This window comes from Ectobacillus ponti (assembly GCF_024294785.1).
GTDB lineage: Bacteria > Bacillota > Bacilli > Bacillales > Bacillaceae_G > Ectobacillus > Ectobacillus ponti.
The window spans coordinates 1-189380 of the sequence record NZ_JANCLT010000007.1 but is presented as its reverse complement, the minus strand read 5'-3'; the positions used below and the strand labels follow the sequence as shown (position 1 = coordinate 189380).

Genomic DNA, 189380 nt, shown 5'->3' with positions numbered 1-189380 from the left:
GTATTAGGCACGCCGCCAGCGTTCATCCTGAGCCAGGATCAAACTCTCCATAAAAGTGTTTGTCTAGCTTCAAAAAAATAAATGTTGACGTTTTGTGTTTTGTTCAGTTTTCAAAGAACTTAATGCCGCTTAATGCGACTCCCCTATGTTAACATCTTTCTGTTTAGATGTCAACATCTCTCTTTTTTGGTCATTTTTCGCTGATCGTTTCAGCGACGTTTATTAATATATCATGACAGAATCCCCAGTGCAACCCTACTGTGATATTTTTTTCTTCCCTAAGCGAAGTTTCTTCCTTAGTCCCATATACATGAGAATACAGTCCCATTTGCCATACTATGATGGAAAACGGAAGGGAGAGCTGCAATGGAATACGGAGATGCTTTACTCAAGCTGGGTCTTTCTGCTGTCTTGGGGTTTATCATCGGATTGGAGCGCGAGCTGCGCCGTAAGCCCCTCGGCCTGAAAACCTGCCTGGTTATTTCAATTATCAGCTGTTTGCTCACGATTGTCTCCATCCAGGCCGCATACACTCTGCCAAAGCCGGATCACATTACGATGGACCCCATGCGCCTTACTGCGCAAATCATCTCAGGCATCGGCTTTCTTGGGGGAGGTGTCATTCTGCGGCGCGGAAATGAAAGCATTGCCGGCCTGACAACAGCAGCCATGATTTGGGGGGCAGCCGGCCTTGGCATTGCCGTTGGCGCCGGCTTTTACATGGAATCCATCCTTGGCATGGTGTTTTTGATTATAAGCGTGGAAATCATCCCGCTGGTAACCGCTCTCTTCGGGCCAAAGCGGCTGCGCCGGCGTGACATTGGATTAAAGCTTGTCGTGAATGACATTCAAAACATCCCTGTTGTGCTGACAGAAATACGCGCCATGGATATTCAACTGAACAATATGAAGCTTAAGATGCTGGATACCGGAGAGCATTTTGTGCAAATGCGCTTATCTGTGAATCAGAAGCTTCGTACTGCCGATGTATACTATGAGTTGCAAAAAATCCGCAATGTACGCGGCATGGAGATAGAAAGCTTCTAGTGTTTCATGCACAGAAAATTGGGCACACTAAGGTGTAGCTCATTTTTTGTAAAGGAGGGCTTCTTCCTTGAGTTCATCGGCCAACGTCCTGGAGGTCTTTCGCGCCTCTGTGATCCTCAGACTCATTATTATGCTTCTTGTATTTACAGTCGGCTTTGGCGCCGCTATTCATGTAATTGAGCCGCACACATTCCCTACCGTTGCCGACGGAATCTGGTGGGCGCTTGTGACCATTTTTACCGTCGGATACGGTGACCTTGTTCCCGATACATATGCCGGGAGAGCGCTGGCCGCCGTACTCATTGTAATTGGCACGGGCTTTGGCGCTTATTACATGGTTTCTTTTGCGACTGAATTGATCAGCAAACAATATTTGAACGAACGCGGAAAAAAGGCAGTGACTGTGCGGGGCCATATTGTGATTGTCGGCTGGAATGAGAGAGTGAAGCATATCGTCAGCCAATGCCGCACCCTGCTGCCGCAGCAGCAGCTTGTGCTGATTGATGAAACCTTGCCGACTCTCCCGAGGGAATTTACTCATCTTTCCTTTATTAAAGGCTGTCCGTACAACGATGACGTCATGAAGAAATCCAATGTGGCGCATGCAAGCACGATCATTATTACGGCCGATAAAGAAAAAAGTGAGAGCGACGCTGATACTGCATCCGTTCTCACCATCCTGACTGCAAAAGGATTAAACCCAGATTTATATTGTATTGCAGAGATGCTGACCTCTCACCAAATTTTCAATGCCAAACGGGCCGGAGCCAATGAAATTGTGCAGGCAAACAAGCTGACAAGCTGTTTGCTCACCTCTTCCATTCTGTTCCCATCCATCTCAGAGACATGCACCGCTTTGGTGAATCCCATCACAGCAGACAACATCTCTCTTGTGCCATATGAGATGGAGAAACAGGAGTCCTTCCGCGATTGCAACATACGCCTGCAGCAGCAAAACATCCTGCTTTTGGGGGTGAAGCGGGATGGACACGATTATATCAATCCGCAGCATCCCTTTTTCCTGCAGGAGGAGGATACGCTCATTGTCATTCGGAAGTGAGCAGCACATCCTCCAATTCCCGCACCAGCGCCTCGCCGGCATCTATATATTTGGAATCCACAGGAGCATCACGATCCTTTGGCTCTGAGAATTGATCCAGTGAGGTAAGCCCGGCTGCCAGCGTATTCACATGGTCATCCAGACTATCCTGGTATTGATGGGACAGCAGAAACGGGGTGCCAAGCCGCACTACAGCGCCTCGTGCATCCAATTCACCGTTTACCGCAGTAAAAGGAATCCGGAGGAACTGGTAGCCGTTCTCATCATCCAGCTTATAGTCAAAGCTCCCTTTTTCGTAATCCCAGTTCCCGCCGATTACATAGCCAAGCGGCTTCATCAGCTGCTCGAGTTTATACAATTGCGAAGTATGGCCTTCCATTCTCGAATGAATAGGAATCATTTGCATTCCTCTCCTTCCTCCGTTTCGCATAGTTTGTCCCGGCGGTCTGCATTCTAACAGAAAAAAGGTGCCGCAGATACTGCGGCACCCTTTCCTTTTCTTATTTCAAACGAGCTTCCAGCTGCGCCTTCAGCTCTTCAAAGCCCGGTTTGCCGAGAAGAGCAAACATGTTCTTCTTGTAGGCTTCCACACCCGGCTGGTCAAACGGATTGACGCCGAGCAAATACCCGCTCATGGCACATGCCTTTTCAAAGAAGTATACAAGATACCCGAATGTGTACTCATCCAGCTGCGGCACATTCACCACAAGGTTCGGTACACCACCGTCTGTATGCGCCAGCATCGTTCCTTCGTAAGCCTTCTTATTTACAAAGTCAACGGTCTTGCCGGCGAGATAGTTCAGGCCATCAAGGTCTGTTTCCTCTGCTTCAATCGTCAGCTCATGACGAGGCGTGCCCACATTCAGCACAGTTTCGAACAGGTCGCGGCGTCCTTCCTGTACATACTGGCCAAGGGAATGCAGGTCAGTTGAGAAGTTCGCTGAAGATGGATAAATCCCCTTTTGGTCTTTTCCTTCACTTTCGCCAAACAGCTGCTTCCACCATTCCGCGAAATATTGCAGGGCAGGCTCATAATTGATCAGCATTTCAATTGTTTTGCCCTTGTTGTACAGTGCATTGCGGACAACAGCGTATTGATAGGCCGGGTTCTCCTCCAACTCAGACTTGCCAAAGTCCTCGCTCGCCTGCGCCGCGCCCTGCATCATCTGTTCAATATTCAAGCCGCTTGCTGCAATCGGCAGCAAGCCTACCGCTGTCAGGACAGAGAAGCGTCCGCCGACATCATCCGGAATCACAAATGTTTCATAGCCCTCTGCATCAGCAAAAGTCTTCAGTGCGCCCCGTGCTTTGTCTGTTGTAGCGTAAATGCGCGTGCGCGCCTCCTCCTTGCCGTACTTCTCCTCAAGCAGCTTGCGGAAGATACGGAATGCCAGAGCCGGTTCTGTTGTTGTGCCGGATTTGGAAATGACGTTGATGGAGAAATCGCGTCCCTCCAGCACATCCATCAAGTCCTTCATGTATGTAGAGCTGATATTTTGGCCGACAAAAATGACCTGCGGCGTTTTGCGCTGTTCTTTTGCCAGTATGTTGTAGAAGGAGTGGCTCAGTGCTTCAATGGCAGCACGCGCTCCCAGATAGGAACCGCCGATGCCGATCACCAGCAGAATATCAGAATCCGCCTTAATCTTTTCAGCACTTTTTACAATACGGGAAAACTCTTCTTTATCATAAGCAGCCGGAAGGTCAATCCATCCAAGAAAATCGTTTCCTGCTCCCGTTCCTTCATGCAGGGCATGATGCGATACCTTCACCAGGTCGCGCAGGTATGTCAGTTCATGCTCACTGATGAACGATAACGCTTTTGAGTAATCAAAGGTTACATGTGTCATCTTTGTTCCCTCCAGTTTCAATTTAACTGTTTCCTAGTCCACTTTAACCAAATGCTTCCGCTAAATCAAGCAGCCCCTCCACTGTAAGCGTATCCATTCTTGACGAATTTCAAAAGGCGGTGAAAAAGCAAGAAAACCCCGGTTTGCAGGCCGGGGCTGTTCTTATTTATAGGGATGCGCGGTAAATCGCCAGCGCGTCTTCCTTGTCCAGCTTTTTAAAGTTGCCGAACGGCCCGCGGATCATCGTCTTCTCTGCCATGACCTCCAGTTGCTCGTCATTGATGTCGTAATCAGCCAGACGTGACGGAGCGCCAATGGAAGTCCAGAAGCTGCGCAGCGCCTCAATGCCTTCGAGCGCCACTTCACGGTCTGTCTTGCCTTCCGGATTCACATCAAAAACGCGTGTCGCAAACTGTACAAAGCGTCCAATGTTCTCGTCCATTACGTGCTTCATCCAGTTCGGGAAGAGGATGGCCAAGCCGCCGCCATGCGGGATGTCATATACGGCAGATACCGCATGCTCAATGTTGTGAGTGGCCCAGTCGCCCTGAATGCCCATGGCAAGCACGCCGTTCAGCGCCATTGTGCCGGAGTACAGCACTGTTTCACGCAGCTCGTAGTTCTCTAAATCCTTCACCAGCTTTGGCGCTGTCTCGATCATGGTGCGCAGCAGAGACTCGCAGAAACGGTCCTGCAGCAGCGCGTTCGTGCCTTGATGGAAATAGGTCTCCAGCACATGGGACATGATATCCACCATGCCATAGATAGTCTGGTCCAATGGCACAGTAAACGTATGTACAGGATCCAGAATGGAGAACTGCGGGAACGTCACCGGGCTGCCCCAGCCGTACTTCTCGTTCGTTTCCCAATTTGTGATAACGGAACCAGCGTTCATTTCGGAGCCTGTTGCCGCCAATGTCAGCACCGTACCGAACGGAAGCGCTTCTGTCGGAATGTGCTTGCGGAGCACGATGTCCCAGGTGTCGCCCTCGTATTTTGCGCCTGCCGCGATAGCTTTTGTTCCGTCAATTACGCTGCCGCCGCCAACCGCCAGCAGGAAGTCGATGCCGTGCTCTTTGCACATTTGCACGCCTTTGCGCACAGTGGAAATACGCGGGTTCGGCTCAATGCCGCTCAGTTCATATACCTCTGCTCCGATTTCCTCCAGCAGGCCAATGACCTGGTCGTACAGGCCGTTGCGCTTGATGCTGCCGCCGCCGTATGTAAGCAAGACCTTCTTGCCGTGCTTTGGCACTTCCGTTTTCAGTTGTGCCAGCTGTCCTTTGCCGAAAATCAGCTTTGTCGGGTTATGGAAAGCAAAATTCAACATATGTATTCCTCCTTCTTATCACTTACAGTATTACCATACCAAAAAACGCTACACTTTAAAAAATATCTGCATAAACTCGGATACGGGAAAGCATGCTATGAGGGAAGCAATTACATCAAGGAGGGAATCCTGCAATGAGTACACTGCAAAGAATTGCTTTAGTTTTAACTGTCATCGGCGCATTAAACTGGGGACTAATCGGCTTCTTCCAATTTGACTTAGTAGCAGCGATTTTCGGCGGCCAAGATACTGCTTTGGCACGCATTGTATATGGTCTTGTCGGACTGGCCGGTCTGATTAACCTCGGACTGCTGTTCAAGCCGTCTGAAGAACTTGGCACGCACCCGGAAGCCAGACACGTCCGCTAAAGAAAAGCGGAGCCGGCCCGTTCCGTTCAGGAATGGGGGCACCCCCCCCAATAGGCAAAATAAAAGAAGGCATATGCGCCTTCTTTTATTTTGCCGTATTTTGGTGGGAAGACTGGGCAATCCAATCCTGCAGCTTTTCCCGCAGCGTATTGAACCCGTCGGATGCCGGCTTCGGCACACGCATGGTTGCCTGCTTTCTTGCCTCCCGCACAGGCGTTTCCTGGGCAGCCTTCAACGATAAGCTGATTTTCCCGCTTGCTTCATCCACTGCAAGCACCCGCACCCGCACCTGGTCACCAACCTTCAAGAAGTCGCGAATGTCCTTCACGTAGCCATCAGTAATTTCTGATATATGAACCAGCCCCTGTGTTGACTCGTCCAACGCGACAAACGCCCCATACCCTTGAATGCCTGTGACCGTTCCCTGGACAATCGTTCCACGATAATATTTGTCTGGCATAGTAACACTCCTATATATTTACCTTTGTTCGTATTAGTAAATTATACCACGCCTTTCCATCTCATTCAAAATAGGAAAAATTTTTATGTGCAGGAGTATAATTCCTATGTGTTTGGATAGAATACTAACACATGGCTTTCTAGTATTCCCCCCCTTTTTTGGACAGAGCGTGAAGCGTTCTGTCCTTTTTTTGTAAAAACCGTTCCATTCGCTTGACCGCTTCCATCAGTTGCTCCATGGAAGCCGCATAAGAGCATCGGATATATCCTTCCCCGGATGCTCCGAATACCGATCCCGGCACCACTGCAACCTTTTCCTCCCATAACAGCTGTTCAGCAAACTCCGCACTTGTCAGTCCCGTGCTTTGAATCGACGGAAAGGCATAGAAGGCGCCGCCTGGGCTATGGCAGGATAACCCCATGCTGTTAAATGATTTTGTGATATAGTTGCGCCGCTGCTTGTAGCTTTTGCGCATCTGCACCACATCCTGCTCCCCTGCCCGCAACGCCTCCAGTGCCGCATATTGGGACATAGTCGGTGCGCACATCATTGCGTACTGGTGCACCTTCAGCATCGGCTCAACGAAAAAGGCAGGCGCGGCCACAATTCCCAAGCGCCATCCTGTCATCGCAAAGCCCTTGGAGAAGCCGGAAATGAGAATCGTATGCTCATACATGTTCCGGATGGCTGCAAAGCTCGTATAGTCTTCGTCATACACCAGCTCTGCGTAGATTTCATCAGACAGCACAATCAGATTATACCGCTCCACGACCTCAGCCAGCTGCTCCAGCTCACTGCGGCTCAGTGTCGTACCGGTCGGATTGTTCGGCGAGCAAAGCATCACAGCCTTTGTCCGTTCCGTGATGGCTTCCTCCAGCTGTTCGGCCTGAACCTTAAAATCATTGTCCCCTGTTGCAGAGACGGCAACCGGAGTTCCCCCTGCCAGCGTAACAAGCGAAGCGTACGAAACGAAGCATGGCTCGATGATGAGCACCTCGTCACCCGGATTCAGAATGGTCCGCAGTGCAATATCAATGGCCTGGCTTGCACCCACTGTAATGATGATCTGGGTTTTCGGATCATACGAAACATCAAAGCGCTGCTTTAAATACCGGGATGTTTCCTGGCGCAGCTCCAACAGGCCGGCATTGGCCGTATACGCGGTGTACCCTTCCTCCAGCGAGCGGATGCAAGCCTCGCGTACATGCCAAGGAGTTACAAAGTCCGGCTCCCCCACCCCAAGCGACACAACACCCTCCATGCTCGATGCCAAATCGAAAAACTTACGGATGCCGGACGGCTGAAGCGAAGCCACCGTTTCCGACAGTGTGAACGTTCTCATGGAGTCACCACAATCCGGCGGTCCTGCTGGCCCTGATCATAGATAATGCCGTCATGCTTATATTTTTTCAGGATGAAATGTGTTGTGGTAGAGACAACAGAGTCCAGCGTGGACAGCTTCTCCGCCACAAAGGAAGCAACCTCGGACATTGTTTTTCCCTCGATAATAATGGACAAGTCGTATGCGCCCGACATCAGGTACACGGATTTCACTTCCGGATGGCGGTAGATTTTTTCAGCGATCTCATCAAAGCCGACTCCGCGCTTTGGCGTTACCTTCACATCAATCATGGCGGTCAAGCCTTCCTGCTGCTTCACCTTCGACCAGTCAATGAGCGTCACGTAGTCCACGATGATTTTTTCATGTTCCAGCCGGCGCAGCATCGCCTGCACCTCCGCCTCCTCCACATCCAGCATTTTCGCCAGCACATCCACCGGCAAGCGGCTGTCCTGCTGCAAGCACTCCAATAGCTCCAGTTCTTTTTCTGTCATTACTTCCAACTTCCTCTCTCTTATTTTTATTTGTATGAAAGATGCATAACAAATAATCTGCGTTTTCTGAAATTATACACCTTATTTCATGCTTTGAGAATTTCTCTTTTTCTCTCGTGCGGTCTATGTCACAATAAAAGAGGGAGGGATTCTCATGAAAAAGCGTGTGTATATAGCTGAGTGTGTGCCGTCTTCTGTTGAGGCATACATTGCAGCGCATTGTGAATATGAAAAGTGGGAGGAAGACCGGAAGATTCCGCGGGACGTGCTCTTGGAAAAGGTGCGCGACAAGCACGGACTTCTGAATTTCGGAGCCAAAATTGATGCAGAGTTGCTGGGAGCCGCACCGCTTTTGGAGGCGGTCGCCAACATTTCTGTCGGCTACGACAATTTTGATATCGCAGCCATGAAGCAGCGCGGCATCATCGGCACAAACACACCGTATGTGTTGGACGATACGGTGGCCGATTTGATCTTCGGGCTCATGCTGTCCGCTTCCCGCCGCATTTGCGAGCTGGACCGGTTTGTCAAGGAAGGGCGCTGGACCCATGAAATTACAAGGGAGCAATATGGGATTGACGTGCACCATGCGACAGTCGGCATCATCGGAATGGGCCGCATCGGCGAAGCGGTCGCCAAGCGGGCCAAGTTTGGCTTTGATATGAATGTGCTGTACTATAACCGCAGCCGCAAGCCGGATGCGGAAGCCGCCTATGGCGCTGTCTACTGCGGACTGGAGGAGCTGCTGCAGCAATCTGATTTCATCGTGCTGATGACGCCGCTGACCCCGGACACCCATCAGTTAATCGGCGCGAAGGAATTTTCTCTCATGAAGCGGACTGCCGTCTTTATTAACGCATCACGCGGACAGACCGTAGACGAGCAGGCGCTGATTCAAGTCTTGCAGGAGCGGCGCATTTGGGCTGCCGGCATTGATACCTTTGAAATCGAACCGGTTGCGCCGGACAATCCGCTGCTGCGGCTGGACAATGTGGTCACACTGCCCCATATCGGCTCCGCGACCTTCAAGACGCGTGAAGACATGGCGATGACAGCCGCAAAAAATATGGTGGCCGCCCTGTATGGCGAAAAGCCGCAATATGTAGTTCATGAACTCAAATAAGGACAAGCCTTTGGCTGTGTCCTTTTTTTCTTACAGGCATAGAATGAAAAAGAATGGATATGATATGGGTAAAAACAGATGGAGTGATGAAGATGAATAACACCCTCCCTCACTTCACCTTTTCTGTACAAGGAACGACCGTCCATTACGAGCTGTACAACGATAAGCCGGGAGCACAGCCGGTCTTTGTGCTCATCCACGGCTTTTTGTCCTCGACCTTCTGCTACCGCCATCTGATCCCGTTGCTGGCCCAGCACGGCACAGTTCTTGCCCTGGATCTGCCGCCGTTTGGCAAAAGCGATAAATCCATACTCTTTACCTACTCTTATCGAAACCTGGCCAGCATCATCGTAGAGCTTGTCGAGCACCTGCAGTTGTCAGACGTCATCCTGGTCGGTCATTCCATGGGCGGGCAAATTTCGCTGTATGCGAATAAGCTGCGTCCTGATTTGGTGCAGAAAACGGTGCTGCTCTGCAGCTCCGGCTATTTAAGCCGGGCCGCCTTGCCGTTGATTGCGTCTTCCTATATGCCTTTCTTTCATCTCTATGTGCGGAATTGGCTCGTGCGCCGAGGTGTTCGTGACAATTTAATGAACGTCGTCCATGACAGCGCTCTTATTGACGAAGAAATGATGCGGGGCTATGCCGAGCCGTTTTATGACGAGAAGATTTTCCATGCGCTCACCCGCATGATCCGTGACCGCGAAGGCGACCTTCCGTCCAGCGAGCTGCAGCAAATTACGACTCCGACACTTCTGCTGTGGGGAGAAGCTGACAAGGTTGTTCCCGTCTCCGTAGGTAAGCGGTTACATGAGGATTTACCGAACTCCCGTTTCATTGTCTATGAGAATGCGGGACACCTGCTGCCGGAGGAAAAACCGCAGCATGTATATGAGCATATTATGGAGTTTGCGATGATGTAAAAAAGGAGTACGGGACAGAACCCGTACTCCTTTTCACGCTATTGTCACATCGCACAGCTTCCCTCGTCCGCGTTCTTGATCTCAACAAGCTGCTTTGCCAATTCTCTGCACTTCTCCAGCGGAAGGACTTCCTCAAATGACATGAAATAAATGTGCTGAATCTTAGAAGCAATGTAGCTGCTGTCATCAAAATCGGCGGCCACTTGTACAACATCCACTGCCTCTGTTTCGTAAAAATCAGGACCGAGCCTCAAAGGGTCCCATTCTTTGACGGCTTTTACCATCTTTGCATATACATTCATCGGAAAACCCCTTTTTCAACAAATTTCGTTCTCCTCCCATTGTATCATAAACATGTACAGATTGAATGAAGGAGGATATGGGATGAGTGAATTTGATCAGGTTATCAACCGGCGCGGGACAAGCTCCGTGAAGTGGGACATGCATCCAGGCGATGACTTGCTGCATCTGTGGGTGGCGGATACTGACTTCCCGCCGCCGCCGGCTGTGCGCGAAGCATTGCAAAAACGGCTGGAGCACGGCATTTTCGGCTATACGATGGTCGGGGAAGAAGTGCGCGCTGCTGTTATGCAGTGGACAAACACCCGTTACCACTGGGAGATCCAAAAGGAATGGCTGCTCTTCAGCCCGGGGGTTGTGCCATCCCTCAGCTTTGCCGTGCAGGCTTACACGCAGCCGGATGACAAGGTGCTGATTCAGGCTCCTGTATATGCCCCGTTTTTTGATATAGTGCGCAGAAACGGCCGGGAGCTTGTCGTGAACGAATTGCTGGTCCGGGACGGGCGGTACGAGATGGATTTTGCCGCGCTTGAGCGGCAGCTGCAAGACGGCGTGAAGCTGTTCATTTTATGCAGCCCGCACAATCCGGTCGGCCGCGTCTGGACAAAGGAAGAGCTGCTCCGTCTTGGCAATCTGTGCGAGCAATATGATGTGCTCATCATGTCAGACGATATCCATGCGGACATTATCTTTTCCGGTCATACTCATACGCCTCTTGCTTCGCTGTCTGCAGGATTGGCAGACCGGACGATCACAGCCATCGCCCCGAGCAAGACCTTCAACATTGCCGGACTGCAGGCTTCTGCGCTGATTATCCCGAATGAGCAGCGGCGCAAAGAAATCACAGCGGTATTGCAGCGGCAAGGCTTCCATTCTCTGAATACCTTTGCTTCTGCAGCCATGGAAGCTGCTTACGCCCATGGCGGTCCGTGGCTGGATGAATTGCTCGTGTATCTGGAGAAAAACGCACGGTTTGCCTGCGACTTCCTGCGCACAGAGCTGCCGCAGCTGATTACCTATGAGCCGGAGGGTACATATCTCCTATGGGTGGACTGCCGCAGCCTCGGCATGGGCCAGGAGGAACTGATGAATGTCCTGCAGCAGAAGGCACGCATTGTGGTGGAGCCCGGCAAGAAGTTTGGGCCGGGCAGCGAAGGCTTCATCCGCATCAATCTCGGCTGCCCGCGCTCCCTGCTTGCCGAGGCGCTGCGCCGCTTAAAGGCCGTATTGTAAGCCGATCCGCAAACAGGACTGACTTCGACAAGTCAGCCCTGTTTGTTATTTCTTCTCCTTGTTATAGGCAGTGGACTTCTGTACAATCACTCCGCAGGCCAGGCGCTTGCCGGACTTTCCGGTCGGCTGTGACATGCCGTCATCCGGGTCAGCCGTAATGATAAGCGCCGCCCCATTTTTCCGCCGGATGGTTGACTTGCCTTCATTGAGAGAAGCATTCGGCGCCAAAATTTCCGCCTTGATGACTCCCTGCTCATCTGCGACCAAATTGGGCAGGTCACCATTTTCCGCCCCCTTCGGATTCAGCAGCCCATGCTCCTTCCCTTCCGGATTGAAATGGTTGCCTGCTGATGAAAAGTCGGGCGCCTTGCACGTCCCCACCTCGTGAATATGGAAGCCATGCGGACCCGGTTCAAAGCCCTTGGCATTGATTTTAATCTGCATTCCGGCCGGCTGCTGGGAGACTTCTGCTGTTCCGACTTCATCGCCGGCCGCATTCATCATCTTCACCTCAATTGACTTCGGCGCCCCTTCATCGCAGCCTGCCAGCAGCAGCGGGGCCAGTCCGGCCAACAGCAATACCCGTTTCATATGTCGCCCTCCATTACACATTCTCCCTTTAGCATTTCCAGAAATGCCTAAAGAATGCGGAAGGAAACAGAAAAGGGCGCTGCCTCCAGCGCCCTTCACCTTATCTTGCAGACAGGTCCACGTGACCCGTCCCATTCAGTTCTTGAATTTGCTTTTCTACGTGCTCCAGGCGTTTTGCCTCGCGCTGTGACGCCTTCACAAAAATGCGCCATGTCAGAAACGCGCCAATGATAAACAGCAAGCATGTCAACCCCGCCGGAAGATACTCCCATTTATTCTCCGGAAAATATAAAAATGGCATCATCGCTTCTCCACCCCTTTTCAGCCGAGCTTTTGTCTCCATTATAGCGGAGTGCAGCCAAAAAATATAGCAACACCTTTTGACTTCAGGACCTGTACTGCGTACGATAGGAGAAAAGGAGGCGTATACGATGGAGGAATTACAAATCGGTTCCACTGTGACCGGGATTTACAAGACCGGCAAATATATCGGAGAAGTGACGGCAGTCCGGCCGGAGCACTATTTGGTCAAGGTACTGGCTGTACTGAAGCATCCGACGCAAGGGGACTTGCATCACGTAAAGGAAGCAGATGTGCCATTTTTCCAGGAACGGCGGGCACTGGCCTTCCGCGAACAGACAAATGTGCCAAAGCAAATGGTAAAGCCCTACGACGGTGAAGTGCCGGATTATAAGGAATCGCTGCGCACCGCCTTACATAAGCAGATGCAGGACCTGACGGAAAACGGCACACCTTGGGCCGAGCGCAGCCTGCAATGTCTGCGTGCATTGGAGCAGGACTACCGCCTGTAACGATAAAAAGCCAAACACTCCGCACCGGGATGTTTGGCTTTTTAGTGCATGCTTACCTTTTTCATCAGCTTGGAGAAATCCACAAGGTCGCCAATTTTGGTCGGGGCAGGCTTTAACAAATATTCCTTATCTTTTTCGACAAGCTTGAAAATGTTGTATGTTGTCCACGCATCGTCCAAGGCGCAATGATGCTTGCCCGTTCCCTTCTTCCCGTATGCCTCAATCGCCTTCCACAGCCCCGTCTGGTTCCGGTCCCCAAAGAAGCGTTTGTACTCCAGGGACAAATCACGATGCTTGCCGCGGAACGGATAAGCGGCACCCGCCGCTTGACAGTTCTGCCGCAGCACCTTTACATCCATGTTGCCCCAAGTAATGACAGCCGCATGCCCATGGGCACTCAGCCGCTCCACAAGCTCGGCAAATCCAATGCCAGACTCAATTTCCTCTTGCTTCATGTTCAAAAAGGCTTTGCACCGCTCTGTCAGCACCGGAAACTTCTCCGGTTTCACATAAGAGGAAAACGTGTCTGTCACCTCACCGCCATGCACCGCGACCATCCCAACCTCAATAATTTCAGGAAAAAACCCCTCAGGCTTCCGCTTGTTCTCCGGCATCGTAAACTCAAAATCTAAAAACAAAAATGGCTGATCATTCATCGAATCCCCTTCCTTACCGGCATATTTTCCGTCTGCCAAAAGCGCCTGTTCCAAGTACCTTCTATTCTCACATGTATCTTATATATATGTGAAATCTAGACAAATATTTTCATAAAACAAAGCTGACAAGAGAAGAATACGAAAAAAATTCTTGTTTTTTTCAGTCGGACAAGCACATTTGCACGTTTGCTGTCCTTCTTTCGCCGTGCCTCCTGCTAATTGCATAAAAAATGTGGGGCATTCGGAAACATGGGCGGCTGTCCTGGCCAAGAAGAAGAACAACCATGGTTGTACGAAGGCACACGGCAAGCTCCCCTTTCTCAGCAGTATTTTGCTATTGCGCTCTTTCTCGCAGTCTATGGGATTATTATTCCGGAAAAAATAAACCGGACGTAAAGGATATGGCTTTCGCTATATAGCATACTTGAGGCTGGAACCGCTTTCCCTTTACAAAACAGAACGTACGTTTTATTATAAAGGAAAAATGTGGAGGGAGCAATTCCTATGCATCCGTTTGTACAAGCTGTACAAACCCATTTTGAACAGCACCGGAATCCGGAAAAAGCAGAGCCGATGGCCCGCTATATGAAGAATCAATACCTGTTCCTCGGCATTCAGACACCCGAACGCAAGGTGCTGCTGAAGGAATGCCTGCAGCAGTATGGCACACCGGGATTCGCAGAGTTGCCGCAGGTTGTCCGGGAGCTATGGGACCTGCCAGAGCGCGAGTATCCCATTGTTGCCTTGGACCTGCTGGAGAAGCATCATAAGCAGCTCGACTCCTCCTTCCTGCCGCTCTTGGAATATATCATTACGACAAAATCCTGGTGGGACACTGTTGATTATATCGCCGCCCGGTTGGTCGGACTTATTTTCGCCAAGGAATCCGCCTGCATAGCAGCATACATTCCGAAATGGATGAACTCCGGCAATATGTGGCTGCAGCGGACCGCAATCTTATTCCAGCTGAAATACAAGGAAAGCACGGACACCGCCCTGCTGTTCTCTCTGATTGAACAGCTCAGCGGCTCCAAGGAATTTTTCATCCAGAAGGCCATCGGCTGGGCGCTGCGCGAGTACGCGAAAACAGATGCCGATGCGGTCTGGCAGTTTGTGCAGTCGCATGACCTGGCCCCCCTTAGCAAGCGCGAAGCAATTAAGCATATAAAAGCGCAGTACGTTGGGCATACTGGACAGTGACATGCAACGCATCAGCTCATATACTGCCTTGTGCTTTTAAAACGAACATGTTAGAATATGAGCATCAATTTGATAATGAAGCGATGACGGATCAATAAGTACTTGCACCCACAAGCGATTCAGGGATGGTGAAAGCCTGAAGCCGCAAGGAAACGGCAATCCAGAGCGATATTTCCGAAAGAGGATATGCATCCGCATATCAACTAGGGTGGAACCGCGGGTAATGACTCGTCCCTAGGCATACGTGCCTGGAGACGAGTTTTTTTTATTGCCGTCATTGCTAAGAAAAGCGGAACCGGCTCGTTCAGCCCACAGAAGGGAGGTTCTGACCACTAAAGGGCGCTTTTTGCCCTTTATGTGGGCAGGTTCTCCCTGGCTGTGGGCTAGCCGGTGTAGCTGGACATCATTTCTTTTCAAATAAGGAGGAAATACAAATGACTTCTATGGACAAAGTAGTAGCGCTCGCGAAGCATCGCGGCTTCGTGTTCCCCGGCTCCGAAATCTACGGCGGCTTGGCGAACACTTGGGACTACGGCCCGCTCGGCGTGGAGCTGAAGAATAACGTAAAAAAAGCATGGTGGAAAAAATTCATTCAGGAGTCCCCATACAACGTCGGCTTGGACGCAGCCATCCTGATGAACCCGCAGGCATGGGTCGCATCCGGCCATGTCGGCAACTTCAACGACCCGATGATCGACTGCAAAAACTGTAAAGCGCGCCACCGCGCTGACAAGCTGATTGAATCCGCTTTGGATGCAAAAGGCATTGAAATGGTGGTGGACGGCCTGTCCTTCGACCAAATGGCAGCCCTGATCAAAGAGCACGACATCAAGTGCCCGGACTGCGGCAGCGCTGATTTCACTGAAATCCGCCAGTTCAACCTGATGTTCAAAACATTCCAGGGTGTCACAGAATCCAGCACCAATGAAATTTACCTGCGTCCGGAGACGGCACAGGGTATCTTTGTAAACTTCAAAAACGTACAGCGCTCGATGCGCAAGAAGCTGCCGTTCGGCATCGGCCAAATCGGCAAAAGCTTCCGTAACGAAATCACGCCGGGCAACTTCACCTTCCGTACGCGTGAGTTCGAGCAAATGGAGCTTGAATTCTTCTGCAAGCCGGGCGAAGACCTGGAGTGGTTCGCATTCTGGCGCGAGACTTGCAAAAACTGGTTGCTGAACCTTGGCATGAAGGAAGGCAGCATCCGCCTGCGCGACCACGGCGAGGAAGAACTGTCCCATTACAGCAATGCCACAACAGACATCGAGTTCCGCTTCCCGTTCGGTTGGGGCGAGCTGTGGGGCGTTGCAGACCGCACAGACTTCGACCTGAAGCGCCATATGGAGCATTCCGGCGAGGACTTCAACTACATCGACCCAGTAACGAACGAGCGTTATGTGCCGTACTGCATCGAGCCATCCCTTGGCGCAGACCGCGTGACACTGGCGTTCCTGTGTGACGCATACGAGGAAGAGCAGCTGGAAAACGACTCCCGTACTGTATTGCGCCTGCACCCTGCTTTGGCGCCGTTCAAGGCAGCCGTTCTGCCATTGTCCAAGAAGCTGGCAGAAGGCGCGCAAGAGGTGTATGCAGAGCTGTCCAAGCACTTCCTGGTGGATTATGACGAGTCCGGCTCCATCGGCAAGCGCTACCGCCGCCAGGACGAAATCGGCACGCCATTCTCCATCACATTTGACTTTGACTCTGTGGAGGATAAGCAGGTTACCGTGCGTGACCGTGACACAATGGAGCAGGTGCGCATGCCAATCAGCGAACTGCGCAGCTTCCTGGAGCAAAAAATGGAGTTCTGATCCATACAAAAAAGCTGTCTGCACAAGGATGCAGACAGCTTTTTTCATCGTTTTTGCTTAATCGCGACTGTGCAGCGGGACACACAGATGAGGTTCTCCGCCTCATCAAGCAGCTTCACGTCCCAGACCATCGTCGTTTTGCCTTTATGCAGCGGCGTGCCGATTGCCGTTACCACCCCATCACGCTTGGATCGCAGATGATTTGCGTTGATTTCCAGCCCAAAGCAAATCTCATTTTCCTGGTCAATGTTGGCGAATGTGCCGATGCTCGCCACCGTCTCCGCCAACGCCACAGACGCCCCGCCATGCAAATAGCCAAACGGCTGATGCGTGCGCGCCTCAACCGGCATCGTTGCCACCACCCGGTCCGGCTGCAGTTCTGTAATTTCCATCCCCAAAGCTTCCATTAATGTATTGGCCATCTCAATAACCCCTTCCAAATTATGTATGAAAAGTACTGTTTTGCCGAAAACTAGAAGAAAAAGGAGGAATGCTCCATGAAATGGGTGCTGCGCATCGCTCTGATACTCTACTTCCTCTTTGTCATTGTACCAGAGTATGTCCTTGCGGGTCCTGTCTCCGCTCCCCCGGCCGCACAGGTGGACATAAAGAAGCAAGAGGACACAAATGACTATTTTCAATACCAGCTGAACACCCCGCAATTCAGCGGCCTTTCCAGCAGCTCCTTCGCGGAAAAACTGAATGCTTACTATGAAACCAATATTCAAACCTTCAAAAAGAAGCTGAAGAAGGATGCCAAGCAGGCCTACGAGGAAACGCAGGACCCGGCCTCCTTCCATCCATACGTCGTGAATGTCGACCATAAGGTCACCTACAATGCCGGACCGCTCCTCAGCCTGTATGTGGTCTACTATCAATATACCGGCGGTGCGCACGGCATGTACGAATGGCGCCCCGATACCTTTGACATTGACAAGAAGAAGGAGCTGGCGCTGAAGGATTTGTTCCGCAAGGACAGCAATTACATGGAAGTGATTGTACAACACGTAAAAGAACAAATTGAGCAAAACCCCAACGCTTATTTCCCTGATGCGGCAGCCCAGGCTGAAAAAGCAACAACCTTTAAATTTTTTTTAGAACCGGACCATCTAGTGATCTACTTCCCGCTGTATGAGATTGCGCCATTTGCCGCAGGCATCCCGCAATTCCGCATTCCTTACACGCTCTTGTCCGGACAGCTGAAAGAAAAATATGCTGATGCCCTGGTGGGCCACTCCTAAGAAGCATGTCTCCATGCTTCTTTTTTTGCCGGGCTGTTCATGGAACAGCCCTTCCCTAAAAAAGCGTCTGCTCACGGTCCGTCACTTCTACAACAAAGGGTGCGGTGATGACAGCGGCGGCAGCAGCCACAAGCAGAATGATGGTTGTGACCAGCTCCGGGGCCTTGGCAATGGTAAGAAAGACAAACAGAACAGGCAAAAGAGACATGAGCGAAAACAGCCGCTTCTTCGCCCTGGCCGTCAGCAACATCTTCCCCTTACAGGCCGGGCAGCCAATATCGTCACCTTTCCGCACAAGGATCCGGTAAAATATTTCCCCCCAGGAAAACGAATGCCGGCAATGGATACATGTTGGCATATACATCCCCCTCCACGTCTATATCTTTTTCTTATTCCGCATCGGCCGCCCGCTTTCCTGTTGCGGGATGCCAAAAAAAGGGACTGACCGCAGTCAGCCCCGCTTTTCTTATTCCTGCCCAAACCGCTCCACAAGCGTCGCAAGCGTGCGCACCATAACACCCGTTGCTCCGGACGGACCGAGATCATGGGCGCTCTTTGTCTCAGAGGTGCCCGCGATATCAAGATGCACCCAAGGCGTATCCTCCGCAAACTCGCCAATGAACGCGCCGCCCATAATGGCATGGCCGTCACGGCCCGGTGAGTTGTTCAAATCGGCAAACTTGCTGCTGCGGACGCGCTCTTTGTCACGCTCATAAATCGGAAGCTGCCAAACTGTCTCGTCATTCTCCAGCGCGGCTTCCAGCACCTGTTCAAAGAATGCTTCGTTGTTCGTCATGGCGCCTGTTGTATGGTTGCCAAGCGCCACAATGACGCCGCCTGTCAGCGTTGCCACGTCTACCAGGTAGTTCGCGCCAAGCTGTTTTGCATATGTGACCCCGTCAGCCAATGCCAGACGGCCCTCCGCATCTGTATTCAGCACTTCAATTGTTTTGCCGCTCAGAGATGTGATGACGTCATCCGGCTTGAAGGCTTCGCCGCTGACCATATTGTCAGTGGATGGGATGACCATCACGACGTTCTGCTCCGGACGCAATTCGCCGATGATTTCCATCGCACCCAGTACGGATGCGGCACCGCCCATGTCGCCCTTCATGCCGACCATGCTTTCGCGCGGCTTCAAGGAATAACCGCCTGTATCATACGTGACGCCCTTCCCGACAAGACCGATGACGTCCGTCCACTCTTCTTTGCCCTTATACAGGATGGCAATCATTTTCGGCGGATTGACAGATCCTTGGTTCACCGCCAGCAGCGCACCTGCGCCCATCGCCTCCAAATCTGCCTTTTCCAGCACCTTGCATTCCATGCCATACTTCTTCGCCAGCTCCACCGCGTAGTCTGCCAGCGCGGCAGCCGTCAGCATATTTGGCGGCATGTTCACGAGGGAACGCGCCGCATTTGTCGCGCGGCCGTACACATAGCCGACAGATAAGGCAGCCTGCACTTCATCGCGGTCTTCCTGGGTGATGACCGTGATGTTTTCCAGCTTGCGCTCTTCTTTTTTCTTGTTTGTTTTATAGGTTTCCAGGTCATATGTGCCCAGACAGTAGGCTTCCGCTACAAGGTGAGCTGCCTCCAGCGCATCCATTTTGTCTGTCACGAAGGAGTCCAACAGCACTGCCAGCTCCCCGATTTTCGCGCCCTTGACCGTCTTGAACAGCTTGCCAAGCGCCTGGCGCAGCACATCTGTGCTGTACTTTTCCGCTTTGCCCAAGCCGACAAAATAGTAGCGCTTCACATTGGATTTGCCCAGCGTATGTACCTTTGTGACGGACTTCTTTGCGGCGGACAGATCGCCCTCCTGCAGCAACGTCTCAATATATCCATCCAAGGAGTCGTTGATTTCTTTCACAATTGGACTCATTTCGCCGTCGAACAAGGCGACGACGACTGCTTCATAGCTGCTTAATTGCTGCTGTGTTTGAAACATCTTCACACCCCCATACTTGATTCCTTTACATTATAAAGCTTTTTGGAAAAAATGCGAACCTTAGTCTTCCATATACAGGACAAGCTCCGGCAGCTGCGGGAGCTTCCCTGCCTCTTCAAACGGCACACGGTTCACGCCTTCCGGAAACAGGCGGAGGCACTCCTCTATGAATGGATACAGCTTCTCCACATCCAGCGACCAGAACATCGGCCGGTACGGCTGCAGGTACTGGTGCGCTGCCTGCATCATAAGACGCGCGCCCTTCACATTTCCATAGCCGTAATGGTACAGCGCCACCGTCATTTGCAGGAGCCCCTTCAGAAAGTAATTGCTTTTCTCCGTCAGCCACATGTCCTCAAGCAAATCGTGGCACGTATAATAATCCCCTTCATTGAACTGAATGAAAAACTCATAATATTCCTCCGGATACATGCACATCACCCAACCATATTTTACCACACGGGAGTATGAAGCACCTCCCGGCTTTCCGACAAAAATAGAAAAGAGGCCTGAAACAAGCTTCAGACCCCTTACTTCGCCAAATACTGCTGGCGGAATACCTGCATCGTTTTATCTTCATTGAGCGCCGTCAATTCCTCTTCCGTCAATTTGCCGTCGCCGCGTCTGACAACATACACCTTCAGCTCGCGCTTGCCCCATTGCCTGTACACATCGCTTACCGTATTAAAGTACAAATCAATGGTATGGCCTTTGATGGCGCCGCCTTTATCAGCGACAACTCCATAGCCGTAATTGGGAATGAACAGAATGGTTCCTATAGGGAACACAGACAAGTCGGCGGCTATGGTAGAGTATAAGTCCCGCTTGACGCGCACGCCGGAGTAAGTGATGCCGTAGGATGGGTGGCCCTGTTCTTTCCCTGTAGATTCCACGCCGGCCGTATAGCCTGTCGCCGTGACCGTAATGGCGTCATAGCTGGACCAGTCCTTTTGCTCCAATGTTCTCACGCTTGTTTGTTCGGCCAGCGCAATCGTCGCTGCCGCCGGGCTTTGCTTATGCCGGCTCATGATGTCCGCTGCAGTGACGCCAGAAAAAGCCTGCAGGGTTGCAAGCAAAGCCAGCGCAAATAAACCTGTCATCAATAATCGAATGCTGTATCGCTTTATCCTGATCATATCGATTTTCAACACTCCTTCAAGGTTAGTGTTAACCAGAAGGAGTATGGTCTATGCATGAAGCTTTGCAAACATGCGCAAAAAAGAGCTGCCCCCGAAAGGACAGCTCCGCTTAAAACATTTGATAGCCGCGCTGGCGCAGCGTCTTAATAATTACACCGGACATCACAGCACCGAGCAGCCCCGTCGTCAAAATGATGACATCTGCCTTTCCCAACGCAAAAAAATGCGTCTTTAAGGCCGTGAAGGCTGCTGCTGGCTGGCTGAAATACTCCCATGTGCTGATTTTATCAATAATAAAGACACAGATGAGCGGATAGACCACCACCATGACCCAAGTCGCGCGCAAAATCATATTCAGCAAAAAGCCAATCCCAAAAAACAATACAAAAAATAACAACATGGAAATAAGCAGCACTGGAATGCTCATATTCGTTTCTCCCCTTCAGAAATGCTGATGCGGCACAGGCCGCTCCCCGTTTGCGAAATCATCTGAATTTTCTTCTTCTAGTGTACTGCCTGACCGGTGCCTACGGCAAGAATAAATGATATGCTGTATAGCCGAAATGATCCCCTGGGTTCACCCTATCGTCAAGGCGCAGCCTTGCCTTTGGCAACGCTTCCACCAGATGGCGGATCAGTACGGACGCATCGCCGTCCCGCAGGATATTCTCCGGATGCAAAAAGCGTGCCTCAAACAGCTCCTTGTCCTGGCAAACGATGTTTTCATGCTTTGCCTGCAGCGCAAACAGAATCATATTGTCACTGATATCCCCGCGGATGACGCCGGAGCGCATACCAAGCATCCCCACAAGCTCCGTCTCAATGCCGGTCTCCTCGAGCACTTCACGCTGTACAGCCTGATCCACCGTCTCGCCGGCATTCACAAATCCGGCCGGCAGCGACCATTTTCCTTTTAAGCCGCCATATTTCTTTTTCACCACAAGCCAGCGCCCGTCTCCGGTTGTCACGAGTCCGCTGACCGCCAGCCACACCTTGCCGCGTTTTTCCATGCACATCCCCCTTGTATGGAAAAACGGAAGCAGCCGCAGCTGCTTCCGCTTCATTTGTATCCAACCAAACCGGTTTTGCTTTTCTTAGAAGAAGTTCAGCTTGCCCTTCTTCAGCACAAGCAGCGGACCGCCAAGCAAGAACAGGTAGCGGTTGTCGATCACCTTCTTCATGAAGGAAGCCTTCCAGCCAAACAACAGCTTGCCGAAGACAATGCCGACTGCATCATCGTGGCCCAGAGAGCACACTGTACCTTTGTTATCAAATGCAAATGGCTCCAGTTCGCCCTTGCCGCGTACAAGCACTGTCAGGTTCTTCGCGATCGTGTAGCCTTCCTGGATGGCAATTTGCGCAGTTGGCGGATATGGACGGCCTTCCGGACCGAATACAAGCGCTGCGTCACCCACCAGGAATACATCATCATGGCCCGGCGCGCGCATGAATTCGTCAACCTTGATACGGCCGCGCATTGCCTCAAACCCGGATTGCTCCACAAGCGCATTGCCGCGTACACCGGCTGCCCAAACTACAGTTGCCGCTTTAATTTCTTCCATCTTGTCATCTTTCGCTACAATCAGACCTTCCGGAGTCGCTTCCTTGATGGCTGTGCCAATGCGGAATTCAACACCCTTCTTCTCCAGATGGCTGACTGCGTACTCAATCAAAGCAGGGTCAAAGCCCGGCAGCGCTGTCGGTGCGGCTTCCACACAGACTATGCGCACTTTTTCACGAGGAAGGTCATATTCTTTTACCAATTCTGGCATACGGTTCACCAGCTCGCCCAAGTACTCGATACCTGTGAAGCCTGCACCGCCAACCACAACTGTCAGCAGCTCATCGCGCTTTTCTGTTGCATAACGCGAGAACATGTATTCCATATGATCACGCAACTGGCGTGCGCTGTTAATGTTGGAAATAGAGAAGGCATGCTCCTTCAAGCCCTTGATGCCGAATGTCTCAGACTCAAATCCAAGACCGATTACAAGGTAATCATATTCCAATTCGCCGTTGCCCAGGACAACGCGCTTTTCTTTGGATCGAATATCCACTACTGTATCTTGCACAAAGTTCACTTTGCTTGTATCAATGACTTCACGGATATTGAGACGTGTCTTGTCATGATGCAATGTGCCGGCAGCATTCTCATGCAGCCATGTGGACTGGTAATGGTAGCTGTTGTTGTTCACCAGCGTAATATCCGCTTCGTTCACAGACAATAGCTTTTGCAGACGTACAGTCGTAATCATACCGCCGTATCCTGCACCTACAATAACGATTCTTGGCTTTCTCACCCTTAATCACAACCCTCTTTATATAATGTTGACTGGGAATAGGAAAAAACGCCTGAAAATCAGCCGTTTCGTTTTTTTGTCGAAACGTAATGAAATCGACATGGTAAAGATAGAAAATTGTAAGAAATTTGTCATAAAAAATTACGATATAACCACTATCCTATATTATTCCTTTTGTAATCATTTTTCAATGGTTTTTGCATAACAAGGGCTTGTTTCGCCTTTGGTCATTATTTTCCGCCATTTCGCTGAATATATAACTGCAAGCTTTCTCTTGTTCAGGTAGAGTTTTCCCTGTTAAATATGGTATCATTTTTCTGGAGACTTGTGACTTTTTATGCAGTATGTCAACGCTTTCAATGGCAGACTGTATAATAGAAGATATTCCATTTTAATGTGGCAGGGGGAGTAGAAATGACAGAACAGACAAACGTATTTGATATCACAATTATCGGCGGCGGGCCGGTCGGCCTCTTTACTGCATTCTATGGCGGCATGAGACAGGCCAGTGTGAAAATAATTGAAAGTCTGCCGCAGCTTGGCGGCCAGCTGTCTGCCCTGTACCCAGAAAAATATATTTATGATGTGGCTGGCTTTCCAAAGGTTCGTGCCCAAGAGCTTGTGGATAATCTGAAGGAACAGATGAGCAAGTTCAGCCCGACCGTTTGCCTGGAGGAATCCGTACAAACCATTGAGAAGCAAGAGGATGGCGTCTTCAAGCTTGTCACAAACAAAGAAATGCACTACTCCAAAACCATCATCATCACTGCCGGCAACGGCGCTTTCCAGCCGCGCCGTCTGGAGCTGGACAGCGCTGTGCAGTACGAAAAGAAAAACCTCCATTACTTTGTGGATGACATGAACAAGTTTGCCGGCAGGAAGGTCGTTGTATTCGGCGGCGGCGACTCCGCTGTGGACTGGACGCTTATGCTGGAGCCGATTGCGGAGAAAGTGACCATTGTACACCGCCGCGACAAGTTCCGTGCACATGAACACAGTGTGGAGCTGCTGACAAACTCCCGGGCTGACATCAAGACACCATATGTACCTGCGGAGCTCATCGGGGATGACAACATCACCCAGGTTGTCATCCAGGATGTGAAGACAGAAGAGACCCTAACACTGGATGTGGACGATGTGATTGTAAACTATGGCTTCGTGTCCTCTCTCGGCCCGATCAAGGATTGGGGCCTGGCCATCGAAAAGAACAATATCGTCGTAAACTCCAAGATGGAAACAAATATTCCCGGCATTTATGCTGCAGGGGACATCTGCACGTATGACGGCAAGGTCAAGCTTATCGCCTGCGGCTTCGGCGAAGCTCCGACAGCGGTGAACAACGCGAAGGCCTACATCGATCCAAAGGCAAAAGTCCAGCCCATGCACAGCTCGAGTATGTTCTAGGAAAAGCGGAGGCAGCCCGTTTAGCCATCCGAAGGAAGGTTCTCCGGCTAAAAAGGCGCTTTTTGCCTTTTTATGCCGGGGGTTCTTCCTGGCAGATGGCTGGCTGCCGCAGCTGGACATGAGGAAAAGCGGAACCGGCTCTTCAGCCCACCGAAGGGAGGTTCCGGCCACTAAGAGGCGCTTTTTGCCTCTTACAGGGCCTTCCTGGCCGGTGCCGCTCAAAAGTCTCTTTCTCTATAAGCCGGCCAACGCCGGCTTATTCCTATATCTTGTTGCAAATGAGGAATTTCAATGGCAGAACGTACACAATTAGAAATACAGACAGCGCCCCTGGGAGCGCTGCTTCGCAATACAGACTTCATCGCGCTGTGGGTGGCCACGCTCTGCTCCAGCTTTGCTCTGGCCTTCTTTAACTTTGCCCAGACGTGGTACATCGTGAAGCAGCTGAATTTGGAAGCCTCTCTCGGCCTTGTCTTTTTGGCCTCCAGTGTGCCGCGCCTCGTATTCATGATTCTTGGCGGCGCCATGGCCGATCGATTTCCGAAGCGTAATATTATGTTCCACACCAACATCATTCGGGCCCTGCTGGTGGCAGCCATCTTAGCCTGGCTGCTCCTTGGCTATGTCAGCCTGCCTGTGCTGACCGTGTTTGCCTTCTTCTTCGGACTGGCAGATGCCTTCTTTTGGTCTGCGGATGGTTCCATTGTGCCGGAGCTGGTGGAAAAGCAGCAGCTGACACAGGCAAACTCCATCACCCAGATGACCAATCAATCCTCGGTCATCCTTGGGCCTGTCTTTGCCGGCATTGCCTTGAAATTCGGCAGCTATGAGACCGTGTTTGCCCTGACCATTGTTTTTCTCCTGATCGCGGCGGTCTTTAACCAGCGGATCCGCAGCCTGTCTGCCGGTGCCGCTGAGGGGAGCAGCATGCTTACATCCATCCGGGAGGGCATTTCCTATGTCAGACAGTCTGTTTTTTTATCGACGCTGCTCATTTGCAGTGCCTTCCTAAATTTCTTTCTGATTGGTCCCATGCAGGTCGGGTTTCCGCTTTTCATTAAGAATGTACTGCATGGCGATTCCCTGCATTTCAGCTACCTGGAGGGCTCGGTTGGGGGCGGCATGGCACTCGGCGCTGTATTGGTCGGAATACTGTCCCTGCAGCGGCGGCGCGGCCTGTTTTGCTTGGTCATGCTGCTGTTATCCGGCATTGCCTTCTTCTTCCTGAACTTCAGCACCGTGCTTTGGCAGGCACTCGCCATCGGGGCGGTCTTTGGCTTTACCCTGGCCATGGCTGTCATTCCGCTGATGGCGGTCATCCAGGCCACCGTCAAAGAGGAAATGATGGGCCGGGTCATGAGCCTGATGATGCTCTCTTCCATGGGGCTGATTCCGGTGTCCTATGCGGGCGTTTCCCTGCTGCTGGCTGCCGGCGCCCCCATTGTGCTGATTATGCGGGCCGGTGCCGCTGCTGTTATCGTTTTTGTTTTGTTTGTGGCGCTGCGCGTTCCGACAGTACGGACCTTTGATTGAACAAAAAAGCCCATCCTGCTTCAGGATGGGCTCTTGCTGTGCTGCAAGGCCATGTTCTCATCGCCTGCATATGTCACTGCTGCGTTGCAGCAGCCTCTGGATAAGCCACTGCGAGCGGGAGTGTGATGCAGAATCTGGTCCCCTTGCCCGGCTCACTCTCCACCTTCATCTTGCCATGCATAGCATCAATAATAGAAAACACCACCATCATGCCAAGGCCGGTACCGCTGTCCTTGGTCGAGAAATAAGGCTCGCCAAGGCGGGCCACCTGCTCCTTTGTCATCCCGATGCCCGTATCCTGAATCAGCACCTGCACATCGCTGTCCTGCTGCAGCGCATGAATTTTCAGCAGGCCGCCCTTTGGCATCGCTTCAATGCAGTTCTTCATGATATTCAAGAAGCATTGCTGCACTCTTTGCTTATCTCCCTGTACAACGGCTGCGGCAGTTTTCATATTGGTTGTAATCTGTACTGTGTTCATATTCGCCAGCGGCTGCACCATCGTTACTGTGTGCAGCAGCTCGTGCACAACATTCAAGTACTGCAGCTTATCCGGCATTGGCTTGGCGAATGCCAGATAATCACTGATGATGCTTTCGGCCCGGTCCAGCTCTGTAATGGAGGTGCGCAGGAACATATGGCGCTTGTCGGCGGCAAAATCGTCATATTGCAGCAGTTGCAGCATGCCTCTTACGACAGTCAGCGGATTTCGCACCTCATGGCTGATGCTTGCCGCCATATGGCTGACAATGGACATTTTCTCCGCGCGGGCAATTTCTGTACGAAGCAGGGAAGACCGGTTCATGGATTCTATCACGTACGTAATGCCGGCTGTGCCCAAGACAGGTATAATCAAGTACCAAAGCCAAATATCCCAGGGCGGTACACTGCGCTGAAACATGAGCCACATTACCACAATCACATTCAACGATGCTGCCAATGCAAGACAAGAGGTGGTCAAAATCCGCTTGTTGGTGTTCATGCTTCTGAAATACGGCAAAATGAGATACAGCCCCGCCACCTGCAAAGCCAGAATGATGAAGGTACTGTATATCCCCTCTCCCCCCTGGATGACCCGGTATGCCATGGTCACGGCTGCCAGCAAAACGGCCGGCACAATTCCTCCGTACAAGCCGCCCAGCATAAGCGGAATCTGCCGGAGATCTAAACGAAATTGCTCATTGAGTGGAATGGAAAAGAACATGCACGCAATAATGCCGAGCATGGAACAAAGGATGAGCACATACAAGCGCTGCCTCTCTGTCCTGGGCTTGCGGTCATGATATAAATATACAAGAAAGAATACGGCAAACACGCAAAGCAGATTAATCAATAAGTCCTCTGCAACTTTTGACAAGTGCACTCTTACCCTCTCCCCCTTGATCCGATCCGGCTTCGCCGGACAAATCTCTTTTTCTATGTGTTATGGGCTCTATGCATGCTGCTAAGACGGCAATGCTTCTCTGCTTTATGTACAATCGAGAAAATTTTACCATATTCCTGCATGACCTGCTTGGTTTTTCTTCCAAAAAACGGTTTCTCCAACGCATTTTCATAAAAAACCCCCTCTTAACAGCACACCTGATCGGTATACCATCAAGAGGGGGATCATGTCAGCACTGCTCTGGCGTGCCGGTATTCGTCGCTGTACGGAAGCTCGAACCGCAGCCGCATGTCGCAATCGCATTCGGGTTTTCAATCGTGAAGCCGCCGCCAAGCATAGATTGCTTATAATCAATGACGACGCCCTTCAGAATTGGCGCGCTTTCCTGGTCCACCAAGAACTTCACGCCATGATGCTCCAGCACTGTGTCGCCCTCGCCAGCCTCCTTGTCAAAGCCCAGGCCGTAGGAAAGACCGCTGCAGCCGCCGCCCTTCACAGCTACACGGACATACTGCTCACCCTCGCCAGCCTGCTCAATCATATCGCGGATTTGGTGGGCTGCCTGCTCAGTTACTACGATCATGTCATTCACTCCCTTCTCTTCTATTATACTGTCTCACTGACAGAATGCTCAAACTGTCTGTTTAATAATAGTATACGCCGGTGCAAATGGTTTCTGCCGGCCCTTTCATCAGGATGCGGTTGTCCCCTGTCCAAGTGATGAACAGGTCGCCCCCCGCCAGATGAACCACAATTTCCTTTTCCTTCTCCAGCCTGCCGTTCAGCACAGCCGCCACCACAGCCGCACACGCTCCTGTGCCGCATGCTTGCGTTACGCCGGAGCCGCGTTCCCATACACGAAAATCCAGCTCCTGCCCGCTTACCACGCTGATGAACTCCACGTTTACGCCCTCAGGGAACATTTCGTGCTTTTCCAATACGGGGCCAAGCGTAGTCAATGGAGCCTGCTCCACATCATCCACAAAGATGACTGCGTGCGGATTGCCCATGGAAACGGCGGTCAGCTCGTATGTCTTGCCTTCATACTCATATTGTTCGCGCGGGAATGCTCCTTCTCCTGCGCCCCGCATGGGAATTTGCTCCCGGGACAAGCGCGGCTCACCCATATCGATGGAAACAAGTGTCACAAGGCCATCTTCCACCGTCACCTCTGCCTGTACCGGACCAGAAATCGTATCAATCGCAAATACAGTATCCGTCACAAGGCCATTTTCATATGCATATTTCGCCACACAGCGCAAGCCGTTTCCACAGCTTTTCGCTTCTGAGCCGTCCTTGTTAAAAATACGCATTTTGACCGGGGCATTCTCTGACGGACAAACCAGAATCATGCCATCAGAACCGATGCCGCGGTTGACATCGGATACCTTGCGCGCCAGTTCCGGGAAATCCTGCTCATTCAGCTGTTCGGCAAACTGGTTCACATAAATATAGTTATTGCCAAGACCATGCATTTTGGTAAAGGTAAATTGACTCATGCGTGTTCACTCCAAGTTTTTTATCTTCTCATGTATAAAAAGGGAAATAGAGGGAATGATAGAGATATCCCCCGTTTCTCATTATATAAAAGAAAAGTCCCTAAGCTTGGGGCTTTTCTTTTTTTATGGCAAAGGCCTTAAAATAAAAGCACTGCTTGGCAGTGCTTAGAACATCGGATTTTCTTCCAAGTATTCATAAATGTTGTCAACCAGCTCGTCCGGTGTGCTGCCTGTTACGATCTCGCCATTGACCATCGCATAGGGCCCTTCATAGCAAATGCCGCAGTAGCCGAGACAGCCATATTCAATCACATCCAGGTTCGGATCCCTTTCAAGCACTTCACGCGCCTTTTGGGAGCCGCTTGCCAGGTTGCTGACACAAAACTCAATGAGTGGCTTAATCACCATGTTTCACCTCGCTACTCCTTACTGTACCCCTTTTCCACATGACCGTCAACCGCCGGAGGCCCGGCATTTCTTCCCCATTTCCTGCAGATACGCATTGTTATTTGTTCACAAATTCGTTATAATTTTTGATGGGTAATGCCATAATGCTTTTCTAATATATAATCTTCCGTTTTGGGGTACAATTTCAAAGCAAAGGGGAAATTCTCCATGAAGCACCTCGTAGTTCTTGGCGGCGGTTATGGCGGTATGCGCGTTCTGCAGCGCCTGCTTCCAAGCAACCAGCTTCCGCCAGACGTTCATGTCACACTGATCGACAAAGTCCCGTATCACTGCTTTAAAACAGAGTATTATGCACTTGTGGCCGGCACCATCTCCGATACGCACGTCCGGCTGCCATTTCCGGAGCATCCTCGTCTCTCTATTAAATATGGTAACATTACCAGCATTAACATTGATGATAAATTCGTAGAGTTAGAGGGAGACGAAAAAATTAACTATGACGATGTGATCATCGGCCTCGGCTGTGTTGATCGTTACCACGGCGTGCCGGGAGCGGCTGAGCATACGTTCAGCCTGCAATCCATTGAGCAGGCCAGACTTACCTATCAGAAGCTGAATGGCTTGAAAACAAACGCAACTGTAGCCGTTGTGGGGGCAGGGCTCAGTGGCGTGGAAGTGGCAAGCGAGCTGCGTGAAAGCCGCCCGGACATGAATGTGCTGCTGTTTGACCGCGGAAGCCGCATTCTTTCCATGTTTCCGGAGCGTCTCAGCTATTATGTGGAAGATTGGTTCACCAAGCACAATGTCACAATTATCAGAAATTCCAATATTACCAAGGTGGAGCCGGGTGTTGTCTACAATCATGACGAAGCAATCCCTTGTGATGCCATCGTTTGGACAGCCGGCATACAGGCAAACCAGCTCGTGCAGCAGCTGCCGGTCGAAAAGGACAACAGCGGCAGGGTGCTTTTAACGAAGTATCATAATATCCCGGGGTATGAGAACGCTTACGTTGTCGGTGACTGTGCCAGCCTGCCGCATGCACCATCCGCCCAGCTGGCAGAAGGCCAGGCGGAGCAAATTGTCTCCATCCTGCTGAAGCGCTGGAACAATGAGGCGCTGCCGGAGGAGCTGCCGACGATCAAGCTGAAGGGCGTGCTCGGTTCCCTTGGCAAAAAGCACGGCTTCGGCCTGCTCGCCAATCAGCCGCTTATGGGCCGGGTGCCGCGCCTGTTGAAATCGGGTATTTTATGGATGTACAAACATCATAACGGATAAACCATCCAGGCTGACTTCTAAGAGGAACACATCCCTTTTGGAAGCCGGCCTCTTTTTCTTTCCTTTGGGGAAGCTACATAAAAAGATACTGGAGGAGATTTCTTTGAAAAAATGGGCATTTGTTTCCGACTTTGATGGCACGATTTCAAAAGAGGACTTCTATATGATTATGATGGATAAGTATGTGCCGGAGGGGAGAAAGCTGTTCACGCAGTGGAAAGCCGGCGAACTGAAGGATATTGATTTTCTAAGCACCATCTTCCGTTCCATCAATCAAGAGGAGGAGCAAATCATTCAGGACACGCTCGAAATCCCGATTGATGAGTATGTGCCGGAGTTCATTCGGCATGTACAAGCAAACGGCGGTGACTTCTATATCCTGAGTGCCGGCACAGATTACTACATTCACCATATCCTCGAGAAATACGGCATGGAAGGTGTGCACGTCTTCTCCAATGAAGGCGTGTACCGGGAAAAAGGGGTGCATTTGAACATTGACCAAAACGGATGGCATTACTCCGAGCGATATGGAATTGATAAATCGAAGGTCATTCAGCATTTGAAGAAGCAATACGAGGCCATTTATTTTGCAGGAGACAGCGAGCCTGACTCCCATCCGGCCGTTCATGCCGATATTACCTTCGCGAAAAGCGCCCTGCAGGATTTGCTGCGGGAACAAGGCGTGCCGTTTGTACCCGTGGATCATTTCCGCCAAATCGAGGCTTATCTTACAGAAAAGGGAGTCATGAAGAAATGAAGGGCTTCGTCACGAACATTTCAATCCCGGCCATTTTGGAAATCAGCAACGGCGCTGCCTTTTCACTTGACCGCCTGTTGCGGCAGCATGGCTTTGGCAATGCGCTCTTTCTGTTTGATGAATTCACCTATCAGCACCATCATGAGGACATGCTGAAGTCCATCGCATCTGCAGAAGTGGAAACGCTCCTGCTGCCTGATGATTCAGACATTCAGGACCTGATTCAGAAGGCTTTTGAGCTGAAGCAGTTTGATGTGGTCATCGCCATGGGCGGCGGCAAGGTCATCGATTTCGGAAAATATATGGCCTTTGTCCGCCGCAGCCCGTTCCTCAGCATCCCAACGTCGGCTTCCAATGATGGATTTGCCAGCAGCAATTGCTCCCTCCTTATCGCCGGCAAGAAAACCACTGTGCCGGCCAAGGTTCCCTATGGCATCATTGCGGATTTGGATATCATCCAACACGTGCCGGACCGTTTCATTCTGGCCGGCATCGGCGATTTAATGTCCAATATCACCGCACTGGTGGATTGGGAGTTTGAGGAGCGGCATGGCGCCGGCGCAGTGAACCATTTTGCCCATATGCTGAGCAAGAAGGCGGTGAACAGCTTCATCCGGACACCCATGACAGACCTCCGCAGCCCGATTCTGTTAAAGGAGCTGATCAGCTCTCTCACCATGGGCGGCATCGCTGCTGTCATCAGCGGCAACAGCTCGCCGATCAGCGGTGCGGAGCATCTGATCTCGCATGCTCTCGATAAGATTGCAGAGAAGCCGGTCATGCACGGCATGCAGGTCGGCGTGGCCACCTATCTGATGGCCCGGGTGCAGGAGCATCGGGTGGAGCGCATGGTAAAGGTGTTCACCCGAACCGGCTTCTTTGCGTACGCGAAGGAATTGGGCCTGAAGAAGGCAGAGCTCCGGCAGGCCATTGAAATGGCACCAAGCATCAAGCCAAACCGTTATACCTATCTGCATGACGAAGGCTATCGGCAGAAGGCGCTGCAGCTGTTGGAGGAAGACAGTGTGCTGCAGGAGCTCCTGACGTAGGTTCTTTGCCTCACGTAAAAAACCAGCTTGGTTGGCTGGTTTTTTGCGTATCTGGCGTCTGCCCTATATCCATCCTGTTATCTGGCCGCCCACGCTTCCACTTCCACCTTCAGGTCCGGTCTTACTAGCGCCTGCACATAGGCAAGCATTGTCGCCGGCGGGTCCCCCTGATGAAATGCATCCCAGATTTCCACGAATTGCTCCCTCTTGATTTGCTCCGTAAACCAAATGTTCACTTTACATACGTGCTTGGGGCTCATACCTTCACTTGCCAGGAGCGCCTTTACATTTTCCAATGCATAGGCAAACTGTGTTTCCACATCTCCCGGCACATTTCCCTGCCGGTCGCAGCCGATTTGGCCGGACAGCACAACAAGCTCTGCCCCCCGCGGGACTACAGCTACGTGATGATAGCTGCCAATGGGCGGTGCCACTGCTTCCGGATTCCCTTTTTGAATCATGCGTCTCTTCCCCCTTTAGCACCAGTATAAGTAGAGGCCTTCTCCCGGCAGATTGAGAAGACCTCTCTCCTATCTTTCTTGATACACGTATATTCTCTCTGCGATCAAGCCGGCCAACACGCCAATCACCGCCGGCGCCAGCGAGCCGGTATGCACATAAAAGCCTGTTTTCTGATCCATGTATTCATGACGATACATCAGCCATTGAATCGTGAATGCATGCCCGGCTGCGTAGAGCAGCGCCGTGGTGCATATAAAGGTCCAAAAGGAGATCCATCGGGCTCTCTTTCTCATCTAACCACCTCTTCCCACATGCCTCCACTACGATTCTATCAGAAAAAGCGGTGATTCAGAACCTTCCATCAGCCGGCCTTCGGGCGGGATGCCCGCCGCATCATCCGCTTCCAGGGCGTTGCAGCCCCTGTCCATGCAACATGTCCTTGGCTGTACAGCACCTGCTCATAGCATTGTGTCAACTCCTGCATATCAGTCGTTCCATACTGCTTATCAACCTCCGCCGCATATTCCCGCAGCGTTTGCCCTTCCTGCCGCTTCAGCCCGGCGCGCGCCAGCTGCCAAAGCAACGCCTGATAGGCCTTGGGATAGGTCCGTGTGCTGCTGCGGCCCCAATACCAAAGCAGCAGCAGCCAGCTCAGCCATGCGAGTCTCGTCCGCCACAGCCCATATGCAAGGAGCGCCGCCCCTGTCCAAAGCAGCAGCAATAGCCTCCAGGAAAGCTTGCCATTGCCCGTTATTTTTGTTGACTTGGCAGCCGTGCCTTCTCCCATCAGCTCTTTCTCCGCCATGCTTTTTCTTTGCTGCTGTGCCTGTTGGACACTTGCCGGCGCTGCAGCAGGGCTGCTTGCTGTCTCGCCTGCCTTTGTTTCATTCACAAAGTCTGCCGGATTGGCAAAGCCCTTTGTCGGTTCAAACGGCACCCAGCCGTATTCCGGAAAATAGACCTCCACCCAGGAATGGGCATTGTTATTGGTCACCTTGTACTGCTGCTCCCCGGTTTCCGCATCCATTCCGACAAAGTCTCCCTCTGTATAGCCCTTGACCCAGCGGGACGGGATGCCGAGCGAGCGCAGCATCACGACCATCGAGGTCGAGAAGTTGTTGCAATAGCCCTTTTTGGTATCAAAGAGGAACTGGTCCACATAGTCTTGGTCTTCGCCCGGGGTGGCCACGTCCGTTTTTTCGTACGTAAAATTGGCGCCGCGCAAATACTCCTCAATGGCTACGGCCTTGTCGTAGCGGTTTGTTTTTTCCTTTGTGACGGAAGCAGCCAAATCATATACGCGCTGCGGCAGATTGGCTGGCAGCTGTGTATATTGATAGAAGAGGTAAGGAGGCAGCATCACCTTCTGTTTGCCGTCCCGCAAAGCCTGCTGTACCTCTGCCGGCATCCACTCAGGCGGATTTTGCCGGAGGGATTGCTGGATTTCATTCGGCAGGCTTGACAGCAGCTCAGGCGTTTCCAAACCCGTTCCTTCCTTCGCTGCCCGCAGCTGTTCAATTAAAAAGGTCGGCGACCGATAGGCAACCTTATAGTTCTCCAGCCCGCCTCCGCCCTTTACAAGTGCGGTAATTTTCTCTGTTTCATAGTTCAGGTAGTAATTTACACCGTCGGTCTGCTCCAGCGACGACAGGCCGGCCGGATACATAAGCGGCAGTCTCCGCCCTCCCTTTGTCCGGGAAATGCTGGCTTCCGCCGTTTCTACCTTCGTCTTTGGCTCATAAGCAAGCAGCGGCGGTTCTCCCTGCAGCGGAAGCCCTACATACTGCTCCAGAGCTTCTGATCTCCACCCTTTTCCTGTGTAGACACTTTTCACTTCCATCCGCCAATATTGGATTTTCTTGCCCTTTGTCGTAAATACAACGGCATCATCACCCTGAAACGGCCCGCCCAGCCTGGAGTCATCCGTACTGTAGCCCACCTTGCCCGTGCCGGGGCCATCCTTGCTTTCTTCCTTGTCCTCCGCCTTTATTTTCAGCAGAAACGGCACCGGGTCCGGCCATTGCGGCTGCAGCTTCGGGGCAGCATAAGCTCCGGCTGCCACTGTGCCGACGACAAGGGAGAACGGCACCGCCATTTTCCACAGGATGTTCCATTGCCGCTCCCCCTCGAGCAGCCGGGTAATCTGCATAAGACCCATCACCAGGAAGCCGGCAATGACAAGACGAAGAATGGCTCCTTTGCCCATATAAGCTGTGAAGGTATCCAGCCATGCCACATATATGATGGTAAGCAGCAGGAACGGCAGCACCTGCCGTCTCCGCAGCATGCCCCAGTAAAAGAGCCAGGTTACGGCCCACAGCAGGAAGAAGAAGAAAAAGGTCTGTGCCATGACAGAGCTCTCCTGCCATCTTCCCTTCAGCAGCACTCCCATTCCCTTGCTCAGGTCGGCGATGAAGCTGATCAGCCATGGCCGGCCTGTCCCATCATAAGCAGTTGCATATTCTGTATGCGTCAGCAGCAGGATCGCTGCGACTTTGACCGGCCCAGCCAGATACCAGCGCACGCGCAGGGTGTACATCCCAAAGCAAAGCGCCATAAAGACGATGAAAATCCAAAGCGCCGTGACTCCGGCAATTTCAGGCAGCGGCCGGAGCCACTCCCATAACAGCAGCAGCCCGAAGGCATATAACCAAAGGTCTTTCTTCATCGGCCCACCTCCGAAAACGCGCGGTGATATTGTCCTTCATGAACAGCCTTCACGAAGATGCCGCGCTGCTTCAATGCTTCCAGGATGGCATGCTCAGCGCCGCTTAATTGCCCCGTTTTGTCTTTCACAACAAAAACAAGGACAAAGCCGTGACTGCCCAGCCGCTCGGCTGCTTGCTGAATATCCGGTGACAGCCTGCTTGTGGCGATCATGCAGGTCACCTGCCGGGGCAGCTTCCGCAGCTCGGCGCTGCTTGTTTGGGCAAAGGAAAAAGGACTGTCATCCCGCACCTTGGCAAGATGGTACAGAATGTCCTGCTGCTGCCGCTCTCCCGGCCGCAGGGGCAGCACGGTCCGCTCCCGGCCGCTTGAGACAAAAGCAAGCTGCGATCCCTTTCGCAGCACAGCACGCGCCAAGGAAGCCGCGAAGGTGACAAGCTGTTCAAACTGCGGCGAGGCGGCCCTGTCCATGAACAGCACCACATCATGGCTTTGCTGCTGCTCAAATTCCTTCGTCATCAGCCGGCTGCGGCGTGCTGATGACTTCCAATCAATCCAGGAAAAACGGTCGCCCGGCTTATACTCCCGCACTCCCGCCGTTACCGCTGTATCGCGTTCTATATGAATCGTGGATGCTGTTGTTCCCTGCTCAAAGCGTGTCTCAAATTGCCGGTACACCATGTCCACATATTGCGGATATACGAGGAAGCGGTCATACACCTCGTACTCCTTCTCCAGCGACACGAAGCCGAAAAAGTCGCCGGTCCGCAGCTTGACTGTCTTCAAAACATGCTCACCGCGCGGTATGGAGGGCAGCTGATAGGAAATTTCAATCCGGCGCTTCCACCACGGAAACAGCAACACCTTCACTGTCTCCTGCCGCATGCTGTCCGGCAGAACATCCTCCGCAGCCAAGTACAGCAACGGCAGCCAGCTGTTGCGTTCGATTGTAATGGTGGCGGTGAACGGCTCGCCCGCCCCATATTCCTTCTGATTTGTCGTCCGGGTGATGCTGGCAATCCGCAGCCCCTGCAGCGGGAGCAGAATTGCATACAGCCCAAACGGGAGAAAGCTGTAAAACAAGAACCAGCTTACGAAACCGCCTTGAAACATGGCAAATATAAATGTCGTCAACAGGAAGCCGGGTGCAAGCAGACGCCGGCCTGTGTGCCGCAATCTTGCCCTCAGCGCCCGCATCATGCGTTCAACGGCCTTTGCACCGGCACCGGCGTCCGGGCCAGAATTTTATGAACGACACCCTCTGCCGTCACACCTTCAAATTTCGCTTCCATATTTAAAATAAGGCGGTGCGCCAGCACGGGCGGCGCCAAAGTCTTCACATCATCCGGAATGACATAATCACGATTGTGGATGAGGGCATATGCCTGTGCAGCCTTCATCAGCGCAATGGAAGCACGCGGGCTTGCCCCCAGATGCACTGAATTGTAGGAGCGTGTCTGATTGACGATATTGACGATGTAATGCTTAATGCCTTTTTCCATATACACCCGGCGTGCTTCCTCCTGCAGCGCCACCAGCTCGTCCACAGTGATGACCGGCTCCAGCTGCGCAATCGGTTTTCCTGCCTGGGCGCGGTTCAGCACTTCAAACTCCTCCTCAGCTGTCGGATATCCCATTTTCAGCTTCATGAGGAAGCGGTCCAGCTGGGCCTCCGGCAGCGGATAGGTGCCTTCGTACTCAATCGGGTTTTGCGTGGCCATGACCAAGAACGGGCGCGGCAGCTGCATTGTATTGCCGTCAATGGTCAGACTGCCTTCCTCCATGCCTTCGAGCAAAGCAGACTGTGTCTTTGGCGATGTCCGGTTGATTTCATCGGCAAGCACAATGTGGCTCATGATCGGGCCGGCGCGGAACTCAAACTGCAGCTCCTTCGGGTTATAGATGGACACGCCTGTGACATCGGACGGCAGCAGATCCGGCGTAAACTGAATACGCTTAAAGTCAGCGCTGATGGACTTCGCCAATGCCCGCACCATCATCGTTTTGCCGACACCCGGCACATCCTCCAGCAGCACATGCCCCTCTGCCAACAGCGCCACCAGCGTCATTACGGCAGCTTCGCGCTTCCCGATGATTACCTTTTCCATATTTTCAACGACCTTCCCCAGCATGGGGTGCATCGCGTTCATCTGTATCATTCGTTCTCCTCCTGCTTCTCCTGCAATATCGTTGCCTTCTCGCATTGCGGCAAAATTGCGAATTATCCACGCAAAATCCTTTCTGTATCTACCATCATACTATATGTTCGCGTTTTTTTCCCAAATTCCTGTCAAATCCATCTTGGCAACATGTGCTTGTCCAATGGACGCCGCTCTTTCCCCACAAAAAAAGAAGGAGCCCCGCTCCTTCCTCACAGCACCTTCTCAATCTCCCGGTACACATCCTGCAGCCGGATGATCCCCTCCGCTGCAATCTCCCCATTGACGAGCACCACCGGATAAAATAAATCCTCTTCCACCACACGCTCGGCAAATGCCTGCTTGTCCGCATCCTCCTGCGGCTCAAAAATATCCACGTACTCATACGTGAACGCCTGCTCCGGATATTTTCTGCCGATGGCCGCCTGCAGCCATTCGAAGGTCTCAATGGAAGACGGCGCGCCCACACAGCTCGCGCAGAGCACCTTCGCCCCGTATACACTAATTTTTGCCATAATCTGCCCCCTTGTCTGTCAAGCCGCACCAGCCTTGGGTTTCCCCCCAATATATTTCGGTACGCAAGAATAGATTTTTCTTCTCTTCCTGATTATAATAAAACTGAAGAAAGGAGTCGATTCTGATGGAAAACAACATGTTTGAAGAAGTACAAGAAGTATTAGATAAATTGCGTCCCTTCCTGCTGCGCGACGGCGGCGACGTGGAACTGGTTGACATTGAAGATGGCATTGTAAAGCTGCGCCTGATGGGTGCATGCGGCAGCTGCCCGAGCTCTACGATCACGCTGAAGGCCGGCATCGAGCGCGCTCTGCTTGAAGAAGTGCCTGGCGTTGTAGAAGTAGAACAAGTGTTCTGATAGATTGAGACCTGCATTTGCAGGTCTCTTTTTGTTTTTGGCGAATTGTTACTTAAGCCAATCTACTTCCCGGATGCCCAGCCGCTGCGCCGGCAGGCCGATGGCATCATAGAAGCTGCCGAGGAAGCGGCGGTGCTGCTGATACCGGTCCAAAAACGATTCCAGCCGGTCCTGGTACGCCTCGCGCAGCGCGTCACTGCCAGACAGGTAATAGCGCTCCACTGTTTCAAAATAGTGCAGCGGAAACAGCAGGCGGGCATACAGCAGGCGCCAGCCAAACGCAGAAAGCGGATTGATCTTTTCATAGTTCTGCAAAAATGCCAGGATGCTTTCCGACGCGTCATCTCCCTGTTCAAAATATACATGCCGGATCCATTCGGCCATGTCCCGGCTTGGATGGTCGTAAATCCATTCTGTCGGGATTTTCAGTCGCTTTGTATGGGTCAGGGTCAACGGCGTAAAGCGTTGGTAGCAGATGGTGCCCGCATCGGCTAGCTGCGGTTCGTCATCAATTTCTGTATCTACTACATATTGAATCGCATTTTCTGCCATACCAAGGTAGTAGGGAAACGATTCAATAAACAGCTTCTCGAATTGATTGGAGGGATGGCTGGCCACCTTGCTCTGCCAGAAACGCTCCAGCTGGTCGAGCCGCTTCTCCCACAGCTCCCGCCACTCGCCGATGCGCCTGAGTTCACTGATTTCACTTGGGTACATGCGGCCGCGGCTGTGGAACAGCGCCAGCTCGCTTCCCTCGTCAATTTGCCGGTCCGCCTGGCGCGTGCCGCGCAGCAGACAGTAATTCTTTTCCTGAATCGTGCTGACATAATAGCCCTGCAGTGTCGGGACGAATGCAGCGACATTGGTGTCGCCCTGTTCGAGCATGAAGTCGCTTAAGTGCTTCATTTCAACAAGCTCTTCCTCCTGGAATTGGCCCACCGGCACAAGCACGTAAATTTTATTGCGGATCCAGAAGGTTTGGTAGCTTCCGAGCGGGGACAGTTCACTTGGCTGTATGCCATACTGTTCAAACAGTTCATGTATCATGTTTTCGCCACCTGCAGTTTTTAGTACATATATATGAGCGGAGGTCTTGCCTTAATCGCATTTTCAATCAGCCGCACCCTCACATAATACACAAGCTTCACGTATACAATAATAGAAAGGAATAGGTGATGACGATGAATAGAGGAAACCAAATCGAACAAAAAGCTTTCGAAATGCTGAAGCAGCGCGGCGTCACGCTTGATGACATCGCGGAGCTTGTGTACTTTTTACAGGAAAAATACCATCCCAACCTCGGCATGGAGGAGTGCCGCTTTAACGTGGAGCGTGTCCTCTCCAAGCGCGAGGTGCAAAACGCCCTCGTCACCGGCATCCAGCTCGATGTGCTGGCTGAAAAGGGCCTGCTGGAGGAGCCGCTGCTGGACATTATCAAACGTGATGAAGGGCTGTATGGCATCGACGAGGTGGTTGCCCTCTCCATCGTAAATGTCTATGGCTCCATCGGGTTTACCAACTTCGGCTATGTCGACAAAGTAAAGCCGGGCATTCTGAAACGCCTCAATGACAAATCCACAGGCGAGGTGCACACGTTCCTCGATGACATCGTCGGGGCGATTGCCGCCGCGGCCTCCAGCCGCCTGGCGCACCGGGCCGCACATGCAGAATCATGATAAGAGAGGCTGTTCCGCCGGAACAGCCTCTCTTTCGTATGGTCTTATACCAGCCCCAAAAGTTGGACACTGGCATAGTAGGCAGCCTCTTACTTTCGCCTGAATCCGTCCATAATGATCGGAAATGCTCAATTTTGGCTAATCTGGCTGGACAAAAACAAGAGGGTAACTTTCGCTGTTTGTCTCCTAGGCCCACCACATATCCGCAGTCTGCTCTGTAAACATCACATCCTTGAGCAGGGAAATGGCTTTCCCCAGGCCTTCGTCTACAGATGCCAGCATGTCTTCATGCTCAATAGAAATGACATAATCATATCCAACTGCCCGCAGCGCACTCACCATATCCTTCCATCGCTTTTTATCTTGGCCGTAGCCAACCGAGCGGAAGGTCCAGGAGCGGTTTAAGATATCACTGTAGTGCTTCGTGTCCAGCATGCCATTCCGGCTGATGTTTGCTTTGTCCAAGTAAGTGTCCTTGGCATGGAAGTGGAAGATGGCTCCCTCCTTGCCCAACTCCTTGATGGCTTCCACCGGGTCGATGCCCTGCCAGATAAGGTGACTTGGGTCGAAATTGGCGCCAATGCTTGGACCGGCATGTTCCCGCAGCTTCAGGAGCGTTTCTGGATTATACACAACAAAGCCAGGGTGCATTTCAAAGGCAATCTTATGCACACCGTGCATCTCGGCAAACTCCGCTTCCCGCTTCCAGTATGGAAGAACCACCTCATCCCACTGCCAGCTTAACACCTCCAGGTATTCCGGCGGCCAGGAGCAGGTGACCCAGTTCGGCGCTTTTGCTCCCGGCTGGTCGCCGGGACAGCCGGAGAAGAGATTGATGACCGCAACCCCGAGCTGCTCTGCCAAAAGAACCGTATTGCGCCAAGTCTGGTGCGCGGCGGCAGCAATCTCTGGGTTCGGATGCAGCGGATTGCCGTGGCAGCTGAGAGCACTGATGATCAAACCGCGGCTTGTAATGGCTTGCTTGAAGGCGCGCAGCTTTTCCGGGTTGTTCAGCAGCTCCTCCGGGTTGCAGTGGTTTGTGCCCGGGTAGTTGCCAGTGCCAATCTCCACAGCTTCCACACCCATGCTTTGCAGCTTATCCAGCATGGCTTCAAACGGCAGGCTTTGATACAAGACTGTAAATACACCAAGCTTCATGCAAATTCCTCCTCGGCTACCTTCACCCAGCGCTGCTCGGCATGGCTGCGCAGAATGGCATCCGTAATGCACATGGAAATATGCCCGTCTGCGAATGTGGCGAAGCTTGCCTGATCCTGCTGCGGATCCTTGCCAGCGCGAATAAATCCGTAGAAGTTCTGCATCATATTCTTCAGCGCATCCGGCCAGCCCTCGTTATGGCCGCCCGGATGGTGGATGAACGGCTTGGCATCCGGCAAGAACAAGGCCGGGTCTGCCAGCAGCACCTCATTCGGCTTATCACGGTGGCCGAACCAAAGCTTTTCCGGCTCCTCCTGGTTCCAGAAGGCGGCATGCTTGCTTCCGTCGAGCTCAAAGCTCAGGCGGTTCTTGCGGCCGGCGCTTACCTGTGACACTGTAAATACTCCGCGGGAGCCGTCTTCCAATTTAATGAGAACAGATGCATAGTCCTCTGTGCGGATTTCTACGTCCTCGTACTCTGTTTCCTCCCGCTGAGAAGTGAAGGTTGCAGCACCGCCCTTGCTCTTTTTTCGCACAGGAATGACTGTTGCAAGGTCGGCGAACACTTCTGTAATGCGTTTGCCCGTTACATACTGTACAGTATCACACCAGTGGGAGCCGATGTCTGCCACTGCCCGGGAGTTGCCGCCTGCTTCCGGAGAAAGGCGCCAGTTAAAATCAGTCTCATACAGCAGCCAATCCTGCAGGTAGCTTCCGTGCACCAAATGTATATGGCCAAGGTCCCCTGTGCGTACCATGGAGGCGAGCTGCTGCACGGCTGCGTACTGGCGGTAATTAAAGTTTACCCCGTGCACAACTCCATGCTGCTTTGCCAGCGCCAGCAGTTCAGCAGACTCGCTGCTTGTCATTGCCAGCGGCTTTTCAGACAGAACATGCTTGCCTGCCAAAATAATTTCCTTATTAATCGTAAAATGAAGATGATTCGGCGTGCAGTTATGGATCACCTGAATGTCCGGATCCTGCAGCATGTCCTGATAAGACCCGTACGCCTTTGGAATGCTGAGTGCTGCTGCCTTCTGTTCAGCAGCAGCCTGACTGTTTTCCGCCAGGCCGACCACCTCCACAAAACCAAGCCGTCTGATTGCTTCAATATGGGTCGGTCCGATAAATCCTGTGCCGATAATGCCCACTTTGATTTTTTCCACGTCGCTGACCTCCCTTTACTTCTTTGCTGCCTTTTTGCCAAAAGCCACGGCGAGGATGATAATCAAGCCCTTAATAATCATTTGTTGGCTGACGTCCAGACCCATCAAGATAAGACCATTGTTAATGGTACCAATCATCAGGGAACCAATGACTGTGCCGATAACCGTGCCAATGCCGCCAAATAAGCTTGTGCCGCCGAGAATGACCGCTGCAATGACAGATAGCTCATCGCCATCGCCGAATGTAAAGCGCCCGGCGTGCATTCGGCCCGCATACAGAAGCCCGGCCAGTCCCGCCATCAAGCCTGTGCCAAGAAAAACGTACAGCTTAATTCGATCTGTCTTCACACCGGAAAATCTGGCTGCACTTTCGTTGCCCCCAGTTGCCAATGTTTGGCGGCCAAAAGCAGTTTTTCGCAGTAAAATGTGGGCAACAATGGTTGCTGCCAATGTCCAGACCAGCAGAATGGGAAGCTTGCCGATGTCACCGGAGCCAAATACAAAATTGAAGGTGGCATCCACGATCGGAACAGGGGCTGTGTTGGTGCTCCACATTGCCAAGCCCTTGACTGCCCCCATTGTACCGAGGGTGACGAGGAAGGACGGAATGGCCACCTTCGTTACCAGCAAACCATTTACTAAACCAACCACCAGACCTGTTCCCAGACCAGCTGCCAAGCCGCCGACGAGCCCGAGTCCCATCTTTAGGGCAAGTGCTGCTGTCAGAGAAGACAAGGCAGCAATGGAGCCGACAGACAAATCAATTTCTCCAGTGCTGATTACAAATGTCATTGCGAGGCCCATAATAGAAATCATCGCTGTTTGTCTAGCAATATTTAGGATGTTATCACTTGTTACAAAGCCCTTATCATATAAAGTGAGAGAGAAATAGATAATTACACCCACAAAAGCCAGATACACAATGTAATTGCGCCACTCCAGCCTCTTCAGCGGCTGTTGCTTTATCACTGGCTGGCCGCTTGTCTCAATACCCTTGGATGGCATGCTGCAAATCCTCCTCTGTTTGAATATCTGTCCGTTTTAGTTCCTTTACAATGGTTCCCTCATGCATAACAATCACACGGTCGCTCAGCGCAAGCAGCTCCGGAATTTCTGAGGAGATGACAAGAATCGCTTTGCCGCTGTCCGCCAAATCACGAATGACGTCTATAATTTCTGTCTTGGCGCCGATGTCCACCCCAATTGTCGGTTCATCCAGCAGCAGGGCGGTCGGATTGTTGGCCAGCCATTTGGCCAGCACAATTTTTTGCTGATTGCCGCCCGACAGCAGCCTTGCCGTTTTAAAGATATTGTCTGTTTTAATACGCAGCTTCTTGACCAGGCTTTCCGCTACTTCCTCCGCTTTCCTGTCATCCAAGATCATGCCCTTCCGCAGCTTGGAAATAATCGGAAGAATGATGTTGTCCTTCACGCTATGCTCGAGCACAAGCCCCTGCACGCGGCGGTCCTCCGGAATGAGCGCCAGCCCGGCTTTTACCGCATCCGGTGCACCCTTAATGGTTTGCGGCTTGCCGTGTATGAGCACCTCGCCGCTGTCCTTGGCATCGATTCCGAAGATGGCCCGGGCCATTTCCGAACGTCCGCTGCCCATGAGACCGGCAACGCCAAGAATTTCGCCCGGATAAATGGAAAAGCTGACATCCTTCACCTTCGTACCGGCATGCAAGCCTTTGACCTGCAGCACCGGGGTAACATCCGTCGCGTAGGTTCGCTCCTTCCACTCAAAAGCCTTGCTCATGTCGGTGCCGACAATATGCCCGATCACGGCTTCTAGTGTCGTATCCGCGCATCGCTCAGTCGCCACCAGCTTACCATCACGCAAAATCGTAATGCGGTCGCAAATTTCAAAAATTTCGTCCATCCGGTGGGAAATGTAAACGATGGAGTATCCCTTGGTCTTCAGCTTGCGAATAAAAGAGAACAGGACCTCTGTTTCCTTTTTCGTTAAAGAGGATGTCGGCTCGTCCATGATGAGAATTTTGGCCTCCTGCGACAAGGCCTTGGCAATTTCAGTCATCTGCCAATAGCCAACCCCAAGGTCTGCCACCACATCGTTTGGATCAATTGCCACCTCCAATTCTTCGAGCAGCTCCCTTGCCTTCTCAATTCCTTCCTTATCATTCAGCAGGCCAAGCGATGTTTTCGGTTCCCTGGTCAGAAACATATTTTGGGCAACTGTCAGTGTCGGAATTAAGCTGAACTCTTGAAAAATCATGGAGATATAGTTATCGCGGGCATCCTCCATGCTTTGGATGGACACCTTCTGCCCTTCTATGAAAATCTCGCCTGCATCGGCTGTGTATACACCCGTCAGAATCTTCATTAAAGTAGATTTCCCTGCCCCGTTGCCGCCCATAAGCGCATGCACCTCGCCGCGTTGTACAGAGAAATCTACTGAATCGAGAACTGTAATGCCGTTAAATGCTTTGGAAACACCCTTCATGGCAAGCATTGGCTGCTCCACGCTGTTCACCTTCTTCACTTGAGATAGAGGCTGCTTATGCAGCAGCCTCCCCTTCCACTACTTTACTTCCGCCAGCTCCGCTGCAGCTTTCACCCAAACACCCTTCTCTGCTGACTCCAGGATGGCATCCGCAATAACCGCGATTTGGTAGCCATCAGCAAAATCCGGTGACACACTTGTGTCGGACGCAATGGACTTCAGAAAATCGTATGTTTCAATAATCTTTGTTTCGCCGTAGCCAATGCCCAGTGCCGGAATTGGCCATAGGCCTTCACCGTACGGATGAGCAGGTCCTGTGTAGACAGTACGGAAGCCGCGGCTGTCAGCCGGATCATCCGCAAAGCTGACCTTCAGTTCATCACGGCGCTCGTAGTTAAAATACAGAGAGCCTTTTTCACCGTGAATTTCAAAGGTCAGGAAATTGTTGCGGCCCCAAGCATTGCGTGTCGCTTCAATGCTGCCGATTGCGCCGTTCGCGAACTTCACCAGAGTAATAAACTCGTCATCTACATCCACCGCGCCTTTTGGTGCTTCATTGTCGCCTTTAACCGTGCCAAGCTTGTCAGCGCCGCCTGTTTGCAGCGGCCGTTCTGGAATCCATGTCTGCGCCACTGCCATTACGTCAGAAATCTCACCGACGAGGTAGCGGGCGAAATCTACTACATGCGTACCAATGTCACCGAGCGCGCCAGAGCCAGCAATCTTCTTTTGGAAGCGCCAAGACAGCGGAGAGTTCGGATCAGCAGACCAATCCTGCAGATATGTGCCTCGGAAGTTCAGGATTTTGCCGATACGGCCTTCTTCAATATATTTCTTGGCCAGCGCAACCGCCGGTGTTCTCCGGTAGTTGAAGGCTACCATGTGCTTTACGCCGGCTGCTCTGACTGCATCCAGCATCAGCTTCGCCTCAGCGGCATTGCGCGCCAATGGCTTTTCTGAAATGATATGCTTGCCGGCTTTTGCTGCTGCGATTGCAATTTCTGCATGGGAGTCATTTGGTGTTACGATATCAATAATATCGATTTCCGGATTCTCAACTACCGCTCTCCAGTCAGAAGAGTAGTTGTCGAAGCCCAGACGCGCCGCTGCGTTCTTTGCCAGTTCGTCTGTTACATCCACCACTGTGTGGCGGTGCGGAATCGCGGGTGCCGGCCAGAAAAACATCGGCATGCCTGCATATGCGAGTGCATGCGCCTTGCCCATAAATCCGCCGCCAATCATTCCTACGTTTAATTTTTTCATATAAATATGCCTCCCTTATTTCGCTGCTTTTTGGATTACGTCAGGAGCATCCTGATGATACACAAGCTTCCAGGCATCCAGTACGTTTTCTTTTGTTACCTTCATGGATGGCACTGCTACGTATGGCGGAGCCTGCTTGCCGAGAAAAGCATAGCCTGCCAGGATTGCCTCGGAAATGCCCTGGTCATACGGCAGCTGAGCGCCAAGACCCTTTACGTTGCCGCCGGAAGCAATATCTAATGCCACGTTTGTGCCAAGGTCAATCGTTGTGATGGCCAGATCATTGCGGCCTGCCGTGCGTACGGCTGCCAGCACGCCTTCAGCCGGCACATCCCATACCGCAAAAATGCCTTTTAAGTTCGGATTCTTAGTCAGCATCGCAGAGGCTACCTTCTCCCCTTGGTTCGGGTCAGTAACACCGCCGCGCGCCACAATTTTAATGTTTGGATATTTTTCCTTCATAGTTGCTTCAAACGCTTCTGTACGCTGCTTTGTTACGAAGAAGTCCGCATCATGAAAGACGACGCCGATGTCACCTTTCTCGCCAAGTTGCTTTGCCATAATGTCGGCCGCTTCAATTCCGTTTCCATAATTGTCAGCAGAAACAACGCTCACATAATCCTTGCCAGCCTGCAGTCCCTGCGGCGCGTTGTCCATGAATACAAGCTTCACTCCGGCTGCCGCTGCTTTTTTGTAAGCATCTGCCGTGGACACAGCATCAACTGGGATACTGACAATCAGATCCGGCTTTTGTGCCAGTACGGTTTCCAGATCAGATACCTGCTTCTCGGCTTTAAACTGGGCATCTGTTACAGCCACCACCTCAATGCCCATTCGCTTGAAGGCAGCCTTCAAGCCGTTAATCTGCGCAGTGGACCAGTCATTGCCCGCATAGTGCATGACGATGGCTGCCTTATACTTGCCCTGCTTGATCTTATCGATTTCTTCCTCTGTCAGCTTCAGTGTTTTGGCAGATACTGCTTCCTCGCCGTGCGGCCCTTTGCTCATGATTTTCTTGTCGCTCGGGATATCAGGATTGATTGTCAGCGGTCCGGTTGCCGCCACATTTACTTCCTTCTGCTCGCTGCTGCTTGCCTTTTCTGTGCCGGCATTGCCGCAAGCGGATAGCATAATTGCCCCTGTCATGACTGCCGTCAATAAAACTGTCGTTTTCTTTTTCATATAGGCCTCCTGTTATGCTTGCTTCGCAGATTCATATTTTTGTAAAAAGCGGCGGCTGATTGCAGCACCCTGCTTCGGATCCGGGTAGCTGTCAAGCTCGACCGTCACCCAGCCCTCGTAGCCGTTTGCTTCAAGGATGGCAACCATGTCATCAAACTGCTGATGTCCTTCGCCAAGCGGCACGAATTCACCATTTTCATAGTCTTTGAAATGCACATACTTAATGCGGTCTGCATACTTGCGGATCACATCCACCGGGTCGCCGCCTCCCGCTTCAATATGCGCTGTGTCCGGGCAAAGATGGATGGCTGTCAGCGGCATCAGCTTATCGAGCTGCTCCGGAGACTGCACCATCGTGCCAAGGTGCGGGTGATAGCTTGGCACGAGCCCATACCTTTTGGCAATTGCCACAACACGGTCGAGCGCCTGGCCAAGCTCCTGATAATCACTTTCCAGAATGCCATTGCCGCGGATCGCGCCGCCGCCGACTATAAGATGCCCTGCACCGAGTTCAGCTGCCAGCGCCGCTGTTTCCTCCACCTTCGCCAGCTCCTCCTCCAGCACATCCGGATAGATGAAATTGCCCCCTGTATATACGCCAATAAAGGTTAGCTTGTGCTCCTGCAGCAGTGCTGTAAACTCTTCCTTACGATCCTTGAACTGCATGAGATTGCCGTCAAAGATTTCAAAGCCGCCATAGCCAGCCGCGGCAATGTCACGCAATGCCTCTTCTGTTGATCCGTTAGCCAGATAGTATAAGTCCCTGATAGAAGTAACACCTGCCGGGTGGCCAACGACACCACCCCAGGTATTTGTTTGATAACCGAGCTTCATCTCTGCTTCCTCCATTCATCCCTGGTTTTTGAAGTTTGGGGATACACCCATGAGATCCCACATCACCCCTTTCGATGTAATCGATTACACCCCATTGAAAAAGAAAAGCCTTATGCTTTGTCACCTGCATTTGCAGGTCGACAGGCGGACAACCAGCTCATCCTGCAAAATATACTGATCTCTGCGAATCTCTTCCTGCTGTATGAGCTGCAGCAGCAGCTCTGCCGCCTTTACGCCAATTTCATAGGCCGGCTGGGCAATTGTTGTCAGGCTTGGTTCGAACAGGGCTGAGAAAGCAATATCATCAAACCCAATTACGGAAATATCATCAGGCACTGTCAATCCCTTAGCCTGCACAGCCTTCACGGCTCCCATCGCCATCTGGTCGCTTGCTGCAAACACGGCTGTCGGCGGTGCATCCAGTGCCAGCAGCTTCGTCATCATATTGAAGCCGCTCTCATACGAGAAGTCCCCCTCCTGCACAAGCAGCGGGTCAATCATACATTCATTATGGGCCATTGCCTGGCGGAACCCCTTCAGCCGGTCGTGCCCAAGCACAATTGTCAGCGGCCCCGTGATGCAGCCGATTCTTTGGTGTCCAAGTTGAATCAAGTATTCCGTTGCCTTCCTGGCGCTGCTGATGTTGTCAATGGAGACCGTCGGAATTTGGGCGCCCTCCACATACTCGCAAGCCAGTACGATGGGATATTGCTGTGCCATTTCTTCAATAACACTGGCTTCCATCCTTGCTGTCAGCAGGATCAGTCCATCTGCCTGCTTTTGCTGCAGAATGCTTAAGTATTCCAGCTCCTGTTCCACATCATTATCGGTGTCTCCGAGCAATACACGGTAGCCATGCTCCAGTGTCAATGCCTCAATCCCCCGCAGCACCTTGGAAAAGAACGTATTTGTAATATCCGGAACGACCACAAGAATGGTTTTTGTCTCCAGCCGCCGCAGCTGCCTTGCTAAGAGATTCGGTTGATAGTTCAGCTCCTGCACAGCCTCCATGACCTTCTCAATTGTCTCCCGGCGCACAGCTTCGGGCTTGCTCAACACACGGGAAACTGTCGCTGTCGATACGTTGGCCCGTTTTGCCACATCCATAATCCTGACCATTCGCTCTCGTTTCCTTCCCTGTTGCTATGAACCGATTGTAATCGATTACAAACCAGGCGTCGAACAGGCTTCGGACAAGAATTAGAGCCGGACAGAAACCGCCTTTCCCCACTCAGACATCCCTTTCGTCCGAATAGACAAAAAAAGTAGAATTTTTAAAAAATAAAAAAGAGACTGATGCACGTAATGGGCATACAGTCTCTTTGATTCCGATTGTGTGTTCCATTAATCCTTTAGCTTTCGGCAGCAGCCAAACAAAAGAAGCTCAGTCCCCCGACTAAGCTTCACATTGCTTTATATTTCTGCAGCTCCGCCAGCTTGTGTTTGGATATCTTTGCTGCCTCTGTATAGTTTTTAAAATAGGCTTTGTAGTGCTGGCCTGCTGTTTCAATCCGCTCCAATGCTTCAAGGTTAATGAGATATGAGCGATGAGAGGAAACAAACCGGGCATCCAGCGTGTCCTCCAATTTTGCCAGTGCTTCATTTAACTCATACTTCCGCTGTACTGTATGAATGACCGCCTTGCGCTCCGCCCGTTCAATAAACAGAATTTCCTCAAGCGGCACGAAAATCATCTGCTGATGCTGCTTGATCATCATGCTTTTGCCGATAGGCTGCCTGCTCCGCAGCAGCTGCGCCGAATGCTCTAAAGCAGCATACAAGCGGTCCCGCTCGATGGGCTTGACAATGTAATCGATTGCATGTACCCGGAATGCCTCTATTGCATATTCCTTATGCCCTGTCGTGAAAATGACCTGCAGGTCCGGCTGCAATCGTTTACAAGCCTTCACCGCCTCCATACCATTCAGCAATGGCATGTCAATGTCCACCAGCACGGTATCCGGCTTTTCCCTCAACACACCGGCAATCAGCTCTTCCCCGTCTTTTGCTTCTCCCATCACCTCATAGCCAGGCACATGCTCAATCATGTGCCTCAGCATGCGTCTTGACCGCACATCATCCTCCGCAATAAACACTCTCACTGCCGGTTCCCCCTTCTCAGGCTCTCTAGCACAGACAATAATCCTCTTACATCAATCGGCTTTGTCAAATAGGTGTGGAACCCCTTCTGCAGTGTCTGCTCAATATCCCCTGGCATTGCATTTGCACTGATGGCAATAACCGGAATCCCACAGGTTCTCTGGTCTGCCTTCAGCTGTTCAAAAACTTCATATCCATGCATGTCCGGCAGGTTCATATCCAGCAAAATGATATCTACAGACTGTCTGCGCGCAAGCTCCAAGCCTTCTATTCCATTCGTGGCGGTCAGCAAGGTATAGCTGTCCTCCAAAAGCAGGATGTTTTTCACCAGTTCCAGGCTGCGCGGGTTATCCTCGATATAGAGGACGCGGTAAAACGCAGCTGCCTCCTCCACATGCTCTTCATTGCCGGCGGCCGGCTCAGCCTGATACAGCGGCAGACTGAACCAAAAGTCACTGCCCGCTCCTGGCGTACTTTGTACTCCCATCTGTCCATCCATCATGTCGACAAGATGCTTGGTCAGAAAGAGACCGATGCCGACGCCATCCTCCTCCGTCCCCCGTATACGGTAAAATGGCTGAAAAATCTTCTCCTGCTCATCGAGAGGCAGACCCGGTCCAGTGTCTTTTACATATACAAACAGCCGGCCTTCTCTTGCGCACAGAGAGACCACGACCCGGCCATTCATCTTGTTGTACTTCACCGCATTATTCAGCAAATTAAGCAGCACCTGCTTTAAGCGGACAGGGTCTGCCAGGACAACAGCATCGTTATGTCCGTTCAAGTGCTGGTCCATTAAAATATACTTTTTTTCTGCCTGCAGACTGACAATTTGCAGACATTCCTGCAACAGCCGGCTGAACGAAACCGCTTCCAACGAAACTTTCAGCTTCCCTGACTCAATGCGTGACAAATCCAGTACGTCGTCGATTAAATGCAACAAATGCCGGCCTGCTCCAAGAATCTCCTGAACAAACTCCTGCGGCTTTGCCGTAAGCTGCTGCATGTCCAATAGCTGGGCAAAGCCGAGAATGGCGTTGAGCGGCGTCCGGAGCTCATGGCTCATTTTAGATAGAAATTCAGATTTAGCAATACTGGCTTTTTGTGCTTCTTCTTTAGCCTGTTGCATTTCCTCCTGCATCTTGAGACGTTCTGTCATATCAATGCAGGTTCCAATAATCTCCACAACTTTACCCCCGTCATACACCGGCCGGATGTAGCACACGTAAGGTATGCCCCGCAATGTGCCTTCCATTTCCACATGCTGCCCCTGCCAGGCAGCCTGGTGATTTTTCAGCAAAGCCTCGGCTACGTCCGGTTCAAATACATCATGCAGGGTACGGTTGACAAACTGCTCAGGTTCCAGACCAAGCTTATGCAGCATCTTCCCTTCGCAAAACGTATGGATAAACTCTTGCCCTCGCCTGATACACTTAAAGATCAAACCGCTGTCCTTATAGGAAACATGCGCAACTGTATTGGAATATAGCATCTCTCTGCCCCCCTTGGTGTCTCAAAAAGATTCTCTTTCTTACAAGCAGCAAATTTTTCTCTAGTCTATCACACGGAAAAAGCAGTTGAAAAGACTGTGAATAAACACACACATGGGAATCTACAATATAACAAATCTCATATTGTTATATTGTGGTATATGTGATTATAATCGCAGCAAGTATACGAAAGGAGATGAGACCAAGCGCCAGGGAGCAGAGCGTATTTTGAATGGTCTGATTTCAATCTTGAATAGGACTACTCTTTACATCATCCTTGCAGGGATTACGATTTGGATTGAACGGTGCATCCTCTTTTTTCTCAATTTTTCGGAACGGATTTGGAATGCTGTTCCCTCCCGCTGCAGCTGGGGATGGAGCAATGCTCAGCATTTCCCCTCCTCTGCAGGAAAGATGCTGTCACGCTCCACCTTGCACACCCGCAGGGCAAAGCTTTTGTACCATTCTGCTTTTCCTCTTTTTTGTGCTGCCTGATGTGCGGCATGTTCCTTCCAGTTCCGTATAGCCTCCAAGGATTCCCAATACGAAATGGTCAGTCCCAGTTCATGGTCGCGAACACTCTCCATGCCCAAAAAGCCCTCTTGCTCAGATGCCAATTGCACCATCCTGTCTGCCATTTCAGCATAGCCCTTATCCCCTTCCATCCGCTGCGAAGCAAAAATTACGGCATAATAAGGCGGTTCCGGCGTTTTGGCAATCCTGCTCACCTTCAACACGCTCCATCTGAAGACACGGAAGCGGCACTCTGCCGCTTCCGTGGCCTCCTGACAAGCTCGCCGCCGCAATTCGGGCAGACATAATTCATTTCCTCCGTGCACGGAGCACAGAAGGTACATTCATACACACATATGTAGGCAAGAGAACTCTCTTCAACTGCCGCACTGCATCGTTCACAAGCTTCCCGCATTTCCAAAGCCATGCCAATCTCCCCTCTCTTTTGGATATAGAAGGAGTATACCACGCTTATATTCCCGCTTTAAGGTACAGATTGCCCGCCCGGCACAAGGTCACTTCCTCAGCTACCGGCTTGTCATTCTCTCTTTGTCCGGCCTGCGTCCTATTGTCGCCGCTTCTATAAGGACAGCATTTCCTTCTGTACGAGCTCCATATATTGCTGCAGCCGGCAAAAGGCCGCTGCGGCTCTTCCATACTCCGTTTCGTACGAAAAACGGCTCTGCTCCCGCTCTTCCCCCAGAATCCGAAGCTGCTCCGCCGCATACGCCAGTCCATGCCGCCTGCACTCCCGCTCCATCTCTGCGAAAAAAGAAGGCGGCACCGCTGCGAACCCGGTCAACAACAGTTCGTCGAGCAGCTGCTCCAGTTCATTCATAACGCGGGCGATTTCGGTCATGGAGCAGTCCTCCTTCCTCCAGCGTAACATTGAAAATACCGCCTGCTTCTGTATAGCACACAGCTGGCCGCACCATCAGCCTCCCAGCCTCCACATGCGGATACACGAGCAGGCGCTTCCTGCCCGGCAATTCCATATAATCCTTCAGCTGCCGGAGCTGCCGCTCAGAGTGCGGCTTCACCTGCAGCTGCAATGCCTTTCCTGCCGCGTCCATAAGCGGCACCCGCCAGCTTTGCAAAAGCTCATGATAGGACCATCTGCCGGCTTCTGCCGCCTCAATGAGGTACACAGAGCCTTCTTCTGTTTTTACGCGAAGCAGCAGCTCCTCCCAAGAGCTGAGGAACGGCGGGCTGCAGGCTGACAGGTCCGTTGCACCAATCACTTCTCCAATCGTTTGCGTGCTGGAGGAGAGCTGCCCATCCCGGCTCAGCTTGGCCCTATGGAGCCGCACACTGGACCGGGACAGCAGCGAGCCGCTTCCCGATACGCCCCACGGAGCAGGCTGCTCATACAGCTGCTTGGCTGTCACGCTCCGGCCCTCATAAAACAGCGGCCGGGATTGCGTATAGGTGAACAGGCGTTGCCTTTGCCCCTCATACAGGTAGTAGGTAACGCCTGTGTAGCCGGACTTCGTTGTCCAGCCGGCCGCACCCATGCCATGAAGCAGCAGCGGCGGCACTTCATAATAGTCTGCGCGCGGCATATCGCAGATGCGCCCCTTTTCAAGCAGCAGCAGGTATTCATAGAAATCCGCTGCCAGCCGCCTGTACGAAGCAGACTGAAAGCCGGCATGCTTGCGGCGGTACAAATCGATCTCCGCCGCCAAACGGCGCAGCATATTTTCGAGGCGCGGCAGCCGCAGGGCGCGCGCTTGGACGGACAGCCCCTCCAGTTCATGGATGATGCTTGCAGGCATTCTTGTCAGCCCCCCGCCAAGCAGCTGTCCGGCCACGGTGCGGAACGGCTCTGCTTCAGCGGCAGACAGCACCCGCGCCTGCTGCCCCTCTTCTCCGTATTGCCGGCCCTTGCTTCTTTGATAGGCATATAGCGCCTCTGCCTTATGCAGGCACACATCCGCCGCTTTACATGTACATACTGCCGCAGACAATGACGGCTCCAAAAAGCGGACCGTAATTGCTTCCGCCGGGAAAGACAACAGCAGTGACGCTCCTTCCTCAATCACCGGCTGTGCTTGAAACGGCTCGCGGAAGCAGAGTTCCTCCCACAGCTTCGGCGCCGCACTGCGTAAATCGATTGACAGCAACGCAGAGAAATCCCGCTGCTCCGCCTCCTGCTCTCCCGCTTCTTCTTGTGCCGCCAGGAGAGCCATAATAACATGCTTGCACACCGTCCGGGCGCCGCAAGAGCAGGAAAAGCGGTGAATATCGCCGGTAAAGGTGACAGCTGTGCCATCAGCCAGCTGCACACGTGCTGCTTCATCCGTCAGCTCCATGCTGACCTGCGGCGCAGCGGCTAAATCCTTTACCGCCCGCTTATAGGTTCCCTTGTTGGAGAGGGCAATGAAATATGCCTCATCCAAGGACGCAGCAGTATTTAAGAAATGATTTCGGCGATCCATTGTGCCAGCCTCCCTGGTGTTAATGCGGCGACATGCGCCCCGAGCGCCGCCATTTTCTGCGCTGCCTGCTTGTCATAAAACGGCTGCGCCTCCGGGTCCAGGGACGTCAAAACAATAAGCTTTGCCCCCGATTCCACCATACGGCGCGCTTCCCGGTACATTTCGGCATAGCTGCCTCCTTCATACAAATCGGTGACAAGCACGACAATGGTTTGCTGCGGCGCTTCCAGCTTTTGCGATGCATAACGGAGGGCGCCCGCAATGTACGTGCCGCCGCCCAGCTGCACGCTCAGCAGCGTTTCCACCGGGTCCTGGATCCGGTCCGTCAAGTCCACAATATCCGTATCAAAAATAAACAGGTCTGTCCGCAATGCCGGCAGGCTGGCAAAAATGCCGGCCATCACCGCGCTGTGGATGACAGCATCCAGCATGCTGCCGCTCTCATCCACAGCCAGGATGATGCGCCATGGTGTTTGATGCCGTGTTGCCGCATAAAAGTAGGGCTTCTCGATCCGGAGCGTGCCCGTCTCCTGATCGAAGTGCTTCAAATTTTTCCGGACTGTTTTTTTAAAATCAAAGTTCCTCATCATCTGGACCCGGCTCGGCCGGTTGCGGTCCGGCCTCCCGCTTAAGACAGGCTTGATTTCCTGTTCAAGCGTCCGACGCAGCTCCTCCGCCACAGCAGCCACAATGCGCTTTGCCGTCTGCAGCACATCCTGCTTCATATGATGCTTGAACTGCAGGATGCTCCGCAGCAGATTCATGTTCGGCTCCAGCTTCTGCAGCGTTTCCTTGTCCTCCAGCAAAGCGGTCAGCTCATACTTCTCCAGCGCGTGCTTTTCCATGACCTCAACCGCTTCCTTTGGAAACAGCTCGCGCACCTTGGAAATCCAGACGGGTACAGTGAGTTGGGAAGGGCTCAGGGAACCGCCCCGCTCTTCATCCCGTTCGCGCTCGTATAAAAAATCCAGAGCCTCATCTATTTCCACATACGCTTCATCCGGAAGCGGCAGCGTGTCATCCGCATATTTGCCAAGAACGAGCCGCCAGCGGTTCAACGCAATTTCCTTATTCCCCATCATACAGCCCCCGTTCTCTCAGCATATATCGGGCCCGCCTATCCAGCTCCATGCCATATGCAAGCACTGCTTCGGACACTGGCTCCTCCTGCCGAATGTCCACTTCACCTTCATACAGCCCAACAACCTGCTTGGCGACCCGGTCCACCTCCAGCGGTGTAAACTGCCCAAACAGCAGCCGCAAGTGCGGCAGCAGCTCTAAAAATGCTTCCTCTGCCAATGACTCCAGTACATGTGACAGCCCTTCCAGCAGTCCCTTGTTGTACAGAAACAGCTCCTTCGCCCCGGCAAACAAGCCTCTGAGGAAGAAGGGGGCTTGCTTCTGCATGTCGCCGCTTCCGTAAAAATATCCCTGTGCCGCAGTCAGCACGTCAGCCATACTGCGCCGCTCCAAAACGGCAAGCAAGCCGTGCGCGACACCCTCCACTTCACTCTGCCGCTTTTCCCGTACAGTGTAGCGCTCCAACGCCTCCGCCAATGCTTCGTCACCCGGGTCCAACTGATACAGCTCCAGCAGCTTCTCGGCAGTCACCGCCGCTTCGCCGCCATCCAGTGTGGAAAACAGGAAGAGCGCCTTGCTTCGCGCCTGCTCTGCCGCCCCCTCCGCTCCTTCCATACGGGATAAATAATAAGCGCACTCTGTCATGGAAACAAAGTCGCCGTCCTCCCCAATGGCCTCCTCCGCCAAGGCAAGATAGCGCGTGGCGTCTGCAAACAGGCCGCTCAAATACGCCTCCAGCAGCAGGAATGCCCGCTCGCCGGCACGCCCTTTTGTCCGGTGCAGACGCTCCTGCAGCAGGTCCTGCGCTGCCTCCTCCACTGTTGCCCCATATACAGACAAGTCGATCAGCGCGCTTTCCACCTGTGCCGAGAACCGGTAACGCCACGTTTCCCGCATGAGATGCACATGCTGCCGGCGGGCGAGGTTCGGGCCGCGCAGCCGCTCGCAAAACGGCACACCAAGAAAAGAAAGGCGGTGAAACCATTGGCTGAGCCGCCGGTGCGATTCCTTTTTATAGATATCGAGCGTTGTCTCCTGCGGCACCGTCGAACGCACCGGCAGGCGGAATTTGGCGGCAAGCGCCCGAAAGTCCTGCACAAGCGGCGGCACCTCCGCATCGGCAGACAGTTTCCCGCGCTTCGTGCCCCGCAGACGATCATGGAGCACCTGCATGGCCTTTTCAGCCGGGCCCAGCTCCCCTTTTACAAACACCGAGCGCACCGCGTCCGTCAGCTCATACAGGCCGGGCTGCAGCTTGCCGCGAAGCAGAGCCAGCTCCCGCAGCATGCGCGCCGCTTCTATTTCATCCGCAAGGGAAACCCCTTCCCCCCGCAGTTGCCGGGCGGTGCGCAGCATCAGCTGCTCCGCCGCTTTGTCTCGCCCCTTCTCCCACAGCCATTGGTAAAATACGGGCGCGGGCATGCCGCTGTCATAGCCTTCCGCCTGGTCGCTCTCCCGGAAGGAGTATGGCATGAGATAGGCTTTTGCATGAGCCGCTGGCAGCGGGCTTTTTGCCAGCTTTTCTTTTGTGCCCTCCAGCTCCAGCAGCCCCGGCACATGAAAGCCGCCTGTTATGACAAGAACGCGGCTGTACTGCTTCCGCGCTTTGGCAATTTCTTTGGCCATGTGCAGTTCACGCGCCGTGCAGCCGTCACGCTCCAGCATGTCCTTCGTGTAGTCCGCTCTTGTGTACAAGCAATACCCGAGCAGTTGCCGGATAAAAGCCGCCGTATCCATTTCCATGCCTTGCAGCTCAAAGTATTTCTCCCAAAACTCATGGAAGCTGCGGCAGCCTGTCCGTTCCGCCAGCATGTGCACATAGGCGCTCCGGCGGAAATAATGGTCCTCCGGCAGCTCACCCTCCTCACGCGTCGCAAACAGGTACTCCTTGTAAGGCAGATCGATGAAGGCAGACGGAATGCCGCGCGCAGCCGCCTCCCGCAATGCCACGAGCTCGGGCGAATAGTCCAAAAACGGATAGTAGGCCCGGTGCTTCCCGCCGCCGGGCGCGAGCGCCTCTGTTTTGTCATCGTAGCTGCAGTACATGGACACCGGCGCCTCTGTATCACCGCTGACAAGGTGCGGAATCAGCGGTGTGCATTCAGCCGGCCCCTCCACCAGGATGATTTCCGGCTGGTACACATCCATAAGCTGCTGCACATGAAACGCACAGGCCGGACTGTGATGGCGCACCGGCATGTACACAACCGGGCGGTCCAGGCTGGCCTGCTGCAAAAACGCCCTTACTTCAGGTGCTTCCGTGCCTCGAAGAATTCCCTCCATACGCCCCCTCCTGCCTGGCTGCGCTGCTTGATGATACTGTTGAAATAGCTGCGCAGCTTCTCGGTGTCATCCTTTTGCTCCTTCGCAACTGTTCCGGCCAAATATTTGACGAGCGCGTCCATCTTCACGCGGCCGTTCCCGTAGTAATAGGCATCCATTGCGCTTTGAAAATACACAGATACCGCTTCAGCCGTGCTCATCACCGAAGATGGCCGGTCAATTCGCCTACCGTCCGCCGTGACCCCTTCCCGAAGCTCGTGGAACACAGTCGCCAGCAGCTGCAGCACTTCATGGTCAATTTCCGGCTGGATGCCGGAAGCTCCCAAGAGCTGCGTTACCTGAGACTCCATAATTTCCGCCTCGAGCTTCACATCCGCAATCGGCTTCACCGTTTCAAAGTTGAAGCGCCGCTTCAGGGCGCTGCTCATTTCGTTCACTCCGCGGTCGCGCGTATTGGCGGTGGCGATGATATTGAATCCAGGCTTCGCTGCCAGCAGCCCGGCTTCGCCAAGCTCCGGAATATTTATCACTTTATCGCTCAGCACGCTGACCAGCGAATCCTGCACCTCCTGCGGACAGCGCGTCAGCTCCTCGAAGCGTGTCAGGATGCCCTGCTCCATTCCATGAAACAACGGCCCCGGCACGAGCGCCTCCCGCACCGGACCCTTTGCCAACAGCAGCGCATAGTTCCAGGAGTATTTAATCACATCCTCCGTCGTTGCGGCTGTGCCCTGCACCGTGTTGCGGCTGTTGCCGCAAATGGCCGCCGACAGCAGCTCGCTCAGCATCGTTTTCGCCGTTCCCGGCTCACCGATCAGCATCAGCCCGCGATTGCCGGCCAGCGTGACAATGGCGCGCTCCACCAGGGCGTCGTCTCCATAAAACTTCCGCCGGATGCGCACCTCCTTCCCATTCAAGGGCAGCGGCTCCTCTTCGCCGACAATAAAGCTTCGTACTGCCCGCGGCGACAAGCGCCAGTTGTGCGGCTTCGGAAACGCATCATGCGCTGCCAAAGCCTGCAATTCCTCCTCATACAGCTCTTCCATTAACGGCTTCATTGCCTGCATGTGTCTTCCTCCATTTATCGCTTGCTGCGCCAGTTTTCGTCACGGCTTGTGCTTCCCTCTGCCGTCCGGCTGACATCATATATAATTTCACTGAACATACGGGGCGGCACAGCCTGCGGCGGCACGCGCCGCGCCTCATCAATTTCATCGTATTCATAGGAGCCCCGTTTTACCGTGCCGGCCCGATAGAACACGATATCATATAAGCAAACGTCCTCCTCCTCATAGCCGACAGGCGCGCCGCTGAAGGACAGCTCCGCTCCGATGCCGGATCTTGCATCCTCCTTATAGAAGGAGTCATACACCCCGCCATCCTGCACGGAGCCGCGGCTCCAGCCGAACTTGGTCATCTTGCCAAGCAGCGACCGGCCGTTCAGCTCTATGCCGCCAAAGCGCTCAACCCTGCTGTTCTCGTCCTCTGCCACAGTAAATACCGGCCGCGCCGCCTGCAGAAATGGCTGCACAATCTCGTAGTCCTCCAGCTGCTCGTGCCAGGCGGAACGCTCCTTCTCTGAAAGCTCCAGCGGATGCACAAGGCCAATCACAGTTTGCGCCCCAAGCTCATGCTCTTCCTCCTCAATAGTATTGAACGTGCCATCCTCCATATGGCGGAAGGTTGCCTTCAGCCGTCCTTCCTCATACTCGCCCCAAATGAGGGAGATGGCAAACTGCTGCATAATCGGGTTTTCCACAAATAAATCCTTCCATGTTTGCTGTGACCAATACCGGTTCAGGGACAGCGCCATTTCCAGCCGCTGCGTCTGAATGCCGATTACGCTGCGCAGCTGCTTCTTGCTGGCGGACAGCTCCTCCTTCGCCGCTTCCGCAAGCGCGGCATCATCCTTTGCGTTCGGCTTCGGCAGGGACTTCATGACCTTGCCATCCTCATTCTTTAATTCAATTTTTAATTCAGGTGTCAAATAGGCAGTGAAGGTGCGGCTGCCATAATCAATTGTCTTTTCTCCGCGCTTATTGAAGCCAAGATCCGGGACAAGCTGGTCCTCGAGCTCCTCCTCCGTGATGCCGCGCGCCTTGGCAGCCAGGCTCATCGCCTCACAAGCCGCTGTACGCACTTGCTTTTGCTTGTATTTAAAAGACATAGATTGAATGAGCATAAGCGCCAGGCGGGGTGGCGACAGCGCCAATGCCTGCACCGCCATCGCGGCAAGAGCGCCTCGCATATGCAGCGCCCACTCATCCAGCTGCTTCTTCAGCAGCAGCACCATTTCTTCATTGCCATGCAGACCGTACAGCGTCAGCACCCCGCGCTTCTTGGCATCTGCCCCTTGGGAAATCCAAAGCTGATACAGCGCCTGTACAAGCTCACGCAAGTCCTCCTCACGCAGCGCTTCCCGGATGGTTTCCGCTGTCTCCTTCTTCCCGATGACAGGGTCAGCCAAGTATTGCTGCATATAGGCAAGCGGCAGGATCGGGTCCGCGATTGTCTCAACATCGCGCAGACGGACCTGCGGCTCGAAGCCAAGCCACTGCACAAGGGCAGCCCGCTTTTGCGGTGACAGCAGCCGGGCGCAGAGGGCCTCCACTCCAAGAGAGGAATGATCCTCCCGGCCAAGCAGCGCCGCGAACTCATCCACAAGCGAAGCATTTCTTTTCTCCTGCAGCGCTTCCTGTACAAGCTCATGATGGACTCCGCCATAGGAAAGCAAAATGCGCATGGCTTGCTCCCGGACCGTTTTCTTCTTGCTGCCGAGCTCCTTTACAACATCTTCTCCCGCTCCCTGATCCTGCACAAGCAGCTCCACTGCAGCGGAACGCACCTTTTTGGAGGAATCGCCGAGGCTTTGAATCAGAAGCGGGCGCACCGCTTCCCGATTGTCCTTTGCCAGCCCCTCCAGCAGAAGGAGACGCTCATCCACCGCAAACTGCGCAAACTGTTCCATCACGTACTGTCGTGAGCGTAAGATAAAGGTCCACAGCACTTCCTCCGCCTGCCGGCTGCGGTCGCTGTACATCATCCCTCTTGCGCAGTGGGCTACAGCCAAATTCACAAGCTCCTCCCGCGTCCAGCCATAGGCAAGCAAATCCTCCAGCACGTCGGAAGAGCCATGATAGCCCGCAGCCAGCTCATACAAGCTGCGGTCATATTCCGACCCGTATCGGAGCGAAATGGAAGCCTCCCGCTTTGCCGCTTCCTCCACATCCCAGAGCAGGGCTGTTTCAAATGCCGGGATGTGCAGATACAGCCGGTGCTTCGGCTGATCCAGCGTTTCGCGCAGGCTCTCATATGGCAATGTACCCGCCAAGTACTCCCGGTATGGCTCCCGAACGGCTGACGGGACAGAGCGCGTCACACTCATGATGAATTCCTTCTGCAAGCGGAGGCGGTTCGGCTCAAAGCCCTTCCCCGCCAGCAGCATCGCCACCTCCAAATAGTGGATCTTGCTTACATACTCGAGAGAGCTCCGCACAAACTCCGGGTCTTGGTCCAGCTTGTCCAACAGTAGCTTCCGCTCGTATTCGTGCGGCTGCAGCTCCGACTTTGTCAAAACATACGCAAATGTCCGCTCCGCTGACAGCCCGAACTCGCCGCAAATGGCGCCCAAGCGCTCATATACCGCTTCATCCAACTCCACCTTGCCCAGATAGGAGCGGTCCAGTTGGCCGCCGGCGCTCTGCAGGGCATAGGACAGAAACTGCTTGCTGTTGCGCTCCGCCAGCAGGCTCACATACCGCTTTGCCGCCGCGCTGTAAGGATACAAGCGGAACAGAAGCCTCCACGTCACCTCAGGCAGCGAAGAACTGACCGGAAATTCCTTTGTTTCTTCACCCGCCATATACTGCCTGGCTGCATCTGCATACTGCGGATATGTACTCGTGCGCAGCACAAAATCCGCCTGCTGCCGCAGTTCAGCTTCAAGCAGCGGCAAATATTCCTGAAAACGCTCATGCTCATATGCCAGCAGTAGCATGAGCAGCAGCAGCTTCTGCTCTCCATGCAGCACCTGAAGCTGCTTCTCCAGATAGGCTGGCTGCTCCCTCATCAAGTCCCGCAGAAATTCATCCGCCCGGTTCAGCTCCCCGCTCAGCTTCGCCAGCTGCTTGCAGGCAACCGCAACCAAGCCGTCCAGCGGAATGCCGCTCTTCTCCAAATACCCCCACATTTCTGGAAAGTCCATGTAAGAATAGGAAAAACGGACGAGCACGGCATTGTATAAGTCCGCCTCTGTCAAATGGCAAAACAGCCGCAGCAGCGCCGGATCTCTTTTGTACGTTTTCTTGAAGGCCTCCGGAAATTGCCAGGCAAATTGCTGCCGCCGCTTATCCCGGATTTTCGTTTTCTCCAGCTTCTCCAGTAAACTCTTATCCTCTGTCTGTAAATACCGGACAGCCAGTTCTTCCTGCTCTGATGTCATTTCCAAAAGTGATAACAGCTGCCTCACATCACTCGCCATATTTCTTCCTCCTCTTCAAAAATATTCTATAAGATCAGTATACTACATTCCGTAAAAACGAACAAATGTTCTTTTCTGACAACTCCTCTTTATTCATATAAACAACATAAGGATTTGGCTGTTTCCTGAAAAATCCCCTTCAAATATCCTACATATTTTGAGACAGTACGTTGACATGAAAACATGGAAACAAAAAGGACCTCTCTCAAGCTGAGATCGGTCCCTGTTTTTATATCTTGTCCATCCATTCCGTCAGAGAATGAATTGCATATGTCGGCTGCTCCCCATACTCGCGCAGCTTTTCCGGTGTTGTCACGCCCGTGTGCACCATGAGCGTGTCCAGTCCGGCGCGAAGGCCCGCCAGAATGTCTGTGTCATAGTAGTCGCCGACCATCAGCGTTTCTTCCTTGGAGGTGCCGATGATTTTCAGCGCCTGCTCAATGATGATGGGCTCCGGCTTGCCGATGAAGGTCGGCTGCACCGTGGTAGAAACAGCCACAACAGACGTTAAGGAACCGTTCCCAGGCATAAGGCCGCGTTCCGTCGGCAGCGCGATGTCAGCGTTTGTGGAAAGGAAGGTTGCCCCTTTGCGCACTGCGAGGCATGCTTTTGCCAGCTTCTCATATGTAATTTCGCGGTCCAAGCCCGTAATGACGAAGTCCGGATCCACATCGTTCATCGTGAAGCCTTTTTCCTGCAGCGCCGCTTCCAGCCCTTCTTCTCCGATCATGTAGACAGAAGCATCCGCTTTGCGCTCCGCAATGAAGTTCGCTGCTGCCTGGCTGGTTGTGAATACCTGCTCCGGCGTTGCCGGAATGTCCATGCTCATAAGCTTGTCCGCCACCTGCTCCGGACGGCGGGTGGAGTTGTTTGTTACGAACAGGTAGGGAATGCCCTTTTCCTGCAGCGCTTTTACAAAATCACTTGCCTCTTCAATCTTTTCCTCTCCGCGGTACATCGTACCATCGAGGTCAATGAGATAACCCTTGTACTTCTTCATGGCTGTACTCCTTTTAAATATGTAGTCTTCCTTATCTTAACCTGTTTTCAAACAGAAAAAAACGCTTCTGCTCAAAGCGTTTTCTCGGTAATGCGGTAGGTGCAGGCACAGTCGCCGCCGGAGACGCAGGAAATGAGTGCCACTTCCGTGTCGGGGAGGAGCTCCTGATACATATCTACCTCATTGTCACAGAGGGCGGGGAACTTCTCAGCCACCGACAGAAGCGGGCAGTTCTGCTTTTTCATAATGAAATTTCCTTGGCTCTCGAGCTCCATGTGTGCCATGTAGCCGTTTTGCTGCTGGGCGGCAATGACCTCAGCCAAGCGGGAAAAGGTGGTCGGCTTATCCAGCAGCCGCTGCTCCAGCAGCTCCTTCATCCGGTCCGTTCTTGCTTTCAGCAGCTGCTCCACAAGATTGGCATGGCCCAGGTCTGACAGGCTCTCCAGCATTTCCATGGCAAAATCCTTGTACTGCTTCGGAAAGATATCCTCGCCCTTGGCGCTCAACGTGTACACATACGTAGGGCGGCCAATATGCTGGCGCACCAGCGTCGCCTGAATATATTCGTCCTTCTCAAGCTTGCTGATATGGCGGCGCACCGCCATTTCCGTTACGCCCAGTTCCCGTGCCAGCTCTGTGACTGTCATTTGCTTCTTGGCCTTTAACAGGCTGAGAATTTCCTCTTTCGTGGAGCGTGTGTTCATGTCCATCGTTTCTTGCTCCCTCCGCTTACGAATTCGAAAAAGCCGATACCGGACCGAGCTCCTGCTCCAAATAGCGACGTACGTGAGATGGATAGGCCGCCAGCACGGCGAAATGCTCCCGCAGCACAGCCAGCACTTCCTCATGCTGTACGGCGATGTAATCCTGAATCAGCATTTTACGCAGCCGCACAACCTGCTTGAGTGCTGTGCCTTCCTCCGGCTGCACAACCTTTTCGTCTGTCAAAATCTCGATAATATCCTCATAGCTGCCCGGGTCCCGCATAATGAACCCGTCAATCATGGCATTGCCGACGTCCAGCACGCAATCGATTGCCAGTTGCGCAAGACGCTCCAGTGCATATTGATTTATCCGGCAGCTGAAATCCTGTTGCTCCTGAAATGCAGCCAGCACGTTTTCGAGATGCTGCAGTGTTTGTTCAATTTTCTTCCGGTCCACAAAGTACATCGTATTCAACCTCGATTTCGTTGGGAAATTAAAGCACTTCTCCCTTTATTCTAATGTGTTTTCACAAAAAAATCAGCAATTTTTCGAATTTCGCTTTGTGCCATTCTCTGCTATAGTTAATATGTAAGGGATTGCATACAAGGGAGAGATACACAATGTCAGAACGCTTTTACTTATATGATGATACAGTGGCAACACAAACGCGCTTCATCAGCTTTATGGGCGAGAACCAGCGCCACGATTTGGCTTTGATTACATCTGACCGTTATTACGGCAAGACGCTTGTACTCGATATTTTGCGCAATAAGTTTGCAATTATCGGCCGCGATGATTTGGAGGAGCCGGGCTACCTGGAGTATGCCTACAGCATCGATGAGGAAACAGCAGAGGAACTGCGCTCCTTCTTGGAGGAATTAATATAAGAAAAGCGGGGGAAGCTTCCCCGCTTTTTTTCATTTTCTCAGCTTCTTCAGCACAAAATGGGCGCATCCGAAATTACAGTACTCATACAAGTACTCGGACAAGGTGCTGATTCGCGTATCATATGTCGCCCGCTGGCTGTTGTCTTCAAAAAAGCCGCGCAGGCGCAGCTGGCCATAGCCCCAGTCTCCTACAATGTAGTCGTACTTATTTAAAATATCCGTAAAGCGGGCCTTAAACACATCTTCCTTAAAGGCCTCGCGGTATTCATGCACCAGTTCATAAGTCAAATTGCTGACTGTCACCACTCGTTTTACACTATGCTGCTCCATTGCCGCTCTCCTTTCGCTTTGCTTGTATATGCAATCCTCACGGGAGGCTTGGTTTTCCAAGGTTATCCCTATCGTATCATAAAGAACCCTCTCCAACAATTTCTAATCTGAAAAGATGGCCGGCGGCAGATAATAAGGCTGAGGGGGTGTATGAAATGAGAAAGCTTTTACTTGTCACACTGTCCAGTCTGTCCTTGTTGACCGCCTGCCAATACGGCAATCGCACTGCTGAGCAGCAGCCGCTTGAGCGCGTCAATGAACCGGGCACCATGCAACAACGCGGTACGGCAGACCAGGAGTCTCTGCAGCAAGAGCAGGGAAGCCGTGTGCTGCTGTCCAATCGGGAAAATGGCAAGCTGTATGGGACAAACCGTGCCAGAATGAGCAGGGAAACCACCCAGATCGGCTATACCCGCAAGCAAAAAGGGGACGCGAGTGTCGGCACAAGCCAGAATTCCTATGTCGACCGCGGCACCCTGTCCAATATTATTACCGATATGGCCGTCCAGCTGCCTGATGTGACCGATGCGGCCACGATGGTGACGGATGATGAAGTGTTCGTTGCCTACCGCGCCAACACTACAAACCGCAAGCTGGTGGCTGACCAGGTCTACAAAACAGCCGCCTCCGTCGTGCCGCGCTACTACCATATTTATGTGTCGCCGGAGCAAAAGCTTATGACGCAAATGGAGGGCTTAAAATCCGGCAAGCTGAATAACACAGAGTACGTGCAAACCGTGGAAATGCTGAAGCGCCAAATGGTGAAGACCTCCGATATCAATCTGCGCAACCGTGATAACCGCGAGGATCTGGACAACATGATGGACTAAAAAAATGTCCCGGAAGGCTCTTCCTTCCGGGACATTTGCTGTTTACTTCGCCTGAGCTGTATTCTCTTGCGCGGAGCGCACCTGCTCATCCGCATGGTAAGAGGAACGGACAAGCGGGCCGGCTTCACAGTGGCTGAAGCCCTTGCCGAGGGCAATTTCCTTCAGCTCCGCAAACTCTGCCGGTGTGTAGTACTTAACAACCGGCAAATGCTTTTTGGACGGCTGCAAATACTGGCCGATAGTGAGAATATCTACATTGTTGGCGCGCAGGTCATCCATGGCCTCAATCAAGTCTTCCTTTGTCTCGCCAAGTCCGATCATGATGCTGGACTTTGTCGGAATGTTCGGCTGCATCTCCTTCGCACGGCGCAGGAATTCCAGTGAACGGTCATACTTCGCGCGGGCGCGGACACGGTCGGACAAACGGCGGACTGTTTCAATGTTATGGTTCAAAATATCCGGTTTTGCATCCATCAGCATACGCAGGTTCTCTTCCACCCCGCCCATGTCGGAGGGCAGTACCTCAATTGAAGTGAACGGGTTTTTACGGCGTACCGCACGCACCGTTTCCGCAAAGACAGCCGCCCCGCCGTCCTTTAGATCATCACGTGCCACCGCTGTGATGACAACGTGCTTCAGGTTCATTTGCACGACAGAGTCTGCCACGCGTTCCGGCTCCTGCAAATCGAGCTCAGTCGGCAATCCTGTTTTGACCGCACAGAACCGGCAGGCACGTGTACAAATGTTGCCGAGAATCATGAATGTCGCAGTACGGCGTACAGCCCAGCACTCATGGATATTCGGGCACTTCGCCTCTTCACAGACTGTATGTAACTGCTTTGAGCGCATCATTTTTTTCAGGCCTGTATAGTTCTCATTTGTGTTGAGCTTAATCTTCAGCCACTCGGGCTTACGTAAGTATTCTGTTTCTTTTGCCATCTTTATCACTCCTGACTGCTTCTACAACACATCTATTTTACCGGAACATCTCAAAATGCTCAAACATTGCTTTCCTTTTACCAGTAATTTGCTCTTATGAAATAACGTCCGTATCTCACACTATAGATAGCAAGAGCTTGGAAAGGGGGCGTATGTAGTGAGGAAAAAACTCCTGCTTCTCTTTTTCCTTAGTTTGCTTCTTTTTCAAGAGAAAGTATACGGGCAAACGGATCAAGAGAAGATGTACGATGAACGCATGGCCTTATATAAGGAAATGGAGACACTTTCCTTCATTCCTTGGTACTATTATGCTGCCATTGACCAGTATGAGCGCAATATCCGCGCAGTCCGGCGCGACATTCCGAAGCGGGAAGGCGGCGTGATCTCCATCTACTTCAAGCCGGAGCAATGGGCGGGCCCGCTGAACCCGGACCAGCAGGATAAGGATCCTTATACCATCAGCCTGTTCGGCGGCATCGGCATGGACGGTGATGGCGACGGCTATGCCGATCAAACGAACGACCGCGATCTGCTGTATACAATGGCGCAAATGCTCAGCTACTTCGGCAGCGACCACGACCACTTAAAGATGGGGCTGTGGGAATATTATCAGCGGGCCAAAACGGTGGAAATGATTATTGGCTTTGCCCGTATCTACTCGCATTATGACCGCATTAATATGGAGGGCAATGCTTTTCCGATGCCGGTCCGCGCCAACCATAGCTATCGGAGCACATTCGGCGCCCGCCGCAGCTTCGGCGGACGGCGCTCGCATGAGGGGACTGATATTTTTGCGGGCCATGGCGTTCCCGTCCGTGCAACCTGCTATGGAATTATTGAGATGAAGGGATGGAACCGACTTGGCGGCTGGCGTATTGGTATCCGTGATATTAATAACAACTATCATTATTACGCGCACCTCGGAGGCTTCGCCCAGGGCATTTACCGCGGCCAAATCGTTGAACCGGGCACGGTTGTCGGCTTCGTCGGCAGCACGGGCTACGGACCGCCCGGCACCGCAGGCAAATTCCCGCCGCATCTTCACTACGGGCTGTACAAGGATAATGGCTACAACGAATGGGCCTTTGATCCGTACTATCACCTCAGTGTTTGGGAACGGCAGGATTGGCGGAAACTGAAAAACCGATGAAAAAGCACGGGAGCATTCCCGTGTTTTTTCTGTTACTCCTTCTTCTTTGCCGGCAAAGCCGGTGACATGCCGCTGCCGGTGCCGCCGTTAAAGTACTCCGGCACCTTCCCCTGGATGAGCAGCGTTTTGATCGGCACATCGGTCTTTACCACTGTTTGCTTTGTTTCGAATGGAATGATGACCTGCACCGCCACCTCCACCTCCATCACAATCTTCAGGATGGTGTTGTTGATGCCGGAGGGCTCGATCTGCTGGCGAATATTCGGCTGTACATCGCCAATAACAGTAAATTTAACAGGAATATCCGGGCCAAGGTTGGCAAGCAACGCATTTTTCGTAATCTGTCCAAGCGGGACGGACAGCGTGATGCCATCTTTATTATTTTGCTCCAGGTGCAGCTTTGGGTCATTTTCAATGCCGAGCGAGACACTGTTTCCTTTTTCGGCCTCATGCAAGTACTTCTCTACGGAAGCGGTGGTCTCCGTCAAGATATCATTGACGATTTGCGAGTTTAAGTCTGCTGCGATGACATTCCCATCCTTATCCTTCTCCAGCTTGACAATTTTGTCCGAATTCAGGCCTTCCTTCACACGCTCCTCAACGGCTTTTGTGATGACAACAGTCGCCAAGCGCTTTGTCTGCATTTCGGCATATGTAACAAGTGTCGGTTCAATGCTCCGGTTCACAATCCACAAGCCTTGAATCGTCATGAACAAAAAAATGATAAATGAGATCAGCAGTACATACGGAAAAGGCAACGGGCCGCGGCGCAGCCGGAAGGTACTGGGGCGGTATCTTCTCATGTAAAAATCCCTCCTTCCTTATCATATGTATGCAGGAAGAAGGGACAATATTGTCAGATCATTTTCAACAGCGCTTCCCGGCCGATGGTTCCAGGCGTGATGCCCCGGGCCTCCGCTTCGTGAGTCACGGATTCCAGCGGCGCATCCAGCAGCTGCTCGATCGTCCGGACGCCGACAGCACGGCCGGCAATAATGCCGCGGTCGCGCAGCTTTTCATTTAAAAGGCCGACATCAAGCGCACCGCACATAATATAGCCTTTGTCACTCATAACCGCAAGAAGAATCGTCTTCGGCAATTGAACGCTGACTGCTGTGAACGGATGGCCTTCAATCATAATTGGTTCAAGCTTTACCACACATATCACGCTCCTCTCCTTCTATCTGTATGAAGGAAAGAAAGGATATGTTATGAAAAATTCATGGAACTGTGCTGCACGAGCTTATGCCGCAGTACATCACGCAGCGTTTCCGGCAAAAAGTAGTGCGTGCCGGGCACATGGGTCAGCTCCGGGAATAAGTAGCCGAACGTGAACATGTCGAGCGTGCCGATGGTGTACATTCTGTCCGGCTCCAGCGGTTCGCCGTTCACCAGCACCTCCCGCAGGAGAAGCTTGTTCCCGGGAATCTCATCCGGTGTAAACTCCAGGCCGGAGTAAATCATCTTCCCCATCACCTTGCCGCGGAAGCCAAAGCCCTTAACCTCCAGCTGCTCTGTCTGCGGCCGGCGCGCCCGGATGATAACCTCACGCAAGATTTTACCGCTGACGGCCATGCTGCACGGATTAATGGGATGCGGACAGATGCGGTGCAAATCTCCCTTGGTTACAGCCCCGCTTGGCAGTGATTCCAACAGCACGCCGGCATTGACCATCCCGATTTCCGTACCGCACCATTCCTTCACCGCGTCTGCCAGCATGCCTGCAAACGGCGTCTCCGTGAACCAGTCAACGGTGAGCTCCTCCGGCAATTCTGCCACCTGCTCCTGTAGGGACAGCACACTGTTTTGCTCGAGCTGCCGCAAAGCCTGCTCTGTTTTGTGGTGGCCGCCAAGCAGCTTGGAAGCGATTACGCGTGCCTGCTTGCCCTTCACCTGCTTGGTGTCTGCATCCATGCACAGCTGCACATGGCCGACGTAATTTCCCCATTTCCCCGTACAGCAAAGCAGCGTCCCGTTCACCAGAAGCCCCGTTTCAAATAAATGATGGGTATGGGCCCCCAGCACTACATCCACGTCATAATGCTGCCCGATATATTCATCCGCATCGCGTCCAAGATGAGAGAGCACCACTACAATGTCCGCCTGCCCCTTCACCTGGCGCAGCGCCTCTTCCAGCTCCGGCATCGGGTCCGTTACCGACCAGCCCAGCTGGGAATAGAAGGTGTTATAGGCAACCGTTAAGCCAATGAAGGCAATGGTAATGCCGGACTCCGTGCGCCGCAGCTCATACGGCTTGACCCAAGCCGGCCGGCTGCCGTCACGCTCATATAAATTGGCGACCAGCACCGGAAAGTGTGCCTCTGTATACAAATCATCCAGCTGCGCTTTATCCAACGTGATGCCTTCATTATTGCCGATGGTGGCAAAATCATAGCCCGCTTCATTCAGCAGCGCCACGTTGCCTTTGCCATATGTCGCCTCTGATATAGGATGAAACCGGTCTACATGGTCACCGATATCGAGCACAAACACATCCTCCCCGTGCTGGAGGTGATGCTGCTTCTGCTGCTGCAGATAACTGGACAGATGAGGCCAATATTCAAAATGACTATGCAAATCATTTGTATGATACAGATGGATATGTATTTCGCCGTCTCGTTTCAGGGCCGCTCTCTCCTCTCTCTCGTATGAACATATTTAACAATAATCCGGCTTGTTTCGCAATGATTTCTTCTTATTAGCATATGCTTGGCTGCGGGGAAACATCAGTCGCAGACCGCAAATGCTGTGCACTTACGGTCAATGTGATGCTTCCATTGGACATTTGGCGTTTTATTGGCCAGTTTGCTTTCCATGAATCGGTTCCCGAAGCTCCTTGCTCCATCCAAAGTCACCGCTTATCGTTCAAACTATACAAAAAACCTCATGCCACAGGGACATGAAGCCTTCATCTTCCATATAAACCCACCGTCTGCACCTTAATTTGTAGAAGGCACCTCTACTTGGTTTACTTTGCCACGGCGTATGAAGAGCGCTGTGATGAAACCTATCAATGCTATGACCATTGCGTACAGGAACACGTTATGCGACCCGAACGTCATCGCTTTTGCCATTTCAGCCGGCCCTGTCGGTGCAGTGGAGGATTGCAAGCAACGATTGATACTGCCTGATAGAATGCTGACGGAAACAGCTGTGCCGATTGCGCCGGCCACCTGCTGCAGAGTGCTTATAACTGCTGTGCCGTGCGGGTATAATTCCGGCGGCAGCTGGTTCAAGCCGTTGGTTTGAGCAGGCATCAGCACCATGGAGGAGCCAATCATAAGCCCGATGTGCAACACTACGATTAAAGCCAATGAAGAAGCGTTGGATATACCTGTGAAAAACCATAACATAACCGCCATAATAGCGACTCCCGGTATCACAAGCCATTTGGGACCATATTTGTCGTACCAGCTCCCCATGCGCGGCGCCAGAATACCATTGAATGCACTGCCCGGCAACAACATGAGTCCAGCAGCTAATGTAGAAAGTCCCAACCCGTTTTTGTTTTGCAGATACATGGGCAGAATAATCATGGTTGACATAAAAATCATCATACATGCGACAACCATAATCACCCCAACAATGTACATTGGATATTGAAAGACGTGTAAATTCAGCAATGGTTGTTTCATCCATATTTGACGTAGAATGAATAGGCACAGTGCGACAAACCCAACTATAATCGATGTCAACACAACTGGACTTGTCCATCCTTCAGACCCTTCACCTGCCATGCTTAAGCCAAACACAACTCCTCCAAATCCAAGCGTTGAAAGTGTGACGGACAACAGATCAATACGAAGCTTCGTGACTGCAGTAACATTTTCTACATACTTCAGGCCTACTAAAAACCCGATTACCAAAAACGGAAGTGAAAGCCAGAAAATGAAGTGCCAGGATAAATATTGGATGATTACACCTGCCACAGTTGGACCAAGTGCAGGAGCGAACATATATACGAGTCCGACTGTTCCCATGGCAGCCCCGCGCTTTTCCTGTGGATACACGACAAGAACTGTATTGAAAATAAGAGGCATCAACAAGCCTATGCCGATTGCCTGCAGAACTCTTGCCGCCATCAACATTTCAAAATTCAATCCAATCGCCGCAATCCCTGTGCCGATGATTGAGCTTGAGAGTGCGCAGATAAACAACTGTCTGGTCGAAAACCTCTGCAGCAACAATCCGCTGATTGGACTCAAAATACCAAGAACCAGCAAAAATCCCGTCGTCAACCACTGTGCGGTCGCAGCTGAAATCCGGAACACTTCCATTAGATTGCTGAGTGCAATATTGAGGGCATTTTCGCTGAGGATACCGACGAAACCACAAATGAGCAAGGAAGCCATGATTCCCCTAGTGTTATACTGTTTATTTATTTCCATCTCAATCTCCTCTTCTTTACTATTTACTTAATTTGAAACACAAAAGATGGGTCAACACATCGGAATGGTTAACCCATCTTTTTTATGGGAGCATGCCCCATTCATTATCCGAAATTGCAAGTTTCCGCAATTATTGATTTAGTTCTTTTCTATCAGTCCACACAAAATTTGATGTTCTTTTAGCAATTAACCATTTTCCGTTTTCAAAAACGTACTCATCTTTATAACAAACTGCTGATGCATTGTTTATCTTTTTCCCATTTTCATTACTAATAAGGTCTACCCGGCAATAGAGAGTTCCTTCCGCATGAGTTCCCTTTATTGAAACTACATGTTGGCCATTGCTATGATAAACGGTTTCGAAATTTGCAAGGAAAGCTTCAAAAGCACCTCCAATTTCTTGGGTCCCCTTCAAACTTGAAGTTAACGCTCCGTTTACGTAAGAATCCACAGTTGCCTCTTTCGTAAAAAGTTCTGTTTGCTTCCAAACTTCTTTCTTGTCCGCCAGTATGGAAAAATGATCAACAAGTTCTCTAAGAGCTCTTACATTTTCCAATTCGTGAATTCTGTCTTCCAATGAGTTTTGATTCTGTGCCATTGTTTTTTCCTCCTGATTTTTCTTTCGTAACCATATATGGTTCAACCATCGAGGTTATTTGATTTACTCAAAATTGGTATTATTAGAAACATCGCGCCAATTATCCTATTCGGAAAGGTGTGTACAATAAAACTGCTCGACTGTTCCAACCATACCCTTACCGACTAATAGGCGGAATGAAGGGTTGGAATCGTTCACCGCTGCGATCAGAGCCTTAGCGAGTTTTGTAGGATCACCCGGCTCTTTACTGTGGAACGAAATGTACATGTTGTGCATGGCCTCCCGCACTTGATTGTTCGCGCTTGTCATTGCTTACTATCTTATTCCATATTGACTTTATAGCTGTTGAGATTTCTTGCCCGTTCAATATCGCTAATGTCATGGTACAAGCCTTTTTTGGTTTCCAATTTGGCAATCCGGTTCATATCTTCCGCGTTTAACTCAAAATCAAAAATATTGAAGTTTTCGCGGATTCTTTCTTTACGCACAGACTTTGGAATAGCCACCACTCCTCTTTGCGTCAACCATCGCAGGATAACTTGCGCTACAGATTTGTTATGCCGCCCAGCAATGGATGCCAAAACATCATTTTCAAAGATGTTATTTTTCCCTTCGGCAAGAGGTCCCCAGGACTCTATTTGAACATGATGCTCCTTCATAAATTCAGCACTTTCCGCTTGTTGGAAGAAAGGATGGACTTCCACCTGATTTACAGCAGGTATGACTGTGTTATTCATAATCAAATCTAACAGACGGTCTGGCTGAAAGTTGCTGACCCCGATTGCCCTGATTTCCCCTTGCTTGTTCAATTCCTCCATAGCACGCCAGGAACCATATACATCACCGTACGGCTGATGAATTAAATACAAATCCAGATAATCCAATTGCAATCTTTTCAGTGATTTTTCAAATGCTTTCTTTGTGTTCTCATATCCGGCATCCTGAATCCAAAGTTTTGTCGTAACAAATATCTCTTCTCTTGGTATACCGCTGCGCTTTATGGCTCTGCCGACTGCTTCTTCATTTTGATAAGCAGCAGCGGTATCAATCAGTCGATAGCCTTCCATTAAGGCGTCATATACGCATTGTTCGCATTCTTTTGCATCAGTAATTTGGAAAACGCCAAAGCCGAGTATCGGCATCTCAACACCATTGTTTAAAGTCACCTTTTGCATGTATATACCTCCCCCTGCTTCTTTTCCATTCATATTGATGGTTTAATACTCACATGTGTATAATATAACAAAAAGAGAACGGAACCTATGACCAATTTCATGCGTTTCGTGCATTAATACACACATAAAGAGGAATTGTGAATTGTTTCGGAGGACATATGTATGAAAAAAGTGGATAGAAGAATTCTAAAATCACAAGAGGCAATTAAAAAGGCATGTATTGAACTCCTGAATGAAAAAGGGTTTGATAAAATGACCATACAGGATATTTCCGACCGGGCAAACGTGAATAGAAGGACTATTTATCTTCATTATTCGGATAAATTTGATCTTTTGGATAAAATGATTGAAGAACACATTATCCATTTGCGGCAAATGTTTGAATCATTATTAGAAACGGACATTATCACGGCTGGACAGACATTTTTTGAATATTTCGAGAGCCATTATTTATTCTTTTCTACAATGATGGTCGGTGGAGGAGCGCCATATTTTCGTGCTCAATACCTTGAATTATCCGTTGAGTTATTAAAAACTGAAGTCGATGTCAGCGAAGGTAAAAATCAGGGGTTAGATAAAAATATTATCCTTCGATTTGTTGCAGCAGCTTACGTTGAAATAGTGGAATGGTGGCTCAAGGAAGGAATGCCTCATCCCCCCCGCGTTATGGCAGAACAGTTGGGAGAATTGGTAGAGAGAATATTATAGTTAACATAGTCACTCTGCTTCAGTATAAGCTTCTACAATAGAATCGGTTTAGGACCTTGTTGTAAGCCATCATCATAAAGTTGCAAAGCCCGGTTACATCAAACAAATAAAAACTTGGTACGTGCCAAAAATAAAAAACCCTTGATATACAAGGGTTTTTTTACTCGTTATCCGATAGAACCTTCCATCTCGACCATATATAAATGAAGGAAGTGAGCGAAAGTGTATTTTATCAACGTTTACGCAGTTTGGCGCAAGTGGATTTTTAGAGCGTTTTGTTATACAGACGAAAAAACGGTATCACAAGTGGTATCACAAAATACAAAACAAAAGAGCACAGCTGCTGATCCGGTGCTGGAACACCTGATTAGCCGTCCGCCTGACGCAACCAGGCAAACACTTGCTGTACTCATATGCTCTATTTTAGCGCATGTGGTGTACCCTAAGCAACAGTTTGCCAACCTTTTAAGGCATCCTGTTGCTTTTTTGTTTCCGACAAAAGGAGACAAGTGCCATGATGAAAAAGAAAATCGAAATCGTAGCAAGCGAAGAATCCTGCAGCAACCTCTCCCCTTTCGCTTCTGTGGAGGACATGAACCGGACTGTACGCATTTATAGAGAAAAAATCGCAGCTGATGTAAAACGTGCAGATGTGCGTGAGCGCCTGCTGAAGCTTCTGGAGATGTTGAAGCGTTACAGCTGTAAATTCAAGGGCGTAAGCTTTTTGTGCAAGCGTAGCATCGCCGCAGCTATGGGCGTATCCTACAAAACTATTCAGCGCCTCATGGCAAAGCTGGCTGAGCTCGGCATGATCCGGGAGCTGCCACGTAAGCGCCAGAAGGATATGCTGCAGACTTCCAATGCAGTCCTCATTTTGCCGGCTGAAGAAGAAGTGTCCAACAAGCAACCTGCTGAAGTGACCGAGAAGTGTCCGACCATTAAGACAACTACTAATTCCTTAAAACAAGAGAATAAAAACATAAATAATAATACAAACGTAATGGCGGCCCCTTCCACAATGGTTGTTGATGATTCTGTTCAAACAATCCAAGAATCTGATTTTGTGGCTCATTGGGTCCCTAAGCAATTCACTAACCTAGCAGCTCGACTTAACCAAGGGGCTAAGGCTGTACAAGAACTGTGGAAGGTAGTCCGCCAGTGCAATCACAATGGCCTCTTCCCTGCCGATCAGCAACTGCGTATTGGCCGCTTAGCTGCCAAAGAATTGATTATGAAAATGAAAGATGGCGTGAGCATGAAGAAAGGTATCTTTGCTTACTTCCACGGCATTGTCAGCAATCTTATGGATATTGAAACTGAGAAGCAGGCAGATACTCTTCTGGAGCAAGTGAAGCAGCCTTATCATGCAGACCGCCTTACACAGTTTGCAGCAGTCCTGGGCGCATAATGTGCCCTCTCCCCTGCTTGTCGAATCCTGCATAACGAAACTTAAATAAAACTTTATTAAAACTTCAAGAAATCACTTGCTATTCTCTTCCAAAAGCGTATAATGAGGATAGAAACATTGAAGTTTTAATAAAAATACATTAAAGTTATATAGGAGGTAACACTATGAAGAAGGTTTTAGTTCTCGACCATGGAAACGGCAAGATGAAGCTTCGCAGCTCCTTACACAAGAGCACCACGCCAAGCCTGGTCGCTTTCAAAAAGGACGTTGGCAAAAGCTTCACTGGCGATCAGCTGCAGGTGAGTGAGTACGAAACGGAAATGGGCCAGTTTGTATGGGGCGATGACGTCAGCGCAGTGCAGGCTGTCTATCCTACATATGGCTTCCAGAACCGCTACAAGGACACAATGTACCGCACGCTGACAAAGATTGCGCTGGCCACACTGGCACAGAAAAGCTATGTACAGCCGCATGATGAAGTGGTTGTAGTAACTGGCGTACCGTCCAACGAGGTTGACACATCAGCCGTCACTGATCTGCAGGCTGCTTTCACAGGCCGGCATGAAGTGATTGTGGACGGCAAACCGGTACACGTCAACGTAGTCCAGACAATTGTAATTCCGCAGCCGGTCGGCACCGTCATGAGCCGGTACTTGGATGAGGATGGATTTGTTGCTCAGGACAGATACGAGGATATCCGGGTGGGAATCATCGACATTGGGACCGGCACAACGGACCTGGACAGCATCAACGGCCTTCGCCGGGAAGAGCACAAGAGCATTGCGGCCGGCATGAAGGATGTATACCAGATCATCGCGGACTACGTAAACAGCGAGAACCCGAACGCAAAGGTTGAATACTATCACATCGAACCGTACTTTGCGGAAGGTATCTATAAAATATCAGAGCGGCACTCAGTAAACTTTGAAGCTGTGAAAATGGCAGCGGTGTTTGAAGTAGCTGAGAAAATCAAAACAGGTATCAAGAACGCCTGGAAGACATTTGACCGCTTTGACGAAATTCTCCTTACAGGAGGTGGTGCCAAACTATTTGAAAATGCAATACGCTTGCTTGTGGAAGATGTTGTAGTCACAGCTGATCCGCAGCAGGACAATGCCGAAGGGATGTACCGATATGGTGCCTTCGTAACAATGGAGGAATGAGAAACGTGGCGAATCAAGTGTATCAGATGTCATACGATGATGAGATTGACAAGGACATCCACGAATGGCTGGAAGGGCTGAAGCGCAGCCGTAAGGCGGAAATGGTGCGACATGCAATCCGCTTCTATATCACGGCAGTCGGCCAGAACAAATACGTTCACACAATGCCGGCCGTGCAAGCTGCAGCTCCACAAGCTGCTATCCTTCCACAGCAGGGTACACCGCAGCCAGAACCAGTAGCTGCACAGCCTGTGGAAGAACCTAAGCCGGACGCTGTTCCAGGGCATAAAAAAAAGCCCGCTCTCCCAAGAGACGGCCGCTTCTAAATCTCATCGTATGAAATGATACAGGGAAGTCCTCCCCGGTCGCCAAACTGAAAAGGACTTCCCACCTGATCCACGTTCACCATGACAGTGAAGGGGAACATCCCCTAGTATACCACAGCTTGCCACCCTCACTGTCATGAATTTTCTAAAATAGATGGTTTGATCTTTGAAAACTAAATATAAAGGGGAAATTCATGATGGAAGCTGCAGCTCAAATTCTCGCGTTATTATTCGACGCTCTGTTGGCTATCGGAAATGCGATAGCAAACATTCCTGGAGCACAAGACAATGGTATCCTGCCGATGAAGGCCACACACGCTGACTCTGTTTATGTAGCCACAAAGGTTATCACTTGCTGGCCGGTCATCGTCATCATCGGTGCATTCCTCCTCTACTCCCGGCACAACAATCAGCCGGCAAAGAGCAGAGCAAGACGATGAGCCAGTTTCTGGAGACGGTCACGCAGCTATTGCTCATGTGCGGATCGGCAGCCTACAACATCATCATCGAACTGCTGGGCATGGGCATTGAATCAATCAAAGCATACGCAGCTGCTACTACATACGAGACCACGCTGATAAAACTGCAGCAATTTGCAAAACAATATCCGGATGCCGCACATATGATTTCAGGTGCTTTCGTCCTCAATCTTGCTTGGAAGTTTCTGACCAGGAGGGCACGAGCCATCCAAAACGGAGCACGCCGAAAGGTGAATTCAGTGAAGCGAGGAGTCACACGGATTGGAGATTCTGCCCCTTCCCTTCCACAGGCTGCTGGGCATACTCCAAGGCTGCCAGTGCAGCGCTATGATGTGATTGATGCAGAATACGAAGAATACGACGATGAGGACTATGAAGATTGAATCACCCTCACCGCTTCAGATGCTCATTTTGCGGTGAGTTTTCCTTATAGAAATATAGGTTTCTGGATAGATGCCGCTCGTCGGCAATAAATACACCCTCCTCCCCCCTACCGCTGAAAATAGCCTCCCTCCGAGACTCAGAAACTCGGAGACTCACACTTTAAGCTGATTTTTTCATCGGGAAGGGAGGAGAGAGGAAGAGGGAGGAAGCCCTGTGGGATACGCGAATATCCGCTTAGATGATTTTCAGCAAAAACAACGCCGCATTACGCGCGGCCCCCGCTCTCACAAAAAACAGAAAGTGCAGGTGTTTGTTCCGGCGAACATTCACGCCCACTTTCTCTACAAACATAAGTCAAAAAGATTTCCCTCCTCTACTGCATACGCGTCCTCTATCTTCATGCGCGAGCTGCTGGAGGAGAAGAGAAGTGAGGAGCTCACCTACTTGGCTGAGCCGCCAGAGAGCGCAATGTACTTCCGAAAGGTGAACATACACATTGATGCTTTGTATGTCCCTCTCATCGAGCGCCTGCAAGAGAAATGGAGATACAAACACTTCCGCACAGCAGTGGCTAGAATTTTTTACAATGCCTGCATTAGGGAAGGAGCGAGTTGGTAATGGAGATTTTCAAAGCTTATTCCGCACACAACCTGCTTAGTTTGGAACTTGCAGATCCGGCAGACTGGAAAGGAGCACTGGAGAAGTGGAGCAGAACCTCTTCTCCTACAGTCTCCTTGAAGCTTAATGTGCCGGCTAGATACTTTCTCAAAGGTAGAGACCTGTGTAAGGTCATCCAGGAAGAGTACGACCGGAAGTTTACGCTTGATAAGCTGATTGAGTTTTTTATCCGGGAGTTTACCGAACAGTATGCCTTCCGGGACCAAGACCCGGCAAAGTATTATCTCAAGTGCGCGGAACTATATAAGGACATCCACACGAACCATTTTTACAGCGAGGAATGCAAGGAACCCATGAAGACATTCCGAGCTCGGATACTTCGTCAGCACATATATGACATGGAAATGCTGCTGGCCGATATCCACGAGTGCAACCCACAGGAGGTGCGGCAGCTTGAAGGAAAGAAGGTATCTGCCTCCCTCCCTGCTATCCGGGATGACCGCTACTTCTTCACTGTGGAAGACGTGATCAGCCGGCGCTTTACACTCTACTTCAACCGCACGATCAGGGGCTTTAACCCATACGCGGTGAAGAACCTAATCAAGGCGCTGAAGAACGATGAGGCCTTAGATGACATTGAGGAGGAGGCATACACACGATGATAGCCACACTGGCAGGAAGCCTACTGATTTTAGGATTCGGAATCAAAGAACTGGCGTGGGACATTATCCTACGCCGGCAAATCGGAAAGGAGCGGGTAAAATGAAAATCAAGTCTGCAGCTGCGAAGAACAAGCTGCGGAAGCACGAAGGCGGAGGGGCTAACAAGCGGAAAGAATCCCTCCTCCGCCAGATGGCTGCCGTGAAGAAGCAATTGGACCGCGGGGAATTTGACGATATGGTTGATTTGATTGAACTGCTAGAGCAGGTTGATTTATATAGAAGCAGATTGGAGGACATGGCATGAAGAAGAGCATCGACAGCCGCATTGCATTTTACACCCGGAAGGTGGCGGAACGGACGGCAGTACATCCGGCCCGCCCTCTCCCTCCACAATACAAGTACCGGGGCCAGCGATTGTTGCAGTATAAGAAGATGCTGCATGCAGCGATTGAAAAGATTGGAGCAGATGAGGAAGAGCATGAAGGAATCACCTGCGATCACTGCGAGCAGATGCTGATCGACGAAGAAATGTACTCTGAACTATGTCCATACTGCGGCGTGTATAGAAATTAATGAGAGCGGCTAAGGCTGCTCTTTTTATTTTGTCTTTATTTGTCGAACAGAAATTTCCAAAAACACTTGTAAAAGGTACGAATTCGGACTATACTATAGTCAAGAGGTACGGAAACGTACTACAAAAAGGAGGAGAGAACGATGAAAGCAGTATACCGGAAGATTGCAGCGGATGTGATGAAAAAGGCCTGGAAGAAAGCGCGCCAAGGTGCAAAGCGTTTTGGTGGCAAGCCGTCCCAGTACATCGCGGAATCCATGCGGATCATGTGGGCCTACGCAAAAGAAAATTGGGAAGAAAACGTGGAATTCTTCAGCCGTGTGGAAGCCCGCGAAGTGAAGTTCGTCCGCCGCGGCAATGTGTCCGAGAAGCAAGCTGCCTACATCGTTGCTCTGCTCGAAAAGGCTGGCGACAAGGTGCTGACACTGAAGCAAGTTGCATCCATCGAAAACTGCAAAAGCAGCTATGATGCATCCGGCATCATCGACACGCTGAAGAGCTACGCCTACGCTCCAAAGTGGATTTGAAACCAAAAATAGGGAGGAATGGATCATGATGAAAGTAGTTGAGCTGAAAAACGTTGCGTTGGATTTTGGATATATGTACGAAGAGGGCGGCGCAGACTTTGCGGCCACAGTAGTAGTAGAGCTGCACAGAGATGACGAAACTGGCGAGATTGAAATCATCCCGGTGAAGGGAATCGCGGAAGAAGCAAACGAAGTGTTCGGCGTGGAGGCCGGAGAGGAATTTGACCTGGGCGACAGCATCAACGTGCATGACCTGGTGGCCGACTACCCCGAATTGCTGGGAAAGTAGAATCCCCGCTCTATGCGGTACTGACAGCCTCCGCTGCTGATGCGGAGTGGGGGCTGCCTACCGGCTATACAAAAAAGCTCTGCAACCTGCGGAAGTTCCGCCCGGATGAAATGATGAAGTCTGGCGGCACATGGTTGGTCACAAGAGCGGGGATGGAACGTTTGTATGGAAATCGTTGATTTTTGGATTGTGGGATTTATTTGGGGAAACGGAAGCATCACAGGTTCAGGGAAAGGTGGGTTCCGGCTGCGCTCCAAGCGGCTGGACCTACTAGAGCAAATACGTGATGCCTTGTGCCCAGGTCGAGATCTGCTACAACGCACAAGTACAGATGGCGGTATATCCTATGTGCTGCACATTCCAATTCAGCATCACTATGTGGACTGGATGCGGCAGCACGGATATGAAGGCAAACTGAACATAGAGCGCAGAATGCCTGTGTTGGATGAGAAGGAAGAAGCGGAGTTTCTGCGCGGCTACTTTGCTGTTCATCACACTCAAGATACATTTTTCAATCGGATTGCCAACCATGCCGGAGAGCGTCTGCGCTTCTATGCAGCTGCAGAAATCCTGGAACGGTTGAATGAGCATCTGCATCAGCAGATCGGGGCCACAAAAAAGAAAATACAGCAGCACAAAGGAACAGAAGGGGCTTGCTGCGTACTGTACTATCAATCAAAGAGGGAAGTGCCGCAGATTATGGAGTATTTGCGCCTACACGAAAAAAACAAAGAATGAGAATATTCTACCCCTCCACAAATGAAAACAGCCCTCCTCCACAACGGAAGAGGGCTTTTGCATCACATTGTGAATGTATCATACCAATAGCTGCGCGCCTGCAGGAATGCCACAAGCTCTGCCAATGCTGCTTGGGAAGGTGCATCCGCAGTAAAGCCGCCTACAACAAACTCAAGTGTGCCGTCACTCTTGCGTGCCGGTGTATAGCCCCAATTCTTCTGCAGCAGCAGGCCGTGCACCTCTTTCAGTGCATCACCGGAATATCCGCCTGTGCGTACAAATGTTACTAGTTGTGCCATTTTCATGACCTCCTTTGGTGGTTGTTCGCCGGAAACCGCATCGCAAATCTCAAAATGTGGGTAGTCCTTGAAGCCTGTCCAATCACCGCCCCACTTGAAGCCGCGGGCTTTCATCGCCGCGATGACTTTTTGAAACGGTCCAGATACATCCCAAATGACATCTGATCCATCAGTGGTATATAGGCACAAGTCTACAGCTACACCAAAATTGTGATTGGACTTTCCGCCCTTCGCGTTTGTCACGATGCTACCGGGCGCTGTCCGGCCCTGCGCGTACAATGCGTTCTGCTCAGCAATGCTGCGGAAGCCCTGTGCCACACAGATGTAAATTCCTTGTGCATGCATATCTGTGATAACCTGACGCGTAAGCTCTGCCGCCACTGGGTTCATGCCGGCAGCATTCAACTTGCGGTTTGCCTTGTCTAGTAAACTTTGCAATGTCATAGCCATTACTGCTCATCCTCCTTTTTGTCATCGCCAAACCAAGTGTTTTGCGTAGTCGGATTGCTGATGATGCCTGCAGCTGCAAGCACACCCAGCACTAGTGCGACAATTTTGTTAAACAAGTCCACATCTACCTTCACATCGAAAGCCTGCAGCACCACGAGCAGCAAGGCTGCCAGAGATGCATACATGCCGTAGTTCCGCCATCTGTTCATCGCTTTTCTCCTCCTTCCACAGCATCAAGTCGCTTATGTGCCTGCTTGGCGCTCTCTTCTACTCTTGTCACACGCTCTCCTAAGTCACTGATTTTCCGCTCGGATGCCTTAATGTCCAGCCGGATATCATCAACACCGCGCTGGATGTAGGTGAGCTTTGCCTTTACTTCTGCATCCTGCTGTACATCCGCCCGCATATCCCGCTTACGGTTGAGACTGTATCCTAGATAGGCAACAGCAAGCGAGGCTATCGCAATTAAGACTCCTAGTTCCACTTTGTCCACTGTTCCCGCTCCCCTCATATCTATAAATAAAAAGAGCCGGTGAGGGCTCCTGAGTTTTCGTATGCGCAGCTGCTACACGGCAGCTTCTTCTAGTCTGGCCAGGCGTGCTTCCAGATCGGCATTTTGCTTTTCCATCGCTGCCAGCTTACCGGATAACTCCTGTATGGCTTTCCAGGCAACACTAGTCATTGCGTACACATCCACGCCGTTGCCCTGCAGATCAATGACCTCAACAGGTGCTTCTTCATAGATAAGCCCAACATGCTTCAACTCTTGATCAAGTTCGGACTTGTAATGATACTCCCTGAGCGTTGCACTGTTGACGATATCCTCACCGCTGCCTGTGTAATCCTCGATGTTCTTTTTGAGGTCGCGCTTCGACATGTTGGTAAATGCAGAAGCATAGACAGGAACGTATGCCGAAAAAGCAGGATTACACACTCGCAGCCCGTTTGATTTTGTTTGGATCTCGGCTGCCGGACAGTGCAGCACTACGTTTCCGCCTGTATCTGCTGATTTAACTGTTAAATTACCAGTGCCCGTAGGGTTTTCAATTTTCTCTTCTGTGATCACCATATAGTAGCCGTTTGCTGCATTTTTAACCAGCACGTTGCCATTCGCGGTAACTTTTCTATCAGATGTTAAAACTAGGACCGACACTCCGTCCACATTGAAGACCATTCCATAATCACTTGCCGCGCTTGCATTCCACAGAATTTGAGACTGTGCAGCCCTGGCCGCGTCGAACTTCAATCCTTGCACGGCCGCAACCACAGTACCGGCATTCATTTTAACAGCGCCCTGCACCGTACCGCCTTCACTCATCGGAAGGGCGTTGGCAATTCCGGTTTCCATATTGTTCAAGTTTGCTGCAGTGATAGGTGTACCACTAGCGATGATAGTTCCCTCAGCTGGTGTCAGTGTTACAGTCCCATCCGCATTATTTGTCATTGTAAATGTGAGCGGCCGCGATACTTGCCGGTCTGCCCAGGTTGTCTTCTGATAAGGCATATTAAATCCCCCCTCTGCTTTCCGTTACGCCGGATAAATAGCCCTCATAATTAAATTCCTGCTTATATACCCGCGTCTGCTTGATGACATTGTTCTGGCCAGACTTAAATCCAGATTCCACAATCACAACGTCAGTGGCCTGCAGGCAGGGATTCTGCCGCCAGGTAGATTTATATACTGCATTGTAATTGGATTCAGCTATAAACCAGTTAGCTACCTTAGCAGCTGTAGCTGCATCACTAATGAGCGGATTATCAATCGTAAAGGATTGACCATTCTGTCCGGCGATGCTCGTATTTGTAAAAACGCTATCCGCACTGGATCCGTCTACGCTGTACACTTTCACAACAACCTGATAGACCGATTTATCAAGCGTAATCTCAGGGATGGCATACATATCATTTAAATCAATGTAGCGCATGCCCCCGTCCGTGTTGTTCAGGATAGTATTGCTTGCACCGGGATAGCCCCACAATGTCCTCTGTGTGGAAGCATAGTTCAGGTAGAGCAGGCTGGCGTCCAGTGTCGCAAACCGCTTGACCATCACTGTGCCGTCCCTGTCCTGATACACCGCCGCCTGCCCCATAATGCCCACATGCTGCAGTGCGTTCCGGCAGGATAGCCTGTCTTTAAAGCCTGTACTGGTCGTAGTATTCTTCAGTGCCGGGTCTATGTAGTATTTCGTGATGCCGGCAACAGCAAAAATATCAGCTGCAATGTTATAGAGCGTCATGCCCTTTCCAGAGCCAGAATAGTTGATATTGTCCAGCATCATCATGTTGTCATGAGCTGTCAGCGTGATAGTCATAGCCCCCGGGTCATTCTTCCAGGCATCCACATAGTACGTGCCCATCTGCAGCCATTCTGTCGAGGTGTCCAGCTTCAAGCCAAAACGCACATCAATTTGTGGACGGCTAGCAATGATCTGCTGCATGTTCTGTAGATTTAAAAAGTTGAAGGTCCCGTCTGTATTGTCCAGTACGATTGTCAGCTGGTCAGAGGGGATTGTATCATTCAAAACAGATATCTCTTCCACAATGTTGATTTTCACAATCCGCTCATCGCCGTATGTTGTCTTCGTCCCTTGAAAAGTGAAATCAATCTGTGCATCTATCTGCCGGACATTCGCGTAAATGCCGGCTTTGTACGCAGCTGATGTTGCAATGCTCATATTGACTCCTACCTTTCTATTAGGTCGAATTTTAGGTCTTTGTAACGGGGGACGCTGTTCACATAATCAATCATTCCGACGGATCTATCCCCGCAGTAAAAGCTGCTTGTTTCATAGGCATTTGTGAGCGGATTTAAAAATGTGACGTTATAAAAAACAGGCGCAACGGCCTGTAGGATTTTCTGCATATCCGCAGCTGAGGCATAATTGTAGGACACTGAGAGCTTGCGCTTTGTCGCAATGCGCTCAATAATCATGAGTCCGTTCGCATTACGCTGGGCATTCGAAATATCCATGATGCCCACCTGCAGGTCGGAAGGAGTAGGCATCGCCACTCCGCCGATTGTCAGTAGTGCCATGTTCCCACTCCTTTACAGCGATTGTAGTCTTACATTTGCGCCAACGCGCTTGTTTTCAAGATCAAGATATGGCTTAACAATTCGGGCAAACTGCTTGCCGTCCACATTCAGGATGATGTCCCCACTCACATTTGAGCGCGGCTGATTGAATGACAGAGCAGTCATCATAGCGTTTGTTACAATGCCTGTCAGCTTATCCAGCGGCGATACGACCTCTTCCCCGCCGGGGTTGTCCCCGATGAGTGCCAGTGTAGGACCAGATGTAATACCGCCTTTCGCCAGTGCAGGAATACGCGGAATGTGTACGCCCCATTTCTGTCCACCGACTCCCGGCACCCAATCCGGAACATCTATGCTCAAGGAATTCAAACCGCCGATTACATCGTTAATCATGCTGATAATCCAGTTGAGCGGACGTTTCACCAGTGCATATAGACTGTCGAAAATTCCGCCAAAAATATCCTTCACGCCATTCCATGCACGCGACCAATTCCCGGTGAATACGCCTGCTATAAAATCAACAATGCCACCAAGAATGCGGAAAAGTCCTGATGCAAAATCAAATACGTCACCCAAAAATCCGCCTAATGCACGCATCAGACCGGAAAAAACTGCAGCAAAAATGGGACCAAGGACACCCACTAAGAAATTTACAATCGGCATGATAAATTTGTTGTAAATATCTAAAGCAGCCGTTATCAGTTTGCCAACAAAATCTAGTACTCTATCGACGAGAGCTTTCAGGTGGTTGTTCCATAGATCCTTTAGTACCTCTAATCCATTTTCCATAATCGGCTTCAGGAAATTCTCCCATAGGTTTACTATGAGGTCCTGTATAGACTTCATTGCATCGCCAATACCATTCACAATATCGGGGCCATATTTATTCCATGTGGCCATAACACTGTTCCACATGTCTGAGACAACGCCTTTTACAAAACTAGAAATTTTATTCCAGACCTCTAAAACCGAATCGCGGAATTTTTCGTTTGTCCTCCACAAATAGACCAGATTACCAACAAATAATGCGACCAAAGCAGCGATTGCAACAATTGGCCAGGCGATTCCGGCAAGTGCGGCTGTCAGTGCCTCCCAGGCAATAGTCAGCCCCCCTACAATTTCCGTCCAGTTTGAGAGGATTGCAAATGTAGCAAAGCCTGCTGCAATGCCGGCAATGGCACTGGTGATAATGTCCTTATTTTTTGACATGAAGGCACCGATATCGGACATAATCCCCTTTACACGGTTTGCGAAATCCTGTACCTTTTGCCCAATTTCCGGTGCATTCGTTTCGAAATTCACAGGAGATGCGCCGGCCATGCCGCCAGCACCAACGCCGCCGCCTCCGGCTCCTGGATCATCTTCAGCTGCTCCCTTTTTGGGGTCCTCTAACTGATGCACCTCGTCAAAACTGGCAACACTGCCCTTTGCATCAGCTGCTGCCTTCTTCGATTTTTTACCCGTATTGGCAATTGAATCCCCCAATTTATTCATTGCGGCTGCCTGTTGGTTTGTTGCAGCTGCTTGTGCCTTTTGACCGGACGTAGCTTTGCCAAATAGCGCAGAGCTAAAAGCAGCTACATACTGCAGGGCCATCTCGATGCCGCGCATGAATGATGTAAGAACCGGCAATACCACATTTAAAATCGGCAAAAAGGCCTGCCCGAGCGCAAGCCGCACATCATACAGCGAGGCAGTAAAAGCAGACATCCGCATTGCCGTATTGTCCTGCATTGTAGAGCCTAAATTTTGGCTCACTGATTCCAGGATGTGATGGTACAGGATTGCCTTCTGCATATTAGTAGACAATTCGTCCCACGGCGTGCCGTTAGCCATCTGCTTATAGGCATTCGACTGTGTAATGGCGGCCACGCGAACGTTCACGCCAAGCTCATCAGCACCGTCCGCCTCCTGGTTCATTGCGGATCTGATACGGTCTGATACCTCAGTCATGGCCATGCCACGCTTCGTAGAGATTAGCGCGGCCGTTTCCATCATCTTAGTTGTTTTGTCGAGCAGGTCCTGCTGGCTTGTTGCGAACTGCTTAAAATTCAAAGACAGTGTGTTTGCCAGCTCAGCAGACTGCAGCTTAGAATAACCCAACGATGCCCCTACGGTATTCTGCCATTTTACGAAGTCATTCATGCTGCTGCCCAGACTTTCACTGAGAGTACCCATCTGTGCCTCAAATTTTGCAGCGTCTTGAATTGCATCTGACATAAAGAGCGTAGTTCCGACTGCAACCAGTGCAGATTTAATGCTGCTCATTGAACTATTGATGTTCTCTTTAAAATTCTTGATTTTAGCCTGTGCCCGCTGCATCTGTTGCTGCAGCTCGCTGAAATCAGCGCCGGCACGTACTATGAGGTTGCGAATAACTGCCATATCTGTTCACCCCCTTGCTCAATAAGTCGCGCCGCCAAACGCGGCATTCAAAGCCTTCACTCGCTCAAACATCTGCTCATTACTCATCTGTTTTTTAGGCTGCTGCGGCTGCTTCAAAACGTCCTTCAGAGCCGGCATTTTCTTGACACGGTGCCAGTACGCAGTCAAGTAGGCAAGTGTTATATCATTCTCTTGCTCTTGCTTCTGTTTTTCGTAATAGCCATTGATAAATAAATTCAGCTCGTAGGGTGTCATGTCGTTATATTCTGCCAGCCGTATACCTACAGCAATAGCAGCCTTCAGTGACCTTTCCCAACACCAGGGCTCAGGTTCGGATGGAGCGGATCCATCCGCCGTCAGTTTTTTTCCGCATCCTCAAACTGGCCAAACGCTAGGTTAAAGGCAGCCTGCATCTTTTCCATGATGTGCCCATAACTCGGTGCCTGGTCGAGCAGGTCTTCCATGTCTTCTAGTTTCAGTGTTTCATTGTTATCTTTTGCATCAGACAACAGGCCGCAATACAGCACCTTTTCGATTTCTTCAAGATCAAAGTTGTCTGTGTCCAGCTTGTCCAAGCCCTTACCGGTTAGAGCAGTCAGTTTTTTCAGCGCCTTGTGCCCATAGCGCAGCTCACGCGGCCGGTCTAACTCAATGATGACAACATCGTTTTTATCGCTCATTTCATTTCCTCCTCATATAAAAAAGCCAGGGGATGATTCCCCTAGCCTTATGCCGTCTTCGCGACGTTGATTTCGTAAACACGTGGTGCTTTTGCTGCTTCAGCCGCTACAATTGTCAGCTTACGCACACCGATGCCGGAAAGCGTGATGGCAGAAGAAGCGGTGCCGCTTGTTAAGTTCTGGTTGAATACGCCATCCACATACAGGGCGATTGTTTGGTTTGCGCCTGTAGCCGTCACGGTAACAGATGTACCTGTTACGCCGCTATAGGAGTAAAGGCTTGTACCGTTCGCAAAAGCAGGAGTTAAACTGCCGCCTGTTCCAGACAGAGACAGTGCAGATAGGCCGGCGGAAGAAGTCAGACCAAGAGACGGCTGCCCTGTTACTTTTAGTGTGGCATCAAAACTTACAGTGTCTTCAAGATCAGCGCCTGTTCCGATTTTTGTTACAATAGCATTAAATGTCCAGCTTGCACCAAAGGGAAACAGGATTGTGTAAGCCAGGATAGAACCAGCCGTGAAGGCATTGTATAGCGCCGTCTGTCCGTTTGTGTCACCGGCATTGAAGAAGCCGCTCAGTGAAACCTCGCCAGCATCCTTCACACCTTGGATAAACTGCTTCCACCCGCCAGAATCCAGCGTTGTCACGTCTTTTGTATCAGCAGATAGTTCTAGTCCGCCAATATTGGTCAATTCAGCAACGCTATTTGAGCCAATCATAAATTTCGTGCCCATAGACAATTGAGCCATTTATATCACTCCCCTAAAATCTAAATTTCACTTCTAACACACTTCTATAACACAAGATTTCACTTTCATAGAGCTCCACCGGACTGTGGTATGTAACGTTCCGGATAAGGATTCCGTTCTGCCCACCGATGATGCGGCCCTGAAAGGATAGTATCTTTTCTAAAACCTGCTGCGATAAAGCCTTCATGCTGCTGTATGTGCCATGGATGATATTAATCTCGCATTCTACTTCTCTTGTGCTTAAATAGCCGCTAAGCGTCTTATCCTGCACACCATTGTTTGACACATAGACAACAAAAGGCGGTGCTGTCCCCTCGGTTGCATTGAGGGGGAACACCTTGTTATTTAGTCCATCCAGGGCGCTTAATTCCGCCCTCAACGCTTCCTCAAAGAGCATTTCCTACACCTCTTACTTAATTTTGTCGATTTCCTTTGCCAGGACTTCCACAACTCTAGTTTCAATCTGCTCTTTCTGTTGTTCCACAGATTTACGAAGGTAGTGAAAGCCGGGAATATACCGGCCGTTCCGTGCCATGAACCCGTATTCCTGGGAAGCCGGGTAATAATAGACACCAGCGCCCATTCTTACTGTTTTCCCGTCACGCCGCCGGATCTTCCCGCTCTTTGTTTCTTTTTGAAAAATATGGTTCATTGCAGGATTAAGGGTAATTTCATACACTTTTTTTCCGCGTTTCTTCAGTTTTTCGCCCTTCACAATTAAGCCTCGGCGCAAATAACCGGTATCTTCCGGCGCTAGTTGTTTAGCAGCTTTCAGGGCAATATCTGCCCCTTTCCGTGCCGCACGGGTAACACATTTCTGTGGAAGGGATTCAAGCTGCCGAATTGCCCGGATTAGCTCCTCCATACCCTGTATATCACTTCTAGCCATCTCACATCAGCTCCTTACACATCAGCTGCAGCATCACATTGCGCTCCTGAAAATTGATAACAGAGACAATTTGAAAAATACGGCCCTGAAACAGAATGCGCATATCCGGAGAAATGCTTGTCCCCGGCATATATCTCATGCTGATTTTATGTGTGACCTCACTGGTTACTCGGTCGGCCGTAAAGTATTCCTTACCGCTGACCGGGTAAATAGCTGCTCGTGCTGTGAGTACATCAGTCCAGGCGTCATTTTCGCCAAACGTGTTTGCAGCTGCGCGGTCCTGAAACGTGATAACATGCCGGAACTCACCCGGATTGATTGTAAATCGCGTCATATCAGCCACCTCATACCAGATTCGTCACATGCATGTCTAAAATGCTTTTAGCAACCCTGTTCACTTTGTTGTCCTGTACGGTGAATGAGCGGTTATCATACAACTCGTTGGCTAACACAAACAGGGCCACAGTAAGCTCCTCGCGGCTGTTCATTGCATCCGCTGTCAGTCCTGTGTAGCCCTGTATGTATGCTTTGCATGCCGTAAGAATCGTTGTGAACAATGCATCGTCCTCAGCATGATATACGTGAGCGTACTGCTTTAAGTCAGCAATAGTAACCTCACTGACCTTCATTTTGTGTCACATCCGCTTGCACTTCTACTGGTGCCGGCTGCTCTTCATCAGGCAATACTTCAATCAGACCGCAATCTGTCCAGTATTTTTGTGTAGCATCATCGAGCGGAAAATCATAAACCTGACCTTCCTTTGCCCAAATCACGGAAGATATAATTTCCTTCTTCGCCAAAAATCTAACCATGTCTATCACCTCTCTGTGATATGAAATAAGAGGGGGAAGCCCCCTCATTACTTACCTACATACATTGCAATCTTCTGCGGCTCAATGATACCTGCATCTGCTTCGACCACGGCAACGACTCCCACTGCATACTGATCAGCAAAGCGCTCGTTAAGCACCTGCATCTGTACGCCGCGCGGCATCTTGATGTGCAGTCCGGAGAAGTCTCCATAGAAAATTTCCTTGGCATTAGCGGCCATCGTTGGCATCTGGTCAGACACATACACAGGCTTGCCCAGGATTGTAAATGGCGCATCCTCATGCAGCGTGTTACCCATGATAAGGATGCCTGTGGATGCAGTCAGGGATTGAATGTAAGCCAGTGTGTTAGGGTGCATAATCCATGCACAATCCTTCTGGTACACTTGCGGTACTTTCATCTGAGTCTGTACAAGCTCTTGCACCGTAATTGTGCCGGCTGTTGCGCCTGTAACCGTCTGGCCAGCACCTGTGTTAGCAAGGCCGCCTAGTTTCGTAGCGCCGGAACCTACTGTGCTGTTTGCATTAGTCAGCAGCTCCTTCTCCAGGAAGTAGGAAATCGCCTTTGCAATCTCATTTACGATAAACGGCACGATGTCTACATCTGTACGGTTAATCAGAGACTTAGAGATTAGTGCAAGGGAAGCAACGATTGTATTGCCGAGCTTCACAGAACCGAAGTTAGCAGACTGTGCTGTCATAGTTGCCAATTCGGTGTAGTATCCAGCAGGAACATGCTGTGTGAAGTCATAAGACGGGATAATCAAATCGCCGCTTACGTCCCAAATTGTCGCCTTGGCCAAGATTGGAGACATATTTTTCACTGTATCAATGATACGGTTTGCCACAGACAACGGAATAACTACACCTTGTCCGGATGCATTCAAGGCACGCTTATCAATGCCCTTCACATATTCCACAAATGCGCGTTCTTCCTGCTCAATCTCCGCCGCACGCTTTTCCTCTGCCGTTTCAGCCTTCTTCACAATTTCACGTTTCTCAAGGCTGCGGGTTTCCTCTTCAGCCTTCAAAGTGGCATCAATGCGTTCAATTTCTTTCTTAATCTCCGCATAGCGCCCAGTCTCCTGGTCGGTGAAAGCACGCGTTTCTTGCTTTGCCTTTTCCAAGATACCTTCCATTTCTGCAAGCAGGTCGTTACGCTGCTCTGTCAGTCCCTTCATAGAGCGTGTCTCAATATTCTTGTGCATTGTCAGCACAGATGTTTTTCCCATGTTCATACAGGTTGTCCACCCTTCATTTTTAAAATTTCGATTTCCACAGAAAAAAGCTCCAGCGTATTGGCTGCAGCTTCGTCTCCGTCTGGCTCTTCATCGCCGTCTGGTTCATGTTCAGTTAGCGGTGCTCCGCATGTCGGGCATACAGATGCTTCATCCGGCTCTGGTTCGGTGCTCATGTCTTCCGTAACAGCACGGAATTCCTCGCCTCGCTGTTCGGTGATGACTTGTTCTTCCCCTCGGCTCTCGATACTGGTTGCAACATATGCAGGCGTTTTGTCTAGGATAGAAACCTCTATTAGGTCGATGTCCTTTAGAAAACGGCGTGCAATGCCGTCCTGGCCATCTGTCCATTCGTCTTCCACAGCCATGAACCCAAACGACCACCCGCGCAGCTCGCCGGCCTGTGCTTTTCGCACGACTTCCGGATCCGTCACGGTCGCAATCGCTCGCAAGCCGATTGCATCCTCAAACAGCTGCAGGTTTCCCTCTTGTGTGGACCCTAATTTACGTTTTTCATCATGGTTGAACAGCAAATCTACGTTGTCCGTGCGGCCCAGCGCCTTTTCAAACGTTTTTGCCTTCACAGTCTCAATGAAACGGCCTTTCGGAGAGGGAAGGACCCGGCTCTCCCGTTCTACAGCATTTACATAGCCATCAAGCAATACCTGATTGTTCCCCCGAATCTCTATTCGCATTATCATCACCTCCTTCAGGGGCTGGTAATGGATCCGTACCTTCTGGTTGCATCGTTTCGATTGCCTTGCCCATTTTGGCTACCTGGTTAGTGTTCGGTGTATAGATTTCCTGTGTTTCCGGGTTGAAGAGTACGTCCTGCAGGCCAAGTTTAATAAACTTCAGCCCACGCGGCGCATAATTTTCCTTAGCCCGGATTTCATCCACATCAAAAATACTGTTGCGGATGGCGATTTCATACGCCTGGAATCGCTTGAGAACGTCCGCTTTCAGTAGCTCATTCATGTCAAAGGCAAAATAAAAAGACCCTTTCTCTTTTTCTAGAAGAAGGTCTTTATTCAGAGCTGTTTCGAATGCCTTGATAATTGGCAAAATAGCCAGCTTGATGAAGCTGTCATACAGCATCTCATTACCGCCGGTCGCCTTGCCGTTTAGCAGCTCCACGGGGATGTGAAGCAGCTTTGCAATTTCTTCAGCGTTTGTGATTTTATTCTGGTTGATCTGCATCTCTACTGCAGAGTTTGTTGATTCTTGGAAGTCTAGCCCTGAATTGAGAACTACAATGTTGTCCGTGTTATTTGAATAAAGCCGCTTGAAGGCTGCCTTCAAGTTATCGAGTGCTTCTTGCGTCAATTTGCTTGCTGACTTCAAAAATCCCTTCTTATTGCCGCCCGTGCGGACCAGCATATCCTCAAATAGCAGCGTATTGTAAGCAACAGAGAGCATCTTGTTTGCCTCAGCTACAACACCTATGCCGGTTATGCCGTTTTTGGTCTTTCTCGTCATCTTAACAAACTGAAAGTCCTGATAGATGCTGCCATATACAAAGAATTCCATCTTTTTAAAAATTGGATTTGGGTCCACCAGAACCACGCCCACCTGTGGATTCGAGACATAATGCAGCGATTTTACCCCGTTTCTGACTTTGTTAATGTAGAGGTAGCCGGCACCGTGCACTAAATGGTCATCTACAAACGCCTTTTTCATTTGGAAACCATCCAACAAGTCCCCTGTCGTTCCATTCAGCAGCTCCACGCGCGGGTCATCGTCCACAGCTGAGATTTTCTGTCCTTCTCGCCTGTATAACCTAACTGGCAAACTGGCCACTGTGTTTGAAATAAGGTTCACCGCAGCGTTTAAAGCTGGAATGCTCATTGCTTGCTCAGCTGTGATAGTAGAGACATCCGCATTGGCTTGCAGCAAATCAGCAAGGGAGAAATCACGGGTTTCCTCAACTTCGGCGGGTTTATTTTTCCTTCTGTTCCACCATGCCATGGTTTATTCCTCTCCTACGCCTGTACGCCACCGAGCGTTGCTGAAAATGCCCCTGTTGTCGGTGCCACTGATGCTTGTACCGTCGCGTACAGCTGATAAATTGGTGTTTTAAGCACAGGGATGTCTACATCTGTTAGTACTTTCGTTCCTCCTGCAGGAATAGACAAATCAATGAGAACAGGAAAGCTTTGTCCGAGCGTATTTTTAATAAAAACATCAAACAATACAGACTGATCCAGCGCATTGTTCACGAGAATGTTGTTCTGACCAGACAGAGTTGTCATAGATACTGTTGAGCTTGTCGCCACGCTTGTATTCCGGATAGCCTGTGCGTTGAAAAGTGTCAATTCTTGATAGTTATGCCCCTCAATAAATACTTTCGGAATCGGATAACCAGCACTATCCGTTGTCATACCTACTGGATACATTTTTTGATCAAGTGCCATAGTTTTTTCACCCCCTTTCTATATCACCATAGCACCCCAGTCACTGTCCGGATTAAGGAGCAAATCCTGCTGCAACAGATACACAGACATGATGAGCGCCACTACCGTATCCACTTTTCCAGCGGATTTCTTCTTGTTCACGTACTTGTTCAAGTTTGTGTCCTCTGTACAACGAGCGTTTTGGAAGCCGATTTCAAGCATCAGATTTTCATCATATTGAAACCATTTCTTCAAAACATATTCCTTCAGCAACTTCGTAGGCATATGGAGTACGCTGGAATGCTGCTTGATTTCTACACACAAATAGCCGGCAGCTTCAAGCTTTTGTATTGTACTGATAGCATTGTAACGGTCATAGCCAATTTGTACGATTTCAACTCCGTACCGCTCTTCTAAAGTCAGAATGAAGTTTTCAATAAAGGAATAATCAATCACTTCATCCCCGCATTCGAAACAGACACCTTCCCGGATCAGCCGGTTATAGTCAACCTGCTCTTTCTTGCTCTTGAAATCCTTCCGCTCTGCCGGGATGAAGCCCCAAACTTTGGCATAAATATTGCCATCATACTCTGTGACCATGGAAACAGCCGTATTGTCATCGGTTTGTGACAAGTCGAGCCCTAAATACACCCGTTTCCCTCTCCAGAAAGCCATATCTTCCTGTATCTTGCACTCTCTCACCTTCGTGATATCAATGTAGCCTTCCACACCAAGCCCTTTATACTTGATGTTATTGTGCTTACACAGGTAGTTTTCACGCTTGTTTTCATACAAAATAGCCATCGTCCTCATGTCCCGGATGGCTTGGAAGATGTATTCATGAGCAACGGCAACCGGATTGGATTGATAAATGACCAAATCCTCTGTCTGCCACTTATCGTCCACTAAAAACTCACTGTCTGGCTCATACAAGAGAGCAAACCGCCGCCTATTATCAATCAGCCCATCCAGTACCTTCTTGCTGACATCAATCTCGTCAATCATGACATTGTTATCGTTCGGGTATTGAGTGCTGATGATAATCCCCAATTTGTTGAACAGGGTAATCTGAGAGGAGCGCATGGCTTCCACAGGATAGCTATCCATTGCGCCGGCTTCATCTGCTAGGAATGCATTGGCAAGCTTCCCATCCATGCGGTCCTCACTGTATGCCAGCGGCACATACTCGCTTTCTGTGAGCAAACAGCGAATTTCACTTCTAAGCACTTTGAAAACACCGTCATCTGCAAGCAGCGGACTTACTTTGATAATTTTACGGATAGCCAGCTTCAGCTCACTCGACAATTTGAGGTCCGGCGCTACTGAGAAGAATCGGCTGAACTGCGGATCCGTCAGCAAAAGCAAAATAAAAATCACAGCTGAGTTAAAAGTTTTAAAATTCTTCCGGCTGATTTCAAGGACTGCCGTTTCATAATAGCGAATGTCCTTCCCTTCCGGGTTTTTCAGTTTGGTGCAGAAGATGGCGATGAGAAGCAGCCAGGCGTAATCTTCAAGTCCTTCATCCATTGGACACTGTAGATCAGGATGCATCATCAGCTTTAACAGCTTGTTTATCCTGGCAAATGCCTTGCCATCCACATAGGCCTCATCATCCTTGCCTTCCACAATCTCAAGCCATGCCTGCGCCTGCTTCCTAACATAGAGAGGAACTTTCCTATTGCCTGCTTCGGCACACCATACAGCATACTGATATGCTCTGCTGTCCTTAACTTCCATTGAGAACCTCGAGCAGCTTGTTGCTGGCCTTCTCTTCCGGCTTCGGTATGCTCCGAAGTGCGGCCGCAATTGTCATGATGTTTTCCTTCTCTATATCAAGAAGCATTTTACGCTTCGTCTGGATCTGTTTATCCAGGGCAATGATCTGCTTTTGGATATCAATTTTCAAGCTGAAGTAATCCTTCGCAGACATTCCTTCCGCCTGCTCTAAAGCCTCCAGCTCATTAGACATACGGTCACGCATTTCCTCAAAACCATGGCATTCAGCCTGCAGCAGGCAGTACCGATTTATAACCCCTTCGTATATCGCATCGTTTTTCCCGATTTTCTCTAATAAATTACTAAGTCTCTCGAACTCTGCATGCGCTCTAGGGTTATCCCTCACCTCGGGACGTTCCTTCAATGCCGCGCCTGTTGCAAGTGCTTTTTCTCCGCTCTCTCGTGTTTTCAATTCGGCTTTCGTTTTATGCGATTTTTTCTCAGCTGACAAAACAGAAAATGGTTTTTTTGGCGTCGGCATTGGGTCACTCCCTTTCGAAAAGTTGATGCAGGAATATTTTATGTGTTGCGGATGACACGTGGCTTTAGGGCATATTCAAAAAACCAAATTTACCCCCCCGGGGGGTATTGGTGTAAAATGACACCTATTTGGTGTTCTGTTCGGTCGCAATGGCGAACAGCACTGCCCTGGGTATCCCCCCAGCCTCTGCCGCCTCGTGATGAGGACGACACAAGCAGAGAAGGTTGTCCTCGTCTAGCCTACGCTCCCAGTCTTCACGCAGCGGCACGATGTGATGGACTTGTATATCATCGTATGTGTATTGCGTATGTGTATCATATAGTTGACGGGTGCATACCTGGCATAGGTGTGTATCACGTTGCCTGATGTAGTTCCTCTTCTTGATCCATACCTGCAGTGTGCGGAAGCGGTGCACCTCGTCCCTCTCCTTGAATCGCTTAGGCTTCTGTGGGCACTGGTACTTGCTATCATGTATCCTTCCACAATAGCTGCAGCTGCGTAACATGTCAGCGGTCCAGCTTTCGTAGTTTATATTCGTAGTATCTTGCCATCCCGAATGAGATAAGGGATAGGACAAGAGCTATAGTTGATAAGATGTATTCCATGTCTATTTCACCTCAATATAAAAAGGTACTCACCTGTCAGTATGAGTACCTCCTTGGATCAATCCGGCTATTCATATTTTGATTGGAGTTTCCACACTCCTGTCAGCGTATGAGGATGGGTTCATACGCCGGCGGCAATGAGGAAAAAGGATGGCTGCCCTGTGCACCGAGCAGCCTGACTAACATTCGTCCTAATTCATACACAACAGGATTGTGTCAAAGCAATTTGGAGCGTTAGCTCACTGGGGCCTTCCAAACCCCTGAAGATGCACATGGACGGAGGGAACATATGCACCTGCAGGGAAGCAGAAGAAATGCGGGAAAGGATTTGCACCTTTCATGGTGTCGACAGAAGGCTTTCTTTTATGGTCTGCACCTCACCCTACCATACATAGCGTCTACCTATTCCGCCACCGCATTCCCCTTCTTCTATGCTATTAGAATAACACCGTTTTTCAATAGGTTCGAGGCAGTCCATGAGTGAACCTAAAGTGCAATATAGTCTTCCACAAACTTGATGGTTCTGACTAACTCAGCATGCCGCTTCTTGATGTGTGAATCGCTGTAACCGAGCTGCTCGGCTACTTTATCTAAAGTCAGACCATCAATGTACTTCAGCTTTAGGATTTGCTCATCCAGTCCTTTGAAGGTACTGACAAGCAGGATTAGTTGGTTGCGCTGCTCTTGCTTATATGTAAGTTCGTTGCGGATCTGCTCCAGCTTATCTTCCACTCTCGCGCCTGCCGAATCGGATTGAAGCTTGATTTTCTGCAAATCGCCGTCGACCCATCGTTTGAGCTCACGCTCTGTCTGTTCAAGGTTAAATTCTAAATATGCTATTTGGTTTTCTATCTTATGATAGTCTTTCAGCCAATCGTACATATGATGGTCAACTCCTTTCAGAATGTCCTAAAAAATAAGGACAAAATAGGGACGGAATAAGGACATTAATTCACCCGTTCTAATTCAAAATGCTTTAGGATGTTCAGCAGCTTGGTCATTGTCCGGCTGACAATCATAGATTGTGTGATGTTCTCGATGAGGATTTCTGTGGCATATACCCCTGAATGAGATGTACCAAGCCCTTTTGTATTTCGGACAATACTTGTGCTGAACTGCAGGATGTCTCCAACTTTTATGTCCTTGAACATGTCAGCGTTGGATTTCTTCAGGATGTCTACCACCCGGTACTGGTGACTGTAAAGCGAAATCTCCATATGTTTTCCTCCTCAATGCGGGTTTTGTAGCATTATTTCATGAACACCAGCCAATGCGTCTTACTGCGCTTGTTTCCAAACAGCGGCTTTTGGCCAAAGCACTTTAAAACTTCTCTGAGCGGCACTTGGTCCTCATTCCATTTAAATATCAATGTTCCGTTCGGCTTCAGCACCCTCATACACTCATTAAATCCTGTTGCAATATCTTCCCGCCAAGTATCATCTAGATTCCCGTACTTCTTGGCCAACCATGATTCTTCCCCAGCCTTTAGCAGATGCGGTGGATCGAATACAACCAGGTAGAAGCTCTGATCCCCGAAAGGCATATTGCGGAAATCTCCAACTACGTCCGGCTTCACAATTAATTTGCGGCCGTCACATAGTTCTGTCTCCAGCTCCCGTACATCCATGTATACAGCTTCTTCATGCTGCTTGTTGAACCAGAACATTCGGCTGCCACAGCAAGCATCCAGTACCCTCTTCACTCCGATTCCCCCTCTTTGCTATCCATAATGAAAAGCTGCAGGAAGCGAGAATGCCGACCATCACGCACAGCGAATTCAATAACGTGATAACCGAACAAGCTGTAATATTCGTACACCCTTTCATATGCCCTCACATTCCCGCTCCTTTTCTCTTAAATTCGGATTTAGTTGTACTTCGTTACTAATGCCTCGCACAGTTCTTCAATCAGTTCAACAGGAACGTATGCGTACACAGTGTCCTTAAATTCTTCAATTTCCTCTAACCGAGGAAAATCCGGCAAGATTCTTCGAACGGAAATAAATTCTTCTTCTCGGATGAGAGCAAATTCCATCCGGCTGTATTGTGTTAAATCCTCTAATGTTTTTCTTGGTGTGCAGTAATGCGCTTGACTTGCTTGAATGCTGAGGGTCACATCGCCAAATTGTAAACCCGCAAATCCTCTGTATGCGCCACTTCTAAGATTTTCTTGCATCTTATTGATAAAATTCATCTTTCTCCCTCCCGGTTTGCTTCAAAATCGGATATGAGTAGCAAAGAAGGGCTGTCCCTTCCTTGCTTACTCCATGCTTTCTACCAGCGCATTGTACAACGCTTCTATCAATTCAATCGGCACATACGCATATACACTGTCATAATGCCGTTCGATTTCGTCCAACAACGGGAAGTCTGGCAGTACATCCTTCACTCTAATAAACTCGCCGTTTTTATCGAGTAATGCAAATTCCATTGTGCTGTAAATGCTTAAATCATCCCGTGTCACGCGCGGCGTGCAGTAATGGGCAAAACTCGCCTGAACGCTCAATCTCACATTGCCAAACTGAAAATTTTTAAAGGCTCTGTACATGCCCTCGTCTCCAATTTGCTGCAGAGCTGCTATGAAGTTCATACTCTCACTCCTTCAGTATTCCGGCTTTCACAAAGATGTTCCGCCATGCCGCCCGCACAATCTCCCGTTCCCGCCGCTTGAACGTTTTGGCCAGTCTCCTCTTTCGCTTTTCCTTGTTCGCCGCCATCAAAGCACCTTCTTCCATGAGCGTCTGCCGGCACGTACATACAGGAATGTATGCCCATCAATGCCGAACAGCCAGAATTTACAAAGCTTGGTTTCAAACAGAAGATAATCAATGTTGGTACAAAGCCCGGTGCATCTACACTTCTCCAGTACCTTCAGCTTCATAGCTTAGTACCCGTTGTCCTGACGATTGTGGTTCTCTGCGTTCTTTTCCATGTAGGCTGCTTCAATTTCATCCCGCAGGAAGCCCAGCAGCTCACCCAATCCGAGGAATGTCTCAAACAGGCTAGCATACCAGTACGCCACATGCCCGTCATACTGAATACTTTCATGCAGGTGCATCGTAGCCGCATATACAAGCAGGAATTGTTCTGTAATATTGTCCTGTTTGAGTGCGCTCAGTTGCAAAGGAACCTTACTGATCAAGTCCATCTCAAGCAGCGTATTGCCGATGCTTAAAATAAAGTGCAGGCCATCCACATATTCCTCCAGAAGCGTCTCCTTCGCTTCCTTGTTCTCACTCCAGAATTTAAAGCCTCTCCAATCGTTTGCGGCCTCTCCTAGCTCCACCAAGAAGGCAAGCAAACGCTCCATCAGTACATCCTTCGCCTGCAGGCTAAACTTTTCGTGAATCCGGTAATCCAGCCCGCCTTGGATTTCGTACAGTTTATGTAAATTCATATTTCCCTCTCCTTATCTATAAATCTCGTTTAGCTGCCACACACAGAGATGTAATGAACAGCCCCACATTCCCCCCGATGAATAGCCCGGCAATGAAAGCCATCATACTGTCATCCCCTTTGTTAGGTTTACAAAGCCCCGCTTTTTAGTAACTCCCTAGCCATGTATAAAAAGTGATGATATATGTAGTTTCCTGTTGTGACGTTGGCCAAAAATACAGTAGAAAATCCGTACCGCACTTCAAACGTTTTAAGGCTGCCAAGCAACGACTTCGGTTCATATCGGCTGCGGTACATCCCATTTAGGATTTTTTGATAGCCCTCTAAGTCCTCGACAATGAGTGTGAACGGATGCTTACTGGCACGGATCAGCTCGTTCTCAAAGCGGGTCCGGTCTTTAATGCTCTCCACTAGCTCGTCTACTCCATTTTTACGTTCAATAGCAGCATTCAGGTATATGTCCCTTGTGATGCCTAGCCCCTCATTAGCCGGAAGCATCGCTGAGTAATCCCCGGTCTTCATCGCCTTAAATTTGTACTGCACACTCTTTTTATTAAAATAGTCAAGCACATGCTGGTTCTTCTGCTCCCTTGTATCTACGATAATGACAAGGCTGTCAAGAAGTTGCTTCAGCTCTTTCTCCGTATAGTGATGATATATCAGGCTCATAGTCAGCCTCCCTTAAAATGCCGCATGGCATTGTTAAAAATTATCTTTGATAGCTCCTGGGTGATGTGGTTCTCATAATTAGCGGTGGGCTCTCTCACCTGCATCCAGCCATTTTTCCGCCACTCTACGAACAGCTGCAAAAATAAATCAGCGGATGCTTCATCCTTCTTCAGCCAGTCTTGAATTTTACCGTTCACATCCTGCGGTTCTCCAAGGAAGCAAGCAAGTATCTTTTCAATAGTTTGGTCAATGGCCTGCTGCTGCGCTGAATACTCTCCCTTGAGATAAGTAATTACCCTCGGCTTATATGCTTTGATGAGCTCCTCAACTTCCGGGTAAATTTTCTCTGGGTTCTCCACGTACAGGTCGTTGCCTTCTACGGTGAGGACAGCACCCAACTCGGCAACACCGTCAACAATCTTCTTCGGATGCATATCACACCTCTTTTGCAAGATGGGTTACTGAAGGGTTATCGAATTTTAAACTCAGTAACCCGCTGAAAACCCAGTCATATCAAGGGTTTGACCCACTTTTGGGTTACTGGGTTACTGAAGGTTACCTATTTTCGTAAGAAGCCCCTATATTATATATTTATTTTTTTTATTAATTATTTTCATGGGAACGGAACAGGGAAATTCAGTAACCCTAAGTAACCCCTAAAAAATGTAAAAACACTGAAACCCTTGATACATAAGGCTTAGAGCTTCTTTCTGTTGCTAGAATTAGGGGTTATCGGGTTACTTTTCGGTTGAAATTCGATAACCCGTTCAGTAACCCCGTCCTTCTTCTCTTCCTCAATTTGGAACAAGTCACCAGAGACTAAATGATTGAGGGTAATACCAATTATGAAAGTTCGATTTTTTGCACCCTTCTCTTTTTTAAAGCCCCTGATTTCTAGTTGGCGATAAAAGGCCCGGTTCTTCAGCTCCATCTCACTGTTTTCAAAGCACCACTTTGTGTACTTCTCATACAGTGATTTTGCTTCAACCCTTGCGCTTAATCCAAGAGTGCAGCATTCTTCGATAAACGGACCCAGTATGTCCATGTCCTGCCGGTAGTCCTCTGTCGCGGCTTTCACGGCTGCCGGCTCTCCTAACCCGTCACGCTGCCACATCAAGCAGCCTTCCACAGCCCAGCGTAGGATGCCTGGCATTTCCGCAGCCAGCTTGTCCGGCAGGTCGTAGTCTATCTTGTCCTTCGGAATCGTCACTGTGAAGGGAATGAGCTTGATGCGGCGCCAGATACCCTCATCTGAACCTTTAATGATAGGCTTGTGGTTGGTAGTGAAGAACACTTTAAACTGTGGTGTAAACTCAAAGTATTCTTGGCGGAGGAAGCGGGCAGACATCTTCTCGCCGCCAGTGATCTGCTTCACTAGTGCCTCAGATAGCTGCTGTCCTTCCTCCGATTCGACAGCTGATACAAAGCGGGCGCCGTCCAGTCTGGCCACATCGTTATTGATGCCGCTGTCATTCCGCTTTTTCAAAAATGTGTCGCTGTTTGTCTGCCGGCCATAATCTCCAAGCAGGTCCTGAATGGTGTTGATGAATGTGGACTTACCATTCCGGCCGTTCCCGAATAGGAAGAACATTACCTGTTCTTTGGTCACCCCGGTAAGGGCATATCCAATGGCTTTCTGCATGAAGGCAATTAAATCATGGTCTGGCTGTCCGTCATGTTTTTTAAAGATACTCTCCATGAATGCCAGCCAATTTGGGCATTTTGCATTCTTGTCATACTCAAAAGGTGAAATTTTTGTAATGAGAAGCTCCCGATCATGCGGCCGCAGCTCCCCAGTTTTTAAATCAATAACTCCATTCCTGCAGTTAAACAGGAAGTCATGGGAATCAAAATCCTTCTTTCTCACACTAACCATGGGCCGCGCATCCAATATGCTGTTCACTCGTATGGAGCGCTTCTCACACTTCCGGGCCCAGCTATACAATTGCTTAGAGCGCTTTTCGTCCGGCTCTACTGCAGCCTCAGCATACAGGGCTCGCAGTGTGCCGGCTGTCATAGCTTCAATTCTCCGCCGGCTGTCTTCTTCCCATTGCTTACCGTTCCAGATAAGCCACTCTATTTCATTGCAGTATTTGATATTTTCGCCATGATAGTAAACGATGCGCTCAGCATTGCCCAGCTCCGTCAGGTGGAAGCTTGGTGCTTTCTCCTCTTCCTCCTCTTCGTGGGTGTCCACAATTCCCTGTTTCTCTGAGATATAGATTTCATAGGGCTTCTCTGGCGGCGGCGGTTCAAAATCTGCCACTGTAGAAGGAGTTGACATGATGGCCATATCTATGGTCAATTGTCCGTATGTACGGCCGTCAGAAGAATGCTGTTTGTCCCATTTGTCGCGTAGCAAGGACGTCTCCCGGAACATAGCGTCCATTTTGACTGGATTCTTGTCCGTCCAGAAAGCAAGGTGGTTGCACAATGCCAGGTCTGTGGAAGAGTGGTCACCGTTGATGAGGCTGCCATGGAACAGGTCCCGAATGGCCCCGCCGTTCTTGCTTCTGAACATCCTTTCCCAAAGTTCGGCATTGGTTAGGCCGCTCACATCAACTCTGTGTGAGGCAACCTGGGCGCGGGCCGGCTTCTCAGTTTCCTTTTCCTGCAGATACTTGTCAAAAATGGCCCGCAGCTCTTCTGTCCTCTCCTGCACAGGTGTTTCACCGAGGCTATTGCCAGTGAAGGTGAAGTATCTGCCGTGCCGGTATACTTCCAAGCCAATTGCGGGATTCTTCCGGCCCGTTCCCGGCCCCTTCAGCGGCAGCGTACCTTTTGCTATGATGTGGATGCCTTCTCCGCTCGGGCTGTATTCCGTGTAGCTTTGCAGAGTTTCAATCACATCTTCCGCCAGCTCCGTGAGTGCCCCCTCGCTCACACAATGGTCAATATCAATTCCTACAAAATCATCTTCCTTGGAAAACATGAAGCCAATTCCATCGTATCCGCCTTTTTGAAAGAATTTCAGGATGGTCGGGAAGGTGGACCAAGTACGCCTGTTGTTACTCTGCGCCATCTCCCCAGTGATTTGATATGGCACTTTCGTGATTTTGCCATCCCTTGGTTCTGCCTTCCACAGGATCCAGTGAGGAGTGTTTTTTAGTTCTGTCGGTATGTTATGAAATTGATACATTCCTTCACTCCCTTTGGAAAAGGGAGCATTGCTGCCCCCTCGTATTCAGAATCATGTTATTAGAAGGGAACATCAGAGTCTGAGATTTTAATATCAGCTGGCGCATGAACCTCAGAAACCCTAAAGCTTTTTACTTCCGGATACTTCTTGCCTTGGTACTCACGCTCGCCTACTACAAGACGCAGGTGCTTACCGCGGAACGTGTCGGCCCATTCTTTAAAGCTGCCAAATTGGATGCCGTCCGGGAACTGTGCGGCTTTGGAGGCTTGCTGGAACCGCCACATGGATTTTTCTGCTACCGTGAAGTTGTCATACAGGATTTTCTGTCCTTGGCATGGCTGCTCAACATCCGAACGGATTTCATAGTCAACCACAACGCGATTGTTTCCGGATTCCGCTTTCTTCAACTCGTAGTTTACGACAGTGACTTCGTACTCCCCCGGCTTAACATTTTCAAACTCAGTTGCTTGTGAATAGTCCACTTTAAACATAGTTGTTCCTCCTTAGTTTGAAGAAGCTTGCAGCCGCTCAATTGCGACCTTGGCCAGCTTAGCGCTAAACTGGTCTAGCTTCATATTCGCTTTAAACTCAAATTCTTCCACTTTCTTTTTCATGTCCGCGCTGCTGGCAGCTATATCCCGAACTTGCTGAATGAGGGCAAGTCGCTCAGCCTCCTCAGCGGCCTGCTTTGCTTGTTCTTCAGCTCTCACATCAATACCGAGCTCAAGCCATTGGTACAGCTTGCGTCCGACATCCGGTGTGAGTTTGGCCGGGTTACCCTCAAACATCCGGGTGTTATCCTTGCTTGTTTCGGCAACATGGTCGATGGCAATTTGGAAATTAAGCATGAACTCATATTCCATCTCATCCTTTTGTACTGGCTTGGTACCGACTTTCCGCGGCGCCATCTTGCCGCTTGCGTCCGGCTCAACTACATACTCTTGCTTGGTCCGCAGTGTGGCCAGAATGTGCACGTTGTTGCGGGTCAATGTTTTTACGAGCTTAGTAGTTTCCGGCACAAGTTTCCCCCAGTTTTGAAAGCTATTCCCGGACATCTGCCCATGGGTTTCTACAATGCCGCCCTCGCCTTGCCAGTTGTGCGAGAGGCTGTCCACAATGATGACTTCGGCCCCGGCCCTTTTCATGGCCTGAACAGCCATATCATAGCGATCCGTGGAGTATGGAGGACTGAAATCAATGTGTAGGAACTGGCCGATCCGCGTTCCGTCAAAATCAGAACTAGCGTAGAGCTTAGCCCGGCCATGCTCTGTATCAATGACCCCAATTTTCTCCCACACCTCCTCCTCTGTCGCCTCTGGATATGCCTCGCGCATCATGCCATAAGCGACAAGCAAAGCCCCGGCTGTTTTCCCGGCCCCGCTGCAGCCAATGAAGCCGACTACAGCTTTGAGTTTCTCGCGTCGCGCCTTCGTAATATTGAACATTGTCACACCTCAACCTTGAAGCTGACGCCGGCTGGCTCTACAGCGACACCAGGAACAATCTGCCCATCTTCATCAATGACAATCTGCTGACCATCCACTTCATGGACATACAGATGTTTCTTGAGTTCGCCCCACTTCACTTCTTCTTTGATAAACTCAGTAAAGCCGACTTCTTTTGCGTATGTAAGAAGGGCTTCCTTGTCTACCTGTTTTGGCGCTGCCTTCTTTGCCAGGCTCTTTGACTTGCCGTAAGGCGTGCTGAGTGTCTTTGCCTTCGGGTTCTCAGCAAGCTGCTGGGCATGATAATTCGTGATAAGGGCTTCAAAGTAATTCAATGAACTGTGGATGGCAAGCAGCTCGCCGTTCTCCCATTGATTGATACGGATCCGCTCAGCATCAGCCAGGCTCTTTACCTCAGCCTCTTTCGACTTCAGCGCCGCCACCTTACGGAATACCCAGTTAAGGCTATCCAAGCTAGTAATCTCAAAGCGTTGCTGTTCCTCTTGTGCTTCCACATCGACTAATTCAAGCTGTTGCAATGCGTTCAAGTTCTTCCCCTCCCAATACATTGAAATTCTCTTCAAACTGCTGTTTTCTTAGCCACGCGCAGTAGGTTACACCCTCATACTGTAATTCCCCATAATATAAGTCCCCATCTGCAGGCTTAGTAAATGTAACCATGTGCTCTCCAGATAGCTTAATAAACAGTTCAGAAAACAGGTGAACCTTATCCCCCTTATTATCCAGTCCGAGGATATCATGGTTAAAAGCAGCCTTATTCGCATTCAAGAGATTCACTGACAGCTGATGAATTTTCTGCATATCCATCCTTACCCCTCCTTCACCTTTCGCTTCAGCCGTGGCGGCCAGCCTTCCGGGTCGTGGAACTGCTTCCGGCTGATGTACTTCTGCACGCTACCTTCTGAGATGCCAAGTTCTTTGGCCATCTGCTCGTATGTGAGACCGTCCATATACAGCTTGTAGACCTTATCATGGTCCACTTTGTCCATAATTGTGGGTCTTCCCATCCGGCTCTTCCTTTGGCTTTCCACAGAGCGTTCAATGTGCTTCTTGCTGATTGGCTTTGCCAGTTCCGCCTGCATGGGCTTGCGCTCCTCAACGATAGGATGCTTTTCTATGTATGCTGCAAGCTCCTCCGGCGTAAGATAGTACGTTTTCACTTCACTATGCACTATATTCACCCCTTAAACTGTACAATTGTTGAACTATAAGGTCGGAATAACCCTCGTCTGACCAGTGAAGCGATGTACCAGGTGCATGTCTCCATCCACAATCTTGAAGATCAGCCAGTTCTCCGGGCTGAGTCCATATGATTGAATATGGCCACTCTGGCGCCTTGTCGGCTTCTTACCGTTCTTCATCATCCATCCCCCTTCCGTGCCCTGGCTTCTGCCATGCGTGCAGCTGCAGCATCCTTCTGCTCTTGTGTGAGGACACGCTGAATTTCTCGCTTCATGCTTACCTGTTTTTCGGAAAGTGTACCGCGCACTGCTATTGGTCTGTCTCCCTCGCGTTCTAAGACGAGAATCTCTGTTATTTCCTGTAGTTTTCTGATGTGTTTCGGCACGGTAGAGTAAATAGTCCACTCACCTGTCGCATTGTTAAAAACTATTGTAGTTTCTTGCTCTTCTCGGGTATATCCCACTACCTCACCTCTTTATCTGATATAATTCTCCTGAGAGGAGGTGTAAAAAATGGAAAATGTTCAAAGATTAGTAGAAATACTGCAAGAATTACGGCTCGCTTCTCTGTCAATGCAATCCACATTACAGACTGAATCTGAGATTAAAGCAGCTATGAAGAAATATGACATGCTCTTCCTTGGAGGAAACTTTAACTTTATAAATACTGTTGAACTTCATCACAGTGTAAAAAATGTGTTCAACTGGAATATTGAAAAAGATGAGTTTCTAAAGCTTGTTCCAGCAGCATGTGAATCTCTTGAAATTAAGTACGAAGTGGCTGTACTGGCGAACGAGCCTAACACATTTGCCGGGTACTTCATTACACTGACTTAATCGGCTTGTTAGCAGTTTCATCATCCAATGGTTGAAGTCCGGCAGCGATCCGGGCCTCGTTAATCGTAGATAATTCGTTTTCCTCACTTCCTGTTGCCGCAGGTTGTGGGGCTTTTTGATTTCCCTCCACATTCTTCACCCCCTTCCAAGCTGCCGCAGCATATCAGCAACCGTGATGACCTCACGCGGGCTTGTGGAATACTCAACAGCATCCATTTTGGTATGTAGGTCCGCATCTGAAATGTAGTTGTACAATTCCTGGCTAAACATCTGCACCATCCCCTAGTGTAAATTACATATTTTTACAAATTAATTCCTTTTTCGACATTTTAAAAGCAAAAAAATAAGGCTTACTGCTCACTCATTTTCTGGTGCTCAATGTACGGGTACTTCTCGTGAAAAAACTTAATCGGCACTTTTCCTCTCTCAATCCAATAACCTTTTTCTGATAACTCCTGATTAAGTGATTGGACACGCATTTGTGCAGTTCTTAGACAGCCGAGATCCAGCAGCTTCATGACTTCTTTAGAATCGTAAAAGTGCTTCATCCTCTCACTCCTTCTTAATGACAAGGTATTCCAGAATACGACAATTTCTTTTGAAAAAAAGTGAGGTTATTCAACCTCTAATTTTTAACCTAAAGTTAAACAAACAGTATGGTTAAAAAGGGATTCTAATTACATCAAGGTCGACGTTGTAGAGTTTAGCTAGTGCATAAATCACTAATTCCTTTGGCTCAACATCTCCTTTCTCCCATTTGATGACTGTTTGTCTAGTTACACCGAGACGATCAGCTACATCCTGTTGCGTCATACCAGCGTTAACTCTCAGTGCTTCTAGCGACAATTGCATATATTAGCCACCTCCTTTTGATGAGGGATACAATAATCATATTTAACTTAAAGTTAAAAGTCAATACTTTAAGTTAATCAACATTACAAAATGTACTTTAAAAAAGTTAACTCTAAGTATATAATATTTACACAAAGGGGGTGAAATGTTGAAAACACAGAGGGAAATATTTGGGGAAAATTTGCAAAGTCTCATGAACGCAAAAGGAGTATATCCCAGGATTATTGCAGAGGAGATTGGAGTTAGCGATGCAGCTGTGTCGCAGTGGCTTGCCGGGGAAAAGTACCCACGTATTGATAAAATTCAGAAGTTGGCTGATTATTTTAAGGTTCCGAAATCTGCGCTAATTGAAGAACGACCGGGCAACCTAGTTCCAGTGAACCCTGCCACAGTGAAGATTCCTATACTCGGCTTCATCTCTTGTGGGCATCCAATCTATGCAGAAGAAAATTTCGTTGGGTACAAAACAGAGTCACCGGACCTGCTGCCCAGTGGGAATTTGTTTTATCTTGAGGCAAAAGGACAGTCAATGGAGCCGACGGTCCCTAATGGTGCATATGTGCTAATCAGGGAGCAGCCGGATGTGGAATACGGAGAGATTGCTGCCGTTTTGGTGAATGGCGACACAGAGGCGACATTAAAACGTGTTAAGAAACAGGGTAACGTTATAATGCTAATGCCGGACAATCCGAACTATGAACCCTATATAGTTACCCCGGATAACCCTGCACGGATTTTAGGGAAAGCAATTCGTTTTACACAAAATCTTTAAATTCCTAGCGCTAGTAATTTAATCCGAGGAGTGGGCGACGGCCTGCTCTTCCCCTTGAAAGGTGATTGAAATGCCTGTATATAAAGACAAAGAGCGGAAGACCTGGTACTACAAAGTTCGGTACAAAGATATGTACGGGCGGAACAAGCAGAAGCTTAAACGAGGCTTTGCAGCTCGCAAGGATGCAATAGCTGCTGAGGCTGAATTCATCGCCAGTATCCAGGATGCCTTCTCCGATGAAGTGACCCTGGATGAGGTGTTTGAGCACAATATTTCATTCAAAGCATACAAAGAAAAAACAATCCGCCGGCGGACTAATGAGTACAAGCTGCACATCCAGCCGCGTTTTGGTCATATCAAAATCAAAGACATCAACGTGCAGCAGGTATTGGATTTTCAGAAGCACCTCAGCAGCTCGCTGAAGTCGCCTGAAAGTGCCCGTACCGTGTTTGCGAATTTCCGTGTGCTCATCAATCATGCGAAGAAGTTTTACAATCTTCGGCGTGATCCGGTGCTGCAGGTCCCGGCTATGCCCCGCGGGAAAAAGCGTATTGATTTCATCAAGCGTGAAGATTTTGACCGGCGTGTCCAGTCATTAGATATGCACTATTATAAAGAACTCAGTATCCTTATGTTTTATACCGGCTTGCGGATAGGAGAAGCCCTGGCGCTGAAGTGGAGTGATGTAGACTTTGCCGCACACAGGATTGATGTAAACAAGTCCTGGAGCATGAATGAGAAGAAGCTAACTAGCGTGAAGACTAAGGCAAGCGAGGCTATCGTTCCCCTTCCACAACTGTGTGTGGATATGCTCTCTGAAATAAAAAAAGAATCCGCAGAAAAAATCTACGGATTCACGGATGACCATTTTGTGTTCGGCGGCATGCAGCCTTACCATTACAGTCACTATCACAAGAAATTTAAAGAAGTATTTCCGGAGCTCCGGATACATTCACTAAGGCATAGTTACGCCAGCTACCTCATAAATAAAGGTGTGGACATCTACCTCGTGAAAGAGCTCATGCGGCACGAAAATATCACCGAAACTGCAGATACTTACGGCCACCTGTATGTCGAAAGAAAGCAGGAAGTCATGAATGTTTTTAATGACTAAACGGTATCATGGTGGTATCATGTACACCAAAGACACCGTTTAGCCCCTTATATATCAACGCTTCTGCTTACCCAATACTTCCTTCCATCTCGAACTTGATCAGACGGTTCATTTCAACCGCATACTCCATTGGCAGTTCCTTTGTGAACGGCTCGATGAAGCCCATTACGATCATCTCTGTTGCTTCCTCTTCGGAGATGCCGCGGCTCATGAGGTAGAACAGCTGCTCCTCAGATACCTTGGATACCTTCGCCTCATGCTCGAGGGAGATGTTGTCGTTCAGGATCTCGTTGTATGGAATCGTATCAGATGTAGACTGATTATCCATGATCAGCGTGTCACACTCGATGTTGGAGCGGGAGCCCGTCGCTTTGCGTCCGAAGTGGACGATGCCGCGGTAGGATACTTTTCCGCCCTGCTTCGCAATGGACTTGGAAACGATCGTGGAGGATGTGTTTGGCGCCAAGTGAATCATCTTAGCACCTGCATCCTGATGCTGGCCTTTGCCCGCAAGCGCGATGGACAGCGTCATACCGCGCGCGCCTTCACCCTTCAGGATAACCGCAGGGTATTTCATTGTCAGCTTGGAGCCGATGTTGCCATCAATCCATTCCATTGTCGCATACGCTTCACAGATCGTACGCTTTGTAACCAGGTTGTAAACGTTGTTTGCCCAGTTTTGGATTGTTGTATAGCGGCAGTATCCACCCTTCTTCACGATGATCTCAACAACCGCGCTGTGCAGAGAGTTTGTTGTATAGACAGGAGCTGTACAGCCTTCTACGTAGTGTACGTGTGCATCTTCGTCAACGATGATCAGCGTACGCTCGAACTGGCCCATGTTTTCAGAGTTGATGCGGAAGTACGCCTGCAGCGGCGTGTCTACCTTTACACCCTTTGGAACATAGATGAAGGAACCGCCGGACCATACTGCGGAGTTCAGCGCCGCAAACTTGTTGTCAGTCGGAGGCACAACCTTGCCGAAATGCTCGCGGAAGATGTCTTCGTTTTCCTTCAGCGCGCTGTCCGTGTCCTTGAACACGATGCCAAGCGCTTCGAGATCTTCCTTCATATTGTGGTATACCACCTCGGACTCGTACTGGGCAGATACACCTGCCAGGTACTTTTGCTCCGCTTCTGGAATACCGAGCTTGTCGAAGGTAGCCTTGATTTCATCAGGAACTTCATCCCAAGAACGCTCAGACTTCTCGGACGGCTTTACGTAGTACGTAATTTCATCGAAGTTCAGGCTGTTCAGGTCGCCGCCCCATTGTGGCATTGGCATGTTGTAGAAGTGGTCCAGAGACTTCAGGCGGAAGTCCAGCATCCACTGCGGCTCGCCCTTCATGCGGGAGATCTCTTCTACGATCTCCTTTGTCAAACCGCGCTTTGAGCGGAAAATGGAAACGTCTTTATCTTTAAAGCCATATTTGTAATCGCCGATATCCGGCATTTGCTTTGCCATTGTTGTCCCTCCTTATTGTTTCGCCCGTGGAACAATGTAATCACAGGGGTTTCCCCCTGTGATCTTATTGCTGTTGTTCGTTCAAGCCCTTCTCCATGGCCTTCCAAGCCAGCGTCGCACACTTGATGCGCGCCGGGAACTTGGATACGCCCTGCAGTGCTTCAATGTCGCCCAAATCCAGGCTGTCATCGTATTCCTTGCCCTGCATCATGTTGGAGAACACAGATGCCAGCTGCATCGCTTCTTCAATCTTCTTGCCCTTGATGGTTTGTGTCATCATGGAAGCGGAAGACATGGAGATGGAGCAGCCTTCTCCCTCAAACTTCGCATCCCTGACAATGCCGTCCTCGACCTTCATGGTCAGCTGGATCCGGTCGCCGCAAGTCGGGTTGTTCAGGTTGACCGTTACGCTGTCATCAGCCAGAACACCGCGGTTGCGCGGATTTTTGTAGTGATCCATAATCACCTGTCTGTATAGTGCATCTAAATTAGAAGACATTTGTGAAATACTCCTTTGTTTTAACTAGTCCTTCAACAAATGCGTCTACTTCGTCTTTTGTGTTGTACAGATAGAAGCTGGCGCGTGCTGTTGCCGATACCTTCAACCATCTCATGAGCGGCTGGGCGCAGTGGTGGCCGGCGCGAACCGCAATGCCCTCCACGTCCAGAACGGTTGCCACATCATGCGGATGCACATCTTCAATGTTGAACGTGATCAGTCCGGCGCGGTGCTTCGGACCGTAAATCGTCACGCCGTCCACTTCAGACAAACGCTCCATTGCATACTGTGCAAGCTCATGCTCATGACGCTCAATATTTTCAAGTCCGATGCTTTCCAGGAAGTCAATGGCTGCTGCCAAGCCGATGGCGCCGCCGATAATCGGCGTACCCGCTTCGAACTTCCACGGCAGCTCCTTCCAAGTGGACTCCTGCAAATCAACAAAATCAATCATTTCACCACCGAACTCGAACGGCTCCATGTTCTCCAGAATGCTCTCCTTGCCGTACAATACGCCGACACCCGTCGGGCCGCACATCTTATGGCTGGAGAACACATAGAAGTCGCAATCCAAGTCCTGCACATCCACTCTCATGTGCGGAGCGCTTTGCGCGCCGTCCACGATCATGATCGCACCATTGCGGTGGGCAATCGCCGCGAGCTCCTTCACCGGGTTGATGGTGCCAAGGACGTTGGATACATACATAATAGAAACAATTTTCGTATTGGACGTAATCGTCTGCTCGGCATCTGCCAAGGAGATTGTGCCGTCCTCCTGCAGCGGAATGTATTTCAATACCGCGCCGGTGCGCTTGGCAACCTGCTGCCACGGGATGATGTTCGCATGATGCTCCATATAGGAAATGACAATCTCGTCGCCTTCCTTCAGGTGCTCTGCCGCATAGCCGGTGGCAATGCCGTTCAGCGCCGTTGTCGTTCCGCGGGTGAAGACCACCTCGCGGATGGAACGGGCGTTGATGAATTTACGCACGGTTTCGCGCGCGCCTTCATAAGCATCTGTTGCTTTTGTCCCCAGTGTGTGCACACCGCGGTGCACATTGGAGTTATACTCTTTATAATAGCGACCCAATGTCTCAATGACGGAAATCGGTTTTTGCGAAGTTGCTGCGTTGTCCAGATAGACAAGCTGTTTGCCGTTGACCTGCTGGTGCAAAATCGGAAACTGTTCGCGTATCGCTTGAATGTCCATTATCGAACTTTCCTTTCAATAACCTCAACCAATTGCGCCTTCACGCCTTCCACCGGCAGCTCGTTCACAACCGGCGCCAAGAAGCCGTGAATCACAAGACGCTCTGCCTCACGCTTTGGAATACCGCGGCTCATGAGGTAGTACAGCTGTGTTGGATCTACACGGCCGACAGAAGCTGCGTGTCCTGCCATTACATCATCCTCATCAATCAACAGGATCGGGTTCGCGTCGCCGCGCGCCTTTTCGTTCAGCATGAGAACGCGGGAGGTTTGCTGCGCATTGGACTTGGATGCCCCGTGCTCGATTTTGCCGATGCCGTTAAAGATGGAAGTTGCTGTATCCTTTTGTACACCGTGCTTCAGAATCCAGCCTTCGGAGTGCTTGCCGAAGTGCACAACCTTTGTTGTGAAGTTTTGTGTCTGCTCGCCACGGCCGATTGTTACTGTCTTTGTGTCAGCAAAGGAGCCGTCGCCCACCAGGTTTGTGATGTTTTCAGAAACTGTGTCACCGTCGTTCATCAGGCCAAGCGCCCACTCCAGACGTGCATCGCGGCCAACTACACCACGGCGGTTCACGTAAGTCGTGATGCCTTTTGCCAGCAGGTCCACCGCACCGAACTTCACATGTGCGCCTTGCTCAAGAACGACTTCCGCCACGATGTTCGCCACGCCTGTTACGCCTTCAGCCGCCACATAGTTCTCTACATACGTAACAGAGCTGTTGGCATCAGCTACAAGCAATACATGGTTATATACATTGGCTTCTGCACCGTCCACCACAAAAATGGATTGCAGCGGTGCTTCCAGCACAACGTTCTTTGGAATATATACAAATGCGCCGCCGTTCAACAGTGCCGCATGAAGCGCGGTCAGGCGATGCTCGTCAACCTTTACGCCGTCCTTCATGAAGTACTTTTGCAACAGCTCCGCATGTTCGTTTGCCGCTGTGATAATGTCAGTGAGGATGACACCCTTTTGCTTTGCTTCCTCAGACAGAGACACGAATGCGGTTGTGCCGCTGCGCTGTACAAGCACGTTCTTGTTTTCTTCTGTATCGAGAAGCGCTTTTACGTCTTCAGGCAGCTCTTCCAGGGAGCGCACAGGCTCTCCAGCCGCAACGCCAGCCTTGCCGACAAAATCCCACTTGCTGATGTTCGTTTTGTCAGGCTTCGGCATTGGCAGTTCTTCCGCCTTTGCAAGAGCTTGTAAGCGCAATTCTGTCAGCCATGCCGCTTCATTGCCGGCAAGCTGGCGAATATAGTCTTGGTCAAATGGTAATGTACCGATCATGTGTATCCTCCTATCCGCTTACGCTTCTTGCTCTGCTTCGTCTTCGATGCCGAGTTCCTTCTTGATCCAGTCGTAGCCTTCCGCTTCCAGGCGGTGTGCCAGCTCAGGGCCGCCGGATTTCACCACGCGGCCGTTCATCATTACGTGAACATGGTCCGGTGTGATATAATTGAGCAGGCGTTGGTAGTGCGTGATGATCAAGCAGCCGAATTCTTCGCTGCGCATGTCGTTTACGCCTTTGGATACAACCTTCAGCGCGTCGATGTCCAGACCGGAGTCGATTTCATCCAGGATGGCGATCTTAGGCTGAATCATCATCATTTGCAGAATTTCGTTACGCTTCTTCTCGCCGCCGGAGAAGCCTTCGTTCAGGTAACGCTGTGCCATGGCAGGATCCATTTCCAGGAAGTCCATGCTCTTGTCAAGCGTACGGATGAATTTCATCAGGGAGATTTCATCGCCCTCTTCACGGCGTGCGTTGATGGCGGAACGCAGGAAGTCCGCGTTTGTTACGCCGCTGATTTCGCTTGGGTATTGCATAGCGAGGAACAGGCCGGCACGAGCGCGCTCGTCAACTTCCATTTCCAATACATCTTCGCCGTCAAGCGTGATGCTGCCGCTTGTTACTTCATATTTTGGATGACCCATGATCGCAGAGGACAAAGTGGATTTACCTGTACCGTTCGGACCCATGATCGCGTGGATCTCGCCGCCCTTCACTTCCAGGTTTACACCCTTCAAAATTTCTTTGCCATCAATTGCTACATGCAAGTCTTTAATTGTCAAAACTGAACCAGCCATGATAATACCTCCAATTGCTCTATGTTAAATTTGAACTTTCTGTGAAAACTTCTTCATTCTCATTCTATTCTCATTCTTATTTTATATCAATTCAAAAGAATTGGCAAACACCTAGTTTATAAAAAATTTTTTTTGGAAAAGAATTTGAGGCTGTTTTTCTTCCAAGCGGCATAGTCTGTCTTTCATTATTTATGTAGGGCTGCACCACGAATTACATACTCCCCTTATGCTTTGCATTTCGCTGTTTTTTATAAAATAAAAAAGCGGATTTCTCCGCTTTTTTATTTTATCGCTTATTCGCTTACAGGTACAACCGCACCTTTGTATTTTTCTTTGATGAAATCTTGAATTTCTTTAGAGTGCAGCACTTCTACCAGCTTCTTGATCGCAGGCTTGTCCTTGTCGCCTTGGCGGACTGCAACTACGTTTACATATGGGGACTTGTCGCCTTCACGGGCAATAGAGTCCTTCATTGGGTTCAAACCAGCGTCAATTGCATAGTTTGTGTTGATCAGAACAACATCGCCTTCTTTGTTCTCATATGCCTTTGGCAGCAGGGCAGCTTCTACGTCTGTCTTGAACTTGAGGTTATGTGGGTTCTCAATGTCTTTTACAGTTGCTTTTACTGGATCTACACCGTCTTTAATTTTTACAAGACCTTGGGCTTGCAGCAGCTGCAGCGCGCGGCCATGGTCAGCCACAGAGTTGCTCATCACAACTGTCGCGCCGTCTGGCAGGTCCTTCAGGCTCTTATACTTCTTGGAGTAGATGCCGATTGGCTCGATGTGGATCTTGCCAGCTACTTCAAACTTGTAGCCTTCGGACTTCATTTGGGACTCCAGGTACGGAATGTGCTGGAAGTAGTTTGCATCAATTTGCTTTTGCGCCAATGCTTTGTTTGGCAGAACATAGTCCTGGAATGTTTGGATTTCAAGATCTACGCCTTCCTTCGCCAGAATTGGCTTTGCCTTTTCCAGGATTTCTGCGTGCGGTACGTTGGAAGCGCCAACTACCAGCTTTGTTTCTTCTTTCTTGGCAGTGCTGCTTCCGCCGCCGCATGCTGCGAGGGAGAACATGGATGCTGCCATCATGACAGACAATAATACTTTCTTCATTGAATACTCTCTCCTTTTGAAATGTTTTGAATTTTTATAATAAGAAGCTTCAGCGCTCATCGCGCCAAAGCAATATTAACGTTTGTCAATCAGCGCCGTAATCCGGTCACCGATAAATTGCAGAACGAATACAATTACCAGCACCAAAATGGTAGCCACAAAGGTTACATCATTATTAGAACGCTGGAAGCCCTCCAAAAATGCCAGGTTGCCAAGGCCGCCCGCACCGATTACACCCGCCATTGCCGTAGAGCCGACAAGGGAGATGGTTGTAACCGTGATGCCGGAAATGAGCGCCGGCAGCGACTCCGGAATCAATACCTTAAAAATGATGGTTGCCGTGCTTGCACCCATGGCTCTGGATGCTTCAATAACACCTTTGTCAATCTCACGAAGCGCAATTTCCACCATCCGGCCATAGAAAGGTGCAGTGCCGATAATTAAAGCCGGAAGGGCAGCATTGGAACCGAACATGGATCCCATGAGCCATAACGTGAACGGCAGCAGGAGAATGATCAGAATAATAAACGGGATGGAGCGGAAAATATTGACGAACGCGCCAATAATCGTATTCACCACTTTATTCTCCCATAGGTTATCCTTTGAGGTCATAAATAATAACAAGCCAAGCAATAAACCAAGTACGAAGGTTGCCACCGCTGAAACGCCAGTCATATACAGTGTTTCTCGCGCCGCACCAATCATTTTTTCCCAATCTACATTTGGAAACAGATTACCCACGTCCGATCACCTCCAGCTCTACCTGTTGCTTTTCAATGAAGGAAACCGCCTCTGCCAAATCCTCTGCTGAACCATTCAGATGGACAATCAGATTACCATAGGAGCCGCCCGGCGTCTGCGAAATGCTGCCGTGCAGGATGTTTGCCTGCACCTTGCTGCTTTGCATCAGCCCGCTCAAGATTGGCTGTTCAACCGCTTCGCCGACAAACTTCAGACGAATCACTTTTCCAGTTGGATATTTTGCAACAAGATGGTCGATTGCTTCATTTGTATCTTCCGAATCTGTAATTTGCTTGACAAAACGCTTTGTAATTGGCTGCTGCGGATGGCGGAACACCTCAAGCACATCGCCCATTTCCACAATGTGTCCTTTTTCCATCACTGCAACGCGGTTACAAATTTTTTGAATCACATGCATTTCATGTGTGATCAGGACAATGGTCAAACCAAGGCGCTTATTGATGTCCAATAGCAAATCCAGGATTTGATCCGTTGTCTCCGGGTCCAAAGCAGAGGTTGCTTCATCACAAAGCAAAACCTTCGGATTGTTTGCCAGCGCCCGGGCAATGCCGACACGCTGCTTCTGTCCGCCGCTCAGCTGAGATGGGTACGCATCGCCGCGTCCCTCCAGGCCAACAAGGCCCAACAGCTCCTCTACGCGCTTCTCGCGCTGTTCTTTGGAAACACCCGCAATCTCCAATGGGAAAGCAATATTCTCACGGACTGTGCGGGACCAAAGCAGGTTAAAGTGCTGAAAAATCATTCCAATTTCCTGGCGCGCTTCCCGAAGCTCGCGTCCCCGAATCGCGGAAATCAGTCGTCCAGCCACTGTAATTTTACCGGATGTCGGCTTTTCCAATTGGTTCAGCATGCGGATCAAAGAGCTTTTTCCCGCACCGCTATAGCCAATGATTCCAAAAATCTCGCCCTGCTGAATGTCCAGGTTCGCATCCTGGACAGCAGTCACGTTCCCACTCTTCGCTCGATAAATCTTCTGTACTTGTTCCAGACGAATCAACGTTCTGTCCCCCCTCTTCCAATTTTCACAAAAAAAGCCTCTCTGCTTATGAGCAAGCAGAAAGGCATTATCAATCAATGTCCTTTCCCTCATCTCTCAAAGCATTGCTTTGCAGGAATTGGCACCATTTCAGCAAGTGCTGACGGTTGCCGGGCTTCACAGGGCTCAGTCCCTCCACCTCTCTTGATAAGAGAATACTATTTAAACCGAAGTTGTTTTTAGCATCTTATTATGTGCACGATAGCATTTCCGCATCACATGATTGTCATTCTATCAATCTGTTATGACTATGTCAACAAAGATTCCGATTATTTTCTACAAAATTCGAGTTTTTCAGTATAGTAATTTATGGATAGAATTATGTAATCGCATTCAATATTAAAATGAAAAAGGAGCCCTCTTCAGGCTCCCTGCTCCAGCGGCTGGCTTACATAAAACAGCGATTCCAGCAGCAGCAATGTCCGATATGTCCCTGTATACACCATGCCCTTGCGCCGCAGCAGCGGCTGCATGCGCACAGCTCCGGCCAGCAGCTTCTGAAGGTCCTCCTCCTGCTGCACCGTCACAACCTCCACGCTTTCTTCTCCCTCACTTACCGTAATGCCTTGCTGTGACAGACGAATTGTGCAGCTTTCCCCGCCGAACCGAAAGCTGACAGCCCTTTCTTGCTTTGGCAGCAGCGGCTTTAAATGCTCTTGGCCCTGCGCATGCATAGCGAATGATTGCAGCAATGAAATCATGGTACCACTCCCAGACAGTCTTTTGTTACTTATTTCCACCTCTTGCCCTGAGAGTCCTTGTAGAATCGCTCGACAGTTTCCCGCTTATTTCTCGGGGAATATGTCGAGATCAGCGGCCCATCCATCCGCCATCTATGGTAATAATTTCACCGTTCACATAGTTGGAGGCTTCCGAAGCCAAGAAGATGACCGCGCCGGCCATATCCTCCGGTTTTCCCCAGCGGCCTGCCGGAATACGCTGCAGAATCTGGCTGTTACGCACTTCATCGACCAGCAGGGCGGTGTTCATTTCCGTTGCCATATAACCAGGGGCCACAGCATTGACATTTACTCCGCGGCCTGCCCATTCATTGGACAGTGATTTTGTAAACTGCGCAACTGCTCCTTTACTGGCTGCATAAGCCGGCACAGTATAGCCGCCCTGAAAGGAAAGAAGTGAAGCCACATTGATAATTTTCCCACGGCCCTGCTGCAGCATTTCCCGCCCGATGGTTTGACATAAAAAGAATACTGACTTGGCATTTACCTGCATAACGAAGTCCCAATCCTCCTCGGAGAAATCCGCGGCTGGCGAACGGCGCTGCACCCCCGCATTGTTCACAAGGATATCCATGCGGCCAAAGCGTTCCTTCACATCTGCCGCCAGCTTCGGGATGCTTTCTATCTGTGCAAGGTCATAGGAGAATGTCTCGCATCTCCGGCCCAGTCCGCGAATCCTTGCAGCCACCTCTGTCTCCTCGGCAGAGCGCTGTACAATTGCAATATCCGCCCCCGCTTCTGCCAACCCATACGCCATGGCCCCGCCCAAGCCGCGATTGCCTCCGGTGACGATAGCTACTTTTCCATGCAAATCAAATAAGTGCATCCTTACTCCCCCTTATTGGACTGTCGGTTGATTGTGAGCAGCATGTACCAGCTTTCGGGCGTAAGCTGTCACTTTTGTGAAATCTCCTGTTTGCAGCGCTTCCTTCGTCAGTTCACTGCCCGTTCCGACTGCAACTGCCCCGGCTGCTAACCAGTCAGAAATGGTTTCAGCGTTTACGCCCCCGGTCGGAATGAAATGCGCCTGCGGAAGAGGACCTTTAAAAGCGCGAATGGCCTGAGGGCCGAGCAGATTGGCTGGGAACAGCTTGATGACGCCGCAGCCAAGCTTCAAGGCCTCCACTGCATCCTTCAGCGTGGCTGTCCCTGGAATGATGGGTACCTGATGCAGATGAGCCATCTGAATAACTTCTGCATCCAGGTGCGGGCTGACGAGGAAATCTGCACCGCTGTCGATTGCCAGGCGGGCACTGACAGCGTCCATCACTGTTCCGGCGCCCACCACAGCTGCCGCACCGTACTTACGCTTCAAATCGGCGATGATCTGCAGGGCGCCTGGTGTAGTTAACGTAATCTCCAGCAGCCGGATTCCTCCCTCGTACGCAGCTTCAGCTGCCTGAAGGGCTGCTCCGGCTGAATCCGTGCGAATGACCGCAATCACCTTTTCCCTGATCATCTGCTGTAATGTCTGCATGCTTTTCATCCTTCTCCCCCTACCTTGTGAGCTTGCTTCGCTGCAAGCTTGCATTCAGTTCTTCTTCTGTCGGATAGCCGCCATAGTCACTCGGATCGGTTACGGCCAAGGCCCCGACAATATTGGCGCGGCGGGCGCACTCCTGCGGCGGCAGCCCTCGCAGTACTCCCGACAAATACCCCGCACAGAAGCCGTCCCCGGCCCCTACAGAGTCCACTTCCGTTACTTGTATGCCCGTTACCAAAGAAGCACTGGCGGCATCGGCTGTAATGGAGCCTTCCGAACCAAGCTTCATAATGACCCGCCCTGCACCCATTTCAAGAAAGCGGGCAATGAGATCATCAACAGCGCAGTCCGGCTCCTCCAGCAGCAGCCGGGCTTCCTCCACTCCTGGGAAAAAGTAATCCGCCTGCCGAATCAGCTCCAACAGAACCGGTCTTGCTTCCTCAATGCTCCAAAGCTTCAGGCGAAGGTTCGGATCCACACTCACCTTCACACCATGCTGCTTGGCAAGGCCCACTGCCGCAAACACAGTATCCCTGCATGACTGGCTCAGCGCCGGCATAATGCCGGTCACATGCAAAATACGGGCGGAGGCAATGACTTTTTCCGGCAAATCTGACGGATGTAAATGCGAAGCTGCAGAATGCTGCCGATAATAGAAGACATGGGGGTCGCTTCCCTGCTGCCGCTGCTTCAGCATCATGCCCGTCCGGTGCTGCGCATCCACCAAAACATGGCGTGTGTCCACCCCTTCCCCACGCAGGCGGTACATGATTTCTTCTCCAAATGGATCCGCTCCCACCCGGCTGATCCAAGCGGTATGATGGCCAAGCCTCGCCAGTGCAACCATGACGTTGCTCTCTGCTCCTCCAATCTGCTTTTGCAGCACAGGCGCTTGTTTAAGCTTTCCATAATGCTCAGGCGCTGTCAGGAGCACCATGGTCTCGCCGACTGTAACAACCTCGTGCATCTGCTCCTCTCCCTTCTTCAGAAAAAGGACTGACCCTGTAGGGCATCCGCCACCCGAGTCAGTCCTCTTGTTATACACGCTTATAATTAATACAGCACATTGCGCAGCGCAATGTTTTTCACCTGTGTCATTTCTTCCAGTGTTACCGACAGTCCTTCACGGCCCAGACCGCTTTGCTTATAACCTCCGAATTGGGATACATCCGGACGATACAGTCCTGTACCATTGATGGCAACCTGGCCTGTTTCCATCTTATAAGCTGCATTCAACGCCCGGCGAATGTCCTTGGTGAAAACAGAACCGCTCAGTCCATAGATGGAATTATTCGCAATTTCAATTGCCTCGTTGTCATCACTGAAAGCAATGACCGGCAGCACTGGCCCGAAAATCTCCAAGTCGCGGGCAACGTCTGTGTGCTTGCTGACATTGCCAAGAATGGTCGGGGTCAGGAAGCAGTTGTCCAGACGCTCGCCGCCAAACAAAATTTCCGCGCCTTGCCCTACTGTAAAGTCTATCTGTTCTTTTACAGTCTTTGCTGCCTTTTCGCTGATCAGCGGTCCAACCTTCGTGCTTGGATCCATTGGGTTGCCGACAGTGTACTCCTTCAGCTTCAGAATGAGCTTATGGGTAAATTCATCCAGAATACTCCGCTGTACAATCATGCGCTTGTTGGCGCAGCAGCACTGTCCGTTCGCCCATGTCCGGCCGAATGCCGCATGCTCCACTGCTTCGTCGATGTCAGCATCATCAAAGACAACGAGTGCATCGTTGCCGCCAAGCTCCAGGAATGTGCGGGAGAGATGCTTTGCCGCATTTTGGGCAACGCGGATGCCTGTCTGAGTATCACCTGTCATGCTCACGATATTCACCTTCGGGCTGCTGGCCAGAATTTCCCCTACAACAGAACCGCGGCCGGTCACAACCTGCATGACACTGCCCGGCACACCAGCTTCATGCAGCAATTCGACGATGCGGATAATTGTCAGCGGCGCTTCCATGGCAGGCTTCACTACAACAGCGTTGCCGGCTGCCAATGCTGGTGCCACCTTGTGGGAGAACAGGTCAATCGGGAAGTTGAACGGCAGAATGGCTCCCATGACTCCAATTGGTTCACGGCGTGTCATGAAGATATCCTTTTCCAGGCCTGCTTGCGCATCCAACGGTGCTGTAATTCCGTAAAGGCTCTTAGATTTCTCGGCAAAGCCCTTGAACAGGCGCACACCTGTTTCCACTTCCGCCTCGGACTGAAAATACGGCTTGCCGTTTTCCAGCGTCAGAATCTCCGCCAGTTCGCTCTTATGCTTTTCCAGAAGGCCGGCAAAGCGCACCAAAATGTCATAGCGTTCGTGTGTAGGAGTATTCGCCCAGACTCTGAAGCCTGCACGGGCTACATCCAAAGCCTCCTCCACATCCTCCGCAGTAGCCAGCGGCACACGGTCCAATACTTCATTTGTTGTCGGGTTCAGCACATCTCCAAATTGGCCATCGCGGGAATCGCGCGGCTTGCCATTAATAATCATTTTTCCTACACTGAGTTTCGTTGTCATTCTTGCTTCCTCCCTTTATTTCCGGAATTTTGCTGCTTTTGCAGCTGTGCCTGAATAATGACGATGATAATTAAGAATGCACCGCGGATGACCGGCTGCCACCAAGAATCCAGTGTACCTTGCAGGTTGATGACGTTAAGCACGACACCCAGGAGCATAACCCCTACAAAGGTGCCGAACACACCGCCGCGCCCGCCGGTCAACAGCGTACCGCCGATGACGACTGCCGCGATGGCATCCAGCTCCCAGGCGTCTCCCGCCACCGGCTGGGCTGCCCCGCCAAGACGCCCCATCAGGATAATGCCTGTGAAGCCTGCGAGCGCACCACTTAACGCATATACCATAATTTTCATACGGTCCACCCGGATCCCCATAAGCCTCGTTGCATCCTCGTTACCACCTATGGCATAAACATTTCTTCCGAACTTCGTTTGATGAAGCACGAAAGAAAGGACTGCTAATGTAATGAAGAAAATCCAGACCGGATTCGGGATGCCAATGAAGGCTCCATTGCCGAGATCAATAAAAAACTGCTGATAGCGGCCGTCCACCGAAACCGTTTTTTCCTTTGTAAAAGCGTAAATGAAGCCGCGAACCCCGATCATCATTGCAAGTGTGACGATAAAGGGTTCCATCCGCAGCTTGGCAATGATCACGCCATTGAGGCAGCCAAGCAGGGTGGTAAGGACAATAGGAACGACGACAGCAACAGCAATGCCGTATGGCGACAGCGTTGCTGCCATGATGCCGCCAAAGGCCAGCAGCGATCCGACTGAAAGATCAATCCCCTTCAGCAGGATGACAAAGGTCATGCCGAGCGCCACCATGCCAATCATGCTGTTCTGCTTCAGGATGTTCAAAATGTTCACCGGCGCCAGGAATGTTTCATACCGGATAGAAGCGAAGATAATCAGTAAAACGAGAGCAACAAGCGCGCCTTGCTTTTGCCAGAACGCACCCGGATTTTTCAAAAGCTTGCCCGTAGGCTGTGCAACAGCTTTCAAACCTCAGCACCTCCCTGTTATTTGTTCTCGCGCTGCAAGTAAATGGCGCCGACAATGATGGCGGCTTTAATAACAAGCGAGTAGGAATACGGAATGTTATTCATATTGAAGGTGGCAGTAATAATCCCCATCAGAATGGCACCGAGAATGGTGCCCCAGATTTTTGGCTTGCCGCCTGTCATCAAGGTGCCGCCGACGACAACAGCAGCAATGGCATCCATCTCAATCAGTTCTCCGATCCGTGTCGCATCCGCAGCCGCCAGGCGGGCAGTCTCAATCATGCCTGCCAAAGCAGCAAAGGCAGCCGACAGCATATATACAGCAATCTTGATTCTCTTAACCTTCACACCAGCTAAGTGCGCTGCCTGTTCATTGTCGCCAATCGCTTCTACATAGCGCCCGAAGGTCATGTAGCGGACGACGATATACACAAGCACCGCAGCGGCAAACATGAAGATGACCGGAACTGGAATGGAAGCAACCTTAGCCTTGCCAATCGCTTCAAAGGCCGGATTGTTGAAGGAAACAAGGTACCCATCCGTCAGGATTTGCGCCACCCCGCGGCCGGCAATCATCACTGCCAGCGTAATGATAATGGGCTGTACTCCTACATAAGAAACAATAAGACCGTTGAATAAACCGATGCAGGCGCAGATCGCAAGTGTTGTGATAATAGTAATGATAATGTTTTGATTTAATAGAAAGGTGGAAACAACGGCAGCCAGCGCCATAACAGCTCCGACTGACAGGTCAATGCCGCCCGTGGCAATAACAAGTGTCATCCCTGTGGCAACCAGTGCTGTTGTAGATACATGCAGCAAAATGTTCCACAAGGTTTCTGTCGCAAAAAAGTTATTTGTAATGATACTGTTTAAAACAATCAGCACCAGAATGACAACGGGAAGAGCATAACGCCGGATGATCGGCCCAAGCGGCATTGCTTGCACCTTTACCTCCTGCGGCTTTACATTAACCTCTTGCATGACTTTCCCCTCCTCTCAGCTCCGAGTGGCTGCTGTGCTCGGCAATGACTCTCATAATATTGTCCTGCGTACGCTGGTTGCCAGTCAGTTCGCCAATCTTCTCCCCTTCCCGGAGGACAAGCACACGATCAGAATTATGAATCAGTTCGTCAAATTCCGAAGAGATTAAGAGAATGCTGAGCCCCTGCTGCGACAGTTCACTGATTAAGGTGTGAATTTCGGACTTGGCGCCAACATCGATCCCCCTTGTCGGCTCATCAAGAATTAATACGCTTGGATTCATTGCCAGCCAGCGCGCCAGCAGCACCTTCTGCTGATTGCCGCCGCTCAGATTTTTAATTTTTTGGTCCACATTTGGCGTCTTAATGCCCATGCGCTTTACAAATTCATTTACGACCTTATCCTGCTTTTGCCGTGATACAAAGCCAAATCTGGAGAACTGCTTCAGGCTCGCCAGGGTGATGTTCTCTCGTACGGACATGTTCGGAATGATTCCCTCTGCTTTTCGGTTTTCCGTACAAATCGCAATACCGGCAGCAATTGCTTCACTCGGGGAGGCAAAGCGGACTGGCTGGGATCTGTAGGAAATGGTTCCCTCGTCAGGCTGGGTAACCCCGGCAATTGTCTTGGCTGTTTCTGTACGGCCGGAGCCAAGCAGGCCTGCTAGGCCAAGCACCTCACCCTCATACAGCTCAAAGCTGACATCCGCCACACGGTTTCCCTGCTTCACACCCTTCAGCTGAACCATAACCTTGCCGCCGGATTTGTCGACAGTCTCCTTCATTTTCGTCAGCTCGGCTGCTTCCTTCTCGCTTTTTCCGATCATATAGGCAATCAGCTGGTTTTGCGACAGCTCCTGGATAGGCCATGTCCCTACGTAAGAACCGTCACGCAGCACAGTAATCCGGTCGCATACGGTGTAAATCTCATCCAAACGGTGGCTTACAAAAATGATGGCGACTCCGTCACGCTTCAGCTTATTGATGACTTCGAACAATACCTCCACCTCTTTGTCGTCCAAGGAGGAGGTTGGCTCATCCATGACCACAAGCTTTGCTTTCATGGACACAGCGCGCGCAATGGACACCATTTGCTGGATGGCGGTGCTATATGTATGAACAGGCTGCTTTACATCAATGGAGATTCCCATATCGAACAGGACCTGTTCAGCTGCTTCATGGGCTTTTTTCCAATCAATGGTGCCAAATCGTGTTACAGGCTCACGGCCGATAAAAATGTTCTCCGTCACACTTAGGTACGGAATTAAGCTGACTTCCTGATAAATCGTACTGATGCCCTTATGCTGCGCTTCAATCGGCGCCTTGAAATGAACATTCTCTCCGTCCAGCACGATTGTTCCTTCATCGTGGTGATATACACCAGTCAGAATCTTAATAAGCGTAGACTTGCCTGCGCCGTTCTCCCCCATAAGTGCATGAACCTCGCCTTTGCGGATATTCAGTTCCACACTCTTCAACGCTTTGACACCAGGGAAGGTTTTCACGATACCGGTCATCTGCAGCAGTTGTTCTGTCCCCAACCCGCTTCCCCCTTTCTCTTATGGCCGCCCCCGCGTGGCGGGGACGGCGCACAATTTCATAGATTAATAAGCTTGGTCAACAAATTCCTTCGCATTGTTTTTATCAAAGAAACGGTCTTCAATGATAATTTCAGTCGGAACGCTTTCCTTCTTCTGCAGCTTCTCGATTACATCAAATACACGAGGCCCGAAGAATGGAGAGCTTTCCACCGTAGCACCCATCTCACTGTTAATGATGGCCTTCAAAGCATCCTTGGTTCCGTCAACGGATACGATGGTAATGTCCTTTCCAGGAACCTTGCCGGCAGCCTTGATTGCATTGATTGCACCGATTGCCATTTCATCGTTATGAGCATATACGGCATTGATCTTGTCGCCGTAGGACTGCAGCAGGTTCTCCATCACCTTCTGGCCGTTTGCACGGGCAAAGTCACCAGTTTGAGAAGCAATGATTTTCATGTCAGGTGCTTTTGCCTTTAAGCGGTCCGTAAAGCCCTTCTGGCGGTCCATTGCTACAGAGGAACCGGATGTGCCTGTCAGTTCTACTACATTGCCCTTGTTGCCCATGGCTTGCATAAGCCAGTCAGCAGCTCTCTCACCCTGTTGGATGAAGTTGGAGCCCAGGAATGTTACATAGTCTTCGCCAACTGTACCTTTTGCTTTACGGTCTACGAGGATAACCGGAATGCCCGCTTTCTTGGCAGCAGCAAGAGCCGGCGCCAAGCCTTCGAATTCACGCGGTGCCAAAACGATATAATCCACCTTCTGCGCTACCATGTCTTCGACGTCAGACACTTGCTTCGCAGTGTCGCCTTGGGCATCGGAGTACACCATCTTAATGCCGCGTTTCTTTGCTTCGTCACGAATGCTCTTTGTCTCTGCAATACGCCATGGATTGTTGTTCTCCATTTGGGACCAGCCCACGACAATCTCCTTGCTGCTCTTCTTTTCGCTGCTTGTGCCTGTGCCGGCATTTGAGCTCGTAGTCGTTGAACCACTGGAGCACGCCGCCAGGAACAGAACTAGAATAGATAAAAATGCTGTAAGAATACGGTACCGCTTCAAACAAACCCCTCCTCTAGATATTTGGTTGTTTTATAGTGTGATAAGAACTTTCACGCTGTCTCCGCCGGCCGCCAGCAGTTCAAATGCTTCCGCTGCTTGGTCAGCCGGGTATTCATGCGTAATCATTCTTTCAAACTCAAAGTCACTGGAAAGCAATGCCGCCGCAATTTCATAGTCTTTCCTTGTATATACGCGGGTTCCCTTTACAGACAATTCTTTAAATGTAATGTTTTGCAAGTCCAGTTCTGTTGGATACTTGTAGGTGCCGACCAGTACAATTTGTCCCTTAATGGCTGTAACCTGCACCAGCTGTTTGGCTACTGAAGGATGGGCCGCGCAGTCATATACGACCGGCCGCTGCGGAATGACTGCATCCGGCTGTGACGGATCAATGACGGTAAAGCCCAGGGCAGCAGCAATCTCCTTCCGGAACGGCTGCACTTCCACCACAGCCACATCGGTGGCCCCGAACAGCTTCAGCGTAACCGCCACGCACAAGCCAATCGGACCAGCACCGAAAACGGTTACAGCATCTCCCGGCTTAAAAGCGGATTCCCGCACTGCATGCACTGCGACCGCAAAAGGTTCAATTAACGCACCTCGCTTCATGGACATGCCTGGCGGCAGCGGGTACACCTCATCCGCCGGAGCCAGCACATACTCAGCCATCCCCCCAGGCCGATCAATGCCAAGCAAGCCAAGCGACTCGCACACATGCGAATTTCCATCCTGGCACGGCTCACAGGTCCCGCAGAACAAGAGCGGCCTGACGGTAACTGCTGTTCCGGCGGGAAGGTCAGGATGCTCCACCACCGTGCCGGCAAACTCATGTCCAATAATAAGAGCTTCCTTAGCGCGCGGATGGCTTCCGGCAAAAATGTTCAAATCTGTGCCGCATACCCCGCAGAAGTCTACCTTGATGAGAGACCAACCTTCCTTTCCTTTCGGAAGCGGCACCTCTCTTGTTGCCACCTGACGTGTTCCTTCATATATAACCGCTTTCATATCATTCATCGGGGAGTGCCCCCAATCCCTTGGAGTTCGTTTACCGGGTTATAGGGCGCTTCCCCGAGCACGACTCGGCCTGCTTCCTCCGCAGCCTTTCGTTTTAGATCAAACGAAGCCTCTTCTGAATACCAGGCAGCATGAGGTGTAATAATGACATTATCAAACCTGAATAATGGATGATTCGGCTGCGGCGGCTCCTGCTCCATCACATCCAACGCAGCTCCTGCAATTTGATTAGTGTGGATGGCTTCTTCCAAGGCCCGTTCATTGATAATGGGACCGCGGGCTGTATTTACAATAATGGCGCCGCGCTTCATTCGGCGGAATGCTTCTTGACTGAACAAATGATGTGTGTCTGTTGAGAGAGGTACGTGAACGGAGATGATGTCTGCTGTTTCCAGCAGTTCGTTAAAGGTTACGGATTGCACACCTGCCATTGTACGTTTTTCATTGCGGTCATAGCTGATCACATTCCAGCCAAGGCCTTTTGCTTTTCTCGCTGTTGCCTGGCCGATGCGGCCAAGACCAACAACACCAAGCGTTAAATCCCGCAAACGGCGGATGGGGCGGCAGATTTGGAAATCCCAGTTATTTTGTTTTACATCGTTAGACAGCAGATTTATCTTTCTCTTCAGGGCAAAAATAAGTGCCAGCGCATGATCAGATACTTCCTCGACTCCGTAATCAGGTACATTGCAGACCTGAATGCCGGCTTCAGAAGCAGCATTCAAGTCCACATTGTCCACACCAACGCCGTAACGAACGACAACCTGGCAATTCGGAAGCGAGGAAAGCACCCGCTTTGTCAGCGGCGCATACTGATTGATGAGGCCATATGCCTCCTGGCATTTGGCAATCACGTCTTCTTCTGTACGGCACTGCTCTAACACGACTGTAAAGCCCATTCCCTCAAGTACTTCCCGTTCGATGGCCACCGACGGATGGTCACAGTCTGTTATTACAATTACTTTCCTCGTCATTTTAGCTGGTCTCCATTTCTAAAGGATGATAATCTTAGCTTAGGACGTTTCCGCCGTCAACGTTTACCGTTTGACCCGTCATATAGTTGGAATCCGGCCCTGCCAGGAAGGAAACGACGTTTGCCACGTCCTCCGGCTGCTCAATGCGGCCGAGCGGAATTGCTTCGACTGCGCGGCGGCGCGGTTCACCCTCTGGAAGATTTTGTAATCTGGCAAAAATTTTATCTACCTTTTCCCAGAACGGCGTATCAACAACACCCGGTGCGACAGCGTTTACATTTATCTTGTGCGGAGCAAGCGCCATTGCGGCAGACTGTGTCATGCTGATGACTGCAGCCTTGCTCATGCAGTAGGACAAGGCAAATGGCTCGCCGCGGCGGCCTGCTTGAGAGGCAAGATTAATAATTTTGCCGGAATTATTTTTCACCATGTACTCGGCTGCCGCCTGCATGGCAAAGAACAAGCCCTTTACGTTTACTTCATATTGCAAATCCAATTCTTGCTCATCAATTTCAAAGATTCCATTAAATAAGCCAACGCCGGCATTGTTTACAAGAATGTCGATTGAGCCGAGCTCAGCAACAACCTGATGCACACTATTGCGTACAGCCTCCTTGCTGCGAACATCCACCTGCATGGCAAATGCCCGGCGGCCCAATTCTTCCACTTCCCTTGCCACGCCTTGAGCAGACTCCAAATTCAAGTCAGCAATTGCGACATCAGCACCATCACTTGCAAGACGCAAGCAAATAGCCCGGCCGATTCCTTGGCCCCCGCCTGTTACTAAAGCAACCTTTCCAGCTAAACGAAGATCTGACATGTTTGTTCCTCCTCTAAAATGAATGTATGAAGCTAACATTACAAACATCTGGTCACCGGCTTCTCAGCAGCATTCTTCTGTTCTAGTAATCTCTTATGTACTCCCGGTGAATGTGAACGCTTACTTGCAGCTTAGACCATGTCCCTTTGCATGAGCAATGACATCCCTAATACGGAACTACCTTTCACTTTTTTTGATTTACCCAAAAATAAAGGAACATTGTTCCGCTGAACTCATAATACTTCCATTTTTCGGTATGGTCAACTATAAAATTCAGAAAATATAAAAAATAATTACATTTACCTTTGGCTTCTGCACCTCTCCCAAAATCATTCCAATATTGAAACCTCTGTAAAAAATAGTCAGAATATTTAGTTGACTAGCACCGAAAACGGAACTAATATTAGATTAAAGGAACATTGTTCCGTTATTCATGCTATTCCTGAAAGGAAGCGAGATGGTTTCTCATGAAAAAAGACTTGGAAAAAAATAATGCAGCTCAATCGAGCTCTGCAGTAGAGCGTGCTTTACTCATTTTAGAGCTGATTGCCTCCAGACAGGGGGCAGTTGGAGTGGGTGAAATTGCCGAAGAGCTCGGGTTGGCAAAAAGCACCACCCACCGCATTTTAGAAGCATTGAAAAACCGCCACTTTGTCGAGCAAATAGAATCCACTGAAAAATATGATATTGGCATTAAAGCGATTGAAGTAGGAATGTCCGGATTGACGAACTGGAACATTGTCGATATTGCTGCACCGCATTTAAAGCAGCTGGCCCATGATTTGAATGAAACTGCTTTTCTTGCGGTGTACAACAATGGCGAAATCGTGTATGTGTACAAGGCGGAAGGCAAGCAGGCTGTCACCACAAATGCCCAACTCGGGACACGAAAGCCTGTACACTGTACCTCGCTTGGAAAGGCCATCGTGTCCAATTTTCATATTGAAGAAGTAGACCGTGTGCTGACAGAGAAAGGGATGCCAAAGTTCACTGAGCATACCATCACGGATAAGCAACGCTATTTCGAAGAGCTTTCTCTAGTGAGGCAACGCGGCTTTGCCATGGATGATGAAGAGGTGGAGGAAGGGCTGACCTGCTTTGCTGTTCCGATTTTCAACTACACCGGCCATGCGGTTGCTGCGATTAGTGTCGCTGGACCAACGGACCGGATGCTTGCCAAACAGGAGCAAATCATTCAATCCCTCAAGCATGCAAACAACCATGTATCCACCCGCCTTGGCTTTGTGCCTGCTATGCGGGACAGCATCAACTTTTATTAACATGATCAAGTACGTGTCCCTGGCTGCCGGCCAGGGGCGTGCTATATAAACCACTGTAAGGGAGATGGCGGCTGTGAGGACAATTATAGACGTGGTAACTGAGTATTATCAGATTCCGCTGGAGGAAGAGCTGGGAGACGCGAAGCACGGGATACATACCCATTTTGAGCTGCCCATTGTAAAAATCAAAGTATCTGACGGCTCGGAGGGAGTAGGCTACACCTATACAGGGGGTGTTGGCGGCCGGGCGGTTTGTGCCATGATTGAGCATGACCTAAAGCCGTTTTTGCTGGGCAAAGATGCTTCTTGTGTGGAGAAGCTGTGGGAGGATATGAATTGGAAGATTCATTATGTCGGCCGGGGCGGCATTGCCTCCTTTGCCATTTCTGCCATCGACATTGCCCTCTGGGATTTACGGGCGAAAAAAGCAGGCGAGCCCCTGTGGAAGCTGCTTGGCGGCGCCAGCAATAGCACCAAGTGCTATGCGGGCGCAATTGATCTTAACTTCTCTCAGGAAAAGCTGCTGCGTAACGTGCAAGGCTACTTGGATGCAGGCTTTCAAGCAGTCAAAATCAAGCTTGGCCAGGAAACGCTGGAGGAAGATATGGAACGTGTCGCGGCTGTGCGCGAGCTGATTGGTCCAGACGTGGTGTTCATGGTTGACGCCAACATGAAATGGTCGCTCGAGACTGCCATTAAGGCAGCTAAACAGCTGCGGGAATATAATGTCCTTTGGCTTGAGGAACCAACTATTCCGGATGATTATCACGGCTATGGCCGGATTTCCAAGGAAGGTGGATTGGCCATCGCCGCCGGGGAAAACCTGCATACCATCTACGAGTTCCAAAACATGATTTCCCGTGGCAATATTGATTTTCCGCAGCCGGACGCCTCTAACATCGGCGGCATCACGGGCTGGCTGAAGGTGGCGAATCTTGCTTTTGCCCACAATCTCCCTGTCTGCACCCACGGGATGCAGGAGCTGCACGTCAGTCTCATGTCAGCCATGCCGCATGCCTCTTATTTAGAAGTGCACAGCTTCCCGATTGACCGCTACACCACGCGGCCGCTCGTCATTGAAAATGGGCGTGCAGTGGCCCCTGATACACCGGGAACCGGCGTAGAGTTCCGCTGGGACCTGCTGGCGCCATATAAACGGGACTTTCAAGCCATTACGCTATAACAAAAGGCGCCCCTTTGTTCACAGAGGGGCACTTTCCGTCTGTTCCTCCCATACAAGGCAGAATGGAAACAAGCCTTAGACAGGGATTGTTTCATGCGTCCCCTGTTCCGCAGAACTGTTCATTCATTCCTACAGCAAAAAAAGAGGCCAATCCGGCCTCCTCTTAAGCATCCTTCAGCGCATGATACACATGCTCCACGGATTGGAACGCGTATACCCGCTTGGCCACTTCTCCGTTCCGGAAGATAAGCAGGCAGGGAACACTTTCCACTTCATATTGCAACGCCAGCTTGGGCGCATAGTTCAAATCTGTCATGCCGACTTCCATGCCAAGTGCGGCTTCAGCGACCACCATCATTTTCTTCGCAAGCTGACATGTCCCGCACAGCGGCGTGTACAAATACACAATGACTCGTTCCTCGGCTGCGATTCTCCGGGAGACCTCGTCTCCTGTCCACTCCTTCATCCCATTCAGTCCTATCGTAAGTAATCTGCATTGACATCGATGTGCGCGCTGAGCAGAATGGCTGCCAAATGCTGCGTGGGCGCGGTTGCCACTTCCCGGTACGCACGGTCAATATACAAGTGCTCGGCCTGCGGAAATTCGCGCTGCAGCTGCCGGCGCAACTTTTCTCCCGCAGCATCCGCATCAACGAGAATATACACATCCTTATCATAAAACTGTTCAATGAATTCGTCCATCCTGGAAAGACTGATGGTGCCGTTTGTGCAGACAATCTCCACTGGTTCCTTAATCAGTGACTCAATTTTCTTCTTGTCGGATCTTCCTTCGACAATTATGACCTTCTCATGTTCCATCATTGTGCATCACCCGACTAAGTTAGACTATGATACAACCTTAGTATATAGTATATTCCTTATTCCCTTGTTGTTTCCTGTTTTTCTCGTTTGCATAATATACCATTTTGCCACGAAAAGCGGAACCGGCTCGTTCAGCTCACCGAAGGGAGGTTCTGGCCGCTAACAGGCGCTTTTTGCCTGTTATGCGGGCAGGTTCTCCCTGGCAGTGAGCTAGCCGGTGCAGCTGGACATCACGAAAAGCGGAAGCAGCCCGATTAGCCATCCGAAGGGAACGGTTCTGGCACGCAAAGGCGCTCCTTGCCTTTGTCTGGCCAGGTTCTTCCCTGGCAGATGGCTGGCTGCTGGAGCTGGACATCACGAAAAGCGGAACCGGCTCGTTCAGCTCACCGAAGGGAGGTTCAGAACCACTGTGGAAGCATGGCCTTTCACAGAAAAAAGAAGGCCCATCCTGCACGGACTTCCCGGCAGGAGAACCTTCTCTGGCATCAGTCTTGATTTGTCATCTCAGCATATTGCTCAGCCGTCATCAGGCTGTCCACTTCACTCAGGTCGGAGGCTTCAATTACAACCATCCAAGCCTTTTCGTAAGGAGACTCATTCACCAACTCCGGGCTGTCGCCAAGGTCGCCGTTTACTTCCACTACCTTGCCGCTGATCGGTGCATACAGCTCGGATACTGTCTTAACAGATTCCACGCTGCCGAATGGCTCGTTTGCCTTCAGCTCCGCGCCGATTTCCGGAAGCTCCACGAATACGATGTCGCCCAGCTCATGCTGCGCGAAATCTGTGATGCCGATTACGATACGGCTGCCCTCTGCTTTTACCCACTCATGCTCCTCTGAATAACGCAATTCCTTTGGAATACTCATTTCTGTCCCCTCCATGATTGTATACTATGTAAATACCTTATCGGTACTACAGCCACGTTTGTGCAAACTGCTCCTCGTTAAAGCCGAGTGTCACCTTGCTGCCGTCTGTTACGATCGGACGCTTCAGCAGCATGCCGTCAGATGCCAGAAGCGCCAGCTGCTCGTCTTCCGTCATGTCCTTCACCTTGTCCTTGATGCCAAGCTCACGGTACTTCATGCCGCTTGTGTTAAAGAACTTCTTCAGCTCCAGGCCGCTGCTTTCATAAATGGCTCGAAGCTGCTCGACAGAAGGCGGCGCTTCCACAATATGTACGAATTCATGGGACACATGATGCGCATCCAGCCACTTCTTGGCCTTCTGGCATGTCCCGCATTTCGGATAAGAATACAATTGTACTGTCATGATTTCACCTGCTTCCTTCTATGCCATCATTGTAGCATACACATGCAAAATTTTCATGTGTATCTCTGCTGCAGACAAACCTTTTACAGTATTCGCTGTTTCCTTTCTTTATCCTGCAAATTTCGAGAAATTTTTATCCTCTTGGCATGAGGGAGATTTCCCGGCTGGTGCACAGGAATTCCGCCCTTCTCCGCCGAATATATACGGTGAAGCTGGAAAAAAAGGGGGCATTATCAATGCGGAATCTCGTGGAAGAGTACAAGAAAGGCTATGTGTCTTTGGTGGAAACGGTGGCAGGCTTGTCGCCGGAGATTTTATCCTTTAAACCTTCTGAAACAGCATGGAGCGTACATGAAATCCTGATTCATCTGGCGGATGCGGAAAGCATCGGCATACAGCGCATGAAGAAAATTCTTGCGGAGGACAATCCGCTGCTGACAGCCTATGACCAGGATGCCTTTGCCAGCATATTGAGCTATAAAGACCAGGACTACAAGCTTGCGTTGGAGATTATAAAGCTGCTGCGCAAATCCTTCGCCTTTGTTTTGGAAGCGCTTCCAGCTGAAGCATGGGACCGTACCGGCGTCCATGTGGAACGGGGCAAGGTAACGCTTGAAGAGCTGCTGGGGGGGTATGTGGACCATCTGAAGGGCCATATTGCCCAGATTCACCGCAATTTGGATGCTTACCGCGCTTTAAGGCTGGTACAGCAGTAAGTACAAGAGGGACTGTGCGGCAGTCCCTCTTTCTTTGCCTCTACCTCTTGCTTGGCAGCCCGCCAATGTACGCAAGCTCCTGTACCTCCCAGCCGTCGGCAGCTCCGTCCAAAATCCGCTGCACGCCATGCAGCACATCCCGCAGATTCACGTTCTCCCCCGTTTTCTTCGTAAACGGCTCTGCCACATAAAAAGGCTGCGAGAAAAATGCCTCCAGCCGCTCGCCGCGGCGGTATGTTTGCTGATCAGCCTCCGGAATTTTATCGAAGCCAAGGGCATTGACAAGCGATCGGATTTCCCGGTAACGGCGCAGCAGCTTCTTCGCTTTTTGCCAGACAGCCATGTGCCCCGCCTCTGTCATTCCGCTTTCAATCAGTGCCGATACAGAATGCACCGGGCTCACTGCGGGGTACAAGCGCCGCGCCGCCAGGTCCACGTCCAGCTGCCAAAGCGTATCGAGCGGCCCGTACGGATCTTCTTCATCCACCGCTTCCCCGGTCGGGTCAAACAGCAGCGTCGTGATTGGGGCAATCCCCGCCTCATCCAGGCGCTCACGCAGCTGAAACAGCTTGCCGTTCAGTACAAAAGCACGATCTGCGGCAAGCACAACCTTCTCCTTGTCAGCAGCCAGGTTCACTTCCGCAAATGCCTCATCAATACTTGTGCAGAGGGCATCGGAAACTGACCGCACTTCCTCCACCACTGCCTTATCCAGCTGGGGCACGAGCAGCACTGTCCGGTATCCTTGCTTGCGGAGCCGTTCAAACACCTCCGCCAGCAGCACAAGCTGCCCAATCTGAGCCCGTGCCACAATCCCCGTTGTTCCCCCCTGAATCATCGGTGCAAACAAATCCACGACTTTAATTCCTGTTTCCAGCATGGTCATGCTCTCCCCCTTCAGGATTAATTCGTCCAGTGAACAGCCCGCCAATTCCGCCAATGCGACAATGGTTCTGACTTCCGCCCGGCCAACCGGAATTTTTCCGGTGCACAAATTGGATACCGTCGCCGGCCGCAGCCCGACTGTTTTGGCGGCAGCCGTCAAATTCGGCACCCGCTTTCGCAGCAGCGCTGCATTCAGCCTTATGTTTTCCTGCATTTACCATCCCCTCCTTACTTCCTATAGTAATAGATAATACGCTCGGAAGCAACCGTTTGTTACTCCAAAAAGAAAAATAATTACTTTTAAAAGTATGTAAAGATGTATCTATCCCGCAATGCAAAGCGGCAGAGCCGTTCTCTTATGTCTTTGGCACGCGCTTGTACTATAATAGACCTATTCTACAAAAGGAGCGCACTCTTATGGTCATTCGTTTCTTGCTCATGCTGTTGATATTTGCGGCATTGAATGTGTACATTGGCTGGCATGGTTCCTTCCTGCTGTCCTTCTTTGAAGTGCCGGTGCCGGCCGCCATGTATTGGATTGTATTCTGGATCGTATCACTTTCTTATGTGTTTGGCCGCTTCAAAATAGTGCCGGGCGTTCTGGGCCGCGCCTTTCAATGGGTCGGCTCGTACTACTTTGCGCTGCTGGAATTTGCTCTCATCCTCCTGCCGGTTGCTGACTTAATCGCCTGGGGCCTCCACTCAGCCGGTGTACCCACAACCACTTATGTGCCTGTGCTGGGCACATTTGTGATACTCGTGCTGGCGCTTCTGCTTGGCATCGGTTCCTGGAACGCCTGGAATCCGATTATCCGCACCTACGAGCTGCACATTGACAAGCCGGGCGGCGACTTCAAGGAGCTGCGGGTGGCGATGGCTTCTGACCTTCACCTTGGCAACATTGTGGAAAACAGGCATTTGGGGCGCTTAGTGAAAGCAATGAACGCGATGAAACCGGATCTGATTCTGCTGCCGGGCGATGTCATTGATGATGTTATTGAGCCGTTCATCAGAAAGGAGATGGCCCAGGTGATGAAGGGGCTGCAATCCCGCTACGGTATATATGCCGTTCTTGGCAACCATGAGTATTATGGCGGGCATATTCCGGAGTATATCCGGCAGATGAACTCCATCGGCATCCGGGTGCTGCAGGATGAGACAGTGCTGGTTGCCGACTCCTTCTACGTGGCCGGCCGCAAGGACAAAACAGCGGAGTCCATGGATAAGGCGGGACGGCTTCCGGTGGCAGACCTGCTCGCTGATTTGGACAAAAGCAAGCCGGTGCTGCTGATGGACCACCAGCCGTACCATTTTGACAAAGCAGCGGCCGCCGGTGCGGATGTCCTCATGTGCGGCCATACGCACCGCGGGCAGTTTGCGCCAAACCATCTCATTACAAAGCGATTGTTTGAACTGGATTGGGGCTATATGCTGAAGGAAAAGATGCATGTTGTCGTCTCCTCCGGCTTTGGCACATGGGGACCGCCTGTCCGCATTGCCAGCCGCTCAGAGATTATTCAGCTGATGATTCGGTTTGCATGACAAAAGCCCGGGGAAATCCCGGGCTTTTACTCTGAACAGCGAATGCCGTCTATGTAGTATTGCTCCTCTGATAATGGGTAGAAAATGACTTCCACCTCTTGTGCACCCGCTTCCTTAACATGCCGTGTCACTGCACCGGCAAAGCGGTCGCGCACCTCCACGCCGCGCTCGAACCATTTGACTTCAATCAACGGAAACGCCGGGATTTCAGCTCCATCAAACACAAACACAGATTGCGCGAGCTCCAGCGTGAAATTGTCCGTTCCGCACTCGCAGATACCGGCCAGCTCCTCCACCAGACTGCGGCTCATTTCTTTTGCGGCTTCTATCGTGATTCCCCGAAGGACCAAGTGAGGCATACACTGCACTTCCTCTCGTTTTTACTGCCTATTATATACTGAACTCTTGTGCCAGCGTTATATTGATGCAATTCTCTTCCTTTACCATGAAACAATGCCGACAAACGAAACAGCCTCCGGGCATCCGGGAGGCTGCAATATACGGCCTGTATGCTGAAGAAATTCCCTACAGGCCTTCTCTATATTTACTGTCCGCCGGGAACAGTTTGGTCAGCAGTCGGCTGTGTTGTCGAATCCGTTACTGGCTGTGTTGGTTGATCTGTTGTTGGCTGCGTTGCCGGTTGTGCTGGTTGGTCTGTTGCTGGCTGCGTTGCCGGTTGTGCTGGTTGGTTTGTTGTTGGCTGTGTTGCTGCTGGTTGGTTCTCCAGGCTTGTCTTCTGCTGCAGAAGATTTTGGATATCCGTTTGCAATTGGGCCATTTGCTGCTGCAGGGATGCAATTTGGTTTTGCAGTGCTGCTTGCGCCTGCTGAAGCTCCAGCATCTTCTGTTGGCGCTGCTTTGCATTCTGCCATCTCTGCTTTGCGGCACTTTGCATAGCCGCCTGCTTGGCCTTCATTTCAGCCTGCTTTTGCGCTACGCGTGCTTTTACGCCAGCCAGCTGGCTGTCGAGCATCGCTTTTTTCTGCTGGATTTCACGAAGCTTCGCATCGCGTTTCGCTTTCACTTCCTGCAGCTTTGCATCCACTTTCGTGCTGACTGCCGGCGCCAAGGCCCGTACCTTTTGCGGTCCATGTGCCGCAGAAGCCGTGCCTCCCAAAACAGCTGTTGCCATGACAGCGGCCATAATAATACCTGCTGATTTCTTTGCCTGTTTCATATGATTGCCCCCTGGATGTGAATGGCAGATAGATTAGATTCGGGCTATCTGTACTTTTATTATAAAGCTTTAATTTATTTATAAAAATACATATTTATATAAATTTTGTTACAATACAAGTAATTCTTTCTCCTTCTTTTGGCTGATTTCTATGAACACGAAAAAAAGGCGCCTGCCGAAGCAGAAGCGCCCAAGAACAGATATGATGGGTACTCCCATTTTTCTAATAATACCGATGGCCGGGGTCGAACCGGCACTCTCGTAAGAACACGATTTTGAGTCGTGCGCGTCTGCCAATTCCGCCACACCGGCATAAGAAAAGCGGAGCCGGCTCGTTCGGCCCACTGAAGGCAGGTTCTCCCTGGCGTGGGCCAGCCGGCATAGCTGGACAATTTCACAACGAATGTATTCTTATTGTAAGTAACACCGTGAACCCTTCCTTGTGATGACGACATAAGTGCTGCTGATCCAGCCAGCTCGTCCAGAGCTACCCTGCGACACACGAATGACACCACTTATGGCTGCTCCGTTCCCGGCCTGACCAGGTTCGTGGGCATTCGTTGCGAGGACTCCGGAGGTCAACGCCGCTTCTATCAGGCGAACCTTACATCCATCATACCGCAGAAGGGAATTCGGCCTCGCTGAAGCGGATTGCGAGTACAGGGCACCGCTAGCTCCCCACCTATCACGGTATGTAATTTTTGTTGTTCATTATGTTTAGGAAAATATCCCGCCGTATGCCGTGTTCCAGGATGCTTGATAACCCGCTCTCCGCAGGTGGGGTTCCGCAGCTTGGCCTGTCTGCGATCCTGACCGTATCAGGCGTGGCATCAGCAAAGCATATGAGAATCCCTAATTTATAATACGGTTTCAAGCATAACGGAATCACGAACACTGCAGGATGCTTGTGAACACTGTGTCGTTCACTGCTTACTCAGTATACAACACAAATCGTGTTTTTCAAATATAAAGGATGCATGTAGTTTTTTCCTGAAATTCCATATGCCAGAGACAGACCTGTGGATTGAAACAGATGCGCTGCTGTGCTTTTTGGCCATTTCCTTCTTTTTGAAGCAGGAATGCCAGGAACCAAATAGACCTCCGACAGGAATTGTTTCATTTTTTGAGGAGATTGTTTCACTTTTTAAAAAGATTGTTCCATTTTCGGACTTTTTTGTTCCACTGCCCTTCTCTTCAAAATGGGAATTGTTCCTCCCCGCTTTGGTTTGTTTCAGCGGAACCATTATTGTTCCACGCAGCGCGACAAAAACAGCCGGCATCAGCCGGCTGCTCGATCAACATCAAACTGTGTATTTTTCCTCAGCAATAATCTTTGCTGCAATTTCACGCTTCTTCGGAATCACGTTGATTGGCGTGTGGCGCGTGAACTTGCGCAGCGCGGACAGCATCATGCGCAGCGTGTCGCCATGCTCAACCGCAATGAGCGTTTCCTTCGCGTCTGCTTCAATTTCGTTGAAGGCTTCCTGGCAGAACACCTGCGTGTACAAGAGCTTCTGCTGGTTCTTCTCCAGACCGGTGCGCTTGATTGCCTTTTCCGTACGCAGCACAACAGACTCCATGGAGTAGACGTTGCTGACGATATCGGCAATATTTACGAGCACCTCTTGCTCTTTGTCGAGGGCTTTGCCATACTTTTGCACTGCCAGGCCGGCAATCATAAGCGCGATTTTCTTCGCATTGCGCACCAGGTATTTCTCCTGTGCCAGCGGCTCGTCGCCCACCTCTGTCGGCATCAGCATCATGAGCTCCTCCTGCACCTGCTGTGCTTTTTGCAGCAATGGAAGCTCACCCTTCAACGCTTTGCGCAGGAACGTGCCAGGCACAATCAGGCGGTTGATTTCATTTGTGCCTTCAAAAATCCGATTAATGCGGGAGTCGCGGTAGATGCGCTCAATTTCGTACTCCGCCATGAAGCCATAGCCGCCGTGGATTTGTACGCCTTCATCCGCCACGTAGTCCAGCACCTCGGAGCCGAACACCTTGTTCAGAGAGCACTCAATGGCGTATTCCGCCACGGATTCTGCCACCGCTTTGCCGTTCTTGACTTCCTCTTCTGTCAGCTGGCTTGCACGTGCTTCAAACAGGCCGACTGTCCGGTACACGGAGCTTTCTGCCGCATATGTTTTCACTGCCATATTCGCCAGCTTCTCTTGAATCAGCGGGAAGCGGGAGATTGGCTGCTTGAACTGCTGGCGCTGGTTTGCGTACTGCGCGGAAATCTCAAGCGCGCGCTTGGAGGAGCCGACTGTACCGACGCCAAGCTTGTAACGGCCGATGTTCAGGATGTTGAAGGCAATGACGTGACCCTTGCCGATTTCACCCAGCACGTTTTCCACCGGCACCATGGCATCCTGCAGGATCAGTGTCCGTGTAGAGGAGCTCTTGATTCCCATCTTCTTCTCTTCCGGGCTTGTGGATACGCCGGAGAAGCCGCGCTCTACGATAAACGCTGTGAACTGCTCTCCGTCGATTTTCGCATATACGACGAATACATCAGCGAAAGCGGAGTTCGTGATCCACTGCTTTTCGCCGTTCAGTACATAGTGTGTGCCCTCTGCGTTCAGGCGCGCCACTGTTTTGGCGCCAAGCGCGTCAGAGCCGGAGCCCGGCTCAGTCAAGGCGTAAGCCGCCAGCTTTTCGCCCGTCGCCAGTGCAGGCAGGTACTTTTGCTTTTGCGCTTCATTGCCGAACAGCACGATTGGCAGGGAGCCGATGCCCACATGCGCTCCGTGGGAAATGGCGAAGCCGCCAGCGCGGGAGAACTTTTCCGCAATCAGCGCGGAGCTGATTTTATCCAGGCCGATGCCGCCGTACTCCTCCGGTACATCCGCGCCAAGCAGGCCAAGCTCTCCTGCTTCTTTCAAAAGACGCACGGAACGCTCAAATTCATGGTCTTCGAGGTACTCCAGCTCAGGAAGCACTTCATTTACGACAAATTCCTCTGTCGTCTTTGCAATCAGCTTGTGCTCATCGGTAAAATCCTCCGGCGTGAACACCTGCTCGAATGTGATGTCATCTACTAGAAAGCTGCCGCCCTTTACAGCGGTAAAGCCTGTTTTTTCAACCATTGTGAATTCCTCCTTAAGAGTCTTCTATATTCTATATGCCGCATGCAAACATTACAGTAGTTCAAATACACCCGCCGCGCCCATGCCGCCGCCGATGCACATCGTCACAATACCGAATTGCTCGTTGCGGCGCTTCATCTCATGGATCAGAGACAAAGTCAGCTTCGTGCCTGTGCAGCCAAGCGGATGTCCAAGGGCAATCGCGCCGCCGTTGACATTTACCCTCTCTTCGTCCAAGCCGAGTTCACGGATGACCTGGATGGATTGAGACGCGAAGGCCTCATTCAGCTCAAACAAGCCGATATCAGATACCTCAAGGCCCGCCAGCTTCAGCGCCCGCGGAATGGCTGCCACTGGACCGATGCCCATAACCTCAGGCGGAACACCCGCCACCGCGAAGGAGCGGAATTTCGCCATTGGCTTCAAGCCTTCGCTCTCGGCCTTTTCCCGGTCCATGAGCAGCACCGCCGCTGCACCATCGCTCATCTGCGAGGAGTTGCCCGCTGTAACAGAGCCGCGGACATTGAAGGCCGGGCGCAGCTTCGCCAGTGTGCCCATCGTCGTTTCGGCCCGGACGCCCTCATCCTGCGTAAAGGTGAAGCTTCTTTCCTGCAGCTTATAGTCGCCGGCAACCGCACGCATGGCAACCTCCACAGGAACAGTCTCATCCACAAATTTCCCTGCTGCCAGGGCTGCCGCTGCACGCTGATGGCTGCGCACCGCAAACGCATCCTGCTCTTCGCGGCTGATGCCGTACTTCACGGCAACCTGCTCCGCCGTGTGGCCCATGCCCATATAGTATTCCGGCGCCGCTTCCACAAGCCGGCTGTTCGGGCGCACCACGTGGCCCATCATCGGCACAAGGCTCATGGACTCTGCGCCGCCGGCGATGATTGTATCAGAATGGCCAAGCATAATACGCTCCGCCCCGAAGGCGATGCTTTGCAAACCGGATGAGCAGTAGCGGTTGATCGTGATGGCCGGCACTGTATAAGAAAGACCGGCCAGGGCGCCGATGTTGCGGGCCATATTCAAGCCCTGCTCCGCTTCCGGCATGGCACAGCCAAAGATTAAGTCGTCAATATTGCCGTCATACCCGCCGGCACGCTTTAATGTTTCTTTTACAACCAATGCCCCCAGATCATCCGGGCGGACGGACGCCAGCGAGCCGCGCTTCGCTTTTCCGACCGGGGTTCTTGCTCCTGCAACGATTACGGCCTCTTTCATGCTTTCTCCTCCTTAGTTACGTAACGGTTTTCCTTTTACAAGCATGTGCTGCATCCGCGCCTGCGACTTCATCTCGCTCACGAGGCCCAGGAACGCTTCACGCTCCAGATTCAGCAGATACTGCTCGTCGACCTCTGTTCCGTACGGCACCTTGCCGCCCGCAATCACGTAGGCAAGCTTCTTCGCCAGGTGCAGATCGTATGCTGAAATGTAGCCGGACAGATGCATCGCCTGTGCGCCAAGCAAGAGTGTCGCATAGCCAGGCTCGCCGACAACCGGAACCTTTCTGCGCACCGGCGGCTTGTAGCCCGCTTCGTACAGAGACAGCACCTTTTGCTTTGCATCATGCAGCAGGTGGTCGGCATTCACACTGATGCCATCCTTTGCACCCAGGAAATTGTTCTCGAACGCCTCCTGCGCGGAAGTGGACACCTTCGCCATTGCAATGGATTCAAATACTTTGTTCGCCACCTTTTGCAGATCCACCTCGACACCGTTTGGCAGGCTACTCAAATGCTTCATGTACAGCTCCTTGTTGCCGCCGCCGCCAGGGATCAGACCAACGCCAACCTCGACAAGGCCCATATACGTTTCGCTGGACGCCTGAATGGCTGCTGCCGGCAAACATACCTCTGCACCGCCGCCGAGCGTCATGCCATATGGTGCCGCCACAACCGGCTTCGGGCTGTACTTGATTTTCATCATGGCATCCTGGAACTGCTTCACAACCCATTCGATTTCAAAGTAGTTGTCATCCTGCGCTTCCATCAGAATCATGGCAAGGTTGGCGCCCACGCAGAAGTTCTTGGCCTGATTGCCGATGACAAGGCCCTTATAGTTCTTCGCCACTTCATCTACCGCAAAGTTGATCATTTGGGTGATGTCCATACCGATGGCGTTGCTTTTGGAATGGAACTCCAGGCACAATACGCCGTCGCCGAGGTCAATTAGGCTTGCCCCGCTGTTTTGTTTGATGACGCCGCGCTTCGCCTTCAGCTGCTTCAGGCTGATCACTTTCTTGTTTTGTTCCATAGGCTTGTATTCGCCATCGTCATAGTAGTAGGAGACGCCATTGTCGTTCTTATAGAAGGACTCATGGCCGCTTTCCAGCATTTCCTGCACCCATGCCGGAGCTGTCTTGCCCTCTTCCGCCCATTTCGCAACGGATTTGCGGACACCGATGGCATCCCAAATCTCGAATGGGCCAGTCTCCCAGCCAAAGCCCCACTTCATGGCATTGTCGATTGCCACAATGTTGTCGGCGATTTCGCCATTCAGTTTCGCGGAGTACAGCAGCGTCGGCATCAGGATGCTCCACAGCAGCGTTCCTGCGCGGTCTTTCGCATATACAAGCGCTTTCAATTTATTCGGTAAGCCTTTCTCCTGCTTGCTTAATTCAATGGAAGGTGCTTTCAATTTTTTCTGAGGTTCATATTGCAGCGTTTCGGGGTTCAGTTCTAAGATGTCTTTGCCTTGCTTCAGGAAAAATCCCTGCCCGGTCTTGCTGCCAAGCCATTTGTTCTCAAGCATGACATGCAGGAGAGCCGGAACTTTAAACACATCGCGTTCTGTTTCATCGACGTTGTCATATACATTATTTGCGACGTGCACAAAGGTGTCCAAGCCAACTACATCAAGCGTGCGGAACGTTGCGCTCTTCGGACGCCCGATCAGCGGCCCTGTCACAGAGTCCACTTCGCCGACGCTGTAGCCGTTTTTCAGCAGCTCCTGCAGCGTAACAAGCAGGCCGTATGTGCCGATGCGGTTGGCGATGAAGTTTGGTGTATCCTTCGCTTCCACCACACCCTTGCCAAGCACGTCTTCGCCAAATGTTTTCATGAAAGCAAGCACGTCAGGGCAAGTCGCCTTTGTCGGGATGACCTCCAGCAGCTTCAAATAGCGCGGCGGATTGAAAAAGTGTGTGCCCAGGAAGTGCTTGCAGAAGTCCTCGGAGCGTCCCGCGGACATTTGCTCAATGGAGATGCCGGATGTGTTGGAGCTGATGATGGTGCCTGGCTTGCGGACCTCATCCACACGCGCGAACAGCTGCTTCTTCACCTCAAGATTCTCTACAACAACCTCAATGATCCAATCTACATCCCCCAGCTTGCCAAGGTCATCCTCCAGATTCCCCGGTGTGATCAGAGCTGCGTTTGCTTTCGAAGTCAGAGGAGCCGGCTTCTGCTTGAACAGCTTTTGAATCGCTGCCGAACTGAAGCGGTTGCGCACTTCCTTCGATTCCAATGTCAGGCCCTTCGCTTCTTCTTCAGGCAATAATGCTTTTGGTGCAATGTCGAGCAGCAATGTCGGAATGCCGATATTAGCCAAATGTGCAGCGATGCCGGAACCCATGACGCCGGAACCAAGGACAGCCGCCTTTCGAATTTGAAACATTCCCTTCTCCCCCTTAAAACTTTGAATGAATGCTCATTCAATTTTATGGCGCAATAATGCAAGCTATGAATGAGCTCCTTACTTACAAATATATGTCATTTTTGAAACTTTCGCAATAATTTTAAAACTAAAATTTGTATAAGAGGGGGTACACCTGCAATCATACCTTCTTCCGCTGTGGCTGCCGGATGCGGAGGATGGAAAATTGGCCGGGACCCTGCGCAAGAAAGATTTTCCGCGCAAAAAACATTGCTTTCATCAGTCTTGGAAATACTACGAAACGGAGGTGACAACATATGAAGCGAAAAGGAAATCCATCCAAAGCGGGTGTAAGCGCGGCAAGTGTGAAAGGCAGTGCAGGCCCTGGCAAGCAAACATCTGACAAAGGCCGCCACAGCAACAACGCCCAATACGGCAAACAAAACATGGGTGAAAGCTAACAAGAAAAGCGGAAGCCGCCCGCTTAGCCATCCGAAGGAAGGTTCCGGCCACTAAGAGGCGCTTTTTGCCTCTTATGGGGACGGGTTCTCCCTGGCAGTGGGCTGGCCGGTGCAACTGGACAACAAGAAAAGCGGAACCGGCTGGCTTGCCGAGAAATTTGACGGCAAAAAAGGCAGACCGGATGGCAAATCTTTTCCCATCAAGGCAGGGCGCATGGCATAATAAAAAAAGCTGTGCGCTCTATTCCGCACATGATACCATACAAAGGGAAGTGACACTGTGCTGAAAAAGCTTTCTCTCCTGTTCGTGGGAATTGCTCTCATTCTTCCTCTCTATCTTTCTTTCTCGCACACCAAAGCCCCGGTCCAGGCATCGCAGCCGGAAATTAACGGACGCTATGGCGTTGTGATAGATGCTGCGACAGGAGAAATTCTATATGATAAAAACGCGAAGCGGCAGGCGCCCCCTGCCAGCTTGACCAAGCTGATGACGGCGCTTCTCTTGCTTGAACGCGTCGGGGAACGCGAGGAAATTGTGATTACGCAGCACGCCATTGACACGGAATCCGGCGCGAAGCAGGTGCCGCTTGAGGCCGGTGAGCGGCTGCGCCGCAATGAAGCGCTGAAACTGATGCTAACCATTAGCGTCGATTCGGTGGCAGAATCGGTTGCCGAGCATATTTCCGGCTCCAAGAAGGAATTTGCCCATCTGATGAACCAGCGGGCGCGCGAGCTCGGAGCGGACACGCTTACCTTTTACAATGCAAGCGGATCGGATGCCTTGGGGCACCGGGCTTCTCCCTATGAGCTGGCACTCATTGCGCGCGAATTGCTCAAGCACCCGGAAGCGCTCGATTGCATGAGCCGCGTGACCAACACGGTGCAAACCTCCTTGCATACACGGGAAATCACAAACAGCGGCCGCAAGGACCTGAAGGATGATCCGCTTGCCCTTGGCAGCAAGAGCGGCCGCACTGCACTTGCTGACTATACCCTTATTACAGTGGATGAAAAACAGGGAAAGCGAGTGATTGTGGTCATTATGAAATCAGAACGGAAAACACTCTATACAGATGCGGCCAAGCTTGCAGCATATGCCCTGCACTAAGAAAAGCAGCTCGGACCGCTCCTGTTCCTCCCTGCAAAACAAAGGCGCCCTCAGTTGAGAGCGCCTTTTCCTATGCCTGCTTGCTCGGCAGGAAGCGGGATGCGTAGCCAAGCACCGTGAACAAATACAGGGTGAAGCTGTCATTTTCCATGATGCTGTACACCAGCCCGCCTACAATGGCCGCCACCGGCAGATAGACCAGCAGCGGAGAGAAGGCATGTCCGCGGCGGAGCCTCCAGGCAATGGACAGAATGCCTATTGCAAAAATGAGCATGAGCAGCATACCCACTGCACCTGTTTCGGCGAGTATCACAGCATACTGGTTGTCTGCATAAAACGTCGTGGGAATTTGGTATTTTTCATAAATCGGCGAGCCGTATGTCACCGTGGCTGCACTGCCATAGGTGGAAAAGCCATGCCCGATGACAGGCTTGTCCTTGAAAACCTCCAGCGCTTTCTTAAAGTAGTAAATGCGTCCGTTTCCCTGGCTCATTTCAATTTCCTGGCTGGACAGAGCCCCCGTAAATCGGCTGACGCCAACCTGCTGAGTCTGTTGTGCGCGCTCTGCTGTTTTCTGATCTCTGGATTCCAAATACGCTGTCGTCTTTGTGATGGAAACGAACAGCACAAGGGCGGAAACAGTGACAAGCAGCAGCTTCTTCCAATGCGGCACCTTACGATACAGGAACAGATAGACGGGAACGAATACAAGCAGCGTCAACAGGGCACCTCGTGAATAGGTAAGCCAGAAGGTTGTCTGAATGACAATCATGGCAGCATACAGCAGCCCGGCTTGTTTTCCCTTCACGTAACGGAGCAGGTAGATGGCCAGGAAAAACACAACAATCAGATACAAGGCCAGCTCATTCGGCCCCCCGGTCAGGCCATATACGCGGATTCGGTTTGTCTCGGCCAGCTTCATCATCTGCCAATCGTGCGGCAGCAGCCATTGGCGCGAGGAAAGCTTTTCAACCCAGCCGTGCAGCGACAACAGCACGCCTGTCACAACTGATACAGCCGCAAACAGGATGATGTCCGGCTGCTCGACCTTCATGCGGGATGTAATATAAAACAGAAGGTAAAATAGAAGGAGGGCATACAGCTGCATGGCAATGGCGCCCAGGCCAACCCCGCCCGTCAAGGCAGACACAACACCAACCGCGCAAAAAGCAAAATAGCCCCATTCAAAATAATGAAAGCGGAACAGCCCCTTCACATTGCTGCGATGCTGCCATAGAATCTGCAACAGAACAGCTCCAATTAACAGGAGGCCCAAAAACTTGTATCCATTGTTGAGCGCCGTGACTGCCGGGCGCATCGGCACAAACACAAGCAGGTACAGGATGCCCAGCTTATAGTCCCGCAGCACCACTGCCATCAGCAGCAGCGAAATCAGCAGAGCGATGTACGGGTTGGCAAAGAACAGACTGAGGCCGACCAGCACCGCTCCCGCCAACAGGAACGAAATACGCTGTTGATTCGTCAAATTCATATTTTTACCTCTCCATATACATAAGCTTATATTTCCGTCCTCCACATAAAGATACAGAGCAACAGATAACCAGTTTCAACGTTACGTGACATCACTGTTTTTGTCAAGGTTTCCCACAAGCCGACCCTCCCCATTTTCTGAACCTTCTGATTCATCAAATGAAGAAGAGTGCGGCCCTTTCAGGCCCTGACAGCAAGCACCGCAAAAAAGCTGACTTGACATTCTGTCAAGTCAGCTTCTCCCTGTCATTTTTTCGCGCGGTGCGCCTCGTTCAGCTGTTTAATCTCTGCCACAAGCTGCACCATCTGCTGCTTCGCATCCGGATACGTATCGTTCCAATGCTTGGCCAGCGCGGGCATGGACTTGGCAATGTAGGAATACAGCGCCCACACTTGCACCTTCTCCTTCAGCTCCCCATTTGCTTCTCCCAGCAGCAGCTCCGTGTATTTTTCCAATAGACCGTCAAACTGCTTCTGAAACTTCTCCTCCATGCTTGTCAGCCTCCCTTTCTTGCTTACAGCTTGCTTTGCACAGACTGCAGCTTGCCCGCCATCGTGCTTTTCTTGTCGCGGCGGTCATCAATGCGGATATTGGTTGCCACGCGTGCCGCGCCTTTTGTAAATGGAACCTCATGCAGCTCCTGAATGATTGCAAACAGCACCGGCAGTTCCCCTTCAATCTGTGTGCTCATCGGGGTCAGCTGGTACTCCACCCGGCCCTCATGCCGCTTCAATACTTTATGGATGTCAGCCACGTAGGAGCTTACGCTCGGGCTGCCCGTTCCAACCGGAATAATCGTGATATCAACAATTGCCATGAAAAAGTCCTCCTGAAGTAGATTCTCCCTCATTATAATAGAAGAAAGAAAAAAATGGGAGCTATGCGCTCTTACCGGAGACTGCGCATCAGCCGCACACTCAGCAGCAGGCTGAGCAGCGTCGCAAGCAGCAGCATCAGGCCCAGCTCCATCACATGGCGTGCGGACAGGTCTGCAGCGAACAGGCTGCCAATCAGCACAGAGGAAGCAATTGCCCCCAAATAGCGCGATGTCTGAAACAGCCCGGAGGCAACCCCGATTTCCCCGGGCGGGGCCGCGCGCAGCATGGCGGTTTGCAGGCTGACGTTTTGAAAGCCGTAGCCGGTTCCCATAACCGACAGCACCGGTATGAGCCCCTTCCAGCCTAGAGCGGGCAGGAAGAATGCAAAGCTGACAGCCCCAATCAGCATGCAGCCGGCGCCGAGAAACAGCGGCGGCAGGACTCCGGAACGGTCCACCCACTTGCCGGTGAGCGGCGATACTACAATCCCAAAGGCGGAAATGAACAGCATCAGCAGGCCGCTCCCCTCCAGCCCGAGCTTGAGCTCGTCCTGTAAATAAGCCGGCAGCCCGAACAACAAGGAATAATTGTAAATGTTGAGCAGGATAAACAGGACATTGACCCTCGTCAGCGCCATATGATCCCGGAACATGCGCAAATTGATGAAGGGGTTCTCCAGCCGCAGCTCTCTCCTGATGAACAGAAGCAGGCTCGCACCGCCACCGATGCCCAAGAGCGGCTTTATGCCGGTCTTGAAGGACAGCACGAAGCTCAGCAGCAGCAATAACGCTGCAGCAAACAACAAGATTCCAGGTATATCCAGCTGTGGCAGCACCTCCCGGAGGCTGCTGCGCCGCTGCTCGTCACGTGGAAAGATGGTCCAGGCGAGCAAAAAGCTGAGGAAAAGGAACGGAATATTTACTGTGAAAATGCTCTCCCAGCCGCCAAGGGGAATCAGAAATCCGCCAACCGTCGGCCCGATGGCCACCGTTACAGATGAGAATACGGAAATGACGGCGAGTGCCGCCGCCTGCCGCTCTGTAATATACCTGCGCACAAGCCCCATGCCCGAAGGATAAATCGCGCTCGTGCCGATGGCCTGCAGCACCCGCAGCACCAGAAGAAGCGAAAACATGGATACAAAGGGAGCGGCAACCGCCGGAATGAAAGCAATAGCCAGGCCGGCCAGAAACACCCGCTTGCGTCCGAACACATCACCGAGCCTCCCCATCACCGGCTGCCCGGCGGCACTGGAAATATAAAAAGCAGAAATCACCCAGGACACAGCCGCAAACGACAGGCCATACGCATGCTGGATGCCGTGCAGCGCCATGGAGATCATGGAGGAATTGAGCGGATTCAGAATCGTTCCCGAGGATACCGCCAGCAAGAATAACGCGCGGCTTTGACGCCACTCCTCCCGCCGCTCCAAAAGCGGCGTTGTCATTGGCTTCATGGCTTTCCCTCCTTTTTCCGTTAGTCTGTCCTGTTTTCCCGTTACATACTTTGCTGCAGAGGCGGGAATGGATAAGAGAGACAGGAGGGATTAGGATGATCAGAAGACGCAGACGTGCAGGCGGGCCGACCATAGCGCCGGGCATGGACCGGTACAAGGATCTGAACCGCAGTGCTACAGAAGAAGAAGTGGCCCGCGGCGAATATACAAAAGTCATTCGCATGTCCTGGGACGAGGTCGATCCGTCCGGAAAAGATTAAAAGCCAGAGAAGCTCTGGCTTTTTTGCTTAATCACATCCGCCGCCGTCTGAAGAGCCGCCGTCGAAGAAGCTGTGCGAAGAATGGTCATGATGGCTGTGATGGTGGCCGCCGTGATGATGGTGCCCGGGTTCATAGACATCCGCCATTGAAGAATGCACAACGGTTTGATTGGTTCCAGTAACCCGCGCGGCAGCATGCCGGCGCTTTGCCGCCCCTGACTTTTTGCTTGCCGCAATCAGGAGGACCGCAACTACAATAAGAATGAAAATACCCATTCCTCTTCACCCCTTTATAAATATGTAATTTCCTCTATTATATATCACTGGGACAGCCTTAAGCGAAACAAGCTGACCCGCCACAGATCAGCTTGTTTTACTCCTTAAGCAAGCCAGGAGAAAATGGATGGAACGACGACTGCTGTAAAAATAGCAGATAATCCCATCGCCACTGCAGCAATGGAACCCTGGAGCTCGCCTTCCTGCGCCGCCTGCGCCGTTCCTTGTCCATGCGAAATCGTGCCGAGCGCCAGGCCGCGGGAGAGCGGATGATTGATTTTGGAAATATCCAGCAGAAACGGGCCAATCATGGCGCCCAGAATGCCTGTGCACACAACAAAGGCTGCCGCAAGCGACGGATCTCCCTTCAGCACGCGGGTAATTTCTACTGCAATCGGCACTGTGACCGATTTTACACTGAAGGCAATGAGAATCAACTGCTTCAGCTGAAATACCTTCACCAGCGCCACTGCCGCCAACAGGCTTGCCAGTGCTCCGGTGATCAGACCATTAACAGCTGGAACCGCGTGCTTTTGCAGGATGGCCCGGTTCTTATACAGGGGCACCGCCAGCGCCACGGTTGCCGGCCCGAGCAAAAACGTCATGATGTGCTGCGCCGGCACATACGCTTGATACGACACATGGCTGATGACAAGCACGCTGATGATGACAGCCGTGCTGAGGAATACAGGTGTTGTAAATGGCGAGCGGTACCGCTTTCCGGCCCACAGGCTGAAGGTATAAGCCGCCACGGTGATGCCTATGCAGTAGAGCATGTACATGTTCATTGTGCCCGCTCCCCTCTCTTCGCCAGCACCTGCGATACGGAACCGGTTACATAAATGCCGACGCTGATGCTGACAATGAGCGTGACAGCGAGCACAAGTCCATTCGATAAGAATAAGCCGCCAAATTTCATCAGCCCGACTGCAATCGGAATGAAGAAGAAGGCCAGATGCTTGACCAGCAGAGCGGCGCCGCGCTCAATCCATTTCAGCTTCACCGCGCCGGTGGCCAGCAGGATAAACAGCAAAAGCATCCCCATCACATTGCCCGGAACCGGCACATGGGTCGTATCCACAAGAAAATAACCAAGCTCATTGAGTACATACAAAACCGCAATTTGTACTGTGACTGTTACAATGTCTTTCCACATACTTTGTTCCCCCTGATGATGATATCCTCTCTTATTCTAGGATACTTTCCAGGGCATGTCAGCAGGAATGCTTGAAAAACACAGTTATCCTTTTCTTGCCAGCCAAATCGTCCAGCAGTCGTTCTCTTGTATCTGCTGTTTTGGGACGCGGGCACAAATGTAAGATGCCAATTCCCTCAGCTCATCATCTGTCAGCTCATGCAGGATGGACCGTCCTGTGCGTCCCAGCAAATCCCGCTCCAGTTCCTTCTGATCGGCATACGTCCGGCGCGTCTCCCAAAGCTTGACTTCCTCCACATCGGCAAAGCCGGCTGTTCCCAAAGCCTGCCGCATGGTCATGCTGCTGTGGCGCCGTCCGGTTTCCTTTGCAATCAATCTCGGAAACAGCTGAAAGAAATATCCGCGCAAATGGGTGCTGCTGCCCGGGCGCAGGCAATCCTCCGGCGTCCGGTTCTGGACCACCAGCAAGCCGCCCCTTCGCAAAATCCGGTGTGCTTCCACAAAGCATGCCGGCAGCTTCTCTGCCGGCAGATGGTGTGTCAGCGCCCGCTCGAGCACCACATCACAGCATGCCGCAGGCAGTCCCGTTTCCGCCGCTGACCCCTGCCGAAACAAAATTCGCTCCTCATCCCGGCAAAACGCCGCGGCCCCCGCCAGCATTTCAGCCGAGAAGTCCACACCTATTACCTGCGCGGCACCCAAGCCGATGAGCGCCCGGCTGTAGATGCCGCCGCCGCAGCCGATGTCCACAGCTATCTTCCCTTGTACACTGGCCCTCTCAGCCATCAGCTGCAGCCATGTTTGGTCCGCTGCTCTTGCCGCATATGTCCCCTTGTTTTCCTCCGCAAAAAAGTCAATTCCCATCCTCTCACCCCCGGATGAATTGGACGACGTCCTTCAGCGCCTTTTCACTCATGGAATTTAAGCGCAGCGCATAATCTGTAAAAGCCAAATGCCCCGTCACTTGATTCGGAACAATGACACAATGGAGACCGGCCCGGCGCGCTGCGATCGAGCCATTCAGCGAGTCCTCAAACGCAATGGCCTCCACCGGCCGGACGCCAAGCGCCGCTGCTGCCTGCACATACAGCGCCGGGTCCGGCTTCACCTTCGCCACATCCTCTTTCGTCTTCAGCACTTCAAAATGAGGACGGATGCCAAAGCGCTCCAGAAATCCTTCAATCCAGGCGCGGCTGGAGCTGGAAGCCAGGCCAACCTGCAAGCCAAGCTCCTTTGCCTCCTGCAGATAATCCAGCACACCTTCGCGCGGCTGCAGGTCCAGCATTCTGCCGGAATAGCGCTTGTCTGCCAGCCTTTGCAGTTCATCTGCTTCAACTGGCTTTTTGGCATACTGGTAATAGTGTGCGAGCAACATTTCATCTGTGGTACCCACTGCTTTTCCAAATACCTCCAAGGGCAAGTCACACCCATGCTCGGCGAACACTTCCCGAAACACGTCATACCATACTGTCTCTGTATCAACAATTAATCCATCAAAATCAAATATGACTGCTTTTACCATTCTTGCCTCCCCTTTCCTGCCCATTGTACCATGCTTCCAGCAATATACATATCCTCCTTCATCGTGTAGGATATAACGAGAGAGGGAGATGCCTGTGCAGGCAAGACGCGACATTCGCAAGCAAAAAAAGCAGAATGGCACCTATACAGGGAAGGATGCTTTTTGGGACATCCTGCTGGCCGTTCCAGAAGTATTCCTGTACGCCGGGCGCCTTCTCTGGTGGCTCATCCGCGGCCTGATTAAGCTGATTGCCCATGCCGCCAACTGAAACAGGCACCAGGGGCCGTCCCTGGTGCCTGCTCTGTTATGAATCCCATCCCGCTTCTTCCCACTCACGTTCCGCCTTTTCATTTGCATGCAGCACATATTTCGCAAAAGAAACACCGATGCCGGCCGAAACAGCGCCGATGGAGCAAATAATAAACAGCAGAGAATCTGCAGCCGCCAGACAATAGATGGACAATGCGGCGTACAACAAGAGTACAATGCGATACAGGTCAATCCGGGAAAGCATATACTGCACAAATCCGCAAAGAAGCATAGCGGCAGCCGCCGATAGCAGCACTTCAACCGCCGCCAGAATTTGACGCTCCATTTCCGTTCCCTCCTGCCTTATCCTTTCCTGTTGTATTCGGCTGCCCCGATTTGTTTTCCTCGTTACGGCTGCCAAATCCGTTCAACAAAAACCAGCAAAAAATTCAAGGCAGCATGGGTACATAACGGAGGCCAAAGCCGTCTACATCTATTTCCCAAATGCTGTAGCCTGCTCCCGGCGGCACCCGCGGCCAGTCAGGATTCACACTGAACAGCAGCTTTTTCGAGCCGTGGAGAAAGGCCGGCGCTGCCGCATATCCCTTCATGCCGGTCACCTGTGTCACCTTGCTTGTTGCAATTTCCATTACATACACATCGTACTCATACACGGAAGCATTCAGCGTCTCGCCTGACACGGCAGAAAAGGCAAGAAGTCGGCCGTCCTCCGATAAGGAGGCATCATACACACCTGGAATTTCTAAATCATACACCGGCAGTTTCCGTTCCTGTCCGGTATGCAAGTCCCATATGTACAAAGAAGGAGCCTGCTCTTTTTCCTTTGCTTGAATGAAATACAGGGTGCGCCCATCGGGTGCCGCCGATAAGCTGTTGATATAGTAAGAACTTGTCACCTCGCGCACGTCACTGCCATCCGGACGCATGGAAAAGAGCTGGAATGCTCCCGGTTTGCCGGCCAGAAAGTAAATCACGGTTCCGTCATGAGAGAAAATGGCATCCGTAACATACAGCTGCCCTGAGGACAAGGACACTGCCCCGCTGCCGTCCCGGTTCATCATCCAAAGTGTCTGGTTCCCGCCCCGCTGCGAGAGGTACAGGATGCGGGTGCCATCCGGGGAGAACACGGGATGCAGATAGACCTCCTTCCTGGAGGTGAGCACCCCCATTGCTTTCATCCCCCTGTCCTTGGACACGTAAATCCCCGACTCGTTTCCCGTATTATATGAAAAAGCGATAGCATCATCATTCGGCGCCACCGCAAAGTAGGCTCCAATTCCGCCGGGCTGCTGCTGTGCGCTTTTCATCGAAAACAAAACCGCACAGACCGCCGTAACCAGCATCAGTCCAATGAGGAACAAACGCTTGCCTGATACGCGTTTCATACTCCCTCTCCTTTTGGCGCTTTCTCTCATTGTATTCCTGCCGGGCCTGCTCATATGTGCTGCTGTACATCCGAATATTTTGTCTTCTTCTTTTCCATAATGATATGATAGTACAAAACAGAACAAGGAGGCCTCCTATGCCTATTCAACGTGTACGGGAATATGTGAAGCAATATGATGCTTCCTTGGAACCGCTTGTGTTTGCCGAAAGTCTGAAAACCTCCGCCGAGGCGGCAGCTGTGCTTGGCGTCGAGGTTGGACAAATTGCCAAATCCATTTTATTTCGTTCTGAGGATACCTTTGGCCTCTTCGTAACGGCGGGCGATGTCAAAGTGCCCCCGAAGCAGCTGAAGCTGCTGCTTGGGGGAAAGAAGCCGAAGATGGCGACTCCTGAGGAAGTGGAGCTCATTACAGGCTTCCGTGTCGGTGCCGTCTGCCCCTTTGCGCTGCAGGAAAATATCCCTGTCTACATTGATACCTCCATGCAGCGCTTTGACCGGGTATTCACAGCAGCCGGCATCATTGAATCTGCGCTTCCGATTACCTATGAGCAGCTGAAGCACATTACAAACGGCATTGAATTTGACACCATCACAGCATAAGGCCCGGCATTTGCCGGGCTTTATCATTTCCCGGCACCCCGCTGGACAAACCCATTCCCCTTTCCTTTTGTATAATAGCATCCCTTCTTGGAGCATGATAAAAGCAAGACATACCAGACTGTATTACCGCATTATTTGATTTGATTTTAATAATGACAACAACCATGATGACAAAATGCATTTTTGTATAAATTGCTGAAACAGGTGTAAACGCTTTATCATAAGGTTGTGAAATACAAACACACAAATTGAAAGGAGAGACAAACATGCAACAAACTGTTGAAACAACTTCCAATACAAAAGTTAAAATTCAACGTTTCGGAAGCTATTTGAGCGGCATGATCATGCCAAACATTGGCGCTTTCATCGCTTGGGGACTTATCACGGCATTATTCATTCCTACTGGCTGGATCCCAAATGAGAGCTTCGCCAAGCTGGTTGGCCCAATGATCACGTTCCTGCTTCCGCTTCTCATCGGTTATACAGGCGGTAAAATGATTCACGACGTACGAGGCGGCGTTGTCGGCGCCACTGCAACAATGGGGGTTATTGTCGGTTCCGACATCCCAATGTTCCTCGGAGCCATGATTATGGGTCCTCTTGGGGGCTACATCATCAAGAAATTTGACCAAGCCATCCACGGCAAGGTAAAGTCCGGCTTCGAAATGCTGGTAAACAACTTCTCTGCCGGTATTATCGGCGGTCTGCTGACGCTGTTGGCATATAAAGGAATCGGCCCGGTTGTATTGGGCTTCAGCAAAGTGCTGGCTGCAGGCGTAAAAGCCATCGTAAGCGCAGGCTTGCTGCCAATCGCAAGCATCTTTGTAGAACCAGCGAAGGTTCTGTTCCTGAATAACGCCATCAACCATGGCATCCTGAGCCCTCTGGGCATCGAGCAGGCTACAAAAGCAGGAAAATCCATCCTGTTCCTGGTTGAAACAAACCCTGGTCCTGGCCTTGGTATCCTGTTGGCATATTGGCTGTTCGGCCGCGGTGCTGCAAAGCAATCTGCACCAGGCGCAGTTATCATTCACTTCTTGGGCGGTATTCACGAGATTTACTTCCCTTACATCCTGATGAAGCCAATTCTGGTTCTGGCAGCCATTGCCGGCGGCGCGAGCGGTCTCTTTACCTTCACACTGTTCAACGCGGGCCTTGTAGCAGCTCCATCACCAGGCAGTATCTTCGCGCTGATGGCTATGACACCGCGCGGCGGCTACCTTGGCGTATTGGCTGGGGTGCTTGTGGCAACAGCCGTTTCCTTCGCGATTGCATCTCTCATCCTAAAAACAAGCAAGGTAAAGGATGAAGAGGAAGAAGATTTGTCCGCAGCAACTGCAAGGATGGAAGCAATGAAAGGCAAAAAGAGTGTGGCTGCCGCTGTACTCGTTGAACAAGCGCCGGTTGTTGCCGGAGCAGTAAACAAGATTGTATTTGCTTGTGACGCTGGTATGGGTTCAAGCGCCATGGGTGCCTCCATCCTGCGCAACAAAGTACAAAAGGCTGGACTTGATGTAACAGTCATCAACACAGCCATTAATGCTCTGCCCGCAGATGCAGATCTGGTTATCACACACAAAGATTTGACTGATCGTGCGAAAGCAAAGCTGCCTGACGCCACTCATATTTCTGTGGAAAACTTCTTGAACAGCCCAAGATATGATGAGGTCGTAAACAGCTTGAAATCCGAGTAATGCTGAGAGTCCGGGGAACCACCCCGGACTCTTTTTCTGTTTCCTGCAGCTTTTCAATTTTGGCAACAATCTCTATGACGATTTCATAATTTCATCTTGTTGTACAAGCATTTCAACCGTTTTATGATCAAGATGTCAGTATAAAAATTAAATTTTGTCATCATCCTAGGATAGGAGGTTTACAAAAGACAGACGCAGGTGGAGTGATGCCCTTGTACATTTCCGCACGAGAAAGACAGATTCTTGAATTTTTGCTGTCCGAAAGAAGAGAGCACACAGTGAAGGATCTTGCGGATCATATTGCTGTAAGTGTAAGGACGATACACCGCGACTTGAAGAACGTGGAAGATATTTTGCAGAGATATGGTTTGCAGCTGCAAAAGAAGTCAGGTGTTGGCATCCAGATTGTGGGCAATCCTGAAAAAATCCACGAGCTTGAGCTGTTTTTGTTTAGTGTTTCACACGTGGAGTACACGCCGGAGGAGCGTCAGACGCTGGTCCTGTGTACCCTGCTGGAAGCCAAAGGGCCGGTCAAGCTGATCGGACTTGCCACAGATTTGCATGTTACCATTGCGACAGTAAGCAATGATTTAACAAAGCTGGAGACATCTCTTACCGGCTTTGGCCTTACCTTGCTGAGGCGCCGGGGGTACGGTGTGGAGCTCTCCGGACCTGAAAATGCGAAGAGAAGGGTCATGCGGCATATCATTGCCGAGCACATGGATGAATCCGAGTTCCTCTCTCTCGCCAAGGAAAATATTCAAAAGAAGTCGGTACAGCAAATTGACACGGTTTCCGACCGGCTGATGGGACTCGTCGAACGGAACAAGCTGCTGATTGTTGAAAAGGCAGTGGAATCCATTAATGCCGACCTCTCCTACTCCATTGCCGACAGTGCATATATCGGACTTGTCGTTCATCTTGCCCTGGCAATTGAAAGAATCCAGCAGGGCGAAAGCATTATGATTGATCCGGAGTATCTGGCCGAACAGCAGACCACCAAGGAGTACAGGTTTGCAGAGAAGCTGGCCGGTCAATTGGAGCGTGCATTTGAAATTGAAATTCCCTCAGCTGAAATTGGCTATATCACCATGCATCTGCGGGGAGCCAAATTGCGGCATGATAAGGAATATCTCATGGAGGACTCCAGCCTGCAAATCGCGCTGAAAACCAAGCATCTCATCCAGTATGTCGGCGAACGGCTGGAGCAGGATTTGACCGGCAGCCCATCCTTATTTGAAGGACTTGTGCTTCATTTGAAGCCGGCTTTATACAGGATGAAGCAAGGAATGGGAATCAGTAACCCGCTGCTTGAAAAAATAAAGGGAGACTACCCGGAATTGTTTGCTGTGGTAGCGGAAGGCATGGAGTATGCATTTCCAGAGACAACTGTTCCGGACGAAGAGATTGGCTACCTTGTTATGCACTTTGGTGCTGCCGTGCTGGGCCGCCGGTCTGGAGACGGACTGCGTGTGCTGGTCATCTGCTCCAGCGGGATTGGCACCTCCAAGATGCTGGCTTCCAGGCTGCAACGGGAATTTGCCGAAATCAAAAGCGTCCGCAACATTTCAGTATTTGAACTGAACCATATTCATAAGAGTCAATATGACCTTGTTGTTTCAACCATTCCGCTCCCTAATTACGAGTATCCTTACATTATGGTGAGCCCGATTCTCAGCCCCGCTGAGGTTGAGAAAATGAGAAATTATATACAGCAGCATACAAATGGACCGATGAGTGCTGTGAACATAAAATCTGCACAGCGGAATTATGATAAGGATGTATCCCGGCTCCAAAGGGAATTGTACCTCATTCGGGAATATGCAGATGTCATTTCAACTCTTTTGCAAAGATTTGAGGTCGGACAAAGCATGCCGCCGGCTCCTGTCACCGTTTTATTACCTGCTATTTGCGGCGGCTTGCTGGAAAAAGGCATCATAGCTGATCTCCAAGCAGTGGTTCAAGCTCTGCTGCGGCGGGAAGAAGTTGGCGGACTCGGGATACCGGGCACCTCTCTGGTGCTGTTCCATACACGGGATGACCAGATTTCCATCCCATTTTTCGGCATCTACCCGCTGGATGCAGCCATTGAGGTAAAGGGAATGGATAACATCATGATGGAAGCAGATACACTTCTGATGCTTCTGTCGCCCGGGGCACCGTCCCCCCAGGCAGTAGAGCTGCTGAGCCACATCAGCTCCCTGCTGATTGAAAACGAAACAACCATTGCCCTGTTCGAATCACACAATTACAGCGCAATCTCTGCCTATCTCACCACGAGATTTGACCACTATTTCAGTGAAAAATTAAAGGAAATAAGGAGTGTATAGCATGTCTATCCTGGCCAAAGAAAATATCGTACTACAGGCATCTGTTGCAAACAAAGAGGAAGCGATCCGTTTAACCGGAGGCGTACTTGTGGATCGTGGCTATGTTGAGCCGGCTTATATTGAAAAAATGCTGGAGCGCGAAGTATTAACTTCTACTTATATGGGGAACTTTATCGCAATTCCACATGGAACAGAAGACTCCAAGCGCGAAGTGAAGCAGTCCGGCATCGCCATTGTTCAGGTGCCGGGCGGCGTAGATTTTGGCAGCGGCAATATTGTCAAGCTGCTGATTGGGATTGCCGGAAAGGACAACGAACATCTGGATATTTTGTCGCAGATTGCAATTGTCTGCTCGGAAGAGGAGAATGTCGAAAAGCTCGTGAATGCTGCAACAGCTGAAGAAATTCTGAGCATTTTTGAGGGAGTGAACTAATATGCTGGCTGTCCATTTCGGTGCCGGGAATATCGGACGCGGCTTCATCGGGAAGCTGCTGTACCAATCCGGGTTTGAAACCTGCTTTGTTGATGTGAACAAGGAGATCGTAAACCTCCTGAACGAGAGAGGCGAGTACAGTGTTGTACTGGCTGACAGTTCACAGGAAGCATTCACCGTGAAGAATGTACGTGCGCTGAACAGCCAAGAGCAGCCGGATGCGGTGGTGGATGCAATCGCCAATGCCGACCTCGTTACGACTGCTGTCGGTCCGAACATCCTGCCGTTCATTGCCGGGTTGATCGCAAAAGGCTTGCGCCAGCGCAGCCAGACGACAGACCGCCCCTTGAATATCATTGCCTGCGAGAATATGATCGGCGGCAGTACTTTATTGAAAGAGAAAGTGTACGAGCATGTGAGCGGGGACGAGAAGGCTGCTTTTGACAAGCAGTTCGGCTTCCCGGACGCAGCGGTGGACCGCATCGTGCCGAATCAGCAGAATGAGGACAAGCTGATGGTCATGGTCGAGCCCTTCTATGAATGGGTGGTGGAGGAAACGAAGCTGGCCGGCGAAAAGCCTCCCGTCCAGGGCATTACGTTTGTCACGGATCTGATTCCTTATATTGAACGAAAGCTGTTTACGGTGAATACAGGACATGCAGTAGCCGCCTATTTCGGCTACCTGTTCGGAATTCCGACAATCAATGAAGCGATGGCCAACTCACAAGTATATGAACTGGTCAAGCAGGCCTTGGAGGAAAGCGGTGAGTTTCTGGTTGCGAAATACGGCTTTGATGCTGAAACACATGCTGCCTATATCCAAAAAATTCTCCAGCGCTTTGCGAACCCGTACATTTCTGATGAAGTGACACGTGTTGCCCGTTCGCCGATCCGGAAGCTGGGACCGAACGACCGCCTTGTCAGCCCGGCAAAGCAATATGCGGAAGTCGTTGGCAAGCAGCCTGTGTATCTTGTAAAAGCAATCGCTGCAGCCCTGCTGTATGACTACCAGGGTGATGACGAAGCAACAGCGGTCCAAACCACCATTCAGCAAAACGGAATCGCAGCAGCAATTGAGCAGTACACGCAGCTGGATCAAAATGATTCGCTGTTCCAGGCCATTTTGGACCAATATCAGCAATTCCAAGCTGAGAAATAAAGCTTGCACAGGTGCCCTTGCAGTCCTTCAGGACGCAAAGGCACCTTTTTTTCTATGGCGATGACTACATGCCTTGGAATATTCATACACCTGCCATGAATTCTTTAACGTATTGTGACAGAACAGAAGGACATCTTGAAGAGACCATACCGCCCTCATATAGTGAATGTGTACTGAACAGCGCCTGAGCTGAATGAAACGGTCTGTCATTCAGCTGACGAGGAGGAGGTTTATCGAGCATTCGGCGGATGCCTCCCGGCTGCAGCGATTGCAGCCGTCAAATTCTCTTGTAAAACAAGGGGGTAACCCTTTGCACAAATAGGGGAATATAATCGCAAGGATCCAAGTCTAAACAAAGAAAGAGGAATGGCTTATGTGTGGAATTGTCGGATATGTTGGGCAGCAGAACTGCAAGGAAATTTTGCTGCGCGGTCTTGAGAAGCTGGAATATCGCGGGTATGATTCCGCGGGGATTGCCCTGCTAAACGAAGCTGGCGTGCATATTTTCAAGGAAAAAGGACGCATCGCACAGCTGCGTGAAGCTGTAGACACAACTGTGGATGCTCCCGTAGGCATCGGCCATACGCGCTGGGCAACGCATGGCATCCCAAGCCGGGTGAATGCGCATCCGCACCAGAGCGCATCCGGCCGGTTTACTTTGGTTCACAATGGCGTCATTGAAAACTACACGCTCCTGTATAACGAGTATCTGCAGGGAATCTCCTTGCAGAGCGATACCGATACCGAGGTTGTCGTCCAACTGATTGATAAGCTTGTGCAGGAAGGAGCAGCAGCTGAAGAGGCATTCCGAAACGTGCTGTCACTGTTGAAAGGCTCTTACGCCATTGCGCTTCTTGATGCGGAGGACCCGGAAGTCATCTATGTAGCCAAGAACAAGAGTCCGCTGCTTGTCGGTCTTGGAGACGGCTTCAATGTTGTTGCCAGTGATGCGATGGCCATGCTGCAGGTCACAAGCCAGTATGTAGAATTAATGGATCAGGAAACAGTTATTTTGACAGAGAACAGCATCCAGATCAAGGATGCCGCCGGCCACCTCATTGAGAGAGCGCCTTACGAAGCGCTGCTAGATGCCAGCGATATTGAAAAAGGCACGTATGAACACTATATGCTGAAGGAAATTGACGAACAGCCCCCTGTCATCCGGAAAATTATCCAAGAGTATTCCAACGACAAGAATGAGCTGGAAATCGATTCGGACATCCGGCAAGCACTGTTGGACGTGGACAGAATCTATATCATCGCCGCAGGCACAAGCTATAATGCCGGGTTGATCGGAAAAGAGTTTATTGAGAAAATTGCCAGGGTGCATACGGAGGTGTTTGTTGCCAGCGAGTTCTCCTATAATATGCCGCTTCTGTCCCAAAAGCCGCTGTTCATTTTCATTTCGCAAAGCGGAGAAACGGCCGACAGCCGCGCGGTGCTTGTACAGGTTAAGGAGCTGGGTTACAAGACACTGACCATTACAAATGTTCCGGGCTCCACCCTCTCCCGCGAGGCCGACTATACCCTGCTGCTCCATGCGGGACCGGAAATTGCGGTAGCCTCCACAAAGGCTTATACAGCCCAGATGGCGGTATTGGCGATACTGGCGGTGGATTTGGCAAGAGCAAAGGGCAGCTCCGTGCCGTTTGATGTGACGCAGGAGCTGGGCCTTGTCGCCAATGCCATGGAAACCTTGTGCAATGAGAAGGAGGAAATGGAGCAAATTGCCGAGGAATATCTGTCTGTTTCCCGGAATTGCTTCTTCATCGGCCGCGCCGTGGACTACTATGTATGTCTGGAAGGGTCTTTGAAGCTGAAGGAAATTTCCTATATCCAAGCCGAGGGCTTTGCCGGCGGAGAGCTCAAGCATGGCACCATTGCCCTGATTGAGAATCGAACACCAATCATTGCCCTGACAACACAACAGCACGTGAATCTTGGCATTCGCGGAAACGTGCAGGAGGTCATCGCCCGCGGCGCCAATGCCTGCATCATCAGCATGGAAGGGCTGGAGCAAATCAACGACCGCCTTGTCCTGCCGCACGTGCTCGACTTGTTCACCCCGTTTGTCTCTGTTGTGCCGCTGCAGCTGATTGCTTACTATGCCGCCCGCCAACGCGGATGTGATATTGATAAGCCGCGCAATCTTGCCAAGAGTGTGACAGTTGAATAATATGATACAGAAAAGGAGCTCCGTTGCCGGGGCTCCTTTTCCGCGTCCTTTCTTCTCTTACGCTTCCTCACTCTTTGCAAATACACCCGCAGGCTCAGCCAATTTGAAGATATAGGCCATCCCGATTGCCGCCACAATGCCCATGCCCCAGTTCAGCCCCTGGCGCAGCACAATCGCCTTGCTGAACGCATCTACTCCATACTGATGAATCAGCTGCATCTTCAGCGCAGCAAGGCCGGCATCCCGCAAGGCAAACACCAATGTAATGAGAACGAAGAGGCGGTACACCTTTTTCTCCAAAAAGAAGGCCTTCACCGCTTTGCGGTCATAGCCCTGCAGCTCCACCACATCCAGTGCGAAGTACAGAAACAATGGCCGTTTCACAAAAATACTTACCAGGAAGAACAAACCAAGCCCGTACAAATAGAACACGTTGTTCCACAGCATCTGCAGCGCCGAGCCCGCCAATATATTAATCAGTGTCGTCACAATGAGATTGCCGAGCAAAAACATGCCGCCGAAGTTAATGCGTTTTTCCGCTTTGAAGCGGTACACCGAATATAAGATGCCGGGCACTGTTGTCACCAGCATGGCCGTATAGTCGCCGAGCGGCTTGCGGAACAGGTTCCACACGACAAGCGGCAGCACCACATAGCACACAATATCTAAAATTGCGATCCGTTTTTGCATAAGACCTCCAGATTGGTTTTATTCGTATTGTATCATAAACACTCCCCTCCCTGATGCTTTTCTAGAAACATATTGCCGTCTCCCAGAAATTTGTATACAATTCCATTATCTGAAAAAAGGAGGAATTTCCCATGTCAAAAACACCAAACATGCTTGTTCAAGAGGTAACCACCATCTAAGTGCGGCATGCCGGAACAATCCTATGCGTGCCGCCATATAAGAAAGGGCGATTTTTCCTATGCACGCATCTCGTGTTTACATCGCAATGAGAGCTGTCATGCAGCTGGCAAATGCGATCATGTTCACTACCTACGCTTTGTATTATGTAACAGGCCTTGGCCTGAATCCGCTGCAGCTCGTATTGATCGGCACATTTCTGGAGCTGACGGTGCTTTTATTTGAGATTCCGACCGGTGTGTTTGCCGATACGCGGGGACGCCGTTTTTCTGTCATCACCGGCACCATTATCATTGGCATTGCCTATGTGCTTGAAGGCACGGTTCCCTATACCTTCGGCCTGCTCTCCCTGTTTGCCGGTGTGGTTATTGCGGAAATTATCCGCGGTGTCGGCGAAACCTTCCTGAGCGGGGCAGCTTCTGCCTGGCTGACGGACGAAGTTGGAGAATCGCATGTGGGAAGCATTTTTCTGCGCGCCAGCCGGATTGACCAGGCCGCCAATGTAATCGGCATCCTGCTCAGTGTCGGACTGTCTTCCATCATACTGAATTTGCCTTATATCGTCGGCGGTGCACTGTATCTGCTGCTGGCGCTGTTTTTGATTTTAAAAATGAAAGAAACACAGTTTCAGCAAGTGGACCGCAGCGCAAAGGACGACTGGAAGGAAGCCGGTGCCACATTCAAAAGCGGCGCCTCCTTTGTCCGCCGCAGCCCCATTCTCATGGCGCTTTTGCTCGGCACCCTGTTTGCCGGTGCCGGTTCAGAAGGCTTTGACCGCCTGTGGGAAGCGAACTTCCTGATGGCGCTGCACTTTCCGGATTGGTTTGACCTGACGCCGGCTGTCTGGTTCGGCCTCATCAGCATTGCCGGCAGCGTTCTTTCCTATTTCGCGGCGGCGCTTGCGGAGAAACGCCTGGATTTGGATAAGGTGCAGCATACCGTTGGGATGCTGATGTCCCTTACCCTGCTCCGCGTCCTGCTCATTGCAATGTTCGCCTTGGCAAACAGCTTTCCAATCGGCCTCATCAGCATCCTGCTGCTGACCATGGTCAGCACGGTAGCCGGACCGCTGTATGATACATGGCTGAACCAAAATATCCCGAGCCAGTCACGGGCGACCATTCTGTCTCTCATGAGCCAGGGCAATGCCTTGGGCCAATCTCTTGGCGGACCGGTTGTCGGAGCCGTCGGGACACGTTACACGATTCGGGCCTCCCTGTTTTTGGCCGGCCTTCTGTATCTGCCGGTCGTTTGGGTATATGCCAAAGCCCGAAAGCACATCTAACAGCGTGAGGGATTGCCATTCGGCAGTCCCTTGCTTCTTAAGGAGGAGTATGGATGCAGATTATTGCAATGGGAGGCGGCGGCTTTTCCATGGAGCCGGACAATCCTTTGCTGGACCGCTACATTTTGGCACAAGCGGGCAAGGCCGTGCCGAAGATTTGTTTTATTCCGACCGCAAGCGGCGATTCTGAGGATTATATCGCCAGGTTTTATCGTTTCTTTGAAAAAGAATCCTGTGTGCCGTCTCATCTGTCGCTGCTCCGCCTCGAAATCGCGGACCTGCGGAGCTTTCTGCTGGATCAGGACATTCTCTATGTCGGCGGCGGAAACTCCCGCAATCTGCTGGCTCTGTGGCGGGAATGGGGATTGGATGCCATTCTGCGCGAGGCTTGGGAGAAGGGCATTCTTTTAGCGGGCATCAGCGCCGGCTCCATCTGCTGGTTCGAGGAAGGCCTGACCGATTCCGTGCCCGGCAGGCTGACCCCGATCCAGGCACTCGGATTCCTGCCTGGCAGCAACACGCCGCATTATGACGGTGAGGCAGACCGGCGCCCTGCCTATCTGCAATGCATCCAAAGAGGACAGCTGCAGGACGGGCTCGCCATGGATGACGGGGCCGCTGTCCATTTTGTCGGCACAGCTGTGCAGAGGGCCATCTGCTCCCGCCCCGAAGCAGCTGCCTACCGTGTTTCCCTGCAGGACGGAAAAGCAGTAGAAGCAAAGCTGCCCATGCATAATCTCGGAGAGTGAGGAATTCCTCACTTTCTTTTTTTGCCAAGACAGCCGTTTATCCTGCGCTGAAAGGAATACAAGAATGGAAGCGGCGGTACAGAAAGAAACCGCCCTGACAATCCGTCACGGCGGCGAAGAATTGGTTGCACTGATTCCCGATACACTTCTCTGCGATTACTCCGGCATTGTACCGTTAAGCCCGGTCCAAAAACTCCTGGATTTTCAGGCGGGCAAACATCCGGGCATCCTGTTCAATCCATCTTTCTTCATAGTGCCTATCCTTCTCCTGGTGAAAGAATGCCTTCTTTTCCTGCTGCTCATATTGCATATCATGACGCAATTCATGAAGCACGGTTTCGAGCATCTGCTCATATTCCTCCCACATAAACACGAAGATGAGGCGGCGCTCCTTATGATACAAGCCCGCAAGCGGAAACAGAAACTCCTCCTCCTCTTCTCCGAGTCCCGACAGCACACGGTTCGCTTCACATGTATCACAAAACAAAACAGTCGTGTCACGGTACGGCACCAATGAGAAAATGTCCCGTTTCACATCCCTTACATCCCACGGAAACTCCTCATCGAGCACATACCAGCTGCCATCCTGCTGCTGCACTCCCGGAAGCTGCAATGGTATCCCTCCTCCTTACTACTGTATTTAGCTTCAGTTATTTCATGAATGCATTTTCCGTAAACACCGCAGATTGATTTTTCCTTCCCAAACTGCGCAGGCTATAAACGGAAACTGTTTCACAACGGAGGTGGACATCATCAAGAAATGGCTGCGCCGCTCCTTCCTGTTTACCATTCTGCTGAGTGTGCTGCTTACGTGGATGCACTATGATGTGAAACTGGGAAAGCGTGCTTACACAAGGGAGCATCCACTTCAGACCACTCCCTTATATGAGGGTGATTTTCAGCTGTATACAACCGGGAAGGACTTGTACGATGCCCTGCTTCAGGATGTGACAGAGGCAAAATCACGGATTTATATCCATTTTTTTATTATCCGCAACGATGAGATCGGCAAGTGTTTCCTGCAGCTGCTGCAGCAGAAGGCAAGCGAGGGTGTGGAGGTGAAGCTGTCCGCCGACCTGCTCGGCGGCTTTAAGCTGACAAAGGATACCATCCGCTCCCTCGAAAACAGCGGCGTGTCCTTCACCTACAGCCGGCGCACCCGTCTGCCGCATTTCTTTTACAGCCTGCAGCGGCGGAATCATAGACGGCTGATCGCCATCGACAGCCATATTTCCTATATCGGCGGCTTCAATATCGGAGACGAATACCTCGGCAAGAACAAGAAGCTTGGAAGATGGCGGGACTACCATATACGGGTCACTGGCAACGGAACCGCTGAAGTGGAACAGCAGTTTCTGCGGGATTGGCAGGAGGACAACGGAGAGCGTGTTACCATGAAGAAACCGCCCGTTTCAGGCGGCACAGCGTATCAGTATGTATATTCCTCCGGAAGCGGGCTGGAGCGGGAGATGGTGAAGTGGGTGGACAGTGCCAAGCAGTCTCTTACCATTGCAACACCCTACTTTGTGCCGCCGCCCTACTTGCTCGTGGCGCTGCACCGGGCGCTGAAGCGGGGGGTGCAGGTCCGGATTCTTGTCACGAAAACAACCGATGCCTGGTTCACCCAGCCGCCGTCGTATCCGCTGCTGGAGAAGCTGCAGCGCAGCGGCGCTGCAGTGTACCAATATACAAACGGCTTCTTCCATGGAAAAGTCATTCTGATTGACGGCCGGTTTGCCGATATCGGGACGACGAACTGGGATCAGCGCAGCATCCTGCTGAACGATGAATCCAACTGCCTCATTTATGACAGGGCGTTTATCAAGCAGGTGCGGGACTCACTGCAGCAGGACTTTCAGCAGGCGGAGCGCTTCACCTCAGGGGAGCTGCCGTTTTGGCAGCGCTTCATGCGGGACACCCCGCAGTGGATTCAGCTGTATTTATGAAAATATATGTCGGATTGGCGGGTTCAAGGAATGTGTGACGGCATGGGACGGTCTCTTCAAGCCAGCGTGTCGGGTTATTTCGGAAACTTGACGGGTTCCCCCGATGCATCCCGGCAAAAAGAGGCATTTAGCAAGTAGAGCTGGTGTGGTGATTTGTACAAAAATGGACTGCCTTTGGCAGCCCATTTCTTCTTCTCTACGCGTCCAGCTTCTTCAGCGGCTGGTCAGCCGGTCCTTCCACCACCCTGCCGTCATAGGAAAAGCGCGATCCATGGCATGGGCAGTCCCACGTCCGGTCGCCGCTGTTCCAATTGACCTCACAGCCCAGATGCGTGCAGGTCGTGTCCACCACGTGCAGCTTGCCCTGCGTATCCCGGTAAGCGCCGGCCCGTTTGCCGCCAAAGGTCACGACTCCTCCTTCATCCGGCTCCAGCTCATCAATCTTCTTGCGGGTAACATCGAGCTTGCCCGCCACAAAGTGCGCCGCCACATTCACATTGTTCAGCGCGACCTGCTTCACGTCCGCCGCAGGATGGAAGCGCAGCGGTGTATACAGCTCCTCATACGGACTCTCTTTTTTCGTAATCAGATCGCGTAAAATCAGACCGGCTGCTGTTCCGCTCGTCATGCCCCACTTCCGGTAGCCAGTGGCGACAAAGATGTTCTCATGCTTGGAGGAGATACGGCCGATATACGGCACATTGTCAGGCGTGAACAAATCCTGCGCCGACCATCTGTAGGTGAACTCCTCAATTCCGAATACCTCCTCTGCAAAATCCCGGAGCTTTTCATAGTGCTCCATTGTATCCGGCCCTTGGCCTGTCCGATGGTTCTCGCCGCCCACGAGCAACAGCTGTTCCCCGTTGATCGGCGTATACCGGAAGGAACGGACCGGGCTGTCGACGCTGGAAAACATGCCGCCCGGATACTCCTTTTTCGGTTTAATCGCGGCTACGTAGGAACGGTCCGCGTACATGCGCATGAAGTACAGGCCGCCTCCGTCATAAAATGGGAAATGGGACGAGCTCACGACATAGCTGCAATGCACCCGGTGGCCGTTCTGCAGCAGCACCTGCGGGCGCGGGCCCGGCTCCACATTCTCCGCGACAGTATTCTCATACACGATTCCGCCCATCAGCTGAAACTCCCGCACAAGGTGGGACAAGTATTTCAACGGATGGAATTGGGCTTGTCCTCCCATCATGATGGCATTCTCTATCTGGATTTCAAACGGCAGGCGGGTTCTCATCTCACCGGGAATCCCCAGCTTTTGATAGGCATCAAATTCCTGCTCCAACTTCTTGCCGTAGGATGGGGTATTGGCATAAATCCAGGACTCCTGCTCGCTGAAATCGCAGTCGATGCTGTGGCTTTCCACCAGCTCTTTCACAAGATTCAATCCTGCAAGATTGGCCTCATAGTACTGCTTCGCCTTCTCCTGCCCATGTGTCTGAATGAGTCCTGCATAAGTCATACTATGCTGGACAGTCAGCTTGGCTGTCGTATGTCCCGTCGTGCCATTCAGGATTTTCCCGGCATCAAGCAGGGCCACCTTCACCCCTTCTTTGGCAAGCAGATAGGCGGTGGTAATGCCGGAAATGCCGGCACCGATGACCGCCACATCCACATGCAGGTTTTCATTCAGCCGCGGAAATGCCGGCAGTTTGTGGGAATCGCGCCAGTACGGCTCCGGAAAGCGCGGCATCTGCTTCGATTCGTTGTTCTCGTTCACAGCAATCACTCCTTCAATTGACTGCTATTAGGATTCCCTTTTTTTGGAACAAGATATACTTCAGGTGACATCGCGCCGCTGAAACACGAATAGGGCTGCTCCCAGGAACAAGGCCAGGTAGCTGAGCAAAACAAAGACGGAAAATATATTAGGATTCCAGGACAAGTTTGTATGGGCAAAGAATATATACTTGCTCCAGGAAAACCGGCTCAGCTGGTCCGCAATCAACCCCTTGGCCGCGAACAGAAGCACTGTCACGATTAGAGCCGGCCCGCTGGAGCGAAGCACAGCCGACATAGAAAAGGCCAGCGCTGCAAACAGCAGCAGCGGCAGGGCATCCAGCACATACACCTTCAGCGTCGCCCCCAGCATGCTCTCCGCCTGCACCGTGCCGCCGGAGACATGCAGCACAACCGCCGTCATCGCGGTCCGTCCATACAAAAACAATCCCTGTATAAAGGAATAGAATAGCAACACAACGCTGAACAGCATATACAAAACAGCCAATGACGCAAATTTCGCGCCAAGAATACCCATCCGGGACGGCGGCCTTACCAATAGAAAGTTCATCGTTCCCAGGCTGTGCTCCTTGGACACCATGGAGCTGGCGTAGAAAATGAGAAACATCCCAATTAAAGGTATAAGCGCGGAGGAACTGTTCATGAAACCCGTTACACTGTGGGCACTGTAAGGCGGGATATTATACTGCAGTTCATACTCGCCCACTGCGATTTGCTCCTGCAGCACCTGCACTGTCGCACTGTCAGCTGCCCCTTGGATTTCATATCTTTTATGCGCAATATCCTCCTGCACCTGCTGCCGCCAGTCACCAGCCTTCAGCTGCTGCTGATATTCAAGATAATCCCAGTTCCCAAGCACAAGCACCGGCAGATACAACAGCACAAGCGGCGCGATGAATCCGCGCCGTTTCATAATCTTCAGCAGTTCGTTATACACAAGCCGCAGCCATCTAGACAATCACATTCCCTCCCGTCGCCTGCAGGAACATGTCCTCCAGATTCTGCTTTGCCGGTGCAATTTCATAGAGGTCAATCCCGCTTTCTGCAAACAGGCGCACCACAGCCGGCACATCCTGCCGCTCCACTGCCGCCAGCAGGCTGTCCCCTTTCACGCGCACCGTATATCCCGCCTCTGTAAGCAACCTGGCTGCTGCAGCCGCCTCACTTACCGCAAAAGCGGTGTACACTGGAGCCGCTGATAAATCGTACTGCTCAATGCACACACCGTTTTGTATGATGATCACCCGCTCGCACATCAGCTCAATTTCCGCCAAGAGATGGCTGGATACCAGAATGGCCGTCCCTTCCTCCTTGGCAATCTGCTTCAGATAGTCGCGCATCTCCCGGATGCCGGCCGGGTCCAATCCGTTTGTCGGCTCGTCCAAAATTAACAGCTGTGGCCGGTGCAGCAGTGCCTGGGCAATCCCCAGCCGCTGCTTCATCCCAAGCGAGTAGGTACCTGTCTTTTTATGGATCGCCTCCGTCAAACCAAGCAGCTCCACAACCTCTTCAATGCGTTCGATCTCCACCCCATCCATCATGCGGGCATAGTACAGCAAATTATCGTAGCCGCTGAAATACGGATAAAAGGACGGTGCTTCCACCATGACACCCACGTGGGCCAGTGCCTGGCTCCGATTCTTCGTGATGCTGTGACCCTTGATGCGGACATCTCCCTCTGTGGGAGCAAGCAGGCCGACAATCAGCTTCATAGTCGTCGTTTTCCCGGCGCCGTTCGGGCCAAGCAGACCGACAATTTCACCGGACCGCAGCTGAAACGAGAGGTCTTCCACCAGGGTTTGCTGCTTCATTTTCTTTGTCACACGCTGGACGCCCAGCACAATGGCAGAATCCATTTTCCAACCTCCCCCTTTTCTCCCATCATATCTTGTCCCATAACCATCCAACAAGAAAAAAAACGAGCCCTGCGGCCCAGGACCCGTTTTTTCTATGTAATCAGCGCCTTTACTCCCTGGTATCCGAAATACACACCAAAGCCAATCAGCGACAAGCCGGAAATAATGGAGATGGCCATAAGGCTCCGCATCGTCAGGAAACGGCGGAATCCGCTTGTTAAACCTGCCACGAACACATCCCACAGAGTCAGGCCGAGAAAAATCATGGCGCTGTAGGCAAGCAGCTTGCCTGTCCCGTATGTCGCCGCGGTCTTTGCCAAAACCGAGCCGTAAATGCCGAGCCAGAACAGGATGGACAACGGGCTGGAAATGGACATGAGAAAACCGACCGTAAAGCATTTCATCAGCGACTCCTGATTTTTCCGGTAGTCGAGCGACAGCTTGCCTGCGCTCATCATTCCCTCCACCCCGCTGTAGATGAGAATGAATGCCCCAAACAGCCAGAGAAAAATCTGGATGATGGGAATGCTCAAAAACTTCACCACTCCAATGTACACACAGAGCATGAACACGGCATCCGCCAGCATAGACCCGAACCCGACAATCCAGGCATGCCAAAATCCATTTTTAATGCCCTTGTCAATACGCGCTGAGTTCACCGGCCCAATGGGTGCAGCCAATGTCAGCCCGAGCAAAATATAACTGAAATAAATTCCCACCTCTCTGCCCCCTCCTGTAATCAGACAACCTGTACATTCTATGCAGGCAAGCTGTCAGATAGGACAAGAGATGAAGGCAGGGCACATGCATTTCTCTCCGAAACATGGTACAGTCGGGGTTGGAGGTGTTCATCATGAAAATTGAAATTTGGTCTGATTTTGCCTGCCCGTTCTGCTATATCGGCAAACGCCGGCTGGAAGGCGCGCTGCAGGCATTCCCACAGCGTGACAAGGTTGAGGTTGTGTACCGCAGCTTCGAGCTGGACCCATCCATGGCACGGGATGTAGGCATGGACATGTACGAGATTTTGGCAAATAAATACGGCGGCGGCCGCGAGCAGGCAAAGGGCATGTGCGACAATATGGCCGAGCAGGCGAAAACAGTCGGCTTGGATTTCCGCTTTGATACATTGATTCCGACCAATACGTTTGACGCGCACCGCCTGTCCCATCTGGCAGCGGCTCATGGCAAAATGGGCGAGATGACCGAGCGTCTGCTTCATGCATACTTTACAGAGTCCAAGCATTTGGGCGACCATGCTGTGCTGGCAGATTTGGCGGCGGAGGCGGGTCTGGACCGTGAAGAGGCTGTGGCAGTCCTGGCCGGCGATGCCTACAGCGATGAGGTGCATGCGGACGAAGATTTCGGGCAGCAGCTTGGCATCCGCGGCGTGCCGTTCTTCGTCTTCAACCAGAAATATGCGGTATCCGGCGCACAGCCGACTGAGGTGTTTGCGGAGGTGCTGCAAAAGGTATGGCAGGAGGAGCAGCCGCTGCAGGTGCTGTCAGAAGGCGCAGTCTGCACGGATGATTCATGTGATTTCCCGGCGAAATAAGCAGCAGGACTTCCTTAAGATTAGATATATTGAGACAGTCAGTTATTTTTAGACAAAGCCTGTATTGAAGATTGCCAAGTAATCATCAATACAGGCTTTTTTCGAAATTTCTTATGAAACTGGCACCCCCGTTAACAGGACATAGTTTCATTATTTTAAAAATAGCTGCCCTTTAAAATGAGATAAATCCTGTAATACTTCTTTATGATGATAATCCCAGAAATTTTTTGAACCGATAGGTAAACGATCCAGTGGGAAAAATTCAGCATTTTGAGTTTCATCCGTTTCCCGCAGAAGTTCCCCGCTCCACTCATCAACTAAAAATAAAAACTCAAACATTTGGTATTCGTCTCCAAAATCATTCTTTATCGATTTATGGGGTCCTGTATAGATTGCTACCAATGTAGCCTTTATAACATGAATTCCAGTCTCTTCTTTCACTTCTCTTGTAAGCGTTTCGTAAATTGACTCGTTCAACTCCATTGACCCCGCGGGCATTCCCCACTGATTTTCCCCTTTTCTATCCAAGAAGAGCACTTTACCTTCAGCATCCCGAATAATTGCACGAATTGAGGGGTGAATTAACTTTTTATGTCCAATCAAGTCTCTTAGTTGTCCCACATATGAATCTTTCCAACCAATACTTGACACCCTAACTCCTCCAGTATATAGCCTTTCATTAAGAAAGAAATTAATTCTTTTTGGACTGTTTGTTGCTTTAGCAGCTCTCCGGTTAAGAAGACAATCACCACCGCAAGCCTGATGCCGCCAAACCAAAAGCTTCATGTGCCTTGAAGTCCGCATGAATACAAGACTGAGTGCTATCAAATATAGAATTATTGCGGTTTCCATGCCCGGCCCGCATTCCTATTCCGGTTTCACGGCATCCACAAGCAAGGACACAAACACCAGCTCATCCTTGTTCCGGGGATCAAAGCGCTTGGAGCGAAAAATAAGGCCCTTCTCCGCATCCCACTCACCATCATGGAATATACCATTCTCATCGCAATATTCCAGCAGTCTCACGATAAAGCCTGCCTCCGCAAACATTGCTGTGATGGTCTCATAGGTATATACAATTTTATGGCTGGCGGCGGGGTGGTCCACCGGGCCTGGACCGCCGATTTGGACGATACGCTGATACTCTTCATTTGGAAAATAAGCATCCGGCACGGCACAGCGGATGTAGCCGCCGGGCTGCAGGAACTCGAAACAAAGCTTGGCTGCTTCTACTCCTTCTTCATAGGTCAAATGCTCCCACACGTGCTCGGCCAGAATGGCTTCCACTGTGCCCGGCCGAAACATTGCCTCCCAGCCGCTTCGATTCAACAGATTCAGCTCTTTCTCCTGTGTCTGCAGCCAGCCCGGATTGTTGTTATATTCTCCGGCTCCAATGACAACTCGCAATCTCTCCATCTAGCATTCCCCTCTCTGCAGTGCCTCCCGTAAAGCCCCAATAGCCGCTCTCACCTTCAGCACCTGTTCCTCATCGTTTCTCTCTTTTCTTGCGTGCAACAGTACGGGCCTCACCGACTCCACCGAACGCCCGAAGGCCTGCATCCATTCATGGCGCGGCACCATCCAAGTGTGGAAATGGTGGGTTGTATCTTCATTATAGAAGTAATATACGTGCTCAATCCCCAGCACCTCCCGCTGTGCCCGGCGGATGCTTGTCAGCAGACGGATGTACTCCTGGCTCTCTTCCTCAGTCAGCTCATCCAGGGCTTTTATGTGCCGTTTTGAAGCTAAAATGACCAATCCCTCAATCGGATAAGCGACATCCTGGTGGGCATGGAAATGCTCTGTTTCCAGCAGCACGCCCCCATCCGGCTCAACTGCGCCGCTTGTAATGGCACAGCTCAAGCACGCTGTCTCCACCGTTTCTCCATTTGCCATCGTAATTCTTCTCATCCAGCTCCCCCCTTTCAGCATTATAGCATAAGTATTGTAAATTTTTACCAAACAGGCTATGATACTGAAAAAGGGGGGAATCACTATGAAGGATACACCATGTCTTGGCTGCCGCTTGGCCCAGCAGCAGCTGCCTGTTCATGTCATCTACGAAACGGAAGCCTTATGCTGCATCCTGGATCACGATCCCTTCGAGGAGGGCCACACGCTGATTTTGCCAAAGCAGCATGTAAGAGAACTGGAGGAAATGGAGCCTGTCCTGCTGCAGGAAATTCTGCAGACCGCGTCGCTCATCTCACAGGCGCTGAAGCAGCTGCTGCAGCCGGATGGCATCACGGTTTGCCAAAATGGAGGCATATTCAGTGAACTGGAGCATTACCATATGCATGTTGTGCCGCGCTATCAGGGGCGTTCCTTTCAGCACTTTTATGATGATACACCATTGGATAACAAAAAGGAAAAAGCCGCACTGGCAGAAACAGCCCTACGGATGCGGGAGGCTCTTGCTAGAATCGCTGACAGAAGCACAATTGGCGCACATAGTACTGCGCGCTTTGGTGAAAAGCTAATACAAGAAAGTTGACACGCCCAGCAGGGCTCCGTAATATTTAATTGTGGACAATTTAATTTTTGGCAGAAAGAAGGATGGCAGCGTGAATACAGACGAGTACTTGAAGCTTGAAAATCAGCTTTGCTTTGCCATTTATGCCTGCTCACGCGAGCTGAACCGCTTATATCGTCCCATCCTGGACCGATTCGGCATTACCTATCCGCAATATTTGACGCTATTGGTGCTTTGGGAGCACTCCCGCCTCACTGTAAAAGAAATTGGCGAACTGCTGTATCTCGACAGCGGCACACTGACGCCGATGCTGAAGCGGATGGAAGCGATGGAGCTCATTAAGCGGACACGGGCCGCCGAGGATGAGCGCAAGGTATGGATTGAGCTGACCGAAAAAGCGAACGCATTGCGCGAGGAGGCTGTGTGCGTGCCGCAAATGTGCTTCCCGCACTATGGCCTTACGCCGGAGGGATATACAGAGCTGCTGGCGCAGATGCAGCAGATTTTGCAGAACCTGCAGAAGGAAACAAGAAGTATAAAATAAGAGCCGATTGTCTCCGGACAGTCGGCTTCTTCTTTATACCAAATGATGCCGCACCGCAAACAAAGCCGCCTGTGTGCGGTCCGCCAAATCCAGCTTTGCCAGAATATGAGATACGTGTGTTTTCACCGTTCTCTCTGTAATGACAAGGGCGTCCGCAATCTCCTTATTGCTTTTCCCATTGGCAATTTCCCGCAGCACCTCCAGCTCCCGTTTCGTCAGCTCATTCAGCAGCCGGGAGCCGGAGAATTGCTGGAGCAAATGGGTGGTTGCCTTTGGGTGCATTTCATTTGTTCCCGCGCACACGTTGCGGATGCAACGCGCCAGTTCATCAGGTTCAATGTCCTTCAGCTGGTAACCGGATGCGCCTGCCTCCAGCGCCGGGATGACATGCTCCTGATCGGAGAAGCTGGTGAGCATCATGATTTTGATGCCTGGGTGCTGCTGCTTAATCAGCTTTGTGGCCTGGATTCCATCCATCCCCGGCATCACCAGATCCATCAGAATCATATCAGGAACAAGCTCGCCTGCCAATTGAACCGCCTGCTTTCCATCCGCGGCCTCTCCGACAATTGTAATGTCCGGCTGCGTGCCAAGAAAGAAGGCAAGCCCGCGCCGGACCATATGGTGGTCATCTGCAATCAGTACTCGAATCATCGTATTCCCCTCTATAATGGAATGGTAATGTGAATGGCAGTGCCCCGGCCAAGCCCGCTCTGGAGGACAAAGTGACCCCCCATGGCTTCCACGCGCTCGCGCATGCTTTTCAGGCCAAGTGAAGGCAGGCTGACGGACGCATCATACTGAAAGCCGCAGCCGCTATCCTGAACGATAAAGCTTACGGAGCGCTCCATTGCGGCCAACTCCACCGCAACTGCATCCGTCTGCGCGTGCCTTTTACAATTCGAAAGCGCCTCCTGCCCAATCCGCCATAAAGCTTCTTCCACCTTCGCCGGCAGACTTGTTACCCCTGTCACCTTAGCAGTGAAGATAAGGCCCAGCATGTCAGCATACCCGGTCAAAGCACTGATGAGACCCTGCTCCAGACCCCGCGGCCGCAGCTGCCAAATGAGGGCGCGCATTTCGCCGAGCGCCTCCTGCGCCAAATCCTGCATATAGGAGAAGGTTTCCCGCACCTGGGGCTCCTCCGTCAGCTCCCGCCCCGCCCTCGCCGTCAAGGAAAGCGAAAACAGCAGCTGATTCACCGAGTCGTGCAGGTCACGCGCCAGCCGGTTCCGTTCGGCCAGCAGCGCATGTTCCTGCTCCCGCTGCGTCAGGGCAATCCGCTTCAGCGCTGTGCCGATTTGAAAGGCAACCGACTCCAGCAGCGCCAGCTCTCCTTCCGCAAAATGCTCCTTGCCCGGCGACCCAACATTCAGCAGGCCAAACCGCTCCTCCCCGGCCCGCAGCGGCACAGTGGCATGATGGGTCAGCCCAAGGTGGTCGCCGATGTTTTCCTCTATGGCTTCTTCAATACGGGCGCACTCAATGATATTTGTCGCCTTTGTCAGTGTCCCTTTGTTATATCGGCTCACGCACCAGCAGGTTCCCCGGCACATGATGCGATCCTGTTCCATGCTTAGAGCAGGCGGCAGCGAATGATGCGCTGCCAGCTGATGCCCGCCGACTTCATCGATGAGAAACACCCAGCCTGTCTGCAGCCCTGTTACCTCCAGCAGCTTTGCCAGCACCTCCTGCAGCAGCAGCTTTGGGTCTGTGCCCTCATTCAGCAGCTCGGCAATTTCTTTTAAAATATAAATCTCCTTGGCCATGCATCCCCCACCCGTTTTCTTCCATTATATCTTGGGACACGATCTCTGCAAAAGCTCAATGATTTCCCCGCCCGGCCCTTCCAGGAACAAGGTCTTCCATCCGTTTTGCAGCGTGTATGGCCCCTCTATAATCTTAGCACCTCTTATCGCCTGCAAATCCTCCACTTCAAAGCAAAGATGCTGCTCACTTGCCGTGCTTTCCACCTCCAGCAATTCAATCGTACAGCTGCCAAGCTGCAGGAACGGAATGTCCTGATCGAGAAAGCGGACCCGATCTACCAAAGTAAACCCGAGGCGGATATAAAAATCCAGCGAGGCCTGAAGGTTTGCCGTCTCTACCCCAATATGATGCAGTCTCATAAGCTTCCTCCTATACAATGAGATTCATATCGCCAAACTCATGCCAGAGATACCGTTCCTGTATTGCAAGACCATAGGCATTGAAGAGGTGATTCGGGGCAACAAAGGCGCACAGCATATCCAGGTGGCTCGCCTTTGGCTCGTGCATGCCGGTAATAATGGCATCCGCGACCTGAAGCTGATAGTCTCCTGTAATATATAAATTCGTCCAGCCGGAGAGAGCATTTGTTTTTGCCGCCGTTTCCAGCGCCCGCACCACTGTCGTGCCGACCGCGATGACCTTGTGGCCATGCTCCTTTGCCCGCTGCACCTCCTGCATCGTCTCAACAGGAATGTCGTATTCCTCCAAGTTGTCCTCCGGCGAATGCTCCCACTTGTCATCCAGGAAATAGCTCAGCCCGGTGTGCAGCTGCATATAAGCGATTTTGACGCCCTTTTGCTGCAGCCGCTTCAGCAGCTGCCAGCTGAAGGCCCGCCCGGCCGACGGCATTTCCACCGAGCCCGGCTTGCTGGCGAACACCGTCTGGTAATACTCCAGCCCCCACGGCTCCTGGATATATTCATAGCGGACCGGCTCGCCAAGCGCATACAGCTCCTCCAGCAGGGCCGTTCCCTCCTTGGAGAACATGACTCTTGTAATGGGGCTGTCGCACTCGTCACCTGTCACAGTGGCGGACAGCGTATTTGAGAAGAAGAAGGTGTCCCCCTGCTTCACCCTGTCGCTGACAAGCAGGACATCCCAGGTGCGGCTGTCAATTCTTCTGGCAAGCCGCAGCTCCGTTCCATCCTGCGCCTTCAAAATGGCCGGCAGCGTCCGGCTGTTGTTCAGCACAATCACATCCCCCGGTGACAGATATTGCTCCAGATTGTAAAAGATATCATGGCTCACCTCTCCTGATTTTCGGTCCAGCACCAGCAGCTTCACATGATCCCGGCGGATGCCGCGCCGTTCTGCGGGAGCGGCGGCGTTCAGTTCATCCGGCAGCCAAAAGTCCATACTCGTACTAGTTGCCATATCTCTCACCTCCGGCAGTCAGCCGTTCCCCGTTCTCACGGGAAGCATCGGAAGCCAAGTATAGAAATACGTCCACCACATCAGCCGGATTCGCCAGCTCATAGTCGCAGTCCGGAACCGCCAACGCATGCATCGCTGTGTCCATCTCGCCCGGGTCCACCATGTTGATGCGTACATTTGTATCGCTGACTTCATCCGCCCAGACCTCTGTGACGCCCTCCAAGGCAAACTTGGAAACGGCATAGGCACCCCAGCCGGCATAGCCGGTATGCCCCGCCTCAGATGTTACATTAATAATGGAACCCGCGTTCCGCTGCAGCATCCCCGGCAGCACCCGCTTGCTGACCAGAAACGGGTTCATCACATTCACCCGCAGCACCTCCAGAAAGTCCTCCTCCGGAAAATCCAGCAGGTACGGCATCGGGCTCGGCCCCAGGATGGAAGCATTGTTAATCAGCACATCCACCCGGCCGAAGGCTTCCTCCGCAACCGCCACAAACTTCTCCACATCTCTGGGAACCGACACATCCACCGCAACCGCCACGACGCGCACTCCCAGCTGCTCCGCCTCATGCTTCACCGACGCCAGCGCCTCCCCGTTGCGGGCGCAGATTGCCAAATCGTTTCCCCCTCTGGCAAAAGCCAGCGCCAGCTCTCTCCCCAAGCCTCGTGAAGCACCTGTAATCATCACAACTTTACTCATCTATGAGCACCCCTTTGCATGTCTGATACTCTTATCTTACGAAAATACCGGACTGCTCTCGTCAGCGAAAAGAGCGAACTTTTCTCATACTTTCGTACGAGAAAAGCCCGCTCCTTCACTTCAGCACATATGCGGCCAACACACTTTGGACCTCATAGATGTTGAGATTTTTGTTGAATTGCTTTTGGATTGGCATTTGGCTGCCGGACACCCAAATCTTCAGCTCAGCATCCAAATCGAAGCTACCCGCTGTTTCCACGCTGAAGTGGGTAATGCTGCGGTACGGAATAGAATGATACTCCGTTTTCTTTCCGGTCAATCCCTGCTTATCAACCAGAATCAAACGCTTATCGGTGAATACAAATACATCCCGGATCAAGCGGTACGCCTTCTCCACAGCTTCACCCGCAGCCAGAATACTTTTCAGCTCACTCTGCACCTCTTTTACACTGACCTCTGAAGCGTTGCCCATCAGCCCATCAAGAAATCCCATTGTCTGCCCCCCCTCTCCGTGTTACTATATTTCTATTTTACAGCATGCAGAATTGGTATAATAGGAAAAAAAGGAGGATGCCCATGAAGCTGTCTTCTCTTCTTTCCCTTTCCGCGGCAGCACTGCTGGCCGGCTGCACCGGCAGCTATACCCCGAAAGAAACAGACATTGTGGAAAAGCACGGCACCTACCAAAACGCCGGGCGTCTGAAGGAGTTCTTGGACCATGTGGAAGCCGGCAAGAAGGACCACATCCGCCTTGTCCGCTACACCAAGGAAGGAGACCCTGTGCTGCAGGACCTTTCCTTTGACGGCAAAATCATTTCCTATGCTGAGGATGCAACGTATGATAAGTACGGCGGCGGCAAGTCCGAACAGATCTGCAAAAGCCTTCAGCTTGACAGCCAGAAGCAGGCCTACATCCTGACGGGCTGCTCCAAGAATGAGGAGATAGCTGTATTCCCATTCCCCGGTGTTCTCGACTAGGCATGAAAAAAGGCTCCCATCCAACCAGGAGCCTCTTTCCATACTCAGTCTTCTTTTTTCTTCAAATCATGTACGTCCTTCTCTTCTGCAAACTCGTACGCCAATGCCCCTCTGCCAAAGCGCATATCACGGGCGCCATCCAACTGCCGGCCTGCACGGCGGTCAGTCAGATAGCCGTGGACAAACACTTCCGTAATCGTAATGAGCACTGCTGAAATGCCGCTGCCCCAGGCAATCTGCAGGTAGCTGTCAAACAGCACGTTGCCGAAAATCCAGACGCTCATGTAAATCAGCAAAAAGTCTGTCATCAGTGCGGCTGCGTTTCCCAGCTGCGGCAAAATGATGCGGTCCCCCAGCATGTAGGACACGACTGCGGCGAAGAAAGCAAAGCTCAAAACGTCCACAATTGTCGCATCAAAAAATAAATCGAGACCAATTGCAAAGGCCACAGCGGCTACAATAAATTTTACAAGAACAATGGTTATTCCTTTCACAAGCCGAAACCTCCCTTTTCTATTCAGTTTGAGTTGAAACGGGAGATTTCATACATCCTCAGCCGCGAATTTGTCCGTTGCCCCGCACCATGTACTTCGTGGAGGTCAGCGCGGGCAAGCCCATTGGGCCGCGTGCGTGCAGCTTCTGCGTACTGATGCCGATTTCCGCGCCGAAGCCAAACTCGAAGCCGTCTGTGAAGCGCGTGGACGCATTGTGGTACACGGCAGCCGCATCCACAGACTGCAGGAACTGCCGCACATTCTCTTCGTCCTGGGACAAAATTGCCTCGGAATGCTTCGTGCCGTACTTGTTAATATGCTCAATGGCTTCCCCTGTGCTGCGGACTGCTTTAGCAGCCAGAATCAATGCCGAATATTCCGTTTCCCAGTCTTCTTCTGTCGCCGGAATCGCCTCGGCACAGACACCATGCACCGCTTCGTCGCCGTGCACCTCAACACCAGCTTCCCGCAGCGCCGCAAACAAGGCCGCACCATGTTCCGCCAGCCAGTTCCGGTGGATCAGCACGGTTTCAATGGAGTTGCAGACGGACGGGCGCTGTACCTTGGCATTCAGCACAATACGCTTCGCCATATCAGTATCTGCGGTTTCATCAATGAACACATGGCAGTTGCCCGCCCCTGTTTCCAGCACGGGCACAGATGCTTCCCGCACAACCGTATCAATCAAGTTTTTGCCGCCGCGCGGGATCAGCACATCGAGGTACTCATTCAGGGTGAACAATTCCTTTGCTGTCTCACGGCTTGTATCTTCAAGGAGCTGCACACTGTCAACCGGAAGCGACGTCCGGCGCAGCGCATCATGCATGACCTGAACGATGGCCATATTGGAGTGCTTCGCGGAGGAGCTGCCCCGCAGAATGACGGCATTGCCGGTTTTCAGGCAAAGCGTTGCCGCATCCACCGTTACATTGGGACGCGCTTCATAAATCATCCCCACCACGCCGATCGGCACACGCACCTGCTGAATGGAAAGGCCGTTTGGGCGCTCAATCGTCTGTACAGTCTCCCCAACTGGATCTGTCAGCTCCTGCAGCTGTCCGATTGCATCCGCTATATCACGCAAACGGCTCTCCGTCAGCAGCAGGCGGTCCAGCAGGGATGCAGTAAAGCCCGCTTCCCGGCCGGCCGCCAAATCCTTCTCATTTTCCGCCAAGATAAAAGCGCTTTGCTTCAGCAGTTCCTCAGCGATGATCCCAAGCGCTTCATTCTTCTCCGCGGTTGTCTTCGTCACCAGCACTGCCGCCGCCTGCTTCGCCAGACGTCCTTTTTCCCATACCTCACTCATGTTCCTCTCTCCCTCCGGCACTTGCCCAATTATCACGATGAATGACCGTATACGTTGTTCCTTCCCGCTTCCGCTGCTCCTGCAGCTCTGTCCAAGAATACGAAACCTGTCCTTTGCCGAGATAACCGCTCGGCCCGAATACCTCCACCACTTCACCTGCTTGGAAATTCCCTTCCGCTGCCACCACTCCGGCTGGCAGCAGGCTCTTGCCGCCGGTGCGGAGCGCTTCCTCCGCGCCGCCATCCACCACAAGCCGGCCCTGCACGCGGGAATGGAACAGAATCCATTGCTTCCGCTTGTTGAGAGGCATTGCCGCTTCATCCCCGACATACGTGCCGTCGCCTTCTCCCTGCAGCACCTGCAGCAGCTTCGCCTCTCCTTTGCCGGTGCCGATAAACACCGGAACACCGAGTGACAGTGCTGTCTGCGCTGCATACAGCTTCGACTTCATCCCGCCTGTGCCGACCTTTGAGCCGCTGTCGCCCGCCTTGCCGAGCATTTCCTCCGTAACCTTGCGCAAATAGTCGATTCGCTTTGCAGCCGGGTTTTTCTTCGGGTTATCATCATACAGCCCGTTGATGTCTGTTAAAATGATCAGCCGGTCCGCGCGCACAAGGCCGCTCACCAAAGCCGACAGCATATCGTTGTCGCCAAAAGTCAATTCGGCCACCGATACGGTATCGTTCTCATTGATGACAGGGAGAATGCCGCGCTCCAGCAATTCACTCAGCGTATCATAGGCGTTGCTGTACGAAGTTTTGTTTGCGAAATCCTGCCGTGTCAGCAAAATCTGCGCCGGCTTAATCCCGTGCTTCGCAAAATGCTCCATATACGCCCTCATCAAAAAGCCCTGTCCAATCGCCGCCGCTGCCTGCTTCCCCTTGATCGTAACGGGCCTTGAAGAGTAGCCTAATTCTACAAATCCGGCCGCCACTGCTCCGGATGACACAAGCACGACCTCATGCCCTTCCTTGCGCAGCGCCGCCATCGCTTCCACATGATCCGCCAGCTTCTCATGGTCGATGCCGCCGCATTCGCCTGTCAGCGAGCTGCTGCCAATTTTTACGACAATCCGTTGTTTTTTCATCCTTTCACCTCCAAAATTCAAAAAGCCATCAATAAAAAAAGCCCTCTCCGTCCTCTGGAAAAGGACGGAAAAGACTTTGCTTCCGCGGTACCACCTTCAATTGGGCATACAATGCCCCGCTCAATCCCATAACGCTGGTATGCGCCCGGGGTTTTCTCTCCCGGGACTCCAAGGCAGGTTCGGCAGCTTCGTCATGACGGAATCTTTCAGCCTCTGAATTCCGCTCTCTTTCATGCATCCCTTGCGTACTGGTCCTCTTCATCGCTCTGACTTTTCAATTATTATCAGCTTTATCTTCCGCTCTGTCAAGGCATTCAACAGCCTTTTCTGCTTGGAAAATCAAGTAACATGATTTTTGTCCCATATGGCAAGAAATCAGCTGCAGACAAAAAAGAAGCCTGATCAACCAGGCTTCCCAATCTACCAACAGACAAGGAGGGGAGGGTTTGTCTGCTTATTTGCTTTCCTTCAGCTTCGCGAGTTCACGCTCCACGGCTTCCTGCACTTCCACGCTTACCGCAGGCGCTGCCGGCACGAAGTATGCGCCCGCTGCCGCTTGCGCCTCCAGCTTTTGTACATACTCTTCCACACGGTTGAAGCCTTTTACCGCGCTGTCCGCGCTGAAGGATGCAATGGCAGCTTGTGTTTGCTGCTGCACCTTTGCCGCATGGGCGCGGGATACCAGCACCAAGCGCTTGTAGGACAATTCGCTGTACTTCTCCAGCAATACGTCAATCTGCTCATGGATCTTCACCGTCTGCTGCTTCATCGCTTCCAGCTGTTCCTTGAACAGGTTCAGCCGAGTCTCTGCCTGCAGCTTTTCCTGCAATGCCAGCTTCGCCATTGTGTCTTCGCCTTTTGCGACTGCCAGCTCAGCCTGGCGTGTACGCTTGGCCACAACCGCTGCTGTTTCCGCCACCAGCTGCTCCTGGCGTTTTTCGAGATACAGCTGCTGCGCCAGCGCGTCCTTCGCCTTGCCCACCTGCTCGTCCAGCTCCCGCATATACTGGTTCAGCAGGCTGATTGGGTTTTCCGCCTTATCCAAAAGCTCATGTACATCCGCTGTTACGATTCGTTTCACTCTTGTAAAAATGCCCATCTTATTTGTCCTCCTTGGAGATAGTTTGTTCCCATGCGTCCAATGCCGCCGCATTGCTGCTTACAATCGTTGCTTCAACCGGCACTGTCACGAAGTCTTCCTGCTTGGAGCCGCCCTTCTTCTTGAACAGCCAGTACGCGCCTGCGCCGATTGCCACTACCGGCAGAATTGGTTTTGCGATTGCCACAAGGCCCGCTGCCAGCAAGCCGTAGCCCGCCCACTTCTTCCATGTTGTCTCACCTGCGCCCTTGCGAAGCGTAATACCGAGAATCGCAAGCCCTGCACCGATGACTGCCTTCGACCAGCCGAAGCCAAATCCGCCTCTGCCGCCGTGGCCCATGCCATGGCCGCCCTGCATCATGTTTGCTCCGCCTTGTGCCATCCCGTGGCCGCCCTTGCCGCCCATCATGCCCTGCGCACCTTGCATCATCTCATGGCCGTGGTGGCCAAAGCCCAAGAAGTGTGAACCTGCCCAAACTGCCGCCGCTCCAACCGGGAGCCAAAATAACCAACTTTTCTTCATCTATAATTCCTCCTTATTGAGAGAGCCTTGTGTATGTGTGGTTGTTGTCTACAAGATTGATTATGCCGGACCAGCCTTAACATTTTCTTAAGCGATAGAAGAATTTTGAGAGAAATGAGAGGTTATGCATCAGAACACGCTGTAAAACAGAAAAATCCCCTTCTGCAGCTGCAGAAGGAGATTTTCCAGGAAGAACGCTCACCGATTTGCGGGCAAAAGTGGGGAATTGTTTCCCTGCAGCAGGAAAATTACAGAGACTAAACAGGCTCCCGGGAGGAATTGTTTCATTTTTTAAAGTGATTGTTTCACTTTTTAATTCTTTTGTTTCATATTTTAAAAAGATTGTTTCATTTTTTGACTTTTTTGTTCCACTGCCGGGAATTTGATGGTTGTGATTGTTCCATTTCTCCCTGTTTTGTTCCACTACACAGCGTATTGTTTCATCACATGACCACACGAAAAAAGACCAGCCATCATGGCTGGTCCTCTCTGTTGCCTAGCGACGTCCTACTCTCACAGGGGGAAACCCCCAACTACCATCGGCGCTGAAGAGCTTAACTTCCGTGTTCGGTATGGGAACGGGTGTGGCCTCTTCGCCATCA

At 51.1% G+C, this 189380-nt stretch carries 221 protein-coding genes, 1 tRNA gene, 1 rRNA gene, 2 other RNA genes, 1 pseudogene, 1 riboswitch and 1 other annotated feature; of the genes and pseudogenes, 58 read left to right on the top strand and 168 right to left on the bottom strand.

Annotation, left to right across the window (positions count from 1 at the left end):
- Positions 1–366 precede the first annotated feature (366 nt).
- Complete coding sequence (locus NK662_RS14930) at positions 367–1047, top strand: MgtC/SapB family protein (RefSeq protein ID WP_254759737.1); 681 nt, start codon at positions 367–369, stop codon at positions 1045–1047.
- A gap of 67 nt (positions 1048–1114) precedes the next feature.
- Entirely contained in the window at positions 1115–2107 is a 993-nt protein-coding gene (locus tag NK662_RS14925) for a potassium channel family protein (RefSeq protein ID WP_254759736.1), read from the top strand.
- Here the strand turns inward: NK662_RS14925 and NK662_RS14920 are convergent.
- The 3 genes from NK662_RS14920 to NK662_RS14910 all read right to left on the bottom strand — a co-directional run bounded on the left by NK662_RS14920 (position 2094) and on the right by NK662_RS14910 (position 5287).
- Positions 2094–2507 carry a YugN-like family protein gene (locus NK662_RS14920; protein WP_254759735.1) on the bottom strand — a complete coding sequence of 138 codons (414 nt, stop codon included), beginning with the start codon at positions 2505–2507 and terminating at the stop codon, positions 2094–2096. The genes NK662_RS14925 and NK662_RS14920 overlap by 14 nt on opposite strands.
- 100 nt (positions 2508–2607) lie before the next feature.
- Positions 2608–3957, bottom strand: a complete 1350-nt coding sequence (locus NK662_RS14915) for a glucose-6-phosphate isomerase (protein WP_254759734.1) — start codon at positions 3955–3957, stop codon at positions 2608–2610.
- Positions 3958–4123: 166 nt separating this feature from the next.
- Positions 4124–5287 carry an iron-containing alcohol dehydrogenase gene (locus NK662_RS14910; RefSeq protein WP_254759733.1) on the bottom strand — a complete coding sequence of 388 codons (1164 nt, stop codon included), beginning with the start codon at positions 5285–5287 and terminating at the stop codon, positions 4124–4126.
- Positions 5288–5421: 134 nt separating this feature from the next.
- Between NK662_RS14910 and NK662_RS14905 the strand changes: the two genes are divergently transcribed.
- Positions 5422–5655, top strand: a complete 234-nt coding sequence (locus tag NK662_RS14905) for a DUF378 domain-containing protein (RefSeq protein ID WP_124566019.1) — start codon at positions 5422–5424, stop codon at positions 5653–5655.
- Positions 5656–5740: 85 nt separating this feature from the next.
- Here the strand turns inward: NK662_RS14905 and yugI are convergent, their stop codons facing one another.
- The 3 genes from yugI to NK662_RS14890 form a co-directional block, all read right to left on the bottom strand.
- A complete protein-coding gene (gene yugI, locus NK662_RS14900; RefSeq protein ID WP_254759732.1) occupies positions 5741–6115 on the bottom strand; it encodes a S1 domain-containing post-transcriptional regulator GSP13 in 375 nt (124 codons plus the stop codon).
- A 139-nt stretch (positions 6116–6254) separates the two neighbouring features.
- Positions 6255–7457 (bottom strand): aminotransferase, encoded by a 1203-nt coding sequence (locus tag NK662_RS14895; protein ID WP_254759731.1) that lies wholly within the window; start codon positions 7455–7457, stop codon positions 6255–6257.
- Entirely contained in the window at positions 7454–7948 is a 495-nt protein-coding gene (locus NK662_RS14890; protein WP_254759730.1) for an Lrp/AsnC family transcriptional regulator, read from the bottom strand. The genes NK662_RS14895 and NK662_RS14890 overlap by 4 nt, the downstream gene beginning before the upstream one ends.
- A gap of 154 nt (positions 7949–8102) precedes the next feature.
- On the opposite strand from NK662_RS14890, the gene NK662_RS14885 reads away from it, so the two are divergent.
- Both NK662_RS14885 and NK662_RS14880 read left to right on the top strand, forming a co-directional pair.
- Positions 8103–9071: a 2-hydroxyacid dehydrogenase gene (locus tag NK662_RS14885; protein ID WP_254759729.1), complete on the top strand. Its 969-nt coding sequence runs from the start codon at positions 8103–8105 to the stop codon at positions 9069–9071.
- Positions 9072–9157: 86 nt separating this feature from the next.
- Positions 9158–9994 carry an alpha/beta fold hydrolase gene (locus NK662_RS14880; protein ID WP_254759746.1) on the top strand — a complete coding sequence of 279 codons (837 nt, stop codon included), beginning with the start codon at positions 9158–9160 and terminating at the stop codon, positions 9992–9994.
- A 44-nt stretch (positions 9995–10038) separates the two neighbouring features.
- On the opposite strand, the gene NK662_RS14875 is transcribed toward NK662_RS14880, so the two are convergent.
- Complete coding sequence (locus NK662_RS14875) at positions 10039–10296, bottom strand: DUF1871 family protein (protein ID WP_254759728.1); 258 nt, start codon at positions 10294–10296, stop codon at positions 10039–10041.
- 82 nt (positions 10297–10378) lie between these two features.
- Between NK662_RS14875 and NK662_RS14870 the strand changes: the two genes are divergently transcribed.
- The gene (locus tag NK662_RS14870) at positions 10379–11527 is read left to right on the top strand and encodes a MalY/PatB family protein (protein ID WP_254759727.1); all 1149 of its coding nucleotides are present in this window, start codon (positions 10379–10381) and stop codon (positions 11525–11527) included.
- 45 nt (positions 11528–11572) lie between these two features.
- On the opposite strand, the gene NK662_RS14865 is transcribed toward NK662_RS14870, so the two are convergent.
- Both NK662_RS14865 and NK662_RS14860 read right to left on the bottom strand, forming a co-directional pair.
- The gene (locus NK662_RS14865; protein ID WP_254759726.1) at positions 11573–12118 is read right to left on the bottom strand and encodes a superoxide dismutase family protein; all 546 of its coding nucleotides are present in this window, start codon (positions 12116–12118) and stop codon (positions 11573–11575) included.
- 100 nt (positions 12119–12218) lie between these two features.
- A complete protein-coding gene (locus tag NK662_RS14860) occupies positions 12219–12422 on the bottom strand; it encodes a hypothetical protein (protein WP_254759725.1) in 204 nt (67 codons plus the stop codon).
- Between the two features lie 127 nt (positions 12423–12549).
- Between NK662_RS14860 and kapB the strand changes: the two genes are divergently transcribed.
- Positions 12550–12930, top strand: a complete 381-nt coding sequence (kapB, locus tag NK662_RS14855) for a kinase-associated lipoprotein KapB (protein WP_254759724.1) — start codon at positions 12550–12552, stop codon at positions 12928–12930.
- A 41-nt stretch (positions 12931–12971) separates the two neighbouring features.
- On the opposite strand, the gene kapD is transcribed toward kapB, so the two are convergent.
- Entirely contained in the window at positions 12972–13586 is a 615-nt protein-coding gene (gene kapD / locus NK662_RS14850; protein WP_254759723.1) for a 3'-5' exonuclease KapD, read from the bottom strand.
- A 504-nt stretch (positions 13587–14090) separates the two neighbouring features.
- On the opposite strand from kapD, the gene NK662_RS14845 reads away from it, so the two are divergent.
- Positions 14091–14786: a DNA alkylation repair protein gene (locus NK662_RS14845; protein ID WP_254759722.1), complete on the top strand. Its 696-nt coding sequence runs from the start codon at positions 14091–14093 to the stop codon at positions 14784–14786.
- A gap of 434 nt (positions 14787–15220) precedes the next feature.
- Positions 15221–16597, top strand: a complete 1377-nt coding sequence (locus NK662_RS14840; RefSeq protein WP_254759721.1) for a glycine--tRNA ligase — start codon at positions 15221–15223, stop codon at positions 16595–16597.
- Between the two features lie 44 nt (positions 16598–16641).
- Here NK662_RS14840 and NK662_RS14835 read toward each other — a convergent pair whose 3' ends face one another.
- Entirely contained in the window at positions 16642–17019 is a 378-nt protein-coding gene (locus NK662_RS14835) for a hotdog fold thioesterase (protein WP_254759720.1), read from the bottom strand.
- 75 nt (positions 17020–17094) lie between these two features.
- Between NK662_RS14835 and NK662_RS14830 the strand changes: the two genes are divergently transcribed.
- Complete coding sequence (locus tag NK662_RS14830; protein WP_254759719.1) at positions 17095–17838, top strand: DUF3298 and DUF4163 domain-containing protein; 744 nt, start codon at positions 17095–17097, stop codon at positions 17836–17838.
- Positions 17839–17893: 55 nt separating this feature from the next.
- On the opposite strand, the gene NK662_RS14825 is transcribed toward NK662_RS14830, so the two are convergent.
- The 7 genes from NK662_RS14825 to NK662_RS14795 all read right to left on the bottom strand — a co-directional run bounded on the left by NK662_RS14825 (position 17894) and on the right by NK662_RS14795 (position 23228).
- A complete protein-coding gene (locus NK662_RS14825) occupies positions 17894–18196 on the bottom strand; it encodes a TIGR04104 family putative zinc finger protein (RefSeq protein WP_254759718.1) in 303 nt (100 codons plus the stop codon).
- Between the two features lie 108 nt (positions 18197–18304).
- Positions 18305–19789, bottom strand: coding sequence for a leucyl aminopeptidase (locus NK662_RS14820; protein ID WP_254759717.1), 1485 nt, complete (start codon positions 19787–19789; stop codon positions 18305–18307).
- Between the two features lie 60 nt (positions 19790–19849).
- Positions 19850–20221: a DUF309 domain-containing protein gene (locus NK662_RS14815; protein WP_438503626.1), complete on the bottom strand. Its 372-nt coding sequence runs from the start codon at positions 20219–20221 to the stop codon at positions 19850–19852.
- Between the two features lie 98 nt (positions 20222–20319).
- Positions 20320–20817, bottom strand: a complete 498-nt coding sequence (spsC, locus tag NK662_RS14810; RefSeq protein ID WP_497717177.1) for a stationary phase survival protein SpsC — start codon at positions 20815–20817, stop codon at positions 20320–20322.
- 220 nt (positions 20818–21037) lie between these two features.
- Positions 21038–21355, bottom strand: a complete 318-nt coding sequence (locus tag NK662_RS14805; RefSeq protein ID WP_254759715.1) for a YuiB family protein — start codon at positions 21353–21355, stop codon at positions 21038–21040.
- Between the two features lie 100 nt (positions 21356–21455).
- Positions 21456–21938, bottom strand: coding sequence for an NUDIX domain-containing protein (locus NK662_RS14800; protein WP_254759744.1), 483 nt, complete (start codon positions 21936–21938; stop codon positions 21456–21458).
- An 84-nt stretch (positions 21939–22022) separates the two neighbouring features.
- Positions 22023–23228 carry an NAD(P)/FAD-dependent oxidoreductase gene (locus NK662_RS14795; RefSeq protein WP_254759714.1) on the bottom strand — a complete coding sequence of 402 codons (1206 nt, stop codon included), beginning with the start codon at positions 23226–23228 and terminating at the stop codon, positions 22023–22025.
- Positions 23229–23642: 414 nt separating this feature from the next.
- On the opposite strand from NK662_RS14795, the gene NK662_RS14790 reads away from it, so the two are divergent.
- The gene (locus NK662_RS14790) at positions 23643–24632 is read left to right on the top strand and encodes an NAD(P)/FAD-dependent oxidoreductase (RefSeq protein WP_254759713.1); all 990 of its coding nucleotides are present in this window, start codon (positions 23643–23645) and stop codon (positions 24630–24632) included.
- Between the two features lie 291 nt (positions 24633–24923).
- Positions 24924–26165 carry an MFS transporter gene (locus NK662_RS14785; RefSeq protein WP_254759712.1) on the top strand — a complete coding sequence of 414 codons (1242 nt, stop codon included), beginning with the start codon at positions 24924–24926 and terminating at the stop codon, positions 26163–26165.
- 73 nt (positions 26166–26238) lie between these two features.
- Here NK662_RS14785 and NK662_RS14780 read toward each other — a convergent pair whose 3' ends face one another.
- The 4 genes from NK662_RS14780 to NK662_RS14765 form a co-directional block, all read right to left on the bottom strand.
- On the bottom strand, positions 26239–27528 hold the full coding sequence (locus tag NK662_RS14780; RefSeq protein ID WP_254759711.1) for an ATP-binding protein: 1290 nt from the start codon (positions 27526–27528) through the stop codon (positions 26239–26241).
- A gap of 250 nt (positions 27529–27778) precedes the next feature.
- Complete coding sequence (locus NK662_RS14775) at positions 27779–28132, bottom strand: HesB/IscA family protein (protein ID WP_254759710.1); 354 nt, start codon at positions 28130–28132, stop codon at positions 27779–27781.
- Between the two features lie 61 nt (positions 28133–28193).
- Complete coding sequence (gene dapF / locus NK662_RS14770) at positions 28194–29048, bottom strand: diaminopimelate epimerase (RefSeq protein ID WP_254759709.1); 855 nt, start codon at positions 29046–29048, stop codon at positions 28194–28196.
- A 165-nt stretch (positions 29049–29213) separates the two neighbouring features.
- Positions 29214–29453 (bottom strand): YuzB family protein, encoded by a 240-nt coding sequence (locus NK662_RS14765; protein WP_254759743.1) that lies wholly within the window; start codon positions 29451–29453, stop codon positions 29214–29216.
- A gap of 210 nt (positions 29454–29663) precedes the next feature.
- Here NK662_RS14765 and NK662_RS14760 point away from each other — a divergent pair, with 210 nt between their 5' ends.
- The 3 genes from NK662_RS14760 (at position 29664) to NK662_RS14750 (ending at position 32540) form a co-directional block, all read left to right on the top strand.
- Positions 29664–30734 carry an NAD(P)/FAD-dependent oxidoreductase gene (locus NK662_RS14760; RefSeq protein WP_254759708.1) on the top strand — a complete coding sequence of 357 codons (1071 nt, stop codon included), beginning with the start codon at positions 29664–29666 and terminating at the stop codon, positions 30732–30734.
- Between the two features lie 103 nt (positions 30735–30837).
- Complete coding sequence (locus NK662_RS14755; RefSeq protein ID WP_254759707.1) at positions 30838–31491, top strand: MtnX-like HAD-IB family phosphatase; 654 nt, start codon at positions 30838–30840, stop codon at positions 31489–31491.
- Positions 31488–32540, top strand: a complete 1053-nt coding sequence (locus tag NK662_RS14750; protein WP_254759706.1) for an iron-containing alcohol dehydrogenase family protein — start codon at positions 31488–31490, stop codon at positions 32538–32540. The genes NK662_RS14755 and NK662_RS14750 overlap by 4 nt, the downstream gene beginning before the upstream one ends.
- 77 nt (positions 32541–32617) lie before the next feature.
- On the opposite strand, the gene NK662_RS14745 is transcribed toward NK662_RS14750, so the two are convergent.
- The 6 genes from NK662_RS14745 to NK662_RS14720 all read right to left on the bottom strand — a co-directional run bounded on the left by NK662_RS14745 (position 32618) and on the right by NK662_RS14720 (position 38343).
- Positions 32618–33001, bottom strand: coding sequence for a RidA family protein (locus NK662_RS14745; protein WP_254759705.1), 384 nt, complete (start codon positions 32999–33001; stop codon positions 32618–32620).
- 69 nt (positions 33002–33070) lie between these two features.
- On the bottom strand, positions 33071–33295 hold the full coding sequence (locus NK662_RS14740) for a hypothetical protein (protein WP_254759704.1): 225 nt from the start codon (positions 33293–33295) through the stop codon (positions 33071–33073).
- Between the two features lie 68 nt (positions 33296–33363).
- Positions 33364–35670 (bottom strand): transglutaminase TgpA family protein, encoded by a 2307-nt coding sequence (locus NK662_RS14735; RefSeq protein ID WP_254759703.1) that lies wholly within the window; start codon positions 35668–35670, stop codon positions 33364–33366.
- The gene (locus tag NK662_RS14730; protein ID WP_254759702.1) at positions 35667–36869 is read right to left on the bottom strand and encodes a DUF58 domain-containing protein; all 1203 of its coding nucleotides are present in this window, start codon (positions 36867–36869) and stop codon (positions 35667–35669) included. Before NK662_RS14730 ends, NK662_RS14735 begins: the two co-directional genes overlap by 4 nt.
- Positions 36866–37828 carry an AAA family ATPase gene (locus NK662_RS14725; RefSeq protein WP_254759701.1) on the bottom strand — a complete coding sequence of 321 codons (963 nt, stop codon included), beginning with the start codon at positions 37826–37828 and terminating at the stop codon, positions 36866–36868. Before NK662_RS14725 ends, NK662_RS14730 begins: the two co-directional genes overlap by 4 nt.
- Before the next feature lie 212 nt (positions 37829–38040).
- Positions 38041–38343 carry a YuzD family protein gene (locus NK662_RS14720; RefSeq protein ID WP_254759700.1) on the bottom strand — a complete coding sequence of 101 codons (303 nt, stop codon included), beginning with the start codon at positions 38341–38343 and terminating at the stop codon, positions 38041–38043.
- Between the two features lie 125 nt (positions 38344–38468).
- On the opposite strand from NK662_RS14720, the gene NK662_RS14715 reads away from it, so the two are divergent.
- Positions 38469–38702 (top strand): NifU family protein, encoded by a 234-nt coding sequence (locus NK662_RS14715; RefSeq protein WP_254759699.1) that lies wholly within the window; start codon positions 38469–38471, stop codon positions 38700–38702.
- Between the two features lie 48 nt (positions 38703–38750).
- On the opposite strand, the gene yutH is transcribed toward NK662_RS14715, so the two are convergent.
- Positions 38751–39749, bottom strand: coding sequence for a spore coat putative kinase YutH (gene yutH / locus NK662_RS14710; RefSeq protein WP_254759698.1), 999 nt, complete (start codon positions 39747–39749; stop codon positions 38751–38753).
- A 134-nt stretch (positions 39750–39883) separates the two neighbouring features.
- On the opposite strand from yutH, the gene NK662_RS14705 reads away from it, so the two are divergent.
- The gene (locus tag NK662_RS14705; RefSeq protein ID WP_254759697.1) at positions 39884–40378 is read left to right on the top strand and encodes a phosphatidylglycerophosphatase A family protein; all 495 of its coding nucleotides are present in this window, start codon (positions 39884–39886) and stop codon (positions 40376–40378) included.
- 186 nt (positions 40379–40564) lie between these two features.
- Here the strand turns inward: NK662_RS14705 and NK662_RS14700 are convergent, their stop codons facing one another.
- The 21 genes from NK662_RS14700 to NK662_RS14600 form a co-directional block, all read right to left on the bottom strand.
- Positions 40565–41536, bottom strand: coding sequence for a sugar phosphate isomerase/epimerase family protein (locus tag NK662_RS14700; RefSeq protein WP_254759696.1), 972 nt, complete (start codon positions 41534–41536; stop codon positions 40565–40567).
- Positions 41533–42702, bottom strand: coding sequence for a Gfo/Idh/MocA family protein (locus NK662_RS14695; protein WP_254759695.1), 1170 nt, complete (start codon positions 42700–42702; stop codon positions 41533–41535). Before NK662_RS14695 ends, NK662_RS14700 begins: the two co-directional genes overlap by 4 nt.
- A 15-nt stretch (positions 42703–42717) precedes the next feature.
- Entirely contained in the window at positions 42718–43707 is a 990-nt protein-coding gene (locus NK662_RS14690; RefSeq protein WP_254759694.1) for an ABC transporter permease, read from the bottom strand.
- Positions 43688–45187 carry a sugar ABC transporter ATP-binding protein gene (locus NK662_RS14685; protein WP_254759693.1) on the bottom strand — a complete coding sequence of 500 codons (1500 nt, stop codon included), beginning with the start codon at positions 45185–45187 and terminating at the stop codon, positions 43688–43690. The genes NK662_RS14690 and NK662_RS14685 overlap by 20 nt, the downstream gene beginning before the upstream one ends.
- A 57-nt stretch (positions 45188–45244) precedes the next feature.
- The gene (locus NK662_RS14680; protein ID WP_254759692.1) at positions 45245–46429 is read right to left on the bottom strand and encodes a levoglucosan dehydrogenase; all 1185 of its coding nucleotides are present in this window, start codon (positions 46427–46429) and stop codon (positions 45245–45247) included.
- A 15-nt stretch (positions 46430–46444) separates the two neighbouring features.
- Positions 46445–47611 carry a substrate-binding domain-containing protein gene (locus NK662_RS14675; protein WP_254759691.1) on the bottom strand — a complete coding sequence of 389 codons (1167 nt, stop codon included), beginning with the start codon at positions 47609–47611 and terminating at the stop codon, positions 46445–46447.
- A 12-nt stretch (positions 47612–47623) separates the two neighbouring features.
- Positions 47624–48445 carry a sugar phosphate isomerase/epimerase family protein gene (locus tag NK662_RS14670; RefSeq protein WP_254759690.1) on the bottom strand — a complete coding sequence of 274 codons (822 nt, stop codon included), beginning with the start codon at positions 48443–48445 and terminating at the stop codon, positions 47624–47626.
- A gap of 120 nt (positions 48446–48565) precedes the next feature.
- Positions 48566–49564: a LacI family DNA-binding transcriptional regulator gene (locus tag NK662_RS14665; protein ID WP_254759689.1), complete on the bottom strand. Its 999-nt coding sequence runs from the start codon at positions 49562–49564 to the stop codon at positions 48566–48568.
- Positions 49565–49848: 284 nt separating this feature from the next.
- On the bottom strand, positions 49849–50547 hold the full coding sequence (locus NK662_RS23765; protein WP_254759688.1) for a LytR/AlgR family response regulator transcription factor: 699 nt from the start codon (positions 50545–50547) through the stop codon (positions 49849–49851).
- The gene (locus NK662_RS14655) at positions 50544–52037 is read right to left on the bottom strand and encodes a PAS domain-containing hybrid sensor histidine kinase/response regulator (protein ID WP_254759687.1); all 1494 of its coding nucleotides are present in this window, start codon (positions 52035–52037) and stop codon (positions 50544–50546) included. Before NK662_RS14655 ends, NK662_RS23765 begins: the two co-directional genes overlap by 4 nt.
- 384 nt (positions 52038–52421) lie before the next feature.
- The gene (locus NK662_RS14650) at positions 52422–52763 is read right to left on the bottom strand and encodes an antibiotic biosynthesis monooxygenase family protein (RefSeq protein WP_254759686.1); all 342 of its coding nucleotides are present in this window, start codon (positions 52761–52763) and stop codon (positions 52422–52424) included.
- 2 nt (positions 52764–52765) lie between these two features.
- Entirely contained in the window at positions 52766–52975 is a 210-nt protein-coding gene (locus NK662_RS14645; RefSeq protein WP_254759685.1) for a DUF1272 domain-containing protein, read from the bottom strand.
- A gap of 153 nt (positions 52976–53128) precedes the next feature.
- On the bottom strand, positions 53129–53407 hold the full coding sequence (locus tag NK662_RS14640; protein WP_254759684.1) for a hypothetical protein: 279 nt from the start codon (positions 53405–53407) through the stop codon (positions 53129–53131).
- On the bottom strand, positions 53379–54986 hold the full coding sequence (locus tag NK662_RS14635; protein WP_254759683.1) for an SWIM zinc finger family protein: 1608 nt from the start codon (positions 54984–54986) through the stop codon (positions 53379–53381). The genes NK662_RS14640 and NK662_RS14635 overlap by 29 nt, the downstream gene beginning before the upstream one ends.
- Positions 54962–56065, bottom strand: a complete 1104-nt coding sequence (locus NK662_RS14630) for a VWA domain-containing protein (RefSeq protein ID WP_438503625.1) — start codon at positions 56063–56065, stop codon at positions 54962–54964. Before NK662_RS14630 ends, NK662_RS14635 begins: the two co-directional genes overlap by 25 nt.
- Positions 56055–58349, bottom strand: a complete 2295-nt coding sequence (locus NK662_RS14625) for a DUF5682 family protein (protein WP_254759681.1) — start codon at positions 58347–58349, stop codon at positions 56055–56057. Before NK662_RS14625 ends, NK662_RS14630 begins: the two co-directional genes overlap by 11 nt.
- Positions 58310–59416: an ATP-binding protein gene (locus NK662_RS14620; protein ID WP_254759680.1), complete on the bottom strand. Its 1107-nt coding sequence runs from the start codon at positions 59414–59416 to the stop codon at positions 58310–58312. The genes NK662_RS14625 and NK662_RS14620 overlap by 40 nt, the downstream gene beginning before the upstream one ends.
- A gap of 14 nt (positions 59417–59430) precedes the next feature.
- Positions 59431–62829, bottom strand: coding sequence for a DUF4132 domain-containing protein (locus tag NK662_RS14615; protein WP_254759679.1), 3399 nt, complete (start codon positions 62827–62829; stop codon positions 59431–59433).
- Positions 62830–63058: 229 nt separating this feature from the next.
- The gene (locus NK662_RS14610) at positions 63059–63829 is read right to left on the bottom strand and encodes a TIGR01457 family HAD-type hydrolase (RefSeq protein ID WP_254759678.1); all 771 of its coding nucleotides are present in this window, start codon (positions 63827–63829) and stop codon (positions 63059–63061) included.
- A gap of 71 nt (positions 63830–63900) precedes the next feature.
- Positions 63901–64539: a helix-turn-helix transcriptional regulator gene (locus tag NK662_RS14605; RefSeq protein WP_254759677.1), complete on the bottom strand. Its 639-nt coding sequence runs from the start codon at positions 64537–64539 to the stop codon at positions 63901–63903.
- Between the two features lie 19 nt (positions 64540–64558).
- A complete protein-coding gene (locus NK662_RS14600; protein ID WP_254759676.1) occupies positions 64559–64999 on the bottom strand; it encodes a DUF86 domain-containing protein in 441 nt (146 codons plus the stop codon).
- Between the two features lie 155 nt (positions 65000–65154).
- Between NK662_RS14600 and NK662_RS14595 the strand changes: the two genes are divergently transcribed.
- Positions 65155–65421 (top strand): DUF3055 domain-containing protein, encoded by a 267-nt coding sequence (locus NK662_RS14595; protein WP_254759675.1) that lies wholly within the window; start codon positions 65155–65157, stop codon positions 65419–65421.
- A gap of 30 nt (positions 65422–65451) precedes the next feature.
- On the opposite strand, the gene NK662_RS14590 is transcribed toward NK662_RS14595, so the two are convergent.
- Positions 65452–65751: a YutD family protein gene (locus NK662_RS14590; protein ID WP_254759674.1), complete on the bottom strand. Its 300-nt coding sequence runs from the start codon at positions 65749–65751 to the stop codon at positions 65452–65454.
- A gap of 155 nt (positions 65752–65906) precedes the next feature.
- Here NK662_RS14590 and NK662_RS14585 point away from each other — a divergent pair, with 155 nt between their 5' ends.
- A complete protein-coding gene (locus NK662_RS14585) occupies positions 65907–66581 on the top strand; it encodes a YhcN/YlaJ family sporulation lipoprotein (RefSeq protein WP_438503624.1) in 675 nt (224 codons plus the stop codon).
- 42 nt (positions 66582–66623) lie between these two features.
- Here NK662_RS14585 and lipA read toward each other — a convergent pair whose 3' ends face one another.
- On the bottom strand, positions 66624–67520 hold the full coding sequence (gene lipA, locus NK662_RS14580; RefSeq protein WP_254759673.1) for a lipoyl synthase: 897 nt from the start codon (positions 67518–67520) through the stop codon (positions 66624–66626).
- A gap of 157 nt (positions 67521–67677) precedes the next feature.
- Here lipA and NK662_RS14575 point away from each other — a divergent pair, with 157 nt between their 5' ends.
- Complete coding sequence (locus NK662_RS14575; protein WP_254759672.1) at positions 67678–68670, top strand: M23 family metallopeptidase; 993 nt, start codon at positions 67678–67680, stop codon at positions 68668–68670.
- Between the two features lie 32 nt (positions 68671–68702).
- On the opposite strand, the gene yunB is transcribed toward NK662_RS14575, so the two are convergent.
- The 6 genes from yunB to NK662_RS14545 form a co-directional block, all read right to left on the bottom strand.
- Positions 68703–69473 (bottom strand): sporulation protein YunB, encoded by a 771-nt coding sequence (gene yunB / locus NK662_RS14570; protein ID WP_254759671.1) that lies wholly within the window; start codon positions 69471–69473, stop codon positions 68703–68705.
- Between the two features lie 53 nt (positions 69474–69526).
- Positions 69527–69829: a YunC family protein gene (locus NK662_RS14565; protein ID WP_254759670.1), complete on the bottom strand. Its 303-nt coding sequence runs from the start codon at positions 69827–69829 to the stop codon at positions 69527–69529.
- Positions 69830–69879: 50 nt separating this feature from the next.
- Positions 69880–71265, bottom strand: a complete 1386-nt coding sequence (locus NK662_RS14560) for a bifunctional metallophosphatase/5'-nucleotidase (RefSeq protein ID WP_279664716.1) — start codon at positions 71263–71265, stop codon at positions 69880–69882.
- A gap of 344 nt (positions 71266–71609) precedes the next feature.
- The gene (locus NK662_RS14555; protein ID WP_254759669.1) at positions 71610–73058 is read right to left on the bottom strand and encodes a DHA2 family efflux MFS transporter permease subunit; all 1449 of its coding nucleotides are present in this window, start codon (positions 73056–73058) and stop codon (positions 71610–71612) included.
- 130 nt (positions 73059–73188) lie between these two features.
- Positions 73189–73656 carry a nuclear transport factor 2 family protein gene (locus NK662_RS14550; RefSeq protein WP_254759668.1) on the bottom strand — a complete coding sequence of 156 codons (468 nt, stop codon included), beginning with the start codon at positions 73654–73656 and terminating at the stop codon, positions 73189–73191.
- 320 nt (positions 73657–73976) lie between these two features.
- Positions 73977–74831, bottom strand: a complete 855-nt coding sequence (locus NK662_RS14545; RefSeq protein WP_254759667.1) for an aldo/keto reductase — start codon at positions 74829–74831, stop codon at positions 73977–73979.
- A gap of 162 nt (positions 74832–74993) precedes the next feature.
- Here NK662_RS14545 and NK662_RS14540 point away from each other — a divergent pair, with 162 nt between their 5' ends.
- The 14 genes from NK662_RS14540 to NK662_RS14480 all read left to right on the top strand — a co-directional run bounded on the left by NK662_RS14540 (position 74994) and on the right by NK662_RS14480 (position 82704).
- A complete protein-coding gene (locus NK662_RS14540; RefSeq protein ID WP_254759666.1) occupies positions 74994–75539 on the top strand; it encodes a TetR/AcrR family transcriptional regulator in 546 nt (181 codons plus the stop codon).
- A 517-nt stretch (positions 75540–76056) separates the two neighbouring features.
- Positions 76057–76947: a helix-turn-helix domain-containing protein gene (locus NK662_RS14535; protein ID WP_254759740.1), complete on the top strand. Its 891-nt coding sequence runs from the start codon at positions 76057–76059 to the stop codon at positions 76945–76947.
- A gap of 164 nt (positions 76948–77111) precedes the next feature.
- Positions 77112–78110, top strand: a complete 999-nt coding sequence (locus NK662_RS14530; RefSeq protein WP_254759665.1) for a ParM/StbA family protein — start codon at positions 77112–77114, stop codon at positions 78108–78110.
- Positions 78107–78436 (top strand): hypothetical protein, encoded by a 330-nt coding sequence (locus NK662_RS14525; RefSeq protein ID WP_438503623.1) that lies wholly within the window; start codon positions 78107–78109, stop codon positions 78434–78436. The genes NK662_RS14530 and NK662_RS14525 overlap by 4 nt, the downstream gene beginning before the upstream one ends.
- A 194-nt stretch (positions 78437–78630) precedes the next feature.
- Complete coding sequence (locus NK662_RS14520; RefSeq protein ID WP_254759663.1) at positions 78631–78876, top strand: hypothetical protein; 246 nt, start codon at positions 78631–78633, stop codon at positions 78874–78876.
- A complete protein-coding gene (locus tag NK662_RS14515) occupies positions 78873–79298 on the top strand; it encodes a hypothetical protein (protein ID WP_254759662.1) in 426 nt (141 codons plus the stop codon). The genes NK662_RS14520 and NK662_RS14515 overlap by 4 nt, the downstream gene beginning before the upstream one ends.
- 214 nt (positions 79299–79512) lie before the next feature.
- Positions 79513–79917 (top strand): hypothetical protein, encoded by a 405-nt coding sequence (locus NK662_RS14510; RefSeq protein ID WP_254759661.1) that lies wholly within the window; start codon positions 79513–79515, stop codon positions 79915–79917.
- Complete coding sequence (locus tag NK662_RS14505; RefSeq protein ID WP_254759660.1) at positions 79917–80579, top strand: hypothetical protein; 663 nt, start codon at positions 79917–79919, stop codon at positions 80577–80579. Before NK662_RS14510 ends, NK662_RS14505 begins: the two co-directional genes overlap by 1 nt.
- Positions 80580–80679: 100 nt before the next feature.
- Positions 80680–80883: a hypothetical protein gene (locus NK662_RS14500; RefSeq protein WP_254759659.1), complete on the top strand. Its 204-nt coding sequence runs from the start codon at positions 80680–80682 to the stop codon at positions 80881–80883.
- Positions 80880–81152, top strand: coding sequence for a hypothetical protein (locus tag NK662_RS14495; protein WP_254759658.1), 273 nt, complete (start codon positions 80880–80882; stop codon positions 81150–81152). Before NK662_RS14500 ends, NK662_RS14495 begins: the two co-directional genes overlap by 4 nt.
- A 141-nt stretch (positions 81153–81293) precedes the next feature.
- Entirely contained in the window at positions 81294–81677 is a 384-nt protein-coding gene (locus tag NK662_RS14490) for a hypothetical protein (protein ID WP_254759657.1), read from the top strand.
- A 25-nt stretch (positions 81678–81702) separates the two neighbouring features.
- Positions 81703–81966 (top strand): hypothetical protein, encoded by a 264-nt coding sequence (locus NK662_RS14485; protein WP_254759656.1) that lies wholly within the window; start codon positions 81703–81705, stop codon positions 81964–81966.
- Positions 81951–82145 carry a helix-turn-helix domain-containing protein gene (locus NK662_RS23760; RefSeq protein ID WP_368736069.1) on the top strand — a complete coding sequence of 65 codons (195 nt, stop codon included), beginning with the start codon at positions 81951–81953 and terminating at the stop codon, positions 82143–82145. Before NK662_RS14485 ends, NK662_RS23760 begins: the two co-directional genes overlap by 16 nt.
- Positions 82132–82704: a hypothetical protein gene (locus NK662_RS14480; protein ID WP_254759655.1), complete on the top strand. Its 573-nt coding sequence runs from the start codon at positions 82132–82134 to the stop codon at positions 82702–82704. Before NK662_RS23760 ends, NK662_RS14480 begins: the two co-directional genes overlap by 14 nt.
- Before the next feature lie 62 nt (positions 82705–82766).
- Here NK662_RS14480 and NK662_RS14475 read toward each other — a convergent pair whose 3' ends face one another.
- From NK662_RS14475 to NK662_RS14285, 39 genes and pseudogenes are all read right to left on the bottom strand, one after another.
- Entirely contained in the window at positions 82767–83453 is a 687-nt protein-coding gene (locus NK662_RS14475) for a M15 family metallopeptidase (RefSeq protein ID WP_254759654.1), read from the bottom strand.
- Positions 83453–83662 (bottom strand): hypothetical protein, encoded by a 210-nt coding sequence (locus NK662_RS14470; protein WP_254759653.1) that lies wholly within the window; start codon positions 83660–83662, stop codon positions 83453–83455. The genes NK662_RS14475 and NK662_RS14470 overlap by 1 nt, the downstream gene beginning before the upstream one ends.
- Positions 83659–83946: a hypothetical protein gene (locus tag NK662_RS14465; RefSeq protein ID WP_254759652.1), complete on the bottom strand. Its 288-nt coding sequence runs from the start codon at positions 83944–83946 to the stop codon at positions 83659–83661. The genes NK662_RS14470 and NK662_RS14465 overlap by 4 nt, the downstream gene beginning before the upstream one ends.
- A gap of 72 nt (positions 83947–84018) precedes the next feature.
- Positions 84019–84957, bottom strand: a complete 939-nt coding sequence (locus tag NK662_RS14460) for a tail fiber domain-containing protein (RefSeq protein ID WP_254759651.1) — start codon at positions 84955–84957, stop codon at positions 84019–84021.
- A gap of 1 nt (position 84958) precedes the next feature.
- Positions 84959–86128, bottom strand: a complete 1170-nt coding sequence (locus NK662_RS14455) for a hypothetical protein (RefSeq protein ID WP_254759650.1) — start codon at positions 86126–86128, stop codon at positions 84959–84961.
- A gap of 8 nt (positions 86129–86136) precedes the next feature.
- Entirely contained in the window at positions 86137–86487 is a 351-nt protein-coding gene (locus tag NK662_RS14450; RefSeq protein WP_254759649.1) for a DUF6711 family protein, read from the bottom strand.
- A 12-nt stretch (positions 86488–86499) separates the two neighbouring features.
- Positions 86500–88872, bottom strand: coding sequence for a hypothetical protein (locus tag NK662_RS14445; RefSeq protein WP_254759648.1), 2373 nt, complete (start codon positions 88870–88872; stop codon positions 86500–86502).
- A gap of 18 nt (positions 88873–88890) precedes the next feature.
- The gene (locus NK662_RS14440) at positions 88891–89127 is read right to left on the bottom strand and encodes a hypothetical protein (RefSeq protein WP_254759647.1); all 237 of its coding nucleotides are present in this window, start codon (positions 89125–89127) and stop codon (positions 88891–88893) included.
- Between the two features lie 101 nt (positions 89128–89228).
- The gene (locus NK662_RS14435; protein WP_254759646.1) at positions 89229–89552 is read right to left on the bottom strand and encodes a hypothetical protein; all 324 of its coding nucleotides are present in this window, start codon (positions 89550–89552) and stop codon (positions 89229–89231) included.
- Positions 89553–89599: 47 nt separating this feature from the next.
- On the bottom strand, positions 89600–90301 hold the full coding sequence (locus NK662_RS14430; RefSeq protein ID WP_254759645.1) for a phage tail tube protein: 702 nt from the start codon (positions 90299–90301) through the stop codon (positions 89600–89602).
- A 13-nt stretch (positions 90302–90314) separates the two neighbouring features.
- A complete protein-coding gene (locus tag NK662_RS14425; protein ID WP_254759644.1) occupies positions 90315–90698 on the bottom strand; it encodes a DUF3168 domain-containing protein in 384 nt (127 codons plus the stop codon).
- Positions 90699–90710: 12 nt separating this feature from the next.
- Positions 90711–91166 (bottom strand): HK97 gp10 family phage protein, encoded by a 456-nt coding sequence (locus NK662_RS14420; RefSeq protein ID WP_254759643.1) that lies wholly within the window; start codon positions 91164–91166, stop codon positions 90711–90713.
- Between the two features lie 25 nt (positions 91167–91191).
- Positions 91192–91524, bottom strand: coding sequence for a phage head closure protein (locus NK662_RS14415; protein ID WP_254759642.1), 333 nt, complete (start codon positions 91522–91524; stop codon positions 91192–91194).
- Between the two features lie 10 nt (positions 91525–91534).
- Positions 91535–91819 carry a head-tail connector protein gene (locus NK662_RS14410; protein WP_254759641.1) on the bottom strand — a complete coding sequence of 95 codons (285 nt, stop codon included), beginning with the start codon at positions 91817–91819 and terminating at the stop codon, positions 91535–91537.
- Positions 91806–92003: a hypothetical protein gene (locus NK662_RS14405; protein WP_254759640.1), complete on the bottom strand. Its 198-nt coding sequence runs from the start codon at positions 92001–92003 to the stop codon at positions 91806–91808. The genes NK662_RS14410 and NK662_RS14405 overlap by 14 nt, the downstream gene beginning before the upstream one ends.
- Before the next feature lie 47 nt (positions 92004–92050).
- Positions 92051–93259: a phage major capsid protein gene (locus NK662_RS14400; protein WP_254759639.1), complete on the bottom strand. Its 1209-nt coding sequence runs from the start codon at positions 93257–93259 to the stop codon at positions 92051–92053.
- Positions 93260–93423: 164 nt separating this feature from the next.
- Positions 93424–93954: pseudogene (locus tag NK662_RS14395) on the bottom strand (HK97 family phage prohead protease); the annotation flags it as partial.
- The gene (locus tag NK662_RS14390) at positions 93914–95227 is read right to left on the bottom strand and encodes a phage portal protein (RefSeq protein WP_254759638.1); all 1314 of its coding nucleotides are present in this window, start codon (positions 95225–95227) and stop codon (positions 93914–93916) included. The pseudogene NK662_RS14395 and the gene NK662_RS14390, both read right to left, overlap by 41 nt.
- A 14-nt stretch (positions 95228–95241) precedes the next feature.
- On the bottom strand, positions 95242–95673 hold the full coding sequence (locus NK662_RS14385; RefSeq protein ID WP_254759637.1) for a hypothetical protein: 432 nt from the start codon (positions 95671–95673) through the stop codon (positions 95242–95244).
- 18 nt (positions 95674–95691) lie between these two features.
- Positions 95692–97389, bottom strand: a complete 1698-nt coding sequence (locus tag NK662_RS14380) for a terminase TerL endonuclease subunit (protein WP_254759636.1) — start codon at positions 97387–97389, stop codon at positions 95692–95694.
- Entirely contained in the window at positions 97379–97909 is a 531-nt protein-coding gene (locus NK662_RS14375; protein WP_254759635.1) for a hypothetical protein, read from the bottom strand. Before NK662_RS14375 ends, NK662_RS14380 begins: the two co-directional genes overlap by 11 nt.
- Before the next feature lie 124 nt (positions 97910–98033).
- Positions 98034–98414 (bottom strand): HNH endonuclease, encoded by a 381-nt coding sequence (locus tag NK662_RS14370; RefSeq protein ID WP_254759634.1) that lies wholly within the window; start codon positions 98412–98414, stop codon positions 98034–98036.
- 586 nt (positions 98415–99000) lie between these two features.
- Positions 99001–99396: a sigma factor-like helix-turn-helix DNA-binding protein gene (locus NK662_RS14365; protein ID WP_254759633.1), complete on the bottom strand. Its 396-nt coding sequence runs from the start codon at positions 99394–99396 to the stop codon at positions 99001–99003.
- Between the two features lie 65 nt (positions 99397–99461).
- Positions 99462–99731: a hypothetical protein gene (locus NK662_RS14360; protein WP_254759632.1), complete on the bottom strand. Its 270-nt coding sequence runs from the start codon at positions 99729–99731 to the stop codon at positions 99462–99464.
- 32 nt (positions 99732–99763) lie between these two features.
- Complete coding sequence (locus NK662_RS14355; RefSeq protein WP_279664710.1) at positions 99764–100180, bottom strand: TRM11 family methyltransferase; 417 nt, start codon at positions 100178–100180, stop codon at positions 99764–99766.
- Positions 100181–100380: 200 nt separating this feature from the next.
- Positions 100381–100707, bottom strand: coding sequence for a hypothetical protein (locus NK662_RS14350; RefSeq protein WP_254759630.1), 327 nt, complete (start codon positions 100705–100707; stop codon positions 100381–100383).
- 66 nt (positions 100708–100773) lie between these two features.
- Positions 100774–101103, bottom strand: a complete 330-nt coding sequence (locus tag NK662_RS14345; RefSeq protein ID WP_254759629.1) for a hypothetical protein — start codon at positions 101101–101103, stop codon at positions 100774–100776.
- 4 nt (positions 101104–101107) lie between these two features.
- The gene (locus tag NK662_RS14340) at positions 101108–101230 is read right to left on the bottom strand and encodes a DUF3983 domain-containing protein (RefSeq protein ID WP_254759628.1); all 123 of its coding nucleotides are present in this window, start codon (positions 101228–101230) and stop codon (positions 101108–101110) included.
- Complete coding sequence (locus tag NK662_RS14335; RefSeq protein ID WP_254759627.1) at positions 101230–101394, bottom strand: hypothetical protein; 165 nt, start codon at positions 101392–101394, stop codon at positions 101230–101232. The genes NK662_RS14340 and NK662_RS14335 overlap by 1 nt, the downstream gene beginning before the upstream one ends.
- A 3-nt stretch (positions 101395–101397) precedes the next feature.
- Entirely contained in the window at positions 101398–101910 is a 513-nt protein-coding gene (locus NK662_RS14330) for a dUTP diphosphatase (RefSeq protein WP_254759626.1), read from the bottom strand.
- A gap of 128 nt (positions 101911–102038) precedes the next feature.
- Positions 102039–102578: an ERCC4 domain-containing protein gene (locus tag NK662_RS14325; RefSeq protein ID WP_254759625.1), complete on the bottom strand. Its 540-nt coding sequence runs from the start codon at positions 102576–102578 to the stop codon at positions 102039–102041.
- A 2-nt stretch (positions 102579–102580) separates the two neighbouring features.
- On the bottom strand, positions 102581–103012 hold the full coding sequence (locus NK662_RS14320; RefSeq protein ID WP_254759624.1) for a hypothetical protein: 432 nt from the start codon (positions 103010–103012) through the stop codon (positions 102581–102583).
- A gap of 263 nt (positions 103013–103275) precedes the next feature.
- Positions 103276–105717, bottom strand: a complete 2442-nt coding sequence (locus tag NK662_RS14315; protein ID WP_254759623.1) for a phage/plasmid primase, P4 family — start codon at positions 105715–105717, stop codon at positions 103276–103278.
- Positions 105718–105776: 59 nt separating this feature from the next.
- Positions 105777–106208 (bottom strand): DUF669 domain-containing protein, encoded by a 432-nt coding sequence (locus NK662_RS14310; RefSeq protein WP_254759622.1) that lies wholly within the window; start codon positions 106206–106208, stop codon positions 105777–105779.
- 12 nt (positions 106209–106220) lie between these two features.
- Positions 106221–107162 (bottom strand): AAA family ATPase, encoded by a 942-nt coding sequence (locus NK662_RS14305; RefSeq protein ID WP_254759621.1) that lies wholly within the window; start codon positions 107160–107162, stop codon positions 106221–106223.
- Positions 107163–107164: 2 nt separating this feature from the next.
- Entirely contained in the window at positions 107165–107710 is a 546-nt protein-coding gene (locus NK662_RS14300) for a host-nuclease inhibitor Gam family protein (protein ID WP_254759620.1), read from the bottom strand.
- Positions 107688–107990 carry a hypothetical protein gene (locus NK662_RS14295; RefSeq protein ID WP_254759619.1) on the bottom strand — a complete coding sequence of 101 codons (303 nt, stop codon included), beginning with the start codon at positions 107988–107990 and terminating at the stop codon, positions 107688–107690. The genes NK662_RS14300 and NK662_RS14295 overlap by 23 nt, the downstream gene beginning before the upstream one ends.
- Before the next feature lie 2 nt (positions 107991–107992).
- Entirely contained in the window at positions 107993–108355 is a 363-nt protein-coding gene (locus NK662_RS23755; RefSeq protein WP_254759618.1) for a sigma factor-like helix-turn-helix DNA-binding protein, read from the bottom strand.
- A 33-nt stretch (positions 108356–108388) separates the two neighbouring features.
- Positions 108389–108544 (bottom strand): DUF6906 family protein, encoded by a 156-nt coding sequence (locus NK662_RS14285; protein ID WP_254759617.1) that lies wholly within the window; start codon positions 108542–108544, stop codon positions 108389–108391.
- A gap of 333 nt (positions 108545–108877) precedes the next feature.
- On the opposite strand from NK662_RS14285, the gene NK662_RS14275 reads away from it, so the two are divergent.
- A complete protein-coding gene (locus NK662_RS14275) occupies positions 108878–109201 on the top strand; it encodes a hypothetical protein (RefSeq protein WP_254759615.1) in 324 nt (107 codons plus the stop codon).
- Here the strand turns inward: NK662_RS14275 and NK662_RS14270 are convergent.
- From NK662_RS14270 to NK662_RS14260, 4 genes are all read right to left on the bottom strand, one after another.
- The gene (locus NK662_RS14270; protein ID WP_254759614.1) at positions 109188–109331 is read right to left on the bottom strand and encodes a hypothetical protein; all 144 of its coding nucleotides are present in this window, start codon (positions 109329–109331) and stop codon (positions 109188–109190) included. The genes NK662_RS14275 and NK662_RS14270 overlap by 14 nt on opposite strands.
- 5 nt (positions 109332–109336) lie before the next feature.
- Positions 109337–109471 carry a hypothetical protein gene (locus NK662_RS23590; RefSeq protein WP_279664630.1) on the bottom strand — a complete coding sequence of 45 codons (135 nt, stop codon included), beginning with the start codon at positions 109469–109471 and terminating at the stop codon, positions 109337–109339.
- Positions 109472–109551: 80 nt separating this feature from the next.
- A complete protein-coding gene (locus NK662_RS14265; RefSeq protein ID WP_254759613.1) occupies positions 109552–109749 on the bottom strand; it encodes a hypothetical protein in 198 nt (65 codons plus the stop codon).
- A 112-nt stretch (positions 109750–109861) separates the two neighbouring features.
- Positions 109862–110053, bottom strand: a complete 192-nt coding sequence (locus tag NK662_RS14260; RefSeq protein WP_254759612.1) for a helix-turn-helix transcriptional regulator — start codon at positions 110051–110053, stop codon at positions 109862–109864.
- A gap of 145 nt (positions 110054–110198) precedes the next feature.
- On the opposite strand from NK662_RS14260, the gene NK662_RS14255 reads away from it, so the two are divergent.
- Positions 110199–110825, top strand: coding sequence for a LexA family protein (locus NK662_RS14255; RefSeq protein WP_254759611.1), 627 nt, complete (start codon positions 110199–110201; stop codon positions 110823–110825).
- Positions 110826–110895: 70 nt separating this feature from the next.
- Positions 110896–111939: a site-specific integrase gene (locus tag NK662_RS14250; RefSeq protein WP_254759610.1), complete on the top strand. Its 1044-nt coding sequence runs from the start codon at positions 110896–110898 to the stop codon at positions 111937–111939.
- A 67-nt stretch (positions 111940–112006) separates the two neighbouring features.
- Here NK662_RS14250 and sufB read toward each other — a convergent pair whose 3' ends face one another.
- From sufB to NK662_RS14150, 20 genes are all read right to left on the bottom strand, one after another.
- A complete protein-coding gene (gene sufB / locus NK662_RS14245) occupies positions 112007–113404 on the bottom strand; it encodes a Fe-S cluster assembly protein SufB (protein WP_254759609.1) in 1398 nt (465 codons plus the stop codon).
- A gap of 64 nt (positions 113405–113468) precedes the next feature.
- Positions 113469–113903, bottom strand: coding sequence for a Fe-S cluster assembly sulfur transfer protein SufU (gene sufU, locus NK662_RS14240; RefSeq protein ID WP_254759608.1), 435 nt, complete (start codon positions 113901–113903; stop codon positions 113469–113471).
- Positions 113893–115113 carry a cysteine desulfurase gene (locus tag NK662_RS14235; protein WP_254759607.1) on the bottom strand — a complete coding sequence of 407 codons (1221 nt, stop codon included), beginning with the start codon at positions 115111–115113 and terminating at the stop codon, positions 113893–113895. The genes sufU and NK662_RS14235 overlap by 11 nt, the downstream gene beginning before the upstream one ends.
- Positions 115113–116402 (bottom strand): Fe-S cluster assembly protein SufD, encoded by a 1290-nt coding sequence (gene sufD, locus NK662_RS14230; RefSeq protein WP_254759606.1) that lies wholly within the window; start codon positions 116400–116402, stop codon positions 115113–115115. Before sufD ends, NK662_RS14235 begins: the two co-directional genes overlap by 1 nt.
- An 18-nt stretch (positions 116403–116420) precedes the next feature.
- Positions 116421–117203 carry a Fe-S cluster assembly ATPase SufC gene (gene sufC / locus NK662_RS14225; protein WP_254759605.1) on the bottom strand — a complete coding sequence of 261 codons (783 nt, stop codon included), beginning with the start codon at positions 117201–117203 and terminating at the stop codon, positions 116421–116423.
- Positions 117204–117496: 293 nt separating this feature from the next.
- Positions 117497–118318, bottom strand: a complete 822-nt coding sequence (gene metQ, locus NK662_RS14220) for a methionine ABC transporter substrate-binding lipoprotein MetQ (protein ID WP_254759604.1) — start codon at positions 118316–118318, stop codon at positions 117497–117499.
- A 75-nt stretch (positions 118319–118393) separates the two neighbouring features.
- A complete protein-coding gene (locus tag NK662_RS14215; RefSeq protein WP_254759739.1) occupies positions 118394–119023 on the bottom strand; it encodes a methionine ABC transporter permease in 630 nt (209 codons plus the stop codon).
- Between the two features lie 28 nt (positions 119024–119051).
- Entirely contained in the window at positions 119052–120077 is a 1026-nt protein-coding gene (locus NK662_RS14210) for a methionine ABC transporter ATP-binding protein (protein ID WP_254759603.1), read from the bottom strand.
- Between the two features lie 86 nt (positions 120078–120163).
- A riboswitch (SAM riboswitch) is annotated at positions 120164–120270 on the bottom strand.
- Between the two features lie 208 nt (positions 120271–120478).
- Positions 120479–120817 carry a hypothetical protein gene (locus tag NK662_RS14205; RefSeq protein WP_254759602.1) on the bottom strand — a complete coding sequence of 113 codons (339 nt, stop codon included), beginning with the start codon at positions 120815–120817 and terminating at the stop codon, positions 120479–120481.
- Between the two features lie 109 nt (positions 120818–120926).
- Positions 120927–121682, bottom strand: coding sequence for a 2-dehydro-3-deoxy-D-gluconate 5-dehydrogenase KduD (gene kduD / locus NK662_RS14200; protein WP_254759601.1), 756 nt, complete (start codon positions 121680–121682; stop codon positions 120927–120929).
- A gap of 12 nt (positions 121683–121694) precedes the next feature.
- Positions 121695–122342, bottom strand: a complete 648-nt coding sequence (locus tag NK662_RS14195) for a bifunctional 2-keto-4-hydroxyglutarate aldolase/2-keto-3-deoxy-6-phosphogluconate aldolase (RefSeq protein ID WP_254759600.1) — start codon at positions 122340–122342, stop codon at positions 121695–121697.
- A 10-nt stretch (positions 122343–122352) separates the two neighbouring features.
- The gene (locus NK662_RS14190) at positions 122353–123306 is read right to left on the bottom strand and encodes a sugar kinase (protein ID WP_254759599.1); all 954 of its coding nucleotides are present in this window, start codon (positions 123304–123306) and stop codon (positions 122353–122355) included.
- A gap of 86 nt (positions 123307–123392) precedes the next feature.
- On the bottom strand, positions 123393–124853 hold the full coding sequence (locus NK662_RS14185) for an aldehyde dehydrogenase family protein (protein ID WP_254759598.1): 1461 nt from the start codon (positions 124851–124853) through the stop codon (positions 123393–123395).
- Positions 124850–125857, bottom strand: coding sequence for an ABC transporter permease (locus tag NK662_RS14180; RefSeq protein WP_254759597.1), 1008 nt, complete (start codon positions 125855–125857; stop codon positions 124850–124852). Before NK662_RS14180 ends, NK662_RS14185 begins: the two co-directional genes overlap by 4 nt.
- Positions 125858–125874: 17 nt before the next feature.
- A complete protein-coding gene (locus NK662_RS14175; RefSeq protein WP_254759596.1) occupies positions 125875–126840 on the bottom strand; it encodes an ABC transporter permease in 966 nt (321 codons plus the stop codon).
- The gene (locus NK662_RS14170; RefSeq protein ID WP_254759595.1) at positions 126827–128380 is read right to left on the bottom strand and encodes a sugar ABC transporter ATP-binding protein; all 1554 of its coding nucleotides are present in this window, start codon (positions 128378–128380) and stop codon (positions 126827–126829) included. The genes NK662_RS14175 and NK662_RS14170 overlap by 14 nt, the downstream gene beginning before the upstream one ends.
- A gap of 63 nt (positions 128381–128443) precedes the next feature.
- Positions 128444–129445 (bottom strand): ABC transporter substrate-binding protein, encoded by a 1002-nt coding sequence (locus NK662_RS14165; protein ID WP_254759594.1) that lies wholly within the window; start codon positions 129443–129445, stop codon positions 128444–128446.
- 30 nt (positions 129446–129475) lie between these two features.
- Positions 129476–130459 carry a zinc-dependent alcohol dehydrogenase gene (locus NK662_RS14160; RefSeq protein WP_254759593.1) on the bottom strand — a complete coding sequence of 328 codons (984 nt, stop codon included), beginning with the start codon at positions 130457–130459 and terminating at the stop codon, positions 129476–129478.
- Entirely contained in the window at positions 130456–131433 is a 978-nt protein-coding gene (locus NK662_RS14155) for a C-terminal binding protein (RefSeq protein ID WP_254759592.1), read from the bottom strand. Before NK662_RS14155 ends, NK662_RS14160 begins: the two co-directional genes overlap by 4 nt.
- A gap of 34 nt (positions 131434–131467) precedes the next feature.
- On the bottom strand, positions 131468–132253 hold the full coding sequence (locus NK662_RS14150; RefSeq protein ID WP_254759591.1) for a glucose 1-dehydrogenase: 786 nt from the start codon (positions 132251–132253) through the stop codon (positions 131468–131470).
- Positions 132254–132720: 467 nt separating this feature from the next.
- Here NK662_RS14150 and NK662_RS14145 point away from each other — a divergent pair, with 467 nt between their 5' ends.
- Entirely contained in the window at positions 132721–133533 is an 813-nt protein-coding gene (locus NK662_RS14145) for an IclR family transcriptional regulator (protein WP_254759590.1), read from the top strand.
- 73 nt (positions 133534–133606) lie between these two features.
- A complete protein-coding gene (locus NK662_RS14140; RefSeq protein WP_438503622.1) occupies positions 133607–134716 on the top strand; it encodes a mandelate racemase/muconate lactonizing enzyme family protein in 1110 nt (369 codons plus the stop codon).
- A gap of 163 nt (positions 134717–134879) precedes the next feature.
- Here the strand turns inward: NK662_RS14140 and NK662_RS14135 are convergent, their stop codons facing one another.
- From NK662_RS14135 to NK662_RS14120, 4 genes are all read right to left on the bottom strand, one after another.
- Entirely contained in the window at positions 134880–135182 is a 303-nt protein-coding gene (locus NK662_RS14135; protein ID WP_254759588.1) for a thioredoxin family protein, read from the bottom strand.
- Positions 135183–135193: 11 nt separating this feature from the next.
- The gene (locus NK662_RS14130) at positions 135194–135538 is read right to left on the bottom strand and encodes a toprim domain-containing protein (RefSeq protein ID WP_254759587.1); all 345 of its coding nucleotides are present in this window, start codon (positions 135536–135538) and stop codon (positions 135194–135196) included.
- Between the two features lie 485 nt (positions 135539–136023).
- A complete protein-coding gene (gene gcvH, locus NK662_RS14125; protein ID WP_254759586.1) occupies positions 136024–136407 on the bottom strand; it encodes a glycine cleavage system protein GcvH in 384 nt (127 codons plus the stop codon).
- Between the two features lie 46 nt (positions 136408–136453).
- On the bottom strand, positions 136454–136810 hold the full coding sequence (locus tag NK662_RS14120) for an arsenate reductase family protein (protein ID WP_254759585.1): 357 nt from the start codon (positions 136808–136810) through the stop codon (positions 136454–136456).
- Positions 136811–137046: 236 nt separating this feature from the next.
- On the opposite strand from NK662_RS14120, the gene NK662_RS14115 reads away from it, so the two are divergent.
- Complete coding sequence (locus NK662_RS14115) at positions 137047–137526, top strand: DinB family protein (RefSeq protein WP_254759584.1); 480 nt, start codon at positions 137047–137049, stop codon at positions 137524–137526.
- Positions 137527–137566: 40 nt separating this feature from the next.
- Here NK662_RS14115 and NK662_RS14110 read toward each other — a convergent pair whose 3' ends face one another.
- Entirely contained in the window at positions 137567–138625 is a 1059-nt protein-coding gene (locus NK662_RS14110) for an ATP synthase beta subunit C-terminal domain-containing protein (RefSeq protein ID WP_254759583.1), read from the bottom strand.
- A 203-nt stretch (positions 138626–138828) separates the two neighbouring features.
- Between NK662_RS14110 and NK662_RS14105 the strand changes: the two genes are divergently transcribed.
- Entirely contained in the window at positions 138829–139953 is a 1125-nt protein-coding gene (locus tag NK662_RS14105; RefSeq protein WP_254759582.1) for a metallophosphoesterase, read from the top strand.
- A 26-nt stretch (positions 139954–139979) separates the two neighbouring features.
- On the opposite strand, the gene NK662_RS14100 is transcribed toward NK662_RS14105, so the two are convergent.
- From NK662_RS14100 to NK662_RS14060, 9 genes are all read right to left on the bottom strand, one after another.
- Complete coding sequence (locus NK662_RS14100) at positions 139980–140312, bottom strand: DUF1904 family protein (protein ID WP_254759581.1); 333 nt, start codon at positions 140310–140312, stop codon at positions 139980–139982.
- A gap of 185 nt (positions 140313–140497) precedes the next feature.
- Positions 140498–141130 (bottom strand): hypothetical protein, encoded by a 633-nt coding sequence (locus NK662_RS14095; RefSeq protein WP_254759580.1) that lies wholly within the window; start codon positions 141128–141130, stop codon positions 140498–140500.
- Positions 141131–141360: 230 nt separating this feature from the next.
- Positions 141361–141442 (bottom strand) — tRNA-Leu (locus tag NK662_RS14090).
- A 114-nt stretch (positions 141443–141556) separates the two neighbouring features.
- An RNA gene (gene ffs / locus NK662_RS14085) (signal recognition particle sRNA large type) lies at positions 141557–141821 on the bottom strand.
- A gap of 32 nt (positions 141822–141853) precedes the next feature.
- Positions 141854–142036: non-coding RNA, 6S RNA (ssrS, locus tag NK662_RS14080), on the bottom strand.
- A gap of 17 nt (positions 142037–142053) precedes the next feature.
- On the bottom strand, positions 142054–142374 hold the full coding sequence (locus tag NK662_RS14075; protein WP_254759579.1) for a hypothetical protein: 321 nt from the start codon (positions 142372–142374) through the stop codon (positions 142054–142056).
- A gap of 57 nt (positions 142375–142431) precedes the next feature.
- Positions 142432–144219 carry an acyl-CoA dehydrogenase FadE gene (locus tag NK662_RS14070; RefSeq protein WP_254759578.1) on the bottom strand — a complete coding sequence of 596 codons (1788 nt, stop codon included), beginning with the start codon at positions 144217–144219 and terminating at the stop codon, positions 142432–142434.
- 51 nt (positions 144220–144270) lie between these two features.
- A complete protein-coding gene (locus tag NK662_RS14065) occupies positions 144271–145446 on the bottom strand; it encodes an acetyl-CoA C-acetyltransferase (RefSeq protein ID WP_254759577.1) in 1176 nt (391 codons plus the stop codon).
- 12 nt (positions 145447–145458) lie between these two features.
- Complete coding sequence (locus NK662_RS14060; RefSeq protein ID WP_254759576.1) at positions 145459–147840, bottom strand: 3-hydroxyacyl-CoA dehydrogenase/enoyl-CoA hydratase family protein; 2382 nt, start codon at positions 147838–147840, stop codon at positions 145459–145461.
- Between the two features lie 296 nt (positions 147841–148136).
- On the opposite strand from NK662_RS14060, the gene NK662_RS14055 reads away from it, so the two are divergent.
- Both NK662_RS14055 and NK662_RS14050 read left to right on the top strand, forming a co-directional pair.
- Positions 148137–148280 (top strand): YuzL family protein, encoded by a 144-nt coding sequence (locus tag NK662_RS14055; protein WP_254759575.1) that lies wholly within the window; start codon positions 148137–148139, stop codon positions 148278–148280.
- A gap of 280 nt (positions 148281–148560) precedes the next feature.
- Positions 148561–149388 (top strand): D-alanyl-D-alanine carboxypeptidase family protein, encoded by an 828-nt coding sequence (locus NK662_RS14050; RefSeq protein WP_254759574.1) that lies wholly within the window; start codon positions 148561–148563, stop codon positions 149386–149388.
- A 70-nt stretch (positions 149389–149458) separates the two neighbouring features.
- On the opposite strand, the gene NK662_RS14045 is transcribed toward NK662_RS14050, so the two are convergent.
- The 4 genes from NK662_RS14045 to NK662_RS14030 all read right to left on the bottom strand — a co-directional run bounded on the left by NK662_RS14045 (position 149459) and on the right by NK662_RS14030 (position 153154).
- On the bottom strand, positions 149459–150880 hold the full coding sequence (locus tag NK662_RS14045) for an O-antigen ligase family protein (protein WP_254759573.1): 1422 nt from the start codon (positions 150878–150880) through the stop codon (positions 149459–149461).
- Between the two features lie 245 nt (positions 150881–151125).
- A complete protein-coding gene (locus NK662_RS14040) occupies positions 151126–151371 on the bottom strand; it encodes a YusU family protein (RefSeq protein WP_254759572.1) in 246 nt (81 codons plus the stop codon).
- A 23-nt stretch (positions 151372–151394) separates the two neighbouring features.
- The gene (locus NK662_RS14035; protein ID WP_254759571.1) at positions 151395–151697 is read right to left on the bottom strand and encodes an MTH1187 family thiamine-binding protein; all 303 of its coding nucleotides are present in this window, start codon (positions 151695–151697) and stop codon (positions 151395–151397) included.
- A 71-nt stretch (positions 151698–151768) separates the two neighbouring features.
- On the bottom strand, positions 151769–153154 hold the full coding sequence (locus NK662_RS14030) for an MFS transporter (RefSeq protein ID WP_254759570.1): 1386 nt from the start codon (positions 153152–153154) through the stop codon (positions 151769–151771).
- Between the two features lie 95 nt (positions 153155–153249).
- Here NK662_RS14030 and NK662_RS14025 point away from each other — a divergent pair, with 95 nt between their 5' ends.
- Positions 153250–153414, top strand: a complete 165-nt coding sequence (locus NK662_RS14025) for a hypothetical protein (RefSeq protein WP_254759569.1) — start codon at positions 153250–153252, stop codon at positions 153412–153414.
- Between the two features lie 27 nt (positions 153415–153441).
- Here the strand turns inward: NK662_RS14025 and NK662_RS14020 are convergent, their stop codons facing one another.
- The 5 genes from NK662_RS14020 to NK662_RS14000 form a co-directional block, all read right to left on the bottom strand.
- The gene (locus tag NK662_RS14020; RefSeq protein ID WP_254759568.1) at positions 153442–153690 is read right to left on the bottom strand and encodes a hypothetical protein; all 249 of its coding nucleotides are present in this window, start codon (positions 153688–153690) and stop codon (positions 153442–153444) included.
- A gap of 104 nt (positions 153691–153794) precedes the next feature.
- A complete protein-coding gene (locus NK662_RS14015) occupies positions 153795–154478 on the bottom strand; it encodes an LrgB family protein (protein WP_254759567.1) in 684 nt (227 codons plus the stop codon).
- Complete coding sequence (locus tag NK662_RS14010; protein WP_254759566.1) at positions 154475–154846, bottom strand: CidA/LrgA family protein; 372 nt, start codon at positions 154844–154846, stop codon at positions 154475–154477. The genes NK662_RS14015 and NK662_RS14010 overlap by 4 nt, the downstream gene beginning before the upstream one ends.
- Before the next feature lie 84 nt (positions 154847–154930).
- On the bottom strand, positions 154931–155710 hold the full coding sequence (locus NK662_RS14005) for a class I SAM-dependent methyltransferase (RefSeq protein WP_254759565.1): 780 nt from the start codon (positions 155708–155710) through the stop codon (positions 154931–154933).
- Positions 155711–155714: 4 nt separating this feature from the next.
- Positions 155715–156368 (bottom strand): HAD family hydrolase, encoded by a 654-nt coding sequence (locus NK662_RS14000; protein ID WP_254759564.1) that lies wholly within the window; start codon positions 156366–156368, stop codon positions 155715–155717.
- 94 nt (positions 156369–156462) lie between these two features.
- On the opposite strand from NK662_RS14000, the gene NK662_RS13995 reads away from it, so the two are divergent.
- Entirely contained in the window at positions 156463–156636 is a 174-nt protein-coding gene (locus NK662_RS13995; RefSeq protein ID WP_254759563.1) for a hypothetical protein, read from the top strand.
- A gap of 36 nt (positions 156637–156672) precedes the next feature.
- Here the strand turns inward: NK662_RS13995 and NK662_RS13990 are convergent, their stop codons facing one another.
- Both NK662_RS13990 and NK662_RS13985 read right to left on the bottom strand, forming a co-directional pair.
- Positions 156673–156963, bottom strand: a complete 291-nt coding sequence (locus NK662_RS13990) for a hypothetical protein (RefSeq protein WP_254759562.1) — start codon at positions 156961–156963, stop codon at positions 156673–156675.
- A gap of 103 nt (positions 156964–157066) precedes the next feature.
- Positions 157067–158023, bottom strand: coding sequence for a TolB family protein (locus NK662_RS13985; RefSeq protein ID WP_254759561.1), 957 nt, complete (start codon positions 158021–158023; stop codon positions 157067–157069).
- Between the two features lie 137 nt (positions 158024–158160).
- Between NK662_RS13985 and NK662_RS13980 the strand changes: the two genes are divergently transcribed.
- From NK662_RS13980 to glmS, 6 genes are all read left to right on the top strand, one after another.
- Positions 158161–158625: a YbaK/EbsC family protein gene (locus tag NK662_RS13980; RefSeq protein ID WP_254759560.1), complete on the top strand. Its 465-nt coding sequence runs from the start codon at positions 158161–158163 to the stop codon at positions 158623–158625.
- A gap of 266 nt (positions 158626–158891) precedes the next feature.
- Positions 158892–160319: a PTS mannitol transporter subunit IIBC gene (locus NK662_RS13975; RefSeq protein WP_254759559.1), complete on the top strand. Its 1428-nt coding sequence runs from the start codon at positions 158892–158894 to the stop codon at positions 160317–160319.
- Positions 160320–160525: 206 nt separating this feature from the next.
- Positions 160526–162649, top strand: a complete 2124-nt coding sequence (locus NK662_RS13970; RefSeq protein WP_279664590.1) for a BglG family transcription antiterminator — start codon at positions 160526–160528, stop codon at positions 162647–162649.
- A gap of 1 nt (position 162650) precedes the next feature.
- The gene (locus NK662_RS13965; protein WP_254759557.1) at positions 162651–163082 is read left to right on the top strand and encodes a PTS mannitol transporter subunit IIA; all 432 of its coding nucleotides are present in this window, start codon (positions 162651–162653) and stop codon (positions 163080–163082) included.
- 1 nt (position 163083) lies between these two features.
- Entirely contained in the window at positions 163084–164241 is a 1158-nt protein-coding gene (locus tag NK662_RS13960; protein WP_254759556.1) for a mannitol-1-phosphate 5-dehydrogenase, read from the top strand.
- A gap of 373 nt (positions 164242–164614) precedes the next feature.
- Positions 164615–166417 carry a glutamine--fructose-6-phosphate transaminase (isomerizing) gene (gene glmS / locus NK662_RS13955; protein ID WP_254759555.1) on the top strand — a complete coding sequence of 601 codons (1803 nt, stop codon included), beginning with the start codon at positions 164615–164617 and terminating at the stop codon, positions 166415–166417.
- Positions 166418–166474: 57 nt separating this feature from the next.
- Here the strand turns inward: glmS and NK662_RS13950 are convergent, their stop codons facing one another.
- The gene (locus tag NK662_RS13950) at positions 166475–167107 is read right to left on the bottom strand and encodes a VC0807 family protein (RefSeq protein WP_254759554.1); all 633 of its coding nucleotides are present in this window, start codon (positions 167105–167107) and stop codon (positions 166475–166477) included.
- Positions 167108–167345: 238 nt separating this feature from the next.
- Here NK662_RS13950 and NK662_RS13945 point away from each other — a divergent pair, with 238 nt between their 5' ends.
- The gene (locus tag NK662_RS13945) at positions 167346–168569 is read left to right on the top strand and encodes an MFS transporter (RefSeq protein ID WP_254759553.1); all 1224 of its coding nucleotides are present in this window, start codon (positions 167346–167348) and stop codon (positions 168567–168569) included.
- Positions 168570–168622: 53 nt separating this feature from the next.
- Complete coding sequence (locus tag NK662_RS13940; RefSeq protein WP_254759552.1) at positions 168623–169318, top strand: Type 1 glutamine amidotransferase-like domain-containing protein; 696 nt, start codon at positions 168623–168625, stop codon at positions 169316–169318.
- 175 nt (positions 169319–169493) lie between these two features.
- On the opposite strand, the gene NK662_RS13935 is transcribed toward NK662_RS13940, so the two are convergent.
- Positions 169494–169937: a DUF3920 family protein gene (locus tag NK662_RS13935; RefSeq protein ID WP_438503627.1), complete on the bottom strand. Its 444-nt coding sequence runs from the start codon at positions 169935–169937 to the stop codon at positions 169494–169496.
- 124 nt (positions 169938–170061) lie between these two features.
- Between NK662_RS13935 and NK662_RS13930 the strand changes: the two genes are divergently transcribed.
- Entirely contained in the window at positions 170062–171264 is a 1203-nt protein-coding gene (locus tag NK662_RS13930; protein ID WP_254759550.1) for a phospholipase D-like domain-containing protein, read from the top strand.
- Positions 171265–171460: 196 nt separating this feature from the next.
- On the opposite strand, the gene NK662_RS13925 is transcribed toward NK662_RS13930, so the two are convergent.
- The 4 genes from NK662_RS13925 to NK662_RS13910 all read right to left on the bottom strand — a co-directional run bounded on the left by NK662_RS13925 (position 171461) and on the right by NK662_RS13910 (position 175591).
- Positions 171461–172969, bottom strand: coding sequence for an FAD-dependent oxidoreductase (locus NK662_RS13925; protein WP_254759738.1), 1509 nt, complete (start codon positions 172967–172969; stop codon positions 171461–171463).
- Between the two features lie 87 nt (positions 172970–173056).
- The gene (locus tag NK662_RS13920) at positions 173057–173974 is read right to left on the bottom strand and encodes an ABC transporter permease (protein ID WP_254759549.1); all 918 of its coding nucleotides are present in this window, start codon (positions 173972–173974) and stop codon (positions 173057–173059) included.
- Positions 173967–174872, bottom strand: coding sequence for an ABC transporter ATP-binding protein (locus NK662_RS13915; protein ID WP_254759548.1), 906 nt, complete (start codon positions 174870–174872; stop codon positions 173967–173969). The genes NK662_RS13920 and NK662_RS13915 overlap by 8 nt, the downstream gene beginning before the upstream one ends.
- Before the next feature lie 92 nt (positions 174873–174964).
- Entirely contained in the window at positions 174965–175591 is a 627-nt protein-coding gene (locus NK662_RS13910) for a LysE family transporter (RefSeq protein ID WP_254759547.1), read from the bottom strand.
- Positions 175592–175725: 134 nt separating this feature from the next.
- Between NK662_RS13910 and NK662_RS13905 the strand changes: the two genes are divergently transcribed.
- Positions 175726–176427 carry a DsbA family oxidoreductase gene (locus tag NK662_RS13905; RefSeq protein ID WP_254759546.1) on the top strand — a complete coding sequence of 234 codons (702 nt, stop codon included), beginning with the start codon at positions 175726–175728 and terminating at the stop codon, positions 176425–176427.
- Positions 176428–176577: 150 nt separating this feature from the next.
- Here NK662_RS13905 and NK662_RS13900 read toward each other — a convergent pair whose 3' ends face one another.
- The 3 genes from NK662_RS13900 to NK662_RS13890 all read right to left on the bottom strand — a co-directional run bounded on the left by NK662_RS13900 (position 176578) and on the right by NK662_RS13890 (position 178338).
- Positions 176578–177078: an NUDIX domain-containing protein gene (locus NK662_RS13900; protein WP_254759545.1), complete on the bottom strand. Its 501-nt coding sequence runs from the start codon at positions 177076–177078 to the stop codon at positions 176578–176580.
- A gap of 216 nt (positions 177079–177294) precedes the next feature.
- A complete protein-coding gene (locus NK662_RS13895) occupies positions 177295–177843 on the bottom strand; it encodes a class I SAM-dependent methyltransferase (RefSeq protein ID WP_254759544.1) in 549 nt (182 codons plus the stop codon).
- A complete protein-coding gene (locus NK662_RS13890) occupies positions 177844–178338 on the bottom strand; it encodes an HIT family protein (RefSeq protein WP_254759543.1) in 495 nt (164 codons plus the stop codon).
- Positions 178339–178423: 85 nt separating this feature from the next.
- Here NK662_RS13890 and NK662_RS13885 point away from each other — a divergent pair, with 85 nt between their 5' ends.
- Positions 178424–178921, top strand: a complete 498-nt coding sequence (locus tag NK662_RS13885; RefSeq protein WP_254759542.1) for an HIT family protein — start codon at positions 178424–178426, stop codon at positions 178919–178921.
- 70 nt (positions 178922–178991) lie between these two features.
- Positions 178992–179444 carry a MarR family winged helix-turn-helix transcriptional regulator gene (locus NK662_RS13880; RefSeq protein WP_254759541.1) on the top strand — a complete coding sequence of 151 codons (453 nt, stop codon included), beginning with the start codon at positions 178992–178994 and terminating at the stop codon, positions 179442–179444.
- Between the two features lie 33 nt (positions 179445–179477).
- Here the strand turns inward: NK662_RS13880 and NK662_RS13875 are convergent, their stop codons facing one another.
- The 6 genes from NK662_RS13875 to NK662_RS13850 all read right to left on the bottom strand — a co-directional run bounded on the left by NK662_RS13875 (position 179478) and on the right by NK662_RS13850 (position 183784).
- On the bottom strand, positions 179478–180098 hold the full coding sequence (locus NK662_RS13875; RefSeq protein ID WP_254759540.1) for a response regulator: 621 nt from the start codon (positions 180096–180098) through the stop codon (positions 179478–179480).
- 11 nt (positions 180099–180109) lie between these two features.
- Positions 180110–181213 (bottom strand): GAF domain-containing sensor histidine kinase, encoded by a 1104-nt coding sequence (locus tag NK662_RS13870; protein WP_254759539.1) that lies wholly within the window; start codon positions 181211–181213, stop codon positions 180110–180112.
- 24 nt (positions 181214–181237) lie between these two features.
- Positions 181238–181573, bottom strand: coding sequence for a VOC family protein (locus NK662_RS13865; RefSeq protein ID WP_254759538.1), 336 nt, complete (start codon positions 181571–181573; stop codon positions 181238–181240).
- Positions 181574–181583: 10 nt separating this feature from the next.
- Complete coding sequence (locus NK662_RS13860) at positions 181584–182588, bottom strand: S-adenosylmethionine:tRNA ribosyltransferase-isomerase (protein ID WP_254759537.1); 1005 nt, start codon at positions 182586–182588, stop codon at positions 181584–181586.
- Positions 182578–183291, bottom strand: a complete 714-nt coding sequence (locus tag NK662_RS13855; protein WP_254759536.1) for an SDR family NAD(P)-dependent oxidoreductase — start codon at positions 183289–183291, stop codon at positions 182578–182580. Before NK662_RS13855 ends, NK662_RS13860 begins: the two co-directional genes overlap by 11 nt.
- Positions 183292–183406: 115 nt before the next feature.
- A complete protein-coding gene (locus NK662_RS13850) occupies positions 183407–183784 on the bottom strand; it encodes a PH domain-containing protein (protein WP_254759535.1) in 378 nt (125 codons plus the stop codon).
- Between the two features lie 83 nt (positions 183785–183867).
- On the opposite strand from NK662_RS13850, the gene NK662_RS13845 reads away from it, so the two are divergent.
- Positions 183868–184269, top strand: a complete 402-nt coding sequence (locus NK662_RS13845) for a DUF4362 domain-containing protein (protein WP_254759534.1) — start codon at positions 183868–183870, stop codon at positions 184267–184269.
- Positions 184270–184313: 44 nt separating this feature from the next.
- Here NK662_RS13845 and NK662_RS13840 read toward each other — a convergent pair whose 3' ends face one another.
- From NK662_RS13840 to rrf, 7 genes are all read right to left on the bottom strand, one after another.
- Positions 184314–184763 (bottom strand): YndM family protein, encoded by a 450-nt coding sequence (locus NK662_RS13840; RefSeq protein WP_254759533.1) that lies wholly within the window; start codon positions 184761–184763, stop codon positions 184314–184316.
- 58 nt (positions 184764–184821) lie between these two features.
- Positions 184822–186069, bottom strand: a complete 1248-nt coding sequence (locus NK662_RS13835; RefSeq protein WP_254759532.1) for a glutamate-5-semialdehyde dehydrogenase — start codon at positions 186067–186069, stop codon at positions 184822–184824.
- Positions 186062–187156, bottom strand: coding sequence for a glutamate 5-kinase (gene proB, locus NK662_RS13830; protein WP_254759531.1), 1095 nt, complete (start codon positions 187154–187156; stop codon positions 186062–186064). Before proB ends, NK662_RS13835 begins: the two co-directional genes overlap by 8 nt.
- A 57-nt stretch (positions 187157–187213) precedes the next feature.
- Positions 187214–187427, bottom strand: a binding site (T-box leader).
- A gap of 183 nt (positions 187428–187610) precedes the next feature.
- Positions 187611–188255: a PspA/IM30 family protein gene (locus NK662_RS13825; RefSeq protein ID WP_254757969.1), complete on the bottom strand. Its 645-nt coding sequence runs from the start codon at positions 188253–188255 to the stop codon at positions 187611–187613.
- A gap of 1 nt (position 188256) precedes the next feature.
- Positions 188257–188778: a hypothetical protein gene (locus NK662_RS13820; protein WP_254759530.1), complete on the bottom strand. Its 522-nt coding sequence runs from the start codon at positions 188776–188778 to the stop codon at positions 188257–188259.
- Between the two features lie 76 nt (positions 188779–188854).
- Positions 188855–189235, bottom strand: a complete 381-nt coding sequence (locus tag NK662_RS13815) for a hypothetical protein (RefSeq protein WP_254759529.1) — start codon at positions 189233–189235, stop codon at positions 188855–188857.
- Between the two features lie 37 nt (positions 189236–189272).
- Positions 189273–189380: ribosomal RNA gene (gene rrf / locus NK662_RS13810) — 5S ribosomal RNA — on the bottom strand; the annotation flags it as partial.

Bases quoted from the DNA above. Each gene is read 5' to 3' on its own strand.
- NK662_RS14930 (WP_254759737.1), top strand. From the start codon at position 367: ATGGAATACGGAGATGCTTTACTCAAGCTGGGTCTTTCTGCTGTCTTG.
- NK662_RS14920 (WP_254759735.1), bottom strand. From the start codon at position 2,507: ATGATTCCTATTCATTCGAGAATGGAAGGCCATACTTCGCAATTGTAT.
- NK662_RS14915 (WP_254759734.1), bottom strand. From the start codon at position 3,957: ATGACACATGTAACCTTTGATTACTCAAAAGCGTTATCGTTCATCAGT.
- NK662_RS14910 (WP_254759733.1), bottom strand. From the start codon at position 5,287: ATGTTGAATTTTGCTTTCCATAACCCGACAAAGCTGATTTTCGGCAAA.
- NK662_RS14905 (WP_124566019.1), top strand. From the start codon at position 5,422: ATGAGTACACTGCAAAGAATTGCTTTAGTTTTAACTGTCATCGGCGCA.
- yugI (WP_254759732.1), bottom strand. From the start codon at position 6,115: ATGCCAGACAAATATTATCGTGGAACGATTGTCCAGGGAACGGTCACA.
- NK662_RS14895 (WP_254759731.1), bottom strand. From the start codon at position 7,457: ATGAGAACGTTCACACTGTCGGAAACGGTGGCTTCGCTTCAGCCGTCC.
- NK662_RS14890 (WP_254759730.1), bottom strand. From the start codon at position 7,948: ATGACAGAAAAAGAACTGGAGCTATTGGAGTGCTTGCAGCAGGACAGC.
- NK662_RS14885 (WP_254759729.1), top strand. From the start codon at position 8,103: ATGAAAAAGCGTGTGTATATAGCTGAGTGTGTGCCGTCTTCTGTTGAG.
- NK662_RS14880 (WP_254759746.1), top strand. From the start codon at position 9,158: ATGAAGATGAATAACACCCTCCCTCACTTCACCTTTTCTGTACAAGGA.
- NK662_RS14875 (WP_254759728.1), bottom strand. From the start codon at position 10,296: ATGAATGTATATGCAAAGATGGTAAAAGCCGTCAAAGAATGGGACCCT.
- NK662_RS14870 (WP_254759727.1), top strand. From the start codon at position 10,379: ATGAGTGAATTTGATCAGGTTATCAACCGGCGCGGGACAAGCTCCGTG.
- NK662_RS14865 (WP_254759726.1), bottom strand. From the start codon at position 12,118: ATGAAACGGGTATTGCTGTTGGCCGGACTGGCCCCGCTGCTGCTGGCA.
- NK662_RS14860 (WP_254759725.1), bottom strand. From the start codon at position 12,422: ATGATGCCATTTTTATATTTTCCGGAGAATAAATGGGAGTATCTTCCG.
- kapB (WP_254759724.1), top strand. From the start codon at position 12,550: ATGGAGGAATTACAAATCGGTTCCACTGTGACCGGGATTTACAAGACC.
- kapD (WP_254759723.1), bottom strand. From the start codon at position 13,586: ATGAATGATCAGCCATTTTTGTTTTTAGATTTTGAGTTTACGATGCCG.
- NK662_RS14845 (WP_254759722.1), top strand. From the start codon at position 14,091: ATGCATCCGTTTGTACAAGCTGTACAAACCCATTTTGAACAGCACCGG.
- NK662_RS14840 (WP_254759721.1), top strand. From the start codon at position 15,221: ATGACTTCTATGGACAAAGTAGTAGCGCTCGCGAAGCATCGCGGCTTC.
- NK662_RS14835 (WP_254759720.1), bottom strand. From the start codon at position 17,019: ATGGCCAATACATTAATGGAAGCTTTGGGGATGGAAATTACAGAACTG.
- NK662_RS14830 (WP_254759719.1), top strand. From the start codon at position 17,095: ATGAAATGGGTGCTGCGCATCGCTCTGATACTCTACTTCCTCTTTGTC.
- NK662_RS14825 (WP_254759718.1), bottom strand. From the start codon at position 18,196: ATGCCAACATGTATCCATTGCCGGCATTCGTTTTCCTGGGGGGAAATA.
- NK662_RS14820 (WP_254759717.1), bottom strand. From the start codon at position 19,789: ATGTTTCAAACACAGCAGCAATTAAGCAGCTATGAAGCAGTCGTCGTC.
- NK662_RS14815 (WP_438503626.1), bottom strand. From the start codon at position 20,221: ATGTATCCGGAGGAATATTATGAGTTTTTCATTCAGTTCAATGAAGGG.
- spsC (WP_497717177.1), bottom strand. From the start codon at position 20,817: ATGAGCCGGCATAAGCAAAGCCCGGCGGCAGCGACGATTGCGCTGGCC.
- NK662_RS14805 (WP_254759715.1), bottom strand. From the start codon at position 21,355: ATGAGCATTCCAGTGCTGCTTATTTCCATGTTGTTATTTTTTGTATTG.
- NK662_RS14800 (WP_254759744.1), bottom strand. From the start codon at position 21,938: ATGGAAAAACGCGGCAAGGTGTGGCTGGCGGTCAGCGGACTCGTGACA.
- NK662_RS14790 (WP_254759713.1), top strand. From the start codon at position 23,643: ATGACAGAACAGACAAACGTATTTGATATCACAATTATCGGCGGCGGG.
- NK662_RS14785 (WP_254759712.1), top strand. From the start codon at position 24,924: ATGGCAGAACGTACACAATTAGAAATACAGACAGCGCCCCTGGGAGCG.
- NK662_RS14775 (WP_254759710.1), bottom strand. From the start codon at position 28,132: ATGATCGTAGTAACTGAGCAGGCAGCCCACCAAATCCGCGATATGATT.
- dapF (WP_254759709.1), bottom strand. From the start codon at position 29,048: ATGAGTCAATTTACCTTTACCAAAATGCATGGTCTTGGCAATAACTAT.
- NK662_RS14760 (WP_254759708.1), top strand. From the start codon at position 29,664: ATGAAGCACCTCGTAGTTCTTGGCGGCGGTTATGGCGGTATGCGCGTT.
- NK662_RS14750 (WP_254759706.1), top strand. From the start codon at position 31,488: ATGAAGGGCTTCGTCACGAACATTTCAATCCCGGCCATTTTGGAAATC.
- NK662_RS14745 (WP_254759705.1), bottom strand. From the start codon at position 33,001: ATGATTCAAAAAGGGAATCCGGAAGCAGTGGCACCGCCCATTGGCAGC.
- NK662_RS14740 (WP_254759704.1), bottom strand. From the start codon at position 33,295: ATGAGAAAGAGAGCCCGATGGATCTCCTTTTGGACCTTTATATGCACC.
- NK662_RS14735 (WP_254759703.1), bottom strand. From the start codon at position 35,670: ATGAAGAAAGACCTTTGGTTATATGCCTTCGGGCTGCTGCTGTTATGG.
- NK662_RS14730 (WP_254759702.1), bottom strand. From the start codon at position 36,869: ATGATGCGGGCGCTGAGGGCAAGATTGCGGCACACAGGCCGGCGTCTG.
- NK662_RS14725 (WP_254759701.1), bottom strand. From the start codon at position 37,828: ATGATACAGATGAACGCGATGCACCCCATGCTGGGGAAGGTCGTTGAA.
- NK662_RS14720 (WP_254759700.1), bottom strand. From the start codon at position 38,343: ATGGCAAAAATTAGTGTATACGGGGCGAAGGTGCTCTGCGCGAGCTGT.
- NK662_RS14715 (WP_254759699.1), top strand. From the start codon at position 38,469: ATGGAAAACAACATGTTTGAAGAAGTACAAGAAGTATTAGATAAATTG.
- yutH (WP_254759698.1), bottom strand. From the start codon at position 39,749: ATGATACATGAACTGTTTGAACAGTATGGCATACAGCCAAGTGAACTG.
- NK662_RS14705 (WP_254759697.1), top strand. From the start codon at position 39,884: ATGAATAGAGGAAACCAAATCGAACAAAAAGCTTTCGAAATGCTGAAG.
- NK662_RS14700 (WP_254759696.1), bottom strand. From the start codon at position 41,536: ATGAAGCTTGGTGTATTTACAGTCTTGTATCAAAGCCTGCCGTTTGAA.
- NK662_RS14690 (WP_254759694.1), bottom strand. From the start codon at position 43,707: ATGCCATCCAAGGGTATTGAGACAAGCGGCCAGCCAGTGATAAAGCAA.
- NK662_RS14680 (WP_254759692.1), bottom strand. From the start codon at position 46,429: ATGAAAAAATTAAACGTAGGAATGATTGGCGGCGGATTTATGGGCAAG.
- NK662_RS14675 (WP_254759691.1), bottom strand. From the start codon at position 47,611: ATGAAAAAGAAAACGACAGTTTTATTGACGGCAGTCATGACAGGGGCA.
- NK662_RS14670 (WP_254759690.1), bottom strand. From the start codon at position 48,445: ATGAAGCTCGGTTATCAAACAAATACCTGGGGTGGTGTCGTTGGCCAC.
- NK662_RS14665 (WP_254759689.1), bottom strand. From the start codon at position 49,564: ATGGTCAGGATTATGGATGTGGCAAAACGGGCCAACGTATCGACAGCG.
- NK662_RS14655 (WP_254759687.1), bottom strand. From the start codon at position 52,037: ATGCTATATTCCAATACAGTTGCGCATGTTTCCTATAAGGACAGCGGT.
- NK662_RS14645 (WP_254759685.1), bottom strand. From the start codon at position 52,975: ATGGCTTTGGAAATGCGGGAAGCTTGTGAACGATGCAGTGCGGCAGTT.
- NK662_RS14640 (WP_254759684.1), bottom strand. From the start codon at position 53,407: ATGACCGAAATCGCCCGCGTTATGAATGAACTGGAGCAGCTGCTCGAC.
- NK662_RS14635 (WP_254759683.1), bottom strand. From the start codon at position 54,986: ATGGATCGCCGAAATCATTTCTTAAATACTGCTGCGTCCTTGGATGAG.
- NK662_RS14630 (WP_438503625.1), bottom strand. From the start codon at position 56,065: ATGGGGAATAAGGAAATTGCGTTGAACCGCTGGCGGCTCGTTCTTGGC.
- NK662_RS14625 (WP_254759681.1), bottom strand. From the start codon at position 58,349: ATGGAGGGAATTCTTCGAGGCACGGAAGCACCTGAAGTAAGGGCGTTT.
- NK662_RS14620 (WP_254759680.1), bottom strand. From the start codon at position 59,416: ATGCAGGCAATGAAGCCGTTAATGGAAGAGCTGTATGAGGAGGAATTG.
- NK662_RS14615 (WP_254759679.1), bottom strand. From the start codon at position 62,829: ATGGCGAGTGATGTGAGGCAGCTGTTATCACTTTTGGAAATGACATCA.
- NK662_RS14610 (WP_254759678.1), bottom strand. From the start codon at position 63,829: ATGAAGAAGTACAAGGGTTATCTCATTGACCTCGATGGTACGATGTAC.
- NK662_RS14605 (WP_254759677.1), bottom strand. From the start codon at position 64,539: ATGGACATGAACACACGCTCCACGAAAGAGGAAATTCTCAGCCTGTTA.
- NK662_RS14600 (WP_254759676.1), bottom strand. From the start codon at position 64,999: ATGTACTTTGTGGACCGGAAGAAAATTGAACAAACACTGCAGCATCTC.
- NK662_RS14595 (WP_254759675.1), top strand. From the start codon at position 65,155: ATGTCAGAACGCTTTTACTTATATGATGATACAGTGGCAACACAAACG.
- NK662_RS14590 (WP_254759674.1), bottom strand. From the start codon at position 65,751: ATGGAGCAGCATAGTGTAAAACGAGTGGTGACAGTCAGCAATTTGACT.
- NK662_RS14585 (WP_438503624.1), top strand. From the start codon at position 65,907: ATGAGAAAGCTTTTACTTGTCACACTGTCCAGTCTGTCCTTGTTGACC.
- lipA (WP_254759673.1), bottom strand. From the start codon at position 67,520: ATGGCAAAAGAAACAGAATACTTACGTAAGCCCGAGTGGCTGAAGATT.
- yunB (WP_254759671.1), bottom strand. From the start codon at position 69,473: ATGAGAAGATACCGCCCCAGTACCTTCCGGCTGCGCCGCGGCCCGTTG.
- NK662_RS14555 (WP_254759669.1), bottom strand. From the start codon at position 73,058: ATGGAAATAAATAAACAGTATAACACTAGGGGAATCATGGCTTCCTTG.
- NK662_RS14550 (WP_254759668.1), bottom strand. From the start codon at position 73,656: ATGGCACAGAATCAAAACTCATTGGAAGACAGAATTCACGAATTGGAA.
- NK662_RS14545 (WP_254759667.1), bottom strand. From the start codon at position 74,831: ATGCAAAAGGTGACTTTAAACAATGGTGTTGAGATGCCGATACTCGGC.
- NK662_RS14540 (WP_254759666.1), top strand. From the start codon at position 74,994: ATGAAAAAAGTGGATAGAAGAATTCTAAAATCACAAGAGGCAATTAAA.
- NK662_RS14535 (WP_254759740.1), top strand. From the start codon at position 76,057: ATGAAAAAGAAAATCGAAATCGTAGCAAGCGAAGAATCCTGCAGCAAC.
- NK662_RS14530 (WP_254759665.1), top strand. From the start codon at position 77,112: ATGAAGAAGGTTTTAGTTCTCGACCATGGAAACGGCAAGATGAAGCTT.
- NK662_RS14525 (WP_438503623.1), top strand. From the start codon at position 78,107: ATGAGAAACGTGGCGAATCAAGTGTATCAGATGTCATACGATGATGAG.
- NK662_RS14520 (WP_254759663.1), top strand. From the start codon at position 78,631: ATGATGGAAGCTGCAGCTCAAATTCTCGCGTTATTATTCGACGCTCTG.
- NK662_RS14515 (WP_254759662.1), top strand. From the start codon at position 78,873: ATGAGCCAGTTTCTGGAGACGGTCACGCAGCTATTGCTCATGTGCGGA.
- NK662_RS14505 (WP_254759660.1), top strand. From the start codon at position 79,917: ATGGAGATTTTCAAAGCTTATTCCGCACACAACCTGCTTAGTTTGGAA.
- NK662_RS14500 (WP_254759659.1), top strand. From the start codon at position 80,680: ATGAAAATCAAGTCTGCAGCTGCGAAGAACAAGCTGCGGAAGCACGAA.
- NK662_RS14495 (WP_254759658.1), top strand. From the start codon at position 80,880: ATGAAGAAGAGCATCGACAGCCGCATTGCATTTTACACCCGGAAGGTG.
- NK662_RS14490 (WP_254759657.1), top strand. From the start codon at position 81,294: ATGAAAGCAGTATACCGGAAGATTGCAGCGGATGTGATGAAAAAGGCC.
- NK662_RS14485 (WP_254759656.1), top strand. From the start codon at position 81,703: ATGATGAAAGTAGTTGAGCTGAAAAACGTTGCGTTGGATTTTGGATAT.
- NK662_RS14480 (WP_254759655.1), top strand. From the start codon at position 82,132: ATGGAAATCGTTGATTTTTGGATTGTGGGATTTATTTGGGGAAACGGA.
- NK662_RS14475 (WP_254759654.1), bottom strand. From the start codon at position 83,453: ATGGCTATGACATTGCAAAGTTTACTAGACAAGGCAAACCGCAAGTTG.
- NK662_RS14470 (WP_254759653.1), bottom strand. From the start codon at position 83,662: ATGAACAGATGGCGGAACTACGGCATGTATGCATCTCTGGCAGCCTTG.
- NK662_RS14460 (WP_254759651.1), bottom strand. From the start codon at position 84,957: ATGCCTTATCAGAAGACAACCTGGGCAGACCGGCAAGTATCGCGGCCG.
- NK662_RS14455 (WP_254759650.1), bottom strand. From the start codon at position 86,128: ATGAGCATTGCAACATCAGCTGCGTACAAAGCCGGCATTTACGCGAAT.
- NK662_RS14450 (WP_254759649.1), bottom strand. From the start codon at position 86,487: ATGGCACTACTGACAATCGGCGGAGTGGCGATGCCTACTCCTTCCGAC.
- NK662_RS14445 (WP_254759648.1), bottom strand. From the start codon at position 88,872: ATGGCAGTTATTCGCAACCTCATAGTACGTGCCGGCGCTGATTTCAGC.
- NK662_RS14440 (WP_254759647.1), bottom strand. From the start codon at position 89,127: ATGACACCCTACGAGCTGAATTTATTTATCAATGGCTATTACGAAAAA.
- NK662_RS14435 (WP_254759646.1), bottom strand. From the start codon at position 89,552: ATGAGCGATAAAAACGATGTTGTCATCATTGAGTTAGACCGGCCGCGT.
- NK662_RS14430 (WP_254759645.1), bottom strand. From the start codon at position 90,301: ATGGCTCAATTGTCTATGGGCACGAAATTTATGATTGGCTCAAATAGC.
- NK662_RS14425 (WP_254759644.1), bottom strand. From the start codon at position 90,698: ATGCTCTTTGAGGAAGCGTTGAGGGCGGAATTAAGCGCCCTGGATGGA.
- NK662_RS14420 (WP_254759643.1), bottom strand. From the start codon at position 91,166: ATGGAGGAGCTAATCCGGGCAATTCGGCAGCTTGAATCCCTTCCACAG.
- NK662_RS14415 (WP_254759642.1), bottom strand. From the start codon at position 91,524: ATGACGCGATTTACAATCAATCCGGGTGAGTTCCGGCATGTTATCACG.
- NK662_RS14410 (WP_254759641.1), bottom strand. From the start codon at position 91,819: ATGAAGGTCAGTGAGGTTACTATTGCTGACTTAAAGCAGTACGCTCAC.
- NK662_RS14405 (WP_254759640.1), bottom strand. From the start codon at position 92,003: ATGGTTAGATTTTTGGCGAAGAAGGAAATTATATCTTCCGTGATTTGG.
- NK662_RS14400 (WP_254759639.1), bottom strand. From the start codon at position 93,259: ATGAACATGGGAAAAACATCTGTGCTGACAATGCACAAGAATATTGAG.
- NK662_RS14390 (WP_254759638.1), bottom strand. From the start codon at position 95,227: ATGGCATGGTGGAACAGAAGGAAAAATAAACCCGCCGAAGTTGAGGAA.
- NK662_RS14385 (WP_254759637.1), bottom strand. From the start codon at position 95,673: ATGGCACTTGATCAAAAAATGTATCCAGTAGGTATGACAACGGATAGT.
- NK662_RS14380 (WP_254759636.1), bottom strand. From the start codon at position 97,389: ATGGAAGTTAAGGACAGCAGAGCATATCAGTATGCTGTATGGTGTGCC.
- NK662_RS14375 (WP_254759635.1), bottom strand. From the start codon at position 97,909: ATGCCGACGCCAAAAAAACCATTTTCTGTTTTGTCAGCTGAGAAAAAA.
- NK662_RS14370 (WP_254759634.1), bottom strand. From the start codon at position 98,414: ATGTTACGCAGCTGCAGCTATTGTGGAAGGATACATGATAGCAAGTAC.
- NK662_RS14365 (WP_254759633.1), bottom strand. From the start codon at position 99,396: ATGTACGATTGGCTGAAAGACTATCATAAGATAGAAAACCAAATAGCA.
- NK662_RS14360 (WP_254759632.1), bottom strand. From the start codon at position 99,731: ATGGAGATTTCGCTTTACAGTCACCAGTACCGGGTGGTAGACATCCTG.
- NK662_RS14355 (WP_279664710.1), bottom strand. From the start codon at position 100,180: ATGTTCTGGTTCAACAAGCAGCATGAAGAAGCTGTATACATGGATGTA.
- NK662_RS14350 (WP_254759630.1), bottom strand. From the start codon at position 100,707: ATGAATTTTATCAATAAGATGCAAGAAAATCTTAGAAGTGGCGCATAC.
- NK662_RS14345 (WP_254759629.1), bottom strand. From the start codon at position 101,103: ATGAACTTCATAGCAGCTCTGCAGCAAATTGGAGACGAGGGCATGTAC.
- NK662_RS14340 (WP_254759628.1), bottom strand. From the start codon at position 101,230: ATGGCGGCGAACAAGGAAAAGCGAAAGAGGAGACTGGCCAAAACGTTC.
- NK662_RS14335 (WP_254759627.1), bottom strand. From the start codon at position 101,394: ATGAAGCTGAAGGTACTGGAGAAGTGTAGATGCACCGGGCTTTGTACC.
- NK662_RS14330 (WP_254759626.1), bottom strand. From the start codon at position 101,910: ATGAATTTACATAAACTGTACGAAATCCAAGGCGGGCTGGATTACCGG.
- NK662_RS14325 (WP_254759625.1), bottom strand. From the start codon at position 102,578: ATGAGCCTGATATATCATCACTATACGGAGAAAGAGCTGAAGCAACTT.
- NK662_RS14320 (WP_254759624.1), bottom strand. From the start codon at position 103,012: ATGCATCCGAAGAAGATTGTTGACGGTGTTGCCGAGTTGGGTGCTGTC.
- NK662_RS14315 (WP_254759623.1), bottom strand. From the start codon at position 105,717: ATGTATCAATTTCATAACATACCGACAGAACTAAAAAACACTCCTCAC.
- NK662_RS14310 (WP_254759622.1), bottom strand. From the start codon at position 106,208: ATGTTTAAAGTGGACTATTCACAAGCAACTGAGTTTGAAAATGTTAAG.
- NK662_RS14305 (WP_254759621.1), bottom strand. From the start codon at position 107,162: ATGTTCAATATTACGAAGGCGCGACGCGAGAAACTCAAAGCTGTAGTC.
- NK662_RS14295 (WP_254759619.1), bottom strand. From the start codon at position 107,990: ATGGATATGCAGAAAATTCATCAGCTGTCAGTGAATCTCTTGAATGCG.
- NK662_RS14285 (WP_254759617.1), bottom strand. From the start codon at position 108,544: ATGAAGAACGGTAAGAAGCCGACAAGGCGCCAGAGTGGCCATATTCAA.
- NK662_RS14275 (WP_254759615.1), top strand. From the start codon at position 108,878: ATGGAAAATGTTCAAAGATTAGTAGAAATACTGCAAGAATTACGGCTC.
- NK662_RS23590 (WP_279664630.1), bottom strand. From the start codon at position 109,471: ATGTTTAGCCAGGAATTGTACAACTACATTTCAGATGCGGACCTACAT.
- NK662_RS14265 (WP_254759613.1), bottom strand. From the start codon at position 109,749: ATGAAGCACTTTTACGATTCTAAAGAAGTCATGAAGCTGCTGGATCTC.
- NK662_RS14260 (WP_254759612.1), bottom strand. From the start codon at position 110,053: ATGCAATTGTCGCTAGAAGCACTGAGAGTTAACGCTGGTATGACGCAA.
- NK662_RS14255 (WP_254759611.1), top strand. From the start codon at position 110,199: ATGTTGAAAACACAGAGGGAAATATTTGGGGAAAATTTGCAAAGTCTC.
- NK662_RS14250 (WP_254759610.1), top strand. From the start codon at position 110,896: ATGCCTGTATATAAAGACAAAGAGCGGAAGACCTGGTACTACAAAGTT.
- sufB (WP_254759609.1), bottom strand. From the start codon at position 113,404: ATGGCAAAGCAAATGCCGGATATCGGCGATTACAAATATGGCTTTAAA.
- sufU (WP_254759608.1), bottom strand. From the start codon at position 113,903: ATGTCTTCTAATTTAGATGCACTATACAGACAGGTGATTATGGATCAC.
- NK662_RS14235 (WP_254759607.1), bottom strand. From the start codon at position 115,113: ATGGACATTCAAGCGATACGCGAACAGTTTCCGATTTTGCACCAGCAG.
- sufD (WP_254759606.1), bottom strand. From the start codon at position 116,402: ATGATCGGTACATTACCATTTGACCAAGACTATATTCGCCAGCTTGCC.
- sufC (WP_254759605.1), bottom strand. From the start codon at position 117,203: ATGGCTGGTTCAGTTTTGACAATTAAAGACTTGCATGTAGCAATTGAT.
- metQ (WP_254759604.1), bottom strand. From the start codon at position 118,318: ATGAAGAAAGTATTATTGTCTGTCATGATGGCAGCATCCATGTTCTCC.
- NK662_RS14215 (WP_254759739.1), bottom strand. From the start codon at position 119,023: ATGATTGGTGCGGCGCGAGAAACACTGTATATGACTGGCGTTTCAGCG.
- NK662_RS14205 (WP_254759602.1), bottom strand. From the start codon at position 120,817: ATGATTTCATTGCTGCAATCATTCGCTATGCATGCGCAGGGCCAAGAG.
- kduD (WP_254759601.1), bottom strand. From the start codon at position 121,682: ATGCACTTATTTGATTTGCATGGAAAAGTAGCTATCGTCACCGGAGGC.
- NK662_RS14195 (WP_254759600.1), bottom strand. From the start codon at position 122,342: ATGAAAAGCATGCAGACATTACAGCAGATGATCAGGGAAAAGGTGATT.
- NK662_RS14190 (WP_254759599.1), bottom strand. From the start codon at position 123,306: ATGCACGAGGTTGTTACAGTCGGCGAGACCATGGTGCTCCTGACAGCG.
- NK662_RS14185 (WP_254759598.1), bottom strand. From the start codon at position 124,853: ATGACAACGAAACTCAGTGTAGGAAAAATGATTATTAATGGCAAGCCG.
- NK662_RS14175 (WP_254759596.1), bottom strand. From the start codon at position 126,840: ATGCAAGAGGTTAATGTAAAGCCGCAGGAGGTAAAGGTGCAAGCAATG.
- NK662_RS14160 (WP_254759593.1), bottom strand. From the start codon at position 130,459: ATGAATGATATGAAAGCGGTTATATATGAAGGAACACGTCAGGTGGCA.
- NK662_RS14155 (WP_254759592.1), bottom strand. From the start codon at position 131,433: ATGACGAGGAAAGTAATTGTAATAACAGACTGTGACCATCCGTCGGTG.
- NK662_RS14150 (WP_254759591.1), bottom strand. From the start codon at position 132,253: ATGTCAGATCTTCGTTTAGCTGGAAAGGTTGCTTTAGTAACAGGCGGG.
- NK662_RS14145 (WP_254759590.1), top strand. From the start codon at position 132,721: ATGAAAAAAGACTTGGAAAAAAATAATGCAGCTCAATCGAGCTCTGCA.
- NK662_RS14135 (WP_254759588.1), bottom strand. From the start codon at position 135,182: ATGAAGGAGTGGACAGGAGACGAGGTCTCCCGGAGAATCGCAGCCGAG.
- NK662_RS14130 (WP_254759587.1), bottom strand. From the start codon at position 135,538: ATGATGGAACATGAGAAGGTCATAATTGTCGAAGGAAGATCCGACAAG.
- gcvH (WP_254759586.1), bottom strand. From the start codon at position 136,407: ATGAGTATTCCAAAGGAATTGCGTTATTCAGAGGAGCATGAGTGGGTA.
- NK662_RS14120 (WP_254759585.1), bottom strand. From the start codon at position 136,810: ATGACAGTACAATTGTATTCTTATCCGAAATGCGGGACATGCCAGAAG.
- NK662_RS14115 (WP_254759584.1), top strand. From the start codon at position 137,047: ATGCGGAATCTCGTGGAAGAGTACAAGAAAGGCTATGTGTCTTTGGTG.
- NK662_RS14110 (WP_254759583.1), bottom strand. From the start codon at position 138,625: ATGCAGGAAAACATAAGGCTGAATGCAGCGCTGCTGCGAAAGCGGGTG.
- NK662_RS14105 (WP_254759582.1), top strand. From the start codon at position 138,829: ATGGTCATTCGTTTCTTGCTCATGCTGTTGATATTTGCGGCATTGAAT.
- NK662_RS14100 (WP_254759581.1), bottom strand. From the start codon at position 140,312: ATGCCTCACTTGGTCCTTCGGGGAATCACGATAGAAGCCGCAAAAGAA.
- NK662_RS14095 (WP_254759580.1), bottom strand. From the start codon at position 141,130: ATGAAACAGGCAAAGAAATCAGCAGGTATTATTATGGCCGCTGTCATG.
- NK662_RS14075 (WP_254759579.1), bottom strand. From the start codon at position 142,374: ATGGTTCCGCTGAAACAAACCAAAGCGGGGAGGAACAATTCCCATTTT.
- NK662_RS14070 (WP_254759578.1), bottom strand. From the start codon at position 144,219: ATGGTTGAAAAAACAGGCTTTACCGCTGTAAAGGGCGGCAGCTTTCTA.
- NK662_RS14065 (WP_254759577.1), bottom strand. From the start codon at position 145,446: ATGAAAGAGGCCGTAATCGTTGCAGGAGCAAGAACCCCGGTCGGAAAA.
- NK662_RS14060 (WP_254759576.1), bottom strand. From the start codon at position 147,840: ATGTTTCAAATTCGAAAGGCGGCTGTCCTTGGTTCCGGCGTCATGGGT.
- NK662_RS14055 (WP_254759575.1), top strand. From the start codon at position 148,137: ATGAAGCGAAAAGGAAATCCATCCAAAGCGGGTGTAAGCGCGGCAAGT.
- NK662_RS14045 (WP_254759573.1), bottom strand. From the start codon at position 150,880: ATGAATTTGACGAATCAACAGCGTATTTCGTTCCTGTTGGCGGGAGCG.
- NK662_RS14040 (WP_254759572.1), bottom strand. From the start codon at position 151,371: ATGGAGGAGAAGTTTCAGAAGCAGTTTGACGGTCTATTGGAAAAATAC.
- NK662_RS14035 (WP_254759571.1), bottom strand. From the start codon at position 151,697: ATGGCAATTGTTGATATCACGATTATTCCGGTTGGAACGGGCAGCCCG.
- NK662_RS14030 (WP_254759570.1), bottom strand. From the start codon at position 153,154: ATGAAGCCAATGACAACGCCGCTTTTGGAGCGGCGGGAGGAGTGGCGT.
- NK662_RS14025 (WP_254759569.1), top strand. From the start codon at position 153,250: ATGATCAGAAGACGCAGACGTGCAGGCGGGCCGACCATAGCGCCGGGC.
- NK662_RS14020 (WP_254759568.1), bottom strand. From the start codon at position 153,690: ATGGGTATTTTCATTCTTATTGTAGTTGCGGTCCTCCTGATTGCGGCA.
- NK662_RS14015 (WP_254759567.1), bottom strand. From the start codon at position 154,478: ATGAACATGTACATGCTCTACTGCATAGGCATCACCGTGGCGGCTTAT.
- NK662_RS14010 (WP_254759566.1), bottom strand. From the start codon at position 154,846: ATGTGGAAAGACATTGTAACAGTCACAGTACAAATTGCGGTTTTGTAT.
- NK662_RS14005 (WP_254759565.1), bottom strand. From the start codon at position 155,710: ATGGGAATTGACTTTTTTGCGGAGGAAAACAAGGGGACATATGCGGCA.
- NK662_RS14000 (WP_254759564.1), bottom strand. From the start codon at position 156,368: ATGGTAAAAGCAGTCATATTTGATTTTGATGGATTAATTGTTGATACA.
- NK662_RS13990 (WP_254759562.1), bottom strand. From the start codon at position 156,963: ATGGAGCGTCAAATTCTGGCGGCGGTTGAAGTGCTGCTATCGGCGGCT.
- NK662_RS13985 (WP_254759561.1), bottom strand. From the start codon at position 158,023: ATGAAACGCGTATCAGGCAAGCGTTTGTTCCTCATTGGACTGATGCTG.
- NK662_RS13980 (WP_254759560.1), top strand. From the start codon at position 158,161: ATGCCTATTCAACGTGTACGGGAATATGTGAAGCAATATGATGCTTCC.
- NK662_RS13975 (WP_254759559.1), top strand. From the start codon at position 158,892: ATGCAACAAACTGTTGAAACAACTTCCAATACAAAAGTTAAAATTCAA.
- NK662_RS13970 (WP_279664590.1), top strand. From the start codon at position 160,526: ATGCCCTTGTACATTTCCGCACGAGAAAGACAGATTCTTGAATTTTTG.
- NK662_RS13965 (WP_254759557.1), top strand. From the start codon at position 162,651: ATGTCTATCCTGGCCAAAGAAAATATCGTACTACAGGCATCTGTTGCA.
- NK662_RS13960 (WP_254759556.1), top strand. From the start codon at position 163,084: ATGCTGGCTGTCCATTTCGGTGCCGGGAATATCGGACGCGGCTTCATC.
- glmS (WP_254759555.1), top strand. From the start codon at position 164,615: ATGTGTGGAATTGTCGGATATGTTGGGCAGCAGAACTGCAAGGAAATT.
- NK662_RS13950 (WP_254759554.1), bottom strand. From the start codon at position 167,107: ATGCAAAAACGGATCGCAATTTTAGATATTGTGTGCTATGTGGTGCTG.
- NK662_RS13945 (WP_254759553.1), top strand. From the start codon at position 167,346: ATGCACGCATCTCGTGTTTACATCGCAATGAGAGCTGTCATGCAGCTG.
- NK662_RS13940 (WP_254759552.1), top strand. From the start codon at position 168,623: ATGCAGATTATTGCAATGGGAGGCGGCGGCTTTTCCATGGAGCCGGAC.
- NK662_RS13925 (WP_254759738.1), bottom strand. From the start codon at position 172,969: ATGCCGCGCTTTCCGGAGCCGTACTGGCGCGATTCCCACAAACTGCCG.
- NK662_RS13915 (WP_254759548.1), bottom strand. From the start codon at position 174,872: ATGGATTCTGCCATTGTGCTGGGCGTCCAGCGTGTGACAAAGAAAATG.
- NK662_RS13905 (WP_254759546.1), top strand. From the start codon at position 175,726: ATGAAAATTGAAATTTGGTCTGATTTTGCCTGCCCGTTCTGCTATATC.
- NK662_RS13895 (WP_254759544.1), bottom strand. From the start codon at position 177,843: ATGGAGAGATTGCGAGTTGTCATTGGAGCCGGAGAATATAACAACAAT.
- NK662_RS13890 (WP_254759543.1), bottom strand. From the start codon at position 178,338: ATGAGAAGAATTACGATGGCAAATGGAGAAACGGTGGAGACAGCGTGC.
- NK662_RS13885 (WP_254759542.1), top strand. From the start codon at position 178,424: ATGAAGGATACACCATGTCTTGGCTGCCGCTTGGCCCAGCAGCAGCTG.
- NK662_RS13875 (WP_254759540.1), bottom strand. From the start codon at position 180,098: ATGATTCGAGTACTGATTGCAGATGACCACCATATGGTCCGGCGCGGG.
- NK662_RS13870 (WP_254759539.1), bottom strand. From the start codon at position 181,213: ATGGCCAAGGAGATTTATATTTTAAAAGAAATTGCCGAGCTGCTGAAT.
- NK662_RS13865 (WP_254759538.1), bottom strand. From the start codon at position 181,573: ATGAGACTGCATCATATTGGGGTAGAGACGGCAAACCTTCAGGCCTCG.
- NK662_RS13860 (WP_254759537.1), bottom strand. From the start codon at position 182,588: ATGGCAACTAGTACGAGTATGGACTTTTGGCTGCCGGATGAACTGAAC.
- NK662_RS13855 (WP_254759536.1), bottom strand. From the start codon at position 183,291: ATGAGTAAAGTTGTGATGATTACAGGTGCTTCACGAGGCTTGGGGAGA.
- NK662_RS13850 (WP_254759535.1), bottom strand. From the start codon at position 183,784: ATGGGATTTCTTGATGGGCTGATGGGCAACGCTTCAGAGGTCAGTGTA.
- NK662_RS13845 (WP_254759534.1), top strand. From the start codon at position 183,868: ATGAAGCTGTCTTCTCTTCTTTCCCTTTCCGCGGCAGCACTGCTGGCC.
- NK662_RS13835 (WP_254759532.1), bottom strand. From the start codon at position 186,069: ATGAGTGAGGTATGGGAAAAAGGACGTCTGGCGAAGCAGGCGGCGGCA.
- proB (WP_254759531.1), bottom strand. From the start codon at position 187,156: ATGAAAAAACAACGGATTGTCGTAAAAATTGGCAGCAGCTCGCTGACA.
- NK662_RS13825 (WP_254757969.1), bottom strand. From the start codon at position 188,255: ATGGGCATTTTTACAAGAGTGAAACGAATCGTAACAGCGGATGTACAT.
- NK662_RS13820 (WP_254759530.1), bottom strand. From the start codon at position 188,778: ATGAAGAAAAGTTGGTTATTTTGGCTCCCGGTTGGAGCGGCGGCAGTT.